Below are 230,686 nucleotides of genomic sequence, written 5' to 3' on the forward strand. Positions count from 1 at the left end.
CGAACTGTCGCATACAAATCAATCACAGAAGAACAAAAGAAGATCTATCATACAGTATTAGAAGCAGAACAAAAATCAATCGATATTTCTAAGATTGGTACTGCAGTTGGTCAGGTTGACTTAGCCGCAAGAAATCATATTGAGTCGGCAGGATATGGTGAATACTTTACCCATCGAATCGGTCACGGAATTGGAATTGAAACGCACGAATATCCATCCATGCACAGTAAAAATGAGTTATCTTTAAAAGAAGGAATGTGCTATACGGTTGAACCGGGAATTTATGTTCCGAATACTGGTGGGGTAAGAATCGAGGACATGCTTTACATGACTGATAAGGGCCCTGAAATTTTAACAAATTCACCAAAAGAATTACGTATTATTGAATAAAATTGGTAAGAATAGCCGGGCGACATAGCCCGGCTATTTTTTTGTAGAATCTTTATCGTACTGCCTACTAAGAAAAGCCCAAGCGCCCGTTAGCGACGTATGGACTATGCCCACGCAACGTGGGTAGTTCGATGTTGCCACGCAAAGTGGCGGTTTAAATCGAACCTCCTTCCTCTGAGATAAAGAAAACACGTCCCTTCATAGGGGTGTGCCGACGCCTGAGCGCAAGCCCGCTTTTAGTTGGCCTTCCTTCTAACAATTGATGTTGACCTATCGTATGGAGGTGAAGGAAGTCCACTAGGCGCTGGGCGCTTGCGCCAGACAGATTAACGCCAAAGTTTTATACTTTCGTTCCTAAAAAAAGGTACATCTCAACGCTGAGATGTACCTTTCTAATTTATTTCTGCAATAATGCCTGAACTTCATCATAATGTAGTTCATGTGATTCAGCAACTGCTTTATAGGTTACAAATCCATCTAACGTGTTGATACCTTTACGCAATGCTTCGTTTTCCATGCAAGCCTTGACGTAGCCCTTATTCGCTAATTGTAATGCATAAGGAACTGTTACATTTGTTAATCCAATTGTAGATGTACGCGGAACTGCACCTGGCATATTCGCTACAGCATAGTGTTGAACACCATGCTTCGTATATGTTGGATTATCATGTGTAGTAATTCGATCTGTTGTTTCAAAAATTCCACCTTGATCAATTGCTACGTCAACTATCACTGATCCTTCTGACATAGATTGCACCATTTCTTCGGTAACCAATCTAGGCGCTTTTGCACCCGGAATTAGTACTGCACCAATAACAAGGTCAGATTCAGCTACTGCTTCTTTTAAATTCAATGGATTAGACATTAATGTATTAATGGATGAACCAAAAATATCATCTAATTCTCTTAAGCGTTCAGGGCTTAAGTCGACTATCGTTACATCAGCACCAAGGCCAACTGCTATTTTAGCAGCATTTGTACCAACAACACCGCCACCGATTACAGTAACTTTCGCTCGTTTTACACCAGGGATACCAGCAAGTAATATCCCTTTCCCACCCTTAGGTTTTTCTAAGAATTGTGCACCAATTTGCGCCGCCATACGTCCTGCAACTTCACTCATAGGTGTTAACAGTGGAAGTGATCTGTTTTCCAGTTGGACTGTCTCATATGCAATTCCAATTACTTTTTTATCAATAAGTGCTTTCGTTAACTCTGGCTCTGCAGCTAGATGTAGATATGTAAATAAAATTAAACCTTCATAAAAATAGTAATATTCTTCCTGGAGTGGTTCTTTTACTTTCATAACCATTTCCTGTTCCCAAGCTTCTTTAGCAGTTTGAACAATTTGAGCTCCTGCTTCTTGATATTGTTCGTCAACAAACCCCGAACCAATACCTGCACCTGTTTCGACAATGACTTCGTGTCCAGCATTCTTTAATGATAAGACTCCTGCTGGTGCCATAGCTACTCTGTTTTCATTATTCTTAATCTCTTTTGGAACTCCGATTCTCATTACCTACACACTCCTTACTTCCATTTCAATATTTTATTAGGAAAATATGACTAATCATAACACTCTTATTATATCAAATATACAATAATAATAACATGAAGAAAAAAACGCTTTCATATAATAAAAATAATCACATAAATTAACCCACCCCTATTAAAAAGGGGTGGATCTTGATTCATTTAGAAAGTGAAAGTCTATTTGGGAAGCATCAGAGCTTCATTATTTCTTTTGGTTATTATAGTGATGAATTGCTTTATTATTATGCAATTGATCTTCTACAACACCACTCTGATAACTCTCAAATAATTGGTTCTGTACCACAGCAATGCCTTTTTTATCTTCACGCAGTGTTTGTGTTTGTTTCTTTCCCAATAGTATCACCTCCAAGTTTAGTTTGTCCATAAAGTGTTTACATTTGTACTTTAATTTTTTCCAATTAGAATGCGGATTGATTATTTTTATTAGAAAAAGGGTATATAATGAAAAAAAGAAGGGGGAACTGAAAAATGGATTTTGAATACAGAGATATTGTTGTAGCCGTCGATGGATCAGATGCCTCTGAAGTAGCCTTTAAAAAATCATTAGACATCGTAAAAAGAAATAATTCCAGACTCATCCTAGCCCATGTTGTCGATTCCAGAACATTTGCTACAGCGGAGGCATATGACAGGACATTAGCCGAAAGAGCAGAAGATTATGCGAAAGAGCTTATTGATGGGTATATGGAAAAAGCAAAAGCAGCTGGTGTTAGTGATATTGTAAGATGTATTGAATATGGATCACCGAAAGTCAAAATCGCTAAAGAAATTGCACCAAGCTTTAATGCAGATTTAATAATATGTGGTGCTACTGGTATGAGTACAGTGGAGCGGTTCTTCATTGGTAGTGTATCTGAAAATATTACACGCTATGCAAAATGTGATGTTTTAGTTGTCAGATAAAAATAACGTGGACTGCATGGGCAGTCCACGTTATTTTTGTTGTTCTAGCTCCGCGGGCAAGCTTTTCTTGTCTATATATCCTTTTGTATTTCATGAACTACATGAGAGAGTTCAGGTAAAATTAGCTTCTCCATTGCCAAACGAACTGCACCAGATGAACCAGGCATTGAAAAAACCGCGGTATGATTTGCTACACCTGCGATTGCTCTTGATAATATCGCAGCTGAACCAATATCTTCGGAATAACTGAGCGAACGAAAAAGTTCTCCAAATCCAGGTATTTCTTTATCAAGGAGTGCTTTAACCGTTTCAATCGTTACATCCCGATACGCTATTCCTGTTCCGCCATTGGTTAGAATAACGTCAATATCAGAATTTTCTTTTCCTGCATCAATTATATGCTTAATCGCAGTTTTCTCATCAGGAACAATCTCTTTAATTTCGATGTGATGTCCTTCCAATTCTAAAAGTTTTATAATTAACTGCCCACTTTTATCCGTACTAATTTCTCGCGTATCACTAATAGTTATGACCATGCAATTCAGTCTTTTTTTTGATGCCTTGTGATCCTTTACTGACACTGCCTTCTCCCCCTTTATACGTTTACGCCACTAATTACTTACTAGTTAATCGTACCGTATCTCTTGCAATCATGACCTCTTCATTAGTCGGAATCACAATTACTTTTACTGGAGAATGTGGATAGTTAATAAATGTTTCTTTCCCACGGATTTTATTTAGTGAAGGATTCCAATATACTCCCATAAATTCCAATCCCGTTAAGACCTTTTCGCGAATGATATCACTATTTTCACCAACACCTGCTGTGAAAATGATTGCATCTACCCCTGACATCCGTGCTGCATAAGAACCTAAATATTTATGAATTCTTGATGCAAAAACCTCTAACGCTAGTTCCGCACGATCATTTGAGTCCGCCTGCTGCTCTATGTCACGTAAGTCACTTGAAAATCCTGATAATGCGAGCATTCCGCTTTTCATATTCAATACATTAAGTACCTCATCAGCAGATTGACCTGTTTTTTCCATAATGTATGGAATTAAAGCAGGATCAATGTTTCCTGATCTTGTCCCCATTGTAACACCAGCAAGAGGCGTAAATCCCATTGATGTATCAATTGATTTCCCGTGTTCAATGGCAGCTATACTTGCCCCGTTACCTAAATGGCAGGAGATAAGCCGCAACTGATTAAGTGGAATCCCAATCAATTCTGATGCCCGTTCAGATACATATTTATGTGATGCTCCATGAAATCCATATTTACGGATTCCATACTTTTCATAATACTCATATGGCAAACTATATAAATAGGATTTCTCTTCCATTGTTTGATGAAACGCCGTATCAAACACTGCTACCATAGGAACCTGTGGCAAAACCTCCTGAAAAGCTCGAATTCCGGTTAAGTTTGCAGGATTATGAAGCGGTGCTAAATCCGACACACTTTCTATTTCCTGCATTACTCTTTCCGTTATTACGACCGAATCAGTAAACTGCTCACCACCGTGAACTACACGATGACCTATTGCACTAATATCGTTTAGCGATTGGATAATACCAGCAGCGGTTAGTTTATCCACCAATCGTCTAACAGCATCTTCATGATTGGGAATATCGATAACTGTTTTATCCTTTTCACTGGCTACTTCGATTGTAAAAATAGAGTCCGCTAAACCAATTCGCTCAACTAATCCTTTTGTCAAAACTTTTTCAGTAGGCATTTGAATTAGTTGAAATTTTAATGAAGAACTGCCAGCATTAATTGCTAAAATTGTTTGCATAAGTAACAACTCCCTTCATTACTTTTCACTTTTCGTATAAGAAGCAAACCATGTATTCATTTGACCCAAAATATCCTCCATTGCTTTTGTATTCTTTAGGGAAGGAAGTTTTACAAGCAAAGGTTGTTTCGGTGCTTCTGTTTGCTGCCCTTTTTTCTGTAGCATTAATATACTTTTCGCATTATTTTTTGACTTAAATGTGCTCTCTGGTAAATGTAAAACACCCATGATGTGCGCATGTTCATGAAGGTAGGCACGAAGTTTATCTGCCTGATCGCTCTCAAATAGAAATTCAGGGATTATAAAAATTAAATAACCACCCTCTTGCACATAGTTAATTCCTTGTTCTATAAAAAGGTGATGTGAATAAGAATGACCTTCGTCTGCACGTAATTGAAATTGATTTGCGTTTACATCGTCAGGATAATAACCGACAGGTAAATCAGCTACAACAACATCAACTGGATCAAGTAAGAATGGACGTAAACTATCTTGATGGAAAAAATCAACAGATAACTGTTGAAGATTTGCATTTAAAACGGCCAGCTTTATTAAAGTTTGATCAATCTCACTTCCGTATCCTATCGTTTCTTTACCTAAGTGATGAATTACGGTTGCTAATAAATTGCCAGTCCCACTCGCCGGATCAAAGATTCGTACCTTGTCTTCCGTGTTCATTAGTTTACCTGCAAGATAACCTACTAAAAGTGCTATAGTATCAGGAGTCATAACATGTTGCTGTTGTGTAGAACCCTTCATACCCTTTAGTATTGCAAGCTGAATTGCCTTTCGAATTTCTTCTGATGAACAAGAAGGTAGATCAATCTCCTTCAGTCGCTCTTGTATATTTTTTGTTAATAATAAATTCGTTTTATCGTTATAATCTTGTTCTAACAAACTTTCTAATGTTATTGCCAAACAATCGAGGTAAGGTTCATCTTTTGCCTGTTGTATTTTTTCAGTTGTATGATCAATCCATTCAAATAATCGTTCAATCGGTGTATTGTTCATTGTATTTCCTCCATTTCAACCTATTAAGCGTTTCTATTGTATCAAAAGCGAAGGGTAGATGTACAAATATATGGCACACTAAAAAACCCTTTCACTCATGAAGAGTAGAAGGGTCTCAGTATTACATTTATTCAGCTATTTTTGCTGCATCAAGGGCTTTCTCATAATCGGGGTGGTTAGTCCCTTCCTTTACATATTCCACATATGTAACAGTGTTACTTGAATCAACGACAAAAATTGCTCTAGCTAGTAACCGGAATTCCTGCATGAGAGCACCATACTTTTCACCAAAATCTGCTTTCTTATGGTCAGATAACAAGTCCAGATTTTCCACACTATTCTCTGCACCCCAACGCTTTTGTGCAAATGGTAAATCCATACTGATTGTGAGTACATGGGCATTTGCAAATTCATTAGCTTCATCGTTAAATCGTTTCGTTTGCTCTGAACAAACACCTGTATCAATTGACGGTACGACACTTATTAATTTCACTTTACCTTCGTAATCATCTAACGTAATTTCTGTTAAATCATTCGATAATACAGTGAAATTAGGCGCACTGTCCCCAACCTTAACTTCTGAACCTAATAGTGTTACAGGGTTTTGTTTAAAAGTTACATTTGCCATACTAACATTCCTCCCATTAATGGTTTTATCTCATTATGGATAATAAAACTGAACATGTCCATTATTTACCATTATACAAAAGGAATAATATAATTTAAATAGAATAGTTTGAGTTAGATTGTTGATTCCCTTGATTGTTTTGGTTGTCATTTTGATTCCGTTGCTGCCTTTGGTTTTGATTATTTTTGTTACCCTGTGAAGATTCCTTTAACATCTGCTGAATTTTTTCAACTACTTGTGGCGCAAAATCAATCATTTTTTCAAAAATATGAGTGTTTTCGTCTAAATGAACCATCTTAACGCCGTCTCTACTTACAATAAGAAAAGCGACTGGCGTAATTGATACTCCACCACCACTACCCCCACCAAAAGGTAATTCAGATTCCGAATCACTTGATCCGCCTGACGACTTTGGCTGGAACTCACTTCCACCTGCTGCAAATCCAAAGCCTACCTTGGAAACTGGTATAATAATACTTCCATCAGGAGATTCAACTGGATCTCCAATAATTGTATTTACTTCAATCATGTCTTTTATATTTTCCATAGCTGTTGTCATTAACCCTTGAATTGGATGTTCACTCATTTAGATCTTCCTTTCGCGTAATTTAATGGTAATCTCTTCTTGTTTGGATAACGACCTTAGAATTTTTAATCCGCCTAAAATAGCATGACCAACTCGGATTGAGAATTTCATGTCTATTTCAGAATTGAATAGTTTATGCTGAAAGTATGGTATAACATTCACATGAAAGGAACAGGCAACATGACTAGCTTCCCTAAGGAAAGCTATCACTAATCCCTTAATGGACCATACACCTCCAGATAACATTCCAGTACTACTAGCTTCTCCAGCACCTACATTTGTATGCCAATGCAATTTGTGAATAGACAATTTCTTTAGTACCCAAGAAATACTTGGAGTCGTTTCTTTTATTGTTTTCAAAAAAAATTTCACCTCTTGTAACAGGTCCGAAAAACCATCTGCATTCTTTACTATTTCAAGGAAAGAATGGTGCTTATTTTCATCTGAACGAATGTCTTTTCTATATAGAGGTATTTTTAACAAATAAATATGTATGGAACCTTGCTGTTTATCATTTATAAAAGAATAATTAACGGTCACATATATTTTTGTAAGTAGCAACACAATAATCAATACACAAAAAAGACCAAAACCTATCAGCCATACCATTAGATCTAACACCCCTAGTCAAATGACTATTTAATTTAGTATTTAACTTCTTTCAAATTTTATACAGAAGAACTATGGATAGGATTTAAGAGATAAAAATGGTAAAGTGTGTATATGAAATGCTAGTTAGAGGAGGATGACCACATGTCATATCGTAGAAATATTTATTTTTATTATCCGAATGAAAGTAATCTTACAAATAAATTACAGCCATTATTTGATTTAGCAAAACAAAATGACTTTACTATAATAGACGACCCTAAAGACGCCAATATTATTGTAAGCATCGGTGGCGATGGGGCTTTCATACAAGCAGTTCGGAAAACCGGTTTCCGGCAGGATTGCCTTTACACAGGTATAACACGTTCAGATGAAGCTGGATTATATTGTGATTTCAACTTAGAAAACTTTGATGAAATGCTTCATGTAATGATTAACGAGGAAATGGAGGTACGTCGCTTCCCTGTGATTAATGTAAATATTAACGGGGAAACCGACTTCAATTGCTTGAATGAGATGAGTATTCGTTCTACAATCATCAAAACTATCGTGATTGACGTTAAAATTGATGATAACCACTTCGAAACCTTCCGAGGTGATGGACTTATCGTCGCAACTCCAACGGGTAGTACAGGTTATAATAAATCAACAAGTGGAGCCGTAGTTGACCCAAAGATTCCATGCTTCCAGGTTTCAGAGCTAGCATCTTTAAATAATAATCGATATCGCACGCTTGGATCTTCCTTTATTTTAGATAAGGACCGTAAGCTAACGCTAGATATTGCACAGGACGGTAACGATTATCCTATTATTGGATTAGATAATGAAGCACATCCAATGCGACAAATGAAAACTATAACCGTAACACTTAGTAACAAAGTAATTAAAACTGTAAAACTAAAAAACAACTCCTACTGGGATCGTGTAAAACGAACCTTTTTATAAAGCTGTTTTCGTAAAGATTGTTGCTTTTGAGAGAATAGATATATATTGCGACGTAACCAAAAATCATGTTCAGTGCCCTGCGACCGCTACGGAAAAATCACTACGCTTTCCGCGGGCTTGCGCTGAGCCTCCTCGATCGCAAAGAACGCTCACTGCGGGGTCTCATCACTTCGCTTTCCCGCAGGAGTCTCCGTGTTTTTCCTTCGCTAGGGTCAGCTCATAACTTCAGTGATTGGAGCTGCGGGTAGTCGACTCCTGCGGGAGGAAAGGCATAGGTGAGACCCCGGAGCGCGGAGCGCGAGGAGGCTCACCAGCCACCCGCGGAAATCGACTACCCGCAGCGGAAATCACGTTTCTGTTACATCGCAGTTTATTTCCGGAGCGGTACGCTATGACGCAGTTTATATCAACTATGAAGATGAAAAAGAAAAAATCCTTACTACAAACTTAGTAGTAAGGATTTCTTTTATAGACAATTTCACCATCAATGACCGTCATGTATATGTCAATTTCATGGATTTGTTCCGGATCTACTTGGAAAATATCTTCCTCCAAAATCGTAAAATCTGCAGCATATCCCTCAATCAATCTTCCACGCGTTGATTCTTGATTTATCGCATATGCACTTCCATGTGTATAGATATGGATTGCCTCATAAACAGATAATGATTCTTCAGGATTATAGACCTTACCGTCATAAGATGCTTTTCGAAGGATTGCCGCCTGTATTCCTAATAAAGGACTTACCTCTTCAATTGGTGCATCAGAGCTTCCTGCACAGTGAACACTCTGGTCAATCATTGTTTTCCATGCATATGCAAGCTTTAATCTTTCTTCGCCTAAACGGTCAATTGCCCATGGAAAATCAGACGTTACAAATAAAGGCTGGATATCAACTGCAACGGGTAATATTTTTAACAACTCTAGTGCACGTTCGTTTAGGATTTGCCCATGAATAAGTCGATCCCTGCGTCCATTCGATAGTGGATTACGATTTATTATTTTCAGTACCTCTTCGGCAGCTCGATCGCCTATTGCATGGACCGCGATGGGTAGTCCGTGGTTCCTAGCTTCTTTGACAACCTTCTCAAGATTCTCTAAGCTAAGAATCGCTACCCCGTTATTGCCGGGATCATCACTGTACTCTTCTGTTAACCATGCAGTTCTTCCTCCAATAGCACCATCAGCAAAGATCTTTATGGCACCTAACTCCACATAATCCGTACCATCTAACCAACCGAGGTTTTGATTAAACATATCTTGGATAACTTCATGATGCACCAGTAAATGCGCTTTAAATTTTTTATTTATACCATCTATTCCATCGATAAATGCACGATAGGTTTTATCAAAGCTACCGTAATAACTTAAATCTTCACTATGGCCTCCAACTAAACCTTTTGATACCAAGTCATCTACCGCAATTTCGATAACCTTTTGTAAATAGTCCTTCGAAACACTTGGTAGGGATTTCTTGATTAAATCTTGTGCTGTATCAAGGAAATAACCAGTTATATCATTGTTATCATCTCGAACAATTATTCCGCCCTGAGGATCAGACGTATCCTTTTTAACGTTAGATAAATCGATTGCATGTGAATTTGCCAAAAGTGCATGGCGACATACACGCGTTAGCATGAGCGGATTATTGGGACAAATCTCATCTAACTCTGATCGATGTATAATAACAGGGTCTTCCCATTGATTTTCATTCCAGCCCTCGCCGATTAACCATTCACCTTCTGATAAATTTGCAGTTCGATTCCGTAGAGCCTCTTTTACCTCGTCTGCCGATTTTAATTGTGACAAATCGAGCCTTAGAAGCTTTTCACCGTGCATTAAAATATGTAAATGGCTATCAATAAATCCCGGTAACATTGTTTTTCCTTGCAGGTTAATTTCGTTTTCAATACTGTTAAAATAGGTGTGATATATCTTTTCGTATGTACCAACCGCAACGATTTTATCATTTTCTGTATAAACCGCTTCAACCGCATCCCCTTCATGTTGCATCGTATATATATGACCACCAAACCATAAATCCCCCATAATACATCCCCCTTCCAGCATGATACATATCTATGTATTAGTTAATAATTTACCACTTTATCACACCTAATAAAAGGAATATAAAAAAGCTACCTCAAATTTTGAGGTAGCTCGTTGCCAAATTATTATATTTTTAATTACTTTCCACCAAATTGTTGCTCAGCCATTTGTACAAGGCGTTTTGTGATTTCTCCTCCAACTGAACCGTTTGAACGAGAAGTTGTGTCAGCACCAAGGCTTACACCAAATTCTTGTGCGATCTCATATTTCATTTGATCAAGAGCTTGTTGTACACCAGGCACTACTAATTGGTTTGAATTGTTGTTAGCCATATGTCAATTCACCTCCTTGATAATTTTATATTGTGTCAGAAGGAGGTAAACCATTCATGAAATAAGATGGTAGATGTTGTAAGAATTATGTGAGCCCCGGTAAAATAAATTCCTTAGAATAAATCTTCGTATTGTTCTTCCTGACTTTCTTTCGTAATCTTAATTACTTCTGTCTCTTCTACTGCTTCTTGTATTAAATCATCGAAATTAATCGTTGATTCAAAATAACTTACTTTTTCGCGTTTAGGTTTAGTTTTAGGAGCTTTTGGGACAAATATGGTACAGCAGTCCTCAAATGGCCGAATCGAAATATCATATGTGCTAATTTTTCTTGAAATATCTATAATATCGAGTTTGTCCATCGTAATTAATGGTCTGATGACTGGATAATTTGTGACCTCGTTTATGCAGTTCATACTTTCCATCGTTTGACTTGCAACTTGTCCAAGACTTTCACCAGTTGTCATAGATAATATCGATTCTTTCTTACAAATCTCTTCACTTACTCGAAGCATCATTCTTCGCATAATTGTCATCGAATAACGATCAGGCATATGTTGAAAAACTAATTGCTGAAGTTTTGTAAATGGCACAATGTGCAACTTTATAGATGGACCGTAATTCGTTAATTCAGATGCTAAATCTAATACTTTTTGTTTAGCACGTTCACTTGTAAATGGCGGTGAATGAAAATGAACTGCTTCGATCGCCACACCACGTTTCATCGCTAAGTAACCCGCAACTGGACTGTCAATTCCACCAGATAATAGTAATAATGATTTACCTGAAGTACCGACTGGAAAACCTCCGGCGCCTTTGATGACTTCTGAAGTAATATAGGTCGCCTCTGTTCGAATTTCTATTTTCATATCTAAATCTGGTTGGTGAACATCAACTGTATAGCCATTCGAATTTACGAGTAGATATGCTCCAACTTCGCGGTTAAATTCCTGTGATCGAATAGGGAAACTTTTATCGATTCGTTTAACACTAATTTTAAAAGTCTTCGTCTCCACACTATTTTTTAACGCATATAACGCAGCATCTTTTATTTGTTGATCATCATTTGCTACTTTTATAGCTAAGCTCAAGCTCTGAATACCAAATACCTCTTTACATATATCCATTACTGGGTTTGGGTCTTGACCATGCAGTTGAACAAACATACGTCCCTGTGTCCGCTTCACCTTAACCTCAGGAAATGCCGCCAGCAGATTGCGTAAGTTATCCTGCAATTTACTATAAAATTTCTTTCTATTTTTACCTTTTAACGCCATTTCGCCATAGCGAATTAATATATGATCAAATTCCATGTTTATCTACCCCACTATTTTCTTCAATTCATTTATTACTCTTTCCATAGCCATGATAAACATGTCCAACTCTTCTTTCGTTGTGTCATAAGACATGCTAATTCTTAGGCCAGAAATCGTTCGTTCCTCGTTAAAACCTAAAGCAGCCAGTACCCTACTTTCGTCCGTTAGCTTTGAAGAACAAGCAGATTTTGTAGAAATAAATATTTCCTGTTCGCCAAGTGCGTGAATCAAGACTTCTGGTTTTATCCCCAACACAGAAAAGTTAATGATATGTGGTGCGGCTATCGTTGGAGTATTGATTACGACACTATTTATTTCAGCTATTCGTTGCATTACATAATCACGTAATCCTGTTAAAAACGCAGCATCTTGTTTTTTTCGTTCGAAAATCAATCTGATTGCTTTAACCATCGCAACAGCACCTGCCAGGTTCTCAGTACCTGACCGGATTGACCTTTCCTGGCTTCCACCATGAAAAAGTGGAAATAATTTTGTTCGACTCGAAATATATAAAATACCAGTTCCCTTGAGACCGTGAATTTTATGTCCCGAAATGGTGCATAAATCAATTCCACTGTCCGTTAATTGTAAAGGAACTTTACCTAAACCTTGTACATGATCAACATGAAAAAATAGCTTCGGATGTTTTTTTGCAATTTCTCCGATTTCACGAATAGGCTGAATAGATCCAATTTCATTATTAACGTGCATAATACTAATTAATATTGTATCTGTTTTAATCGCATTCGATACATCCTTTACAGATACCAAACCATCAGAATCAACAGGTAAATATGTGATTTCAAATCCTAATGTTTCAAGTGATTGACATGCTTCATATACGGATGGATGTTCAATTTGCGAAGTAATAATATGTTTACCACGTTGCTGATGTTGCAATGCTATTCCCTTAATTGCCATGTTATTTCCTTCTGTTCCACCGGATGTAAATATAATCTCATTATTTGCTACATGGAAAATTTGTGCTGCTTGGGACTTTGCTTTTTGTAACAATTTTTCTGCATCGCCACCTAGTTGATGTATCGATGATGGGTTTGCAAAAAACTTCTCTGAAACTTGGTTATAACTTTGTAAAACAGAGGGATGAGGTTTGGTTGTTGCGCTATTATCTAAATAAATCATATGTCAATCTCCCACTTGATTTTTTTAATTTGTAAAGCATCAAACAATAATGAAGGCTGGCTTAAGAAAAAGGAAAATACCCCCATTTCATAAGACAGCCTTCGTTATTCTTCTTGTAGCTAATAACGTATAACAATACCCATTTTAACTAGAAACCTTTTGGTAATCCTCAATACGTTTTAAGGCACCAGGTTCAATTTCTTCAATTGCTTTTGCTGCATGTTCAAGGGCTAGCTCATACTCGTAGGACCTAAATAGCCGCTCGGATTCTGAAAGCTTTGCTGCTAAAAGTGGGTATCTACTACGATACCTGTTCGCATATTGGATAACCTGTTCCGTCAAGTATGCCTGATCCAAAACGAAATCTGTTTGCTCTGTAACATGTTCAACACTTTTATTTGCTTCTGATAATGCATGTTGAACTGCGGTCATATCAAGTGGCTTCGTTTCTAGCGCCTTTAGAACTCGATCATTCATCTGATTAGTATTTTCTAACATGCTCCAAATAAAGTTTGGTACACCAGGTAGATTACTTTTCTTTAATTTACGAATCGTGTTATACACCTGATTTTTCATATCATTTAATTTTTCTTTTGCTTCTAATTCATCTTTTCTCAGGTTATGGATAAATTTTATAAAATCTTCATGTTGTTGTGTTAATGATTCAACTTGCTGCATGTTACCATCCAGTTTGTCACGGATTTTCAAATGGGATACTTCATGATCATCTATATTTTCCTCAAGTTCTTCTAGTTGTTTATTAAGCTGTGTAATCGTTTTTTCAAGTGTTAAGTACTTCTCCATATCACTATCTTCAAAGTAATAAGTTTGTCTTAACAATTCCACTTCCATTTTTGTATCTTGAAACATCATATCTAAATCACCAAGATATTTACGGTATGTTGGTATTTTAGTTTCTATGTAACTTTTCGCTATTGCTTCATTTTCCAATAACTGATACATATCCTTAATTCGTTCATCGATTTCTGTAACTGCTTCTTTTACAACTATAACGTCACCTTTTTCAACTGAACCAACGCAGTCTAACAAGCGCCCTTGATAGTTTCGAATTTCCTTTTCAAGCCCAAGGTGTTCAATACGGTAACCATCATCTTTCATATCTTTTATTCCAGAGATTAAAGTGTCGAGTTGATCCGGGAGTTCTTCTTTACATGCTTTATATAAATCTGGAAACTCCTCCATTTCAATTTGCAGCTTTTCTAACTGAACCTTCAAATTTTCCACTAGTTGTTGTGCTTCAAGGTAATCCCCAGAACCCGTTAATTCGTGATATTTACGCAGACCAGCTTCAATCTCATCTAGTTCGACATCAAAGCGAGCTTCAGCCTTACCATATTGATAACGTGTTTGCGATAACTTCTTTCTTAACGCCTTAATTTCCGGTTCTAATCCTTCTATTTCTTTTCTACTTGTTTCTTCAGATTTTATCAATTCATCTAACTCGATTAACATTTTTTCAATATCTTTTTCAATTGATTGTAATGTTTGTTCAACTTTTCGTAATGTCTTTTTCGCTGTAGGAAAGCGATAACGATCTGCGGCTTCCTCTGCGTCAAATAAATACTCTTCAATATCAGGAAGTTGTTTTGTCACTATGTATTCCCAGTGTTCTTTCCAGGATTCAAATTTTTTCTGTGTCTCTCCTGATAGGTTCAAACTTTTAATACGCGCTAGCTGTGCCGCAATATTACGATTCATAATATCCATTTTCCAGCTCTCTTGTCGATCGACAACATCATATATCCTTTTGCGTAAAATAAGCCCTACAATAATTAATGCAATAATAACGAGTACGATTCCAATGATATATGCCATTTAAAGCCTCCTAACTATATTCCTGTATAAGAGGATGTTCTTTTTTACACTTTAAGTGGCCATTTATCGGTATAAAGTATTAGAAAAACTTGGCATTCGCCTCGTCTGTAATAGCGAATGGCGAAGTTATTCTTATACTGGCATTCCTCAAAACATCTATATTTTCCTTAAGTGTAAAAAGATCTAAGGCTTTCGCCATTAATTCTTGGCGATAAGCCAAGATTTCCTAAGATTCTCTCCAAGAACAGGTATCATTTGTGTGTTTTATCTAATTAGTTATAACTTCTACCTCCTAAAAGAGGTGTTAAAGATACTCGTGCTTTTCGTGAAAAACTATAATTCTGTGTTTATTATACTAATGATACCATGTAAATAGCATTTTTGGCTAAAAAATTACAAATAAATTACCGTTTTTACATTTTTTTTATCATTTAGCTAATTGAGCAGTTTCCGACGTGATAAAATCTAGCCATTTATGGATAACTTTCGTGTAGTTTTTTGCAAATAAGTCATGAGAAGTTTTGCCAGATACCTGATTTTTCCACTCATTTTGTAATACGTAAGGTGTAATCAGCATTCCTTTTAGTTGCATTAACAAAAACTGATGTTCCATATTGCTTTTATAATTCTTTGGAAGACTTTCGAAAAATGTATTACTAATAAAATAATTTTCTTTTGCCAGATACGTTACAGCCATTTCCCGAACAAATACCGAGTCAAGTGACAGCTCCCGGTGAATAAAGCAAGAAAATTGATGATTATTTTGTTTATATTGTATAATAGCATCTATTAATAGCTTAAGTTTAACTAAAGGCATCTCCGTATCCTTTTCTTTTAGTACCTCTTCCATTTTGGTTAAGTATGTTTCATAATAATTTGTCACAGCATGCTCTAATAAGCCCTGTTTACTTTTAAAATAATAGCTGATTAGTGACACATTAACTGAGGCCTTTTCTGCTATATCCCTAACCGAAGTACCATGGAAGCCTTTTTGAAAAAATAAAGATGATGCAGCATCTATCACTTTTTGCTTGGTTGGATTATTTTTCATCGAAATTCAACTCCTTATAGTTATTTTACGACAGAGTAGCCTTTAATCCTTCAATTTCTTCTCGACAATTAACGCAAGGGCGAAGTCGAATTTTATCGCAGTTTGACGGGCAGTAAAACCCCCAAGTCAATAAATGTGGGTAGAAGGTAAATTTATGGGGGTCTAACTGCCCGTACAAGCCCGAATGGTTCAACTAACATTCAGTGGGGAAAGAAACCCCTCTGAATGAAGTTTCACTTTATCAAAAGAAAGGAGATTTATATGTTTCAAGCAAGTAGTTATTCAGGAAATCGAGTTAAAGATTATCAATTAGTTTTACAGCAGACAAAAGCATTACTTGCTGGCGAGCCCGATCATATCGCTAATCTATCAAATGCATCTGCTCTTTTAAATCAATTTCTAGAAGATGTGAATTGGGTAGGGTTTTATATTTACAGAGATAATGAATTAGTTTTAGGCCCTTTCCAAGGACTTCCGGCATGTATTCGAATCCCAAATGGTAAAGGGGTATGTGGAACTGCTGTTGAAACAAAAGAAACACAAGTGGTTGCTGACGTTAACACATTTCCTGGACACATTGCGTGTGATAGTGCCAGCCAATCAGAGATAGTAGTACCGTTAATTGTTAACAATGAAATTTATGGCGTATTAGATATTGATAGCCCAAGTACCAATCGATTTGATGAAACAGATAAGGAATATATAGAAAAGTTCGCTGCAATTGTGCAATCGTATTTAAACTAACAGAATGCCTTCCAAAACAATCCCTGTTTTGGAAAGCATTCTTTTTTAAGAGCAAGGAAAGTATAAACGAAAGTCTGTCTAGCTCCAGCGCCCAGCGCCTAATGGACAACACCCATCTCCGTACAATAAGTCAACATCGATTGTTAGAAGGAAGGAGGTTCGATTAAAAACGCCACAAAGCGAACTACCCACGTTGCGTGGGCACAGTCCATACGTCGCTTAACGGGCGCTTGCGCTTTTCTTATTTCAAACAATCTTATCGACTAGTTCTTTTACTACACAATTCTTACCGGTCTTTTTAGCAGCGTATAATGCTTTGTCTGCTCGAATGAAAAGGTCTTTTACATCCACTTTTGTTGTTGAATTCCATGTAGCAACTCCACATGATAATGTCACTTTAGGTTCTGTGAAACTTTCAGTCTGTTTTCTAACTTGCGTCGCAATATGAACGCCTTCGTCAATGGTTGCATTTGATAAATAAATAGCGAGTTCTTCCCCACCCCAACGAGCCGGAATATCATTATCACTTGTGTTTGCCCGTATGATAGAAGCAATTTGAATGATCACCTCATCCCCTATGGGGTGACCATACGTGTCATTTATTCTTTTAAAATCATCGATATCAACAATAATAAGGGTGCCCATTTCATCTCTAGTTATATGTTGTTGAATTTCTTCTTCCAGATGGTTGCGCGAATATAATTTTGTTAAATAATCCGTTATCGCGACTGCTTTTAATTTTTCATTTAATATAGAATTTGTCAATGCTAACGTGAAATGTTGGACAAGTGACTGCATGAGTTTAAAGTTATCGAAAGAGAATGCATATTTATTTTGATGACTTATTATAATCACTCCATAAATGGTTCCAGCATGCAACATTGGAATTGCCATTATAGAGGAAAAAGGGAATTCCAAGTGATCTTTCGTATAGTTTCCACTGATTATAGGTTCTTTTGTTTCGATCACTTCATTGAAAATAATATCTGCGTGCTCTTCTCCCTCGTCGGTAAAAAAGTAATTTGTGCTTCCAGATAAAACATTAATCATGTTGTGCTGCGTTTCACTCGTATAAATAAATCCAACCTGAGTTGCACCACACGCCTCGATTATTTTCTCACGAATGATAGTAGTAATCTGGTTGATGTTTAAATTCGAATTTAATGCGTGTGTAGCATCATTAATTAGCTTTAAATCTTCAACTAAATGTTTTGAGTTCTGGTAAAGAATGGCACTTTCGATTGCTTTACCTGCCACAGTTGCCAACCGTGCAATAAACTCGATCTCCTTTTGTGGAAAATCTACTGTATTTGGTGTAATGATTTGTAAAACACCATATACCCCCTGCTTCCCTCTTAATGGTGCATAAAGACAAGTCTTTTTTTCTTGCACGCGATCTTCCAGCTGAACTTCACCAGTTATAAAAGCCTGTGTACTCACTCTTTTTGTAGCATCATCACTATATTCAATTGTTTTTATAGGTAAAGTTGATTCTTCTTCCTCATAATCCTGTGAGAGTAATATATTATAATCAAATAAAGGATATAAGTTATCCATTGCTTTTGAAAGTTCTGTCAGGATATTTTTATTAGTAATCACTGAATAAAAATTCGTAGTTATTTCAAACAAAAGTGCATTTTTCTCTTCTTTTTCTTTATTTAATTTATCGTAATTGATTATTTTTAAAAGGTTGTTTAGTTCTAGTTTTATCAGATCTAATACTTCTGGAACAAATCTATTATCATTCGGTTGGAATGCTAAAAACATAAATGCATCAGGATCATATTTAGTATGCAGGAAAAGGATTCGTGTAGTTAAATCCTTTTTATTGGCAAATATCAAATCAGCGTGTTTTTCATACTTGTTTTGATCAATATAGTTATGTGTCCTTTTGTCTTTAAATGGTAGTTTTTTTAATTCAACATGGCTATCGCCTGTTGTACGTTCATAGGTTTGTTCCCAATGATTATAGGAATACATTGCAGCATACGGCACCGCTAACATTTCTTGCATTTGAATGGAAACAATTTCTAATAGTTGATTATAGGAGTAATCTGCTATATTTGAAATAAGTTCAAAGAAAATATTCCTGATATTTTCCTTTAGTTGATTTTGATCTATCATTTATGATCACCTATCATCAAATTAATTTTGCTATTTTTTAGACTATGTTTCATTAACATTTTGAATTTTATATATACATTATATAGCAAATAGGAACTTTTTCCTATTATTACGTGTGAAAATACTTATACTTTTTTTGGATTCATTTGCGGAAAAGATTGACTTCTATAGTAGAAACTTATATACTATTCTTTGTGTAAAATAAAAAGGTAGCCTTTGTGAACCGACGCTTGTCATCATTTTATTCCTCAGAGTATGAGGTGTATCGTGTAACTCTCTGCTGCTGGAGCGATGGTACATGAAAATAAAATGAACAACGGATTGGAACACGGTCGCTTATTTTATGCAAATAAAATAATAAAGGAGGAAATGTCCTATGTCACGTTATACTGGATCAGTATGGAAAAAATCACGTCGCCTTGGCATTTCATTATCTGGAACTGGTAAGGAACTAGACAAACGTCCTTACGCTCCTGGTCAACATGGACCGAACCAAAGAAAGAAAATCTCTGAATACGGCTTGCAACAACAAGAGAAGCAAAAACTACGCTTCATGTATGGATTGAACGAACGTCAATTCCGTAACTTGTTTAACGAAGCTGGTAAACAAAAAGGTATTCATGGTGAAAACTTCATGATTCTACTTGAATCACGTCTTGATAACCTTGTATATCGTGCAGGTCTTGCACGCACACGTAGACAAGCACGTCAGCTTGTAAATCACGGTCATGTAACAGTAGATGGCAGACGCGTTGATATTCCATCATACCGTCTAAAACCAAGTCAAGTATTTGGTTTACGTGAAAAGTCGCAAAAACTTGATATCGTTCAAGAGGCAATCGAAGTAAATAACTTTGTTCCAGATTATCTAGCATTTGATGCAGATAAAATGGAAGGAAGCTACACTCGTCACCCTGAACGTACAGAGCTTCCAGCTGAAATTAACGAAGCGCTTATCGTAGAATTCTACTCTCGTTAATTAAAACGCTGTATACAAAAAAACCTGGAATCCGAATTAATCAATTCGGCCCAGGGTTTTTTTGTTTTGTAATAAGCTTTTATTACTAACTATTTTGGGGGAGCTCATTATTCCATTTAGGAATTAGCTTATGGTTTTCTCTTATATAATAATTAAAGATGAGGAAGGGATGTCCCCATCTTTTCAGTAATAGTTTTTTTCAATCGATTCTATGCAACACTTTTCAGTGAAATTTTCATATACAAATTCAACAAATAATCCAGCTCTTGGCTACATTTTATAGCTTCCTTACTTGTCATTCCATCAACCATTCCTATCCTAATCATTACCTGTCTTTTTTTGTTTATATGCTTCAATAACTTTTCTTCATTCTTCAAAATATATAATCCTCCTGTTTTCTTTCTAGTTTGACAACACGAAGAATATTATGCAGGATTTCAGTTTCAATTAAAACAGTTTCGACAAAACTAGTCATGTTTGAACAAAACTAGTCATAGGAACCCCTTCTAAAGGGTAAACATTTAAAAACATAAGATATCATTTTATTTTTTCTTTCGTTTAGATCCGCCATAAATTCCTAGAAAAATAACAAAAATTGCTATCAATATAGAGAAATTCATAGATTTCTGACAACTCCTTCAATAAACAAAATGTTTTACGATTCAACCATTTGAAGGGTTTCACTATTTTAACATTAGAAAAGGGATATCAATTATATTGTATCCCTTTTTATCTGACTATTTATATTTTGTACATCAAGATGAAGAAATAATCCACCTTCTTATTTTATAAAACATCGTCGATATTCTGCTGCGCTTCCTGCACTTGTTGACGTGTATCGTGCAGCTGTTCAGAAGCTTGCTGAAATTGTGGATTCTCGGTTGCCTCCGTACCCGCTTGATTCCGGGCACTTTGTAATTCCTGTTCAGCTTGTTGTAGCTGCTGGTCAGCTTGTTCAAGCAGTTGACGATCTGAACCTTGTGCCTGCAGAACAGCCTGCTGAGCCTCTTTTATTTGTTGACTGGCTTGTTGTAATTTCTGATGTAGGTTCTGTTGTCCCATAAGTATCCTCCTTTGTTCAATGAAAACAATATATATATTGTTCCTTAGATTTTTCGTATTATGTACTACTATATCTTTCAGTTTTTTGTCTACACTTTATTAAGATAAACATTCAACTTGTATCATGCTATATTTGGGAATTTAAGATTTACTTTTCCAAAAAAGGACAAGATAAATTTTACAACATTTTCTTACCGATTCACTAAAAAAGGAGAGTACTCGTACATGAAGGCAGTCACCTATCAAGGTAAACAGGAAATAGCAGTAAAAACAGTAGAATACCCTTCTATCCAGGATCCTCAAGATATTATTATTAAAGTAACATCCACCGCAATTTGCGGCCACACGAAACGTTACGCTTAAAATGGGGCAGGCCCCCGCACGACATTATATGCCTGAACTTTACCAACAAATTGTAGATGAAAAAATTGACCCTACAGATATCATCACACATTCACTACCACTTGGAGAAGCTTCCCATGGATACGATATTTTTAATGATAAAAAAGACGACTGCATTAAAGTAATATTAAAACCATAATTATTAAACCGTCCTGAAGTTAATAAATTTCTTTTTAACAGGTATCCAAATTTCGCTTTTAAAATTTGGTGAATTTACATCTTTATTTTCATTCCACAAGATTTCCGGTCCTTCTACTTGTTCATAATTTGAAGATGGGAACCACTCTGAATAGATACGTCCCCAGACATCTTGCAATGTATCAGGGAATTTCCCTACCGCTTCGAATACCCCCCATGTACAGGCTGGAACTTCTAGTTGTGTCAAACTATCTGGACAATCCTTAGTTGTTGCCACACCTATATAATGATCAAGTCCACCTTTTTCTTCCATCCGGCCTTCAGAAAAGTTCGTGGAGGCGCTAAGCAGACCCATAGGTTCTACATTCGAAAGATTTTTTAGTTTATTGATCATCTCACCATCTAAACTTTTCCACATAGAAGCAATCTCCGGATTCACTCCGTGAAAAATGACAGAAACTCTTTTCTTTATACCTATAATGCGAAATGTCCCTTTCTCTTCAATTCGAAAGTTCATTACATTTCCTCCTTTAATTGATAATTGAAAGGTCATTAATGGATAGGCTTTTATCGATTGTCCATTATTTCTAGCTTCTGACGGTGTTATACCTTGCAAACCCTGAAATGCCCTTGTAAAAGCATCTGGTGAGCTGTATCCATATTTCACCGCAACGTCAATCACCCTTATGTTGCTATGATTCAATTCTAGTGCTGCAAGGGAAAGACGTCTGCGTCGGATGTACTCCGACAATGTAACACCTGAAAGGAAAGAAAACATTCTTTTAAAATGATACTCAGAGCAAAAAGCCAGACTTGCTACTTCTTTAAAGTCAATCTCATTCGTAAGATTTTCTTCAATAAAGTTTAATGCATCATTCATTTTTTTAAGCGAATCCAATTATATGACCTCCTTTACATCAATAGAATAGCAGGAGTTGTATTTACCCATCCGACTTTTCGTGCACATTTATGTAGGGCTGCAACGTAGAAAAGCGATCTCCTGTTTAGGATGACCGCTTTTCCATTTTACTTTTTACCATCGTTTAACCTTCTAGCTTCTTCAGGACTTGACATTTTTGTTGAACCTTTATAGCGAAGACCCACATCGCGGTCTGACTCCACACGGCCACTTTCTCTTAACTTTTTTTCTTGACGGTCTTTTCCCATTTTTAGCACCTCCTAATCTTAACATGAGTCTTTTAAAAATGATTTATTCATACAAAAGCTTTTTTAAAGAAGTTCCGAACCCAGACCAATGTAAATTAAACCTGAAGCCAGTATAAACACCGAAAAGAATAAAGTCTTTTGCAGTTTTGACCAATTCTCCATCCATCCCCATCTTTTACGATTCGTATCAAGCCAAAATAAATCCACCAGAGCCGCCATTACAATAATCAAAATAAATACAACAAAACCCATAGATTGATAGCCTCCAATCATAAATTTGCACTTATATAAATTATAACAATAAAGTACCATGAATATTCAAATATTAATTTTGATAAGTCTTCAGCTTATACGATATACCATTGAAAAACGTAATTAAAGGTACTATCACTTCTATTGAGCTGTGATGGATTTTCCATCTAAAAATTATTTAGCGAAATCTTTCTAAACACTGGATTATAAGGTCTGGTCTATCTTTATGTATTTCATGATCACTATGGTGTGCAATGATAAATTTACCTTCACATGATAATGCAGCTAATTCTTCCTGTAGCTTTCGCCATACCTTTTCATGTAGAACGGCCTCTTCCTCGGGTATCCCATGATCTATATAAGGTTTTGCTGCTAATTCTTTATCTCTTGCTATGACAGTTAGGGGAATATCAGGAAAATCTCCTGATTCTTTAATTATTTCGCCGCTTCTTTTCCAATTATGAAATTCTTCAGCAATCGTTTGAAAAAAAGAAGGTCTTGATATAAAGCTAGTAAATTCCTTTGTTTCATTCTCAGGTAATACCCTTTTATATTCATCGATCATATCTTTAAATATGTGCTTCAATTCTTCTTTAGACTTCTTAGCAGTCGCTTTATTGTTTTCTATCATTTGCACTAAAGAAATTTTTGAATACATAACAGGTAATTCCAGGTTATAAAGTTCTTGAAAGTTATGTGAAGTGGAATCAATTAACAGGACTCCCTTTAATTTATGAGGATACATCTTACTATACTGCTGTGCACATAAACCTCCAAAAGAATGGCCCATTAACATGAATTTATCATTAATATGCAACTTTTCTATTAGAACATCAAGTTCCTGTGCAATGTGCTCCACTGTCCTAGGATTGTCTGATCTTGCACTCTTTCCATAACCAGATCTGTGGTATATGACAACGGTAAAGTCTTCTTCAATTTGTTGATTAAAATTTCTCCAATTATAAAACGATCCACCAATACCTAATTCAATGACTAGTGTAGTTTCTCCTTTCCCAAGAACTTTATATTCAAGCTCTACATCTCTCACATAAACCCTCCTAAATCTTACATCCAAACGTATAAATGTAGCTGCCAGTGCAACCCCTTATTCCACTAATGCAACCAATTAAGTATCTAACTAACTAATGCTAATCTAGACTATAAATAGTTCGCTATCTGAATTGAGTATTACTTTATTATTATTCGTTAATTCAATCTCAATGGGATATATGGCAGATAGTTTATCTAAAAATATCCATCTCCTCCCTGGTTGTGTCAATAAAATGAATATCCCATTGGCCCTTTTTCCCATAAAATTAAAGGATTGTGTACTAATTGCATTATTGTCACGCTCAGGCACGCCAAGATTATTTAGTTTTTCGCCCACACTTACAGCATCTTCTACAGTTAAACTTATTTCACTAATATTTAAGATACTTTTAATGGAAAAAGGCTCCGTCCTACTTTCAGAAGTTGAATGTCTTGAAATAAACTCTACTATATTACCAGCAGGGTCATCGAAATAAAGAGCGTGCGCAGGTAAATGGTCAAAGTCAGCTTCATCTTCTCCATCTTCAACAGTTAGACTTACCCTTTCTTTTGTCCATGATTTTGCTTCTTCAAAATTGTTAGCAGGAATATTAAAAGCAAAGTGATAATAAGGATTTCCCTTTACATCTTTTGACGTAAACTCTAATTCACTTGTTCCAGCAGCAATTCGAAAGCTTCTTTCATCTTCTTTAATCAAAGAAAAACCTAGCGTCTCAATATAAAACTTTTTCATTTGCATTAAATTTTTCGTACGTAACACAACCAAATTGATTTTCATTTATAGATAACACCTTTCCTATGTAACTACCCGTATGGATTAGCAAAAAGAGCGCGATCCAATTAAAGGAAAACACCCTGTTAATTTAATAGCTTCTATTTCTCTAAAAACATAAAAGATAATGGGTTTAGTTCCTCACTTTCAATGACAACAGCTAATAGCCCATTCTTTGATTTTGTTTCGAGAAATTCACCTTTTTCCCAAAATACTGCATTTCCAGCTTGAAATTTACGATAAAATCCGAAGTCATTTCTTACATATCCTTCGCCGTCCATGACAAGTAGAAGTTGATGTGCTACAGCTTGATGATAGCCTATAACACGATCGCCGTCTAAATACATACTACCGACTAGTGACGGTGAATTGGTTTTGATAATGTGAGACATTACAAAGTCTGAATTATATTCCGATATCTTCCCCATATCTTTATCAAAATTATAAATTTCCAACACAATTCCCCCCTGTTCAAGAACCAAATATCCCTTAGTTATTAAATTCTATTTCCTTCCTTAAAATTCCTCCCCTTGTTCTCGGAAATTGATTCCTCAAATATAATTAGAGACGCAATCTTTATTAAAGAATAGTTATTCATCTTAATTCCTTTATGTATTTAATTGTTCTTTCTTTCAAAAACTCTAACCCAGTATCGATCCTTATCCAGTCAATCTAAAAAACCTAAGTTCATAACTAGAACTCAGGTTTTTAACTTATACCTTTATTTGGAATACCCTATTTGATGAATCTAAAAATCAATGGGAATCGATATCGTTTACCACTGTAAGCTTTAATTAATGCAATAATTGTAAATACAAACGCCATGATTCCAACAATCCAAATAAGAAGCAAACCAATTAATAATATTATTAAAATCACACTAATAATTGCGTAGATACTATATGAAATGAAGAAGTTAAAATACTCCTTTCCATGATAGTCGATAAAATCCGAATCATCCCTTTTCAACATCCAGATCACCAACGGTCCCAATATAGGAAAAGGAAAACTAACTAGATAAATCAACATCGCAAATAAGCGCTCATCATTGCTTGACATAGTTTCACCCCTTTGTATATTTATATTTTATTTATCCATTATATTTAATTTTGTACTAAAGTTTCTTTAAATGAACAAAAACGTTATTTTTATTTGTAACTTATTAGGTAATATTTTTTCTTACCCCTACGAATAATGGTGAATGTATCTTCAATTCGATCCTCATTATTAACAACATGCTTTAAATCCTGGTTTCTTTCACCATTAATATAAATAGCTCCATTACCAATATCTTCCCTAGCTTGTCTTTTTGATGATGATATTTTTGTATCAACAAGAAGATCAATTAAGGCCATCTCCGCTTTATTCAAATGATGTGTTGGTACATCTTTGAAGCCTTGTTCGATTTCCTGTTTTGATAAGGATTTTAAGTCACCACTAAATAAAGATGCTGAGATCTTTTGTGCCTGATCAACCGCTTCTTGTCCATGAACAACCCTGGTTACTTCCTCTGCTAGGCGCTTCTGTGCTAATCTTTCTTCGGGCTTATTTTCAACAGCATCAATCAATGAATCGACTTCTTTTTGCTCTAAAAACGTGAAATATTGAATGAACTTAATGACATCACGGTCATCAGCATTAAACCAAAATTGATAAAATTCGTATGGCGTTGTTTTTTCCAGATCCAACCAAATTGCGCCACCAGCTGTCTTCCCAAATTTAGTACCATCAGCTTTTGTAATCAATGGAACCGTCAAACCAAATACCTTTGTTTCTTCTTCTAAATTCTCGCGTGAACGACGAATTAATTCCATTCCAGCAGTAATATTTCCCCACTGGTCACTTCCACCAATTTGTAATGTACAATTTTCCTGCTCGTAAAGTTTAAGGAAATCCAATGATTGTAAAATCATGTAACTAAATTCAGTAAAAGAAATTCCTTGCTCAATTCGAGCTGAAACGGATTCTTTTGCTAGCATGTAATTAATACCAAAGTGTTTACCAGCATCACGTAGAAAGTCAATCACTGTCATACTTGCTAACCAGTCGTGGTTGTTTCTAGCTACAGCTGCATTTTCACCGTTGTCAAAATCCAATAGATTGGCTAATTGTTGTTTAATTTTTTCACTATAGCCTTTCACAACATTATCCTCATTTAATGATCGTTCAGATGAGCGTCCACTAGGGTCGCCAATCATACCTGTTCCGCCTCCAACCAATGCTATCGGTCGATGGCCAGCCTTTTGGAATCTTTTTAACATGTAAACCGGTAAAAGATGACCAATATGTAGACTATCGGCAGTTGGATCAAAACCACAGTATAGCGTTACTTGATTTTCTTTTAGGTGCTTTTCCAATCCTTCATTATCAGTGGTCTGATGAATCAGACCACGTTTTTCTAAATCTTGTAATACAGTCATATTCTTCACTCTCCTATTTTTTTGTAAAAATAAAAAAACCCTCCCCCTTCAATAGAAGGGACGAGAGTTTATTCGCGGTACCACCCTTGTTGCATAGAAATGCCACTTTGGGTTTTTTAACGATGTGTTTTCACCGTTTTCTATCATAGAAAAAGCTCCAGATTGTAATTCGTTCGCAAATGTATACTAGCTTTCACCACCCGCTAGCTCTCTAAAAAGGGATTTGCACAACTACTTCGATCCTTCATTACATATGGTTATACATTTATTATAGTATATTGTAACCATATCTATAATAAAATTGCAATAATTTATGAGTTTTATCTAACTTTCTATACTCGATTCAGTTTCGGTTTTAGTAATACATTAGCCTGTACTAGTCTTTTTCTAACGGTAATTCCAATCCAACTAGCTAAGAACGCTTTTATTAGACCAACAATTATAAAAGGATAAACTCCTGAAGCAAGTGCTGCTGACCAGCTCAAATCAAGAACATACTTTAATTGAACCATACCAAACACAAGAATTATAATCATACCGATTATATTGGCTAACATTGCCATGGTAATTGAAAAGTTACTTTTTTCAACTATTAACCCTGTTACAAAAGCTGCTACTATGAATCCAATAATATAACCACCTGTTGGTCCAATCAGTACGTGGGCACCACCGCTAAACCCAGCAAAGACCGGCACACCTACTGCACCAATTGCGGCGTAGCAAATCATTGCCATTGCACCTATTCTACTTCCTATTATAGTAGCGGTTAAACCAACTGCTAGTGTTTGTCCACTTATTGGAACAAGTGGTAGCGGAATCTCAATTTGTGCTAAAACTGCTGTAATTGCTGCAAACATTGCACAGATAATCATATTTCTTAGATTTGACTTACTTCCATTCATATTAACTCTCCTTTATGTTAACCTTTTTTTAGTTAGGTTAACATAAATAGTGACATTTTAAAAGAATTATTATTTTTTCAAAATAGCTAGTATGATATAATAGGCTTTGAATATTTAGGAGGTCTAAATATGGATGAAATCAAAAAATATATAGATAAAGCATATCAGAAGATAAAAACCTTATGGAATGAAGGTAGAATTCAGCGCACATCGAGGGTTACATATGATGTTACTTGGAATATTATCTTATTCTTTATCATTATAGGTGTTATTGGATTCTTTTTTGCAGGTGGAGTTGGTGCGGGATACTTTGCTTCATTAGTGAAAGATGAACCAATAAGAAGCTATGAAAGTATGAAAGCAGATATCTATAACTATGAAGAAACCTCAACATTATACTTTGCGGAAAATAAATATTTTGGTGATATACGATCCGATATTATGCGTGAAGAGGTAAAGCTTGAGGATGTTTCAGAAACATTGATTCATGCAGTAATAGCAACAGAGGATCGTAATTTTAAGGAACATGAAGGTGTTGTTCCGAAAGCAATATTACGTGCAGTTGTTCAGGAAGCAACAAATGCCGCTGTTAAAACTGGTGGTAGTACATTAACCCAGCAATTAATCAAAAACCAACTCTTAACAAATGAGGTTTCATTTGAGCGTAAAGCAAAAGAAATCTTACTGGCGTTACGATTAGAACGGTTCTTTGATAAAGAACAAATTTTAGAGGCTTATCTTAATATTATCCCTTACGGTCGTGAAGCATCTGGTAGAAACATTGCAGGAATACAAACTGCTGCACAAGGAATTTTTGGTGTAGATGCGAAAGAGGTAAACCTACCACAGGCTGCGTATTTAGCTGGTCTCCCACAAAGTCCTTCATACTATACACCTTTTAAAAATAGTGGTGGATTAAAAGAACCAGGTGCATTAAAGCCTGGTATTGAACGAATGAAGACAGTATTAGAAAGAATGTATGCAGCTGACTATATTACAAAAAAAGAGTATGAAAAAGCACTTAAATACGATATTGTTGCTGATTTTACACTTGAATCAAATACTCCTATGGATAAATATCCTTATTTAATGTTTGAAGCAGAAAAACGTGCTAAAAAAATTCTAGCAGAACATCTTGCTTCGGAAGATGGATATACTTTAAAAGATTTGAAAAAAGATGAGAAATTATTTGAAGAGTATCAAATTCGAGCAGATCGAGCGTTAAGGAAAAATGGGTATGAAGTACATACTACCATTGATAAAGAAACATACGTTGCATTTCAAAAAATAGTCAAGAACTACGAACATTACGGACCAAAAAGTAATTGGACTTGGACCGATCCGAAAACTGGTAAAGAATATCACATTAATGAACCCGTTCAAACGGCTGGTATGTTAATTGAAAATAGTACTGGTAGAATCATAAGTTTTGTTGGTGGACGTGGTTATTCACAAGAAAATCAACTAAACTATGCAACTGAAGCAGTACGATCGAATGGCAGTACGATGAAACCATTGCTAGTGTACGGTCCAGCCTTTGACACTGGAGTAGCTCAACCAGGAAGCATCTTAGCAGACATTAGAACTAACTATGGAGGTTATTCACCAGATAACTATACTGAAAACTTCCACGGTCTTGTTACCGCCCGAAAGGCTCTCGCTGAATCATATAACGTCCCTACCATTCAATTGTATAGCAAGCTTATGAATAAGGGAATTGGGCAAAAATATATTGAAAAAATGGGTATTACTACAATTGGAGAAAAGGAATATAGCAATCTTGTACTCGGAATCGGTTCTACAACACATGGAACAACCATCGAAGAAAACGTAAATGCATTTGGAACATTCGGAAATGGCGGGAAATTTGTTGATGCATATATGATAGAAAAAATTACAACATCTGATGGAAAAACCATTTATAAACATAAACCTAAACCAGTAGATGTATTTAGCCCACAGTCTTCATATTTAACAACAGACATTTTGCGTGACGTTCTGGATTATGGTACAGCTACTTTCCTGCAATCGCATCTTGATATGTCGGTTGACTGGGCAGGAAAATCAGGTACCTCGAATAATTGGGAAGATTCATGGTTTGTCGGATACAACCCAAATGTAACTTTCGGAACATGGATCGGATATGACACACCACATAAACTTAAATGTGATAGTGGTTGCATGCGATACAACGAGCGAAACCTATTACTTTGGTCAAAGCTTGTTAACAAGGCTACAGAAATAAATCCTGAGTTAATGGCTCCAGAGGCTAACTTTGAACGCCCTGATGGAATTGTATCTCGTAGTTATTGTGCAATTTCTGGTAATCTACCATCAGACCTTTGTAGTAAAGCTGGCTTGGTTTACTCAGATATATTTAATGCGAAATATGTGCCGACCAAAACCGATAACAGCTTAACTACCGGTGCCTATGTGATGGTAGATGGAAAAGCGGTCATTGCTGGACCTAATACACCAGGAGAATTTATTAACGGTGATGGCTTAACATTTAATCCTGAATTTATAAAGAAAAATAATTATGATAGATTAAATGATTTAACAAAGCTATTCCCGTTTAGGGATAGAGCGAAATGGCAAAAAATTGGTGTTCCAAGTGGAGATGTTGGTACCGCTATTGGGGATGATGGTAAAGCACCTGCTGCTCCAACATCATTTAATAAATCAGGGAGTAAGTTAGCCTGGAATGATTCGAGCAGCAAGGATGTGGTTGGATATCGCATCTATCGTGCATCAAAACCAGGTGGATCATACTCGTTAATTGGAAATACAACATCAACTAGTTTTGGAATTGGAAATGGTAAAGGAGTATATCGTGTGAAAGCAGTAGATTACTTTGGAATGGAATCAAAAGCATCAAAAGAAGTCGTAGTTGGAGACTTTTCTAAGCCTGATCCAAAAGATCCTAAACCTGACCCAAAAGAACCAAAAGATCCTAAAGACGGAGAGGATCCACCTGGTGACCCAAAGGATGGGGATGGACCAACTCCACCACCAGTGGAGCCGCCACCAGCAGACAAACCTAAAGAATAACTCTTTTTAAACTAGCTTGTAGGAATTACTCCCTACAAGCTAGTTTTTTTCATTTTTTACTAAAAATACAGACGATTATCCTGTATAATGGAACAATAACGAAATATACGAATATATTTTTCAAGAAATTAAGTATTAAGAGACTTTCCGCTATTCGCTATTAAACTAATGCGAATGCAGCGTTATTCTAAGGAGTAGGCGGTGAAAATATGAATCATGAGAAAACTTATCAATCATTTACACACGATACTACCCATGGAGAAATTACAATCGAAGGACCACTTCCTTCATCAGAATTGAAAAATTATCATTTTCATGAACATTTAACTGCATTTCGTCAAGCACCTAAACAATTCGAAGCTATTCTAAACATCGCAGACTTCCCAGAAGGACGAATCATCATTGCACGGACAGAAGACACCATTATAGGCTATGTTACGTATTTACATCCGGATCCGCTTGAACGTTGGTCAGAATTTAGTATGGAGGATTTAATTGAACTTGGGGCCATTGAAGTTATACCAAAATACCGTGGGTCAAAAGTTGCATCAGGTCTATTAAAGATATCCATGATGGATGAATATATGGAAAATTACATCGTAATCTCAACCGAATATTATTGGCACTGGGATTTAGATGGGACGAGGCTGAGTATATGGGACTACCGAAAAGTCATGGAAAAAATGATGGCTGCTGGGGGACTACTCCCTGCACCAACAGATGATCCCGAAATTATTTCCCACCCTGCCAATTGCTTAATGGTTCGAATTGGTGAAAACGTTCCAGATGATTCCGTTAAACAATTTGATAAACTACGATTTCTACAACGTCATCAGTATAGAACAATGAGGGAGGGATTATAGGTGCTAGTCGAAGAAATTATGAACACAAATGTCATCTCCTTACCACCTAGTGCAACCATTGCTGAGGCACTAAAACTATTACAAAAAAACAGAATTAGACATATCCCTATTATTGATGAACACACACAAGTAATTGGAATAGTTTCAGACCGAGATGTTCGGGATGCTAGTCCATCCATCTTTCATACGAAGTCCGAAGAGAATGTTCTACAAAATGAAATTCAAACAATCATGAGTCATCCTGTAGTGACGGTACATCCCCTTGACTTTGTTGAGGAAGTTGCAGGTATTTTTTATGATGAAGAATTTGCTTGTGTACCTGTTGTAAGTGATTACAAACTGGTTGGTATGGTAACAGAAAAAGATATGCTTTATACACTCATACATGTAACCGGTACTAATGTACAAAGTTCGCATATCGAAGTAAAGGTACCGCATAAGCCTGGAATTTTACCAGAAGTTGCTTCCGTTTTTGGTAAACGTAAAACGAATATTACATCTGTATTAGTTTATCCGTATAAAAATGATCCGAACTATAAAATCCTTGTCTTTCGAATCCAAACCATGAATCCTATGCCTGTTATTGAAGATTTGCGAGAAGCTGGTTATGAATTAATGTGGCCAAATAATATCACGGGGCCAAAATCATGACTTGCAACGCTTCATTTATTTTTTCGGATGCAATGTTGCAGTATCACTTTCATAAGGACCATCCATTTAACCAAAAACGTGTTACCCTTGCAAAGGATTTATTAGTTGCATCAAAAGCATTAAGTGATGATCAAATCATTGCACCGAGAAAAGCTACAGAAGAAGAACTTGCATTGTTTCATGATCCGGCTTACATACAGGCGATTCAAAAAGCCAGCAAAGGATTGCTAAAAGAAGACGAAGGTTTAGAGTATGGAATAGGCACAGAGGATACACCTATTTTCAACAATATGCATGATGCATCTAGTTACTTAGTTGGTGGTACATTAACAGCGGTTGATGCCGTTTTGAAAGGTAAAGCTGACCATGCACTAAATCTTGGTGGTGGTTTACATCATGGATTCAAACGAAGAGCTGCTGGATTCTGCATTTATAATGATGGTGCAGTTGCAATTAAATACATTCGGGAAAAATATGATTTAAAAGTACTATATGTGGATACAGATGCACACCACGGAGACGGTGTACAATGGGCTTTTTATGAGGATCCAAATGTATGCACATTTTCCATCCATGAAACAGGGAGATACCTTTTTCCCGGAACCGGAAATATAAATGAACGTGGTATCAAGGAAGGACATGGTTATTCATTTAATCTACCAATCGATGCGTTTACTGAAGATGAATCGTTTATGCAGCTCTATGATACCGCATTTAGGGAGATTACAGAATACTTTCAACCTGATGTTATCATCACGCAAAATGGTGCAGATGCACACTGCTATGATCCATTAACCCATTTATGTGGAACAATGGAGATATACGAAAAAATCCCTGCACTTGCCCATGAACTAGCCCATCAGTATTGTGATGGTAAATGGATTGCATTAGGCGGTGGTGGCTATGACACCTGGCGTGTAGTGCCACGAGCCTGGGCTCAAGTGTGGAATGTAATGTGTAATGGCAATCATTTAGTAGGTGATATTCCACCAGAATGGATCAACAAATGGAAAGTTGAGGCACCTGTTGCTTTGCCAACCAGTTGGCAAGATGATAAAAGTATTGTACCCATCATCCCACGAAAAGAAGAAATTAATGAGAAAAACTATAAGATGCTTCTGAGTGCCTTGAAATATACTAAAAAAACGAGAGGGTAATCAGGTTACCTTCTCGTTTTTATTTATTTGGTTTATTCTTATTTTCTAAAATAACTATTTCAACTCGTCTATTCTTGCTCATGTTTTCTGGGCTGTCATTTGGTACAAGCGGCTTGGTATCACTATAACCGACAATCGTAAATCGTGATTTATCAAAATCATTTACCTTCACTAAATAACGAACCACACTACTTGCTCGTGCTCCCGATAATTCCCAGTTAGAGGGATAACGAAAGCTCGACATTGGTTTACTATCCGTATGACCTTCCACTTTTATCTCATTAGGAATTTTAGCTAACAATGTTCCAATCCTATTTAAAAATGGTTTACCAGACGAAAGAATTTCTGCTTCACCAGGGTCGAATAAAATAAGTTCTTGAAGAACCAAAACTACCCCACGTTCATTCCTGCTTGCAGAAATAACGTTATTTAGGTTATTCTGATCTAAATACTGCTCCACATCTGTCATTAACTTATGCAGTGAATCTTCCTTCATTACTTCTTCCTCATCACGATCGATAACATCCTTTAACTGGATTGGATTATCAATTTCATTTGCGTTTTTCGCGCTTTCCAAATCATTTGTATTCTCGGTTGGATTTTCCATTGGAACGGGAGATGGAGAAAAGTCAAATATCATTCGATTATTGAATGAATCTGAGATAGCTTCAAATTGCACTAAATTAATTTGTGACATGGAAAAAAGTAAAATAAAAAAAACAAGAACCAATGTTATCATATCTGAATATGTAACCATCCATTTTGGAGCACCAGTCGATTTATTACGCTTTATTGGTCTACGCTTCATTTACGCTCTCCTCCACAAATGTGGATTCCTCTTTACTTTCTTCATTCTTTTTGACTTCTTTTGGTAAGAATGCACTTAATTTTTCCTCGAGAATTCGCGGATTTTGGCCAGACTGTATCCCAATAACACCTTCAATTATAATTTGCTTGATAAATACTTCTTCTTCCGTCTTAATTTCCAACTTATTCTTCATTGGAATAAATACTAGATTCGCAAGAACAGTACCGTATAAGGTTGTAAGTAATGCTACCGCCATACTGGGACCCAATGTACTAGGATCTTGTAAGCTATTTAACATAAGCACCAAACCGATTAGCGTTCCAATCATTCCCCATGCTGGTGCATATTCCCCAGCCTTTTCCAAAATTGTACGCCCTTTATAATGTCTATCTTCCATTGCTGTGATTTCTGCATTCATGATGTCACTAATTACGTCAGGTTCGACTCCATCTACAGCGAGTAGTATACCTTTTTTAATAAAAGGTTCATCAACATCATCTAAGTCACTCTCAAGCGCTAAAATACCTTCTCTTCTTGCGCGCTCAGATAATTTAATAAATAATTGGATAAGTTCAGGAAGGCGTTGACCATTTTGGTGAAACGCTTCTTTCATTACTTTTGTTGTCAATTTAATTTGTTCCATTTTAAAATTAATCATCAGAGATGCAATAAGTCCACCAATAACAATAAAGATGGATGCTATATCAAGGAATGAAATAAATCCCTCGGTCCCACCACTAGTTAAAATGGCCATCATAATCATAATAAATCCTAATGTTATGCCGATTGGAGTTAAAATGTCTCTTTTTCTCATGTTATCTCCCCTAACGTACTAAGTAAACCAAATTAGATTTACTATTTATATCGGCATAACTTTTATTTAGTTGAGTTTCTTTCGACAATTCTATGCGGTAAAACGACTTTTTTTTCAGAGACGTCTTCCTTATTCATATACTTGGTTAACAAACGCATCGCAACAGCGCCAATATCGTACATTGGTTGAACAATAGTTGATAGTGTTGGGCGAACCATCGAAGCAAGTCTCGTGTTATCAAATCCAAATACCTCTACATCTTCCGGAACGCTCAGCCCTCTATCCTGTACACCATGAATAACTCCAAGCGCCATCTCATCCGATGATACAAAAATAGCTGTCGGTTTATTGTTTAATGAATGAAGGTGCTCGAATGCTTCAATACCTGAATCATACGTATAATCGCCTTTTACAACATATTCATCTATTAGGGGAATAGCTGAATCTTTGTGAGCACGTTTATACCCTAAGTATTTTTGTTCATTAATGATCGTATCATCTTGCCCAGCAATGAATGCTATACCCTTATTACCTTTATCGAGTAAAAATTTCGTTGCCTCATATGCAGCCTGTTCGTAGTCAATATTTACGGACGGAATCGTATTTGATTCATCATATGTAGCAGCTAAAACTACTGGAACTGATGAAGTTTTAAATTGCTCAACATGATCGTTCGTAATCGAACCACCCATAAATAAAATACCGTCGACTTGTTTTTCAAGCATTGTATTAATTAATTGAAGTTCCTTATCCTTATTCTGATCTGAATTGCTCAAGATAATATTATATTTATACATCGTAGCAATATCCTCGATCCCTCTTGCAAGCTCGGCAAAAAAGATACTCGAAATATCTGGAATAATCGCTCCGACAGTAGTCGTTTTTTTACTAGCTAAGCCACGTGCAACCGCATTCGGCCGGTATCCCAAGGTTTCAATTGTTGCTAGTACTTTTTTTCTTGTCGTTGGTTTAACATTTGGATTTCCATTTACTACACGTGAAACAGTTGCCATAGATACGTTTGCTTCTCTCGCAACATCATATATTGTAATGTTCATTTGTATAGCCTCCTATTCAATTATATCGACTTCTTTTTCATCTATCATACTCTACCATAAGCCAAAACACAAAAATAATTGTGACTAACCGTATACGTGGTAAGTCATTAACAGCTAGTACTTTTTATTAGAAAAATCATTTAACTCATTCATAAAATGATCAAACATTTCTAAATCCATTTGTTGTGCTGAATCTGATAGTGCTACTGCGGGGTCAGGATGAACCTCAGCCATTATCCCATCAGCTCCGATCGCAATTGCAGCTTTTGCAGCTGGTAATAATAAGTCTTTTCTTCCTGTTGAATGTGTCACATCTACCATAACCGGCAAATGCGTCTCCTGCTTTAAAATAGGTACTGCAGAGATGTCCAATGTATTCCGGGTGGCTTTCTCATAGGTTCTTATACCTCGCTCACATAAAATAATATTTCCATTTCCTCTTGAAATAATATATTCTGCAGCATTGATAAACTCAGCTATTGTTGCCGACAAACCCCGTTTTAATAAAACTGGTTTATCGACATCTCCTACTGCTTTTAGTAATTCAAAATTTTGCATGTTACGTGCGCCTATTTGAATAACATCAACATAGTTAAGTGCTTCTTCTATATGATTAGGATTTAATATTTCACTAACAACTGCCAAGTCATGTTCATTTGCTGCTTCTTTTAAAATTTTCAACCCCTCAAAACCAAGTCCCTGGAAATCATACGGAGACGTTCTAGGTTTGAAGGCGCCACCACGAAACAACTTTATTCCCTTGTTCTTAACGGATTCAGCAACCTGGGAAACTTGTTCATAACTCTCAACGGAGCATGGACCCATAACAAAATGAACATTACCATCACCAATTTTTCTTCCATTTATCTCAATAACTGTATCATCTGGTTTCTTTTTACGTGAAACAAGCAACTCCTTGCGGTGATCATCCTCTTGTAGTTCAAGACTTGCTTTAAATATCTCTTTAAAAATATGTTCAACTGTCGAATTTACAAACGGGCCATTATTATGGGAAGTGATTTGATCCATCATTTCTCTTTCACGTAGGGGATCAAAACGTTTAACACCATGTTTAATTTGACCTATTTGTTGGACTAGGCCTGCACGCTTATTAATTAGAGCTAAAAGTTCCAAATTAACTTCATTCATTTGCTCTCGTAATATATCCATTTGATTTTGTTTCATTTCCTACACCTCTATTTGCGGTTTATAATTATCAGAAAGTATGGTACATTCTTTAATAGTTTATTACGATAACAAAATTTTTGCAGTATATGAGATCGAGAGGAATCCTTTATGAATGAAAAACTATTTGCACTTGATATCGGAACAAGATCAGTGACTGGTATTTTGTTAGAGCAAAAAGAATCTACATTTACTATCATTGATTATTATACCATTGAACATACAGAACGATCGATGCATGATGGACAAATCCACAATGTTCTTGCTGTATCAAAAGTAATCCAAGAAGTAAAAGAGCATTTAGAAGATAAACATGGCAAACTCCCATCTGTTAGTGTTGCGGCTGCAGGACGTTCACTAAAAACAATCCAGACTAGCGCGTTGATGCAAATTAACCAGCAACCTATTTTAGATGAGGAAACAATTAAACACTTAGAACTAACTGCAGTACAAGTTGCCCAGAAGGAACTGGTAAGTGAAAGAGAAAATGGGTCTTACACGAACTATTATTGTGTTGGTTACTCTGTGCTTCACTACAGGCTTGACGGCGAATTAATTGGTTCTTTGATTGATCAAAATGGGGAAGAAGCTTCTGTTGAAATTATCGCAACCTTCTTACCGAAAGTAGTTGTAGAATCATTAATTGCTGCTTTATCTCGTGCCAATTTAGAAATGAATGCACTCACACTAGAGCCTATTGCCGCCATCCATGTCTTAATACCAGAATCCATGCGCAGACTGAATATTGCACTAGTTGATATTGGTGCTGGTACTAGTGATATAGCTATTACAGATCAAGGTACTGTATCAGCTTATGGTATGGTACCAATAGCTGGAGATGAAATCACAGAATCTATCAGCGAAAACTATTTATTGGATTTCCCTGTTGCTGAACAAACAAAACGGGATATTGTAACAAATGGGGAAGCAGTCGTACATGACATACTAGGATTTGAATCAACCATAACATATAGCACCTTAGCAGATGATAGTAAAGAAATAATAGAAAAACTTGCTCAGTCAATTGCAAATGAAATCATCCAACTTAATTCAAAGCCCCCTAAAGCGGTCATGCTTATAGGAGGCGGAAGTTTGACACCTGAGATTACGACTACACTAGCAAAAAAACTGCAGCTTCCTCAAAACAGAGTCGCTGTAAGAGGAATTGACGCTATTCAAAGCTTAACAAACGCTAGCACTCTACCATCCGGACCAGATTATATTACACCCATTGGAATCGCGATTGCTGCTAAAGAAAACCCTGTTCATTACCTGAGTGTAACAGTAAACGATCGAATGATTCGGATGTTCGAGATGAAGACGTTATCGATTGGCGATTGTTTGGTTCAGGCTGGTGTTGAAATCAATAAGTTCTATGGTAAACCCGGCATTGCTTCTATTATTACGGTAAATGGAAAACAAATTACATTACCAGGGGGATATGGACAAGCCCCCAAAATCTATTTAAATAACAAAGTAGCTGGTGTAGATACTGAAATACAAAATAAAGATCATATTTTAATAGAAAAGGGCGAAGACGGCACGGCACCATATGTAACAATTGAACAGGTAATCAGTGACCTCCCGACAATAACTATTCGATTTAATCAGCAATCAATAGCTGTAGAACCAGTGTTTCATGTCAATAATCACAAAGAAACAAAAAACTATGTACTCAAGGATAATGATGAGCTGCGGATTACACAAATTAGAACCGTTCAGGACTTTCTTGCTGTAGCTAGTTCAGAAAAACTTCAACAAATACAACCGTTCATTGTTTATATTAATCAAAAGGAATTTATGCTTGTGGCCGGTGAATCACAGTTTCATTTGAACGGTGAAAAGGTTAGTTTAAGCCATAAACTTAAGAATGGTGACTCGTTAAAAATGTTACGTGCAAACGTACCAACAGTTGCAGATCTGTTATCACAACGCGAGGAGCAAATGATGGAATCTATTAAGGTTACATTTAATGAAGAGTCTTTCGTATTACAACAAAAACGTATACGCATTATTAGGGGCAATCAAGAATTGAATGAGGATACGCAGTTGAATTCAGGTGATCGTATTGAGTTAGAGAAACAAACAATACAGCCGTTTATATTTCAGGATATTTTCCGCTACGTAGATATTGACCTGTCAAAAATTAGTAGCAGTTTTCAGCTATATAAAAACGGTAGCCCAACTTCGTTTGATGAAACCATTAAAGATGGTGATCAGTTACAAATTGATTTTAAGTAATAAGAAAAGCGTAAGCGCCTTGGTCAGCCCCGACAAGTTTAAGACGAATCTCTTAGTGATGATTTTTATCACAAAGAGATTTGACTTAAAACCTCGAGGGGCTAGGCGCTGGAGCTAGACAGATTAACGCCAAAGTTTTATACTTTCTTTCCTAAGGACAAAAGCGCAAGAGCCCGTTTATTGCCGTATGACCTGTGCCCACGCAACGAGGGTAGTTGGATGTTGCTCATGCTTTGTGGCGGTCTTAATCGAACCTCCTTCTTTCTTATTGGCTCTTTTCGTACGCAATGTTGCTTTTTATCTTCATAGTTGATATAAAATGCGACTTAACTAAAATCATGTTCGATGCCCCTGCGCCATCGCTGCGGAAAAATCACTACGCTTGTGTGGTGTCTATAATGGAATGATAGAATCACATTATTGATTAGAGCATGAAATTCCCACTGATATGGCAGTTGATTGGAGTTCCGGGCAGTCGACTCCTGCGGGAAAAGCAACAGCTGAAGACCCCACAGGAAGTGGTTGATGATGAGGGCCGACTAAAACCGTCCTTTGCGGACAACGTCGGCATACCCCTTGCCGGGGCAAGGAGGCTGAAGCGTTGCCCGCGGAAAGCGAACTGCCCGGAACGGAAATCAACCAGCAGTTACGTCGCGTAATATTGATATTCTCTCAAAAGCAACAATCTTTACGAAAACAGCCTTCTTATTAGATGAACTTGACTTATCGCCAGTAATGGCGAAAGTCAAAGTGAATCTTATGCTGTGATGAAGTGAAAAGGAAACATGCCCCTGCAAAAGGGGTATGTCGGCGTTGGGCGGCAAGCTCGGTTTTAGTCGACCTACCTTTGTAGCGATTAAGGACGTTCGACCATGTCGAACTGTTATCGTAAGGAGGTGCCATGTTTATTGCGCCGAGTTTACGAGAAGCAGGAAGGCACTAGGCACTAGGCAATGGGCGCTGGCCGATAAAAACGCCACGTCCTGTAGGTCGGAGCTGGACGTAGCTAGTATGTGATTCAGTTATCCACATATAGATTCGTAAGAAAAAGGGTAAGGGGCTTAATATGAAAGCCCCTTACCCTTTTTACTTATTATTTCTTTTCTAGTTCTTCAGCTGCTTCTTCAATAGCTTCTGCTACTTCTTCAGCTGATTCTAAAGCCTCGTCTTCTTTATTTCTATCTTTTTGAATTTTAGTTTGAAAAGTCTTTGTTAACTCTTGCGTTTTTTGAGATAAACCTTTCGTTGAGTCAACTGCTTTGCCTTTCAACTCTGACCCCTTCACATATGCTTTATCTTTCCAATCAGAACCTTTTTCATATGCTACGTTTTTCCATTCACTAGCTCGTCCTCTAACATCGTTTGCACCCTGATTTAAATCGCCGCGTAACTCTTTTCCAGACTTTGGAGCAAATAAAAACGCAGCTGATGCTCCTACAATTCCTCCGATTAATGTCCCAATAATAAAGTCTTTACTATTGATGTTCTGATTCTCCTGATTTCCCATTTAAATTCCTCCTGCTTTTTTTCATTTATTTTTTTTTCTTTTTCCATAAGTCCATTATGGCAGATCCCCATTTTACTGCTTGTGAAGCTTTTTCCTGATCTAGATTAGATGAGTCAGCAACTTTCGCCGATATTTTTTTAAGTGATTGATTGAAATCTTTCACTGTTTCCCCAATACCTTTAACACCTTCGAAAAGTCCGTTTAATTTTGATGATTTTTGATTTACATCATCAGCTAACCGATTTGTTTTATTTAATAACGCTGTAGTTTCTGTCGTAATTCCCTGTAATTGCTTTTCCAAATCTTCTACAGTATCAGCAACATTATTTAGTGTGCGTTGAGTAGCCTTTAAGGTCTTCGCTAAATAAATTACTAAGACAGCGAATGCTATTGCAACAATAATTGCAGCAATATACAACAAATTTTCCATAGACTAGTTCATCTCCTAACTTTATGTAATTTCTACTATCGACCTTAGCTTCGTTTACTATAAGGCTGTTATTAATTAGTAATACCCTTCTTTTGTCTGTGTAAACATAACCTCATTATACTGATTGTACCACGAATAAACCGGTTCTTCCAGAATAATTAGACAGACTTGTCCAAATCTTTTCGACAAATTATGAAAATCGTAACTAAAAAGAGCCTAGGTAAGTAGACTCTTTTTATAGATTAAGCATTTTTACTTTTATTTATGGACTGATCAGATCCTATGTTTTGTTCATAGGCTTGTTGGAATTTTTGTATATCTCCCGCTCCCATGAATATCATCACACTATCATCATGCTCAGCTAAAACACTTGTGTTATCTATATCAAGTGTTTTACTATTTTCAACTATTTTCTGCAAGTCATCTATTTTAAGCTTTCCAGAATCCTCACGGGCTGACCCGAAAATATCACACAGATATGTGTGATCTGCTAGATTCAGACTATCCGCAAATTCCTGTAAGAAAGTTTTAGTACGTGTAAACGTATGTGGTTGAAAAATAGCGACAACTGATTTAGTTGGATATTTTTTTCTAGCTGAATCAATCGTTGCTGTAATTTCACGAGGATGGTGCGCATAATCATCCACTAAGACCTGATTTCCTACCTTCTTTTCTGTAAAACGACGCTTAACACCCTTAAATGTGCTTAACGCTTTAATGTTCTCTGCCTTCATACCTTCATAATGGCATATTGCAATTACGGATAGTGCATTCAATATATTATGATTTCCATGCATTGGTATCGTAAACGTATCGTAGTAATTGTTACGAACAAAAACATCAAATTCAGTACCAGATTCCGTTTCAACCATATTCTGAGCTTGAAAATCGTTTGTATTTGATAATCCATAATAGACAACAGGTACCTTTGCTTGGATTTCCTGCAGCTGTTCATCATCACCACAAGCAATTATTCCTTTTTTTACTCGATCAGCCATTGATTGAAAAGCTTCAAAGACATCGTCAATACTCGTGAAATAATCCGGATGATCAAAATCAATATTTGTCATTACTGCATAATCAGGTTCATACTCTAAAAAGTGGCGTCTGTATTCACATGCCTCAAATACAAAATACTCACTATCCACATGACCTTTACCAGTCCCATCTCCAATTAAATAGGAGATCGGATAGGTCTCTCCTAATACATGAGCGAGTAACCCAGTTGTTGAGGTTTTACCATGAGCACCTGCAATTGCTATACTGGTAAATTGTTTTAACCATTCACCTAAAAATTCATGATATCTAAAAAAAGTAAGACCGAGTTCCTTAGCCTTTCTGATCTCAGGATGATCGTCAGAAAAAGCATTCCCAGCAATAATCGTAAATTCATCTTTGATGTTGTCATCTGAAAAAGGAAGTATTGGGATGTTTTTTTCTTCTAATGCATCTTGTGTGTAAAAACGTTTTTCCACATCAGAACCTTGAACATTTTCTCCTGAATCGCTTAGGATCTGTGCGAGTGCACTCATTCCCGTTCCTTTAATACCAATAAAATGGTAAGTTGTCATAAAAAAGAACCTCCAAATAAATATATGAAAAAAACCGAGTAACTTTATAAACTTTTAATCATTCAACTATTATAGCAAAACATGAACTTTAGTTAAATAAAATGTCTTTAAAATGTCAGACAATTCCTAATTATCCTGTTTACTATATTCCACTTTCTCTAAACGTGGATTTGGCCGGTATCTTCTTCCTTCTTTTGCGGAAGGAGTACCATTAAGTAACACGTTGTCTCCTGTAAAGCCAATATTGATTTTGAGAAGGCTGGAACCAACTCCATACATGTCAACAGGTACACCCAGCTTTTCAAAATACCTTATACGCTTTTCTGTAAAGCCACCGCTTGCCATTATATTAACATGTGGGTATCCTTCTTCGTCTAATGCTTTTCGTAGTGCGAAAATAAGCTCAGGACTTACCCCTCTTGGATCAAACGTACCCATTAAATGATGGTTTCTCAGGAAATACTTATCCACTAGCGTGCGTGATGTGTCAATACGGACACCTTTTAAATCCTTCCCAAAAACCCTTGCCACCTTTAATGCATCTGTTATCACATCATTGTTATAATCAACTAATGCAACAAGATCATCCTCAGGATACACTTCATGATAAGCACGTGAAGCCGCTACTACATCCCCTCTAAACATTTGGATCATAGCATGTGGCATGGTTCCCATACCCATCTTACCCCACCATTCGTTCATGGCATGCGTAGCTTGAGCTGTTGAACCGCCAATAAATGCAGCATACCCATCCCCTGCTTGCTGGGTAAAATGGTCATCCCGATCACCCATGAAGATAACTGGCTTTTGTTTCCCTGATGTTCTTGCTGCTTTTACGACATTATATACATTCGTTGCTACTGATGTTCTTCTTGCTAACATTCCATCAATTATACCCTCTAAAAATCCAAAGTCCTGGTATGGACCTGAAACGGTTAGCACTGTTTCATAAGGGCTGATCTTATCTCCATCTTTTAAGGATTTAATTTCCAGTTTCTCAGGATTATTAGCAAACGTATGTATGAGTGCTATTGCTTCATCACTTCCACACAAAACAGCTTCCTCTTTTTGAAAAAATTGCATGGTTACATTATTATGTGGCAATTTTTTCTCGGCAATTTCTTTAGTCTTTAAAAAATAAACAGCCGAAAACCAGCCCTCGCTTATCCGATCATCAAATTTAAATGTTTTATTTGTTAATCGCTTTATTTTACCATTTAGTTTTTTTTCAATTTCTTTCATGTCTTTGTTTCCCCTTGTCAGAAAAACTCTTCATTCGCCCATCTACAATTGCGACAGAAGAAGTCCTTAGAAATTTTAAATATTCTTTCTGTGTAAAATAAATCATTTATACCTTATCATATTAAACAATTTCGGAATCTACAAGCAAAAAAGCATATAAGAGAAGTTTGATTTCTATTCCATTGCATCTAATTGCTGCGAAGAAAGTAATACTTCTCTCGGCTTACTACCATTTTGTTCGGAAATAATACCTTTCAACTCCATCGTATCCATAAGTCTTGCTGCTCGATTATAACCTATCTTAAAATGTCTTTGTAGTAATGAAGTGCTAGCTCCATTCTGTTTTATTACGAATTGAATTGCTTCAGATAGTAAATCGTCCTCGTTTTCTTCATCGACCATTACTTGTTCAAGCAACTGTTCTTGCTCAAATAAATAATTTGGGGGAGCTATTGATCGAATATGTCTTGTTACCCGCTCAATTTCTTCATCAGATACAAACGCACCTTGTAAGCGAACGCTCTTTCCAGATCCGTTTTCAACAAATAACATGTCACCTTTACCTAGTAATTTTTCAGCGCCATTTGTATCAATAATCGTTCTGGAATCGACCTGTGAAGAAACACTAAACGCAATCCTTGTTGGAATGTTTGCTTTAATCAGACCTGTGATAACATCCACAGAAGGTCGTTGTGTCGCTACTAATAAATGCATTCCACAGGCACGTGCTTTTTGAGCAATTCGACAGATGGAATCCTCTACATCCTGAGGTGCTGCCATCATTAAATCCGCTAACTCATCAATTACAATAACTAGAAATGGCATTTTTTCATCTGAACGACCTTGTTTTTTCATTTTTTGATTGAATCGTTCAACATCTCTTACACCTTCATGGACAAACTTCTCGTAACGCTCTTCCATTTCATTTACTGCCCACTTTAGAGCCATGGTTGCAGCTTTCACATCCGTAATAACCGGAGATACGAGATGTGGAATATCATTAAATGGTGCCAATTCCACCATCTTAGGATCGATTAATAAAAATTTCACATCCTCATGACTAGCTTTATACAACAGACTTATTAAAATCGTATTAATACAAACACTTTTACCTGAACCAGTAGCGCCAGCAATAAGACCATGTGGCATTTTTTGGATATTTGTAATCATTGATGTTCCTTCAATGTCTAAGCCTAATGCAACAGATAGTGGTGAATTACTTTCCTTAAAAGCAGTTGTCTCAAATATTTGCTGCAAACCTACCATTTGTGATGTTAGATTTGGAATTTCGATACCAATTGTGTTCTTTCCAGGTATTGGTGCTTCAATTCGAATATCACGAGCTGCCATATTCAACTTTAAATCATCACTCAGGTTTTTCACCTTACTTACTTTTACACCAATCTCTGGCTGCACTTCAAAACGCGTAACAGCTGGTCCTTGTGTTGCATTTACAACCTTTGCCCGCACATTAAAATGCTTTAATGTTTTTTCTAAAAGTTCTTGTTGGTCCTTTACCCAAATCTGATCCTGGTTATTCTTAGGCGTCGGGTCATTCAACAAATGATTTGGTATTTCAAATGTGTTATTGGATTGTTGAGGTTTCGTTTCCTCAGGTACTGTTTTTGTTGGTTTTGCTATAGAAACAATTTTTTCACGCATTTCTTGTTTTCGCTTATCATTAGACGACATCATCACATTAAAAGGTAGATGTCCCTGTTGTTTGGATTTACTTGTGATAGGATTTCGCTTTTTTTCTGGTTTTCGTGTTTTTGATTCGACTGGTTTAGAACTTTTTTCTATTGGGGAAGGAGCATGTTGTTGCACATTCTCTTCCCTTTTAACTTCATCTTTGATAATCGGAATTTCTCGTTCCATTTCGCTCGGTATGTTTGACTCTACCGGCTTAGAGTTTTTTTCAACTAGGGAAGCATGTTGTTGCACGTTTTCTTCCCTTTTAATTTCATCTTTCATAATCGGAGTTTCTCGCTCCGTTTCACTCGGTATGTTTGACTCTACCGGCTTAGAGCTTTTTTCAACTAGGGAAGCATGTTGTTGCACGTTCTCTTCCCTTTTGATTTCATCTTTGATAATCGGAGTTTCTCGCTCCGTTTCACTTGGTATGTTTGACTCGACTTGATTATCTACGCGATTTTCTTTTTCTATGTCCTCTGCCTGCTGTTTCCGAATATAAGCAGGAACTTTTTCCACTTCTTTATCCTTTTTAATTTGTTGAAAGCCATGAATCGGTGAAGGAACCTCCGTAGGTCGAAATGGACCTTTTTCAGGTTGCGCTTTTTCTCTCCGCTGTTTACTGGTTGAATGATTAGTTGCATTATTTTTTCGTGGCTCTTTCTTAAAACTTTCATTTTTTCGCCGCTGATAGGCAGGAGTTTCAAAAGGCTTATTCTGTTCAGATGTTTCAGACCTATCAGGTATAACAGGAAAACGAAATTCTCTTTTCGCTGGATATTGATACATGACCTTTGTATCTAACTTTTCGTTGTTTTGCAATCTACGTCCTGAATGCTTTGGTGTATCAATTTCTTCTTCTTCTTCATCAACTTCTTTATAAAAAAGGTCCACTAACTTATCTTTCCATTGGCCCCACATATCTTTCACTCATTTCTATGAAAAATCGTTATCATATCTATTCTACCAGTTTTCCACTCGTTTTTTTAGTGGTTTAACAAAAAATAAAAACAACCTATGTCATCAAAACAGTGACCTAGGTTGCTCATATTAAAAATTAAACGCTTCTCCAATTGTGTACGAGTCATCTAAAACATAGATACCTTTTTCAACTGGTGCATTTGGAAGTCCTAATTCCTTTTGTGAGCATATCATACCGTTCGATGGTACCCCACGTAATTTTGTCGGTCGGATCTTAAGACCACTCGGCATAACAGCTCCAACTTTTGCTACAACTACCTTTTGATTTACATCAACATTCGGTGCACCACAAACGATTTGTAAAGATGTATCACCAATATCCACCTGACAAACATTTAATTTATCTGCGTCTTCATGTGGTGATTTATCTTTCACATATCCAACAACAAAGGTTGGGCTCAAATCCCAATCTACCGAATCATTTAATTTATTTTCTTCAAAAATATTTTTTATCTTGTCATGCATCTCTTCTGTAAGCGCTAGTTTTCCTGTGCTTTCAAAATTAAAATGCTTGGATGCCTGAAAAATATTGTAACCAAGAATTTTTCCATTATCATCCGTAATTTTCGTTACATCTCCAAAAGATTCGTGCTTAATTTCATATCTGTCTCCATCTTCAAATGGAATAATTAATACATTGCCAATTCCTACTGGATTATAAAAGACATCCATTACGTTCATCCTTCCCTACTTTTTTTCTGGTCGATTTTTTGCAAGAATAAATACGGGATCAAGCTTCTTATCTTCATAAATAAACGACAACGATGTAATCGGTATTCTGCCTTCAGCAAAAAACTTCATCGTCATTTGTGCTAATATATCATACCCTGTTTTGTTTTGAATGTCAGCTAAAATTAATACATCTTGATGTGGCACAGCTACCGCTAGTTCCCCTTTACAATTTGCTTTCATTTCTTCCAGGAACGCTTCATTTAAAATACGACTAGCATCATAGCCATCCTGGTGCGCAACAAAATAAAAGTCATTATCTGCAACAGGATCTTTTTTCATATCTATTTTTAACGAACGAAGATTAAATGTCGCAATTTCATTTAATCGTTCAGGTGTAAAATCCTCTTTTTCAAGTAAAGTTTCATCAATCAATCGATAAGATTTCCCTAAGTCCAATGCATAGTAAATACGCGTTTCAGCTGTATGTTCTTTGCAAATCAACTTGTTTCCAGCTTTGGTTTCTGTAGGAAAGGATGTTGCACGAATTACAGGATAGATATGCTTTTCCATTCCAGTTAATTGATGATCCTCATTCATAATGCGTAATGCTTCGGTTACGTGTTCAACTAGCTCTTCAACAGCCTCATCACCGCGTTCATTATATTTTGCTACCACATTAGGTAGCGTTATGGACATTCCTTTTTTTGTTGCTTTCCATTCTACCCTAAACGTATCTTTATCACGGTTATAGGAAGTATTATAATCCGGATTTGATAAACGCTCTTCTATGATTTTTTTCATCTTCAGACTAGTCATTTTCATTGTGTTGCCTCCTTGAAGGATTTATGCCGGTAACCCTTCGATAAATTCAATAATTTCTTCTTTTGATTTACGATCTTTACTTACAAATCTTCCAACTTCCTGACCATTTTTAAATGCTAGAAAGCTTGGAATTCCAAAAATATCATTGTCTTGACATATTTCTATAAATTGATCACGATCAATTAAAACAAATTTATATGTCGGAAAAGTTTTTTCAATTTCAGGCAAGACTGGTTCAATAATTCTGCAATCCGGACACCAATCCGCAGAGAATAAAGCAATTACATTTTCTTCTTTTATCCAATTATTAAGTTGCTCTTCTGTTTTTAATGTTTCCATACGATATCAACCTCCAATACTATCATAGCTTTGTTTCCCTATTGTTTCAATTAATGAGGTTTTAAGTACAAAAGTGTAAGCGCCCGTTTATTGCCGTATGACCTGTGCCCACGCAACGTGGGTAGTTCGATGTTGCCACTCAAGTGGCGGTTTTAATCGAACCTCCTTCTTCCGTATGAGATTAGATGAACTAGACTTATCGCCAGTAATGGCGAAAGTCAAAGTGAATCTTATGCTGTGATGAAGTGAAAAGGAAACACGCCCCTTCATAGGGGTGTGCCGACGTTGGGCGCAAAGCCCGCTTTTAGTCAGCCTTCCTTCTAACAGCCGATGTTGACTTATCGTAAGGAGGTGCCGGAAGGGCACTAGGCAAAGGGCGCTGGAACTGGATGAGGCTGATTCTGTTGTTCAGTTACCCGCAGTATAGTCCGCTGAGAACAAAAAGCTATTCCATAATCACATAGATTCAGGAATAGCTTGATATTATTTTTAATCGGTATTTGCCTCTTTATTCTCGTCTGTCTCCGCAATAGAACGTGCAATTTTCATGAGATTTTTTCCGTCTTCATCCATTGATGACTTGTCCGTATACGTTGTAATCTTAACCCCGCCAATACCGACCTGTAATTCATATTTATCATCTTCGCTAGAAAGTACCCGAATATAACCAAATTTTTCTGGGTCCTCAAATGATTTGATTAATAGAGCTTCATCACGCTGTGCAGACTTATAGTTTAATTTACTAGTAGGTCCTTCTAACTTATTGTAAAAAACAATATATGTCTGATCTCCATTTTTTAGTATTACATTACTTGCTGTAGCCTCTTTAACCGATAGGTCTTCAGGAAGATAAAGTGAAAAATTTTCAAGCTTTTTATTGGTTTCTATATCTTCGCTGGAATTAAAAGTTTGTTTAGCAGCCTCTTCTGTGTCTTTTAATGCTTCCTTTTCCGATTTCAAGCTACAACCCGCCAGTAAAATAAATACCAGCACAAAAATTATTGGTTTAATACCTATTCCCTTACGCACGTTTCTTCCTCCTGATCATCTAGTACTTTTTACCCTAATATGTATCATACTATGAAATTTAATTTTGACAAAGGAATTATTTTCAAATTCCAAAATCAAACTATTTCATTTTATTAGAAAAAAGTCTTACTATATTCATGAAGGGAAAAAATATTGGAGGGGTATTGATGGAATTAACTGTTTATCTCGCAGGACAAATTCATGATGATTGGCGAGAGAATATTAAAAAGAAAGCCAAAGAAAAAAATCTCCCATTAACATTTGTAGGTCCACAAACAAATCATAGTAGATCGGATAATGTTGGCGAAGATATTTTGGGAGAACAGCCAGAAAACGTATATAAAGATGATGCCGCTTCAAGCATTAATAACTTTAGAACCGAGGTCTTATTACAAAAGTCAGATGTCGTAATTGCATTGTTTGGTGAAAAATATAAGCAATGGAATACTGCAATGGATGCTAGCGCAGCATTGACGCTTAATAAGCCTACAATCATTGTACGGCCAAGCTCCTTGATTCATCCATTAAAAGAACTTTCAAACAAAGCAAATGTTACTGTCGAAACGGTTGATCAAGCACTAGAGGTATTATCTTATTTATATGAGTAACTTAAGAAGCAGCGAGTTAGTCGCTGCTTTTTAAATTACTATCGTGCCAGTATTCCCACTGTCCTCGAAGAAGTGTGACGACATGTAAGAACATATTTTTTCTAGAAACAAGGTTATTTGTAAAGATACCAATGGCTCCCTCATTATGGCGAACACCTTGTCTTTTTGCATAGGAATCCATAATGTCACCTAATTCCACACCATTTCTTAGCGGTGTACTAATTTCCTCTGGTAAAAGAATTCTGGCACCACTAGCAGTATGAACTTGTTTTTTCAAATCAATCATTGCACCCCAGTTACATAAAAATAATTGACCATTTAATTCCATCACACCACCTTCAAGCCCAATGCCCATTGCATCTGGATGCATTGCTATACAATCTTTTGCACGATTGATTGCACCTGTTCTCGTTTCTTCATCCGAAAATGGCTGTGCAGATACCGATGATTCTGCTGAATAACTTAAGACTTGATTAGTAGGAAATACTTCTTTAACCGCCTCAATTTTTGTTTTGTTCATAGAGCCAATAATTATTTTCATCTTGATTAATCCACCTTATGTAAAAATTGCCACTACAAATATGAAGTGGCAATTTCTTTTTCTATTAGCTGTTATTACGAATTTGCTCAACCGTATTTTTATCGGTTGATTTAACTAATTTGACAATCAATTCTTTCGCTGCAGCATAGTCATCCACATGAATCATCGATGCAGACGTATGAATGTAACGGGAACAAATTCCAATCACTGCGGATGGAACCCCTTCATTTGAAACATGTACTCGTCCAGCATCTGTACCACCTTGTGAAATAAAGTATTGGTATGGAATGTCATTAGACTCTGCAGTGTCTAAGATGAAATCTTTAATTCCACGGTGTGTAATCATCGTACGGTCAAAAATACGCAATAATGCTCCCTTACCTAGTTGACCGAATTCTTTTTTATCACCTGACATGTCATTGGCAGGTGATGCATCCAGTGCGTAGAAAATATCAGGTTGAATCATATTCGCAGCAACCTGTGCACCGCGTAAACCAACTTCTTCTTGTACTGTTGCACCCGAATATAATTGGTTTGGCAATGTTTCACCTTGAAGTTCTTTTAAAAGCTCAACAGAAAGACCACAACCATAACGATTGTCCCATGCTTTAGCCAGGATTTTTTTATCGTTCGCCATTGGTGTGAATGGGCAAATTGGAACAACTGCTTGTCCCGGTTTAACTCCGATCTTTTGTGCGTCTTCTTTATCATCCGCACCAATATCTATTAGCATATTTTTCATTTCCATAGGCTTTTTACGTTGTTCTGGCGTTAGATTATGTGGAGGTATAGATCCAATGACACCAATTATCGGACCATTATCCGTCATGATTTGGACACGTTGTGCAAGCATAACCTGGTTCCACCAACCACCAAGTGTTTGAAAACGTAGCATACCATTTTCTGTAATTTTCGTAATCATAAAACCAACTTCATCCATATGACCAGCTACCATAACTTTTGGGCCGTCACCGTTTTTCACACCAAATATGCCACCAAGATTATCTTGAATGATCTCATCCGAATATTTTTCCAGTTCACCTTTCATAAATTCACGAACCAAATGTTCATTGCCAGGTGCACCCTGAAGTTCTGTAAGCGTTTTAAAAAGATCCAATGTATCTTGTTTCATATAAAATCCCCCATTCGATATACTATGTACTATCTACAGTATAACGGAAAACTTTGTTTAGTTTCCACCATGTACCACTCATGTTGTATTATTTTCTATTTATTTGGTTTTAAGTTATACTAGCTAAAAGATGATGTTTGTACTCAAATTAATGTATGAGGTGATTATAAAATGAGTGTAAAAAAAGCAGCATTAGCTGCCGGATTAGGTGTAGCAGTTGGATATTTGGCAAAACAGCAAGTCGATAATTATCAAAAAATAACACCTGAAAAAGCATTAAAACAAGCAAAAGAAACATTTAAGAAACAGGGTCCTATTAGTGGGTCATGGATTTATATGAAACCTGAAGAAGTTGAGAAAAATGGTCTCATCTATAATGCATTTCGTGGTGGTGTAACACGAAGTATTGATGGTGAAAACAAACAATATGAATTTTATGTAGATGTAGAAACAGGAGCTGTAATAGGTTCTGTCCAAACGGCATAAAAGAATTTCAATAGTAATAGTGCAAACCGCATATATGGTCTTGCACTATTTTTTATTTAGGCTGTATTCGAAAGATTGTTGCTTTCGAGAGAATAGATATATTGCGTCATAGCATACCGCTCCAGAAATACACTTCGCTTTCCGCGGGCTCGCGCTGAGCCTCCTCGCGAGCAAAAACCGCTCACTGCGGGGTCTCATCGTCTTCGCAGAAGTCTTCGTGTATTTCTTCCGCTAACATGGTGTCTGGAAGCAGTACTATATAGCCCCTTTCACTATTATGGCAGTTGATTTTCGCTGCGGACAGTTGACTCCTGCGGGAACAGCACGAGTCTGAAGACCCCGCAGCGGTGGTCTTCAGCGAGGAGGCTGAAGCCGTGCCCGCGGAAAGCAACGGTCCGCAGCGGAAATCAACCAGCTGTTACTTTGCAATATATATCAACTATGAAGATAAAATAGCAACACGAAAGGAGACTTACTAAAAGAGGCTTTATTTATTTCCTAAAAGATTAAATACACGTTCCAGATCCTGTTTCTGACCTTGTTCGAAATATCCGGTAAATGGACAACCATATGCTTGCACTCGGTCAACAACATTATTAATTGTAAATACTCCTGGAGTTAGCCCTTCTTTTACCTCATCCCAAAAAAGCGGTGTCGCGACCGTTGCCTCTTCCGTTTTCCTTGGAGAATAAGCAGTTATGATTGTCTTGTCTTTCCCATGTTGTACATAATCGAGGTATAAGGAATCATTTCGATTTTTCTTTAAGCGCTCTGTAGTAAACATAGTTGGATATTCATTTTCAATGGTCCAAGCAATTGCTTGTGTGAAGATGCCCGTCTCATCATAGGTCAAACTATCTTTAGGTATTGGAATGTGAACTTGTATTCCTTTATTTCCTGATGTTTTCACAAATGAAGTTAATTTTAAATCATCAAGTAGTTGTTTAAGTATGTTTGCTGCATGGATAGCCAGGGAAAAACGATCTCGATCAGGTGGATCTAAATCGAAAACTATTTCAGTTGGGTTTGGTCCTTTTATGGTTTGAAATGGCGTGTGATATTCTACAGCACCATGATTCGCAAACCACAAAAGCGATTCTAGGTGATCACCAATGAAAAACTCTTCATCATTAACCTGAAAGCTTTTTATAAATGACGGTGCATAGTCTGGTAGGTGTTTTTGAAAAAAAGATTGCTCAGTAACCCCATCCGGGCAACGGATAACTGTTAACAATCGGTCTTTTAAATTAGGGAGCATATACGGGGAAATTTCCCGTAAATAGATAAGTAATTCCGCTTTTGTTACACCTTCTTTGGGCCAAAAAATCTTATTTGTATTGCTGGGTTCGATAGTAACCGGAGTCATCGCCATATCCATTTTCATCTTGTCCATCGTACATTCTGGTGCAGTAGTGTTTACTAATAGCTGATTGATAGAAGGTTCGCGAATTTCACCTTTAATTAAATCCAACGTATTTATCTCAGCACAAATTGCAGGTGGAAGAGCATATCCACCATCACGTTTATCACCTTTGGATACAAATAACTGTTTTACTGTTTCAAGGTCATTACTGTCAACACCATGTTTACATTTTCCTATTTCTACTAACTGTTCATTATCGTAAACATTAACTGTAAAGTAATCATTTGTCGTATCTAAAAAAGTAAGTATACCAGTTGCTTTACGCCAGTTTTTCACCTTGAGCCAATCATTATGTTGTTTACCTGAGTTATAAGGACTTTTATCCCGTTTAGCAATTATCCCTTCACCCTTATAATTAAAAACTTGTTCCAATAAGTAATTGGCATTTTTATATGAAGTAATCAAACATAAACGGTTTAATCGTGTAATAGTTGAATCAAACTTTCCCAGACTAAAACACGTAATAAGAAGTTCTTTACGCTCCTTAAATGTTTTTTTTATCAATGAGGTACCGTATTGTTCTAGTAGATCAAATGCCAAAAAAGATGCAGGTCTTTCCTTGGCAGCTTTTTCAATGGTTTCTTTTTTATTTAACCGTCCGCGTTTTTGAATCGCCATAAAGTTCGCTTGGTAGCCGTTGTTTACAATCGTTAATTCACCATCGAGCTTTAAAGGTAGTAGTTTTTTTATTTCTTTTTGATTAGCTAAGCAAAATTCAACAATCTCAGGGAATTTATCTGTTAAATCTATATCTTTTCTACTCACTAATCGGATATTGTCTTCATTCCAATGCAACACACAACGAAACCCATCGTACTTAACTTCAAAAACCCAATCATCACCAGTAGGAATTTGTTCACTACTGATAGGCTGCATTAACTTCATCTAAAGTTGCCCCCTTTTACTAATTAAAGTGGCTCATTCTGCGGAAAATAAACTAGGATAAAAAAAGTTAATGGCGGCAAAATAGAACAAAAGCGCAAGCGCCTGTTTAGCGACGTATGGATTGTGCCCACGCAACGTGGCGGTTTTAATCGAACCTCCTTCTTACTTTTTAAGATAAAGGAAACACGGTGAGCGTAAGCAATTAAGGACGTTCGACTATGTCGAACTGTTATCGTAAGGAGGTAAAGGAAATCCACTAGTCGCTGGGCGCTGGAGCTGGACTTGGCCATGCATGGTGACGAAAATATTCAATATCAACATTTTATACTGTTTTACCTATGATAAAAAGGGAGGTTTTGTTCATGCATACTATGTGGAAAGGTACCATCAGCTTTGGACTTGTGAACATTCCTGTAAAAATGCACGCAGCAACTGAAAATAAAGATATTAAGTTAAGGCAACTGCATAAAGACTGTCAGTCACCGATTAAATATGAACGGACATGTCCTGCTTGTGACCGTGAAGTGAAAAATGATGAAATTGTAAAAGCTTATGAGTATGCCAAAGATAAGTTCGTCGTACTTGATGAGGATGATTTGGATGCATTAAAGAAAGAACAAGGAGACAAAGCCGTTGAAATTGTGGACTTTGTTAAACTAGAAGAAATAGATCCAATTTACTTTGAGAAAAGTTATTTTTTGTCCCCGAATGAGGGCGGTGGAAAAGCATATGGGTTGTTACGTTCAGCCTTAAATGATACCGGAAAAATCGGAATTGCTAAGATGATAATAAGATCGAAAGAACAACTGGCGGTTATCCGCGTTTATGAAAATACATTGATTGTAGAGACGATTCATTTTCCGGATGAGGTACGTCAAGTTAAAGATGTTCCAAACGTACCCGAAGCATCCAAAACGGCGAAAGAAGAGCTCGACACAGCAAAGATGCTTATCGAACAATTAACAACAACATTTGACCCAGAGAAATATACGGATGATTATCGTACAGCATTATTAGAGTTAATTGAAGCTAAGAAAAATAACGAAGAGGTTGTAGTTGGTGAAAGCAAGCCGAAACCAGATAATGTTACAAATTTGATGGATGCACTCCAAGAATCACTCGACAAAGCAAAGAAAAACAAACCAAAACCAAAGCCTGCTAAACCTAAAACTGCCTCATCCAAAAAGAAAGTTGCCAAATAGCATGGTACTGAATTTCACTAATAAAACAGTAAAAGCTATCCATTCAGGATAGCTTTTTACTGTTATTTATAGTCGTAACGTTCTCGTTCGACCTCGTCTATCTTTTTACCTTCACCATCAAATTTAATTGCCCGATAGTACGCATCATGATAAAACGTGTACCAAGCCTGTTTTGAATAACCGTAATTCATCCATTTTTCTTTTTGATGAACAGAGGTTACAGGATAATCATCATATGCTAGAGCCCACAATTTATTTTGATGTCCATGTGTTGGCATAATATCCGCCATATGAATAAACGATTCTTCCCCGTCTTCAAACAAGATAATACAGTGTCCATCACTATGGCCGCCTGTATGAATCATTTTAAGTCCATCCGTAATCTGTAGTTCATTTTTAAAAGGAGAAACCTGTTGTTGAATCGATTTCCAATTTTCTTCCCAATATGTATTGATTGAACGTATATTTGGGTTCCGCATTTCATTCCACTCTACATCCGATGTGTAAATAGTAGCATTTTCAAATACTGGAACATAACCATCCTCTGATGGCCTTGTTAGTCCACATGCATGATCAAAATGTAAATGTGTCATTAACATAGCATCGATATCACCCGTGGTCAATCCGAGCTTTTCCAAAGATTGTTCAATAGATGATTCTTCAAGGACACCAAAATTGCGCAACTGTTTCTCTGAAAGTTTTCCTTTTCCCATCCCAGAATCAATCAGATAGTTTTTACCATCCACTTGTAACAAAATAGGATCTGTTCGAAGTTCAATTTGATTTTTATCATTTTGTGGATATTTTTTACTCCACAATGCTTTAGGTACGACACCAAACATGGCACCACCGTCTAAAAAGTTTACCCCACCGTTCAACCATGTCAGTTTAGCTTTGCCTATTTGTAAAGTTTCCATGATACAGCCTCCCCTTCTATGATTAGTTTAGCGAAATAAATGACTAGCTGCAAACATCAATAGTAGACCTTACACAGCTAGCCCCATCAAACAGGCTTATGACTGAAATTTCACTTGACAACGATAGATAGGTTGTCCTTTGCTTGAAAATTTCTCTTCATATTCCGTCATAACATTTGTTGGATCGTCTAATTGATGAAGGTCAAGGCTAACTTCTTTCAATTGTAAGCCATACTTAGAAAAGCTTACAAGTGAATACTCAAATAATGAGCGATTATCTGTCTTCATTATCAAATCACTGTTTTTGGTTAATAACCTTTCATACTTAGCTAAGAATGTATGATAACTTAAACGTCGCTTCTCGTGACGGTTTTTTGGCCATGGATCTGAAAAGTTCAAATAGATTGTTGAAACTTCATTCTCTGCAAAAAGTTCCTCTAAATCATTAGCATTTTCATTGAGTAGGATCACATTTTTTTGTTCTGAATCCTTAACTTTTTGAGCGGCGTCCACAATAATACTTTTCGCCATTTCAATACCAATAAAATTTATATTAGGATACTGTTTAGCCATTCCTACAATGAATTGACCCTTACCAGTCCCTATTTCAAGGTGAATTGGATTAGTGTTTCCAAAAACTTCTTTCCATTTACTTTTGTTTTCTTTAGGCTCTGCGATGACAAGTTCACGATGCTCTTGTAAAAAATCATCTGCCCAAGGTTTATTGCGTTGTCGCATGATGTGAATCCTCCTGTGAAAAATAATTCATATATATACCATTACATGTCAAGTATAGAATATACAAGATCGTACACGCTAATGAATGAGGTGAAATGAAATCATGTTAACGGTTAATGATCAATTATCGGTACTCTACGATATTTTAACGGAACAATCCGAAGAATGCTATGCCGATATTAACGAATACAAACAAATTAAACGTATCATTCAAACATTAATGGCAAAAGACAGTGTAACTGATGAACAACTATTATCATTATTACCCGAAATTTATAATTATGGAATACAAGGTGAAAATGCCCAGAATTTAGAGGAACATATCACAACAAATAAAAGTAATATTGAAACATGGACATCTTATATAAATCAATCAAATCTGGAGTAAGTCACGAACATGCATATTTAAATCATGAATGTCTTGTAATCTGTCATTCATTTTTTCAGACTCTTGTCGTTGAGAATGCCAATTTAAATAAAAAAGTGCATCTAATAATAAATACCAGTACATTCTTTTAATCAGATTATGATCCTTTGTAATTCCATAGTGAAATAACCATTCATCCCAGTCTTCTTTTGGGATATACCATTTCAAAATAAAACCAACATCAACTATAGGATCTGCTATCATTGCATTATCCCAATCAATTAAATACAACTGACTTTCATTTGTTAACAAAAGGTTATTGTGATTTAAATCGCCATGACACACAACTTGTTTTTGATTTTCCGTCATAGGTAAAAGTTCTTCCAAAAATTTTAATGAGAAAGACACTTCACCATCTAATTCATCTAATTTATTTTGCAGAATTTGCTGCTTCAAATTTTGCAAGCTTTCTTTAGGTGTGAACGGCTTTTTACCTAAACGCATAAGCATATGCAACAGTTCAGATGAATGATGAATTTTTTGCAGCAAAGAAGCAACATGTTGATGTTGCATTTCTATCGCTTTAAGTTCACGCCCATCCAACCATTCTTGAGCTGTTATGACATCACCATTTTCTAAACGCTTGGTCCAAACCAGTTTAGGAACAATCCCTTCTGCTGATAGCACCGCTAAAAAAGGAGAAGAATTCCGCTTTAAGAACAACTTACGATCGTTCTTTTTTGCAAAATATGCCTCACCAGTTAAGCCCCCGGCTGAATCTATGTCCCATTCTTTTCCTAAAACTGCTTTAAGCCATTTCACATTCATTCCTCAAATCTGAAAAATATTAGTCCAATCATGTATTTTAAAGCTAATTATGTAAAAAAACAAGCCTTACTTATCCAGCAAACCCGGTCTAGTTATAGAAATTGATTCCATTTGTTTACTCAACGTACATGTCGAACAGCTATCTGTCTGACCGTCAACCTGGTAATAAATTTCATTATCTGCTGTTATGGTCATATATTGTGCTTCGATTAATTCAACCTCTTTAAAGTTGATATGCTTCCCACTAAAAACAGTAAGAAATAATGCCAAAACTTTCAATTTGGATATGGAATGGAGAATCAAAATTGAAAATGTCCCAGGTTGAATCGTAGCATTTGGAATGATTTTCATACCTCCACCATAAAATGGATGATTTGCTATAGTAACCATCCAACTATTCCGGATAATTCTTTTTTCATTATTTATCATTAGTTCTACATCCATTGGTTTAAAACGAAATAACATATGAATTAGTGTAATTGCGTAGCTTAATGAAGCTAACCGAATAAGACTAAAGACTTTTTTGTATATAGAGTTATTCGCAGTATGTGTAATACATGCATCAAACCCAAACCCCATACTATTAATAAATTTTCGTTCTATTTTATCATCTGCTTCATAATCTCCCAACCAATAGGGAAGTTCCTCAGGATTCTTAACTATTTGCTGAAAAAGGTTAACTGGGTTCCCCTTAATTTGGCAGCCACGAGCAAAGTCGTTGCCAGAACCACCTGGAATAAAGGCTACTGTTACTTCTTGATTATCTAAACCATTCAAAACTTCATGAACTGTTCCATCTCCGCCGATTACAATGAGACATGTGATTTCTGGGTAATTAGGCTGAAGTTCACTCGCAATTTCCTCAGCATGCCCAACGTATTGCGTTAAAAAGTAAGTCTTATCAATTTCTTTGTACAAGCTGCTTTTTGCTATTTTAGAAAAAACTCTTTTTGCCCGTCCATTCCCTGCATTTGGATTTACAATGAAAATATACATCGTTTTAGCTCTACCATCATGATTTATCATCCATTGTGAACGTTGGTTCTTCTTCCCACTCTGGTCTTTTCATGGATGTCGTTTGACAGTGTTTTAACAATGTATCAATTACTTTTAGCTGTCTGTTTTTTAATGGAGAGACAAGGTTCCTTTTTTCATTAAACCATTGTTCAAATTCAAGTTTACCAATAATTTTTGTATTATAGGGTTCAGTATGAAAAACAATTTTATTTGTTCTTGATAATACTATTTTATTAATTGGAAAATCAACCTGCTCTGTTGCGAGAATCCGTTTAACAATTTGTTCTGTACGCTTAAGTGCAATTAGTGGGCTGAGCATTTTTGATTGTTGATCGCTTGTTTCCATTCCCCACGTGCGCTCATCCCCAGCAAGGATTTTTACGTTTGGTCGTTCTTCAATTAAATATATAATTTCTATACCAATTGGACTTATTAAGATTAGTTCACCATCAACAGGTGCTTTTTTAATGGAAAATATCGGGTAATACATAAGTAAATATGTATCGGGAAACCGCTGTAAAAAAAACTTTAACTTAGCATCTTTTTCATATGACTTGTCGATAAACGATACCTCAGTCACTGTGGATGAAGCCCACTTTAATTGAAAAGGTAGTAATTTATCTAAAAAGTAATGTTTCAGGTCCTCTTCAGCTTTTGGAAGAAAATTATCGGCTTTTTCATTGTTCATTTCAACCACTGGATCTTTCTTAATAAACGATTTCCATTTCGCAAAAGTAGACAACGTTTTATCTGATTCCAATTCATCAGTTTCCTCTTGTGGATTACTCCAGAGGTGATGGAGCTTTTGCCAATTTTCCTGTTTTAATCGAATATATTGACTCGGATAGTGATAAGCATTCCACTCGTATCTGGACACATAATCTTGTAGTTTAATAAGCTGTGCGATTGCGATCACCTCTCCTTTAACGTGAAAGATTCTATTACTTCATACTTCGGATTTTCGTTTGGATGAACTTGATAAAGATGTACTTGACCCATTTTAAATGTATGATTCTCATTAGAATATTTACCTGTTATTGTTTCGACAGGCTCTTTTAGTGATTGGCCATTCCATTTTTTTGCAAGGGTAATATGCGCCCTGAAATCACGTGTTTCTTTAGCAAAATCGCATAGCTCCGCACAGGATTCCACTATTTCAACCAGTTGATTTAGTGATTCAGACTGTTGAACGTTTGCATAGATGACACGTGGTGAAGAAGGGTTGCCAAAAGTCTTTATACCCTTCAGATCTAGTGAAAGTGGTGATAAATTTTCAAGCGTTTGTAATTCAGCAACTAGCTTTTCAAGAACATTCTTATGAACTGCACCTAAAAATTTTAATGTAATATGTAGATCTTCTTTATTTGTCCATTGCTTGTAGGACAAACTTGATTTTAAATCTGATTGCCATTCCATCACTAATTCTTTCACACCTGAAGGAATAGGTATTGCAATAAAATAATGTGGATTTACTGTCATATTGTCTAGACCCTCTTTCTATATTCAGCTGCTTCAGCCCCATTGTCGTATGGATGGATGGCAACAAACGAGCGCTTCCGCTTTCCTTTATATCGTATGAATGGAATAAGTTATTTATATATTTTTCCACAATTTTAACTATTTTACTTTTAATATGAGTCATTTCGTAATAAACTATAGATAACGTCGTAGATTCCCTTTCACCACATGTTTAATGCTTTCATTAAGGAGTGGTTTTTTGGATTATCAAACATCTCGAATGTTGACAAGGGTAAAAGCTGTTTATTTCTACATCAAAGAATGCGGAATGGTATCAACACCTGAGTTAGCCGAAGAATTTGATACAACTAACCGGACAATTCAACGCGATCTGCATGTGTTGATGTACAATGGTCTTGTTAGTAGTCCAACAAGAGGTAAGTGGAAAATTACAGATAAAAAAGTAACAACATCTTAAAATTCTATATAAAACAATGCTGACGATTTACTCGTCAGCTATTTTTTTGGGTAATATTAATGTTAATTCGTCCTCGGTAAGTTCCCGGTAGTGACCATTCTTCAATGATGGATCTAATTCTAACATTCCCATTTTTAATCGTTTAAGATAAGTTACCTTTTTACCCACTGCCGCAAACATCCTTTTGACCTGGTGATATTTACCTTCTGTAATAATAACCTCAATTTCAGAACTTTCTCCAGCGATAAGTATTCGAAGCTTGGCTGGTTTCGTTTCATATCCATCTTCTAGCTCGAGGCCTTCTGCAAACCTATTAACATCCTCACTTGTAACATGCCCATCAATCTTTGCGTAATAAAGTTTCGTTATATCTTTTTTTGGCGAAGTCAACTTGTGACCAAGCTCTCCGTTATTGGTTAAAAGTAATAATCCCTCTGTATCTTTATCTAATCTTCCAACAGGGAATGGATTATAATGTTGAATGTTCGAAGGTAATAGGTCTATCACCGTTTTTTCCTTATCATCCACTGTAGCGGATACAAACCCCGGTGGCTTATTCATCATCAAATAAATATACTTCTGATAATGTACTGTATCTTCCCCTACTTGAATCACATCGGTTGAAGGATCTATATGCACTTTTCCGTCCTTTGTAATCGAATTATTTACGGAAACCTTTTTCTGTTTAAGTATATTTTTTACTTCTTTCCGACTTCCATAACCCATATTAGCTAAAAGTTTATCGAGACGCATGAATGAAACCTCCCTCCGTTACCTTCTAAAAATTCGATCCAATACGCGAACTTTATTACCCAATACTCGTTCGAGTAATGTTGATTGATAGCCAAACCACAAGTAAACACTTCCACCAAATGTGACTCCTAAAATAAGCATGATAACAGATCCTAGTCTACTTTCTTCGTATGGAATAAACGCTCCAACCAATTGTTTTGTTAAAATCAATACGATAACCATAAAGATGGTAAAAATACCAACCAGCAATGTACGTTTAAAGATTTGTTTATACGAAAATCCGATTGCTTTATGAATACGCCACAGATATAGGGTAACTGCTGTTCCAACAGCAAGAGCTGTACCAAATATAGCACCCTTAGCACCAAACATATGGATTAATTGTATGTTAAATAGAATCTTTATTAATAATCCACCTGATAAACTAATTACTGCAAACCTCTGTTGATTAATTCCCTGAAGAATTGAAGCTGATACTAAAAACAGCCCAAACAATAACCCTACTGGCGCATACCACCCAAGTAAAGGACCTGTTATATCAATATGAGTTATGCCGTACAATGAACCATATGCTGCATCTGAAAGCATTGATAATCCTACAACTGCAGGTACGGTTAATACAATAACAATCTGAAGCGCCTGATTGATTTGTTTAAACAAAAGCGTTTTATTCCGTTCATTAAACGACTTCGTAAGTGCTGGAAGCATTGCTAAAGATAATCCTGTTGCTAGTGCTACAGGAATGATAATTAACTTATGGCCGTAAAAGTTTATAGCGCCTAATGCGATATCTGCAATATCGTCTAACCCAGCTGCGGACATTGCATGATCAAAAGTGAATTGATCAATTAATTGGTATAGTGGAGTAGCAATCCCAACTAATACAAATGGTCCAGCATATTGAAACAATTCCTTAAACAAATCCTTTGTAGGAATTTTAGAATGTGTTCTTTGACTTTCTATGTTTTGATAGATATATGGTTTGCGTTTTCTCCAATATACATATAAAACAAAACACGAAGCCAATCCACCTATAAACGCGGCAAACGTGGCAAAACCAACTGCTGTAGTTTTGCTACCATCAAAAATATAAATTATTAGAAATGCTGCTGTTAATAAAAACACAATCCGAACGATTTGCTCAACAACCTGCGAAACTGCAGTTGGACCCATCGATTGATATCCCTGAAAAAACCCCCGCACAATGCTCATTGCTGGAATTATGATTAACGCAAAGCTCACCATTTTTATTACCATCGTAATATCGGCAATTGAATTTACTTTGTCTTCACTATCTTTTGTAAGTCCTGCTATATATTCTGCACCAAAAAACATGATTAAAAAAGCTAAAAACCCTGTCATGGCCATTAATGTAATACCTGATTTAAATATACGTAATCCTGTTTGGTAATCACCTAGTGCATTATATTTCGAAACAAATTTTGAGACCGCGAGCGGAACCCCGACAGTAGAAATAGTTATTAATATATTATAAGGGACATAGGCGTATGTAAATAATGCCCCACCTTCTGCACCTACCAATCCATTAAACGGAATAACATAAATCATCCCTAAAAATTTTGATAAAAATGTGGCACCTGTAAGTAACATGGTACCTTTGACAATATTCGACATAAATTCACCTGCATCTTATTTTTATTACATCTTATTTATTTTATCACATCTAGCTAATGGTACGATAAGGATTAGATAAAAATTGGCCAAATATACGTTATGAATTCGAACAAAGTGGTGAATAGATAGGAATTGTTTTTAAAAAATGGTACGATACTAGCGAAAGGAATGAAGCAATTTGGAATACGATGTAATAATAATTGGAGGAGGTCCTTCAGGATTAATGGCCTCTATTGCCGCAGCAGAAAGTGGCGCAAAATGCCTGTTAATTGAAAAGGGAACCAAACTCGGTAAAAAGTTAGCTATTTCAGGTGGGGGACGATGTAATGTTACGAATCGACTACCTGAAGAAGAAGTAATTAGGCATATTCCTGGTAACGGGAAATTCTTATATAGTGCGTTTTCGGTATTTAATAACTATGATATTATCGACTTTTTTGAAGAAATGGGTGTACAGTTGAAAGAAGAGGACCACGGACGCATGTTTCCCGTAACCAATTCTGCAAAAACAGTCGTAAATGCACTAATTAATAAATTACATGAACTAAACGTAACGATAAGCATGCAAACAGAAGTTAAAGCAATACACTTTAACGAAGAAGCGCATACAGTAATTTTAACCGACAACAAGAAAGTTGCCTGTAAATCAATTGTTCTCGCTGTTGGGGGAAAAGCTGTTCCTCATACTGGATCTACTGGTGATGGCTACGCATGGGCTAAAAAGGCTGGTCATACAATTACTAAACTTTATCCAACAGAAGTTGCCCTGACCTCTAATGAACGCTTTATTAAACAAAAACAACTCCAGGGATTGTCACTAAGAGATGTTTCACTAACTGTACTTAATAAAAAGAACAAGCCTATTATTACCCACCAGATGGATATGATATTTACCCACTTTGGAATTTCTGGCCCAGCAGTATTACGATGCTCCCAATTTGTTGTAAAGGAGCTTATGAAGGATCGTCCTGAAGTAACCATGGTTTTGGATGTTTTGCCAACTAAAAAAGAGGATACGCTTGTAAAAGAAATATGGGAAACCTTGGAAGTAAATCCAAGAAAATCGATGAAAAATAGTTTTAAGGGAATTGTTCCAGAACGCTTTTTATCTTATATTTTTGAGAAAAACAATATAAATGAAGACCAAAAAGCAGCGACTATTTCTAAAGAAGTAATTCGTTCGATTGTACATGATTTCAAACATTTCACATTTCATGTACATGGTTCCCTTCCACTTGATAAAGCATTTGTTACTGGTGGTGGAGTTTCCATTAAAGAAATAGTACCAAACACGATGCAATCAAAAATCATGCATGGATTATATTTTTGTGGGGAAATTTTAGATATCCATGGATATACTGGTGGATACAATATCACATCAGCACTTGTAACTGGAAGATTGGCTGGATCAAATGCAGCACTTGAAGCGGGGTACGTTTTATAGAAGCAGAATGGAATGTCTTACCGGGCATTAATTATTCCTCTTTGTATCATCCTATAAGGTGAAACTTCATTTAGTGGTTATTTTCTCTGAATGTTAGTTGAACCATCGGGCTTGTACGGGCAGTATCCCCACGGTTTAACTGCCCGACAAAAGCGGTAAAAGTCTCATTACATTATAGAAGGGTTGAGATTTGTATGGAAAAGAATGCAATGTTGGTACCTCTTTTAGCATCAGTTGGGATTGGAGCAGCAACATATTATACCATGACAAAAAACAATCAGTCTTTAGGCCAAACCATGCAACAAACCATTCCGTTTGTCACACAAATGGGTAGTGGTGGTGGTGGCGGTAGTAGCAGTGGTAATAGTGATACACAAACGCTTGGGCCACATGGAATGAGTTAATTAATTCACTAAAGAGACGCTTATGGCGTCTCTTTAGTGTTGTATAAAAAAAGGCTGTTTTCGTAAAGATTGTTGCTTTTGAGAGAATAGATATAAACTGCGACATAACTTCTATCTGAGTTAGATCTGTAGTACTGATAATGAAACAAGTTACTAAGGCAGCCGCAGCCCGTATACACTTCGCTTTTCGCGGGCGGCTGGTGAGCCTCCTTGTGCTAACGCACTGCGTAGTCTCACCGATGCCTGTCCTCCCGCAGAAGTCTACGTGTATACGGGCTGCTGGTATAGTTGCCAATAACAGCATTCATTAGTTGAAAGAAATGACCAAGAATTCTTACGTAAATAGCTTTACCAGTTCAGGTGAGTGGAGGGCGGTGACTCCTGCGGGAACAGCGCGTGTCCGAAGACCCCGCAGAGTGGTAGATGATGAAGGCCGACTAAAACCGTCCTTTGCGGACAACGTCGGCATACCCCTTGCCGGGGCAAGGAGGCTGAGGCCGTGCCCGCGGAAAGCATCCGCCCGGAGCGATCCTGGACGGCAGCAATAGCACATGTCTTTGGAAATAAACCTTAGTTACGTCGCAATATAAATCAACTACGAAGATGAAAAAGCAACAATGCGTACGAAAAGAGCCTATAAAATAAAAAAACGAAGATACGATTGAACGTATCTTCGTTTCGATTCGCCTGGCGGCGTCCTACTCTTGCAGGGACAAAGTCCCAACTACCATCGGCGCTGGAGAGCTTAACTACTGTGTTCGGCATGGGAACAGGTGTGACTTCTCCGCTATTACTACCAGACCTTTTTTTAATAAGGACAAGATATATTATATGTGTTCTTGCTTCAAAATGCAAGTACTTTTTTTATTTTGTACCCTAAAAACTAAATAAGAGCGCTATAGACACGTACATCATAATTTGTTAGTTAAGTCCTCGATCGATTAGTATTCGTCAGCTCCACGTGTCACCACGCTTCCACCTCGAACCTATCAACCTCATCGTCTCTGAGGGATCTTACTCACTCGAAGTGATGGGAAGTCTCATCTTGAGGGGGGCTTCATGCTTAGATGCTTTCAGCACTTATCCTTTCCACACGTAGCTACCCAGCTATGCTCCTGGCGGAACAACTGGTACACCAGCGGTGTGTCCATCCCGGTCCTCTCGTACTAAGGACAGCTCCTCTCAAACTTCCAACGCCCACGACGGATAGGGACCGAACTGTCTCACGACGTTCTGAACCCAGCTCGCGTACCGCTTTAATGGGCGAACAGCCCAACCCTTGGGACCGACTACAGCCCCAGGATGCGATGAGCCGACATCGAGGTGCCAAACCTCCCCGTCGATGTGAACTCTTGGGGGAGATAAGCCTGTTATCCCCGGGGTAGCTTTTATCCGTTGAGCGATGGCCCTTCCATGCGGAACCACCGGATCACTAAGCCCGACTTTCGTCCCTGCTCGACTTGTAGGTCTCGCAGTCAAGCTCCCTTATGCCTTTACACTCTGCGAATGATTTCCAACCATTCTGAGGGAACCTTTGGGCGCCTCCGTTACTCTTTGGGAGGCGACCGCCCCAGTCAAACTGCCCGCCTGACACTGTCTCCGAACCGGATTACGGTCCTGGGTTAGAATGTCCGTACAGCCAGGGTGGTATCCCACGGATGCCTCCACCGAAGCTAGCGCTCCGGTTTCTAAGGCTCCCACCTATCCTGTACAAGCTGTACCAACATTCAATATCAGGCTACAGTAAAGCTCCACGGGGTCTTTCCGTCCTGTCGCGGGTAATGCGCATCTTCACGCATAGTATAATTTCACCGGGTCTCTCGTTGAGACAGTGCCCAAGTCGTTGCACCTTTCGTGCGGGTCGGAACTTACCCGACAAGGAATTTCGCTACCTTAGGACCGTTATAGTTACGGCCGCCGTTTACTGGGGCTTCGGTTCTAAGCTTCGCACCCGAAGGTGCTAACCTTTCCCCTTAACCTTCCAGCACCGGGCAGGTGTCAGCCCCTATACTTCGCCTTTCGGCTTCGCAGAGACCTGTGTTTTTGCTAAACAGTCGCTTGGGCCTATTCACTGCGGCTCCTCCTTAAAAGGAGCACCCCTTCTCCCGAAGTTACGGGGTCATTTTGCCGAGTTCCTTAACGAGAGTTCTCCCGATCACCTTAGGATACTCTCCTCGCCTACCTGTGTCGGTTTGCGGTACGGGCACCTATGAACTCACTAGAGGCTTTTCTTGGCAGTGTGAAATCCAGAACTTCGGTACTATAGTTCCCTCCCCATCACAGCTCAGAATTGTTGGACGGATTTGCCAATCCAACTCCCTTGCTGCTTGGGCGCACATTTCCAATCGTGCGCATTCCTTATCCTACTGCGTCCCCCCATCGCTCAAACATTCATGAGGTGGTACAGGAATATCTACCTGTTGTCCATCGCCTACGCCTTTCGGCCTCGGCTTAGGTCCCGACTAACCCTGAGCGGACGAGCCTTCCTCAGGAAACCTTAGGCTTTCGGTGAAAGAGATTCTCACTCTTTTTTCGCTACTCATACCGGCATTCTCACTTCGAAGCGCTCCACCAGTCCTCACGGTCTGACTTCACAGCACTTCGAACGCTCTCCTACCATTGTTCTAAGAACAATCCGCAGCTTCGGTGATACGTTTAGCCCCGGTACATTTTCGGCGCAGAGTCACTCGACCAGTGAGCTATTACGCACTCTTTAAATGGTGGCTGCTTCTAAGCCAACATCCTGGTTGTCTGGGCAACTCCACATCCTTTTCCACTTAACGTATACTTTGGGACCTTAGCTGGCGGTCTGGGCTGTTTCCCTTTCGACTATGAACCTTATCACCCATAGTCTGACTCCCAACTTAACGTAGCTGGCATTCGGAGTTTGACTGAATTCGGTAACCCGGTGAGGGCCCCTAGTCCAATCAGTGCTCTACCTCCAGTACGCATATGTTGAGGCTAGCCCTAAAGCTATTTCGGAGAGAACCAGCTATCTCCGTGTTCGATTGGCATTTCACCCCTACCCACACCTCATCCCCGCATTTTTCAACATACGTGGGTTCGGGCCTCCAGTCAGTGTTACCTGACCTTCACCCTGGACATGGGTAGATCACACGGTTTCGGGTCTACGACCGCATACTATTTCGCCCTATTCAGACTCGCTTTCGCTGCGGCTCCGTGTCTTCCACTTAACCTCGCATACGATCGTAACTCGCCGGTCCATTCTACAAAAGGTACGCCGTCACCCATTAACGGGCTTCGACTACTTGTAAGCGCACGGTTTCAGGATCTATTTCACTCCCCTTCCGGGGTGCTTTTCACCTTTCCCTCACGGTACTGGTTCACTATCGGTCACTAGGGAGTATTTAGCCTTGGGAGATGGTCCTCCCGGATTCCGACGGGATTTCTCGTGTCCCGCCGTACTCAGGATACACTCCGGAGGAAACTCTTTTTCGATTACAGGGCTCTTACCCGCTATGGCTGATCGTTCCAGATCGATTCGTCTAAAGAATTTCTTTGTAACTCCAAAGGAGTGTCCTACAACCCCAGAAAGCAAGCTTTCTGGTTTGGGCTGATTCCGTTTCGCTCGCCGCTACTCAGGAAATCGCATTTGCTTTCTCTTCCTCCGGGTACTGAGATGTTTCAGTTCCCCGGGTCTGCCTCACATACCCTATGTATTCAGATATGCGTACTGCTCCATTACGAACAGTGGGTTTCCCCATTCGGAAATCCTCGGATCGAAGTTTACTTACAACTCCCCGAGGCATATCGGTGTTAGTCCCGTCCTTCGTCGGCTCCTAGTGCCAAGGCATCCACCGTGCGCCCTTCTTCACTTAACTATCTTTATGATTAAGAACTTACGTTTTTGATGTCGTTGTCTATCTTGCTCTTATTTAGTTTTCAAGGTACAAAAAGAGAGATTCGCATCCCTCAAAACTGAACAAACAACCTTATATGTCAAGGCCTACCAATGGCAGGTCTTATCGATGACGACAAGCGTCACCGATCTTCCGTTAAACAGTACGGCTTCAGCTACGAATAGCTTCTGCTTTCTGTTTTTCCTTAGAAAGGAGGTGATCCAGCCGCACCTTCCGATACGGCTACCTTGTTACGACTTCACCCCAATCATTGGCCCCACCTTCGGCGGCTGGCTCCATAAAGGTTACCTCACCGACTTCGGGTGTTGCCAACTCTCGTGGTGTGACGGGCGGTGTGTACAAGGCCCGGGAACGTATTCACCGCGGCATGCTGATCCGCGATTACTAGCGATTCCGGCTTCATGTAGGCGAGTTGCAGCCTACAATCCGAACTGAGAATGGTTTTATGGGATTTGCTACACCTCGCGGCTTCGCTTCCCTTTGTTCCATCCATTGTAGCACGTGTGTAGCCCAGGTCATAAGGGGCATGATGATTTGACGTCATCCCCACCTTCCTCCGGTTTGTCACCGGCAGTCACCTTAGAGTGCCCAACTAAATGCTGGCAACTAAGATCAAGGGTTGCGCTCGTTGCGGGACTTAACCCAACATCTCACGACACGAGCTGACGACAACCATGCACCACCTGTCACTCTGTCCCCGAAGGGAACACGATATCTCTATCGCTATCAGAGGATGTCAAGACCTGGTAAGGTTCTTCGCGTTGCTTCGAATTAAACCACATGCTCCACCGCTTGTGCGGGCCCCCGTCAATTCTTTTGAGTTTCAGCCTTGCGGCCGTACTCCCCAGGCGGAGTGCTTAATGCGTTAACTTCAGCACTAAGGGGCGGAAACCCCCTAACACCTAGCACTCATCGTTTACGGCGTGGACTACCAGGGTATCTAATCCTGTTCGCTCCCCACGCTTTCGCTCCTCAGCGTCAGTTACAGACCAGAGAGTCGCCTTCGCCACTGGTGTTCCTCCACATCTCTACGCATTTCACCGCTACACGTGGAATTCCACTCTCCTCTTCTGTACTCAAGTCCTCCAGTTTCCAATGACCCTCCACGGTTAAGCCGTGGGCTTTCACATCAGACTTAAAAGACCGCCTGCGAGCGCTTTACGCCCAATAATTCCGGACAACGCTTGCCCCCTACGTATTACCGCGGCTGCTGGCACGTAGTTAGCCGGGGCTTTCTGGTTAGGTACCGTCAAGGCACCGCCCTATTCGAACGGTACTTGTTCTTCCCTAACAACAGAGTTTTACGATCCGAAAACCTTCATCACTCACGCGGCGTTGCTCCGTCAGACTTTCGTCCATTGCGGAAGATTCCCTACTGCTGCCTCCCGTAGGAGTCTGGGCCGTGTCTCAGTCCCAGTGTGGCCGATCACCCTCTCAGGTCGGCTACGCATCGTCGCCTTGGTAGGCCATTACCCCACCAACTAGCTAATGCGCCGCGGGCCCATCTGTAAGTGACAGCAAAAGCCGCCTTTCAACTTTCTACCATGTGATAAAAAGTGTTATTCGGTATTAGCTCCGGTTTCCCGGGGTTATCCCAATCTTACAGGTAGGTTGCCCACGTGTTATTCACCCGTCCGCCGCTCGTTCCACAAGCTCACGCCCCGAAGGGCGATTGCTTGCTTCCCGCGCTCGACTTGCATGTATTAGGCACGCCGCCAGCGTTCGTCCTGAGCCAAGATCAAACTCTCCAAAAAAGTTTGAATAGAATCAACACCAATCGATTCTATCAATTGTCTTAGCTTTGTTTCGTTACTTGACATACTTGGTTGTTTTGTTCAGTTTTCAAGGAGCAAATCCATTGCTTGTCAACTTATGTCGACAGTAAATGAATTATATCATTTACCCGTTAAAAATGTCAATGTTTTTTTCGGGAAATTCATTTTTTTGAACTGCTGTTTTTTCAGCAGCAAAATAAATATTACAGCTCTTTCCTTAAAAAGTCAACACTTTTCTATTACTCTATTTTAGATGCAAGTGTATGACCCGTTTAGATGCAACTCCAAATTCTACTAAAAAGGATGTTCACCTATTCTTTGTTCGATGTTTCCTAGTGAATTAGATCTTGTCCTTCCTATTACATACACGTGTTGACTTATCGTAAAGAGGGATACGCAATTGAACCCTGACTTTTTAAAGTTCAGAGTTCCAGCGTATTCTGGTTTTATTCGATTAAAAAACGACTTCGCCATCCCATTTCATCATTCCACCTGCTAAATTTGCCACCTTATAACCATGTTCATCTAAATAAGTAGCAGCTCGCATGCTTCTAGCCCCTGAACGACAAACAAGAATATAATGTTTATCTTTGCTTAAACCTTCCATGCCATTAGGAATCTCCTGTAATGGAATATGCTTAGCATCTTCAATCATACCTTGTGCAACTTCTTCGTCTTCTCTAACATCTATAATCTCAATGTTATTTTCTTCACCTAATAAATTTTGCAGTTCTTCAGAAGTAAATTCTTCGATATGTTCCATTCTTATCAACCTTTCATTTCAATCATTTGTATACCATCATCATAACTAATTTAACGTATACGTTGCAAACATGTGACACATTATATACCTATCTTTATTTAATAAAAATAACAATATAGACAGGAGAATTAAGAATGAAACATAACACAATCCCAATTATCTCTTTACTGTTTCTTACTTTATTATTCCCAATTTCAATTCATGCAGAGGTTAAACCTGCCGCTCCTAATGCAAAAACTATCCACGAGTATAAGGAAGATGTTACTGGTGATGGTCAAAAAGAGAAGATCCTTTTAAAAGCAATTCCATTCAGTAGTGATTCTGCCTACTTTCAAAAAATATGGGCTGTCGTTAAGGACTCACACGCTAATAAATGGAAGATCAAATACGAGGGAGGGTATGAACCAACTTTACAGTTCTATGACTTAAACCACGACAAAGTAGCGGACATATATTTTCAAAGTCCTACTGGAGGCAGCGGTGGCTTATACAGTTACCAACTCAATACATTAAAAAATGGAAAACTTAAAGAAATTCCTTTACCAGTGCAACGTTATGTTAAAGGAAAGTTTATTGAAAACTTTAGAGCGGTTTTATCCCTAACACCTGGAAGCAGAGCAATATTTATCAACGTGAAAGACCGGGCCGATGATTATATACGACTTGGTATATATAATAAAAAAGGCGATTTACTTAAGCCGACCACATTGATGATTGATCCAATTGCATTTTATGAACCGGTATTAATTAGTAAAAGTAAAGGTTACGGTTTGAAAAGTTATCAACAAATAAGTGGTGCCTATCATGCTGATCAATTAGGAACAATTGAAACAATCTGGTATTACGAAAAAGGGAAATGGATTATATTGACTACCAAATGGGTACCATCAGGCTCATAATATACGAACAAACCCGTCATACATCTATGGCGGGTTTGTTTATACAGAAAAGGACCTCCACAATAGAGATCCCTTCTCATTTTAATTTGCTACAATATTTACTAATTTACCCGGAACGACAATCACCTTTCGAATTGTTTTCCCTTCAAGCCATTCCTGCATTTTATCATCTTGTAATGCTACTTTTTCAAGGTCTTCTTTCGAAATATCTTTTGCTACATTTATCTTTGAGCGAACCTTGCCCATAACCTGAAGCGCAACTTCTACTTCATCTTCTACTAGCTTAGATTCATCGAAACTCGGCCAAGGCTGGTAACTAATTGTATCCTGATGCCCTAGTCTATTCCACAATTCTTCCGTAACATGTGGAGCTACTGGTGAAAGCAATTTTACAAAACCTTCCACATGCTCTTTTGAAATTTGATCCGCTTTATATCCTTCATTTATAAATACCATCATTTGAGAAATACCGGTGTTAAAGTGAAGGTTCTCAAAATCCTCGGTTACTTTTTTCACGGTTTGATGGTAGACCTTATCCAGTGATGAATCTTGAATACCTTCTGTTATCTTTTCAGAAAGTGAACCATCTTCATTAATAATCATCCGCCACACACGATCAAGGAATCTCCTTGCACCGTCTAGACCATTTGTAGACCATGCAATTGCAGCATCTAGTGGTCCCATGAACATTTCATATAAACGCAATGTATCTGCACCATGTGAAGCTACAATATCATCAGGATTAACAACATTACCTTTTGATTTACTCATTTTTTCATTACCCTCACCAAGGATCATGCCCTGATTAAAGAGTCTCATGAACGGCTCTTTTGTTGGAACCACATTGATATCATACAAAAATTTGTGCCAAAAGCGTGCATATAATAGATGAAGCACGGCATGTTCAGCACCGCCAATATACGTATCCACTGGCAACCATTCTTTTAATGCTTCTGGGTCTGCAAGCATTTCGGAATTGTCAGGATCGATGAAACGCAGGAAATACCAGCAGCTACCTGCCCATTGTGGCATCGTATTGGTTTCACGGCGACCTTTTAATCCGGTTTTAGGATCAACAACATCTACCCAGTCACTATTTGCAAGGGGAGATTCACCTGTTCCAGACGGCTTTATTTCGGTTAATTCCGGAAGTTCTAACGGTAGATCCTCTTCAGGAACGGCTGTCATCGTGCCATCTTCCCAATGGATAATAGGTATTGGTTCACCCCAATAGCGCTGTCTTGAGAATAGCCAGTCACGCAGACGATAGGTGACTTTTTTCTCCCCTTTTCCATTGCTTTCTAGCCAATCAATCATTTTTGAAATGCCAGTTTCCTTGTCCATTCCATTCAAAAAGTCCGAATTTACATGGTCTCCATTACCTGTGTATGCTTCTCCGGATATATCTCCACCTTCGACAACTTCCACAATTGGAAGCTCAAATTTAGTAGCAAACTCATAGTCACGCTCATCATGTGCCGGAACAGCCATGATAGCTCCTGTTCCATATGTCATCAATACATAGTCCGCTACCCAAACTGGGATTTTTTCATTGTTAGCAGGGTTAATGGCATATGCTCCTGTAAAAACACCTGTTTTGTCTTTGGCAAGATCTGTTCGTTCAAGATCTGATTTCGTTTGAATAGCATTTAAATAATCTTCTACTGCATCCGTTTGTTTAGCTTGAACAATCGTTTTGACAAGTGGATGTTCTGGAGCCAGAACTGCATATGTTGCACCAAAAAGTGTATCTGGTCTTGTTGTAAAAACAGTAAACGTTTCATTGCTTCCATCAATATTGAACGTTACTTCCGCTCCTTCAGAACGTCCAATCCAGTTACGTTGCATATCTTTAATGCTTTCAGGCCAGTCAACATCTTCAAGGTCTTCCAAAAGTCGATCAGCATAGGCAGTGATCTTTAACATCCATTGTTTCATTGGTTTTCGTACTACTGGATGGCTACCTCGCTCACTTTTCCCATCAATAACTTCCTCATTGGCAAGTACGGTACCAAGTGCTGGACACCAATTAACCGCGACCTCATCAACATAGGCAAGTCCTTTTTCATATAGCTTTGTGAAAATCCACTGTGTCCACTTATAATACTTTGGATCTGTTGTATTAATTTCGCGATCCCAATCATAAGAAAAACCAAGTTCCTGGATTTGGCGCTTAAACGTCTCAATATTTTCAAGTGTGAATGCAGCAGGACTATTACCTGTATCAAGTGCATATTGTTCTGCAGGCAACCCAAACGCGTCCCAGCCTATTGGGTGCAGTACCTCATACCCTTGCATGCGTTTCATTCTAGAAAAAATATCTGTAGCTGTGTATCCCTCAGGATGACCAACATGAAGTCCTGCTCCAGATGGATATGGAAACATATCTAACGCATAAACCTTTTCTTTTTCAGAATTTGTATTCGTTTTAAACGTTTTATTCTCTAGCCAATACTTCTGCCAATTTTTCTCAATCTGTTGATGATCAAAGCTCATTTTGATTTCCTCCTATGTGTATATATAAAATAAAAAAAGCCACTCATCCCTAAAAAGGGACGAGAAGCTGTATCTCCCGCGGTACCACCCAAATTAACGTAAATCCATACGTTCTCTTTGTATCCGTAACGTGGATTTACGGCAAGAACTACTTACGTTCGCTCTCGCAACATTAAAGGTGAGTTCATAAATGTCCAGGAACAGTTTTCACCAACCACTGTCTCGCTAAACCTAAAGTATTTATTACTAGTCCTTCGCATCGTTATTATAATATGTATAATCGAATTCTAATGAATTGGTGTTACATTGTCAAGCCCATAATCGCTTTCTTTCCTATATTATTTTGTACATGTTAAAATTATTTATTATTATAAACAAATTAACGAGGGTGTATACAGATGATGAAAGGGATCCTTCAATTTTCCCATTATTTAATAGAAGAAGCAGTAAATAAAGGTGATACAGTTATCGATGCGACTTGTGGCAATGGTAATGATACCGTTTTTTTGAGTAAAGTCGTTGGAGAAAACGGTCACGTATTTGGGTTTGATATACAAGAACAAGCAATCCTTAATACGCAAGGGAAATTAGCATTACATAAAATAAAGAATGCGACCATTATCAAGGATAGTCATAGTAATGCAATACATCATCTAACCGTTGATCAACTGACGTCACTTGGAGGATCAATATTTAATCTTGGGTACCTTCCCGGAAGTGATAAAGGAATCGTTACTAAAAGCGAAACAACCATCTTGGCTATCGAAGGTATCCTAACACACTTAAAGGAAAATGGTATCGTAGTTTTAGTGGTATATCATGGGCACGCAGGCGGCGATGTAGAAAAAAGAAATATCATGGAATATGCAAATCATTTAGATCAAAAACAATACAGTGTCCTTTATTATGGATTTATCAATCAAAAAAATAATCCTCCATTTATTATTGCAATTGAAAAGAAAACAAGATAAGAATAAATAAAACTAATATCTTTTTCCGTCCTACTGTTAAGAAAAACAGTAGGATTTTTACGTTGTCATTTTTTGTTGTAATGCGTCGAATCACACCCTTAACTCGAATAGTCTGAAACTCGTTTTAATATTTTGATTTTTCTTGACATGTTGGACACCCTTTTATAGAATACTAGGTATGATAACGTTTTCTAAATCAAACAAGGGGGGCAATTCAATGAAGAAGATTGGTTTATTTAGTCTTTTATTCGCTTTCATGGTTGTGTTGGCAGCGTGTGGGTCAAGCGACTCAGATGAAGGTAATGCATCAGGGGGCGATGGAGATGGAAAAGTATATAAAGTAGGTATCGATACGACTTATCCACCGTTTGAGTTTCAAGAAGGTGACGAGTACAAAGGTATTGACGTTGATTTAATCAGGGCAATTGCTAAAGATCAAGGCTTTGAAATTGAATTAGAGCCAATGGATTTCAGTGGTATCATTCCAGCGATGCAAGCAGGAGAATTGGATATTGCGATTGCAGGAATGAGTATCACAGATGACCGTAAGAAAGTTGTAGATTTCTCAGATCCATACTTCGAAGCGGGTTTATCTCTAGTTGTAGCTGAAGGTAACTCTGATATCACTAGCTTGGAAGATTTAAAAGGTAAAAAGGTTGCTGTTAAAAAAGGTACAACTGGTGCAGCGTTTGCAGAAGAAAATAAAGATAAATATGGATACGAAATCGTACAGGTAAACGATAGTACATCCATGTTCCAGGAAGTTGCAAACGGAACAGCTGATGCACTTATTGAAGATTATCCGGTTATCTCTTATGCAATTGCTCAAAGTGACCTGAAATTACAGGTAGTTGGAGACCGTTTAAACGGAGACAACTATGGTATTGCTGTTCTTAAAGGTGAAAACGATGAGCTTCTCAAAAAAATAAATGATGGCTTAGCTGCTCTTAAAGAGAGTGGCAAATATGATGAAATCTTAAGTACGTATCTTGGCGAATAATAAAAATTTTATCAAGGCGCGCTTCTAAAGCGCGTCTCTTTTAATGAAAGGGGCTGAATAAATGGATATTATTATCGAGTCACTTCCATATTTATGGGAAGGGTTAAAAATAACGATTTATATATTTGTTGTAGCAATTATCTTAGGATTCATTATTGGGTTGATTTTGGCATTAATGCGATTATCTCCATGGAAAGTCCTTAATTGGATAGCCAAAATTATTATCGATGCAATCCGGGGAACACCGATTTTAGTACAACTATTCTTTTTCTATTATGGTCTTAATTCGCTTGAATTTGTTTCACTAGATCGAACGACGGCAGGTATTATAACAGTTGCGATTAACGCGGGGGCATACTTTGCAGAAATTATCCGAGCTGGGATTCAATCCATGGACAAGGGCCAAACGGAAGCTGCTCGTTCATTAGGTTTAACAAGTACACAGAATATGCGTCACATCATACTGCCACAAGCATTTAGAAGAATGCTTCCAACATTTACAAACCAAGGAATAATCAGCTTAAAGGATACATCCTTACTTTCGGTAATTGGTATTGCCGACCTAACACAAAAAGGGCAAGTGGTAATAGCTCGGACATTTGAAGCCTTTAATATATGGATAGCAGTCGGAATCATGTATTTCATTGTTATTTATCTATTATCATTGCTCTCTAGTTTTCTTGAAAGGAGATTTGAATTACGATGACTATGATCGATGTAAAAAATCTAAAAAAGTCCTTTGGAAAGCTTGAAGTATTAAAAGATATTAGTGTTTCCATTAAAGAAAAAGAAGTAGTTTGCGTGATTGGCGCATCTGGCTCTGGTAAAAGTACCTTTCTTCGTTGTTTAAATCGACTCGAAGATATTACTGGTGGGCATGTTATTGTTGATGGCCAAGATATCACGGACAAAAGTGTCAATATCAATACCGTTCGTCAAGAGGTTGGAATGGTGTTTCAACAATTTAATCTTTTCCCACATAAAACTGTTATGGAAAATATTATTCTTGCACCTATGAAAACACGTGGAACACCAAAAGAAGAAGCAGTTAAGAAGGCTGAAGAGCTTTTGGCAAAGGTTGGATTACGTGATAAAGCTGAAAGTTACCCTGGATCCTTATCAGGTGGACAAAAGCAACGTGTTGCAATTGCACGTGCTCTTGCAATGAATCCTAAAATCATGTTGTTTGATGAACCAACGTCAGCACTTGACCCTGAAATGGTTGGTGACGTGCTGGAAGTTATGAAACAGCTTGCAATAGAGGGCATGACAATGGTTGTCGTAACACATGAGATGGGATTTGCACGTGAGGTTGGAGATCGCGTTCTATACATTGACGAAGGGTTGATTGTAGAACAAAATGTTCCAGAAGAATTGTTTAGTAACCCGCAACATGAACGAACACAAGCATTCTTAAGTAAAGTTCTATAGTCAATTATTCAGAACGACCGGTTAAGATCATTAGTTGATCTTAACCGGCTTTTCTTTATAGCAAGGAAAGTATAAACGAAAGTCTGTCTAGCTCCAGCGCCTAGCGGACAACACCCACCTCCGTACGATAAGTCAACATCGGTTCAGTCCAGTCCATAAGTCGCTTAACAGGCGCTTGTGCTTTTCTTATTTACCTGTAAATTTATAATAAAGTCTAGTATTCCAATGGAAAAATTTAGCCTGTCCCCCACTTGTATCAAGTAAGATTTTTCTCATATCTTTTCCTCCATTTAAATCCTGTACTTTTCTATCACCTAAATATAATCCCACCAAACCGTGCTGGACCATCTCATGAAAACGTTGGTCTGGTAAATGTTGAACATGATGATGGGTTTCGTTTATAAAATATTGCAATCGTTCCTGTAAATGTGATTGACTATCATAATACGTACAAAAGTTTAAATCAGCTTCTGTTTGATCCTCATTCTGATCAATATAATAGTCTAATAAAATATGTAGTCCCTGCATATAAGGAAAATATCCACGATAAATATCTGATGCCATTTCAGGTGACATTTTCCCACCAAGTGTATAGGAAACTAAACAAAAAATACCTAACGTTGACCCTGCAGCTGCTGAAAATTCATACCAGTTTAATTGCGGATTATCATTTTTATTTTCAAACCAAGAGCTTAGCCTTGGTATTCTTTCATCATAATCCACATGCTTATGCACCTGTAGATCACCGTAAAGTTTACAAAGTTCCAGAACAGTACCTTGAATGTGTTGATAGCCATTAGCATTTCCCAAAGTCATTTGACATGTCTTAACTAAATCAGTTAAATATCCCCCATCATCCTGGTCATCACGTAACCTATAATAGTTTTTGACCGAACTTTGTGGTGACAATGCATCAAGCATTGATTGATGCAATAGGCGAAAATCAGACGGATCAAGAGACGTACTTCGATCACAAAGGTTATCTAAATAATCACTAATCGTTTGATAGGCTACAATAAATCGAATAGATTCTCTCCATTTTTCATTTGCGAGAATGGCATATACGCCCCCACCCTGGCAGTGAAATCGTTTGGAGGAAATGCTTGCGAGTGCTTGTATTCGTAACTCCTTGTTCGGAATCTGTTCTGCACGACTTTTCCAGTATGCTAATTCCTGACGTACTTGCGGGAATATATGTAGATAGACTTTCCACATTAAGGAAACAGATGATGTTGGCACATGGTTTGACAAGACACTTCCTCCATTCTATTTTAAAATTTTGTTATACTTACTTATATACCATACTTTTAGGAGGATTCAAATGATACATCACTATAAAAATATTACACCAACTATTCACGAATCAGCTTTTATAGCGAAAGATGCAGTAATTACTGGTGATGTTACGATTGGCGAAGAATCGAGTATCTGGTTTAAAACCGTAATTCGAGGCGATGTCGCACCTACGAGAATCGGCAATCGGGTTAGTGTTCAAGACCTATCGATGATTCATCAAAGCCCTAACAATACAGTAATTATAGAAGATGACGTGACAATTGGACATCAAGTTACCCTTCATTCTGCGATCATTCGTAACAACGCACTTATTGGGATGGGGTCGCTAATCTTAGATGGAGCTGAAATTGGTGAACATGCATTCCTGGGAGCAGGTAGCCTTGTCCCACCTGGCAAAAAAATACCTCCTCGTACATTAGCATTAGGTAGACCAGCAAAGGTCGTTCGAGAACTTACAGATGAGGATTATCAGGAAATGGAACGAGTAAGAAAATCATATGTAGAAAAAGGACAATACTATAAACACAATACTTCTTTATGATTAGAAAAACGTCACGACGCCAAAAACAGACCGTCGTGACGTTTTATTATTTTGTAAGAGCTTTTAATTCTTCTACTTTATCTGTTTTTTCCCAAGGGAATAAAATATCTGTCCGCCCAAAATGACCGTATGCTGAAGTATTTCGGAATATAGGTTTTTGTAAATCTAGCATCCTGATAATTCCTGCTGGTCTTAGATCAAATAGTTTACGAACTGCTTGAACTAAAGTTTCCTCAGAAACCTTACCAGTGCCAAATGTATTAACAGCAATGGATACTGGCTCAGCTACACCAATTGCGTATGCCAATTGCACTTCACAGGTTTTTGCTAATTCAGCAGCTACAATATTTTTCGCAACATATCTTGCTGCATATGCAGCAGAACGATCCACTTTAGTAGAATCCTTCCCGCTAAACGCTCCCCCACCATGACGAGCATATCCACCATATGTGTCAACAATGATTTTGCGGCCAGTCAAACCAGCATCGCCTTGTGGTCCACCAATTACAAATCGACCTGTAGGATTAATAAAGAATTTCGTTGTTTCATCTAATAGTTGATCTGGAACTACCGGTCGAATAACATGCTCGATTAAATCTTTTTCAATTTGTTCGGTAGTGATATCCTGGTGATGTTGTGTTGAAATAACGATTGTATCTACTTTAACAGGATTATCATTTTCATCATACTCAACTGTCACCTGTGTTTTTCCATCTGGACGAAGGTAGTCAAGTACCTTATCCTTACGTACATCAGCTAATCGCTTCGCAAGTTTATGTGCAAGTGAAATAGCAAGTGGCATTAATTCCTCTGTTTCATCACAAGCGTAGCCAAACATTAAACCTTGATCCCCTGCTCCAATTGCAGCGATTTCATCATCTGTCATTTTACCCTGTCGTGCCTCAAGCGCTGTATTAACACCACCTGCAATGTCAGCTGATTGCTCATCAATTGCTGTTAGAACAGCACATGTATCAGCATCAAAACCATACTTTGCACGAGTGTAACCGATATCCTTAATTGTTTGTCTTACCACGGCTGGAATATCTACATATGTGTTTGTAGAGATTTCACCTGAAACTAATACTAACCCAGTTGTTACAGTTGTTTCACAAGCAACACGTGCAAGTGGATCTTTTTTTAAAATTTCATCTAAAATAGCATCTGAAATCTGATCACAAATTTTATCAGGATGCCCTTCAGTAACTGATTCAGATGTAAATAAACGACGATTTGTAGCCATGTGGCTAAATCCTCCCTTTATAATGTGTTACGGATCTCTGTCTTTCCATATGTTATTATTTCAATATATTCAAAGTCCCGAAAACAAAAAAAGCCCTTCCTGCTATTCATGAGGAAAGGTGTTGTGGCCATTTCCTCTTATTGTTCAAGGAGTAATCCTTGCATCAGGTTAGCACCTTTTCACTAATGTGATGGTTGCTGGGTTTCATAGGGTCTGTCCCTCCACCAACTCTGAATAAGAGAGTATCCGTTCGTGAATAATCGTAACGAAAACAGGTTTACATGTCAACTTTTTTTGACTTTAGGAACATGGTTACATAAGATAGTATATAGAAAACTTTAGATTAGTATGGATTATTTTTATAAATGTGTTATACTAATAACCAGATTTATAAATTCTTACAAAATATTATTTTTAAAAAATAAAATCCATCCAAAAGGTAGGTATGATATATGAAATCGGTGGAACAATCATCATTATTACAAGAATTAACTTCGCTTAAAAACGTACAACTAAACTTATCAGTACCTCGTTTAGTTGAGAGGATATTGGATCGTAATGAAGGTACATTAATGGAAACAGGAGCAATTCAAGCCGCTACTGGTAAATATACTGGCCGTTCACCAAAAGACAGGTTTGTTGTTCGTGATGAAACTTGCGAAAACTTAATCGATTGGGGTTCAGTAAACCAGGAGATTGATGAAGCATCATTTGATAACTTATATGAAAAAGTTGTTAACTATTTAAAAGAACAAAATGAATTATTTCATTTCAACGGTTTTGCAGGTGCTGATAAAAAATATCGTTTGCCTATTCAGGTAATTAACGAGTATGCATGGCACAACCTGTTTGCTAGACAAATGTTCATTACACCAACTGAAGATGAATTACAATCACATAACCCTGAATTCACAGTCGTTTCTGCACCTTCGTATAAAGCGGATCCAGCAGTAGATGGAACGAACTCAGAGGCTTTTGTACTTATTTCCTTTAAGAAGCGTATCATTTTAATTGGTGGAACAGAATATGCTGGAGAAATTAAAAAGTCTATTTTCTCTGTTATGAACTACCTTTTACCACAACGTGAAGTATTATCCATGCATTGTTCTGCAAACGTTGGTCAAGAAGGTGATGTTGCATTATTCTTCGGTTTATCTGGCACAGGTAAAACAACACTTTCAGCAGATCCTTACCGCAAATTAATTGGCGATGATGAACATGGATGGAGTCCGAATGGCGTATTCAACATCGAGGGTGGTTGTTATGCGAAGTGTATTAACCTATCACAAGAAAAAGAACCTCAAATCTATAATGCAATCCGATTTGGTTCGGTATTAGAAAACGTTATCTTTGACGAGGATACTCGTAATCCGGATTATGATGACACATCATTAACTGAAAATACGCGTGCAGCCTATCCAATAGAAAATATAGATAATATTGTAACACCAAGTGTTGCAGGTCATCCAAACACCATTATCTTTTTAACGGCTGACGCATCTGGTACATTACCACCTATCAGTAAGTTAACAAAAGAACAAGCAATGTATCATTTCCTAAGTGGCTACACTAGTAAATTAGCTGGAACCGAACGTGGGGTTACTGAACCACAAGCAACATTCTCAGCTTGCTTTGGATCTCCATTCTTGCCACTTGCTCCATCAACCTATGCCAAAATGTTAGGTGAGAAGATCGACCAATTTAACTCGAATGTATTTTTGGTAAACACAGGCTGGACTGGTGGATCATACGGCATCGGAAATCGCATGAAGCTTTCTTATACTCGTGCAATGATTCATGCGGCACTTGAAGGTGAATTAAATACTGTCGAAACAACAAAAGATGATATTTTTGGATTGGAAGCTCCAATGCACGTTCCGGGAGTTCCTGATGATGTATTAGTTCCAAAGAATACATGGGAAGATAAAGAAGCATATGACACAGAAGCGAAAAAGTTAGCTGTGAAATTCCATGAAAACTTCAAGAAATTCACAAAAGCTGATAAAGAAATTAGTCAGGCGGGTCCACTATATAAAGCTTAATCGCAAAACTGATATTTCCCTAACGGATTCCGTTTAGCTGATTTTGTATAATAAATTACACTATATTTGTAGTGGTCTTAATTGAAAAATTAAAATGGCTCAGTTCAAAAAAATGAACTGAGCCATTACTTATGTATAGGGCTATTTATATTACTTCTTCCCATTCTTCTCGTAATATACCCATTTTTATTGCATCAAAATACTCACCATCTACTTTTCTTGCATTTCTTATTCGCGCTTCTTCTTTCATTCCGAGTTTTTCTGCAACCTTCATTATTCTTATATTTCCTGACCAAGTAGACATACCTAATCTATGTAAATCAGTAGACCTGAAAAGGAAATCAATCCACAGTCCATATGCTTCGGAACCGTACCCGCCGTTCCAAAAGTCTTTATCATAAATAACAATCCCTGTTTCAAGCCAATCCGTATTTTTATCTACCCAATGTGCACCCACGTAGCCAATCAATTTCCCATCGACACATATAATAAGTGAATCTGGAAGTCCAGGGAAAATTTCGTCTTCCCCACTCCAAATTTTACGGTATTCTTCTTTTGTCTTTCGCTCCTCTGGTATATATGGACCATTCCATTTTTTAGCTTCTTGTTCCTTTTCATCAAATTTCCAATAATATAGTTCATCAATATACTCTTTGGTAGCTTCCTTTAGCTCGACTTTTTCTCCAATAATTTCAACCATAATATGAACTTTTCCCCCTCAATTTATCTACATACCATTACACCAATTTCATCATAGTAATCACACTTAAACCATATCAACTAAATTTTACAACTTCTTCCCTCTAATTGCCATCGCTTTTAACTCCTTACAATATTTAATGTAAGGTATTACGTAACGTAATAGTCAATTAAAAACAAAAAATACTTTGGTTAACGTTTGCTGATGAGTAAGCGCATATAGAAAAAGAAAATAACGTCTCCTAGTTAAAAGGCAGGAGACGTTATTTTCTTGATAAATATTCTTGTTTAATTTTTTTCATACAAAGTGTTAAAACATCATCTTTCATGATAAAGCTAAATTTCGCATTGTTTTGTACATTATCAGGTACCTTTTCAAATAAAACTGGTCCATACGTTTCAAAATAAGTAGGTTGATTAACAAGTTCGTTTATTATTGCATAATAAACATTTTTTATCACAGTACCGCCCTTACCAGCAACGTAATACTGTCCAACATAGCTAATCTGCTCCACTACTCCACCAGTTTCTTCTTTCACTTCCCGTTTCGCAGCTTGTTCAGCTGTCTCGCCATCTTCCACTTTCCCACCAGGGAACTCCATGCCCCTGTCCTTATGCTTGGTTAACAACCATTTATTCTTATAAATACAAATTACCCAAACGTGTTTTGGTTCTTTAGAGAAATAATGGTCTTCAAATGTAAGCTTTACTTCATTGTTATAATAATCCCTAAACGTGTTCATTATTTCAGCTGCCTTTATCCCCATTTGAAAATCCTGGCTTATCGCCAAGTACTAGAGGCGATAGCCTAAGATTTTCTTATACTTTAAGTCTTACTCTTACAGTGAAAATTAATTAATCTCTACTAATGTATTCCTTTAAAGCAGCTGCCTTAAACTACTTTTGTCAAAAGTGATTTAAATGAACCACTTCTGTTAATCCTATAAATGCCTATCCGATAAAATTCCCATTGATTCGATATGCTCTTTTGCTTCTTCATCACCTAAATCATACAGCATTTGATATGCCCCTGTCATCCCACCATCATAATCATCATTCGATTTATCATTATGATAGGACATGATTGGCACATGCGCACGGAAGAATGCGCGGGTGTTCGCTTGATCCATGTCATTTAACTTTTCCCTGAGTAATATTACCTCTTCCTCCGTTGCATGAATGATAAAATCCTGATTATTACCATATTTTATTTGTGATACTTCTTGTGTACCCATATTAACATAAAACTTTTTCTTTTCCATTCTGCACCTCCTACTTATTAATTTGGCTAAAAATGAAGGAAGCATGTATGGAAAGAAAAATATTTATTAAACATACGAAAAAACTGGCATAAAAAGCATCCACGATGTCTTTTATGCCAGCCTAGGGTATTTAGATTATACTGATTGATTCGTTAGTTCCTGTGTGCGATTTGCGAAGATACAACGTCCTTTTCCATGAGGAATGCACATTGGAGTACCAAACATTGGATCAAATGTCACATCACATTTCATTTCAAAAACGTCATGTACCAAATTACAATTAACAATTTCCTCTGGTTTACCTTGCGCATAAACCGTTTTGTCCTTGATTGCTACTACATGATGTGCATAGCGACAAGCTAAATTTAAATCATGTAATACCATAACAACCGTACGGCCGTCTTTTTCATTTAATTCGAATAATAAATCCAACACATCGATTTGGTGTGTCATGTCTAAGTATGTTGTTGGTTCATCTAATAAAATCGTGTCTGTTTCCTGTGCTAATGTCATTGCGATCCATGCCCGCTGACGTTGTCCGCCAGATAAAGAATCCACCGAACGATCCTTTAATTCAAGCATATTGGTTGATTCAAGTGCCCTATTTACCGCATTTTCATCATCTTTTGACCACTGCTTTAAAAAGCCACGATATGGATGGCGACCTTGTTTAACTAGCTCCGTTACCGTTAATCCCTCTGGTGTAACTGGACTTTGCGGAAGAATCGAGAGCTTCTTAGCTACTTCTTTCGTTCCAAGTTTTGCAATGTCTGCTCCGTCTAAAACAACATCGCCGCCTTTTGGTTTAAGTAAGCGCGCTAAAGAACGAAGTAATGTTGATTTCCCACAACCATTACCACCAATAAATACTGTGATTTCACCTTTAGGTATTTCTATATTTAAATCGTCTATGATTATATCTTCGCCGTAACCTAGTGTCAGGTCTTTCGCTGTTAACGTTTGCATTGGAATCACTCCCCTACATCTTACATGAAAAAAACACCTACATGTATGTACGTATTCCTCAATAAAAATTAATGTATCTATAGTTTATTTGTTTTTCATCAATTAGTCAATGATTTTGAGAATCTTTATCAATTAGTTTTTACATTTGTGTGAAATTGCCTTTATGAGACATGCCCTCCCTCCCCAGTTAGAAATACCTTATCCAAATTGTTCATTAAACAAAAGGCTGTATTCCGAAAGATTATTGCTTTATAAGAGAATAGATGTAAACTGCGACATAGCATACCGCTCCGGAAATACACTACGCTAACATAGTGTCTGGAAGCAGTACTATATAGCTTCTTTTACTATTATGGCAGTTGATTTTCGCTGCGGACAGTTGACTCCTGCGGGAACAGCACGAGTCTGAAGACCCCGCAGCGGTGGTTTTCCGCGAGGAGGCTGAAGCCGTGCCCGCGGAAAGCAACTGTCCACAGCGGAAATCAACCAGCAGTTACCTCGCAATATATATCAACTATGAAGATGAAAAGCAACAATGCGTACAAAAAGAACCAACAAAAAGAGTTTTTAATCTATTGTCGAATTAGTAATATAATCCTAATAAAATAATATTAAATAATAGGGGGGGAAGATAAATGGACAAATTTATTGAACAGGTTAATGTATTATCAAAAAGAGTTTCTGATATAAAAGGTAATATTGCCACTGAGGAAGCAACTAAAACTTCTGTGATAATGCCTTTTTTTCAAACATTAGGCTACGATATTTTCAATCCAAGTGAATTCACACCAGAATTCACTGCTGATGTCGGTTTAAAAAAAGGCGAAAAAGTAGATTATGCTATCATGCATGAGGGTCAACCAGTAATATTAGTCGAAGCTAAATCCATCTCAGAAAACCTCACAAAACATGACTCCCAATTATTCCGTTACTTTGGGACAACCACCGCAAAGTTTGCAATCCTAACAAATGGAGTAATTTATCGTTTTTACACCGATTTAGAAGAACAAAATAAAATGGATACAGATCCTTTCTTCGAATTTAATTTACTAAACATAAAGGAAAATCAGCTTCAGGAATTATATAAATTTAGAAAGGATAGTTTCGATTTAGACAAAATCTTTGATACTGCATCAGATTTGAAGTATGTAAATAAAGCCAAAGAATTTTTAAATCAACAATGGAGCAATCCAACAGACGATTTTGTATGGTATATTACCGGTCAAATATATGAAGGAAAAAGAACGAAGCATTTGCTTGGAAAGTTTGAACCAATTATAAAAAAGACCTTCAAACAATTCGTAAACGAAATGGTGAATGAAAAATTAAATGCGGCACTTAAAACTACAAATATCGAAAATGAAGAAAAGGAAACTGTAGAAGAGCCAATTATTGAACCCAAAGAATTGATTGTCACAACTGAAGAAGAAATTGAAGGTTACTCAATTGTTAAAGTGATATTGCATGATGTTATAGATCTAAACCGTGTTCAATATCGGGACAATAAAAGTTACTTTAACATTTTGTTGGATAACAGCATAAGAAAATGGATAGTACGACTGGGACTAAGTAAATCAAATAAATATATCAAATTTAATGATGAGGATAGAACAACGGTTAATATTGATAGTGTTACAGATATACTTAAACACTCAGATCAAATTAAAAAAATAGCTGAGAAGTATATTTAAACATCTTGAATCACCACACACAAATTTAATTTTATTTGTGTGTGGTGACGCTATAAAAGCTTATATATTTATATAGAATTATTCTGCAAATGAAATTCAACCATTTTATTTAGTAATAACATTGCTTGGTCCTCATCCTTTAATTGAGAAGCAATCCAATCAGCTTCTTTCGATAAAAAGCTGCTTAACAAAAATGCGGCATGCTGATGTTTTTTAGGTGTTAACTGTTCAGAAACCTCATTCAACAGGCGTATAATTTCCTCAGGTAATGATTTTTCAATCGTTTTTAATCCTAACTGGGCTCGTTTCGGATTATACCGATGAAGTAGGACTCTTGCTAAATGTTGCATGACATTCGTAAGCATTTTAACGGACCAGAGATCGTTTCCTCTTGCAGCAGATTTTTTATACTGGAACATGAACCAGGCAACGTCCAAAACATCTTCTCTAAATTCAAAATCTGAAATCACCAAGCTCTGCTTATCCTTAAATCCGTCCAACAATTGGTTTGGATCATATATAACTTTAAAATAATCCTTATCTAAAAACGATTCCTTTGTAACCGTAAATAAATCAATATGTAGGTAATCATCATAAACTGCTATTATTTGCGGGGCTATGATAAATATATCGTCATAGAAAAAGATGGAACGATAAGCCTCGAGATGATTTATTCTTCTAGACAAAAAGCTAGCCTCATCTTTCTTATCCACCAAGCAATATAGGTCAATATCCGAATGCTCGTCATATTCATTTCTTCCCATAGAACCTTTTAAAAATATTGCTTGAACACATTCATCATTTTGTAAACTTTTAGATATTTTTTCTACTGCTATATCTTGTATCAGCATATAATGCCCCCCCTTATAAAAATATTACCTCAGTATACAACAATAGAAAAAACAGTCCAACTCATAGGCTGGACTGTTTCGATTAAGATTAGTGTAAGAATCCTTTTAGTTTCTAAAGTCATCACCAAACTCATTATTATTGTTCGTTTTAGACTTATCTACTTTTGTTTCCTCTATAGTTTTATCAAATTTGCTTAAATATTTACTAGCAAATTCTTTTCCGCCTAATCCGAATGCAAGACCGAATGCTAACGCCAATCCACCCAGGATTAGAATAAATGCAGAGCTTACAATTTCGGTTGCGATTCCTAGCTGTGATAATGCCATAAATACCGCAAGAACGAGAATTGTATATTTTGCAAATGAAGTAAGGATGTTACTAGCTGGACCTGACAATATATTCGCTAATACTTTCTCTACTATATTCGCTATTACCAATGCTACTACAAGAATTAACACTGCAGCTAGTACATTTGGTAAGTAAGCGGTAATTCCTGATGCAATGTCAACTAAGAAATCAAGTTTGATTAAGTTTAGTGCCTGAACCGCTAAGAAGAACACGATCAATACTTGTACAATATATCCGACAACAGCTGATGGCGTTTTCTTACTAGTTTTATTTCCTATCTGCATTTTGTTTGATAGATGATCAAAGCCCATACGCTCTAGGAAGTTTTCTACAAAACCACCAATCAATCTACCCAGCCAAATTCCAACTAATATTAATGCGATCGCAATTAGTATGTTTGGAAGCATGTTCATGATGTCATTCAACATTGCGACTGCAGGTTCTGTAATAGCTGCTAATTCTAATTGCTCTAGTGCTGAAATTGTGATTGGAATCATGATGATGACAAATAATAAGTTGCCAACAAATGATGCGAAGCTTGTTCCTTCAAATACCTTTTGTAGTTTTAATTTAACAATAAGTCCTTCTGAACCTAATGTTAGTAATAGGTTCACAACGATATCCTTGATAATTTTTGCAACAAACCAACCTACTACGAAAATAAGTACCGCAGCTACTAGCTTAGGGATAAATGCTAAAATAGTTGCTACTAAGCCACTAAATGGTTCAGCTACTCCTTCAATACTTAGTGCATCCAATACACCCGGGATAAACATTAAAAGGATAAAATAGAATGCAATTTTACCAATAGTATTTAAGAAGTTTCCTGCTTCTTCTTCATCGTTCGAAATTTTGAACTTAGTAAACAGTTGGTGGGCATTCACTTTCTTCCCACCAGTTACAATTAACCATTGAACAAGTGACGCAATAACCCATGCAAGTAATAAAATAAGTGCTGCTTTTAAAACTGCTGGAATAAAGCTAAAGAAGGTTGATATTAAATCCGACAACGGGTTTGCGATCATATTCAGATTTAATAAGTTAAAGAATAGAATAAATACAATGATTAGTAATATGTAATAAACCACTTTTCCAATGATCTTATTGGAGTTGATCGGTTTATCACTGGAACGAAAACGGCCAAATACTTTTTCATCAAGATTCGTTTTACCAAGTGCTTTTTCAATTGCACCAGCAATTCCTTTCGCGATTAGCCAACCTATTAATAAAACAATTAGTGCGATAACAAAATTTTGTAGCCCATTAATAAAGCTAGCTGAAAAATAGTCGTTCATAAAGTTCATAAATATTTCCCCTTTCAAACAGTATATTTTTCTATACCACTAGAGGAGATTTATAAACTATATTGTCGAAAACTCAGTCATTAATTACCATTAAATTACCAGTATATGTAATTATCTACTATATTAAATCGCATAATTTATTTCTTAATAGCTTATTTGATGCATTTCTAGGTAGCCCGGATACAAAATTAATCTTTCTTGGTACTTTATATTTCGCTAAATTTTCGGATGCATATTGCAGGATGTCTACCTCAGAAACGGATTCATCATCTAGAACGATAAACGCATATGGTACCCGCCCCCATTGCGAATCTTCCACTCCTGTAACACCGACTTCCTTAACGCCATACATAGCCGAAAGAACACTTTCGATTTCTGACGGATAGATATTCTCACCACCAGAAATTATTAAATCCTTTCGCCTGTCGACAACGTAAAGAAAGCCCTCGTCATCCAATTGACCTAAATCACCAGTGGATAACCAGCTATTCTGAATAGAACTTTCAGTAGCCTGTTCATTTTTATAATAGCCTTTTGTCACCATAGGCCCTTTTACAACGATTTCACCTACTCCATCGTGACCCTGATCAATGATTCTAAGTTGCGCCGGAAATAGAGGTTTTCCAGCAGAACCAAGTTTACGGAGTGCGTCATTCGGACCAAGTGTTACAATTTGGGACGATGTTTCTGTCATACCGTATGATTGAAAAACTGGAATTTGTTTCATTTTGGACTTTTCCAGCATGGATCTTGGGGCTGGCCCGCCCCCTAAAAGCATGCAACGGAATGTATCTGGGTATTGCTGTTCTTCAAGCAAATCTATTAAGCGGTGTAGCATGACTGTAACAACCGAAGCAATGGTTACGCCTCTATTCATGATGGCATGATGAACCTTTTTTCCATCAAATTTTTCCAGCAAGTAGACCGGCATACCATAAATGACACTTTTTAAAAGAATGGACAGTCCACCTATATGAAATAACGGCAATACCGCTAACCATTTGTCCGTTGCATGAATTCCAATGTTAAGTGCTGATCCTGTTGCACTCCACCAATGGTTTCCATATGTATGTACAACCCCTTTTGGGTTTCCTGTAGTGCCGGATGTATACATGATAGTGAATGCATCGTCTAATGCTATTTCTAAAGCAAGTTGAACATTTTCTTCATCAAGTGTTCTAACCTCTGAGAAGGACAATATTTGGGGGGCAAAACTCATATCCATTAACTGATTTTCTAGACAATCCGCCACTAAAATAAGGGACACCTCAGCATCTTCTATTTGGAAGTTTAGCTCTTTTTCTGTTAAACGTATATTGAAGAAAACACCTACCGCGCCTAAATAACTCAATGCATGAATCGCAATAACCATTTCTATACAATTGTTTGAAAAGATCCCTACCTTTGATTCTTTTCCGATCCCCTGCCACGCTAACCTTTTTGCAAAAGATTGGCTTTTATCCTTTAATTCTATAAAAGTTAAGCAATTACCATTTTCTAGTTCAAGTGCAGTGTCATTTGGTGCAAGACTAGCTTGTTTGGTTAACCAATGTGGAATAATTTCACTCATGATATGTTCCTCCATCAAGTCATAAATTAGTGAAAAAACCTTTGCTCGTTACAAGCAAAGGTTTTTAATATGACAGACTTTTATCTGTCTAGCTGCGGCTCCTAGCGACTAGCAGATAGTTGATCCTGTTGAACGTACGGAAAGATCACCGTACTTTTCACAGTTCCATCTATCTGTACGTCACTGATCAGTCGCCTTCGCTTTTCTTTGTCTAGCTGCGGCTCCTAGCGACTAGCAGATAGTTGATCCTGTTGAACGTACGGAAAGATCACCGTACTTTTCACAGTTCCATCTATCTGTACGTCACTGATCAGTCGCCTTCGCTTTTCTTTATCTAGCTACGGCTCCTAGCGACTAGCAGATAGTTGATCCTGTTGAACGTACGGAAAGATCACCGTACTTTTCACAGTTCCATCTATCTGTACGTCGCTGACCAGTCGCCTTCGCTTTTCTTTATCATCACGGAAATCGTGGGAATTTTTTAAAGTCTGGTTTTCTTTTTTCTTTAAATGCATCGCGACCTTCTTTAGCCTCATCGGTTGTGTAATAAAGAAGCGTTGCGTCTCCACCCATTTGTTGTAATCCTGCTAACCCATCTGTGTCAGCATTAAATGATGCTTTTAAGAAACGTAGTGCAGTTGGTGATTTTTCTAGAATTTCGGCACACCATTGCATTGTTTCTTCTTCTAAGTTTTCCAATGGAACAACTGTGTTCACAAGGCCCATGTCCATTGCTTCGTCAGCACTGTATTGACGGCACAAGTACCAAATTTCTTTTGCACGTTTATGACCAATTGTTCGTGCTAGTAACCCAGCACCATAACCTGCATCAAAGCTTCCAACCTTAGGACCAGTTTGTCCAAAAACAGCATTGTCCGCAGCAATTGTTAAGTCACAAACTAGGTGTAGAACGTGTCCACCGCCAATAGCATAGCCAGATACCATTGCAATTACAGGCTTAGGAATCACGCGAATTAAACGTTGTAGATCCAATACATTCAAACGTGGTACTTGGTCATCGCCAACATATCCACCGTGTCCTCGTACTGATTGGTCTCCACCAGAACAAAATGCTTTGTCGCCTGCACCAGCTAAAACAATAACTCCAACAGATGAGTCATCTCGTGCATCCGCAAAAGCATCAATCATTTCATTAACAGTAAGTGGTGTAAACGCATTATGCTTCTCAGGACGATTCATTGTTACTCTTGCTACACCATCATATTTTTCATAAACAATTTCTTTATACTTTCTTACTTCTTCCCATTGAACACTCATGATTTTCCTCCTTCTATGTATGTTGCTAGTATTTACTAATTTGGTTTATTTAAAATAAACCCACTTACTATCTTACCAAAAAAATCCGATTGTTCCACATGAATTGCATGACCTGCTTCTTGCACAATGACTAAATTACTCTGCGGAATACGATTATGCATGGTTTTGTTAAGGTTTACAAATTTTGCATCCAGCACACCTACAACTAATAAAACAGGCAATGTCAATGTCTCAAGTTCATCCCACCAGGATGGCTGGACCCCATTTCCCATATGGTTCAGCGACATAATCAGGCCCTCTTCATGCTGAGATAACCTTTCTTCGCGAATAGCTCGCTGTACCGAATCCGGTAGCTTTTTTTGCGATTCAAAAAGGGGAATGCTTTCCCAGAAATTCACAAATGATGCCAAACCGTCCGACCTTATTCGGTCTGTTAGAATTTGATCCTTCTTTATCCTAGCTTTCCGGTCCTCTTCCTTTTCGAGTCCTGGTGAAGCACTTTCTAACACTAGGGACTGGACAAGTTCTGGATAGATCATCGCAAATGACAATGCAGTTCTCCCACCCATGGAATAGCCAAGTAGATGGACCTTTTCATAACCTAGCTGCTTAATAATTGCTTTTATATCGGCACAGCAATCCCTCATCGTTTTAGGCGAAGAAACTTCCGTCTTTCCATGTCCCGGTAAATCGATCGTAATAACTTGAAATGTTGTCTTTAATGTCGAAACTAGTGAACCCCAAGTAGTAGTACTACCAGTGAATCCGTGTAACAGTAATACTGGCTCACCTTTACCGGTCACTTCACACCAGTAATTTGATGACGCAACTTTAATTTGCCTTTTACCTTCACTCACCATTTAAAAGCTCCGTTTCAATACGGTTCCATTGCTCGCGGTGCCATTCCATATTACTTGTCCGCTCTGTTTTAACCTCCACGACAGATAACCCATCATACTGGTAACTCGCGAACAACGCATCTTCTAACTCACTTTCTTTGGTGACTACCTGATGCGTACCTCCGTACATGCTAATTGCATGGGAAAATTCGATGCCATGTGGCGTGCCGAACAGTAACTCAAACTGAGCTTTTTGTTCCTGTTGTGGCAGGAAAGAAAATATTCCTCCCCCATCATTATTGATTAATACAATCGTTAAATTAATTTTATAATGTTTAGCAGCAAGTAAACCGTTCATATCATGGAAAAAAGATAGGTCACCCAACAGCAGTGTCGTAGGTGTTCCAGTAGCTGCAGCCCCAAGACCGCTCGAAACCATTCCATCTATTCCATTCGCTCCTCGATTGGCCAAAATAGATAACTGCTTTGGAGTTGTCATGAAAAATGTATCTAAATCACGAACTGACATACTATTTCCGACGTATAACGTACTTGCATCCGGAATGACTTCCATTAAGCATTTAACTGCTTCCCCTTCTGTAAGGAGCCCTGCATTTTGCGCGTTCATTAAATACTTCTTCGCTACCTGGTTCATAATCTGCCATTCTTCAAGCCAACTTGAATCAAAGGACACTTCTTTATCTATCGCTAAAAGGTCCTCACATAAAAGCTGTGAATCTGCATAAATAAATTCTGTCCGATTACCTGCTGGTTCACGGTAGCCACTATGTTCTTCGACAATATATTGATCAACGTCCATGTGATTTTTTACATAAAACAGATATGGCTTCGAAACTGGCATCGCACCAAAGCGAATAATAAAATCAGGTTTCAGTTTTTTACGGATACTTTCATTTCGTAAAAAAGCATCATAACCTTCAATAACCATGTCCTTATGATGTTGTCCGGACCTAACCTGCGATAATGGATCTGCTAAAACTGGTACATTCCATTTAGCGGCTAAGGCTGTAACTGCCTCTGCAAGATCCTCGTTCGTTTGAGGACCACATACGATGAGACCACGTTTCTTTTGGCTTAACTTATCAAGTAAATAAGTTAATAGTGTTTGATCCACACGTTTTTTTCCATCTAGTGTAGGAAGATAGGTTGAATTATCTTTATTTCCCCACAAATTTTCCAAGGTGAAATCGGGGACTAATGGCTCCCTAATTGGAATATTCACATGCACGGGGCCTGCATTTCCTTCACTTGCCAGATGAACTGCCCGTGATGCTTTGCTTCGTGCGTAATTTAACATCCTGGTATCATCATCTGGTAATGCCATCTCATGGAACCATTTCACATAGTCTCCAAATAGTTTTAGTTGGTCAATCGACTGTGGTGCACCCACATCACGTAGTTCATGTGGGCGATCAGCTGTCAAAACAACTAATGGGACTCGACTATAGTAAGCCTCCACAATTGCCGGAAAATAATTTGCAGCCGCTGTTCCAGATGTGCAAACGATAGCAACAGGTCGCTTGTGCTGCTTTGCCATCCCTAATGCAAAAAACGCAGCTGAGCGTTCATCGATGACGACCCATTGCTTCATATCAGGATGCTCCATTACAGTCATAGCTAGAGGTGTCGATCTGGATCCTGGCGATATGATTACTTCAGTAAGTCCGCTTTTCACCAATTCGTCTACAATATTTGCGGTATAACGTGTTAAAGCTTCAGTATGACTCATGATTATCCCCCTAAAACAGATAGCATCGGTGCAAATTTTATATTCGTTTCCTCATATTCTGCTTCTGGATCAGAATCCTTTACAACACCACAACCAGCAAATAATGATGCCGCGTCACCTTGTATCAAACCTGAACGAATTGCTACAGCAAATTCACCATTATTATTGTGGTCCAGCCAGCCAACAGGAGCACCATACCACCCTCTATCAAGTTGCTCATGTTCTCGGATGAATTGTAATGATTTCTCTCTTGGCACTCCACCTAATGCAGGTGTTGGGTGAAGGTGTTTAATAATATCAAACATACTTACACCAGACGTCAGCCGTGCTGTTACCGGTGTAAATAAATGTTGTAAGTTTTTCAATGGATATATAATTGGTTCATTTGGGATTTCTATATCTGTACAATAAGGACTAATAGCTTGCTTGATCATTTTTACGACAAAGTCATGTTCACTACGGTTTTTTTCATCTTGGAACAATTCATTCGCTAGTGTCGCGTCTTCTTCCAAGTTAATCCCTCTTGGTGCAGTTCCAGCAAGACATGTAGAAAGTAAATGTTCATTCTGTATTTTCACAAGCCTCTCAGGAGTAGCTCCAACAAAGCAATCTCCAGCACGTTCAAACGCAAATACAAAGCTGTTCGTTTGCGCAGATAATAATTCTGTTAGAACAGTTGTTATTTCTGCTTTCTGGCTTAGCCTTACGCGCAGTTCCCTAGATAGTACTATTTTTTCAACGCCACTCGTTTTAATTAATTGTGTCGCATCTTCAACCGTTTGCTTCCATTTGTCAGGTGCAATTTCATTTTTATTAATAATTTCTGTTTTTACTGCTGCAGTTACGGGTTTTTTTAATAATGTATGAATGGTTTCATTGATAGTATTTGCGATATCTGGTGCCTGATCATCCTTTGAGACCTGAACATTTGTTGTAAGATAATGTTTACCCTCGTATTTTGTTAACATATAGGAAGGAACAGTAAACTCACTATCGGAATAGTTTTCCCATAATACGGTCCTCTCTTTATTCGGGTCAAATGTCATTCCGCCCATAGCTACTAGTCCTGTACCTGGATGTTGATAGGCATCATAGATAATCGCTTGTTCTTTTACCCTGCGCCATTGTTCGTCAGTTTCGTCAAAACGGTTATCCGTTGCCTCAATTTTATAGGTAGCTCCAACACCAACCATGAAAAAGTCATCTGCTGTACTTGACCAAAATGTTCGATCCGCTTCTAATTGTTTTGCAGCTTCGAAAAAATGAAGCGGGTCAATTGTATCTATTTTTTTTGTAATACTAACTAACTGTATATGATTTGTTTTTTTAGTTTTTTGTATAGCTTCTTTAAGTATTGATTCGAGTAATTCTTCTTTAGTTTCAATCATCAATATAAACCTCCGTCACACGATACACTTGTACATACATTTTCTATTTTATTCCCTTTTTCCCTGTTTCTCAAGAAAAGTGTAGTGGGCTCTCTCAATATTTGTCGATTGACACCCTATGGCGAATTGCCTAAACTTAAGTGGATATTGTACATAATTAGAGGAGAGAACAACAATGGAATCAACAAAACAAGCCTTAAATGAAAAGCCTGGATTTCAAATATGGTGGCGACTACTGCGTCCACATACACTTACCGCTTCATTTGTTCCTGTTTTTGTAGGAACGATGCTTGCACTAAATGAAGGATCCTTCCATGTCTTATTATTTTTAGCCATGATGATTGCATCCATTCTCATTCAATCAGCCACAAATATGTTTAATGAGTACTTTGATTTTAAACGTGGATTGGATAATGAGCAATCTGTGGGAATTGGAGGTACAATTGTTCGTGATGGAATCGCACCAAAGACCGTCCTGCGACTGGCAATTATATTCTTTGGTATTGCAACATTGCTCGGAATTTTTATCAGTTTAGAATCTAGCTGGTGGATTGCTGTCATTGGTTTAGTATGTATGCTTTTCGGATATTTATATACAGGCGGCCCAATTCCAATCGCATATACGCCATTCGGTGAACTTTTTGCAGGATTTTTCATGGGTACTGTCATTATCGGAATAAGTTACTACATTCAAACATCTACAGTCACACCAGAAGTTATTTGGGTCTCAATCCCAGTCGCAATATTTATCGGGTGTATCCTGTTATCTAATAACATCCGTGATTTAGACGGAGATAAACTAAATGGACGTAAAACAATCGCAATTTTGCTAGGCAGAAAAAAAGCGATTAACTTTTTGGGAGCATTATTTGTAGTCGCATACGGCTTGACCCTATACTTTATCATTACTGGCATGTTACCAATATGGTCTGCGGTTGTATTCCTAAGTGTGAGAATGGCGATTGATGTTATCAAAAAATTCAAAGGAAAAACATCTCCAATCGAAATGATGCCTGCCATGGTATTAACCGGTAAAACAAATAGTATTTATGGATTATTGCTGGGAATTTCCCTGCTATTAAGTAAACTATTTTAAGGAGTGGCTCAATGGAATATACAAATACGTTGATAGAAACTTTAGGAATTGAAGCACAAACATTAGATAAGAACTTAGTTATCATGACAATGCCCGTAGATCACCGCACAAAACAGCCTGCTGGTTTTTTACATGGTGGGGCTAGTGTCGCACTAGCTGAAACCGTTGCAAGTGTCGGTGCCACTTTAAATGTGGATTTGGAATCATTTAGTGTTTTTGGTCTCGAAATAAATGCCAATCATATAAAAAGTAAACGGGATGGAATTGTCACTGCAAAAGCAAAACCTGTACATATCGGTAAGTCAACCATGGTTTGGGAAGTCAAAATTACAGATGAAACCGAAAACCTCATTTGTTTATCACGTTGTACAATCGGAGTCGTCCCAAATAAGAAATAGTAAAAATCCACTTTCCATCATAGGAAAGTGGATTTTTTATTTAAGCTGTTTTCTAAAAGATTGTAGTTATTAAATAAAAAAATGTTGCTGTATAGGAAGATGAATGCACATCAGCAGTGGAAGTATGCGAGACTCCTCGAAAATGTGAAGTTCACAAGAGGTTGGCTCAAAACCACAACTTCCACCAATTAAAAACTCTAGCGACAGACATATCTGCCTGCCGCTAGAGTTTTATTAGTTAATCATCTTTATGTTCTTTTTGATATTCTGTTTCATCTACTTTTCCAAAAAAGTTAACAATCAATAATTGAGTAGGAAAAAATAAGTATTAAACCAATTTGGACGGCAAATGCTAAAAAACATCCTCTCTTGATTATCTGCAATCAAAAGGGATGTTTTTATGGTGAAATTATTCAAAGTAAGTTATTTTATTGCTAGACTCGCTCTTTTTTGTTCTATCCATCTACGCATTTTTATAAATAACGGAACAAATAGCATTCCTACGATAATACCTTTAATAATGTTAAATGGTAATACGCCTCCAATTACGGCGATCCATTTCGCGCTTTCCGTCATATCTCCCCATCCCATAAACCAAGCATATGCAGGTAAAATGACAAGATAATTTAATACACTCATACCAACTGCCATAATGATGGTTCCTGTTGCCAATCCAGAAATGATACTTTTTACACCTTTATACTTATGGTAAAGTATAGAAACTGGGACGATAAACATGATACCCGCCAGGAAGTTTGCAGTTACCCCTATCGGATCACCTGCTCCAGAAACAACAAGATAAAGCATATTCTTAATTGCTACCACAATAACTCCGGCAATTGGTGAAAAAATCAATGCAGCGATAAGCGCTGGTACCTCACTAAAATCTATTTTCAGGTAAGGTGGTAAAAATGGTAACGGGAAGTTCAAGAAAAATAGTAATAACGAAATAGTTCCTAGTAGTGCTAAAATGATTAACTTTAATAAACGTGATGATTTTTGCATCATCCATCCTCCTCCATCTTATATCGATCCACATCTCGTGATGAAGGATGAGCCTATTTCCCATCAAAAAACCCTAAAGCCAACCTAATCGGGGCTTTAGGGTATACATATACACAGGAAAATACAGGCGCAAAATGCACCATAGTTCAGCTCGACATCTTCTCCCATCCAGACTTTAACTGTCGGTCCCGGACTTTCACCAGGTCCACCGCTTAGCGAGTGCTTTGCGGGTCACGGACTTAGAACAACACGTGCTCCTTACCGTCGGTCGGGAATTGCACCCTGCCCCGAAGATGGATCGATATTCTATTGTTACTTATAATTATACATACTGCATTACAGTTTGAAAAGTATTTTGTTTAAATAAAAAGCGGAAATATTGTAAACTACACTCCAAGTGTTTTATCCGGCAATTCACAACAATATCGGCCAATAGTAAAATATATCAGCCGTTTTTTAAATATATACGCCAATTCAAAAATATATCCGCTAATCTGATACTATATCCGCCGATTGAAAATCATCACAGGCGGGGTGTCCAGGTCTTTCTTAACTGCCAAAAAAAGGTGCAGAAGATATATAATCTTCTGCACCTAACTTGCTATTACTCTTCGTCGAGATTGATAAATAGCTTACCTTCAGCTACTTCTCGTGTTTCGTTTTCGAAACTATCGACTGCTTTTACTTCGATAACAGCTCCATCTGCCTTGGCACCACTAGGGACTGTCCAATATCCCACATAATGACCATCAGACATTTCCATCATCGGTAGCTCTGTTGCGTTAGCAACTTGAACTCCCATATTTGTTAGTGGCATATGGATCATGAATGTTGCTCTTAATCCTGGCTCACTATCAAATTCAATTTTTACACTTTGACCTGTCTGTAGATTCTTATCCTCTGTTGGAGTTACGTTTTCCAGCACAGGTGCATTGTATTTAACATCAATCGTTACACTTTGGTTTTCTGTATTCCCTGCTAAATCCTGAGCAACAACTTCTATGACATTTTCACCATTGTTGAGCAAGATTCGCTTCGAATAACTTCCATCATCGTTAACAGTTGCTTGTCTACCATTTACTTCTACAAAATCAAGATTAGCATCTGTTACTGTACCTTCAACAGTTACTGTCTCCCGATTTGTTTTATCCCCATCTTGCGGACTATCAATCGTTAACTCAGGTGCTTGTGTGTCTAATGTCACAGTAACTGGTTCAGATTCCCCAGTTTCTACTCCATCAAGCAGGGATACTGCTGTAAACACATTTTCACCTTCTGTTAATTCAGTTGGAATAGCAAAGTTACCATCTTCCCCAACTTCTGCAGTCCCAACTTCTTCCCCATTGTTTAGTAATTGAACAGTTGTTGTAGGAGAAGCAGTACCTTCAACTGTAAGGCTTGGTTCATTTGTTATTCCATTTTCTTCTGGTGAAATAATGACCGGTGCTTCAACTTCATAACTAACACGCGCCCGAATCATATAGTTCCCTTCAGCAGCAGGTGATGGCGACCAAGTGCCTGCAACATATTGATAACTACGTTCAGCATTGGTTCCATTTTCATCTGTTGCTAAACCTGGTGTATTTGGATTAGCATTCGTTTGAATATAAACCATATAGAAGTCACCATCAACAGTAATGGAATGTTCTCTTAGGTCAACTACAGTCCATTCATCCAAATTCCGTATAGCCTCTGCTTCAACCGGACCTGCCAGTTTCTTACCAGGCGTTCCATCTGGACCTGATGCATCCCAAACTTCTACAGCAAATTCAGTTCCACCTGGAGTCGGCCAATCAGTTCCATGGAATTGGAACACTCCTTCAGTTACCATAGCTGAGTCTTTTCCTTCTGGTAGGGACATTTTTACAGCCCAGCCATTTCCTGCATCATAGAATGCACGTGCATTTTCAGCTGTTCCATCATCATATCCAATTTCACCGCCAGGATAAGTGTAAAGTGGTTCTAGAACAACATCCATTTCGGCATTCCCATCTTCAAGTGATACTTCAACTTCTTTTCCAATATAATCTCTTGCTAATATTTTTAATGTGTACGTACCCTCGTATGCTGTTAGAGAATAATTACCTTCAGCATCAGATTGTACTGGTGTAACATTCGCATCTTCTACAAGAAGGATAGTCGCACCTTCAATCGGTTCACCAGTTGCCTCATCTGTAATTGTTCCGCTTACAGTATATTGGTCAATTTCCTCTAAAGTGAAATCTGCTTGAGCAACTCCATCTTGTTCAATTGTTACTGTTTGTTGTTCAGATTCAAATCCGTACGCTTCTGCTTGTACGGTGAAATCACCAGCAGCATGGGTAATTGAGAATGTCCCATCTTCAGGATTTGTATTTACTGAACGTCCACTTTCCAATACAGATACTTGCGCACCTAATGGTAAAAGTGTAGGATGAATTATGTCCTCTTCGACGGGAGGATTATCTTTTACAGGTAGTTTCGGTTGAATTTTATCCGGATCTACCTTTTCTTTTAATCCAGCTTTTTCATTGCTTTTGATTACTCCAAGGCCATTGTTTCCTTTTTTGCCCTTGTTACCATTATTATGACCTTTCATTTTACCGTTATTGCCTTTGTTTCCTTTTAGTGATGCTTTGTTACTAATTGACGTATCTGATAAAACTACATCATCAATGTACAATCCTTCTCTTGTAACACTGGAATCTGATGTAACATTGAAGCCAATATAAATTCTTTGGCCACTATATTCAGATAAATCAACTTCCGCATTTTGCCACTCACTAGTCGTACCACGCATTTCCATTAATTGTGTCCATTCCACTTGATCAGTAGAGACAAACACATGACCGAAATCATAGGCACTTCCCGAATCATATTCTTCTAGATCATGCCATAGGTTAAACTGTAAATAGGCATTGCCTTCTGGTAGATCAATTGGAGGCATCACAAGTGTTGCATTTGTATTACTTTCGTAGTCTCCATCAAGGTTTGTTGCATATACTTTTTCTCCTGATGCTGCATTTCCTGGTCCTGATGTTGGAACGCCCCATTCCCAGCTATTGTTTTCGCCGAAAGAAGTCCACCCAACAGGAGTTGATTCAAAGTCTTCTGAATACCCTGTAGAAATCCCAGGCTGTACAGATACAACATACTCCTCACTTGTTACTTCATTGTTACCAAAATCGTTGATTGTCCATTTGTATGTTAGTGAATCTCCGGTAATTTGATCTCCGGGAATAGTTACAACATATTCACCAGATTTATAGTCACCTGATGTACGTACAGCTTCAACTGTTTGCCATTCCCCATTCGTATCCTGGTATGTTAATTCAACAGTTGAAATGCTAATGTTATCATTTACTTGTATGTTTAAATCTAAATCCATACCCGCATATGTTTCGGTAGGTGCAGTATGCTCAAATGTAGGAGCTTCGCTATCTTCTCCTTCTTTGGTAACTTGTCCCTCAAGGGTTCCAAGTCCATTTACAATAGAGTTGACGGCTGCATATGCATTAACAAGACCATAACCAAATCCATTATTAGGTGACTCTGGATATTCTTCGTCTGTTAATGGTGTTGCAGTGTTTAGTAATATTTGTTCCATTTGGTCAACTGTCAAGCTAGCATCTACTTGACGTAACAGTGCCGCTACACCTGCTACAGCTGGGCCAGCCATAGATGTTCCATTCCAGCCACCTTCATATCCGCCTCCAGGTACGGATGAACGAATATTTACGCCTGGTGCTGAAATATCTGGCTTAATTTCTTCATATGGTGAAGGACCTTCTAATGAAAAACTTGCCAAATTATCATCTATATCAGTTGCACCCGTTGCAAATGATTCAGGATAATTTGCAGGTGTTGCAATTGAACCTGGTCCACCTGGATTAAATAGAGTTGTATTTCCAGCTGAAAACTCAGGGAAAATATTAGCTGCTCGCCAATTTATTACGACATCCCGATACCATTCATCAAGTCCTGGTCCACCGCCCCAAGAATTGTTTACAACATCTGGAGCCATGTCTACGCGAGCATTTCCTTCTGAATCTGTTGGTGCTAAAATCCACTCCGCTGCAGCCAATAGATCAACATCTGTACCTCCAGCCGCTGTAAATGCTTTTACGGAAATAAATTTAGCGCCAGGAGCTACCCCAATTTGGTTAGATCCATCAGGCTCACTACCAACCATTGTTCCAATTGTATGTGTACCATGTCCTAGATCATCGTAAGGTTCTGCTTCTCCTGCCGTAGCATCAAACCAATTGTAATCATGATCTACAGTATCAGTAGCTGCATCGTATCCACGGTAGTTATCCTTTAATGCAGGATGGTCCCATTGAACACCTGTATCAATACTAGCTACAACCGTACCGGTACCATCGAATCCCATCCCCCACACCTGTGGAGCGTTTACACGGTTAACGTTCCACTCAACGTTAGCCACTTCTGACTTAGGTGTTACTGGATTCTTTGTTTTTGTTGTAAATAATTGACGTGTTTCGTTCGGTAAAATCTTTTCAACCTCAGCAAAAGTTGCGATTTTTTGTGCAACCTCTTTTGTCGCTGTAACTGCCATTCCATTTACGATAAAATAGGAATGGATATTTTCTGCATTCCCTTTCTCAACCTGTTGTTCTAAGTAGTCTTTAACATTTCGTTGAGAAACAAGGGATGTTGCTTTTAATTCAGAAATAACAGCTGAACGTTGGACAAGCTCTGCCTTTTGAGCTGTCATATTTGCTGATTCAGCACTATTTCTTGCTTTTTTTGCTATTTTTTTCGATTCAGCCTTTTCTTTGAATTTAATTAAAAAAGTAACCTTCTCATCTTTTTTGAAATCTTCTAGTAAGCGGTCACTCACCTTTATTTTTGCGACAGCCTGCGAGTCGTTTAAAGATCGATGCAACTTATCAGTTGTTTCAGCTCTAGCAATACCTGGTGCTATCAGTGAAAATAACATGAGTATCGAAGCAACAATACTAAAAGCTCTAATTTGACGTTGTTTCTTTTTTCTCAATTTGTTTCCTCCTTTCGAATTTTGAAACCACGCTCATAAAAATTTTGTCTTTACACTCCGACGAATAAAGACATAATAAAAACACCCCTCGCCCCCTTTACTAAATGATAGTGTAGGTCTCAGCTGTCAGTGGTGCCGTTTGTAATAATCTGGTTGTTAATGTAACTATAATGTAATAAAACTGAAATAGTTGTCATATTATGTCGAATAAAATCAGAAATTTGCAAATTGATAGATAAGTACTATTGCCTGTTTTTTATCACTCAGATAAATAGACCCACTAGCCTTTAAAACAGCAGCTCAAGTGTGCATTTTATCAGGATTTATACGTGTTATGACTATTGAACTATTTGCTAGAAAATTTTAACAATTTTAAAAAATGAGCAGTTGCACCTATATTAATAACAATTTATTATTCTATTTGCACTCTCCAAATGGGATACAGTCCTTTTTACATTGTTTTCCATTAAATTATCATCACAACAACCAAACTTTAGTCTCATTCGTCTTTAGCCCGTTCATGTCTAATGTCCTATCTACACAAAAAAGCCTTAGACTGAAAAGAATTTTCAATCTAAGGCTTTTATAAAGTGAACCTTTATTCAGTGGGGTTTTATGCCCTCAAACTACATTAAAAAAGTTGACTGCTTTATGTTAGTCTTCTAACGGATTTAAGCTTTCTTCACCAGTCAGGTCAGCAATCATGGTTACAAGTAGCTCAATTTCTTCATCGATATCCTCAAAACTAGCTGTTTCAACAGGAGAATGCATGTATCGTAACGGCAAAGAAACCAGTGATACTGGAACGCCTCTACCCGTTAAACGCATTTTATCTGCATCCGTCCCGGTCATTCTAGGAGTTAACTCATATTGCACATCCATGTTTAGTCTTTTCGCCGTTTTTTCAAGCAGTTTATTAATTTTGATATTAATCGGTGCGCCTTTTGCAAGTACTGGACCACCATCTAAACGAACATCACCATGTTTATTTTTATTTACTGCAGGATAGTCTGTTGCGAAGGTAACATCACATGCGATTGCCATTGTTGGTTCGATACCAGCTGCTGCAAAATATGCACCACCCATGTTTGTTTCTTCATTAACTGTACTAGCCGCATACACACCAACATTACAGCCTTTAGTAGCTAGTCGTTTTAGTACTTCTGCAACAATAAATGAACCTGTGCGGTTATCAAGTCCACGCCCAGCTACATAACGATCCATTAAAATTTCCGGCTCTGTTTTATAAACGGCCAGATCACCTATCTGTACGTGTTTCGCCATTTCTTCTTTAGACTTACATCCACAATCAATGAATAGATCCTCAAGACCAAATTCATTTTTAAGACCGCCGTGATGCTGTGCATTCACACCAATAACACCTGTCACTGTTTTCGTGTATCCTAGGATTGTAACTTTCATACCTACTGCCGCTTTTGGATTAATACCACCCATCTTGTCAAAATGCAAGAAGCCGTTCTCGTCAATACGATTAATAACTAATGCTATTTCATCACAATGTCCGGCTAATAAAATTTTAAATGGTGCGTCTGGATTAAGTACTCCAATAGCGTTTCCAGCATTGTCAGTACGAATCTCATCTGCAAAATCTTTTACATAACTTATCCATTTTTTCTGAATCTCCATTTCATTGCTTGATGGTGATGGGGTTTTTAGTAGTTCTAATAAAAAGTCACGGTTTGCTTGTTCCATTAAAAATTCCTCCTAATACTATTTAAATAATCATTCTATTACAATCATAGCAAACTTTTTTGACGAGGGCACTTTTGTTTACTAAACCGAACAAGTTGGGTAGACTTTTTATAAGGCTCTTTTCGTACGCATTGTTGCTTATTCATCTTCATAGTTGATATAAACTGCGACATAGCATACCGCTCCGGAAATACACTACGCTTTCCGCGGGCTCGCGCTGAGCCTCCTCGCGAGCAAAAACCGCTCACTGCGGGGTCTCATCGTCTTCGCTGTTTCCGCAGGAGTCTTCGTGTATTTCCTTCGCTAACATAGTGTCTGGAAGCAGTACTATATAGCTTCTTTTACTATTATGGCAGTTGATTTTCGCTGCGGACCGTTGACTCCTGCGGGAACAGCACGAGTCTGAAGACCCCGCAGAGTGGTCTTCTCGAGGAGGCTGAGGCCGTGCCCGCGGAAAGCAACGGTACGCAGCGGAAATCAACCAGCAGTAATGTCACAGTTTATATCTATTCTCTCAAAAGCAACAATCTTTACGAAAACAGCCTTTTATAAAGAGACGAATAAAAAGGAGAAATTTAAATGACGTTAAATGAGTGGTATGAAAAAGGAATGTCACCTGATGCATATATAGAATCGATGGAGAAACATAAAAAAAGTTTATTACATATTTATGATCATTTTACTATACCTGCTGATGAGGCTTTCTTCCAAAAGGTCAAGGACAAACAACTTCGTGTACTTGTCCTTACTGAGGATTGGTGTGGAGACGCTATGTTAAATGTACCAATCTTACTACGAATTGCTGAACAAACAAATATGGGAGTGTCGGTGTTACTACGGGATGAAAACCTCGAACTTATGGATCAATACCTTACTAACGGAAAGTCAAGATCCATACCAATATTTGTGTTTATCGATGAAAACGGAAATAAAGTTGCAAAATGGGGGCCTCGTGCAGAAAAAATTCAATCATTTATTAACGACTCTCGTGCAAATTTACCAAACGAGGACGCTTATGATTACAAAGAAAAACTTAACGAAATGCTATTTTTCATGACAAAATCATTTCGCGACAACACGGATTTCTGGGATGAAGTCTATCAAAGTATAAAGAAAACAATCCAATAATTATTTAAAAGACATCAATCGTTGATGTCTTTTTTTATGCCCATTTGTCCATACTGTACTAAAAAGCGTAAGCGTTAAAAAATCTTTCAAATAAAGGTGACAACATGCGAATTGAACTTATTAAGCATATTTATTTTAGACTACCTATCATTTTGCGTTTATTAATTACTGTATTTTTGCTGATGATTTTATTTGGTACTGTGATTCATTATATCGAGCCCGAAGAATTTCCAACCATTTTTGAGGGAGTATGGTGGGCCTTTGTAACAGGTGCTACAGTGGGTTATGGTGATTATGTACCTCTAACAGTTACTGGGCAGGTTATAGGCATTTTGTTGATTCTATCTGGTGGTGGGCTAATCACTTTTTATATCACAACAGTATCATCCGAAACAATTAAACATGAGAGCAATTTATCTAAAGGAAAAGTAACATACAAAGGGAATAATCACATAATCATCGTTGGGTGGAATGAGCGCACTAGCCAACTTGTCGATATGATCATGTCCAAGGATAAACTTACTGAAATTGTTCTCATTGATAACAGCTTACAGCATCTTCCCTATCAAAAAATACCTGTCCACTTTATATATGGTGATCCTACTGAAGATGAAACACTTCTGAAGGCAAACGTGGATGCAGCTAAATCAGTTTTAATTACTGCAGATACATCGAAAAAAGAAAAACGCGCTGATCATTACACAATTTTAACAACAGTAGCCATTAGGGGAAACAACAATGAAGTTCCATTAATAGCAGAAGTATTATCAGATAAACAAATGGATAATGCCGTTCGAGCAGGTGCTACTTCCATCGTTCGACCAAATAATTTACTAAGTAGCCTACTTTATCATGAGCTAATTTTTGCAAGAACAAATAACCCAATTGAACTGGTATCAAAACTGTTAGAAAATCAACAGTTTATACAGCGGACATTACCGTCCGACTTGGAAAATAAATCCTATTTGAATGGTGTGATTTATTTTCTTGAGGGACACCAGCTCCTACTTGGGGTTAAGCGAAATGATGCATGGAATTTAAATCCTTCTCCCGACTTCTTATTAAAATCCGGTGATGCTGTAGTCACCATGTCAGCTTGGGATAAGTAATCCTTCCACCTTTTTGACTATGTCTTTACCCATATCAATGTACTCAGGTGGCATATCTGCATCAGGATTTGTAGGTGTTTGGAATTGATCTACGGCACCACTTATTGCCCCTGCCTCTGCTGTCTCGTCTACACCCTTTCGGTATTCATGAGCCAGCAGAAATGGTTTATCAACACGAACTGTAACTCCTGGATAATCAAGTGATCCGGCTACAGCATAAAAGGGAATGCGCAAAAAGTAATATGTTTCTTTATTATCGATTAAGTAATCAAAATATCCACTATCATAATCCCAACTGGACCCGATAACAAATCCTTCCGGCTTTAATAGTTCTTCTAGGACGTATAAAGAAAACATTGTATCTTCAATAGTAGAATCTAATGGGACCATTTCTATCTTCCTTTCGAATTTTTTTGCTTGAATCGATACTTTGTGGTAAAATGTTATATTGTGTGAAAAGAATCGAATAAAGGTATAGGAGTTGTTCAGCATGACAGACAAGTTTGAGACTGGTCAAGTTTTAGAAGGAAAAGTTACAGGAATTCAACCATATGGTGCATTTGTTGCTTTAGATGATGAAACACAAGGCTTGGTTCATATTTCTGAAGTTACGCACGGTTATGTGAAAGATATTAATGATCATTTAACAGTCGGCGATGACGTAAATGTTAAAGTATTAAACGTAGATTCTGAAAAAAATAAAGTATCATTATCTATTCGCGCAACAGAAGAAGCACCAAAGAAACAGGCAAAAGCACCTAGAAGCCAACCTGCAGTGCAACAACAACAAGATAGTTCAGCAGGTTTTAACACGTTAAAAGATAAATTAGAAGAATGGATTGAACAATCCGAAGAGCGAGAAGAAACATACAAGAACTAATTTATAAAGGAAGAGGCCACTCACCATTTTGCTACTATGGAAATAGTATAATTTGGTTACTGAGCCTCTTTTTTATATGTCTATTCCTCTATTATCTTTCCCTCCTATTTTTTCCGTTTTATTAAAATATATGCATGCTTGTTCTTGATTTCATGACATTAGTTCGATAAAGTAAAATGGATAGATTGACAAGGAGGCATAGCATGACACACATTAGTTTTTCATATAAAAAAGCAATCCCATTCTTAAACGAGAATGAACTTAACCAAATGGACGAATTCGTATCCGTCGCACATCATGCATTACATAATAAATCTGGTGCAGGTAATGATTTTCTAGGATGGTTAGACTTACCTCATACATTTGATCAAGAAGAGTTCAGTCGAATCAAGGCAAGTGCTGAGAAAATTAAACAGGACTCGGATGTTTTACTTGTGATTGGTATTGGTGGTTCCTATTTGGGAGCACGTGCAGCAATTGAAATGTTAAATCATTCTTTTTCCCATTTATTGAGCAAAGAGGAACGTAAATCACCTCAGATTATTTTTGTTGGGCATCATATTAGTTCAACATACATGCAGGAATTACTTGATATTCTAGAGGACAAAGATGTTTCAATCAATATTATTTCCAAAAGCGGAACAACAACTGAACCGGCTATTGCATTCCGTATTTTCCGTAACTTTTTAGAAGAAAAATACGGTGCCAATGAAGCAAAAAAACGAATTTATGCAACTACTGATAAAGAAAAAGGCGCATTAAAAAAACTTGCAACAGAAGAAGGTTATGAAAGCTTTGTTATCCCTGATGATGTTGGTGGGCGTTACTCTGTTTTAACAGCTGTCGGTCTATTACCCATCGCAGCAAGTGGAATTTCCATTGATGACATGATGGAAGGAGCTAAGAAAGCGACGGATGATCTAGCCAATGATTCATTAGACCAAAATCCAGCATATCAATATGCGGCTGTAAGGAATTGTTTGTATAGCAAAGGAAAGACAATTGAAATGTTGGTTAATTATGAACCACAGCTTCAATATGTATCCGAATGGTGGAAGCAATTATTTGGTGAAAGTGAAGGTAAAGATCAAAAGGGTATCTTTCCTGCATCCGCAAATTTCACAACCGATCTACACTCATTAGGACAGTATGTTCAAGATGGCAGGCGCGATCTTTTTGAAACAGTTTTACATGTAAATTCATCTAAGAAAGAAATAACGGTAAAAGAAGATCAACAAAACTTAGATGGTCTAAATTACTTAACAGGAAAAAGTCTTCATGAAATAAATGATAAAGCATACCAAGGTACGATGATTGCACATACTGACGGGAATGTTCCAAACTTAGTAGTCGAATTACCTGCCCTTGATGCATATACCTTTGGATACATGGTTTATTTTTTCGAAAAAGCTTGTGCAATCAGTGGATATTTATTAGGTGTAAATCCATTTGACCAACCAGGCGTTGAGGCATACAAGAAGAATATGTTTGCACTCTTAGGAAAACCAGGATTTGAAGACATGAAAAAAGATTTAGAAAAACGTCTCTAAGAAAAGCGCAAGCGCCTTGGTCAGCCCCGACAAGTTTAAGTCAAATCTCTTAGTGATGTTTTTTATCACAAAGAGATTTGACTTAAAACCTCGAGGGGCTAGGCGCTGGAGCTGGACATGGCCCTGCATAGTGACCAAAATATTCAATGTCACATTTTATACTTTCCTTACACATAAAAATTTTTTATAAAATAATTGTCAAAATGTGTTTATTAAATTCCAGATGGGGTAATACTAATAATGTAAGACTTTCTCGTATTCCCCCTGTGAGCAAGGCGTATAACGCTTTGCTTTTTTTTGTGCTTTTTTACTATCCCCATTTTGGTAATAAAGCTCGTGTCTTGCTCTTTTCTGATCTGATTCGATATACTAGCTAACAGGGAGGTTTTCAAATGATAAATTTCACTAATGTACATAATAGAAAGCAAACTAGATCCGTAAAGTGGGATATTCTTCAAGCGGTTTTTCAATCGGAAGAAGTATTGCCAATGTGGGTTGCCGATATGGACTTTCAAACACCACAGCCTGTCATTGACGCGTTAGTCGAGCGTTCGACACACGGAATTTTCGGTTATACTATTCTGGATAACGATGTAAAATATTCAATAGCGGAGTGGCTTGAACGACGTCATAATTGGTCAATTGATACAGAATGGCTCTCATTTAGCCCTGGTGTTGTTGCAAGTCTACATATGGCAATTCAAGCTTTTACCGAACCTAACGACAAGGTGCTAATCCAAACTCCTGTCTATACACCATTTTATAATGTAATAAAAAAGCATGACCGGGAAGTTGTTAAGAATACGTTAATTTACAAGGATAACTCCTATCATATTGACTTCGATGACTTTGAAGAAAAACTAAAAAGTGGTGTGAAAGTATTTGTTCTATGCTCCCCACATAATCCAGTTGGAAGAGTCTGGCATAAAGAAGAATTAAAAAAAATGGCCGATCTGTGTTTAACCTATAACGTGTTACTGATAAGTGATGAGATCCATGGTGATTTAACGTTTCCGGGGAATAAACACATCCCAATTGCGTCTTTGTCAGATGAAATCAGGCAGGAAACGATAACATTTATGTCACCATCCAAAACATTTAATTTAGCTGGTTTACAGGCATCCTATATCATAACCGCGGATAAGAAAAAGCGCTCAATCCTTACCGATCAATTAGAAAGTCAAGGTCACCATATGTTAAACACCATGGGTAATTTTGCAATGGAAGCCGCTTATAAACATGGTGACGCGTGGCTTGATGAATTACGAGATGTGCTACATGACCATCGAAATTATGTTGTAGAAATGTTTAGTCAACACACTGAAAAATTAAAAGTCATCCATTCAGAAGGAACTTATTTATTATGGATTGACTGCAGTAGACTTAACTTAGACGACAATTCGTTGAAAAAATTCATGATTGAAAACGCAAAAGTTGGGCTTAATGCCGGAATTGAATATGGGGATGAAGGTAAACAGTTCATGCGTATGAATATTGCATGCCCAAGAGCTACACTTGAAGAAGGTGTTAAACGAATTATTAACGCAGTTCAAGGGAAATAGGAAAAGCGCAAGCGCCCGTTTAGCGACGTATGGACTGTGCCCACGCAACGTGGGTAGTTCGATGTTGCCACGCAAAGTGGCGGTTTTAATCGAATCTTCCTTTTACCTGGAGAGATAAAGGAAACACGGTGAGCTAAAGCGAATAAGGACGTTCGACTATGTCGAACTGTTATCGTACGGAGGTGAAGGAAGTCCACTAGGCGCTGGGCGCTGGAGCTAGACATCTTTCGTTTATACTATCCTTGCTCTTAAAAATAACCGTTGCTTATACTACGCCGGTAGCATAAGCAACGGTTTTACTTTTTATTTTTTTCAATAGATTCAGTTGGGTCAGTTGGGGATTCCTTTGAATCCTTCTTCAGCTTAATTTCACCACAAATTAATCGTTCCCCTGATTCTCCGCTAGGTTGACTAACGCCATCATCCATTTCACTATGAATGATGAGTGATTTCCCTTCTTCCTTAAACAGAGATTTCTTTCCTTCTAACATCGTTGCACCGGCCAGCATCAACTCAACATCCACTACCCCACTGGAATCAGCTTCTACGTTTGGTAAATCACCCAAGTGTGGTCCCTTTGGATTCATCGGTCCATGTTCCTTACCTTCTGGATTAAAATGGTTCCCGGAACTTTTAAAATCTGGTCCTTTACATTTTGGAAATTCATGAACATGGATCCCGTGTAATCCTGGTGTCAATCCTTCCACCTTCAATTTTATAGAAACTCCTTCTGGTTGCTCTTTAAATTTAGCAGTTCCAACCATATCACCAGCAGTGTTATACATATCTACTTTTAATGTAGTCCGCTCATCACTTTGACATCCAATTAGAAAAGTTAAAAATAGCACGATCATTACTTTACGTATCATTCTCAGGTCCTCCATGGTCTTTTTTTATTAGTATCAACCAAAAAGGAACAAAGTAATCAAAAGTTTAACGTCAAAAAAACTACTAAAACCTATTGGGAATTAGCAGTTTTCGAGGATTTATTCACTTTTATTATCATCGCTATAATTTTCGGTGTCCTGGTTCAGATTATACTTTTCATCAATCCGTTTTGCTTCCTTTTTGGAATGTTTATAGAAAAAATACATCGTAATAGCAGCACCAATCATAAAAATAAGTAATGTTATCAATGCAGGAATATATTCCGACTTGTCTTCTGGAAAATAAAGAAACTCCATCATAGGTACTCACGCCTTTCGACATCATTATACCAAATAGGTGTTTTTCCTTAAACTGAAACGACACTTGTTCATAAAGATGCCATAATATTAAGCCTTGTTTTATTGAAGTTTTTCAAAAATAAAGTAAGATGGAGACATAATCATATTTTTATGGAGGTTTATATCAATGGCTGACACACAACTCGGACAACTAGTTCGCGCACATTATAATTCGGGTATTTACATAGGAGAAGTAATGGAAGATCGCGGTGACCGTTTTCTTATAAAGGTATTAGCTGTTCATAAGCACCCGATGCAAGGTGATCTACATAACCCAGGAAAAGTTGATGATGTATTCTTTCACCAACGGAAAGCACTCGCCTACAATGAAAAAATGAACGTGGCGAAACCAGCAGTTCACCCTTTTGAAGGGGAATTACCTGCATATAAAGAGTCACTAAGTAAATCAGTTGAAAAACTGAAAAACAAACTGGCCTATAAAGATACACCTTTTAACAAAAAGGCATTAAAAACGTTAGAAGAACTAGAGAGAAAGTATAACTAAAGAAAAGCGGTCATGCTGTTTGAGAAGCATGACCGCTTTTCTTTAAAATTATGTTGGAACCTTTAAGCTTTTCTTATTCTTAACAGGTTTACCGTAAATTTTAATTGTTATATGATTAGCATAGCTAAATAAGAGCATTCCGATAAAAGCAGATAGAATAATGTATATCCCACCAAAGACTTTTAAGGATCCAACTGCCACACTAGCAATAACTACGGAAAATTCACCACGCGCACAGAGTGATAAACCTGCACGTAATGATACACGTTTGGAAAGGCCATATAGTTTACCACCCACTACACCTACAATCACCTTAGCGATCACGGACCAAATAAGAAGAGTTGTAAGAAGAAGTGGCATTGGAATTCCTGAGCCTATATCAATAGTTGTGCCAAAGTAAACGAAAAAGGTAGGTAGCATAAGGTTCTTTATTGGTGATACCGTACCTTCAACACGCTCAATTTTGCCAATTTCCGCAAGCATAACACCTGCAAGAAATGCACCTAGCACTTCTGAGAGTCCTAAGTATAATGCTAATCCACCAAAAGCAAGCGCAATCCCAACTAACAATGCGAATTTGAAATCTTCATCGTCAATTCGTAATAAAAACTTCTCAAAATGCTTAAACAAAGTTTTTCCAAGTACAATTGCCAGTAATCCTAGCCCTATAATTTTACCAACCAATAAGAGAAGATCGCTACTTGTAAACGCATCACCTGCACTCAACGCTATCAGGATTGCTACGACAATCGGCGCAATCAAATCTTCAAATATTAATATTGCTAAAATAAATTCAGTCTCAGCGTTAGCCATTCGTCCTTTATCGTCCAATAATTTAGCTGTAATAGAGGAACTAGTTGCATAAGTTATTCCGCCAATTAGAAATGCACTGAACCAATCCAGTCCAAATCCAAAAGCAATAATCATCGAAACACCTAAGCTGAGCACAACATCTAGTATCCCTGAACTCCAAATCTTTTTCGCTATCGAACCTAATCGTTTTGTACTAAATTCTAATCCAAGTAAAAAGAACATTAATACAATCGAAACTTCACTTGAGAAATGTAAAATCGCATTGTGACTTAAAATTCCGGCTAAAACAATACCAAATAAGATATATAAGATAACACTTGGGAATTTTGTTTTTAAGGCTATAAAACCTAAAACGAAAATTCCGAGTAAAACAAGACCGGCCCCTAATAATGCGGGAACATCACTTAACAATCCAACTTATTCCTCTCCCTGGCATAGCTTAGATAAAGAAGAAATTTGATCCTCTTTACCGACAGACATTAAGACATCGCCAGGTTTTAACGTGGTATCTGTTTCAGGTATTGCAATAACATCGTCACCATGGACGATTCCAATAATTGTTGCACCGGTTTTATTTCTAATATCAGATTCTTCAATTGTTCTATCAACAAGTGATGATTTTTCTTTCACTTTAATATAGTCCACAATAATTTGTTTCTTAAACATACGGATTTTCTCAATATCTGCAGGCTGATAGGTTGTTCCGAGTAATTGTGCAGCTAAATCACGTGTTTCTTCTGGGGTTAAATCCATTGCGAAATCTGCTTCATCACTATCGCTATCCTCGAAAAAATAAAGTTCACGCTTTCCAGTATGATGAACAATAATAACAAGCATGTTGTCCTCTGATGTTTTCATTGAGATTTTTTGCCCAATTCCTGGTAGCTGTGATACGGAAATATTCAAATCATTCACCTCTTATAAACCATAATTATTTCTGATTTACCATTCCATTAGAAAAGCGCAAGCGCCTTGGTCAGCCCCGACAAGTTTAAGACGAATCTCTTAGTGATGATTTTTATCACAAAGAGATTTGACTTAAAACCTCGAGGGGCTAGGCGCTGGAGCTAGACAGATTAACGCCAAAGTTTATACTTTCTTATCTGAAAAATAAAAAGCTAGAGTTAATATTAGCTCTAGCTACTTTACTTATTCACCTAAATGTTCTTTGATTACTTCAGCAACACCATTTAATGCTTCTTCTTCATCTCCACCAGTTGCCGAAACTTTAACCTCTGCACCTTTTGGTACACCTAAAGACATAACACCCATGATTGATTTAAGGTTAACTGTTTTACCATTATAGGAAACCTCAACCTCTGATTCAAATTGTCCTGCTTTATTAACCAATAATGTTGCTGGTCTTGCATGAACACCCGTATCTGCTGTAATTGTAAATGTTTGTTCTTTCATTTTATCTCATCCTTTCCCTTATAGCTTTATGAATAGTTAAATTTACACTCAACTTGTGAAAAAAGTAAACTAACTATATTATATACAATTTTATGATTGAATGAAACAAAAACAGTGTCGAGTAGGAAATTTATTTGTTTTTCATAAATCGTTGTGATAACGTTATTTTTATTAGTAAGCTTTTAATTAGGAGGAACATATATGAGTGTACATATAGGCGCTAAAGAAAATGAAATTGCAGATAAAATATTACTTCCAGGTGACCCATTACGGGCAAAATATATTGCCGAAACATTTCTAGAGGATGTAACACAATACAATGAAGTCCGTGGAATGTACGGTTTTACTGGAACATATAAGGGAGAACGTGTTTCCGTTCAGGGAACTGGAATGGGAGTCCCTTCAATATCCATCTACGTAAACGAATTAATACAAAGCTATGATGTTCAAAAATTAATCCGCGTTGGAACGTGTGGTGCAATCCAAAAGGATGTAAAAGTTCGTGATGTGATTCTTGCACAGGGTGCAACAACAGACTCCCAAATCAATCGAATGGTATTCAATGGTATAGACTATGCTCCACTTGCTGACTTTGATTTATTGAAAAAAGCGTATGATGTTGGAATAGAAAAAGGAATGAACCTTCGCGTAGGTAATGTATTTACCAGTGATACGTTCTATCGTGATAATGCACAGGAAATAAACGAATTGCTTGCAAAATATAAAGTCCTAGCAATCGAAATGGAATCTTCTGCATTGTACACCCTTGCTGCAAAGTACGATCGCCAAGCACTTTCCGTACTTACGGTTTCCGATCATATTTTGACAGGTGAAGAAACGTCTTCAGAGGAACGTCAAACTACATTTAATGAAATGATGATTGTTGCTTTAGAAGCTGCAATAAAATAATCATTAGCCGATAGATTTCTACAATCTATCGGCTTTTTATTGTTAACTTACCAAAATTTAAGTTGACAATAGTCCCCTATCCTGTTTATTATAATGATGAGGGGTGAGGGTTTTGATGAATAAATTACGTACCGTTGATCTAACATTTGGGGCAGTATTTGTATGTTTAATGGCCTTTGGTGCCAATATCGCAGTTTGGTTCCCAATGCTTGCAGTACCAATTGGTGGGGCAACTGTTCCGTTATCATTACAGACATTTTTTGCAATACTAGCAGGATTAATGCTTGGTAAAAAACTTGGTTCAATTTCAATGATTACATATATTCTTGTAGGTGTAGCTGGTGTACCTGTTTTTGCGAATATGAGCGCAGGACCTATGGCTATAGTTAGTCCTACAGGCGGCTTTATCATTTCATTCGTTTTTATTGCTTTTTTTGTTGGTTGGATTTCGGAAGCAAGCAAAAAACCTTCTGTTCCTATTTATACAATCGCATCGTTAGTTGGTTTGGTGATGAACTATACAATTGGTGTATCGTATATGTACCTTGCAATGAATACGTGGTTAGCTCTAGACATCTCTTATAGGATAGCATGGATTAGTATGACACCGTTTATTGTAAAAGATACGGCCCTTGCATGTTTAGCCGCAGTATTCATGGTGACATTGGCAAAACGTGTTCCGATGAGGTGGACATCAGTAAAAGCAAAAGCATAAAGATATTCTGGATCATTCAACGTAGAATGATCCTTTTTTTATTTTTACATACTTGTAAATCCATGAATTTTATTATTTCATATGATAAAATTATCCATATATATTGACGTAAAATACATATACTACACATATTAGATATTTACTAGCACCATGTAAAAGCACAGAAAGGATGATTATCCATTCATGGACTTGTTTTTAAATTTTCCATTATGGGCTTCACTCGCAGCAATCGTTTTTGCTCAAGTCATTAAAATCCCAATACGATTCATTGTTACAAGAGAATTTAAGCCAGATCTCGCCTTTAGTACTGGAGGAATGCCAAGTAGTCATTCTGCCGCTGTAGCTGCATTGTCAACTGGTATTGGAATTGTCGACGGTGTTGCATCAACCACATTTGCTGTTGCATGTGTCTTCAGTATTATTATTATGTTTGATGCATCAGGGGTTCGGAGACAAGCTGGTGAACAAGCTGTGCTATTAAATCAATTAATGAAAGATTTCAATCATTTTGTGGAAGGTGCTAAAGATTGGAATAAGAAGGAAGAGTTTGAAAAACGTAAAGAGTTAAAAGAGTTACTTGGTCATCAACCGATTGAAGTTTTTTTTGGTGGGCTTTCCGGAGTTGGTATCGCATTTTTACTCTATCTTTTATATTAGGAAAACTTATTATTAAGGCTGTTTTCGTAAAGATTGTTGCTTTTGGGAGGATAGATATAAACGACATAACTTATATCTATGTTAGATCTGTATTACTGATAATGGAAACAAGTCACTTAAGCAGCCGCAGCCCGTATACACTTCGCTTTCCGCGGGCGGCTGGTGAGCCTCCTTGTGCTAACGCACTGCGTAGTCTCACCGATGCCTTTCCTCCCGCAGGAGTCTCCGTGTATTCGGGCTGCTAGTATAATATTAGCCAATAACAGCATTCATTAGTTGAAAGAAAAGACAAAGAATGCTTACGTAAATAGCTTTATCAGTCTAGGTGAGTGGAGGGCGGTGACTCCTGCGGGAACAGCACGTGTCCGAAGACCCCGCAGAGTGGTAAATGATGAGGGCCAACTAAAACCGTCCTTTGCGGACAACGTCGGCATACCCCTTGCCGGGGCAAGGAGGCTAAGGCCGTGCCCGCGGAAAGCATCCGCCCGGAGCGATCCTGGACGGCAGCAATAGTACATAACTTTGCAAATAAACCTAAAGTTACGTCGTTTATATCAACTATGAAAATGAAAAAGCAACAATGCGTACGAAAAGAGCCATTATTAAAAAAAGATGAGCTGATAAATTAGCTCATCTTTTTTTTATAGTTGTCTAGCTACGGCTCCTAGCGACTAGCAAATAGGTAGTCCTGTTGAACGTGCGGAAACTTCTCCGTACTTTTCTCACAGTCCTACCTATTTGTACGTTGCTGAACAGTCGCCTTCGCTTTTCTTGTCTAACTAATTAACTTTTGATAATTTGTTCTCGGAAGACTTGCAATGCTTCATTATTGTTTAATTCTACTAATTCTTCTTCGGTTATCGATCCGTCACCCATTTCCACAATGTGAACCTCTACTTCTTTTTTACCCCAATATTCATATACATCTTCAACAGTTTTATAATAAAGATCAATATTATTCCCATTTATAGCGCTACCTTTATCCGCTACTACTCCAAAACCATAACCAGGAATCCACATTATAGTTCCGATAGGATAAACGTCTAAATCGGCTGCTATGGTAGAGTATAAATCTCGTTTTACCTGCACACCAGAGTACGTAATACCATACATCGGGTGATCAGGCGTTTTACCCGTTGATTCTATTCCCGCAGTATATCCTGTTGCCAATACTGTTGTAGTTGGGTATTTCGCATTTTCCATTCTTTCTTGAATCGTCTTTGGTCCATCGACATGTTCACTGGAAATATACCTTTTTTGTTTCGCCTCATAATTCAATGTCTTTTCTTTTAATGCTATATCTCGTTGTTTAACAGAATTGGCATCAAATGAGGAGAGCTCCTCTGATTTTTGTTCTGCCCATACATGAACATCTTTAAAGGTTACATTCGAAATGGATGAAAATGTAGCATAAATTGCACCGAAAAATAAAAGAACCATTGCACTTCTTCTTAAGAATTTTTTTGATTTCATTGATAACACCTCACTGGATGTCATCATTTCCAATCTATTTAAATTTTATGCATTTTTCTGTTAAAACATTTGATATCCACTTTTTCTCAATAACTTAATAACTATTCCTGAGATTATCGTACCTATGAATCCAGAACTTAGGATCATTATATCAACTGGAGTAATTTCCATGAGTTTAGTAAATGCTATAGAAAACGATTCAGTTAAATCCGTAAAGTAGGCTCCAGTTGAAATATCATCGACAATCATTAGCACGATAAATGGATATATACATGCCATTAGCCAGGTTTTACGTAAGAGCATATTTAATATAAATGCTAATCCAAAAAATATTACTAAATATAATAAGATGGACATAATAATTTGAACTACTGATGGAATCACTTATGTATCCTCCCCTTGCACAATCTTTATCACCATTTACATTTTATATGAAAACGTAAAAAAAGCAAAGGCAGCAACTTAGCCTTTGCTCGGTATCAATTTTTAATAAAAAATATTGAATTTTCCTTTTTTAAATAATAATCCAGGTCCACCTAATTTAAGTAAGTAACGATTATCAATAACTTTTTTCATAACCGTAGCTGTAAAGCCGAACAACTTACGATTATTCAAGACCACGCCAATCGCATCATCATGACCGAGTGAGGCAACTGTTCCCAAAATTTTCGGTTCAAAGCTCTCGACTTCTCCACTACCAGTAGCCATTGCCTTGACATTATGCGCAACAGCACCTGACATTTGGATGGCAATTTGAGCAGTTGGTGGGAACGGACGTCCACTTTCTTCGTTCATAATAAGTGCACAATCACCTACAACGAAAACATCATCGTAATCCGGGGCACGCATGTCGCTACGTACTTCAATTTTTCCTCGATTCGTCTCGAAGCCTGATGCTTCAACGATTGAGTTGGCACGAACTCCAGCTGCCCAGACGGTAGTCATCGTTGGGATTTCTTCAAGCTTGCCATCCTTTTCGAAAACGATGCTATCAGGTTTACATTCTTTTAAAAATGCACCTGTTTTAAATTCAACACCACGCGCTTCCAACGAATTCATTGCATATTCCACAAGATCTGGATCAAATCCCGGCAATACAGTTGGAGCACCTTCCACATTTATGATTCGAACTTTATTTTTATCAATATCGTATTCTTTACATAACTCAGGAATACGATTGGCTATTTCACCTACAAACTCAATTCCTGTAAAGCCACCGCCACCAACGACAATGTTCAAACGAGCATCATTTGGCTCTTTTTCATTATTATACATTGCAAAATTATATTCAATGTGCTCCCGAATTAATCGTGCACGATCAATACTACCAATTGTAAATGCATGTTCATCAAGCCCAGGAATTCCAAATGTTGCAGCTTCAAATCCTAATGCAATTACCAAATAGTCATAGCTTAGTTCACCGTTTTTAAGTTTAACTTTTTTCTCGTCTGGTTTAATAGAAACTACTGTATCCTTAACAAATTTGACTTTGCTCATGTTGATAACTTCATTTATCGCAATACGGGTACGATCATGATGCAATGTGCCTGCAGCATTTTCATGTAACCACGTTGTTTGATAATGGTAGTCGTGTTTGTTAACCAATGTAATATCTGCTTCATTAACCCCCAGGGACTTCTGTAAATTTACAGTTGTTACCATCCCGCCATAACCTGCGCCCAAAACTACTATACTAGGCCTTTTCATTTCTCATCACTTCCATTTATATAATATCGCATTGTTTACATAACGTATGTGACATATTTCACGTATTAGTGCATAAAAAAAGCGTAAGCCCCGTTTTGACTACCATATGATGGCTTTGGAGCTAGACATAAAAAAAGAGCTAAATCGATATATGTATTTGTCACACAAATGTAATATAATGTCTAGAAACAATCTTAGCCCTTTTCCCGTATACTTTCAACCCTTTATTTTATTTTATAAAATTTAATGTTTTCGTAATATTATCGTTTATAATACTAGGTGAATACATAAATACGCAAAACTCATTGTTTGTGATAATATAGGCATGATGAGAAAAATGAATCAGTTAAAAATGGGGGAATTACCATGTCAGATAAAGTTTATGATGTAACGATAGTTGGCGCAGGCCCTGCTGGATTGTTCACGGCATTCTACGGTGGGATGAGACAAGCTAGCGTCAAGATAATTGAGAGCTTACCACATACTGGAGGGCAACTTACTGCTCTGTATCCAGAAAAATATATATACGATATTGCTGGTTTTCCGAAAGTCCGGGCTCAAGAGCTAGTTGACAATCTCGAAGAACAAGCAAACATGTTTGATCCTACAATTGTATTGGAACAAGCAATTGAAAAAGTTGAACGGTTAGAGGATAACACATTTAAAATCACTTCTGATAAAGAAGTTCATTATTCAAAAACAATTATTGTTACAGCAGGAAATGGCGCATTCCAACCTCGACGACTGAATATTGGAGAAAGTGAACAGTTTGAAGGAATAAACCTGCATTACCACGTCAAAGATATGAATCATTACAAAGACCAAAATGTTGTCCTTTTAGGTGGTGGCGATTCCGCAGTAGACTGGGCACTTATGCTCGAACCAATTGCTAAAAGCGTAACGCTGGTTCATCGTCGTGACAAATTCAGAGCACACGAACATAGTGTAGAAAAATTAATGGAATCAAGTGTCAATGTTGTCACTCCATTTGCCCCAACGGATATTGTGGGACAAGATCGGATTGAACAATTAATCCTCCAGGAAGTTAAAGGCGAAAAGGAAATCGTATTAGATGTCGATTCCTTATTATGTAACTATGGATTTGTTTCGTCATTGGGTCCTATTAAAGAATGGGGATTGGAAATAGAGAAAAATAGCATCGTGGTCAATTCCAAAATGGAAACAAACATCCCAGGCATTTATGCAGCTGGTGACATTTGCACATATCCAGGGAAAGTTAAACTAATCGCAACCGGATTCGGTGAAGGCCCAACAGCCATCAACAATGCCAAATCCTACATTGATCCAAAAGCACGCCTACAACCGAAGCACTCGACTAGTATGTTTTAAATTACAGCCCGAGCGACCAATTGTCGCTCAGGCTATTTTTTTGAAGAGGTAGAAAATATCGGCAATTGTAATTTCTTATCTGCCAAAAAAAATAGAACGCCCTCTAACAGCGTTCTAGCCTTCTCAAGTAATTAACATTTCTCTGGTGCACCTTCGCGATCCTTCGCCTTAAACGATGATCCACAGCCACAGCTTACGATAGCATTCGGATTATCAATGCTGAACCCGCCGCCCATCATGTTCTGTTTAAAGTCAATTTTTGTTCCTTCTATAATCGGGATATCCTGCTTGAAAATAACAACAGGAACTCCATTTATCTCGTCTACCATATCTAGTTGTTCATTAACTTCATACTCAAACCCTAATGAATAGGATAAGCCGCTACAGCCGCCACCTTTTATTCCAAAGCGTAAACGGACATCTTCTGATTCGTCTTGCATCATTTCTCTAATTTGTTCTACTGCATTATCTGAAAAAGTAACAACCATATCATGCCCCTCCTTTTATCTTTAAGTATACAAACTGTATCCTCACTATTCAAATGATTGCTATTGAAAATACTGCGCACGTCATTCAAATTATCATGATTGCAATGGAACATCAAGTTTATCCAAAGCTTGATAAATGGATTTCAACCTTGGAATACCTTCTCCAACCATATTATCATTAACAAATACGATTGGATGAAATAAATCCTCATCAACTATCCGTTCAACAAATGCAATATGTTTCTCATCGGTTTGAGGTTGATCTATATCAATATAGTTGTAATTCACTACTCCATCGATATATTTTCTTCCAACTGCCGCTTGAATCCATTCATACGTATCTTTTGAGCCTGGTGCCCCTACGCAGCTAGCACATATTTGTTCCGCACCATAAACAGTAATTACTACTTTTTTATCCCCCATGGTGAAACCTCCACAATTTTAGTTACTTTTATTTTACAAAATCTTTCATTAAAGATAAAATAAAAGCATCTACTTTAAGAAGAAATGTATTTTACCAATAGATTTTTTTGACCATTCATCTTATAATGGAACATAGAAAGGGGAAGATGGATAATGCAAGAGCAAGTACAGGAAGTCTTAAATAAATTACGCCCATTTTTACTACGTGACGGTGGAGATGTGGAGCTAATAGATGTTGATGAGAATGGCATTGTACTTCTTCGTCTCATGGGTGCATGTGGGAACTGTCCTAGTTCAACCATCACTTTAAAAGCTGGAATTGAACGCGCGTTAATCGCAGAAGTTCCAGGAGTTAAAGAAATCGAACAAGTATTTTAAATACCACATAGATCGAAGGCGAACAATCTAAAAAGGGTTGTTTGCCTTTTTTTTAGAGCCATTCTATAACTGGTATTTTCCATTCATCATGATCCACCTCAACTGTTTGAAAAAATTCACCAATAAATTTTTCATAACGTACTTGTTTTTGCTGCAAATCATGTAAGCTTGTTAGCATTGAATCATACGAAGTTGACGCAAATCCTTTTTCCATCAGATCAAAGAAATGCACCGGATAAAGAAGGCGCGCATACAGTAATCGCCAACTGAAAATTGAAAGTGACCGCTCACGTTGATAATCCTGCAAAAATTTTACTGCATTCTCTTTTCCGTGATCACTTTGATACAAAATACAATATCTAATGTGTTCGGCTAGATCCCGAACTGGGTGATCGAACATAAAGCCCCCATGCCAAATTATATCCCGATTACATTGATTCGTATACCGCTTATATGTAATCGTTCCCTGATCACTATCATGAAAACGATTATCATATTCGGTCTCCTGTAAATACTGAATCGCATTTTCACTTATACCAATAATATATGGAAATAAATCCGATAATTTACGGTGGTATGGTGATTGGTATAAGGCATCGTCCTGTTCAACTTTTTGTTCAAATGCAGTTAATTTATTTATCCAAAGCTGCTTCCATTGACCATAACTAGAAAAATCCTGTGGTTCATATGGATAGCTTGAGCCAACACGATGAAAATTTGCCAGTGCCTGACCATGTGACAAGTTCAACTCCCTGTCTAAAGGATGCATTTTTACTACAATATATTCCTCTCCCATAAACAATGTAGTCCATTCCTGGTTTACATTTTGTATTGGTGCAGCATTTCTGTTTATACCGTTCTCAAATAAATAATAGCTTAATGCAATTTGTTCAGTGTGAATAACTTCCTTGTTTCCAGCAGGAATGATAAAATAAATGTATTCGTTTCCAATATATCCTTCCACCCCATCTAAGAAACAACTTCCTTCTGTTTGGATACCATAATAGGTAGACAGTAAATTTTTCACATATTTCCCCCCTTACACATTTACAATAAGTGTATGTATAACAAATGGATAAAAATACGTTAGAATAGGTGATTTCAATGGAAAAAAACACAAATCAAAGTCAATTAGAGTTAAAAGCGCGCGAATGGCTTACAGAACGCGGCGTTACATTAGATGATATCGCTGAGTTAGTTTACTATTTACAAGCAAAGTACCATGAGGATCTGAGTATGGAAGATTGTCGTCACAATGTGGATTGTGTTTTAACAAAACGTGAGGTACAGAACGCAATATTAACTGGTATTCAACTAGATAAACTTGCGGAACAAAAACAATTAGATTTCCCACTGCAAAATACGATTGAGACAGATGAAAGTTTGTATGGTGTCGATGAAATTATTGCTCTATCCATCGTAAATGTTTATGGTTCAATTGGGTTTACCAACTATGGCTATATCGATAAGCAAAAGCCTGGAATTCTTGAACGATTAAATGATAAATCAACTGGAGAATGTCATACATTTCTAGATGACATTGTTGGTGCTATTGCGGCTGCAGCCTCAAGCAGATTAGCACACGGTGCACGTGACGCTACCATGTTGGATGACTAATTAACGATTAGAAAAAGCTGTCTAAACGAGTTTAAGCGCTCGATTAGACAGCTTTTTTATTTTATCCATTCACTTAAATTTTGCACATGATAAGTTGGCTTTTTAGGTAACGTTGGTAGATCCTCAAACGGTGTAACCCCTGTGAACACCATTAACGTGTCCAACCCCGCCTGAATCCCAGCCATAATATCTGTATTGTAATTATCCCCCACCATGAGTGTTTCATCATGCGACAAACCTAACTTCTGCAGTGCTTGTTCCATTATAATAGGCTCTGGTTTTCCTATAAAAATCGGCTCTACTCCTGTGCTAACAGTGATGACAGACGTAAGTGCACCGTTACCAGGCAGCAGTCCCCGTTCTGTTGGAATGGCAATATCACTATTCGTCGATACAAAAGTTGCACCATTTCGTACAAATAAACATGCCTTAGTTAATTTTTCGTATGTAATCCCCCGGTCTATTCCTACTACAACAAAGTCAGGATCTTCATCTGTTATACGTAAACCTTTTTTCTCAATAGCTTCGTGCAGACCCCTTTCACCAATCACAAAAGCACTACCATTTTTCTTTTTATCGGATAGGTAACTTGCCGTTGCCATGCTTGATGTAAAAACATGTTCCTTTGTTGCACGAATATCCATATCGTTTAATTTATTTGCGATTTCCTGCTGCGTTTTCGAAGAATTATTTGTCAAAAATAAATGTGGCAATCCTTTTTCATGTAAAAATTCCACAAACTCCTTTGCAGCATGAATGCGCTGCTTCCCTTGATACATCGTACCATCTAAATCAACTAAATAGCCTTGATAATCCTTCACTTTCATAAGCCCTCATTTCATTATTTGGAAAATGCATTAGCGACACCCAGTTCGTTATCCAAATAAGCACGAACCCGTTCACTAAACGTATTTAATGTCTGTTCATTCGTTTTGATTGTACGCTCAACCTTTTCATGATCAATCGTTAAATACTCCTTAACAAGCATTGTACGTAATTTGATCACTGATTTATAAGCTTCTAATTCATCGGAAGGCAGTACCTTTTCATCAACTAAAATATCGATAATATCCTCATAACTTCCAGGATCACGCATAATAAATCCGTCAATCATCATGTTGCCAACATCTAGCATCGATTCGATGACCATTTGTGTAATTCGTTCCAGTACTAATTTATCTCTAAACGATTCAAAGGACTGCTTCCCCAACTCCTGAAGCAAGCCATCCATATATATAAGTGTTTCTTCTATTTTATTTCGATCAACAAAATACATCAAAAAAACCTCCACATCTTGATACTTCAAATATACCACAAATATTATGAACGATTAAACAAAACATGGTATAGTAAGGAAAAGCATGATTTTTGGATTAGGAGGAACTCTGGTGTCTAATAAATTTAAAGTACTGGAAGATCAAACAGCTCAACAAGACGTACGATACATTAGCTTTATGGGAAACTTTCGACGATATGATTTTGCTATCATGGACGAAAAAGAAAGTGACAAGAAATTAGTAATTGATTTACGAAAAAATCGCTTCGCAGTTTTAGGAGAAGATGATTTTAAAGAAGAAGGCACAATTGAGCACACTTTTCATGTGACGGAAATAGAAGCGGATGAATTGAGGGAATTTCTAGGAAATGCATTGTATAAGTGAAAAAAGTTGACTAGGATATGATTGCTTTTTTTACTTAATCATTATTATTAACAGTTTTCAAGCTTATCTGTGTACATTTCCCATGTATATCTGTCTCATAATAAACTCCTAACCTTTATTTAAGGGTTACGTAAATTATTTTTAACTCTTTCAAGAAGTTCATCTAATTCATTGTTAAATTCATCCAGAACAATCTGATTATATTCATTATCAGTCTTGTCCCGTAAGTCTCTACCATAAGATACCTCAGCTAAGGCACTTTTTAAATCATTTTCTGCTCTTTTTGATGTCATTTCTCTTAGTGTGTTTGGATCGGAAAACTCATCAAACTGCTTTATTTCTTTGTTATTTCTATTATCATAAATAACATCAAAGTCCTCCCTATTATCATACCTTTCAATAAATTGCTTGTATTGTAACCGCATTAAAATTGGTATATAATTTTTCATTTCATTAATATCATTGTCTGTAACAAAACCTTTTTCAGTATCACAATGATTTTTTTCTATTGCTTCTTTATATGTTCTTACTAATTCATCCTGGTTATCTAGCATTGCTTGAATTATACCTAATGAGCGTTGATAAATTATTTCTTTTTCTTCATCTAACACCTTCCCTTCTAATACTCCTTTCAAGTAATCTCTGACCTCGTATAGAACTTTAAAATCCATATCTGCCCTGTATTTACCATCTGTGGAAATATTACGAATTGAAACCGCATAGTGTAGTAAAGGAACAAGCGATCTCATATGGTCTTCCGAATTATTAGAAGATGGAGACAAGACTGCATATCCGGTTGTTTTATCTCGGCGTTTAAAGCTAGCTAAATAGAAGGGCATATCATTAACAATATAGGCAACACGTTTGATGTAATAGGTTTCAAATATCTTTTTATGCTTTTTTACTATCTTAATTAGTTTCTCTTTATCTAAAACAATGTTTTCCATTATAAACTCCTTATGTTTATGGGTTTCGTAAATTATTTCTAACCCAGTCTAAAAGTTCTTCCAATTCCTTATTAAATTCTTCGAGAGCTAGCTGATCACGCTCGTCATCTGTTCTATCTCGCAAGTTTTTTCCATATGAAACCTCCGATAAAGCATTTTCTAAATCTTTTACCGCTCTTTTGGATGTCATTTCTCTCAAAGTGTTTGGATCAGAAAATTGATCAAATTGCTTTATTTCTTTCAAATTTCTATTCTCGTAGATTACATCAAAATCTTCTCTGTTATCATATCTATCTCTAAATTGCTTGTATTGTAACCTCATAAAAATTGGTAGGTAATTTTTCATTTCTTTTATATCATCATCTGTTATGAATCCTTTGTCTTTGTCACGTCTATATTGATCTATTGCTCTCTCATAGGCTTTTTTTAGTTCTTCTTGATTGTCTAACATTGTTTGGATAACTTTTAATGAGCGTTTATATACTATTTCATTTTTATTACCCAACACATTTCCCTCTACCACTCTTTTTAAATAATCCCTTACCTCGTAAAGAACTCTAAAATCCACGTTTGCTCTGTATTTAACATCTGTCGTGATATTGCGAATTGTAACAGAATAATGTAATAATGGTTTAATTGCTATTAAGTGATCTTCCTTATTATTTGAATCTGGTGACAAGATGGCATAACCCGTTGTTTTGTCTCCTCGTTTAAAATTTGAGAAATAAAATGGATTTCCATTTACAATATACGCAAAGCGATTGATATAATAGTTTTCAAAAAGCTTTTTGTATTTTTTTGCTAGCTTAATTAGTTTCTCTTGATTTAAAATTACTTTTTGCATAATTACCTCCTATTAATTTACAGTTCCCTGCTTTTTTCACCATCCTTTTTGGATATAGATTAGAAAGTTTTTTTCTGCTTTATCCATAACAACATAATTGACTTGGTTAAAAAGTGAATAGGGTAATCAGTTTACAATATATACCATTGTTTCTAACCTCTCAGATAATGAATTAATGATAAAAATATCCCAATAGCTACTAAGGATAAAATAGTTTTAACAAACGACATTACAGTAAGTTTATTACCTGTTTCTTTTCTCATGATACATAAGAGAAAAGTAAAACCACATATACCTACAACCCCCATGATAATAATAGGTGGAACTATTCCTAAATGGGATAAATTAAAACCGTTGGATGCATCCCCTAGAGTAAACATTGCTCCTAATCCTATAACAAAATTTGAAATTCCCGATACAGCAGTAACAGTAAGTATCTTCCATTTTGATTCCGACATATTAATCGCCTCGCAGTTTTATTAGTTAAAACCACAATATTCCTTTTATCCAATGAAAAACGTCCTAATACTTAAAGCATATTGATTAACTGACAGCATAACAAGTTTGGAATATACTTAAACTTCTGTAACAACCGTAATGAGTTTTTAAATTGAATTCATTTTTCTATTCTCTTTTTCATACGGGGATTTAGTAAACTATTCGATATATCTTTCATTTCTTCTTTTTCTTCAAGTGGTTCATCCACAGCAATTTCATCCTTCATAGATTTAATTTCCATAGAGTCAGGGTCCTCGCTTGATAGCATCTTTTTTTGATACTGCTTTAAGCGAATAAAATAGTAAAACAGCTTTGGATTGGTCCATATTTTCGTAAATAGATAATCCATAACCTTTTCTATTTCTGCTTCAGCTTCTAGATTCATAATGATAAAATATATCAAGTTCCTATAAAAGATAAACTAACTTTCTTTTTCCGGATTAATCACTATTTCAACCCGTCGATTTTCCTCTCTACCACTACTATCACCGTTTGAAGCAATTGGCTTAGTTTCTCCATACCCTTTTGAACGGATTTTCAATTCATCGATATCCCCATTTTTCTTTAAATAGTCCAAAACTGCCTTTGCTCTTTCCTCTGACAATTTCAAATTATATTTGGTCTCACCTTGATTATCCGTGTGACCATTTATATGAACAACAGTACCTGATTCCAATTCCTGTAGATCATCGAGTAAGCCATCAAGTAACTTCTTCGCATCTGACTTTAGTTTGCTTTTATCAAAATCAAAAAGTAGTGTAGCTTCCATTTTTAATTTTATTTCTTCCTCTTTTACCGTTAAGCTAACCTCTTCAGGTGGTGATAGTTTAGGTACATCGATTGGAACTTCATACTTTACATATTTTTTTCCTTCCTCATCACGTTTAACTAGGTCTCCCTCAATATGCTTGAGGTCTTCACCATATACTTCCACAACATTGTCCCAATAATTGGGGGAATCAACTTTTAAAAGGATGTACTGACCCTCTCGAAGTGTTAAGTAATGTTCTTTCATATCAAATGTTCCGTCTGGATTAATCGTGGTTCCATCTCCAGTGAATGGAATGTTATCACCATTTTTATCTTTTCGTAACAGTCTAATAAGCGTTCCTTCCACCAGATTACTTTCTCCATGAATGTATAGATATTCGTGGTCACTGGTAATTTCAACATTATCAATCCTAACTTCTGTATCACCATAATCATCCGGTCGGTCTTGCCAAACAGGTGTTTCAATTTGAATCGTATACGGTTTTTCTTTATCTTCATCTAATTTGATCGAAGCTCTTACATCCCACCAGTCCATAGAAGGAGTTCGATATACCTGTGGTCCAGTTGCGTTTTTATATCCTTCACCGTAATGTTCTTCTCCCGTTCCAAGGGGAGATAGTCCAAATGTAACACTTGCGTTTCCCTCATATCCTGGAAATTCAAAATGGAAAGATCCATCTTCCTGAATTTCTGCATTTTCATTAAAATTTGCGATGGTTAATGTGCTAATTCCGTGGGAGCTAATCACGGAACCAGGATAAATATTACTTTTACCATTAACAATAATTTTGTCCTTCTTTACAATTACTTCTCCGCCAATCCAGGCCTTCATGTCACCAATATTTTGTTTGTAATTGGTTGATTTCTCCTTTTGGGATTCACTTGCCACATTATTAAGTGAAACCTTACCATTACCAGAATCAGCTGAAACGGACTGTTCAGTTTCCTCGGGAGCATCTTCGCCTTTTTTCTTCTCCATCTTTTCGTCTGTACATCCAAACAATAAACATATGAAACAAGTAATGATTACTAGCTTTATGTAATTTTTGATCATGTGTTTCTCTCCCCCATTCTTTTAGGTTTAAAAATATTTCTTTCTTCCATAAAGATACACCTTTAAACTATCGATCTAGTCCAAAGGTGCAATTCCAAGTAGTAGTTGATTTATTGCCCATTCTACACCAAACAATACTAAAGTAACTCCAATCATTGCCATGATGAAGCTTATTGGATTTTAATCTAAATTATAATTGATCTTGCATATTCATTGGCAGCCTATTGTGTTATCAAAACCCCATTTATTCTAAACTGCCAAATAATCATTAATAACAGAAATCAAAAGGAAAATTCCAAGGAATTCAATTGTTGCACTTCCTCTTCACCTTGATGAAGTTTCTTTAACCAATCCATTGCTCCTTAAGGATAGCGTAATTTACTCTTGACTCGTTCCAACTGTTGATCAAGTTCCTTATCATATTCAGTTAGAACTAACTCATCATATTCATCGTCTGTCATTTCATGTAAGTCTCTACCATAATCTAAGCGTGATAAGCCCTCTTTCATTTCTTTTTCAGCAATGTTTGTGGTCATTTGTTTCAAGTTTTTTTGATCTGTAAAATGATCAAATTGTTTAATTTCTCGTTTATTTCTATTTTCATAGATTACGTCGAAATCATTTCTGTTATCGTACCTATCAAGATATTGTTTATATTGTATTCTCATAAGTAGTGGTAAATATCTCTTAATATCATGTATATCATCTTCTGTAATGAAACCTTTTTCTTTTACAGCATCATATTTACGAACTGCCTCTTTATAGTGTTCAATTAACGATTCTTGTAGATCAATCATATTTTGAACGATTGATAGTGAGCGTTTATAAATAACTTCATCATCAGTGTCGAGAACATTGCTTTCAACAATTGTTTTTAAGTAATCTCTTACTTCATAAAATACGGCGAAATTAATATTTGCCCGATATTTACCGTCAGATAAAATATTATTTATGGATACAGAGTAATGCAATAATGGTTTTAGAGCGACTAGTTGGTCACTTTTATTATTAGACTCAGGTGATAAAACAGCATATCCTTTTGTTTTATCTCCCCGTTTAAAGATTGCAAAATAATATGGTTCATCATTAACCAAATATGCAAAACGTTTTACAAAATAATTTTCAAAAAGTTTCTTGTTGTCCTCTGCAAGCTTTACTAGTCTTTCTTGATTTAAAACGACTTTTTCCATACAGTATACTCCTTGTAAAAGTTTGACTTTTATTAGAAATGGTCCTTAAGGAAGATCGAATAGAGCAATAGCTCTATTCGATTAAGCAAACCAACCAGTTATCGTATCCCTAACTAATCCCTCAATCTTATTTATTGTATCGAAAACACCATTCATCGTGCCTATTGTACAGAGATCATCTATAACAACCTCTTCCTTATTAATCCTTTCCGCCTGTAAAACTTCTTCTACTCTTCTACTAATCCTCTTTGATGAGGTACTGTAGAATATAATTTGTATAGTTCTATTTCATAAACATGCACCTTCAAACTTTTCTAATAGTCTAAAGGTGCATTCAACTTCAATCCTGCGCTTTCTCTTTCCTTACCTTGTCAATTAAATCGCTTGCTTTCTGCTTTTCTTCCTCAACCCGTTTTTCTAACTCTTGTTTTTTATGCTCATTAAATTGCTCAAGTTTGTCATGTCTTTCCGTAATTAATCCTTTTAGTTCCGTTGCTACCTGTTCGGTAATTTTTTTAGTCTGTTCTAAGCCTTCTAAACCATTTAACAATAGACCATTTTCATCTTCTATTACTTCGTCAAAATTAGATGCTATTGAATCCAATTCATCATTCTTATGAATCGCGTCCCACGTTAAATCCACACCTTCTACAGCACTCCACATATTTAATTCAACTGCTTCATGCGCTTGTTTCATATTACTTTCAACAACTTCAACCATTTCTTTTCCTGTCTGGACATTAGTAAACGTACCGCCACCAGCTTCTGCAACCTTCTTTAACTGCTCTTGTGCTTCATTACCTACATCAAATCCTATAATATTTACTGCAGTCGCGATTCCTGAATCGTGCAACTGCTTAGCAGCTTGAACTGGATCTCCACCACACGTCTCTTCTCCATCACTAATTATATAAACAACGTTCTTTACATCTTCACCGGTCTTACCTTGTAAATCTTTCTTTGCCGCTTTAATTGATGCCGCTAATGGTGTCCATCCTGCCGGTTTAAATTGCGACAAAGACTTGTTGAATTTTTCCTTGTTATATGTACTTAGTGGGTAAACAACTTCTGTGCTACTACAAGACATTTTTTTGTCCGCATCGCTTCCTGTGCCTTTGTGACCATAAACACGCAGTAACACTTTTGTTTCAGTGGGTAGTGCTGTAACAAATTTCTTCAAGGATTCTTTTGCAGCTTCCATTTTCATTTGACCACCCACATATGCGCCCATACTGCCACTAGCATCCAACAGTAACGCTACATGCATTTCTTTTTCTTTCTCATTTTTTTGTTCATCTTCACTTCCAGGTGCATCATCAACCAAAAAGGAAGGATTAAAGTCTTCATATTTCTTTAAAGCAGGACCGAAATCAGCCGCCATTAGATGGATAAGGTGATTGTACGCTTCATCTGCTGTTAAATCTTCTGGTAACGATTCAATTGCTTTTTTAAATTTTTCAGCGTTCATATCTTCCGCGGTAAATAGCGCGCCCGGGCCTTCCTTCACCATTTCTTCCGGTTCAGTTGCCGCTTCAGGCGCTGTTACTTCTTCTTTCTCTTTTTCCTCAGGTTCTGCAGGTTGTTCCGTTTTTTCTTCTTCTTTATCTTTTGTTGCTTCTTCATTAGAGCAGCCTGTTAGGACAAATATTAAGGCAATAACTATAATTAAAAAAAATGTTTTTATATTATTCATTGTTTTCCTCCAGTAAAAATAATCTGTTATGAGCTAACTAAAATCAAAGCAGTGATAGAACAATAAGTACAATAGCTAAGATAATGACGATATCCCTAGAATCGAATGTTGTGACTTAGTTTCTGCATGATCCGTATGTTAAAAAATCATACAACCGTCACAGCAATTATCATAAAAGATGCTTGAATGGTGCGGGCTATCGCTGCTGTTTTGATTGCTTTATTAGCTGATCGAATATCCATCACCCTTTACATAACAAAATTTCTTACTAAGAAAGTCACACCAGCTATTGTTGCTATGAAGACCACAGGTAAGATAAAGGTCCACTTAGTTATCCTGCCATTATTCTGGATTGCCAGTTGAGCAAACGGGTAAAATAAAATGGATGCAACTGTTAAAAACAGTAATAAATATAACAAGAGAGAATCCATTGGCAATGTTTCTCTTTTGATAATAAATTCTCCGTTCAAACGATAACCGAACCAATAAAATATTATGAATATCGAAGCGATCGCAGTAATTCCAGAAATTCGTTGGAGTATAGTCCATGTTTTAACTTCCATAATGAAATAACCCTTCATGCATATTTAATCACCTTTTAATCTCTATATTATTATTTTATAATCAGACAACTACATACGTAGCAAACAAATACATAGCACCTATAATCAACAATGTATACAGGAATGTTTTAACGTTCACACCTTTTGTGATTTGGGAACGAACCCTGTCAAAAACTCCAAATGTAAAACAAATAAATAAAATAACCATCAAAAATTTAATAAATGTACTATCCATTCCCCCAACCGTGTTAACGTAAACAATCAATATAATGAAATCTAACACAATTAAACTGATTGCGACACGATTTATTTTTTCCCATACGCTTTTATTTTTCATTATTTTCCTCCTCGGATAGACTTCAGTAACTTTAATAAAATACCGTTAATTAAATATACTTTTTATTTTAATCATTAAATCATTTGTCTTTAGTTTTATATTTGAAAAACCGTTCATTAGACTTGTTTTAACATTAGCACCTAATTCTGTGAAATTTACTTTTAGTTCATTTCCTATGCCAGCATTTATAAATTCTGTCGCTGGACCTAATGAACCGAAATTAGTTGCGAATGCAAAACCTGCTACTGGAAGTGTAGCTATGCCAACCATTGCGCCTATCGCGAAATCTTCAATAGTAACTGCACCATTTGCATATAAAGCACCAATACTATTAGCTATTCCACCTGTTAGCCCTCCGGCACCAGCAACTTTACCAAGTAGCCCCCATTTGATATTTCTAATATTCCTTACTGAACGAATGAAACCGGCTCCTAATGGAGCACCAAGTAATACTCCTAGAGTTCCAATTCCCGCTTTCAAGCTTATATCCAACCAGGAATCGTTCGGTCCGGCATTCGCAAATTCATAAAGGAAGTTACCTGAATATCCATAAAGTACCGTATTTCCAAAAGTTTTCCAACTATAACCAAACGCAGCTTTATAAACATTAAGTAACTTTGTAGCTCCACTTTTACCCAATCTCCAAGCTGAACCAGCAAACGACTTCAAACCTCTTAATGCACTCCTACTAGTTGTTGCAATCCATCTTCCAGCTGATGCCATTCCAGACTTAAAGCTGCCAACTATGTTTCTTCCAGCACCTGCCAGCCATCTACCGCCTGCGACCAATGCGTTTCTACTAGCTCCAACTATCCATTTGCCTCCACTGATTAGTGCATTCCTACCAGCCCCGGCTAGCCATCTTCCACTAGTTCGCAACCCTGTCATGATTGCTGCTCCAGCCCCAAAATAAGATAACAACCCTCCCGCAAGTGCACCACCTGCAGACCATGTTAGTACTCCCATAAAGCTAAAGTTATCAGTACCACCATTAATAATTAAATACACTATTCCTGCAATTATTGCACCAACAGCAGCCACAATTCCGACAACTAAGCCAATCACTCCAAGCGCAACAAGTGCTGCAATTGCTGCAACCACAGCTATTATCGCACCTACCGTTTTAATTAAATCTTGGACGAAATCTGGAAGGCCATCCCACCATTCTTGAACACTATCCGCAAAATCATTCCAGGTGTCCTCCGCCCAATCTCCTATATCCTGTGCACATTGTCCGACGTCTTTCCCACATTCTATTACAGTATCTTTAACATCAATAAATGTGTCTTTTATATCGCCACCAATTTCTTTAAGCTTATCCCAACCTTTTTCCCACCATGGTCTATCTGCATCGCCAATGTCTGTATCCCCACTATTATGGTCCCCAGGACTAGTATCTCCTTGTTGCATTTCAGTTGGCTTTAAGCCACCATCATCATATTCAAACTCTCCGAGGTCAGCATTAATGGTTATAGCTGGAAATATCACAGATACTAACAAAACAAAAAGCAAAGATACAGTATATTTTTTCCTCAACCTGTTTCCTCCTTCCTATAATACAAAAAACGCCCCTTCTTTTCACGCGTCTTATTACCTAATCTGAGGTGATAAGATGCGTAAAAAGAAAGATTAATCGCAATCTATATCTACCCCCACAGGACTTTTCACTTGAGCTGATGCCTCAGCGTATACATCATTATTTTCACCCATCTGGGAAGCATCCACCGTAGAGAACGAAGCTTCAGTTTTTACTTTCACAAAAACCTTAAACTCATCTTCATATGGAAACTTTAATTCTATTTCTCCCTCTGCACCATTCTTATCCGCGTAATATTGTGCAGCTTCTTTTATTTCGTTCCTATTGTTATTTATAGCAGAGCAAATCTTCGAGTTAATTTCATCCTCTTCAAAAATATAAGTTAATATTTTATTAGGATTTAACTCGTATTCATTATCAATTAACCACTCTACTAATCCTTCAGGTGGATCTTCATCATATATTCCCTCTAAAATCTTCTGATATATATCTTTCAACTCATCCTCATCAGGCTCAGAATTCTCTTGTTCTTCACCATTACCTTCATCTTCTCCTTCTTCTTCTAGGTCTTCCTCAAGTTTTTTATCAACTTCCTCTTCTAATTTATCAAGCTCCTCTTTTATATCCTCTAAAAGTTCATCTTCGTATGCATCTTTCATTTCTGTAGAAGCTGCCAAAACGGAAGCATCTGCACTTGATTGACTAACACGTTTATTCATAAATCCTGTAAATAAATCGAAGAATATAAAACAAAGAAAAACAGAGGCCAACAAAATTACAATCATGACTAGATGGGTGCTACCCGATTCATTATTAATATATTTTTTCATCTAATCATCATTCTCCTCTATTACCGGAATCGTTGCATCTGCGTCAATTGTATAATCAAGCTTCCCAACAAAAGGTATCGAAATCATAGGCATCTTCGCATGTACGATTACTGTAACTTCCTTCCCATAACTACTTGACCCTGTTATTAACGAGCTGGTTACGTCTAATCCATATGCAGATCGTTCAACGGCTGTTTGATAATCACCTTCAACTGAAGCTACACGTGCTCCATCTCTCGCTGCAGCCTCGCTGACAACTACCGTATATGCCGCCATTGCCATTTGCCAGATTAGTAGGAATGCAAAGATGATTAAAGGAAACACAGCTAAAAATTCAATTAGCTGTGACCCTCGTTCATTTTTAATTCTTTTAAGTAAATTACTCAATTTTACTCTCCACCGACTTTATTAATTAATTTTGTAATTTGGTTTAGAATTGCCTCACCAACGCTCGCATCACTAACACCTTCCAAACCACCGATGATAGCACCCATTACAGCCAATACTACTAATGCAAGTGCTACCCATTCCAAAGCTTGAGCACCTTTTTCATTATTAACATAACTTCCAACCTTCGTTCTAAAAATACTTAAAATAGCTTTAAACATTTTATTTCCTCCTCTTAATTTACTTCAAAAATGTATCTAATCCGAATGCTGATGGATTATAAATTATGTTTAAAATAAGCAATCCAATTATCAAAAAAAACACTGATGGTACAACTAAAAATGTAGTAACTAATGTAATTTGCGGACTTGCTTTAGCTGCTTTCTCCTTTGCAATAAACCCTCTCATGGAACGTAAATCATCGGCTTGAACACGAAATGTTGTCGACACTGGGACACCGAGGTCACCCCCTTGAGCTAATGAATTAACAAGTCCATTAAGGGGCTTTGAATTATTACGATCTATCATATGCTGATACGCTAATTTTCTTGGAACACCTAAATCAACCTCTCTAATAAAGCGCCTTATTTCATCACTTAGTGGTCCCTCCATTTGTCTGGTAACCTGCTTTAATGAACCGTCAAGAGATACACCGGCCTGCAGAGTTACACTAACTGTATCGAGAAAGTCCGGCATGCTAACGCTGATTCTTTCTTGTCGTTCCTTTGCTCGGTACCTGATCCATAGTGTTGGGAAAACATATCCACCTACAGGAAGCAAAATAATAAAGATTGTTGAAAATGGCATTCCTAACAAATTCCAGAATGTACTAAACATCAGCATTGCAAAAAACAGCACAAAACGCATCCCATGCAAGCCTTGAAATCTTAAATTAAAAGGATTTCCAGCCCTAGTGAGCATCAGCTCATCTTTTTGTTTATTTACAAACATTAGATATTTAATTGTTGTTGGGCCAGCATATTCGGATGCCTTAATAATTGGATCCCATATACGATCCTTGATTTTTTTTCGTTTCTTTTTGCTTTGTTCAACAGGCTTTATTTTCTTAAATAAGTTTTGTCTTTTGGAAACATATAACCAAATATTGATAAAGGAAACTAATACTAGTAACAAAATGATAAACAATAATATTGCTATAACTGATATAAATCCTTCTCCCATTTCTTCACACCCTTATGACTGAAATCCGTTTAATTATTAGATACGATATAAATTGAATACCCGCAAATATTACTAGTACTATCAGTCCGACTGGTGTAAATAATGGATTTAAGAATCCAGGTATAAACAAATTCATCATCATAGCCATCAGCACTGGTAATAATGGTAGAATGATAGAAACGAATTTCGCTTCCGCTGTCACCGTTTGAACTTCTTTGTTTACCCTCGTTCTTTCCTCTAACGTTTCTGCCATCAAGTTAAGAACCTCTGAAAGGTTTCCACCGACTTTTCGCTGAATTAATATAGTACTTACAAAGATATTTAATTCATTACTGACTATTCTGTTACGGTATCGTGTCATAACAATTTCCAAATCATCGCCAAGTCTAAGCTGCTGTTGCATTCTTTGAAACTCTGGTTTAGCTGGTGCTTTTAATTCTTTGGCAACCATATCAATACCTTGGGGAATTGTTAGTCCCGCTTTTACAGCGTTTCCCATCATTCGGCAAATTTCTGGTAACTGTTTGTTCATTTCTTCCGTTCGTTTATTTTGTCTTGATTTCAGAAACATTTTTGAGCCTAGCCATACTAGGAAATAAGCAAGGGTAATGTCTAAAGGGAAAAATAACTTTAATACATTATGATTTAAAAACCACAAGCCACCAAATAAAATAATACATAACCCTGTATACTCGGAAGGCTTTAATTTTAAATTACCATGTACTAGTTTCTTAGAAAGTACTTCGGCAAACTCTGAATTATCATATTTGTCACCTATTAGAAAAAGAAAGCTTCTGCGTTCCTTCTTGTTTGATTCAAACCAAGTGTCAACTCGTTTTTTTGAAGCTTTTTTTTCATGTACTTGCTTCAAGTAAAAAATTCCAATAATAAGCGCAAAAATCATACCAGCAATACTTACTTTGAGCATCAACATTTTAGATTACCTCCTTTCAAATAAATTATCACTTACTTGTACCCCGAACGCTTTTATTCGTTCTAATACCTTAGGAACATATCCCGTGGCAGTAAAATATCCTTTAACCATCCCATGTTGATCAACACCTTGACGAACAAACTTATAGATTTCGTTTATTTCTACTTTACCATCATTTTCTGAAATTTCCGCGATACTAACAATTCGCCGCTTACCGTCAGTAAGACGCTCTGTTTGAATAATAAGGTCGAGTGCGCCAACAAAGTATCCACTAATCACATCAGAAGTTAACGAAAGGCCAGACATGACAATCATCGCTTCTAATCTCTTTAATGCATCTTTTGGTGTGTTGGCGTGTACTGTGGTCAAGGAACCCTCATGACCAGTATTCATTGCTTGTAGCATATCAAGAGCCTCAGTTCCTCGAACCTCACCAACAATCACTCTGTCTGGACGCATTCTGAGAGCATTTTTAACAAGGTGCCGTATGGTTATTTCTCCCGTCCCTTCCATATTTGGAGGACGGGCTTCCAGTCTAACAAGGTTATCATAATTAAATCGAAGTTCAGCCATATCCTCTATAGTAACAACTCGTTCTCCAGCAGGGATTGAGGATGATAACACGTTTAGTAAAGTTGTTTTACCGCTACCAGTCCCGCCAGAAACAAGTACATTACATTTCGCCTTAACTATTGCTTGAAGGAACTCACTGATTTGACCAGAGAAAGTACCAAATGTTAATAAATCGTGCAAAGAGAATGGTGTTTTATTAAATTTACGGATTGAAATCTTAGGTCCATCTAGACTAACCGGTGGTATAACAGCATTTACACGGCTACCATCAATTAATCGGGCGTCAACCATTGGTGAACTTTCATCAATTCGTCTACCCAATGGAGCAATTATCCGGTCAATAATATGACGTATGTGCTGCTGGTTTTTAAATTGAACCAACGATTTTTCAAGCCGCCCACCTCTTTCTATATATATTTCTCTCGGTCCATTTACCATTATTTCCGTAATATCTTCTTCCTTCAATAGCGCTTCAAGCGGCCCATATCCAACCGATTCATTAATAATATGATTGATAATCGCTTCAGTATCATCACGTGGAATAATTACTCGTTCTTCGTCAATCATTTGATTAACCAAACGCTCTATTGTTTGCTTTCTTTCATCAGGTGGAAGTGTGGTTATTGTTTCTAAATCCGCTTCATTAATTATTCTATTTTTATAGTGATTAACCCATTGCTCCCGTTGTTCACTAAAAATATCATCTTCTTGATCTGGAACAACTGAACCAGTATTATTTTTTACAGCTTGATCTATCCAAGACATAATCTCTTCTCCTTTAAATTAATGTCTTCTCGATGAATCGTGAAACATTTTGAGCTGAACGACAAAGTGGTTTGCCTTTCTTATTATAAAACGGTCTTCCCATGTTAAGGAAAGGCTGAATTGCAAAAAAGTCTGATTTAATACTACCAGTGATAGGTTTACCAATTAGTTTATTTATACTTTTTTCTGTTAACTCTGCCTTTTTATGTTTTCGATTTAATATAATGGACATATTTTGATGACTAGGAAGCTTAAATCTTTTAAAAACCCGATTTGCGTGCTTGTAACCCCTTAACGACAAACTGTCTGGTGAAAGAATATAAAAAATATGGGATGCTTCATTTAAACCTGTAAAACTTATAGTATTTAGATTACTAGGGACATCAAGAATTACATGGTCAAAGTGAAACTTACAAGTTTGAATTACTCTACTTATTAATTTATCAGTCAACTCTTCAGCTTTTTCAGGTTCTGCAGGGCCCTGTAATATCTGAACACCAGTATCTGGGTCCGTTTGGGATACATTCTGAATGTGATTCAATGATAATTCTTCGATTACTGGTTTAAGATCTGCATAGGAACGAGATGGTTCCAATGCAGTAATAACGTCAACTCCACCAAATTGTGCATTCAAATCTATTACTATAACACGCTGATCATGTTGCATTTGTAAAGATTGTGCAGCCATAGTAGCTAGTAATGTTTTTCCACTTCCACCATTTGTACTATAAAATGCACTAACCTTACCGGAGTTATGATTTGATGTTTCCATCATCTTTGAACTGAATGCATTTAATTTAGTCTTTTTATCTTCTATAATCGTTTTTAATTTGTCGAGCTCATCAGGAACAATCAGTACATAATCTGCCCCTCGTTCCATCCACTTTCTCACATCATCAAAAGAACGCTCTGAACATAACACGATAAGAATTATTGTTTCAGGAATATGTAGGTCTTCATTAATTTGAATAGATTCCTGATCAATAATAATAATTGATGAAGAGCTGTAATCAATGAATGTACTTAAATTATCTAGAATTTCAAAATCCGTATCCATTTCTTGTAGTATTTTTTTAAGCTTTTCTATAATACAATTATTTTCTGTGAACACCTTAGCAACTGATCGTTCCATCTGTTACACCTCTTCTATATGTTTCTACAGTAAATCTAATTTTTATTTTTTTCTTTCGTCTTTTTCTTTTCTTGATTAGTTGATTCTTTCTTATCTGGTTTCTGCTCTTTTGATGTTTCCTTGCTTTCTTCCTTTTGACTTGTTTCTTCGGAATTATCTTCTGGTACTTGACTTTCTTCTGCCTTTTTCTGTGTTACTTGACTAACTCTTAATGCTCTTATTTGTTTCGCATAATTTTGATAATGAATAAGTGTTGCAGCATCTTCTACTGGAAGAGAAACTTTTATAGCAAACTGGTTTTCTGGCAATTCTTCTCTTTGAACTACTTTTAGACTTTCTAAGACTCTACTTGTTTTAACAACATTATTTTCTTCTTTTAGGGATACAATGATATCAACAAGATCCCCCTCTACAACCTTCTGGTCAATGATTACATTGTCTGTTGCGTTAAGCCATACGACTCGGTGATTAGGGTCAATATCAACTTTAGATCGGATAATATTTTTCGTTAATACATTACCTTCCTTAACATTTACAAGAACAACTGAATTCTCAATCATATCCTCTTTTTGGACAAATGATGAGGATTGTTCATTTTTTGGAATTTCTACCCATTTAATAATATCTGAAGAATAGTCCGTGTATGCAGCAATATCTTGTTCAGCAACTGCCACTTCTACCATTTCTCCTAAAGATTGTTTAGCCTCTCTAAGCTCATTTAAAACTAAAGCTGTTGTTACTAAAGCAAGAATAAAAGCTATACTAAGAAAAATAATTGCTTTTTTTTTGGCATCAATCATTCTACATTCACTCCAATACTTTCACTTGAATTTCTAACTGCTACTATATGTACATAAGGTAAATTATTCGGTGGTAAGTAGTTTGGCAGATTGTAATATTCATAGGTATCATTTATTTCAACATCAACGTTTTTACTCACTACTACTACTCTTGAATTATCCCCAAGCTTATTCTCCAAACCTTCAAGTAAAGTGTGATATTCCCCTTTTGATAAAGGCTTTTTATTATTATCATTTAATCCTTGAAATAGCAGATACTGATTACTTTTCATGTTCTTATATCTCTTTATAAAAGGATTTTTATTTAGAAATGGTTTCTTGTCAGGAATTATAGACCAACTAACTGTTGTATCTCTACAATCATTAATCCAATTTTTGATGGAGTTAAAAGAAATCTCATCAGGAAAATGCATCATTTTATTTTTTAAAAAATCAACTTCATAAATAAATTGTGCTCTATTCATTGTTAAGGGAATTGGATATAGCATGACATTTGGAAGGAGCCAGTTACTTAATCGTGAAAGTCCATCGATATCCGAAATTTTTTCATCGTAGAAATAAATGACTTTTTCACCTTGGAATGATGAAAAGAACTCAATATTATCTTCAATGCTATATTTCCGAAGCTTAATATCTGATCCAAATAAACTGGATTTTTCTTGTCTTAATTCATTTAACAACCCATCATCACTATTTTTAAATAAGTTTGCCGGTCGAATATGTATCGAAATTTCATTTGCTATTTCTTCAGTGATACCATATGTTTCATCTAATACTATCTTCATTTTATTTACCCCAATTTTAAATTTTTATTTCAAAAGTTTATGAATAACATACAGATTGTTACGAAAGCTATTGTTGGTCCAAACGGAACCATCTCTCTTTTTTCTCTCATGCCAAAAGTTAAAGCAATAATTCCAATAATAAAAGCTAAAATCGATGAGAAAATTAATAATTCATAAATGAAATTGATGGAAGTTCCTAGCCCGATAGCGGTAACTAATTTAATGTCTCCCCCCCCTATACCCCCCTTAGAAATAACGGCAATAATTAAAAGAAAGGTAAATGCAAATGCTGCACCCAATAATCCGTACAAGATTTCTCCGTTAATAATTTGAGTAAAAACAATACTTGGAATAAAAATTGCTAGTAAGCGATCAGGAATAACCATAAACCAGCCATCAAAGACCGCCGCACTTATTACTAAGGAAATTATAAAAATGTTAATTATACTTAAACAATCTGGACAATTATTAAATAATGTATTTAAATAAAAAAACACTAAAATTAATGTTAAAGAAACACTCCTGTAATTGATTCCCAAATTTACCAACTTGTATGGAGTATACGATGGAGCAATCTTTAAAATTGAAATCACACAAATCATCATAACTATAGAAATAATCCAAAATACCCACAAAATGAAATCAATCCTCTAATAAATTAATAATTTCCACCTTTACTCTTCAATTCGAGCCTTTACCTAAACCTCATTTCAAATTTTTAAATAAAGTATAATTACTGATAACTATCTACACATTATATATATAAATAATTACATAAATTACGATGATGTCAATTAATCCTTGTAAAATCAAGCGTTTTATTGGGTATATGCATGCATTGAATTTAGGAAATCTGACTATAAATTTCCATTATTTGTAAATAAAAAGGATACAAACACCTAACTAACTGGGTTATTTTTACAGTAAAAACGTTGACAAAAACAATTTGTAGGTATTTATAATCATTTTTCATAATCTTTAACAAAGTGTAATTTATCTTGAATTCAAGATAAATATTTGGTGCTTTATCCCTTTGCTGATAAAGGTTTATCGTATAGAAACTTACGTTCAATTTTTCCATAAATCAATTACTTTTACTTGTATTCAAAGCCTGACTTTTGAATCGGGTAACACGACAATATAATCATAAAAAGACATGTATCTAATAGTTTTAGATAAAAGAATAAATAAGCGTCTTTTAACAAAACCTATTCCTGAGAGGGTGAGTAATTAATGACAAAGAAGAAGAAAAGAAATTATTCTGAGGTTGATAATCTTAAGAGGCAACGAAATGAGTTAATTCCTGAAGAATTTCCAGAAGGGCCAATAGGTTCACCTATTAATGATGATGAGCCTATCGAAAGTAAATCAACGCCGTGGGAAGAAGGACAACGACGTCAAAGCGCATTCGTTTTTCCAGATAAGGAACAGCATGATGATTTACCACGTCAAGCACCAGGTTCACATCCAATTCATGATGAGGATGGAGAGGTTTTACCAGAAGAAGAGCAGTAGTTCCTAGTTAGAACTACTGCTCATTACTTGTCTATTTTTTTTAAAACGAAATATGCACAACCAAAATTACAATACTCGTACAAATAATCGTCCAATGTGCTTATTTTCGAATCGAAGGCTGCTTTTGAATTTTGGTCGTCATAGAACCCGCGTAACCTGAGCTGATCATAACCCCAATCACCAACAATAAAATCGTACTTCGTTAATATATCAGAGAACCGTTCATTTAAACGTTCTGCATCATATCCGTCTTTTATATTTTCCAATATTTCATACGTTTTTCCATGTAATTCAATCACCAAATCTCACCCCACTTAAACTGACTATAGTTTACCATAAAGTTCTCCTTCTCAACCAGATATTATCCTTATTTTACAAGTGAATATTCTCAAGTCCTGTGAATGAAATTAATTTCATGTAGCAAAATAACCCCATAACTACGATCAAAAGAACAGCGAAAGTGCCCGTTATAAGGAATCCGACTTATTCCGGTATGTCCTGTGCCAGAACTAGGCAAGGGCACTATAGCTAGACAAAAAGGCGGGAAAAATATGTATAACAAATTTGTAATCGCTATATTACTTTGTACAATGTTCATTTCAGCATGTGGGACTATGAATCAAGAAGCTGAACAGCAGGAACAAATTCAAAATGAACTAGATCCTGCAAGGGATGATGGACCTTCCTCTTTTAATGAGGAAAATCGACTGGGATATGTGCATTATACAAGAGATCAATTAAATAATGATGATGAAAATAATCATGCTGCAACAATGGACCGACATAAGATAGCCGATATGATTTCACGAATTATTTTGCGTAATGAGGGATTCGATGAGGTGGCTACATTGGTTACAGATAAAGAGGTATTGATTGCATATGGTAAAAATGACGAACTTGAGGACAAAACGGCCGCGGATATAGCTAAGAAAACTGCCTTATCCATTATGCCTGGCTTTTTCCATGTTTACGTATCTGATAATAGAAGTTTAATTCCTGATATACAGAGCCTCCACAATAGTAATACACAACAAGGTACTTATAGGAACACCATAACATCTATTATTGAAGAAATGAAGAAATCACCTCAAGGAATTGAAAATGAAAACAAATAAATACAAGGTGATGATGCTATGAAGATATATCGTATAATCTGTGCCTTACTTATTTTTCTTTTTATACAAGTAAGTACAGATTCCATTCACGCAGAAGAAAAAGAAGAAGATATCTATGTAAAACGTATGGAACTTTATAAAAAAACAGAAGCTTTAACATTAATTCCATGGTATTACCTTGCCGCAATTGATCAATACGAGCGGAATATTCAAAAGGATGTTCCGTCTTCACAGGTTATTTCCATTACCTTTGAACCTGTAAAATGGTTTGGTATTGGAAACACAGAAAATATGAATGAAAATGTGATTGCATTATTTAATGGCATTGGGAAAGATGGAGATGGAGACCATAAAGCAGATCCAAATAACCCAGAAGATGTCTTATATACGATGGCCCGTTATTTGCAAAGTTACGGTTACTCAAACGAAGATATCAGAATTGCCCTTTGGAATTATTATCAAAGAGATTTAAATGTGCAATCAATTATGAATACCGCACGCGTTTTTAATAAATTTAACGGTATTGATTTAGCAGATCGTGTTTTTCCTTTACCATCCAATTATAATTATAGTTACAACAATACTTGGGGAAACAGACGAGGGTTCGGTGGTCTTCGGATACATGAAGGAACGGATATTTTTGCAGATTACGGAACACCTGTTAGATCGACAACATATGGTGTAATCGAATTAATGGGTTGGAATTTATTTGGAGGCTGGCGGATTGGTTTACGTGATGTTCACAACATCTATCATTATTACGCCCATCTAAGTAAATATAAGGACGGTATAAAAGTAGGGCAAATTGTCAAACCCGGTGATGTAATTGGTTATGTTGGGTCAACAGGATACGGACCCCCAGGCACATCTGGAAAGTTTCCACCGCACTTACACTATGGAATGTATAAGGATAACGGATATAGTGAATGGTCATTTGACCCATATCCGTATTTGAAGAAATGGCAACGCATGGAAAAATAATAAGAGCCATTGTGATGTTTTACCACCACAATGGCTCTTATTTAATTATTTGATTTAGCTTCCTTTGATTTTTTTACGGCATTCATAATACTCGCCGCAAGTCCACCCCAGATAATAACCATACCAAGAATCATGATAAATATTGCACTGGCACTCATATTATTTGCCCCCTTTGGAATTATCTACTGTCTTCCATTTTTTTAGTGAAAGTAGAATAGCTACAACAATTGCCCCAATAGCAACGGCCCAACCGCCATAGGTTATAAACGCATCGCTATATCCACCATAGTTCCCTGTTTCAGTATCAAATTCCTGTAATAAATTTTGTTCAAATAATCTAAACATTTGATAACCTAATACAATTGGTGTAATGATACTTAAGCTTATCGTCCACCAAGCTCCTAATTTTATATCAGAAATTTCATTTGCATGTTCTTTAAATTCTCCAAGCTTACGGAAAACCCAAGCCATTAAGACCACTTCGACTAATCCAAGGAATGCAACACCAAATTGATTGATGAAATAATCAGCAACATCAAGGAAATTCAAGCCACCTTGTGTAGCGAAAAGCAAGGAAACAAGTGCGGCAAGACCGCCACCAAATAACACTGCTTTATTTCTTGAAATATTAAATTTGTCTACTAATCCTGCTACATATGTTTCTGTAATTGACATTAAGGACGTTAGTCCAGCCAGAACAAGTGAAGCAAAGAATAAGAATCCAAAAAGTGCATTAAATGCTGGGAACTGATTAATAATTTCCGGGAATACCACAAATGCTAATCCAACTCCACCGGCTACTACTTCATCTACTCCTACCCCTTGTTGAGATGCCATAAATCCAAGTACAGAAAACACCCCAATACCACAGAGTAATTCAAAACTAGAGTTACCAAAACCAGTGATGAATGCATTGTTAGTAATATCTGATTTTTTCGGTAAATAACTTGAGTATGTAATCATAATTGCAAATGCAATCGACATACTAAAGAAAATTTGTCCATATGCCGCAACCCAAACAGATGGATCCAACATTTTCCCGAAATCAGGTGCAAAGAATGCTTCTAATCCTTCCAATGCTCCAGGTAATGTAACTGCACGAATTACAATAATAATAAATATGATTACCAACGCTGGTATGAATATTCTGTTTGCAACCTCGATCCCTTTTTTAACACCTTTAAATAATATACCGAGTACAACAATCCATACAATTATTAACGGAATAAGAACTCCAGGTACAAAACCACCTATTTCACCCGGATCTGCTAAGTTTAAGTATTCACCAAACAGAAATGCTCCTGTATCGTCTCCCCAGCTTAAATTGAAAGAGAAAACAGAATATGATATTGCCCAGGCAATAATAACGGAGTAGTACGTTGATATGACGAAGGCTACTAATACTGCCCACCAGCCAACCCATTCAGCTTTTTTATTAATTCTTTTGTACGTTAAAGGTGCAGACCCTTTGTACTTGTGACCCATTGTAAATTCCATAATAAGGATTGGAATCCCCGCTGTAAGAAGCGCAAACAAATATGGTATAAAGAATGCTCCTCCACCATTTTCATATGCTACTGCTGGGAATCGCCAAATATTTCCTAATCCGACTGCCGAACCAACAGCAGCCATAATAAACCCTGCTCGTGTACCCCATTGAGACCTTGTCTCCATTTTTTTGACCTCCCCATGTCTTATTCCTTCTAAAGTATGTCTATGAAAAAAGTTTAGAAGGAATGTTATAAATGTTTACTTTTTTCAGATATTTATGATTATATTATAACCCTACCTTAAAACTATGTCAAAGCAATTTTGATATAGTTAAATCTCTCTTACCAAAAAACAGGCTGCCGAGTATTATACCTCAACAGCCTGATCTGGCAACTATATATTAGATGACTTCGTTTTATTTATAAAATGAATAAAGAAACTGATCACTATTATTAATACTAGTGTTAATAGTAGGGATAAAAGAATATTACCTGAATATCCTATTACCAGGTAACTAATACACCCTACAACTGCTGCAAGGCAAGCATACGGTAGCTGAGTTATTACATGGGCAATATGGTTTGAGCCAGCACCTGTTGAAGATAGAATAGTTGTATCTGAAATAGGTGAACAGTGATCTCCAAATACCGAACCTGCTAAAACAGCTGCAAGGGATGGTAACAATAATGATACATCCGTAATAACTGTAACCTCTGCTGCAATCGGCAACATAATTCCAAATGTTCCCCAGGAAGTTCCTGTAGCCAATGCCATCAAGCTAGCAATAATGAAAAAGAGGAATGGTAATAATGCAGCATCAATTGATGCTCTTTCCACTAATTGCGCAAGGTAATCTCCAGTTCCTAACGTATCAATTATAGAGCCAATCATCCATGCTAATAATAAAATATAAATGGCAGGAAGCATTGTCTTTATACCTTCAGCAAATATTTTCAATCCATTTACCCTAGGTTTACTTTGTACTAGATGGAAGATAAATGCTAAAGCAACTGCGAGTATTCCTCCAATGAATAAAGAAAGGTTAACATTCGTATTAGCAAAAATGTTCAATAGTGTCACATCTGTACTCGCTTGAGCTCCTGTTATAATCATTGCACCAACTGTTCCAACTACCAATACAATAATAGGAACAATCAAATGATATAATTTACCATTCTTATGTGGTTCAAAAACTTCACCTAAATCACCTGGAATATTTTTTTCATCAGGATCAATTAGTTCTCCTTTTTCAACAGCCCGTTCTTCATGCTTGCGCATAGGGCCAATATCCATTTTTAAATAAGCTGTGAAAAATACTAATAGTAAAGCTCCAATTGCATAAAAGTTTAAAGGTATCATTTTGATAAATGCCTCTAATGGTTGTAGATCCGTTATGCCGTTCGCGACAAGCAGACTGCCAATTACTCCAATAATGTACGCTCCCCAACTCGATATAGGAGATAACACCGTTACGGGGGCTGACGTAGAGTCTATGAGATATGCTAGCCTGGCCCTTGAAATTTTATGTCTGTCCGTAAGTGGTCGTGCAATCTGCCCAACAGCTAGTGCATTAAAATAATCGTCAATAAATATAATTAATCCTAAAACTGCTGTCATTACTTGTGCACCCGTACGAGTTTTCACTCGTTTGATCATGTATTCTCCAAATGCACGACTTCCTCCTGATGCAGTTAGAAATGCCGTCATAATTCCTAGAAGTAACAAAAACCCTAGTAACAATAAATTACCGACATTAAGTCCTTCTGCTGTATAGAAAATTTGATAAAAAACAACCCAGATTTCTTCAATTGTCCCCAGTATATTAAAGTCATGGATAAACAATGCTCCAACAAGGATTCCAATTCCGAGTGATAATAATACTCTTTTTGTAAGTAATACCAAAACAAGCATGAGAATTGCTGGTATTAATGAATAAATCGTTCCTTCCATTCTTCTTACCTCCACATATTTTATATGAAAGTGCACGGAGATACGTATAAAGAGAAACTTGATTCGCGGGGTTCTTCCCACTGAGTGTTAGTTGAACCGATCCGGCTTGTACGGGCAGTTAGCTCCCACCTATGGTTACTCCATTTATGATGTGGCGGGTTACTGCTCGTCAAACTGCGAAAAAAGCACACAAAAAAACAATGATAGAAAATAACCTACCATTGTTTTTACAATATACGTTATCCTCCATTTCGATCAGTAGTTCTCCATGCACAATCTCGAACATGACAGTATAGCTTTTCTTCAAAACTATCCCAGCTATAATAAGTTTGACTCTTATTACGCTTCGGCAAACAACCCTTTCATCAACATTCATCGTTGTCATTCTCCTGTTGACTAATCTTACTGTTTGCGCCTCTACCTCACCGATCTGATAAGGTTTAGTTTATGAAATTATGGTTTTATTATACTAAGTTATTCCTTATCTTGCAAGTCGCTTTTTGGAATTGCTATTGGTGGGGTACCATTTCCACCACCATAGAAATCTGGTATGTCTCCCATAATCGTTCCTGAATCAATGAAAATTTTAGTGCTGACTTCGGCCGTATCTGTAGTAAACGGTACGACAATGTCCACTCTTACCTGTACCTCAACATAAATTTCATATATTACTCCATTTATACCGACTTGTTTCTCATCCATAAAAATATCGGATTGAATTGCACCAACAATTTCAAAATTAACAGGAATTCTAGGACCTAAGTTAGCAAGAATTGTATTTTCAAATGCTTGCCCAATTGGTATTTCCACAACAGTCGGATCTTTATCGGCTAATTCATCTGCTGAATCACCAAAATCCTCAGTAGGCAATGATGGGTCATCTGTATCAACGGTTTCTCCCTTATTCATATTGTAAAGAAAGCTCTCAGCACGTTGAGTAACAGTTCTAAGTGCTTTGTTGTAAGTTGCAGCATTCCATTCCATCAATGCTACATTTCCCTCGTCATCATAGGACACATTAACTAGTTCATCAAAAGTAAGATTCTCACTGGATTTCACTGCGGCATTAATTGCACGTGTTGCAAATTCTTCTGTTTTTAATTCAGCAATTTCCATTAATGGTGGTCGTATCTTATTGCCTACAAACCAAACGCTAAACCAAATCATTGCTATAAACAAAACACACGTTACAGCTAATATGTACTTTACTGGAGGCGGCGTACGCTTCTTTTTAAAATTGAAACTCTTTGGTTGCATCAACATAAAATACCCCCTTAACACAAGTTATGCTTGTTTTAAGCGGGTTAGAATATAATTATACTCATTCGTGAAAGCAGGCCTTAATTGTAATCGAAAGAATCTTAGATAAATCAATTTCATAGGGCAATACATGCTGTTGCTTCTCGTCTTTTGTTACTCGAACAATTGGGCGATCACATAAATGCTTATGTTGACGCGCAATCACTCCTGATCTGCTGTCACTTAATTCAACCAATAATCCGTTTGGATATACGGCTACACTTCGTTTAAAAGCCTCAACTATATCCTTATCAAAAAGGTTCACAGCACCTGCATAAAGTATCTCCAGACCTTCATGTGGCAGCATAGCATCACGATAACTTCGATTGCTTGTTACAGCATCAAACACGTCAGCAACGGCAATTATTTTAGCGTATAGATGTATCTGGTCCCCATCAATTCCCCTAGGGTAACCTGAACCATCTAACCGTTCATGATGCTGAAATGCGCAGTGAGCAACCATTAGGGGAATGCCCCCCTGTTTTCGCAAAAAATCATACCCATATTGAGTATGGCATTTTATCATTTCGTATTCAATTGACGATAATTTGGTTGGTTTCTTCAATATCTCTGGGTCTATAAAAATTTTACCAATATCATGCAACATAGAACCAACACCAATTTCAACAAGCTTATCTTTTGTTAAATTGAGTTCCATTCCTATTGCAAGTGAATATATGGTAACGTTTAAGGAATGTTGAAAAATATAATCATCCGTAACAAAAACATCTGCTAATAATGATAAAGCATCCTTTTTGTTCATAATTTCATCAAGTAGTCGCTCAACTACACTTGACATTTGTTTACCTTTTTTCTCTAAAATATATGAACGATCAGCTAAGCCATTTTGTTTTATATCATTAAAGGTATCCTTAATCGTTTTTGTCGCATCAATTCTTGCTTCTTCCGAAATAACTGATTCAATTTGAATATCATTGGTTAACTCGTCTTCGATATATATATATGTAATCCCTTGTTGAACAAGACGATTGATCATTTGCTGTGTTAAGCTTAATCCTTTTTGAATTAGAACCTTCCCACTATCGTTAAATATGGCTTGTCCAACAATGGTTCCAGGTTTAAGTAATTTTGTGCTAGCTAATCTCATAGCGGCGTTCTCCTAACTCTGTATCATACCGAATTGAACTCATCATGATACTAAATGTTCAGTAGAAAATCCTGTCACTCGGCACTTTATAAAAGCAAATGGTTTCTTATTAAGTCAAATAACTAGTATGCCTTCCTTTGTGGAAGACATACTGGTTATGATATGCGCCCCAATGCATCTTTTCCAATCATCCCTATTTCCCAGCCGAACGATTTTGATGCATCGGTTATTTTTTCAAGTGGTGCATGTAATAAATCATCAATGGTTCTAACGCCAACAGCCCGGGCTGCAATAACATTCCGATCTGATAACTTTTCATTTAAAAGGTCTACATCTAAAGCGCCACACATGATATAACCGATATCGTTTGAAATCATGAGTAAGTTAGTCTTTGGAAGTTCCACAGTAATTGCGGTGAAAAACATCCCATCAATTTCTAAAGGATTTACAGTAATCATTCAAGTATTGCCTCCTTTTCTCCATCACCATATATATGTATGCAGATAAGGGCTTAGGTGCTACTCGACTACTGTTTTGATCCGTATTCCTTCTTTAACGTTTGGGCTAACAAATCCCGTAGAAATTCAGGCAGGTAATACTTTTTGCTTTCAGACTTAGCGACTTCTGGCAATAATCTTCCAAAAGTAAATGTATCAGCTGTTGCTACATGGTAAGAATGATCAGGATTTAGTGGTTGCCCATTCATGGTCACATTTTTCACGTATTCCTGCCCATCTTCCTTTATTTCTGTTTCTACTTCTACACCCGCATATATCATCCTACCAAGAACTTCTCCACGAAATCCAAATCCTTTTAACTTTAATTCCATAAATTCTTTTGTGAATGATGCGCGAATTACTTCCATTAGTTCATCACCTTTTAAGATGACTACACAAGGATTGATTGGATGTGGGCAAATACGGTGAATATCTTTAAGAGATACGTCTCCTACTTCAAACTGATCAAGCAAAACCCCGGCATTTAACATTGCACAGTCAGCCTTTGTCCAAGCTTTTAATGTTTCTGACAGCTTCTCCATTATTGGTGTATCATTAAACCAACTAACTTCAATTGCCTCACTTAGTGTAACAACTTTTTCTTCGAGGACTTTATCCGCTTGAACAATTAAGTCATTTAATTTTTCTTCTGTTTGTAAGTCTTTTGCTCTATGTGTTATATCGGTTGTATACGCCTCTTTGTTAACTAATTTTTTCTGCGTTTGGTCCCATGTCAATATAACTTCACCGACAAATGCACAATGTTTTCCCGCAGCAGTAATAATTGTGTTGTTTATCGTTTCACCTGTACGCAGTAAATGATGTGTATGTCCGCCAATAATAACATCGATATCGTCATACCTTCTTGCAATTTCCTGATCTTCCGTTATACCTAAATGTGACAATAGAATAATGATATCTGTATGGTTTGCAAGATCCCTTATATAGGTATCCAATACTTCAAAAGGGGGTGCAATATGCCAATCCAATAACTCATAAAATGCATTAAATGGTGCAGTTAACCCTAAAACGCCAATCTTTACCCCGTTTACTGAGGTAATTTTAACGCTTGGCTGAAACCAAGGTGGATGAGCGCCTTTAAGGTTTTGCAGATTCGCACATACGACTTCAAAATTAGCATCATCATATAAATGATACAAATCTTCATGCGCAAGCGTGATTCCTTCGTTATTTCCTAAAGTAACAACATCATATCCTACATCATTCATTAATTGTACATTCGCCTTTCCCATAAACGCTTCGGCAATCGGATGTACACGGTCAACATGATCACCAATATCAAAAAGCCAACAGGACTGATTTTCTGCATTTTTCTGATCCTTTACTTCCTTTAAATATCCTGCTACCCGGGCCCATCGACTAAAATTACTATGTAAATCGTTCGTATAATAAAAGAATAATTTTTCCTCCACAAAACCTACTCCTTATGTTAATCCTTCAATAATTAAACGTAATCCGACAACTATTAAAAGCACGCGCAAAATCCATTCAAGTGCCTGACTTTTTACTTTCTGATTCACCTTAGCGCCGATTGTTCCACCAATCCAGGCTCCAGGAATAAAAAATAAGACATATTGCCATGATACATGACCAAGAATAATATGTGTTCCAGCACTTATGATACTAATAAAAACAATCATAAACATGGATGTCGCGACTGCGATATGTGCAGGAAATCCAAACAGTAAAATCATCACTGGAACCATGATAGATCCACCACCGATACCGAACAGACCGGCTAATGTTCCAACAAGTAACGAAACAATGAATGCGGTCCAAAAGGATACCGAGTAATGATATGTTTTTCCGTCGAAATGAAACGACCGCATGTTTTTCTGTGAACTAGATGGTTCTTCTGATATTGCTTTCCGTTTTAATAAAAATAATAATGATAGAACTACCATTAGAATACCGAAGTAAAACGAAAATTTTTCTGCCGCAACAAATTGATTTAACCATGATCCGAGGATCCCACCAGGTATACTTCCAGATAATAGTAATAAACCTGTCTTATAATCAACTCGGCCTTTTTTTAAATAAGAAATAGTTGAAGAGAGTGCAGTAAAAACCATCACAATTAATGAAATTCCTACAATTGTCTGTGGAGTAGCCCATGCGAATTCACTTGAAATTTGATGTAAAAATAATAAGGCCGGAATCAGAATAATTCCCCCACCAAGTCCGATCAGACTGCCTCCAAATGCTGTGACTATCCCAACTATAAAACATATAATGTAAACCAATTATATCCCTTCCGTCTTCCAATCTTTATTTACGTCTATCTTATAATTAATATTAGCACGCTTTAAGTGGCATTTCTAATTATTGGATGCACGGTATATTTGATTAAAGGTAGATATATTAGAAAAGCGCAAGCGCCTTGGTCAGCCCCGACAAGTTTAAGACGAATCTCTTAGTGATGATTTTTATCACAAAGAGATTTGACTTAAAACCTCAGGCGGGCTAGGGCGCTTGCGCTAGACAGATTAACGCCAAAGTTTTTATACTTTCTTTACTAATAACAAAAAACCCGCAACATTGTGCGGGTTTTTTAAAAAGGGTTTATCCTATTGAACCTTCCATTTCGAATTTGATTATTTTTGGATTTCATTTTATGTCATAACTATTCAAAATGCTTACGTTGTTTGTTTTTTTCAATATCAGCTTTCAAACTTATTTATACTTTTTCAATTTAACGGGGCACATTTGGGGCACAAAAGCCACTAATACTTAATTGAAAGGACATGAACCAAATTTTAACTTATGTAATTGTCATCATAAATTACATTTCTACTGCGTTAGATAACTGAACTGTTATTATACTTTTGCGTATTTATTTCTATCTAACCCTATCTCAAATGATGTTTTATTAGCATAATTATTTAATCCCTATTTTTTATAGTTCTTCAGCGATACATCCCATGGAAATACATTACTCATATAAACCAGTTAATACCGAATACTTTATTCATTATTAAGGCTGTAGCTTAACAGAGTAAATTTTCAAAGCCATATAAATCACCATAAGTTCTTCACATAAAATTGACTTCCATTATAAGAACTTCCCTTCTATCAAAAATTAATTCTTATAGTAATCAATAAGTTCGTTATAATCTATATTTTCAAAACTGATGTGAATAATTTCCGACACATAACCTTCGGTGATCGATTGGAGATCATTTTTTATTTTGTTTTCAATTTTTTCACTTAATATAGATATAAGCTCTAGCTCGTCATTTGTTTCTGTATCATTTAAGATAATATCTATTTCATCACCTAACCATTTTGAAACTAATTTTGTTTCGACATTTTTGAATTTGTTCATTGGGCAACTCTCCTCTTTAACATTATAGCTTACTATCTTCTTATCTTGTAATATACTACTTGTTATTATAAAAAAAGAAATCGTTTGGAAAAGCAAGTTTTTTCTAAGAATGAATAAGCGGCTCGTTAATTTGTGTACTTGATTTGTTTACATTATCTTTATTAAGAAGATCACTTACTTTCAAAGGAACCTTCCTATCTAATGACTCCAATAAGCTCTCCGCTATAACCCTTGCCAATAAGGGCGGCACAGCATTACCAATTTGCTGATACTGACTATCTTTACTACCCTTGAAAATATAGTTATCTTTAAAAGATTGTAACCTAGCTGCTTCACGTATACTTAAAGCTCTATCACTAACCGGATGGATCCACATTGATTTTCTTACATTCAACACTGTATCAGAGGGCAATTTATAATTAAGTCTCTTATAAACGGTATTTTGCGTTCTAGTATGATCACTATATGTTGCCTTTAATGATTCATCCAAGTCGTGAAAGTTTTGTCCAGGTAGTAATGCCTTAAATCTTTTTATTGCAATTTCCCTTGTATTAGTTCTCACATGATTATGAAGCTTCTTCTCATCATCATTAAGGTAATTATTTAACTTACTTAATAAGATTGGGGAAGTTGTTTTAACCTTCTCCCCTTTTAATATATCTATCCCTGGTGAGTCTTCCTCTAAATCACCTATAGCATCATGTATTGTATAGTAATCCTCTGCATTTTCAAATAGGGGTTTTGGGAGCTTTATATCTTCATTTTTTAATAACGTTTTATTTATACCTATTAAAATTAACCTTTTTCTGACTTGTGGAACACCATATTCTGCTGCATTAAATAAATTATGATCATTATTTACTTTATAGCCTAGGTATTCTAATTTTGCAGTTAAATATTCTAACACATTAAATGTTTTCAACTTAATTAACATACTGTTACCAATACTAAACAATAAATCTTTATAAAGAATGTGGTTGTCGAATACTTCCTTTATCTTATGAAGTACTTTTTGTGTTTCCACAATAACATTTATAGAACTATGTAGTTGGACAGAATCAACATTCCTATCACCTTTCAGGATATTTTCCAAATTTACCCTGACTTTATTCAATTCTTCCTCATAACGTTTACTCCAGCATGCTGATACTAGAGTACCCCACAATGAAAGTAATTGACTCAAGTATTTTAAGTTTTTTTTCTCTTTGAAATACTCCTCTAAATCATTATCGTTTCCGGTTTTTCTAAGTACTGTGCTTAACTTTGATACTACATTCTTGTCTATGAGATAAGGCGACAAATCCCTATTTTCTTGGGAAGACCTAGTTATAAATTCTATTAATTCTGGAGAGACGCAAGTCTTTTGACCAATTTTAATATCTTCTAAACCAAGCTGAATATTCAGCTTTTTAATTTCTGCAATATCATTTTTACTATAGTAAAATTTGTGTTTTTTAGAACCCATACTACTTACATTTTCCATAACTAACGCTTTAGGTCGTATTTCTTCAATTGCTTTTAAATAGTATTTCACCAATTGGTTATTACTTGATATAAGAGTGTTCTTTTGACGATTTGCATTAGAGAATCCTTGGCATGGCGGTCCACCTATTACTACGTCTATATCACGATAAATCTCTTTCAAATTTCCATTACCATCTAAAAAGTTTAATTTTGTAATATCGCGTTTCAATAATACTTTGTCCCCATGATTTTCCTTGTAGGTTTCTCTCGCGTTATTATCAAGTTCAACTGCCATTTTTACTTCAAACTGCCCAGTCTGTTCGAATCCATTACTCATACCGCCTGCTCCTGCAAATAAATCTATTATCTTTAATTTCGTCATAAAAATTCTCTCCTCTAGAAGGGATATCTTCTATATAACTATCATAAAATTACTTTTTATCTTAATGATCTTATTATGAGCCTACGTGTTTTAAACATTACCCTACCATCTTTATTATACCATTTTAATTATATCACTACTAAAGACGAATTTAGGGTACAGCCACTTTTATATGACCGCATATACTTAACAAGCTAGCTTTAAAAAAACTGAGTGCCCTTTAGAAAGGCCCTCAGTTCTAAATAGCTTCTGAGCTATTTTGATTCAAACGGTATTTGGAATTTATTTTTTTTGTTTTTAAATCTTCCCAGCATTTTTTCTTCTTACACCATTGAGTGACATTTGTAGTACCTTCTGGCGTTTCAGTAATATGAGTAAAAATTACTTTTGCAAGCTCCCGAAAAATATCGTTCAAATCTAAACTGATTTCTTGGTTTTCCCAAATTTTATCAAAGTTTAATTCCCCAGAATTTATAAATGAAAAATAAGATATTGTATAAGTTACTATATTAGCCTTGTACCCACCAAAGTCTAGATCTTTTACAATCTTATCGATCGTTTTAAATAATATGGCTTTTGCTACTAAATGTTTGTAAAACCTTTGGTCTGGTTGAACCTCTTCTTTTTTCATGATTTCAATAAACTCTAAAAAATTCGTTTCTGCACCTTTACTTACGAGATCAGGATGCTGCATCCATGACATTTCATATTTAGCAACTTCAGTTTTCTTTATAACTTGCTTTTTTGGATTTTGTACCTGAAAAGTTTTTTTTCTTGCAGGCGTACCTTGTCTATTTAACTCTACTAAATACTGTCCACGTGCTCTTTCAAAAAACCATTTCGTTGTTCCTTTACCCTTGAAGTCTTTATTCGGAACCCATATCGTCCGTGAAAGATTTTCTAAGACAACTTGAAATGGATCGTTTGCAGTTAAATCAGATACTGATATTTTATTTTGACTGTTTGCATATTTAGAAATAGACGCTACAATTTCTCCTGTTTTGTGGCTTTCCTTAATAACAGTTAATTTAATTTGAACAAAAACGTGACTTAAAGGTACTTTGTTCTTTAAGGCCTGATATAACGATGCAGTTGTCTGTCCACCATTAACAATTTGCCAACCTGACAATTCTTTCACAAAAAGCATATTTTCATTTGCACTAGAACTAAAGATTGCTTTTTCGGCAACTGTTGATATTCCATTATTATATGCCATAAACATATTAGGATCCTTTTGGATTGTATCACGAATACCACGATTAATATTTCCTCTTGCTTGTAGAAACGATCTAACATTACGTTCTATTAATCTCTGTCCCCAGTGATCATATACTCTAGCAAGGAGTTCTCCTGATAAAACACCTACATAACAATCATAAATAGGATTGTTATCTGGCATTTTAACTAATTGAACTTCTTCTTCAAAATCTTTTTCAAAATTTACCTTTAATTCTTCAAGCCCCTTTTTCTCATTAACAAATTGGAAAAGTCGCTCTACATCCCACACATGGTAACTAACTTTAATATTCCCTATTTCTTCATCAGCAGGATTTTCATTTACGGTAATTCCATTCGTTAAAAAATAGATTTTCACTTTCCTTATTTCTTCAACATTATTTTCCAATATATCAGCGAACTCAAATGCTTCTCGCTGTGATTCTTCAATTTGTGTTTTTAAACCTTTTAGGGACTGCGTAAAGAATTTAATTCCACGGTTACAACCTTGCTTAATTTTTTTAGAATTTATTTTTCTAGTTGCCTTTAACTTGTCAAAGTTCGCTACAAATATCGATATAGAATCAAAGTCTTGAGTGTACTCATATGCGTTAATTTTTAATCCCCTTTTAGATTTTTTAAAATTACACACTTGATAATCAAAACATTCCTCAGCATCTATTAAGTAATCACAAAACTTTTCTACAAAGACATCTTCTGCACCTTCCATTTCTGCTTCAGTAGTTGCTAAAATATCTTCTAAAAAGTTTTCCGCAAAAGAAAACGTATCCTTCATTTTATTTCTCCTCATTTTGGGCATAAATATTTATAATTTCCTTAAACTCGACCTTATATGGTTCACAAGCTCCCAAATTAATAGAATATCTTAGGTCGCCAACCCCATTATGCAGTTCCTTTGACAGCAATCTTGGGAACCCATCAAATACTTGATAGGATAACAGTTCTTGAAAAACAAAACCCGTATCATATAAATCTGAATGGATATCTAAATAGCCTACTAGAAACAGTTTTTCCTCAAAAAGATTTAAGGAGTACGGGTCATTGACTAATTCTCTTCTAACACTCTCTATTATTTCAAATAGTGTCTCCCCACTATCGATCTTTCTCATGACTACCGCTAACAAAAAAAGACCTTTTAAGCCAATATCATCCAGCTGTTTTTCATTATTAATAAACACTTTATAATGTTTTTTTGAGGTAATAGTTTTTACCTCTAATGCTATGGCTGATTTTTGGAAATCGTTAGGTTCTTTCTCTGGACCCACCCAATTTTCTATTGTATTTGGGTCATTTTGTAGTAATTCTCTTAATACCCAAAGCTCCCCGTATAAACCTATTTCCGCCTCTTGTGATAGACCTTCCCAACCATTAATACTAAAGAAACTTCTCCAGCGTTCTAAGTTCCTCTGAAGTTTACTTAACATATCACCATATTGACTTAAACTTAATAAGTCATTACATATATTCTCAATTACAGCTTCAAATATTTTATGATCATATTCTTCTTGATGAGATAGAACTAAAAACCATTCATCATAATATCCTGCCAAAGGAATAGAAGTTTTATTTTGAACTATGGTCAATCCATTCCACATAGGCAAATTAGTAACTGTTTTAGAACTTAACTTCTCTTTCACATGAATAAATAAGTACCTTGTCTTATTTTTTGGATTTAAACCCAAAAATAAAGAAACAGCTGCACCACTATCGATAAACCGCAATGCTAGGCTTTGTTTTGTCTCTTCTACTCTTGTAGAAGCATCTTTTTCCAGACTTTTTATGATATCAATTATTTCTTCATCCATTTTGTTCCTCCAAGTCTGAGAAAACATTATTAACAACATAGTCTACAGCCACTTCAGGATTATTAGTGTCTGGAAAGACTAATCCTATTCCAATGGGCCAGCTTGTTATTCCTTTATCTTTTAATCTATTGGATTGATCACGGTCAATTGGATAAATCAGTAATAAACCATTTTTCGGGTTTCTTACTTTCCCCCTAACCTTCTGGCTTTTATTCTGATTACTGTTACCTTCAATTTGTTCTTTCCTAATAAGTTGTTCTTTTGTAAAGTCTAAAAATTCATGGCCAGCTGACAATAATCGTTTTAAGGAAATTTTATTACCTGCTTGCTCTATACCACCCTTACGTACAATACCCTTAGAAACTTCCAAACCGCCAATCTTCTCATAGTCATTGGTTTTCTCACCAGTATTTATTAGACAAACTGTCCACTTTGTTAACTCATCATTTTCAAGTTGCTTTTCAATGTATTGCTTTAAATATCTACTGTTAGCCCTAGGTGCAGATGGAGCGGTTTTATAATGAGAAAGGAAGTCAGCTATATCCTCTCCAGGGACGTCTTCCCAGAAATAATGCTTAGATGTAATTTTCTTTTCTTGTCTTTTCTGAAGAAAATTGTCAACGTGACTTCCTAAACCCCTAATGAATCTGTCAGTAACCGCTAAATTATGTGCAAAAACTTCATTGTCTAGTTCAAAAACCGTTGTTTCACTTACTGTCTTTCTATAAGAAAGTTTTTGTCTTTGGCCAGACTTCATTTTTAATTGACTGGTTATAAACATTACTGGATGCGTCTGTACTCTTAAACCAAATTCTTCTGGTGTAGCACCTCTGGAAGCCATATCTTCAATTTCTTCTCTAAGGTCTTCAGTTGCTACTGCAATATGTCTAAACCAGGAAGCTAGATCTTCTGTTGTATAAATCCTACAAAGATCAAAATATCCGTTCCTATATCCAAACCAACGCCCCATTTGCATTAGAGTATCATACATTTTACTTGCTCGAAGATAATAACTTACTGTTAAGCCTTCCAATGTTAACCCTCTGGAGAGTTTATCACCACCAACCGTAATAACATTCATACCTGTTGATTCATTTTCCTTATAATCTAAAATGTCCCCACTGGTTCCGTTAATTTCCTTTACAACAATACTTTCCACAGTCGGGACTAGCACATCTTCGATTTCTTCCCATTTATGGGTTGATGCATTAAGTTTTATTGAAGTAGGATTAATTTTATTCATCCAGATTTCTTTTAATTTGTCTTTAATTTTATAACTAGAAGTATCGCCATACCTTATTAAGTTTTTCACGTTGTACATTTCCTCTTTTATTAATTCATAAATATGATGTTGTACATCTTTAAACCTTGTCACGTGAATTAACATTGAATTATGATCATTTTCTTGTCCTCTTAATTTCCGAATTGCTATTGACAACAAAAAAGTTAAGATGGCTTCTTTCAAGCTTTCTGGTAAAGCGATAGGTATATGGTGCTTTTTATGTTTTGAAGGAACAAAGGTGTCGTGATATTTTATAAAGTTTATAAGTGGCATACTGTCATCGCAATCTTCATCTAACTGAAAAAATTCTGCTGGCCCAATATAATTGGATGGTTTGGGTAAGCTTAATATAAAATCTTTTGGGAAGAGCTCTGAACCGTATTGTTCGGAAAACGCTGTATTATGCACAAAAATATTAGCAAAAGGTGTAGCAGTATAACCTACATATGCTTTTTGTTCAAAAGTATTATAAATTTGTCTAATTAGAGCATTTATTTTTGTCGGGTCATAGTCTTCTAAAATGTTACCTTCTTCATCAAATAGATCCTTTGTATTTATGGAAGCTTGATCTGCTTCATCATCAATAAGTAACATAGGTACATTAGGGACAGTCTTGTGTGGCGCATCCTCGGATGATTTTCTAGCTTGCACACTGTCTTTTTGAAAATAGTTAAGCACATTTTTTAATACACTCGCATTTTTCTTTACTACTAACAAAAAGGGCTCAACACCGGGTTCCACACGAATCTTTTTAGCTATTGATCTACTGAAATCACCGTAATCATCCCTAGTGGTTAACGAATTAATTCGGCGAAATCCTTCTCCCGAGAGAGTACTTACACCAATTAGTTTGTTGTCATCTGGGTCTTGTTTAACGATGCTGGTTTCATATCCTAAAACTTCCTCATCCAACCTCATTTGCGTTTGACTACGCAGACTATTGTGCATCCCCGCCAATACAATTATGAGCTTATATCCCATATCGACAGCCTTGTTTATTAAACCAGTAAAATTTGCAGTTTTTCCCGATTGAACGTCTCCAACAACTATACCCCTTCTATCATATTGTCTATCGGTTGCAGTTGGGTCTTCCAACAAGTTAAGAATTTTATCAGTTGTTTCATCGATACTTTGCACAACTTTTGGAGAACGGTGCTTCACTTGTATTAAATACCTCTCGTATCTATGCCAGAAGTTCATATCAACGTTTCCTTTTCTGTCATAATACCACGGTATATGATCATGAGTTTCATCAGTTATAATTGAGTCGTAACCTATGAAAGTATTTATAGACTCAAGCAAATTTGCTTTTAATTTATCAGCTTGAACATCTGGTATTTCCTTTAAGGTCTTTTTAATTGCTTCCTCTAATGCTAATTCGTTATCATCCATTTGAGATTCATAAAGTTTGTAGAATATTAAAGCCATACTTCTAGCATCATTGAACTTTGACATATTACCACATCCAATTTTTTTATAGTTATTCTTCTAAAATTCCCGTTATTAGATCAGGGTAATGCTTATAAGGCTCTATGTTTTTTAATTTATAGAGGATATCTTCTTCTCCATAATTAATTTGTCTCATTGCATATATAAAATCTTTCATTCCTTGCATTAAATTACTTCTTTCATCATCACTAAGTAAATTTTTGTACGAGTTCTCTTCCCCTACTTTTACAGATTGACTTGGCATTATATTGACTGGTAAGTTTTCTTCTACTAAGGACAAATAAGTACTTAACAGTTTCTTATCACTAGTTAAATCTTCATATATCTTTAGTAATAACGGGTGATCCCTGTTTAACTTATAAAAGGATTTTCCATGTTTATATACCTGTTCCCAAAGATGGGTGTATTCGCCTAATGGTTTTTTCGATGTAAATAATTTGGTACCTCGGTGAAAATAAACCTTATAGGATGCTTCCCTTCCTAAATTTCCAATCCTTTTTAACTCTTGTAATATATTTTGAGGTGGTCGAGCTACAGATTTCTTAATATCTATTTGCCAATTAAAATCAGATTCACTAGTTATATCTATCATTATTCTTGCTAATTTATATGGTTCTTCTTTTTTAAATAAACCCAGCCAACTACCAGCCACTAGCAATCTCTTATTTCTATAAATATAAAATCCTTGTTGATTATTCCACCCTTTAGGACCCTCTGCCTTTTCATACTCTTCTTTTGATAACTTAGAGTGATGAGGTAAAACATAAACTGATATTTTTACTATTTGTTCTCCATCTTGAAAGGGTTCTTCTAATAATTCCTGAGTAGTGTCCTGGTCTAGAAGGTAAGGATCCCATGATGCTAGTTGGCGGCCATTTATAGTGATTTTAATAGAATTATAACCAGTTAAAAAACGATGATAGACCATACATAAATGTTTTTCAACCTTATTTATCTTTGACAAGAATGCATTGTAATTTTTCTTAGAATAAGAAGAAGCTATTACACGATCTAATTCTTCTAACAAAACGATTGTCCCAGTTTTATTCCCTAATAAAAAACCGCTCAAATTATCCAAAGACTGTTCGTCCTTGGGATTTTTTAGAAGAGTCCATTTACGTGTATCCTGAATAGTATCTAAATCCCAACAACGTATATAAGAAAAGTTTTCTTTTGCTTTAGATTTAACAGTCAATCGTCTACTTTGTGAAAAAGATGCAGTTTTCAACCCCATGCCAAATCTACCAAGATCATTTACCTCACGGTTTTCTAAAGGACTTCTAGATCCCAGTTTCATGGCTTGAACCAAGTCTTTTTCATTCATCCCGATTCCATTATCTTCAATACGAATATAACTGTTTGTTTCATCCCAATAAAAATTTATTTTAACCTCTGTGGCATGAGCTGAAATACTGTTATCGATAATATCTGACAAGGCTGTTTCTAGGTTATAACCAATAGAACGCATCGATTCAACCACAGAAGTTGCTTCTGGAGATACATACTCATAATCATATTCATATTTATGATCAATATTTGATTTCAAACGAACACCACCGTTCATCAATTTCTAACATTTCTAGTTCTAATATACCATTCTTCATTAAATTCCCCAAGAAATTATAAGAGAAATGGGGCGATATTCTTCCATACCTAATTAATTTCAATTTTTTCCTACAATTATTAATGGTAAAATAAACTATAGACTTGGGGGGAATAGAAATGAATTCAAACAGAAATAAAGTACTGGTAATTGCGTATTATTTATCTAAATATAATAGGCGAGCCCTATTAAACTTAAATTACAATACTTTTAAAGATGCTTATGACGAAGCAAGTAATAAACTAGGATTTAAGCCTAATACCATAAAGAACAGGAGAGATGACTTTGATTCCATACATGATAACGGAAGGAGTGGATGGTACCAAAAAGAACTGCCGAAAAGGAGTTTAGAAATAGTAAACATTTTAAAAAACTTAAGTGAAGATGCACTAACTGAAATTGTTAAAGACATTTTAAGTTCGGACAAAAGTAAAAACAATATTATCAATTTAATAGATAATGGCGAGGAAAACGGGACTATAGATAGCTTCTTTAATAGCAGGGGCGTCACGGGAAAAAAAGCCGAGGAGCTGTTTGTTGAATACTTTAACAATGGTTTTTTTCATAAATATCAAGGAGATTTAATTGACACTAGGGACGAAGGGAGTGGCTTTGACTTTAAACTTGATGGGAATTCCGGAATAGTATTTGAAGTTAAGGGCCTTTCATCTGAAAGTGGTGGAATAAGCTTCACTGATAAAGAGTGGGAAACTGCGAAAAAATTAGAAGGAAATTATAATTTAGTTATACTTACCGACGTATTCAATAAACCAGAAATAAAAGTTATCAATAACCCTTATAATATAATACATCCAACCAAACGTGTGTATAGATCTGTTGCAATAAGTTGGAACATACAAAGTAAAGAACTTTAGTAATCCAATTACATATTGAAACTATAGTAGAAATAATTCCAAAAACTTCAAGAGTATCTTTCACTTCTCCTTTTTTTATTTAAATAAAAATTAGTACATATTGCCCTTTAGCAATATGTACTAACCTCGTAGAATCTATTCTGAATAATATCTCCTTCAACAACAACTGAGCTGCATGACAGAAATCTAAAACCACTCTCTTATAATCGTAAGCATCATCATTTTTTATAGCAGCCTCCAGATGTTCCAGTCCATGCTCAATTGAATCAATGCGTTCTCCCATAAAGTTATCCTAATCATTACTATGCCCATTATTTTTATTGACAATTGGTTTATTAACACTAATAACTAAATTATAACATTTATCTAGTTACATACATTTTATTAATTGATAGAACCCTTCTTCAATTAACCTGCGTTAAGATCACTCTTTCCCAAATACTGGTTCATTAATTTTAACATAACTAAAATACTCTAAAATGGAAATCTTGGTTATTCAAAAAAATGGCCCTAAACAAGAAAAAGAACGCATCCTTTATTCAAGGCGCCCTATTATGGAATACGCTTTTATTTAAATATGTAGTTAATAGGTAAGTTAAAAAACAACTGACAGTATACAATACTACGCTAAAAACTCTTTAAAAAGATAAAACAAAAAAATAACCCCTCATGTTGATTTTGGGTATCAGTGAGGGATTTCTCAAACTATGTGCCTTCCCCTCTTGATGGGGTTAGCTTATTGTTACAGTTCCATGTAACTAGCATGGGGCGATTTTTTTTGTATGACTTTACACTTATAGTATACCTTATTTTCTAAAAAAGAAAACCTCAAACCGCAGTTAGTTTAAAATAATGTTTGATTTTCCATTTGTGTTATTCAATTAAAGCGCCCTATAAAAGAAAAAAATGACAAATCACTTTTAATTGAACATAACCAAAAACAGCTAACCCGTTCATACTATTACTAAATTTTATATCTACTATTTCAATATCACTCACATCACTTTTCATCTTTTGTTTGTATTCATATAGTGCTCCCTTTTATTTTTAATCTGAAACTTGAGGTGGTTTATTTCAGAACCACCCAGATTCTAAAAATGTTAAGCTACCATCATTTACTATTCGATATCCTTCAGTAAGTAATTTATAATTTTGTATTCTCTTCCAATTTTTCACCCATTATTTTAATCACTTCTGTATTTTTATCCAATGTAATTTATAATTCACGCTCTCAATCATTTTTTTAGGTTTAACTTTTTTGCTTGTTCATCTTTTGTAACTTGCGGTTTAATATCCCTTAGTAAAATGTCCATCCAATCTCCACCTTTTTTTTATTTTATAATGCATTTATTTTCGGCATTTTGTATTAGATAGTGAGAAAGAAAGTGCATAAGAAGTGTGCTCCTTTTCTTTTTCTGAAACAAAAGTTATCCCGAGTGATTTTTAGAAAGAGCATAAGGAAAACATGTTCCCACTTTACGTGTGATACTAGGCAGGGCCTAGTGTTTGATTGGGTACACGATTTTTCGACTTGTGTCAGTTTTGCGCATAGGTAAATAGTCACTATGTGCCAGTTTTGTGCATAGGTTTATTTACCTATTTATTGATTATAAACATAAAAAAATGACACTATTTAGGTGCCATTTTTAATTTTAACTCGGTTTATTTTTGCAAAAGAAAAGTTCGTTTTCTCTTACTTATTTTTATTTTGTAACTCTTTTTTTTGCAGTTGATCTATTTCATATTTAGTGTTTTCACTGTTATTTTTATCTCTTTTTTATTATCTTTCTTCTCATTTTTTGTTGATGACTTTTTCTAAAATCTGTTATTTTTTATCTACCTCTAAACTTTTTTCCGACTGTTTTTTAATAGACTCGGCAGTATTCTTACCGATTTGATAACTATTTCTTGATTGTTTAACGGTTTTATTTTGATTGAAACGATCACTTACAACCTGACCTACATGTCTATTTTCTGTTTGTGTTTGATTTGTTTCTTGTTTCGATTGTGGTGTTGATTCACTTGGTACTGCCCCCCCACCAGTCGATACACTTCCTGTACTTGGTTGTGATGGTTCGCTTGGTGCTGAACCTCCACCTGTTGGTATACTTCCTACGCTTGCTTGTTGTGAACCACCACTTGATGTAAGATTTCCACCAGTTGATTGTTCCATTTCGTCATGTAATCCACTTATACTTTCAGATGAACCATTTGGTGCTGCCTGATTATTTTTTTCTTGTATTTCATTTTCAAATGAAGGTGTATTTTCCTTTGATGATGAACCTTGATTAGAACTTTCTTCTCCTCTTTCGTACCCTTGTTGTTCCATTTCATCATGTAATCCACTTATTTCAAAATTGGACTCTCCTTGATTTGATTCTTGATCCATATCATTTTCTAACGAACTTGCGGTTTCCTCTTGTGCTTGACTTGAACTGTCACCACCTTCTCTACTTTGGTTCTTTTGCCCTTCACCGTTTTCACCTTTACCTTCTTTGTCTTTTCCTTCGTTTGATTGACTGCTTCCAGAAGAACCTTTTCCCCCACTAGCCAAACCTGCTACGAAACCACCTGCACTTGCAGTTTTTCCACCTGCTGATATTAGATGGTTACCACCTACCCTTGCACCCTTACCTAAACCTTTTACACCTGCATAAGCACCTGCAATTGATTTCATGCCACCACTCATACCTGCATCTATTCCAAATAATCGTTCTACAATGTTTGGACCATCTATAACCGCCATCGCAAAACCAAGCATGGCAATTATATATACTAACCCGCCCGTTTCTTCTTCAAGCCAGTCTGTACCAATTAAATACACTTTCATTGATAGAAAAATCATTATCGTAGTAACAAAAATATTAACGATATTTTGAATGACTTGTTTCATTTTTTGACCGCTATGCATATCTAATGGTGCGATAATACCCGCTATTAAATAATTAAAGGTTAGTTCAAAAAATAACTTTGTTAATTTAACAGATGTTGTTATTAGCACAAATGCCATAATGCCAAGTGTTAAAGCCATGTTCCAAAAGTTCCACGACCAACGATAATAATATTCATCAAACGAAAACCAACCACCATCGAGTTCTTTTAATGTAGGTTTGCCTGTGTACATTATCTTATTACTCAATACATCTTGACCGACATTTGAAAGGGAGTCTCCGTTTGCAAATTCAAAATCATCGTCAATCGTTGCCGTAATATTAATATCCCTTACATGTTCTTGAGAAATATTATTTGAGACATCAAGGTTCGCTTTTTTCCAACCACTTTTGTCTAACAGTGCTACATCAGTTATGTTTTCTTTGATAACTGATGTAGCAATTGATTCTGTCCCATTCATGTTAATTACATTGATAGCGTCGTCTGTAAACTTGTTTACTTTATCTAATCCTGTGCCTAAAATCACAAGTATTGCCAATGCCATAAAAACATTAATAACAATACCTTCACGATTAAATTTCTTTTGAAATAATACTAAAAAACCTATATAGAGAATGTTAAAAGCAAATAACGTAATTAAAATAGGTTGAATCGTATCGACAAATTCAGTGATCTTTGTACTGCTATAAAAACCTTTTAAACCTAATACACTATTAATTACGTTTTCTAAACTATTGACTAACCAAGCCATTCCTTTAATAAATATCCAACCAATTTCACGCAGCAAAAACATGATTGGATTCGTAATATCAAGATGTCCAGCAAATTTTTCAAGGATTTCAACCGTATTCATTGTACACCTCTTTCTAATTATCGTTATTTTTGACTTTTTGAATTAGAGTGCTAACTTTCTGTGCTACCTTATCCTTTTTTTCAATACGAGATAGTTCTATATCCGACTTTTTAGTACCATCCTGATAAAATCCAAATGCTTGTGAATCTAGATCAATTTCAATGTATTTTCTATGTTTTTGTTGATCGAAAACATAAAAGTTAATTTCCTTTTTTTCCGCAATACGTTTAATTTCATTCATAATCATTTTGTCATCCTCATTGTCTGATTCTAGCGCTGACTTTACGTAAATGAATCCACCCTTTTCAGTCACAAAGTCTTGAACCTCAGATGGCTTCAATTCGATAATCATTCCTTCTCCATTAAGACTGTTGTCACTTCCGCATGCTACCAAAAGCATTACTAGAAAAAAACAAACACAACTGCTTACTAACCTTTTAAGAGGCATAGAAATAACTCCTTTTTCTAAAAATATTTATTGTATAAGAAAGCCTTGTACCCTTTCTTGTGATGGTAAAATAAGATCAAAGTAAATCATACCAGTATTGCTGACGTACTTTTCTTGTATAAAACCTTTACCTTCAGGATCTTCCCGTTTTTGAATATAATTGTTTAAACGCTTTTCTTCTGTTTGATTTAAAGCTCTTTCCATACGACACATCTCCTTCTGAAATAATCCTAGTCCTTTAACCAAGCTACAATGCTTTTTATTCTTTACAAACCATATATTAATCTAAATCCTCTTCAATGGCCTTAAAAGATTGTCTATATTCAATCAACTATGCTATAATCAAATTTCTTCGGGGCAGGAAAACAGTCTGAGATATTAGGCGTATCGTTTTCTTCTGTTTTCCTGCTTTTTAAATACTCTGTCGTATGCTCAACAGTTGGCGCAGTTTTATATCCATCTGAATTTTTATGTTTAATCCAGTCCTCCCACCTTAGGTTCGATTCCGTTTGACTGTCATTTTGGTGAAATACCATCACGCTTTTCATTCCTTGCCACATCTTAAAATTCCCTCCTCCTATAATCTGTACCATTCATAACAACAACTTCTGTATTTTCCATCATTCTAGAGAAATTCCGTTCATTCACTCGTTTTTTTAGTTCAGTACTATTTAAATTTGTGGTATAAATCGTTGCTTTCCCAGTACGGTCATCAAAAATCTCAAACAATTTTGAAGTAGACCATTCAGTTTGTTGTTCTGATCCAATATCATCAATTACTAATAAATCTACCTGACGGATAAAATCTAATAATTCATCCTCCGTTACTCCTTCCTTGTTATATGTTCGCTTAATTTTAGTTAGCAGTTTTGGAAGCGATACGAACAAGCAATGATACCCTAATTCCATTAACTCTTTAGTAATAGAGATAGAAAGATGACTTTTTCCAGTTCCATAGTTTCCAGTAAGTAATAGATTGTGTTTCCCATCAAATGCATCTATATATGCTGACACCATCTTTTTTGCTTTTTTTAACTCAATACTGGTTGGTTTATAGTTCTCTATTGTTGCACTCTTTAATGAATCATTTATTAATGAATAGTAATTAAAACTATTAATCAATTTATCTTGTTTTAATTGCATATGAGATCGTTTTGTTTGCTCTGCTAGTTTAATATCCTCACATTTGCACCCAAAATCGACTATTGTCTTTTCCCCTTTAAATGGTCCGATTGGTATAACTAGCTCTTTCCGTTCCACCTCTTGGTGACAACTTTGACAAATATAGGTCTTAATCAATCCTTGCTTCGGATTGCCTACCTTTTTATTTATATTCCGCATAATCTTCACTCCTTAAAATCCATAATTATAGCCATCATGATTCAATTTTGTTTGTTTATGAGACTTTTGATTGCTAATTCGGTGCTGCTTCCGAAAATCTACTTCTTCAGATTCAGCCTGTTCAATAGTAGTAATGTTATTTTTGTGCCATGATTTTAATATTCTTTCCGTATAACCCCATGATTTTTTATTTCGCTTAATTGAACGTTTCATTGCTTCAATAACCAGATCACTTCCCAAACTGTCTGTCCATTTGAAAATAGATTCTTTCTCATATGGACTAGCAATACCATAGTTTATTTCATAAAACTTAATTGCCTTGTTAGTAGTAGAAATATAGTTACTATCATTCTTAGTTAGTTCATTCTTAGTAGGGGGGACATTTTGTACATTTAGTTTTTGTACATCTACATTTTCTACATGTGCAGAACCGCAAAGTAGAGGATTTTCATATACAATAGTCTCCCAATAAGCAATTCTTTGTCCTTCTCGAACGGGTCTCCGTTTCGTATATCCGTACTTTTCCAATTCTTTAAATCCTGAGCGAAATGCCCTTTCACCATCTGTTGAATGTTTTATTAATTCACTAATATAAAAAGTCCAGTCATCGGGTTTCGACAACATAAAAGCTAAAATGCCCTTTGCCTTCCATGACAAATTCTTATCGTTTAAACCCGTTTTATCCATAACTACAAAATTATTATTTTTGCTTATCCTGAATATACTTTTCATTCCAGCATCCTCCTACTCAATTCCTCCTACTATTCAACCATTCCCCTAGGAACCTCTTAGCTTCTTCTGCTGGGAAATACCACTTGCCACCAACCTTTATTTTGGGAAAACCATCATCGTAAAAGAATGTGTTTTGGATTGTGTTCCAACACATGCAAGTACGCCTTTTAAGCTCGTTGGAATCCCAATACACCAATTCCTTCTCTATTTCCTCTAATTTATTTCTTATCTCTTTTTCATAAATTTGCCGAATTTGATTTTCATCAACATGTACTTCAATTATTTATACTCCTCCTAACACTTTTGATAACTTTTTTATCATTAATATGCAAAAAAATATCAGGAAAAAGCTTCTTAATATCTACATTAAAGAAATATTCATATTTCAACATAGTATCTCTTCCAGGCTTTACAACTCCCTTCTCTATTTTCCTCACATAAACTTCTGATATTCCAATTATTTCAGCTAATTCCTTTTGGGTTATACTATATTTTTTTCTAATTGCAAAAAGATGTTTGCGATACAAATGTACCCTCCTTTCTGATAACTTTTTTATCAACGGTATAGTTACATAATAAATGATAAATATTTTATCGTCAATGCCTATTTGATAAATAATTTTTCAAAAATGATTTCAAAAACGGTAATCTTTTTATCATAAGTCAGTTATAATAATACATAGAGGTGATACCATGAATGATAAAAATGGTGTATTAGGAAAAAGATTAAAATTGCATAGGGCAAAATACAATAAGAGTCAGGAAGAAGTTTCAAAAGCAATTGATGTTTCCAGAGCTCGTTACTCTCATTATGAGAACAACCATGTTGAACCTGATATAGAGGTGATAAAAAAACTCGCTGATTATTACAACGTGTCTAGCGATTATTTATTAGGTATAACAAATAGTGTGAAAGGTAATAACAACGAATCTAAAACAAATTTTACAGTGCTGCATAACGATATTGACAATACTGATCAGGATACCAAAATGATTGAAATGTACTTACAATTAATGACTCCTGAGCAACGAAGAAAAGCCCGTATATTAATTCAAACGGCTTTTGACGATCTATTAAAATCGTAATGAATTTAATTTTGTAATTAAAAACTTTCTACAATTTAACATTGAAAAGGTATTGTAATTGTATTTCATAGTATTTGATGATTGTTTTATGGGGGTATCTGTTTGGCTACATTTAGAAAATTAAAAAGTGGTAAATGGCAATCTAGAGTTTACATTGATGGTGAAAGAAAAAGTATTGGGGCATTCAATACAAAAAAAGAAGCAGAAATTAGAGCAAATGAAGTTGAAAATAAAGTTTACTATAACAAAACAATTGTAGACAGAAAAATCCCATTTAAGACAGTAATAGATGATTGGTTTTCTCAAAAAAAGAGAACCGTTAAGGATTCAACATTTGAACAATTAGAAGTAATCAAACGGTTGCATATTGAGCCCTATTTCGGAAGAAGAAGGCTTTTTAATATAAATAGAAATGATGTAATTGAATGGATGGAATCATATGAAGGAAATAAAAAGTATTCTTATGGTACCCGTTTAAAACATCTTTCCACATTAAAAGATATATTTTATCATGCTATACATGAATTGGAACTATTAGATAAGAATCCTGCTGCGAGATTAAAAATTGCTAAGCCCGATGAATTTCGTAATCTTAGGAAAGATGTAAAATATTATAGCTTAGGCGAACTCAATACCCTGTTAAATTATTTAAAAGGATATGAATCACCTCGTTTTAAAGAATATAAAGTATATTACGCACTCATCTTTTTATTATCACGTACAGGTCTGAGAATAAGCGAAGTACTGGCATTAAGGTGGAGTGATCTCAATGGTCATCGTTTAGATATTAGTAAACAAACTGCTAGAAATGATAATAACGAATTAAGAATTGCATCTTTAAAAACGTTTAGTTCTTACCGCAACATTGAGATTGATGAAAATACTATCGAATTACTAGGATGGTTTAAAAAGATTCAAAATGATTGCATCTCTAAGTATGATAAATTTAAAAGAAATAAAGATGTTATCATTTTTCAAACATACAATGGAAACTATATGACACCTTCAACCGTTAGAGACACACTTGCAGGTCATTGTCTAAACGCAGGTATTGAATATAAAGGAACACACACTTTCAGACACACACATGCAGTTCTCTCACTTGAAGCTGGTACTGATCTACTATATTTATCTAAGCGCTTAGGACATGGCTCAATCAAAACAACAGCAGATACATATCTCGATATAACACCACAATTTGAATCACAGGAACTTGAAAAAATATCGAATTACTTAAATAACTAAAAACAAATATAATTAAAACTTTGATTATATAAGTAAATCAGACAGTACTCCTTTTATTACAAACCCAAAATTGATACAGAAAACATTGAAACCACTTATAAATCAATTGAAAACATAATAACAATTGCGACTGAATCAGTAAGATCTATCGAAGAAAAATTTACTCCCAGAACAAATCAGAAAACATTTTATCGAAAAATATAAATTTATCAAATAAAGTTAGGTGTGATTACAGCCATGAAATGTACCATCCGTGACATATTTTTTACCACTTCATTCCTTCTATATGACAAAGTTAAAAAGATATAGTTTTTGGAATCAAAAATGTATACTTGTTGTGCAAATTCGACTGATTTTCAATAAGAGCAGTCATCCACAAAAGGGCATTGTGTGGAATAAAGAATGTATAACTGGTGGGAATTTAACTGCCAATTGTTTAAGTTCTCATCCATTTATTGTTTGATTATTGTTACTATATTTCAAGGAGGAAAAGTAATGGGTAGAAAAAGCAGAGAAAAAAAAGAACGAAAGCATACAACTATTGCTCAACACAAACGAAAGGGAAAGACACTATCTTCTCCATTTTCACAATTAGAAAACATGAAGAAACTTTCATGGAAAGATGACAGGTTGCCAAGTTTTTTATGGATTGGATTGATTATTAATTTAAATGACAGATTAACAGGCATAAATAATATACACAAAATATGTAAATACTTTTACGATAAACCTGAAGAATTACGCCCTGAAGAATTAGCAATTGAATCTATCAGTAATATGTCAGACAAACAAATCGATGAATTCTATGACTTTTTATTTAATGAATTATTTTTAACAGAAGAAATTAAACCTCTTCTTTTATTTGAATCCTTTCCCAAGAAACACTTATTGGAAAAGTTTATTAGCATTGATAGTGATAATATAAAAAATGAATTTTATAAATTATATAGCAGCGTAGCGAATATGTTAGATCAGCAATCGCAATTAGCAACGGACTGCCGATGGGCTAGAATTTTCTATCTTATGGCTAACGGGAAATTACAAATGGGGCAGTTTGCTGAGGAAATATTTTATTATCCGCAAAAAAGTGATATGAAAATGGTACGCCCCGCAATTCGTTCATGTGAAAACGCGATGAGCGTCATGTCAGAACCAAGTCACTGGGTACAACAATTTTGGGATGAAGCTTTAAATATCTCTCCGTGTTGGGATTTAAATGTAGTTACAGAAGAAGAACCGAAGTTAGCAGCGTTAATCGTACAAAATATTGATGAAATTGAAATTGCAATTAGAGAACATTTTTATACATCAAGATCTACATCAGCAATCGATGCAAAACATGAAGCAAGCTTCGCTTTTGCTTTATATTGTATAGATATATTAAAGGAATTGACTTATTCACCCATACAAAATGGTATTACAGGTCGCTTAGGTTTAAGAACTATTGCCGAATGTTATATAACTCTAGCATATTTAGCAAAAAAGAATGATGAAGATTTATGGCTAAGTTATCGTGTTTATGGATCGGGTCAAGCTAAGTTAGCTTTCTTAAAAATTGATGAACTCGCTGCACAACCACAATTTGTATCGTTGGAAACTTTAGAGATGCTTGCAAATGAGGATCAATGGCAAGAGTATAGCGATATTAACTTGGGGCATTGGGAAAATTCTAACTTAAGAAAGATGAGTGAATTTGCTGATGTGAAAGATATTTATAATAGCTACTATGATTGGACTTCAGGGTTTGCCCATGGTCAGTGGTCATCTTTAAGGAATTCGGAATTTACAGTTTGCGGAAACCCCCTACATAGACTGCACAGAATTCCTTCCAAAAATAAAGAGCTTACAACGGTTACCTCAGATGCTGTTGATTTATGTAATAAAATAATCAATACATTAATCAGTTTATATCCTACAGAGAAAATTGCTTTACTTAAAACAGGTTAATACTGACTGTCTGTTGATAGAAATAATAATAAAACGATTGTTCCTGTATCGATGGAGCAGTTTAGCTGATGAGTGATATTTCCATCTGTGTTTAATAAGAATGTGCAATTGTGAAAAAGAATTGCGTCCTCTTTAGGGCGCAGTATAAGAATAAAGACATGTGTCAGGATCAGGGCCAATTTATGGAACAATTTATTGTGGAAGTAATGGTAATTAAAATAAATGTTTTTTCAAATATCGAACCAATAAAATGTAATAGGGGGTAAGAAATGAATGAAAAAGATTGAAAAACATCGTAAAGAAGTACAATCTTTAGATGAAATTTTAGGCTGTGGTTGGGCGTTAATCAAGTATCCAAATAGGGGGAATGGAGAAGTTATTTACTCTTGCAATGCTGGTCACATATTTGAAATGAAGCCCAAAGTATTTTTAAAATATAAAAGTTGTCCTATATGTGAAATTAAAAAGGAAGTAAAGCGTGACAATACTAAGTATAACTCATTTTTAAAACAAGCACAGGAATTTAATGATGGGAAATGTGAACTTACAGGGGACATAATAAACGTAGACGTGCATCATCTATATAGTATTCGTAAATTTGCCGAACTTAGTTATAATCCCAAAAATGCTATTTTATTAAATCGCGGACTTCATAAAGAGTATCATCGTAAGTATTCTCCATATAATACTCATTCTTACACGTTTTTAGCATGGTTACGTTGTTTACGTGATGAAACGAAACCAGAAGGTGTAACAACAGAAGCAATTAATAAATTAATCTCTAAAGTTGAGGGTGTCATGCAAGATTTAGAAATCAAGGTTGCACAAAAAAGGTTGATAACATCCCAAATACCCATCCTTACATCGTTTCAAAAATCAATTACTAACAAACAGGCGTTAAAAAATATGATGACAAAAGCAGATGGGTTGCTCGAAAACAAAAACACAAATCATGGAGAAACAATTGAATTAGCAAATGGTGATGTCATCATATTGCATGTATATTTTGAGCCTTATATTTTTTATAAGAATGATTTTGGTAATTGGTTAGAATACAATCCTATTTCAGGTAGTATATTAGAAAATGCTTACAATACAATTGTAAACAGACAGAGGGACTAAGATAGTGAGTAGATTCATTAGCGGTTGCTTTTATTCAATTATGTGCTTAATAGTTCTATAAACGATTTTCCATAAAAGGACGCTGTTATTGAATAGCGAAAGGCTAATTTCTCAGTAAAATACTGAAAAATTAGCCCCTTTTATCTTCCAGAGTCTTTAATGTTGTAAATCCGCCCTTCCATGACGTTACCCCATTGGTAAATCTTGTGAAAATCGCTAGTAAAAAACATGACAGAAGCGGTATATTTTTATGACCTTAATCAAAGTGCGAAAGAAATGCTAAAAAGATTAACGTTTAGTTCTTTTTGGTAAGCTTTTCTAATGCTCCACGCATACATAACTATTATCTATTAGGCTAATGGTATTTCTAAACGAGAAAATGTGACAAACTTAAATACAGCATATATAAAATTATAACACTTTAGTAATTATTATATTGATTCTTTTGATACCAAAGGGGCATAAATAGGGCACAAAATTATAAATCAAAAACAACCCCTTGCCACAAACATTGATGTGACAAGGGGTAATTACTTTTATCCAATTGAACCTTCCATTTCGAATTTGATAAGTCGGTTCATTTCAACTGCATATTCCATTGGAAGTTCTTTCGTGAATGGCTCGATGAAGCCCATTACGATCATTTCTGTTGCTTCCTGTTCGCTAATCCCTCTACTCATCAAGTAGAATAATTGCTCTTCAGAAACCTTCGAAACTTTTGCTTCGTGCTCTAATGAAATATTTTCGTTATTTACTTCGTTATATGGAATTGTATCTGATGTTGATTCATTATCCATGATTAACGTGTCACATTCAATATTAGAACGTGCACCTTCTGCTTTGCGTCCAAAATGAACAATTCCGCGATACGTTACTTTACCACCTTGTTTTGAAATTGATTTCGAAACAATGGTTGATGAAGTGTTTGGTGCTAAGTGGTGCATTTTAGCTCCAGCATCCTGGTGTTGTCCACGGCCAGCGATAGCAATCGATAATGTCATACCACGAGCGCCTTCACCTTTTAAGATGACTGCTGGGTATTTCATTGTCAATTTAGATCCAATGTTACCATCGACCCATTCCATCGTTGCGTTTGCATCACATGTCGCACGCTTCGTTACTAGGTTATACACATTGTTTGCCCAGTTTTGAATCGTTGTATAGCGGCAATAGGCATCTTTTTTAACAAAGATTTCAACAACTGCACTATGCAGAGAATTCGTTGTATAAACTGGTGCTGTACAACCTTCGACATAGTGAACCGATGCACCTTCGTCAACAATGATAAGTGTACGTTCGAATTGTCCCATATTTTCCGAGTTAATACGGAAATATGCTTGTAATGGTGTTGTTGTTTGCACACCTTTTGGAACATAAATGAACGATCCACCTGACCACACTGCTGAATTTAGTGCAGAAAACTTATTGTCAGAAGCAGGAATAACTTTCCCGAAGTATTCTTTAAATAAGTCTTCATTCTCTTTTAACGCAGTATCTGTATCTTTAAAGACAATTCCTAAGTCAGATAGGTCTTCTTTTAAGCTATGGTACACAACTTCAGATTCATATTGTGCTGAAACCCCAGCCAAATATTTTTGTTCTGCTTCAGGAATTCCTAGCTTATCAAAAGTTTGTTTAATTTCTTCAGGTACTTCATCCCATGTTTTCCCTTGACGTTCTGATGGCTTAACATAGTAAATAATTTCATCAAAGTTCAACTCAGAAAGATCTCCGCCCCACTGTGGCATAGGCATTTTGTAGAATTGATCCAATGCCTTCAAACGATAGTCAAGCATCCACTGAGGTTCGTCCTTAATTTTTGAAATTTCTTTTACTACGTTTGGCGTTAACCCTTTTTCTGTACGAAAAATTGAAACGTCTTTATCATGAAATCCATATTTATACTCTTCGATTTCAGGCGCTTTTTTCGCCATGTAAAAAACCTCCTTTAGGTGTTTGAAACTCAAGCTACTCCATTTGGCTACGTCTAGCTACAGCGATCAGTTGCTAGTAGACTTCCTTCCCCGTATCTTCGATAAGTCAACATCGAAAGAATATCACTTTCGTGTTTCCTTATCTCGCACAGGTCAGTCCAGTCTATACGCACCTTAACAATCGCTTACGCTTTTGCTACTCATGAACACCTTTTTCCATTGCTTTCCAGGCTAGTGTTGCACATTTAATGCGGGCTGGAAATTTTGTCACGCCTTGCAGCGCTTCAATGTCCTCTAAATCAAATTCTTCTGTATCAACATCTTCACCCAGCATCATTTGTGAAAAGAGCTTAGACATCTTTAACGCTTGATCGATTTGTTTTCCTTTAACTGCCTGTGTCATCATGGATGCAGATGACATGCTGATGGAACATCCTTCACCTTCGAATTTTGCGTCTGTAACTATTCCATCGTCGATTTTGAGCTGGAGTTGTATACGATCCCCACATGTTGGGTTATTCATATCAACCGTCAATGCGTCACCTTCGACAAAGCCACGATTTCTTGGGTGTTTATAATGATCCATAATTACTTGTCTATATAGTGTATCGAGGTTATTAAAAGACATCACCAAAATACTCCTTTGTTTTAACAAGTCCTGAAACTAACTTGTCAATATCTTCTTCGGTGTTATATAAATAAAAGCTAGCACGTGCTGTTGCTGTTACTTCTAACCATCGCATTAAAGGTTGTGCGCAATGATGGCCAGCACGGACTGCTATACCTTCCGCATCTAGAGCCGTTGCCGTATCGTGTGGATGTACATCATCCAAGTTAAATGTTACAAGCCCTGCACGTTCTTCCGGACCGTAAATGGTGATCCCATTAATGGTACGCAATTTTTCAAGTGCATAATGAGCTAATTTATGTTCATGTTCGATGATGTTGTCCATTCCTACATCATTAAGGAAATCAATTGCAGCGCCTAAACCGATGGCACCTGCAATGATTGGCGTTCCACCTTCAAACTTCCAAGGCAACTCTTTCCATGTTGAGTCGTGTAAATGAACAAAATCAATCATTTCTCCACCAAATTCAACTGGCTCCATGTTTTCTAAAAGCTCTCGTTTACCATATAAAACACCAATACCTGTTGGTCCACCCATTTTATGAGCAGAAAATGCATAGAAGTCACAATCCAAATCAATTACGTCAACTGACATGTGTGGGGCACCTTGCGCACCGTCCACAAGCATTACTGCTCCATTTTGATGAGCAATTTCCGCAATTTCCTTTATCGGATTAATCGTTCCAAGTACATTGGAAACATGCATAACAGAAACTACCTTGGTATTACTAGTAATTGTATCACGTACAGCATCAAGTGCAATAGTACCATCTTTTTCAAGTGGTATATATTTTAATGTTGCACCAGTAGCTTTTGCAGCCTGTTGCCATGGAATGATATTACTATGATGCTCCATTGGTGTAATAACGATTTCGTCGCCTTCTTTTAAATTCTGGCGAGCATAACTGTATGCTACTGTATTAATTGATGTAGTAGTACCACGGGTGAAGATCACCTCTGCAGTACTGGATGCGTTGATGAAACGGCGAACCTTTTCGCGCGCTCCTTCATACTTTTCAGTGGCACGTGTACCAAGTGTGTGTACCCCGCGATGAACATTCGAGTTATCCTGACGATAATAAGTATCAATCGCCTCGATAACTGGCAATGGCTTTTGTGATGTTGCTGATGAGTCAAGGTAGACTAAAGGATGTCCATTTACTTCCTGATCAAGGATAGGAAACATTTGCCTTATGGCTTTTACATCCATTAGTAAACCTTCCTCTCAATTACTTGTGTCAACTGTTTCTTAACCGATTCAATTGGAAGCTGATTAACAACTGGCGCCAGGAAACCATGAATAATTAAGCGCTCAGCCTCTTGTTGTGTAATACCACGGCTCATCAAGTAGTATAATTGAATAGGGTCAACACGACCAACAGATGCAGCGTGCCCTGCTGTTACATCATCTTCATCAATTAATAGAATTGGATTAGCATCACCACGTGACTTATCACTTAACATTAAAACACGTGATTCTTGTTCAGCGTTCGATTTAGAAGCACCGTGTTCGATTTTACCAATTCCATTAAATATTGCAGTAGCTTTATCCTTCATCACACCATGTTGTAAAATATATCCTTCTGATTCTTTACCAAAGTGAACGATTTTTGCGGTAAAGTTTTGCGTTTGCTTACCACGACCAACTGTTACTGTTTTCGCATTTGACTCAGAATTATCACCAACTAAATGTGTAATATTTTCTGAAACGGTGTTCCCATCGTTCATTTGCCCTAGTGCCCAGTCAATCTTCGCATCGCGATAAGCAACTCCACGACGGTTAATATATGTCGTAGTACCTTCTGCAAAGTTATCGACTGCACCAAATGAGATTCTTGCATTATTGTGTGCAATAACCTCTGTAACAATATTTGCTACAGTTTCTTGCTCATGATTATTTGAAATGTAGTTTTCCACATAAGTTAATGAACTATTATCATCTGCTACAACTAACACGTGATTGAATAGTGCAACTTCAGGATCTTCCTGCCAGAAAATAGTTTGGATTGGTACATCTAATTCAACATTTTTTGGAACATATACAAATATGCCGCCATTCATTAATGCTGCATGTAACGCTGTTAAACGATGCTCATCAATAGATACTGCATCCTTCATGTAATAGCGTTTCACCACATCCTCATGCTCATTTAATGCAGTGAAAATATCAGTGAAAATAACACCTTTTTCCTTTAACTCTGCACTTAGTGATGCATATGCTACGGAATGATTCCGTTGTATTATAAGGTTTTCGTTACCTTTTTCAATAAAATCTTTAATTTCTTCAGGCAAATTTTCAAGTGATGAAAGCTTATCGCCTTGTGCTGAATGTTTAAAATTACTAAAATTCCATTTACCAATTTTCGTTTTATCAGGCTTTGGCATCTCAAGCGTATCAGCTTGTTCAAGAGCTTGAAGGCGTAATGAATTCATCCATTCTGGTTCGTTTCGATCACCTGAAAACTGATTGATATATTCTTTATCATATGGCAGCTTTGTTTCAACAGTCATACTACCCCTCCTAACTTCTACGCTTTTTGGCCTACAGTTTCGTCTTCAATACCTAATTCTTCTTTAATCCACTCATAACCTTCTGCTTCTAAACGCTTAGCAAGCTCAGGTCCACCTGATTTAACAACGCGTCCTTGCATCATTACATGAACATTGTCAGGTGTAATGTAGTTTAATAGGCGTTGGTAGTGTGTAATGATTAAGCAACCAAAGTTCTCACTGCGTAATTTATTAATTCCTTTTGATACTACCTTTAATGCATCAATATCTAATCCAGAGTCAATTTCATCTAAAATTGCAATTTCTGGTTTAATCATCATTAATTGAAGAATCTCATTACGTTTCTTCTCCCCACCGGAGAATCCTGTATTTAAATAACGTTGTGCCATGTTTTTATCGATTTCAAGGTAATCAAGTGCACTATCCATTTCTTTAATAAATTTCATTAATGAAATTTCGTCACCTTCTTCACGGCGTGCGTTTACAGATGAACGCAAGAAATCAGAAGTTGTTACACCACTAATTTCACTTGGGTATTGCATACCTAAGAAAAGCCCTGCACGTGCACGTTCATCTACTTCCATTTCAAGAACGTCTTCGCCATCTAACAGTACGCTTCCTTCTGTTACTTCATATTTAGGATGCCCCATAATTGCAGATGCAAGTGTCGATTTCCCTGTACCATTTGGTCCCATAACTGCGTGGAATTCGCCACCTTTTATCGTAAGGTTTACCCCTTTCAATATTTCACTACCTTCAATTGATACATGAAGATTTTTAATTTCTAGTGTTGATCCTGCCATATCGATACCTCCAATTACTCTCTTTATATACTATTTATCAAACGGAATGATTACATCCATTCTCAATTTATTCTCATTACAATCTTAAATCATTTCGAATTTATTATCAACTCTTTTCAACTATATACACCATGGATTCTAGGCTACAAACTTTAATGAAAAGAATAAAAAATCCGAGTATCTTCTATTATAGTATAAAAACAAGAAAAATGCTGATGATGTGAATCTCTTCACACCACCAACATCATGCATATAATCTATTTATTTGTGTAGTTGACTTTCAAGTTCAGCTGTCATGTGTTTACATTTTTCATATTCATGTTGTCGTCTTTTTTCGACTGCAATTTGATTTTCTAACTTTCGTCCATACTCTGCATACCCCATCTTGTGAGACTGATGCATCGCTTTCTCCATTTCTGGAGTGTAATTCATTCGTAAACCACTATAAATAGTGAATCATCCTTTCGACTTAATTACAATAATAAGATTATCACAATTATGTTCCCCGGACAAAACGCAAATAAACGTAGGATAACGAATTGAACTTAATATTTCCCCCGAAAATAAAGATAACTGACTTTTCTTATTTTTTTTAACTAATTCCTCTCATTTACTGTACATTACTCCGAATTTAGTTTTTTCCGTCAACAGGGACGACTGCACCTTCAAATTCCTCTAAGATAAAGTTTTGAATTTCCTCTGAGTGCAACACATCAACTAATGTATGCAATGCCTTATTATCTTTGTTATCTTTTTTAACCGCAATTACATTTACATATGGCGATTCTTCGCCTTCTAAAATAAGGGCATCCTCCAATGGATTCAATTCAGCTCCGATTGCGTAATTTGTATTAATCGCCACTAAAGCCTCTTCTTCAGATTTGTACATGTCAGGTAAAAATGCTGCGTCAATATCTGCTGAGAACTTTAAGTTTTTAGGATTTTTAACAATGTCATCAACCGTTGCTTCTACTTTATTAACTTCATCTGAAAGCTTAATTAACCCTTCTTTTTCCAACAAGGAAAGAACACGTCCATGATCGGCAACAGAACGACTCATGATTACTTCTGTACCTTCTGGTATATCCTTCACACTCTTAATTGTTTTTGAGTAAATTCCAATTGGTTCAATATGAATTCCACCGATATGCGTAAAGTCATAGCCTAATTCTTCTTTCTGATTTTGCAGATATGGAATGTGTTGGAAATAGTTTGCATCCAAATCACCGCTAGCTAAGTCTTGATTAGGCAATACATAATCCTGATACTCTTCAATATTTAGCGTAATGCCTTTTTCTTTAAGAATCGGTTTTGCCTCTTCTAAAATTTGAGCATGTGGCACACTTGATGCGCCTACAGTGATTTCTGAGTCACTGTCACTATTTTTTTCTTCATTTCCCCCACATGCCGCTAACGTCAATACAACTAAAACTGAAATAAATGCTAAAAATTTCTTCATAATACTCTCCCCTTATCTTTTATCTAATTTGTTGGAAATGAAGTCTCCAATGAACTGAAAAATAAATACAATAATAACAATCAATATGGTACAAACGAGTACAACATCAAAATCGTGTCGTTGAAACCCATAAAAGTAAGCATAATTTCCGAGTCCACCTGCACCAATGACACCTGCCATCGCTGTGTAACCAATTAAAGCAATTGCAGTTACTGTCAGGCCAGATATAAGTGCCGGCATGGATTCAGGTAACAGTACCCGAAAGATAATTGTTCGTGTTTTAGCCCCCATGGATTTCGCTGCTTCAATTACGCCCTTATCTACCTCCCTCAAAGCAATTTCAACTAGTCTTCCGTAAAATGGTGCTGCTCCAATAATTAACGCTGGCAACGCCGCGTTCGGACCACGTATCGTACCAATTAAAAACTCTGTAAACGGGAATAATAGTAAAATTAAAATGATAAACGGAATCGCTCTGAAAACATTTACTATCGTTGCTACAATAAGATTTAAAAATTTATTTTGCCAAATTCCATCTTTAGTTGTGAGATATAAAAGCAAGCCTAGTATAATTCCTATAATAAACGTCCCGATTAAGGCTAAAATCGTCATATAAAACGTTTCGTAAGTGGCAATCCAAAAATCCTGTACATCCAAATCCGGGAAAAAATTAGTTAACATCTCGGATCACCTCCACTTCTACCGAGGTGTCTTCTTTCACAAAACGTACAGCTTTATCTAAGTCTTCTTTTTTTCCAATCATTTGAACAAATATTGTTCCGTATGCGCCTCGCTGTGTTTGAGTGATTTTCCCCTGCAAAATATTAATGTCAATTTGGTGGTTCTTTGCCAAGTGACTAATTAACGCTTGATTAGTCGTTTCACCGATAAAATGAAGCCGAACAATTTTTCCTTGATCATAGCTTTGAATGAGCTGATTCACACTTTCATCTTCATCTTCTATACCCATGACCTGCTCTACGAATTTCTTTGTGACCCGTTGCTTTGGCCGTAAGAAAATATCCAGGACGTCTCCTTGTTCAACAATTTTTCCATTTTCCATAACAGCCACTTGATTACATATCTTTCGAATAACATGCATTTCGTGGGTAATCAAAATTATGGTTAATCCAAGCTTTTGGTTAATGTCCACTAATAAATCAAGTATGGAATTTGTTGTTTCCGGATCAAGTGCAGATGTTGCTTCATCACAAAGCAGTACCTTTGGATTGTTCGCAAGCGCCCTTGCAATTCCAACCCGCTGCTTCTGTCCACCACTTAGCTGAGAAGGATAAGCACTTTCCCTACCCGTTAGGCCAACTAAACCAATAAGTTCGGTGACTCGTTCATCACGTTCGCTTTTTGGTATCCCGGCAATTTCTAATGGGAAAGCGATGTTATCTCTCACTGTTCTGGACCAAAGAAGGTTAAAGTGCTGAAAAATCATACCTATCTCTTGTCTCGCCAATCGCAATTGCTTCGTGTTAAGAGAAGTTATTTCCTGTTCATCAATCACAATACGACCATCTGAAGGCTCCTCCAAACGATTTAGCAAACGAACAAATGTACTTTTACCAGCGCCACTATACCCAATGACACCATATATTTCTCCTTCTTTTATCGTTAGTGATAAATCATCAACCGCATTGATTGTCGATTTATTCGTTTTAAATTGCTTTCTTAAGCCTTCAATTGAAATCATGCAAAAACCTTCCTTCTATTAGAACTCTTGGCTTATCGCCAAGATTTAATGGCGAAAGCCTTAGTTGCACTTATACTGATATCCTTAAAAACTTATACTTTCTATCAGTAAAATAAAAAACGCCTTTCTGTAAGAGAACAGAAAGACGTAATAATATTAGTCTTTACGTTCTCTCATCTGTCAAAGCAATTGCTTTGCAGGAGTTAGCACCTTTCAAACGATAATTCGTTTGAAGGTTGCCGCGGTTTCATAGGGCCAGCCCCTCCACCGCTCTAGATAAGAGTGTAAAAGTATTTAATTCGTGTTAAATTATAAATCAAATCGTATCACCTGTTATAACAACTGTCAACAAGAAATTTAATTGTTTGCAAACAGTTTTGGTTCATACTTTAGTAAGTAAGTGTAGATATTTGGAATGGATTGAAATGCATATATCTTTTCTTTTATCTGATGCTGATCCATTATGAGAAGACATGGAACACTTTCTATTTGTGCTTCCTGCATGAATTCAGGGTGTAAGGAAGCGTTCATTTCCAGAAAAATATCCTCATTATGAACCGATTCAATTTGGTTTAGCATCGTTTTTGCCAAATGGCATGTTCCACAAAAAGGAGTATAAATGTATAAAAAATAATGATCTTGTTTTAGTTGTTCATCAGTTATGGGTTGCAATGCTATCACCTTACTACAAAATAATTCAAATCAAAAAAATTGGATTAACATTAATTCGCTTGCCTACTAGTGCAGTCGCAAGTAAAGATTCCGGGGTTGTCGCCACCTCACGAAACTCGCTACTCACATAAATATGTTCAGCGTGAGGAAGTTCTCGTGCAAGTTGTTTTCTAAGTTTCATCCCGGCACTGTCTTCATCTGCAAGGATATATACGTCTTTATTGTCCAAATCATACGTGTCTAAAAGCTCGTCAAATCGAGCCACACCTAAAGTTCCATTTGTACAAATAATCGTAACAGGATCCATGATTATCTTTTCGATTTGTTTTTTATCTGTTAATCCTTCAACAATAATCACTTTGTCAGACTCAGGTGTTATCATGACATATCACTCCTCATGAAATCAAGCAAATAACTCTATACAGTAATTATATGATTGATCAAAAGCGTAAGTGCCCCTATATCGCTGTATGTTCCTTATCCAATGAAGATTTGACGTATTGTCACTGTATACAGATTTATATTTTATACCTTCTCGCTTTATGAATAAGGCTGACTATACCTCCATTTTTATAGGGGCAAGTCAGCCTAAAATACTATTATTTCACGAAATTAATCTTCTTCAATTACTTCTTCATATTTTTCAGGAGATAATAATTCATCAATCTCTGATTCATTAGACAGTTCAACTACAACCATCCATGCTTTTTCGTATGGTGATTCATTAACAAATTCCGGGCTATCTTCAAGGTCTTCGTTAATTTCAACAACTTTCCCGCTCACAGGAGCATATAATTCAGAAACAGTTTTAACTGATTCAACACTACCAAAAGGTTCGTCAGCTTCAATTTCGTCTCCTACTTCAGGAAGTTCAACAAATACGATATCCCCTAATTCAGATTGCGCAAAATCTGTTATACCAATTCGTACTTTGCCATCTTCCTTTTTTACCCATTCGTGTTCCTCTGAATACAATAAGTCTTTTGGTAAGCTCATTACAATCCCTCCGATAATTAGTTCTCTATTATTTTTTCCATGTATGATTAAAGATATCTTCTTTAAATCCAACTGTTACTTTTTCGCCATCTGTTGTAATTGGTCGTTTAATTAGCATACCATCAGACGCTAAAATCTCGGACATTTCCTCGTTTGATGCATTTGCAATTTTATCTTTGATATTTTTTTCACGATAGCTTTTCCCACTTGTGTTAAAAAATTTCTTAGCAGGAAGTTCGCTTTTGTTCATCAGATCTAAAATTGTTTGCTTAGATGGTGTCTGTTCAACAATATGTATACTAGTATAATCGATATTGTTACCGTCTAGCCATTTTTTTGCATTTTTACAAGTGCCACAATTAGGATACCAATAAAATGTTAAAGCCACAAGCATTCCTCCAAACCATTTCAATAAATGCATATTTATTATAGCAAATATTGCCGTGTATGGTCGATTGAAAAGCTGGATTATTTGTATTGCCATCCATTTAACACCCGTAGCCGCAAATAAGAATAGGAAAAAATTATTTTAGATGATATACTGAAAATACTGTTAATAAGCTCCCCCGCAGATCCCTTGTCTATTTTTTTCGTGACTGAAGTTAGATTTTGCCGGGCCGGACACACATTCCGTTAATTCTACAAAACCTTCTATTTTCAACATCTTAACGGACATCAGATCCTTTATTTACTAAAAACCATTACAAAATAACTCCCATATAACCAAATAACGGAATCTAAGTCCGCTTAATCCATCATTCACGTTATTTTCACCAAATAACGGAACCTGTGTCCGCCCAAAACCACAATTCACATCCACGAATTACCTAATCAGGCATTTATCTTCAAGCTTCCTGTACCATCCTTTGCATGATGAATGAAATCCTACTAGTTCCGATATGTACTCAAAAATAGAAAATTAAACAATAGATTGGAGAATAGTAATGCTAAAATTTGACCAAGAATATGAAAAATGGCTACTAAAACAGATTGCCGAAGAAAAAAATCATAGGAGACGTGAATTACTAGAGAAGGGTCTTGGACATGGTACAGTTGAGTTTCTTCGTATAGTTTGGTTTCCTACTGTAGGGAATTTTAATCATTTATACCCGGAATGGGAAGTACGTGATTTCAACAATAGCTATCGTTACCTTGATCTTGCCTACCGATCTGGTGATGCGAAAGGATGTATTGAGATCCAGGGCTATGGACCTCATGCAAGAGATCTTGACGTAAGGCGTTTTAAAGATTTATGTTGGCGCCATTCATTGTTAGCCCTTGATGGGTGGACATTATTACCTATCGCCTACTTATCTATCAAAGATGAGCCTAAAAAATGTCAACAGCTTATACTTGCTTTCATCGGTAAATTTTCCTCAACTAATACACCTTCCCAATTATCCTGGCTTGAAGCAGAAGTTGTGCGATTTGCCCGTCGTGTGCTACGTCCAATAACTCCTCTTGAGATTGCCACACATTTAAGAATAAGTGACCGTCATACTAGACGCATCTTACATAACCTGGTTGATTTACATATTTTAAGCGTTGCAAGTGGAACTCAACGAGCAAGATCGTATAAGCTTAGATGACTGGTAGCTCAACTTTTTAACCTGTCACAGGATCCCTTATTTCCAAGAAAATTCCTATTATACTAGTTTTGCCGGACATAGGTTCCGTTATTAGTGGAGAACCACCGGGTAACAGCAGTTATTTCGTATTATAGCGGAACGTGTGTCCGTTCAACCTAATAATTAGACCCTTTTATACCAAATAGCGGAATCTATGTCCGCTTACAAGTTTAAAAGAGCCACAATCCACAAGATTGCAGCTCTTTCCCGTACAATATTAAACTACATAACGCTCTTCTTTAATAATCGTCGCTGCGATTTCACGTTTCTTTGCAATAACATTAGTTGGCGTATGACGTGTTAACTTACGTAATGATGAAAGCATCATGCGTAGGTTGTCACCTTTTTCAATTGCAATTAATGTTTCTTTTGCATCTGCTTCGACACGGTTGAACGCTTCTTGTACATAAACTTGCGTATATAAAAGCTTTTGTTTATTTTTCTCTTCGCCAGATTTGTTAATTGCTTTTTCCGTGCGAAGAATTGCAGCTTCCATGTTATAAACTTCAGCAGTCATGTCAGCTAAGTTAACTAGAATTTCTTGCTCATTATCTAGTTTTTTCATATACGTTTGCGCTGCAAGGCCAGCACCAAGTAACACCATTTTCTTCGCATTCCTTAATAGATATTTTTCCTGTTCTAATGTTTCTGTACCAACTTCTTCCGGCATCATCATCATTAATTCTTCTTGTAAACTTTGTGCCTTTTGAAGTAATGGTAATTCACCTTTCATTGCTTTTTTCAACAATGTTCCAGGTACGATTAGACGGTTAATTTCGTTTGTCCCTTCAAAAATACGGTTAATACGTGAGTCACGGTACATGCGAGCTACCTCATATTCCTCCATGAAACCATATCCACCATGTAGTTGTACAGCTTCATCAGCAACATAATCGAGACATTCCGTAGCGGTGTACTTGTTCATGGAACATTCGATTTGGTATTCAGCAATTGCCCGAGCTACCTCACGACCATCTTTTAATTGTTCATCGGTTAATGCACCCATACGTTGCTCGAATAGCCCTACTGTACGATATACAGCACTTTCGTTTGCATACGTTCTAGCAGCCATAGTTGCTAGTTTTTCCTGTGTAAGTGAAAAGCTTGAAATTGGTGTATTAAACTGTTTACGTTCGTTCACATATTTAGTAGCTAATTCAATTCCGCGCTTTGACCCGCCGACACCACCGATAGCTAATTTATAACGTCCAACGTTAAGAATATTAAACGCAATAACATGGCCGCGTCCTTTTTCACCTAATAAATTTTCAACAGGCACTTCAGCATCTTCTAAAATTAATGTTCTTGTTGATGAGCTTTTGATTCCCATTTTTTCTTCTTCCTGACCAGTTGAGACACCTGGAAATTCACGTTCTACTATAAAAGCTGAAAAATGCTCACCATCAATTTTCGCGTATACAACGAATACATCGGCAAATGCTGAGTTTGTAATCCATTGTTTTTCACCATTTAAAATATAATGCGTTCCTGCCTCATTTAATTTAGCAGTTGTTTTTGCTCCTAATGCATCAGACCCTGAAGATGGCTCTGTTAATGCATAGGCTGCCAACAATTCACCTGTTGCAAGCTTTGGTAAATATTTTTCTTTTTGCTGGTCGTTTCCAAAAAATACAATTGGTAGCGAACCGATACCAACGTGTGCACCGTGTGTTACTGAAAAACCACCTGCACGCGAAAACTTCTCGGTAATCAAGGAAGAGCTAATTTTGTCTAGTGCCAATCCACCGTATTCCTCTGGTACATCAGCACCTAGTAAACCGAGTTCTCCAGCTTTTTTCAACAAATCCACTGAATGTTCGAATTCATGATTTTCTAGATTTTCAACTTTCGGTAAAACTTCACCGACAACAAAATCTTCAGTAGTTTTTGCAATCATTTTGTGTTCATCTGTAAAATCCTCTGGTGTAATGACATCATCAGCGGTCAAGTCCTCAACTAAAAATGCGCCACCTTTAAAGATTTTTTCTTTTGTATCGCTCATATTTAATGTCCCCTTTATAATGGAATAAATAGTGAAGGCTTTATTAGTAAAGATCGTTGTTATTTAGGTTGTTATATTCCGCAGTGGAAATATACTCCCTTTCCGTGGGAGTCTCGCATATTTCCACTGCTGGTGAGCATTAATTTCAAATACAGATTTTTTAATATCAACAAAATTTATAATAAAGCCTGAGTGAAAAAGACCAATTAAAGTAATTCAAATACTCCTGCAGCTCCCATTCCGCCACCGATACACATGGTTACGACACCATATTGTACATTACGGCGTTTCATTTCATGGATAAGGCTTAAGGTTAACTTTGTACCTGTACATCCGAGTGGGTGTCCAAGTGCGATTGCTCCACCATTTACATTTACTTTATCTATATCTAAATCAAGTCCTTGGATGACACGTACTGCTTGTGCTGCGAACGCTTCGTTTAGTTCAAATAATCCAATGTCAGAGAGCTGTAACCCAGCAATCTTAAGTGCTTTCGGTACTGCTTCAATTGGACCTACACCCATAATTTCCGGTTCAACACCAGCAACAGCAAATGAACGGAATTTCACGAGTGGCACCAATCCTTCTGCCTCTGCCTTTTCGCGGTCCATCACAAGAACGGAAGCTGCACCATCGCTCATTTGTGAAGAATTCCCTGCTGTCACAGATCCCTTCACATTAAAGGCTGGACGAAGCTTTGCGAGAACATCCTCTGTTGTCCCCGGACGAACACCTTCATCCATTTCAAACATGCTTGAATTTTCTTCAATTTTATTATTTTTACCTACGAAACGCTGTGTCACTTCAACCGGTACAATCTCATCTTTAAATCTACCTTCTTGGATTGCCCTTCCTGCATTTTCATGACTACGAACTGCAAAAGCATCCTGATCTGCACGAGAAATATTGAAGCGATTTGCCACTTCTTCTGCTGTATGGCCCATTGACATGTAATAGCCTGGAGCATCTTGAACAAGCTTTGTATTCGGCTTAATCACATGACCGCCCATTGGAACAAGACTCATCGATTCAGCTCCACCGGCGATGGCAGTATCACTTGCCCCAATCATAATTTTTTCCGCTGCATACGCGATACTTTGTAATCCTGAAGAACAGAATCGATTAATGGTAATTCCAGGCACGGTTGTTTCTAATCCAGCCAGGCCGACAATGTTACGTGCCATATTTGCTCCTTGTTCAGCTTCTGGCATAGCACATCCGATTATAACGTCATCAATATTTCCATCATAATTGCCAGCGCGTTTTAACGTTTCTTTAATGGTTAACGCTGCTAAATCATCTGGTCTTGTATTTGCGAGTGATCCTTTTTTTGCTCTGCCTACAGGGGTTCTTGCACCTGCAACAATAACTGCTTCCTTCACATTACTTCCCCCTCTTCAATTAGTTACGTAATGGTTTTCCTTTTACTAACATGTGTTGCATCCGTTGTTGTGTTTTCGGTTCACCAATTAGGCTTAAGAATGCTTCACGCTCTAAATCTAGTAAAACTTGTTCATCGACAAGTGTTCCCTCTTTAATTCGTCCTCCTGATAAAACATATGCAAGCTTCTCAGCGATTTTCACATCGTAATCTGATGCATATCCACTCATTTGTAATGCTTTTGCACCCATTAGCATTGCCGCGTATCCGGAATCACCAACAACCGGTACCTTTTCACGTTTTGGAGCCTGATAGCCTGCATTTGCAAGGGCTAGCACTTTCTGTTTTGCATCATGTAATAAGTGATCTGGATTTACACTAATGCCATCCTGACTGTTTAAGTAGCCATTCTCGCGAGCTTCAGCAGCCGATGTAGATACTTTTGCTGTAGCTACCTTTTCAAATACATCATTCGCTACTTTTGTTAGATCAAAATTAACACCTTTTGGTAGATTACGTAGTTGTTTCAGGTAAAGCTCCTTCGTTCCACCACCGCCAGGGATAAGTCCGACGCCAAACTCCACTAGTCCCATATATGTCTCAGCTGAAGCTTGAATTGCTGCCGCTGGTAACGACACCTCTGCTCCTCCACCAAGTGCCATATTGAATGGTGCAGCAACGACAGGCTTATTTGAATACTTAATATTCATTCCTACATTTTGAAACTGTTTTACAACCATGTCTAATTCAAAAAAGTTATCGTCCTGTGCTTCAAATAACATTAAAGCAAGGTTTGCACCGACAGAGAAATTCTTTCCTTGATTACCAATAACAAGTCCGCGGTAATTTTTGTCGACTTCTTCCAATGCGTAATTTACCATTTGCATTGTATCTAGACCGATTGCATTACTTTTTGAATGAAACTCTAGTCCAGCAACACCATCGCCTAAATCTATTAAACTAGCACCGGCATTACTTTTAATTACGCCATTTACATCTTTTAAACGCTTTAAATTAATTTCTTTTTTGTTAAACGTTTGCTGTTTATATTCGCCATTATCATAGTAATAAACATTACCATTCTCGGTTTTATAGAATGTTTCATTTCCATCTTCTAATAGCTTAAGCACCCATTTAGGAACTGTTTCCCCTTCTTCTTGCATGCGTTCTACTGATTTACGAACACCAATCGCATCCCACATTTCGAATGGTCCGAGTTCCCAGCCGAATCCCCAGCGCATTGCCTGGTCAATAGAAACAATATCATCAGCAATTTCGCTAAGTAACTCTGCTGAATAGATTAATGCAGGTTTGGAAATTGACCACACTAGATCACTAGCTTTATCACCTTTAGCTGATACAAGCGCTTTCAATTTTCGGCGAGTTCCTTTTTCTTGCTTCGCCATTTCCGTTGCAGCTGTTTTTAACTTTTTGCGATCTTCGTATTCTAGTGTCTCAGGATTCAATTCATAAATCGTACTACCGTTTTTATCTTTTTTCTTCAAGAAAAATCCTTGGCCGCTTTTTGCTCCTAGCCACCCATTTTCTTGCATTTTCAGAAGAAATTCAGGTACATCAAATACTTCTTTTTCTTTACCGTCGACTTGATCATATACATTCTTTGCTACATGGATAAAAGTATCAAGTCCCACTACATCGAGCGTCCGGAATGTTGCACTCTTTGGACGTCCAATCATTGGACCAGTCACTGAATCTACTTCACCAACACTGTACCCACCTTTAAGCATTTCCTGTACAGTTACAAGAAGTCCATACGTACCGATTCTGTTTGCAATAAAATTAGGCGTATCTTTTGCTTCTACAACACCTTTTCCCAGTACATCTTCACCAAACGTTTTCATAAATGCCAAAACCTCTGGATCAGTATTTTTTGTTGGGATAACTTCAAGTAATTTCAGATAACGTGCTGGGTTGAAAAAATGTGTACCAAGGAAATGCTTTTGAAAGTCTTCTGAACGATCAGCAGCCATATCTTCTACTGAAATTCCTGATGTATTGGAGCTTACAACCGTTCCTTCTTTTCGGTATTTATCTACATTTGCAAATACCTTTTTCTTAATATCTAAATTTTCCACGACGACTTCTATAATCCAATCAACGTCGCTTAGTTTTTCCATATCGTCATCCATATTGCCAATCTCGATTAAGTCCAGACTACTTTTCGATGTGATTGGTGATGGCTTTTGTTTTAAAAGTGCCTTTTTACTTTGTGCTGCAATTCGATTTCGAACCGCACGATCTTCTAATGTTAATCCCTTTTTCTCTTCATCGTTTGTTAACTCGCGTGGTGCAATGTCGAGCATAATTGTTGGTATACCTACATTAGCCAAGTGGGCAGCAATTCCAGTCCCCATGACACCAGAGCCTAATACCGCGGCACGCTTGATTGTTTGCTTCATGTTATATCCCCCTATCTTCATTTGAATGAATACTCATTCATTTTTAATCCTAAAAATAAAAGATAGTTGCCTATCCGTCTACTTATACTATATATTAAAGTCAGACATTTCGCAATAAATATTTATGAAAATTTTAGAATTTATTTTGAGTTTTATTTCATCTTAGGTTGGTATGGCTGAAGTCACAAATTGCCATCCCTTCTTACAAGTTTGATTGATAAATAGAATAGGGCGCCTTTTTAGACACCCTTATCATCATTTTTTAAATACGCCTTTTAATACAAACATTACGTTCGCTGGACGCTCAGCTAAGCGACGCATATTGTAGCCAAACCAGTCATTACCATATGGTACATATACACGTACTTTGTATCCTTCCTTCATCAACTTATCCTGTAAATCTTTCCTAATACCAAAGAGCATTTGATACTCAAATTGATCACGGGACAATTCAAGCTCTTTTTCTAGTTGTTTCACATAGCTGATAATCGCTTCATCATGCGTTGCAATCGCTGTATAGTTACCATTTAATAAGTTCATCTTAATGATTTTCTTATAATTATCATCCACATCTTTTTTCAGAGGATATGCCACTTCTGGCGCTTCTTTATAAGCACCTTTAACAAGTCGCAGATATGGATCATATTCATTTAACTCGGTGATATCATCTTCTGTTTCATATAAGTATGCTTGTAGAACTGTACCAAGATTCTCGTAATCTTTTTTCAATTCTTTAAAAATATTTAAGGTTTGTCTATGACGCTCATAATCTTCCATATCAATAGTAACGGTAACATTATGCTTCTTTCCAGCATCCAAGATTCTACGCATGTTCTCCATTACTAGCTCTTCAGACACATCCAACCCCATTGAGGTCAATTTTAATGAAACTTGTGAATCTAAATTCTTTTCATCTATTATTTCAATTGCATGAACACACTCATCAGCAGACTCTCTTGCCTCTTTTTCATTGTCAATAAACTCACCTAAGTGATCGATAGTTACCACATAACCCATGTCATTAATTTCCTTGATTTTCGTTGCTGCATGATCGATATCAACACCAGCTACAAAACGTGAAGCCCCAAATTTGAAGCCATATTTTTTCGCAAGTCGTGTAAGCGTTTTATTTTTCGACAAAAATAAAAAGAAATTACGCATTAGTTGTTCCACGTCTATTACCCCCAATAATAAATCTTTTGTACTATATAATATTTACTACAGTTTCTATAGTTTATCATCTTTTTACAAAAAGGAGTATATTTTTTTATGACAAAATATACTTTTTAATTTGCGGACTGTTAGTAGTAAGAACAACCGTCCAGTCGCTTTTAAAGCAGGACACCTGCAATAGCATATTTTTGACTTTTGGCTGGAAAACTCGACTAACGAAAACGAGTCGAAAGTGCTATATCTACCATTCTGGAAAGGTGGGTCATAAGGCTAACGTTTATCTTTCTTATCTGCCAAAAAAAGCCGGTTCCCATACGAGAACCAGCTTATCATTTATGCTACTACATCATAACCTTGTTCTTCTACTGCTTCACGCATGTCAGAAATTGACACTTTTGAATCGTCATAGCTAACATCCACTTTCCCTGCACTCAAGTGGACCTCAACAGTTGTGACGCCTGTTAGCCCTTCTAATGCACCTTTTACAGCTTTTTCACAATGACCACATGTCATTCCTCGAACATCTATAGTTGTTTGCATGAATAATCCCTCTTTCTATTTTTTATAATTTAACCCGCTTCAATCTTAGCGAGTTGGTAACAACACTTACAGAGCTGAACGCCATTGCTGCACCAGCAATCCATGGAGCTAATAAGCCTATAGCGGCAATCGGAATCCCAGCACTGTTATAGGCAAAAGCCCAAAATAAATTTTGTCTAATATTTCGGATCGTAGCATCACTTAATCGGATTGCTTTTGGAATTAGTGATAACTCACCGCCAAGGATTGTGACATCTGCGGCTTCGATGGCAATTTCAGTTCCAGTACCAATGGCTATCCCAATGTCAGCAATAGCTAATGCTGGTGCATCATTGATTCCATCACCTACCATTGCCACTATTTTACCTTTTTGTTGTATACTTTTCACTTTATCCGCTTTTTCCTCTGGTAAAACCTGTGCAAAAACCTGATGAATACCAACCTGACTTGCGATTGCCTTTGCGGTGCGTTCATTATCCCCAGTTAGCATGAAAATCTCAAGACCCTGGTCTTTCAACTGTTTAATCGCATCTATTGCAGACTCCTTAATTGTATCCGCAACAGCAACAATTCCACGATAATCACCATTTACCGAAATCAGCATTGCCGTTTTCCCGCTTTTCTCATAGTCAACTAGCTGGTCTTCTGCTTTTGATATTTCTATCCCATTTTCAATCATAAGCTTTCTTGTTCCAACCAATATACGATTCCCATCAACTTTTGCAATAATGCCGTGTCCAGGTATCGCATTAAATACTTCTGTTTCAATTAATTCAATACCCTTTTCAGTCGCATAGGAAACAATTGCTTCTGCTAAAGGATGCTCTGATCCTTTTTCAGCACTTGCCAAAAGTTGTAATGCTTCCTGATCTCCTATAAAGTCTGTAACTTCAGGTTTTCCTTTTGTAATAGTACCTGTTTTATCAAAAACAATAGCATTCAATTTATGTGTACGCTCTAAATGTTCTCCGCCTTTAAAAAGAATGCCATGTTCAGCTGCTTTTCCGGTGCCAACCATAATGGAGGTTGGAGTAGCTAAACCTAAAGCACATGGACATGCGATGACTAATACAGCAATTGCAACGGTTAATGCTGCCTCAAAGTTTCCTGGCGATACGAGTGTAATCCACACGATAAAGGTCACTACAGCAATGCCAACAACTATAGGAACAAAATACCCGGATATTATATCAGCCAAACGCTGAATTGGAGCCTTTGAACCTTGTGCGTCTTCTACCGCTTTTATTATAGATGCCAAAGCGGTGTCTTTGCCAACCTTTGTTGTCTCAATTTCTATTGATCCATTTTTATTTATTGTCGCCCCAATTACATTGGATTCAATAGTTTTCTCAACAGGTATGGACTCACCAGTAATCATTGATTCATCAATTGAAGTTTTACCTTTTTTCACGATACCGTCTACCGGTATTTTCTCACCCGGTTTTACGACAATTCGTTCTCCAACAACTACTTCCTCTGCCGGAATCATTACCTCTTCATTGTTTCGAATCACACGCGCCTGTTTGGCCTGCAAATTAAGCAGCTTAGAAATTGCATGCGTTGTTTTTCCCTTTGCACTTGTTTCTAAATATTTTCCAACTAAGATTAGCGTAATCAAAATTGCACTTGTCTCAAAATATAAATGAGGCATATAGTTTGGATTGCCAATTGTTTTTAAAGACTCGTATAAACTGTAAAAGTAGGCAGCGCTAGTTCCCAACGCAACAAGAACATCCATGTTGGCACTCTTGTTTCGTAAATTTTTATAGGCACCAACATAAAATTGCCAACCAATAATAAATTGGACTGGTGTAGCTAAGGCAAACTGAAACCATGGATTCATCATAATCCCAGGTATATCTACACCCTGAAAATGATTTAACATTGTTGCTAAAAGTGGAATGGAAAGTATAGCTGAAATTATTAACTTAATCCGCATACCCTTCAGTTGTTTTTCCTTATACTTTTGTTTATTTTCCTCATCGGCCCTTGCCTTTGCATCGTAGCCCAGCTTTTGAATCTTTCCAATCATATCAGCTGGCGTAATTAGATTCGATTTGTATTCAATAGTAGCAGTTTCATTTGCTAGGTTAACCGATGCTTGCTGAACACCATCCTGCTTATTCAATACTTTCTCAATCCTGGTCGAACATGCTGCACACGTCATTCCAAAAACATCGAATTCCGTCTTAATATGCTGTGTATCACTCATGTTTTATCCCTCCGATCACTTGGAAAGTTGCTTCATAACTTCCATTAATTCATCAATAGCTTCATTACCATTACCTGATTGAACAGCATCACTGACACAATGCTTTGTATGTCGTTCCATCATAGTAAAACCAACCTTCTTTAACGCGGCATTAATCGCACTAATCTGCACAAGAACATCTACACAATAACGATCTTCTTCCACCATTTTTTGAATGCCACGAACTTGCCCCTCGATACGTTTTAAACGGTTAACTACTGCTTGCTTCTCCTCATTAGTTCTTGGTGTCACAGGTTTCTTTTCCATCTACATCACGTCCTTTATGTTTATACTTATACTATACCCCCCTATCGTATAAATGTCAACAAACTAACCTTTCCTTATGTAACTGAATAAAACTCAAGTAATCATGACAAACTAAAATCGTAATCATTACTGTTTACAAATCGTAATCATTACGATATGATATTTTAGGTAATCAAGTTTGAGGAGGAAACGTTTTTGAGAAAGTTTAGCACTTTTCTATCATTATTATTACTATCACTTATAATAGCTGGCTGTAGCTCAACATCTTCTGAAGGAGATAAGCAAGCCGGTATGACAATCTATACATCGATTTATCCAATTCAATATGCCACTGAACGTATTGGCAGCGATACAGTAAATGTTGAGTCTGTTTACCCTCCTGGTGTTGATGCACATACATACGAACCAACATCAAAGGAAATGACATCCATCGCGACAAGTGATGCATTCATCTTTCTTGGCGCAGGTATGGAAGGTTTTGCAGAAACTGCTGCAGATGCATTAAAACCTGAGGATGTAGCATTGATTGAACTTGGTACACATGAAGAACTTTTTCACACAGAAGAAAGTGAGAACGAAGACGATCATGCTGATGAACAGTCAAACGACGGGCATAATCACGGTGATCACAATCCACACATCTGGCTAGATCCGACACGAATGATTGATATAGCTGGCATAATAAAAGGTGAATTAATAGAACTAAATCCAGATAAAAAGGAGCTTTATATAAAGAACTTTCTATCATTAAAAAAGGATTTACTTGCATTGGATAAAAAATTCCAAGAAACCCTACAAAAAAAGAAAGATAAAAAAATCCTAGTATCACATGCAGCATATAGTTACTGGGAAGAACGGTATGGAATTGAACAAATTGCTATTAGTGGTTTAACATCAAGTGATGAACCATCACAAAAAGAACTAACCAAAATAATTGATAAGGCAAAGAAATATAACATGGATTATGTTATTTTTGAACAAAATGGTTCTGACCGAGTTTCTAAAATCATTCAGAAGCAGATTGGTGCCAAGGCTCTTCAAATTCATAATCTCTCTGTTTTAACAGAGGAAGATATAAAAAATGATAAAGATTATTTTTCCTTGATGGAGCAGAACTTAAACGTGTTAGATAAAGCAACAAATTAAGAAAGCAAGGTGGTCTAAAATGAGCGAGCCCATAATTTCGATGAAAAACGTAGACTATGCTTACGAAAATAAAGCTGTTCTATCCAACATAAACTTCGAAATACCCCAAGGTGCATTCATGGGGTTAGTCGGCCCGAATGGTGGAGGTAAAACAACTTTAATCAAACTTATATTAGGAATCCTGAAACCTGATCACGGTGAAATCTCTTTGTTTAATGAACCAATTGGAAAATTTAGAGCCTGGAATCATATTGGCTTTGTATCACAAAAATCCAATTCATTTAATAAAGGTTTCCCTGCTACCGTATTTGAAGTAGTATCAATGGGATTAACAGCAAAGGTCGGTTACTTAAAGTTTTTCACAAAAAAACATAAGGCCGAAATCTTAAAGGCCATTGATCAGGTTGGTATGGGGGAATATGCCTACCAAAACATTGGTAATCTATCAGGCGGACAACAGCAGCGCGTTTTTATTGCTCGCTCACTTGTGAATGACCCTAAATTACTCATATTAGATGAACCAACTGTTGGAGTAGATAATGAAAATGTCCAACGATTTTATGATTTATTACACCAATTAAATCAAGAGCGTAATATCACTTTGTTGCTTGTCACACATGACACTGGCATCATGACTGAACATGCCACAGATATTGTTTGCTTAAACAAAACATTATACTTTCACGGAGATCCTAAGGAGTATTCATCCTTAACAGACCGTGATCTTTCTCGTTTTTATGGACACCCAGTAAACCTAGTTACACATGATCATTAATACGGAGGAACTTTTATGCTAGCAGATATTTTAGAATATGACTTTTTAAGAAACACTTTTTTAACCGGACTTTTGATTGGCATAATTGCTCCGCTGCTTGGTACGTTCATTGTTGTGAGACGCTTATCGCTGATTGCAGATGCACTTTCCCATGTCACACTAGCTGGGATTGCATTCGGTTTATTACTAGAAAAAAAATTCGCAACTACTATCATTACTCCACTATATGGTGGAATGATTTTTTCCGTAATAGGATCCATTTTCATTGAAAAGTTAAGAGGGGTGTACAAAACCTATCAGGATCTGGCTATCCCTATCATCCTATCAGGTGGGGTTGGACTAAGTGTTATTTTCATTTCACTTGCAGATGGTTTTAATACCGAACTATTTAATTATTTATTTGGATCGGTATCAGCTGTCAGTCAAAAAGATTTTCTATCCATCCTGGGTATATCGATATTTGTTATTCTTATTATCTTTTTATTTTATAAAGAATTATTCACTTTATCCTTTGACGAAGAACATGCAAGCGTTTCTGGCATACATGCAAAGGCCATTCATCTACTATTCATTGTTCTGACTGCACTAGTTATTGCTGCTTCTATTCGAATCGTTGGTGTTTTGCTTGTTTCAGCGTTAATGACATTACCGGTTGCAGCGAGCATGAGACTTACGAGAGGGTTTAAACAAACTATCTTTTTATCTGTTGTATTTGGTGAAACAGCTGTTATTCTAGGATTACTGTCCGGTTATTATTTCAGCATACCCCCAGGTGGTACGATTGTACTAATATCTATTATTATTTTACTCATTTCAATTGGAATAAAGAAATTTTCAAAAAAGAGAGTGGTGAATTAATGAAGCTAAAAGATGCAATAACCAAGTTAAAGGAAGATGGCTATAAATCAACAGCAAAACGCGAGGATATCTTGACTTTTTTTACTGAAGCAGATGGCTATCGTACTGCTAAGGATCTAATCCAATATCTTGAGCCAACCTATGAAGGTATTAGCTTTGATACGGTCTATCGTAATTTACATCTATTTAATGAGGTAGGAATTCTAGAAACGACAGAACTTAATGGGGAAAAACATTTTCGAATTTCATGTACACACCACCATCACCACCACTTCATCTGTAAAGATTGTGGAAAGACAAAAGAAATAGATGTTTGTCCAATGAATGAAGTGGAAAATACCCTTGCCAACTATGCTATAGAAGGACATAAGTTTGAAATTTACGGTCTTTGCCCTGCATGTAAAAGCGCATGAACCTGATTATCTTACTTTGGTACGTAAAAAGAGCTGAACCATTAAGATTCAGCTCTAACTTTTTATCCAAATACTTCGTCCAGAACTTTCGTTTCCTCATGATCCAGCAAATTTTTTTGAATAACTTGATTTGCAGTCTTATTCATTTGGGCTTCAACCTCATTCGCTGCCTCTGGATCCCCAACAATATAAATATTCTCCCATTCACGATCCTTAGCTTGTTTGTCTATGGCTGGTGCAATACGCTTGTACCATCGATGTTTATTAGCACTATAACGAGCATTAAAGCTATCTTTTTGTGTACTTTTCCCACCACTTCCCATAGAGGCATCAGCTTTATGAGGGCCTGTCATTTGTCTCCAACTATCTGTATCTATATCTAATTCATAATGTGATGTATCGTTAATTTCACCTAATTCAGTATCAATAACCTTAATTTGATCCTGTTGCACAAGCACGATTCCAGACTTCGGGAACGTTTCATGTAATTGTTTTAATTGATCAAGGACAGGATAACTCTCCCAATAGAATTCAGTTGTTAATCTCATTTGGACACGTTCTGCAAACCAAACATCTTCCTCTGCAGTTGCAAATAAAATAATACCTTTACGAAATTTTTGTTCATTCTCTACTACAAAGTTCCTCACTTTTTCTTTCACTACTTGAAAATCTTTAAGATCTCCATGGTTTTCATCTTCTGCTAAATACTTTTCAAAGTTATGCAATCCATTTTTTAAATGAATTTTCCATTCGCCAGCTTGTTGCTCGGGATCTGAAGGGTCAGTGTTTAAATACATCGTAAAAACTTTATTCGAATTTCCGTTGTCCACTTTTTCTAATTGATTTATTTGTTCGGTTAAATCCATTAGTTATCTGCACTCCTTTATAAGTACCATTTACTAATTGCATTACCGATATCTTTGATAACTAAACATAGAAAATTAGCCAATAAGTTTCAATCCAACCGCCGCAGACAAAATCATACTAATGAATAAAATCCTACGCCAATCGGCTGATTCCTTGTAAACGATAATTCCGATTACCGCACTGCCAACTGTCCCCATTCCTGTCCAAACTGCATAGGCAGTGCTCATTTGAATGGTTTTCATGGCTACAGATAAAAATACGAAACTGATAATAAAACCGCCGAACAATAAGAGAAACGATTTCCAGCTTTTATTTTGATTAACTTTATTTATTCCCATCACACCAAGAACTTCGCCTAAACCCGCAATAATTAAGAAGAACCAATCCATTAGCCTTTCGCCCCCTCAACCTCTTTTGTAATTGTTTTTAAACCAAAAACACCAGCGAGTAATAGTCCGATTAATAAAATTTTCGCTAAGCTAAATGGCTCTTGGAATAAAACAATATCTAAAATAACCGTTCCCGCGGAGCCAATCCCTGTAAATACGGCATAGGTTGTACCAACTGGCAGCCTTTTTGATGCAACGATTAATAGATGCATACTTAAATAAATGGCAATTGCTGTTCCAAACCATGCGATTGGAATATTTGCATGCTTAAGCCCTACTACCCACCCAATTTCAAATAATCCTGCAAGAAATACAATGTTCCATTCTTTTTGCACTATAAACACTCCTCTAATAATTAGGCTCTTTTCGTACGCATTTGTTGCATTTCATCTTCATAGTTGATATGACTGCGACGTAACTTACCGCTACGGAAATAAACTGCGATGTAACAGAAACGTGATTTCCGCTGCGGGTAGTCGCGCACCTTAGGGTGGCTGGTGAGCCTCCTCGTGCTCCGCACTCCGGGGTCTCACCTATGCCTTTCCTCCCGCAGGAGTCGACTACCCGCAGCTCCAATCACTGAAGTTATTAGCTGACCCTAGCGAAGGAAAAACACGGAGACTCCTGCGGGAAAGCGAAGTGATGAGACCCCACAGTGAGCGGTCTTTGCGATCGAGGAGGCTCAGCGCAAGCCCGCGGAAAGCGTAGTGATTTTTCCGTAGCGGTCGCAGGGCACTGAACATGACTTTTGGTTACTTCGCAGTTTGTATCTATTCTCTCAAAAGCAACAATCTTTACGAAAACAGCCAATAATTAAAAGCCCGAGATGATATCTGTATAAGATATCCTCCCGGGCTTTTGTCCCTCCGTGTACACATTCAAGTTATGTGCGTTTCCTCTTGGACCAGACCAATTTACATTGCGGAACCCTAGAAAACCTTATATTTAGTTAGCTTTTAACAATTTTTACTTTCTTTATTTGATACCCGTCAATTTCCTCAACAATAAACTGATGATCATTAAAATCTATGATAGTACCTTTTACAGCATCTAGATTATGAGTGATAATCCATCCACCAATAGTATCTACCTCATCATCTTCTAAGTCAATACCAAATACTTCATTAATTTCATCTAACAAAACTTTTCCATCAACTAACGTAGTCGTCTCATCTATTTCTTCCACCATTGGTTTCTCATTCGTATCAAATTCGTCACGAATATCGCCAACAATTTCTTCTAAGATATCTTCTACTGTTAGTAATCCTGCTGTTCCACCATATTCATCGATAACAATCGCCATATGGATGCGCTCTTTTTGCATTTTTATAAGAACTTGTTTAATCGGTGTTGCTTCGGTTATATGAAGTATTGGTCGAATGTATTCATCCAACGATTCCGGTTCCTTATGGATGTGGCCTGTAAATATTTCTTTAATATTCACCAAGCCAATAATATGATCCTTGTCCTCATCTGCCACAGGATAGCGTGTAAATTGACCTTCCTTTATCACGTCAAGGTTTTCCTCAAAGCTATCTTCGGCAAAAAAGCAAATCATTTCTGTTCGGGGAATCATAATTTCTTTTGCTACCCGATCATCGAATTCAAAAATATTATTTACATACGTCATTTCGGCCTGATTTATTTCCCCGCTTTTATAACTTTGTGAAAGTATCAATCGAAGTTCTTCTTCCGAGTGTGCAACTTCATGTTCATTTACAGGCTGAAACCCAAATAAACGAATAAATAACCTAGCAGAACCATTTAGTAACCAGATGAACGGATACATGATCTTATAGAAGAATATTAGTGGTCTCGATAAAATTAACGTAATTAATTCGGCCCTCTGAATCGCAATTGTTTTAGGTGCCAGTTCACCAATTACAACATGCAAAAATGTAATAACCCCGAATGCAATGGCAAACGATAGCACTTCAGATAACCCCGGACTAATTCCAAATTCAATAAATAATGGATCTAGCATATGTTTTACGGTAGGCTCTCCTAACCAACCTAACCCTAAAGCAGTAACGGTAATCCCTAGTTGACAGGCTGATAAGTAGGCATCCAGATTATCAACCAGTTTCTTAGCATATACAGCGCTTTTGTTACCATCAGCTATTAAATGATCTAAACGTGTAGCACGTACCTTTACGATTGCGAATTCGGTTGCCACAAAGAATGCTGTAAGAATAATCAATATGACAACCATAAGTAAATTAACTATTTCCAATTAATATCCTTGCATTTAAAAATACAAGGAATTCACCTCCTGATATGTTTTAAGTATGATAAAGACCGCTCTTTTTGTATGTGATTCAGTAAAGGAAGTTTTATAAGTCCACTAAATCTTTTTTGTGAATTTACTTTATGTATTTGTTTTAAATCCTTCCCATCTGAATCACCCACCTTCTAAGATGAATTATAAGCTAAATGAAATGACAAGTCTATTATAAGTATATATGTTCACCCGTAAAGCATACATTTACCATAAGGTTGTTTTGGACAAGGGTGGAATGAAGATGTTTAGAAAAATGGTAGCAATTCTGATTGGAAGTCTATTTATCGCACTTGGGATCAATCTATTTATTATCCCAAACCACTTAATTGATGGCGGAATAATTGGGATTGGATTAATAGCAAAATACACACTTGGTTTAAAGCCAGGGTTAACGATTATCGTCTTAAGCCTACCTATATATCTTTTTGCATGGAAGTATGTCAGACCGTATTTTTATAACGGATTACATGGTTTATTAATTAGTTCATTCTTTATTGATCTTTTCCATCCCTTATCCCACATTGCTTCCTTTCCTATTTTAATTTCTGCACTTAGCGGTGGTGTGATAATTGGTATCGGAATCAGTTTTATGTTAACAACTAAGTCTAGTGCAGGTGGCACTGATTTACTTGCTTTAATGATTTCAAAAACTACTAGAATTAATGTTGGCATCTTAATTTTTCTCATCGACATAGTTGTTATTTTTTTGGGGTGGATTTTAATTCCTAATGCACATATTTTCTCTTCCGGAATTATGATAGCCGTAACTGGTCTTACTACATCAGTCGCTACCTCGATTAGTGAACAAAAAAAATGCAGTTAAAGGAGTGTTCCCTTAACTGCATGGATAAGCATTAATCTTTTCTATTTGGTATTTTTTCTTTTTTAAGCATCTTCACAAAGGATAGGAGCATCAATAGTAATATTATGGTAAATGGCAGAGCAGATACGAGCGATGCGGTTTGTAATGCATTCAATCCCCCTGCAATTAATAATACAACAGCAATTGCAGTAATCAATGTACCCCAAATCATTTTTCCAATAAGTCCAGGATTAAGACTCCCTTTTGACGTCATGCTTCCTAATATATAGGTCGCAGAATCAGCCGATGTAACCAAGAAAGTGAAAATCAGGACTATCGCCAATACAGACATAATATCTGTTAATGGTAAACCCTCAAATGTTTTAAATAACGCAACAGCCATATCTTTATTTACCGCTTCAGCAATTTGTGTGCCATTATTTAGATCACTGAAAAGTGCTGTACCCCCAAATGCGGCAATCCATAAACATGCAATCGCAGGTGGAACAATTAAAACACCAAATACAAATTCCCGGATGGTTCTCCCTCTCGATACACGAGCAACGAAAGCACCTACGAAAGGTGACCAAGCAATCGCCCATGCCCAGTAGAAAATAGTCCATTCTGTTACCCACGTTTCACCAGTGTAAGGCGATAGACGCAAACTATACTGAATAAAGTTTGTAAAATAATCACCTAAACCAAGAACAAATGAATTTAATATAAATACAGTCGGTCCAGCAAAAAATACAAATAATAGTAGTAACAGGCATAACCCTAAGTTAATATTACTCAACCATTTAATCCCTTTGTTAAGTCCTGTACTTGATGAAAGTAAATATAGCAATAACATTACACCTGCTATAGCAATTTGAATCCACAATGAATCAGGAACACCAAAAACTGTTTTTAGACCACCATTCATTTGCAGAATACCTAAACCTAAAGATGTTGCAACCCCCATAACTGTAGCAATAACAGCCAAGGAATCAATTGTAGTTGCAACCCCTTTATTTTTACCAATCACTGGTTTAATCGATGTTGAAATTAATCCTTTTTTACTTTTCTTAAACTGCAAGAAGGCAATTACTAGTCCAACAATTGCAAATACTGACCATTGGCTAACCCCCCAATGGAAAAAAGCATAACCCATTGCCACTCTCGCTGCTTCTTCAGTTTGACTTTCTAAGCCAAGAAAAGGTGTTTTGAAAAAGTGACTCATTGGTCCTGCAACACCCCAGAATACCAAACCAGCACCAAATCCGGCTGAGAATAGCATTCCTATCCATGTGAAAAATGGATACTCTGGACGAGAATCTGCTGGTCCAAGTCTAATTTTCCCATATTTCGTAATGGAGATTCCAATTAAAAATAAGACAAAAATGAATACGGCTAACAGATAAAACCAGCCAAAGTTAATGGTAGTAAATCCAAATAGTTCTCCGGCTACGACTTTAAATTTTTCAGGCCAAATTGCTCCAAATAGTACTAAAAAAGTTACAATGATTACTGAAATAAAAAATACGGGATTTTTATATGTATGTTTTTCCATAATTAGTCCTTTCTTTGCATAATTTCATTTTTTCAATTAAGTAATAAATTGTTTTGGAAGGCGATTACCATATTAAGGTTTAACATATATAATATAACCGTTTTCCACATAACTTAAACTCTTTCATTGGGGGCAAATCGGACTATTTATCCTTTCTATTATGCATGTACTATTATTCTCATGCAGTCATTTCGGATCCCACTTCAACTAATTCCATAAGTTTAAAATACTAGCATAAGAAAATTTAAAGCGCAACAAAAAAAGAGAGCATTTTATACTTAATGCCCTCAAAAAGTAATTATTCTTTTGTGAACATACCTTCTGAAATAAACGCATTTACTTCCTTACGATCAGATGGTTTTTCTCTTTCATGAAACTTTTCTTCTAGTAAATCCTTTTCTCCTTTATAACCAAGTGCAATAATAGCCTGAATTGCATAATTATCAGGAACCTGTAATATTTCTCTTGCTTGATCTCTGTTGAAACCACCCATACCATGTGTGATTAATCCTTTACGGGTCGCCTCTAAAGCTAAATAACCCCAGGCTGCACCAGTATCAAAAGCATGTGTGACGTTGTCGCCAAATCTTTCTGAGTCCATTTTCGAAGTAATAGCGATCAGTACAGGTGCTTTTTTACACCACGCCACATTGTTCTCATTTATAAAGGAAAGAAACTTCGCGCGATCCTCATCATTACGTGCCACTACAAAATGCCATGGTTGCATGTTTGCCGCAGATGGCGCCCATCGTGCCGCTTCAAATATACTATGCAAAACATTTTCCGGTACTTCTTTATTTAAAAATGATCTTGGTGACCACCTTTGCAAATAGATTGGATCAATATCATGTGATGCAGTTCGAAATTCTTTTACATTATTCATAATCAAGTAACTCCTTTTTCGTATGAATGTCATTATTTTAGGCTCTTTTCGTACGCATTGTTGCTATTTCATCTTCATAGTTGATATAAACTACGAAGTAACCAAAAACCATGTTCATTGCCCTGCGACCGCTACGGAAAAATCACTACGCTTTCCGCGGGCTTGCGCTGAGCCTCCTCGATCGCAAAGAACGCTCACTGCGGGGTCTCATCACTTCGCTTTCCCGCAGGAGTCTCCGTGTTTTTCCTTCGCTGGAATGGCGTCCAATAATGGAATGAAAGTAATTTTGGGGCAAGGAGGCTGAAGCCGTGCCCGCGGAAAGCAACTGTCCGCAGCGGAAATCAACCAACAGTTACACCACGATATATCAATTCTCTCGAAAGCAACAATCTTTACGAGAACAGCCTTATTTTAAATTCCAATAACCATTATACAATATTTACTTACTATAAGAAACCTTTTTACTTTTTGTAATGTATAAAATAGGTATATTGTGCTAGCTTTTTAGAAAAAATAAAAAGACCCACCCGTTAAGGATAGATCTCCTAGATTTATAACTAGCGTACACGACGTACATGACCTGCGAAATGATTAGCCCAATATCCACTTGTCATATTAGCAACTGCTAAACCAGTTGAGTTTTGAGAACCGATAAATTTACCGCCGCCAACGTAGATGCCAACATGGCCATTGGTTTTATAGGTATTAAAGAATACTAAATCACCTGGTTGAATATTGCTATAGGAAACTTGATGTCCAGTATATTGTAATCCAGATGTACTTGATGGCACTGAAATTCCACCTTGAGCAAATGCCCATGATACGAATCCTGAACAATCAAATCCGCTTGGACTTCCTCCACCCCATACATATGGTGTACCAAGGTATGGATATCCGGCATTAATTGCAGCACTTATGCCGCCACCGCCTGAACTAGAAGGAGTTGATTTATTACTAGATGAACTCTTTTCACTTAATGTAGTTAGATTACCTGAACTATCTTTTTGGGTATTATTTCCGCGTTCGTTTCCAACACGGGATTGTGCTATATTTTGACTGATTTCCGCTTCTAATGCTGCTAGTTTACTATCTTTTATTTGTAGCTCTTCTTTTAATTGTTGTAGTTCTTCTTTTTTAGTTTTAAGTTCTTTTTTATCTTTTTCATTTTGCTCTTTTTGTTCTAAGATAGTAGACTTCATACCCTCAATCTCTGTCTTCATATCATTTAAGCCTGCTAGTTTCTTTTCAATTTCATCTTGTTTATCTTCTAATGCTTTTTTAGCTTCTTCTTGCTCTTCCATTAATTTAGTATCAGAATCTGTGATTTTGTTTACTGCTGATACACGGCTAATAAATTCTCCAAAACTATTAGATCCGAAGATTACATCCATATATCCGATGTTTCCTCCGCTTTGTTGATAAGAAACAATACGATCTTTTAAAATTTCATAACGTGCTTCAATCTCTTTTTCTAGTTTTTCTATTTCTTCTTCTAAAGCTTTAACTTCTGCTTTTGTATCTTCTATTTTACCTTCTGTTTCATCCATCTTAGCTTGGTTTGCTTTTAACGCTTCATCTACTTTTTCAATTTTTTCATTCAATTCTTCTAAATCTATCATTACGTCTGCAATTTTTGCTTCTGCCTTTGATAGATTGGCTTTAATAGACGATCGTTCACTATGTATTTCAGATTGCTTACTTTTTAAATCTGATGTGGTTTCTGCTTGGACTGTGTTATTGATGAACATGCTCCCTAATCCAACTACCGCCACAGTAGTTAGAGTCATTAACGATTTCTTCAATTAATATTCCCCGCTTCCCCTATTTCACACCTATATGATTATTTCTCTTTATGTCTGTTTTTTATGTAGAGGTGATCTATAATTTTATATTATGTATTCTATTATTATTTTCTTAGGCAATTAGTAGTATATCATCCAAAAATGACATGAATGTAATAGTAATATTACAATTATATTTCAATTTTGATGAATTCCTCTATTAAATTACATAATTTGTTAAAATCATACAAAAAAAGCTTACCTCAAAATATAGTAGGTAAGCTTTTCCATCAATCAAACCAGCCTTTTTTTCTAAACCAGACGTACATACCAATTGAAACAACAAGCATAATAGCCCAAACGACAAAATATCCATATTTTTCATCTAATTCTGGCATAAAAGTAAAATTCATGCCGTAAATACCGACAATAAACGTTAATGGCATGAAAATAACTGATATAACAGTAAGAACTTGCATGGTTCGATTGGTCTGGTGCGCATTTAGGGATAAATAACTATCTCTTATGTCCTGTGTCAATTCGCGATTAGAGGTAGTAATATCGGCTACTTTTATTAAATGATCATGTATATCTACAAAATATTCCTTACGTTTTTGTACACCATCTAAGTGATGGGAGTTCAAGATACGATACAATAAATCACGCATCGGATGTACCGTTTGACGAAGCTTTAATAGTTCACCTCTCCGGTCAAATAAGTGCTCCAATAAATCTTCCATAGATAAATTCTTTGTATTGTCCTCAATTTCATTAATATGATCCTCAATTTCGTACACTATTGGAAAGTACTGATCTACAACAAAATCCAATAATTGATAGAAAATGTAATATTCATCAAATGGATCTTTGTTGTTACTTCCTGTCAGCAAATTTTTTACGGACTCTGTATACGTACATTGTTGTTTGTGATAGGTAACAATAAAATTATCTCCAATAAAAATATCAATTTCTTTCTTAGACAATGATTGCTGTTCAAGTGAATGAATAACAAAAAATGTATGACCCTCATAATAATCAAGCTTCGGACGCTGTAAATCATGCATGCAATCCTCAATTGCCAACGGATGAAACTGAAAGTAGGTTTCCAATAAATCTGTTTCAGTTTCTGTTGGGGATTCAAAATCAACCCAGAACCAATCATATGTATTATTTTTCAGATCATCAAGTGAAATATTTTCAACCGGATCTTTATTCTCATTTTGTGCTAGTATCGTAATCATAGCCTCATACTTTCTTTATAGTTGATACGTTTCTTTTACCCAACTTTACAAGTTATTACACTACATTTAATCTGCGACATGGACAATTTTCTTCAAATACTGATAAAAAGGGAAAAATTCCTGATAAATGTTGAAAGTTCCTGATAAATCATGAAAATTTCCTGATAAAAGTCCAAATCTCCTGATAAACCATAACAATTCCTGATGAACCGACCACGGAAGTCGTTACGCTAACTCACTACGTTAAAAAAGGGACTTACATCACGCAAGCCCCTCCATAAAATACGTTTATCTTGTAAATTGCTCAGTTTCAGTTGAACCTTTCAAGGCCACTGTAGATGATGTACCACCTGATATGACCTGTGCTACTTCGTCAAAATAACCTGTCCCAACTTCACGTTGGTGTCTCGTCGCACTGTATCCAAATTGCTCATTTGCAAATTCAGCTTGTTGCAGTTCTGAGTAGGCTGCCATTCCCATGTCTTTATATTTCCGAGCAAGTTCAAACATACTATGATTCAGTGCATGAAACCCTGCAAGAGTAACAAATTGAAACTTATATCCCATCTTGCCTAATTCATTTTGAAAGGATGCTATTTCCTCATCAGATAATTTGTTTTTCCAATTAAATGAGGGAGAACAGTTATACGCTAATAGTTTTTCTGGGTATTTTTCATGAATTGCATCAGCAAATTTCTGTGCTTCTTTTAAATTAGGTTCTGATGTTTCACACCAAATTAAATCCGCATATGGTGCATACGCTAAGCCACGCGCGATTGCTTGATCGATTCCTGCTTTCGTTTTATAAAAACCTTCTGGTGTGCGTTCTCCAGTAATAAACTTGTTATCCTGTGGGTCAAAATCACTTGTAATCAAGTCTGCCGCATTTGCGTCTGTTCGTGCAATTACAAGTGTTGGCGTTCCCATCACATCGGCTGCGAAGCGTGCAGCAATTAAGTTTCTAACAGCTGTTTGCGTTGGTAATAATACCTTCCCACCAAGGTGTCCGCATTTTTTCTCTGAGGATAATTGATCTTCAAAATGTACGGCAGCTGCCCCAGATTCAATCATCGATTTCATCAATTCGAATACGTTCAATTGGCCACCAAATCCTGCCTCGGCATCTGCAACGATTGGAGCAAACCAATCTATCTCTTCATTACCCTCTGCAAAATGTATTTGGTCGGCACGTTGTAATGCCTGATTAATCCGTTTCACAACCTGTGGAACACTATTTACTGGATAAAGACTTTGGTCAGGGTACATTTGACCAGCCAAGTTTGCATCAGCTGCAACCTGCCAACCACTTAAATATATTGCTTTTAATCCTGCCTTCACTTGTTGAACAGCTTGATTTCCTGTTAAAGCACCAAGCGCATTCACATATTCCTCACCATTAATAAGATTCCACAGTTTTTCTGCACCTCTGCGTGCTAGACTATGCTCAATATCGACAGAACCCCTTAGTCGGATAACTTCTTCAGCCGTATAGGGACGCTCAACTCCTACCCATCGTAAATCATTTTCCCATTGTTCCTTTAGATTGTTTACACGACTTTCTCTCATTACATATTTCCCCCTTCAATTAATTTGTTATATGCTGAAATGGTTAAAAACTCGGTAAACTTTTCTTCTTTAATCAACTGCCTAAACAATTCCGCCGCTTCCCTTAAACTGTTCGTTTCAATGACCCCATTTAATTTTTCTAATTCCGCTGTTTGTATTTGATCAACGAGTGAAAAGTCTATCTTCCGCCCATCATCCAGCACGCCTTTAGAATGGCGAATCCATTGCCACACCTGAGCACGTGAAATTTCAGCTGTTGCTGCATCTTCCATCAGATTATTGATGGGTACTGCACCTTTTCCTTGTAACCACGCCGCTATATATTGGATTCCTACACGAATATTCGTCCGTAAACCGTTTTCCGTAATCGCGCCTTGGGGTAAAGCTAGTAAGTCTGCTTGTGTCACGTGTACGTCATTTCGAAGTCTCTCAGTCTGGTTTTCTGTTGGCATATGCTTATTGAAAATATCAAGTACTATACCTACCATTCCAGGGTGTGCCACCCACGTTCCATCATGACCATCCTCCACTTCACGTTCTTTATCCTTTTTAACTTTCTCAAATGCTAATTGATTCGCTTGATCATTTCCTTTGACAGGAATTTGTGCTGCCATTCCACCAATCGCTGGGGCGCCACGTTTATGACAAGTCTGGATTGCTAATAAAGAATAAGATCGCATGAAATGTGTTTCCATTGTTACAACAGCTCGATCAGGAAATATAACCGATTGATCTTGTTGGAATTTTTTGATGAAGCTAAAAATATAGTCCCATCGCCCACAATTTAATCCAGCAGAATGTTTCCGTAGTTCATACAGAATTTCATCCATTTCAAATGCTGCAGAAATCGTTTCAATTAATACGGTTGCTTTAATCGAACCTTCCGGAACACCAAGTTCCTGTTGAGCAAATACAAACACATCATTCCATAACCGCGCCTCTAAATGATTTTCTAACTTAGGCAAATAAAAGTATGGTCCTGACTCTTTCCTTAATAGTTCCTTTGCATTATGAAAAAAATATAGTCCAAAATCTACTAAACTAGCAGACATTGCAATGCCATTAACAGTTATATGTTTTTCATGAAGATGCCAACCCCGGGGTCGCACCATTAACACTGCTGTTTTATCATGTAATTTATATTCCTTACCGTTGCTCTCATTCTTAAAATAAATATCCCTTCGAACTGCATCGTATAAGTTCATTTGCCCGTTCATCATGTTTTCCCAAGTAGGAGACGAGGAATCTTCCAAATCCGCCATAAATGTTTTAGCACCTGAATTTAATGCATTAATCATCATCTTACGATCAACCGGACCAGTAATTTCAACACGTCGATCTTTTAAATCCTTTGGGAGTGGTTCTATTGTCCATGTAGCATCATCACGTATTTTCTTTGTTTCTGATAAAAAATCTAGCTTTTTTCCCTTGTTTACTGTTTCTTGTAATTGCGTTCTTATTGTTAATAAATTATTTCTTCTTTCTTCAAAGCGATGATGAAGTTTCTCTAAAAAGTGTAGTGCATCGTCAGATAAAATTGATTCAAAAAATGAATTAATTTCTCCATTAACATGAATCGTTCTGTTCGATGTAACCATAACCAGCCTCCTTTTGTTATAATACAATATAATAAAGTATGATTTGTTATAATACAGGTACCTCAAAAAAATTTACTCTTCCTTTTTGGATAAACAGTATTCACACTCCAGCATGTAATATCGATCATCAATTTTTTCCCCGCATTGCTGACATTTTGTGTTCATCAATTCATCACTCCCTTTTATATAACAGGTTAAATATCGTTAAGTTGTTATAAAACAGTCTATGCGATTATTTTAAAAAATGCAACCTCTTTTTTCGAAAAAATTAAAAAACAGTTTAAGTCGATGTTATCAACCTAAACTGTTCATACTATTTCACAAGGTCATGCTTGAATGCATAAATCACTGCTTGGGTACGGTCTTGAACCTCGAGTTTACCTAATATATTACTAACGTGAACTTTTACTGTTTTCAACGCGATAAACAACAAATCAGCTATTTCTTGATTTGTTTTACCCTGCGCTACCAATAGTAGGATTTCCATTTCTCTTTCAGTAAGCTGATCATGTAATTGGTCTACTGGCTTGGTCCGCATCCGGGTCATTATTTTTCCAGTTACCTCAGGCTCTAGAATAGATTGCCCTTCAAAAGTGGAACGTATGGCTTTCGCAATTTCACTTGCTTTAGAAGTTTTTAACATATAACTTGTTGCTCCTGCTTCAAGAGCAGGATAAACTTTTTCATCATCAATAAAGCTGGTAACAATAATAACCTTTGCTTCCGGCCATTGTTCTATTATTTGTTTTGTTGCTTCGATACCGTCCATTTCCTTCATCACTAAATCCATTAAAATAACATCGGGTCTTAGGTTTAATGCCATTTCAACAGCTTCACCACCATCATCCGCTTCTGCTACTACATCAATATCTGGCTGGGAGGATAAGTAAGCTGATACACCGATTCTAACCATTTCATGATCATCTGCAAATAAAACTTTAATCATTGTTTTCACCTTCTTTTTTCAAGCGTGGAATTTTCACTTCTACTCGTGTTCCTTCATTTGGCAAACTGATTATTTTACACGTTCCGCCCACTTCATTGGCTCTTTCCCCCATATTTTGAATTCCATATGAGCTTGTGCGCACTTTTTCTACATTAAATCCAATTCCGTTATCGACTATTCGTAAAATGACTGTATCATCCCGTTCGATTAACAATGCGTCCAGGGTCGTAGCTTTCGCATGCCTTAATGTATTGGATACGGACTCTTGCAGAATTCGAAATAGCTGATCTTCTATTCCTTTTTCGACAGTGAATTGTTCCACTTTCCACTCGATTTCCATTGGGACCTTTTGCCTTAGTTCGAGCAATAATTCCTCAACACCTTCTTGCAGCGATTTTCCTTTTAATGCAACTGGTCTGAGGTGAAGCAATAAAGCCCTCATTTCTAGTTGTGATTGATGGATCATATTTTCCACCATGTAAAGCTGTTTTTTTCGTGCCTGTTCATCTGATCCATCATTTTCATTTATTGCTGACATCATCATGGATGCAGCGAATAACTGTTGGCTGACAGAATCATGTAATTCTCGCGCCAGACGATTTCTTTCCTGTATGACGACTTCCTGAAGGCTTTTTTCCCGTTCATTCGCTCGTTCTGTTACCATCCGTTGGGAGTGTTCTGCCTGCAATCTGAATTTTTCTTGTACCTGTATCATCCGCTGTTGAATTGCCTCTAATTCCTTTTGGGCTTCATCTTCCATTGTCAACTTTTGACCTTTAACTAATTCATTTAACTGGCGATCAATTCCATGAAGCCGTTGTCGCCAATACAGGCCAGAGGATATCCCAATAATAAAACCAGCAGTAACAGGGAGGATAAACACCAACAACAGATAAGGAACATTTATAATTTCCTCGTTTATGAGAAGTGACCAACTGTCTAAAGGAAAGGTAATAAACGTAACACCAATCACCACTAACGAAAGAAATACACTGAACAAAACGGATGTGATAACATGTCGCATGACTATATTCATATCCGTTTCACCTTAATGTCTCCTGATAGTAAAGACGTAATGATTTTGACACGAGGATAAGTGGAATCATACTTTTCTGTTCTGTACAAAAGGGATTGGTTCATTAGTTTCCGGTGACGGGTCCCAAAAATTTGCGCACGCCCAAATACCGAGCTGTGATGTATGCTAACTTCTACCTCATACGGAATATAAATTTCAATATTACCAATAAGGTGCCGTATTGAAATTATTGCAGTTTCATCTGGTAAAACTGTATTACTTAAGTCAATTATCCTATCACCAAAAGCACCATGTATATTGATGTCGCGCCATTGATATGATTGGTTAGTAGTTTCTTGATCACCAAATATTTTATGGTCAAACAAGGGTTTTGTTTTCATAATTGTTTCCTGATTTTCATTTTCTTCAGCTGTAATATGAGGTTGGATATGATCCGGTTTTTTTTTGGACTTAGAATAGTTTAAAATGAATAATATGATACCTACTATGACAAGAAATCTGATAGCCATCATATTAAAAATAGTAAACACTAAACTAATAATACCAATCCAAAAAAAAGCTTTGCCCCACAATCTATGAAACCTTTTCCAGCCAACATAAATAAATAAGCCAAAAAACAAGGCAGATATAATCATACCTCCACCAAAAAAGGTAATTTCAATGATAAAGAGGATCACCCCAGTAATTAATATCCAGTTTAATGTGTCTGTAGATAATCGATGAAACATAATGGTGACCCCCCTTTATATATGTAATAAGAAAAGCTTAAGCGCCTTGGTCAGCCCCGACAAGTTTAAGACGAATCTCTTAGTGATGATTTTTATCACAAAGAGATTTGACTTAAAACCTCAGGCGGGCTAGGCGCTGGAGCTAGACAGATTAACGCCAAAACTTCCTTGCTAAAAGAAAAGACGCAGTACACTGCGCCTGTTCAGTATATCATTTTTTTTAGAAAAACTGCATTGCAAACTCACAGGAAATTAGTTAGTTTCTTGTGTGTTCATTTCTTTTTCAAGTTTTTCAATCTTGCTGTCAAATGTGTTTCGATAATAGGAACTATTCACCTTATACTCCAGGTCCTCAATGTATCGTTCCATCTCAGCAAAGCGAGCTATCGGCTTATTAGAATAATCGTCTACAACTCGGTTTATTTGATGATTGGCATTTGCAACATTCTCACGACCCAGAAGCTCCATGCGACGTAAATGCATATCCTTCAGTTTGTGCTTCATTTCTTCGTATTTTTGTTCCAGCATTTCTAATTGCTCAACAGACTCTTCCCGTGAAACCTTTAGTCTATTTGCTCTAGATTGATATTCCTCATGTTCTTTCATAGCGAATTCACGCATTTCGTTTTCTTCAGCTTTTTCTGCAATATTAGCTTGCTTCAACCGTTTATCTGCAAGATCTTGTGCACGATGATATTCTCTTGTAAATTCATCCTTTAATCGATATTGACGCTCTACAAGCTTTCTTACTTTTTCCTTTTCTTGCTCACTTTGACGCAGATATTGATTTAAAGCAGCAATCGGGTTCTTTTGTTCTTTCTGATCCATCATATTATGAAGGTCTGCCGAAATAGAATCCTTCATTCGTGTAAATACGTTTGTCATATAAATCTCTCCTCATTATTAATTATTTAATTCCGCCCATTGTCTTTCAAAATTTTTAAATGGATCATCTTCTACCACTACTTGTTCGTGTGCATCATGTTTACCACTTTTCCAGCTCTTGATGATCAAATACAATGCAAATGCTGCAGCAACACCAATAACAGCATAGATATTAGAAAGCCCGATACTAATTACTACAAGGCCAGCGATAACCCATCCGATTTTTCCAACTGTTGAATCGCTTTTGATAAATTGCTTAAAGATTACATAAAGCAACCAGATGCTTGCACCTAATAGAATTATTGGTCCGAGCATTGAAAGTAGAATCAATAAAGCGACCATTCCTCCAATAAATAACATAAACTTTTTCATTTGTTTTGCCTCCTTTCTTTATCTTATATCCATCATACCGAGTAACTGGATTTCACATAATGAGCCGGAGCCATATCTTTTACTAAGACTTGAGGCGTATTGCTTGTTAGACATTGTCTGTAATACAGAAAAAAACAGCTATCAATATTAACGGGTTCTGTTACCTATCACGAACATTAAAAATGCACATACCTAAAATTATTTTCGCGGACATCAGATACTTTATTTAGAGAAACCAAACGATAATAAGGTGTTAAACGGACTCCAGGTTCCTTATTTGGAAGAAATACTCCTATTTTACTTTGATATATGTGAAATAAATGATTGTATGTCCGCATACCTACTCAAAATCACTGTTTTAACAGAAATAGCGAATCGTATGTCCGCCAGTTCCAGTTAAAATAATAAAGAAACAACCTAGTTCAAATTGTTCAAAAGAGAAACTAAAGGGATATATGTAAAAAAGTCAGAAGGAAATTACGGTGGTGTTTCGAATTAAATGCTCAATAAATAATAGTAAACAAGCCTTTTGACACCTACCCTGTTCTATAAGATAAGTATCGAAAGGCTAAACCTGTATAAATTTACTCAGCTGACAGTTCACCTCCAGTTACCCATTTATGGTTAGTTACCTTATCTTCACCGGTAGTTGGGACATAATCAATCATATATACAGTAGTTTGTTTGGCTGACTCAATTACAGCAGTGGCACCGTCCATCCCTTTCATATGAGAGGCATTTATCGTAACCTCAGTACCTGGTTCTAATGACTCCCCACCAGCGTCAACAATTTCTTCTTGGATAACCCATTTATGATTTTCCACTCTTTCCCCACCAGTTGTAGGAGTGTACGAAATTGCATAGGCAATAGTATCATAGGCGCCCACAATCGTTGCTTCCGCACCCTGCATCCCTTTCATGTGATCCGTTTCGAGAATAGCTTGACTCCCAACTTCAAATTTAGGGTCCTCCGCAACTTCTAAATCATCAGGAACTTCACCAGAACTGGAATGTTCCATACCTTCATGATCACCGGAATCCATACTCATATTCTCATCGTTTTCCTTCTGGCTCTTTTCTTCATTATCGTTACCACATGCGGCTACAATCAATGTGGACACAATCAATAAAACACCTATAATTAGTTTTTTACTTTTCATAATATAAACCTCCTCTAACTTTTCAATTATTGCTTCTCATAATTAAACAGACGCGCATTAATTGCTACAACTACTGTACTTAGTGACATAAGCAGTGCACCAACTGCGGGACTTAACACAATTCCTACTGGGAATAAAATTCCAGCTGCTAATGGAATTGCAATTATATTATATCCTGCTGCCCACCATAAGTTTTGAATCATTTTTCGATATGTTGCTTTGGATAAATCCAAAATGTTAACCACATCTTTAGGATTGCTTTCGACTAAAACTATATCCGCGGTTTCCATTGCCACATCTGTACCAGCTCCGATTGCAATTCCCAGGTCTGCATTTGCCAAAGCAGGTGCATCATTTACGCCATCACCAGTCATTGCAACGCGTTTCCCCTCTTTCTGTACCTTCTTTACAAAATCTGCTTTTTCATCAGGAAGAACTTCAGCCGTTATAGCATCCAGATTTAATTGTTTACCAACCCATTGCGCAACTTTTTGACTGTCACCAGTTAACATCATGGATTCAACATTCATTGATTTGAGCTGAGCAATCGCTTCCTTGGAACTTTCTTTTATTTGATCGGCTAACGCCACAAATCCTTCCAGTTTATCGTTGATTAAAAGAAAAGATATCGTTTTTCCTTCTGCACTTAAAGGTTGAAATTTGGATTGATCAAAATTAATTTGCTCATCCTTTAAGTAACCCGGACTGACTACTTTTACATTCTTATTATCTACTTCACCCTGAATACCTTTACCTGTTAATGATTCAAACCCATTAGGTTGCGGGTATTCAATGTTTTGCTCTTTTGCATACTTCACAATTCCTTTGGCAATTGGATGTTCTGATTGTGATTCTAGTGATGCTGTGAATTTTACAATCTCTTCTTTACTTAAATCACCACTTGAAACAACGTCACTTACTCCAAATTCACCTAATGTCAGGGTTCCTGTCTTATCAAATATGACGGTGTCTATATTCCTCGCTCCTTCAAAACTTGACCGTTTTCGAATCAGCAATCCACTTTTAGCAGCAAGTGTTGTTGATTTCGCAACAACTAATGGTGCTGCAAGTCCAAGCGCATGGGGACATGCAATAACCATGACAGTTACCGTCCGTTCGAGAGCATAACTTAAAGATGGGCCAACGAAAATCCAACTAATAAACGTAACAACACCAGCTCCCATTGCGATATAAAATAACCATTTTGCCATGCGGTCAGATAGATCCTGTGTATGGGATCTTGATGCTTGTGCTTCGCGAACCATCGTGATTACCTGGGATAAATAGCTTTCCTCCCCTGTTTTCTCAATAGAAATAGTTAGCGACCCTTCTCCATTGACCGAGCCACCAATTACTTCTTCTTCGGTATCTTTTAAAACGGGAAGCGATTCACCCGTCAACATTGATTCGTCTATCTCTGATCTGCCTTTTTTAATGGTACCGTCTGCAGGGATTTTTTCACCTGGTTTAATCAATACCAAATCACCGTTATTCAAATCAGCCACTTTCACATCTTCTGTTTCGTCGTTTTCCTTAATTCGATGAGCCGTGTTCGGCATGAGCTCCACTAATTGCTCAAGAGATGAAGTAGCACCCATTACTGATTTCATTTCAATCCAATGTCCGATCAACATGATGTCAATCAGAGTGGCCAACTCCCAGAAAAAATTACGACCTTCGACTCCAAATACGGTCAATGAACTGTATCCATAAGCCACAATAATTGCCATAGCGATTAATGTCATCATACCAGGTTCTTTTTGCTTAACTTCATCAGTCATTCCTTTAAGAAATGGCCATCCACCATAAAAGAATACGATAGTCGATAATCCAAAAAGGATATATAAATCGCCTGTAAAACGCCAATTCACATTTATTGCGTCTTGTATCATTGGTGACAATACAAGAATTGGTATGGTTAATAATAACGAGATATAAAAGCGCTTTTTAAAGTCTTCCATCATATGTGCATGGTGGTCATGATGACCGTGACTACCATGATGATTTTGATTTTCTTCATGGTTTTTATGGTGCTCATGTTGATGATTATGTTGATTCATATGTTCACTCATTTTCAATTCCTCCCTTCAATTCATTTTTCGCTCGTCTTTTAACATATACCCCTAATGGGTATTAAACAAACTACTTTGGTTGCTTATTATTTACAGTTATAAAAAAATAATGCCCCAACTCAATCGTTGGGGCATTCATCAATACTATGAATTTTTGTTTAAAAATAAATCAAATAAATTACAGCCACTAATACTATTCGATAAATGGCGAAAGGAATTAATTTAACCCTTTCAATAATGTTTAAGAAAAACTTAATCGTGATCAAAGCAAATACAAATGCACTAATAAAACCAACAATAAAAAACGGCAATGCGTCCATCGTAAAATACTGCCAGTTACCTAGTAGCGATACACCACTCGCTCCCATCATGATTGGTACAGCCATGATAAAGGTGAAGTCTGCGGCAGTTCTATGATTCATACCAGTTAGAACACCACCTGATATTGTTGCCCCAGACCGTGAGAATCCAGGCCATAAAGAGAAACATTGTATCAAACCCACAGTAAGTGCTTGCCTATATGTGATTTGATCAACAGTTGTAACTCTTGGCTCTTTTGGAGAAAATAAGTCTGCAATAATCATTAAGACGGAACCGATTAGTAATCCAATTAGTACCGTTTCCGTAGTAAATAAATTTTCGTCAATATAGTCATCAAATAAAAGACCTAAAATTCCAGCAGGTATCAATCCTACAATTACCTGAGTTAATTTTAAGCGACCTTGTCCTTTCGATGCTTCTGACTTGCTTCTTCCTAAGCCTAACAGGTCGATAAATCTATTTCTAAAAACAACAACGACCGCCAGTATCGAACCGAGTTGTATGACAACCTTAAATGTGTTTGCAACATACTCAGATGCCAAAAATTCTTTTGATTTCAGCCACAGGTCATCGACGATAACCATATGACCGGTTGATGATACGGGAGCAAATTCTGTAAGTCCCTCAACCATTCCTAAGATAAGCGCTTTTAATAGTTCAATTATCTCCATTTAGTGTAAACTCCTTAATCTATCTTTTTCTTTTTGCTAATCTACGTATATATAACAAGACTAATAGTACCATTCCAGTTGCAATAATAATATAGGCTACAGTAGAATAAACATCCATAAACTCTAGTATATCTTCCCACGATTCACCTAAGGCAGCTCCCACAGATACTAAAATAATATTCCAGGCAAGCGTACCGACTGTAGTAAATAGCAAGAATAACCAAAATTTCATATTAGACATGCCGGCCGGTATTGATATTAAGCTTCGTATTAGTGGAATCATCCTGCAAAATAATACAGTCCAATAACCATACTTATCAAACCACGTATCCGCCTTTTGAATATCTTCTTTTTTTATTCGAATAATGTGACCCCATCGGTCAACGATTTTTTCCAACCGTTCAACATCAATCATTAGTCCGATTCCATAGAGAATGATAGCTCCTATTACAGATCCTGCTGTTGCAGCTAAAATAACACCAACAACAGATAGATGTGAATAAGTAGTCATAAACCCGCCAAAAGGCAATACTATTTCTGATGGGATTGGTGGAAATAAATTTTCTAGTGCCATCATTAAAAATATACCTAGGTAGCCAAATTGCTCCATAAAATCAGTAATCCAGTTTTGCATGATTTACCTCCAAATAATTAACTGATTGTCCACTAATAAGTATAGCAATGAAATAATTAAGATATGCCATTAGATTATAATACTATTAAATCTATAACATAAAAGTCAATGAAAAATAAATTAATTCCTAGTTTTGAATTTTCCATTCACATTTCATATATAATTTGCCCTCTTTAAACTCTGCAGAAAGATCCCCATTCATTTTCTTCATTAGGCCTTTTGCAATAGATAACCCTAGTCCTGTACCTTTTCCTGAACGCGTTTGATCAGCTGTGTAGAACCGGTTGAAAAGCAAATCCAAATCCTTCTCATCAAAATGTTTCGTATCATTACTAATAGTCACTAAAGCCGTTGATTCAAGCTTCTCAAGACGAATTGTTACATTTCCACTGGAATGTTTAATGGCATTGATGATAAGGTTTTCCATTACTCTCTTTGTAGCTGACTCATCAGCGATCATCCTAATTTCCTCTTTAGGTAGAATTATAGATGGCTGTAAATCATGTTCATTAAACTGGTCATAAAACTCCATTATCACTTCTGAAACTGTGTTGTTCATTTTTATTGTTTCAAGCTTTAAATAATGATCTGTGGATTCAATTATCGACAACTCGAAGAAATCATTTAACAACACCTGCAGCCTTTTTGTCCGATCCTTAATTACCCCTACATATTCCTCTTTTTCCTTTGATGTTAAATCCTTCGCTTCTAAAAGTTGAATATACCCAAAAATCGATGTCAAAGGTGTACGGATATCATGGGAAATATTCGCAACCGCTTGTTTTAACTCCACCTCAGTTCGTCTTCTCTCAGCATTTGCTTGAACGACTAAATCAAATTGTCGATTAACACTCACTGCAAGTGCTTCAATATCCTTATCAAAAAAAGAAATATCTACCTTCTTTTCGGCTTTATGATCATTATAGTTTTTTAGCTGCTTCGTAATACTTTTCATTTCTTTTTTTACAAGATAGAAACGGATGAGAAAAATAACTGCAATCAAAACCGAAATAATCGTTAGATAAATCATTGTTTCCCACCCGCCCTCTTCTTGTTATTTTATTTCTTTTTTACGAAATACTAGACTACCTAAAATTCCTATACCAATATAAGTTACAATTGGCACAAAGATAAGTTTAAAAAGTTCATTACTTCCTACGTTAGGCTGAGTAATTTCTACAAACAGCTTAAACACTGAATGATTGAAAACAGGCTCAACTATCGATACTTTCATAGCTATAAAATAAAAAAGTGTATCAAATAGGAGGAAAAATATAATTAAAAACCCGATTGCCTTACCACTGTCCGTCATCATGATTGCGAATAAAGCCATAATGGACGAAAATGCTGCTGCATAAAGAATTAATAATCCAATCGTTTGCACAAAATAGCCAACTCCCATACCTTGAGGCAACTCGCCAAAACCATAGATTAACGTTCCCGTACCTGTTGCAACAATAGGAAATATTAATGAAATGATGATTGACCCGAATGAGAAGACTAATAACTTTGCCCAAAAAATCCTCATCCGGCTATTTCCAGTAGCTGTAATACTTTTCATTGTGCCCATGGAATATTCACTTGATATGAAAAATCCTGCAAGTATACAAGGTGCTATCCTTGTGATGTAGTTATTACCTGCAAAAGCTCCAAGATATACTTCAAAACCACTATTTAAGTTTGGATCATGATCCAGGTATTCAAGCAACGTCCAGCCTATAGCGGCTAGGAATAAAATGATAAGTACCGTCCAAAAAGACCTGTCCCTACGCAACTTATATAATTCTGTTTTCATTAAA

General features: G+C 36.5%; 220 protein-coding genes, 3 rRNA genes, 2 pseudogenes, 5 riboswitches and 2 other annotated features (2 of these 232 only partly in view). Of the genes and pseudogenes, 56 read left to right on the forward strand and 169 right to left on the reverse strand.

What is annotated here, in order from left to right; all coding sequences use genetic code 11:
- Positions 1-390, forward strand: the 3' end of a protein-coding gene (locus LG329_RS03840) for a M24 family metallopeptidase (RefSeq protein ID WP_404453573.1). It extends 708 nt beyond the left edge of the window; 390 of the gene's 1,098 nt are visible here — the last part of the coding sequence; its start codon lies off the left edge, out of view; its stop codon occupies positions 388-390.
- 397 nt (positions 391-787) lie between these two features.
- Here the strand turns inward: LG329_RS03840 and ald are convergent, their stop codons facing one another.
- Positions 788-1,906: an alanine dehydrogenase gene (gene ald / locus LG329_RS03845; protein WP_404453575.1), complete on the reverse strand. Its 1,119-nt coding sequence runs from the start codon at positions 1,904-1,906 to the stop codon at positions 788-790.
- Positions 1,907-2,125: 219 nt separating this feature from the next.
- Entirely contained in the window at positions 2,126-2,278 is a 153-nt protein-coding gene (locus LG329_RS03850) for a hypothetical protein (RefSeq protein ID WP_404456791.1), read from the reverse strand.
- Positions 2,279-2,412: 134 nt separating this feature from the next.
- Here LG329_RS03850 and LG329_RS03855 point away from each other — a divergent pair, with 134 nt between their 5' ends.
- Positions 2,413-2,847, forward strand: a complete 435-nt coding sequence (locus LG329_RS03855) for a universal stress protein (RefSeq protein WP_404453578.1) — start codon at positions 2,413-2,415, stop codon at positions 2,845-2,847.
- Between the two features lie 71 nt (positions 2,848-2,918).
- Here the strand turns inward: LG329_RS03855 and LG329_RS03860 are convergent, their stop codons facing one another.
- The 6 genes from LG329_RS03860 to LG329_RS03885 form a co-directional block, all read right to left on the reverse strand.
- A complete protein-coding gene (locus tag LG329_RS03860) occupies positions 2,919-3,428 on the reverse strand; it encodes a molybdenum cofactor biosynthesis protein B (RefSeq protein WP_404453580.1) in 510 nt (169 codons plus the stop codon).
- Between the two features lie 34 nt (positions 3,429-3,462).
- Positions 3,463-4,650, reverse strand: a complete 1,188-nt coding sequence (locus LG329_RS03865; RefSeq protein WP_404453583.1) for an acetate kinase — start codon at positions 4,648-4,650, stop codon at positions 3,463-3,465.
- Between the two features lie 18 nt (positions 4,651-4,668).
- The gene (locus LG329_RS03870) at positions 4,669-5,661 is read right to left on the reverse strand and encodes a class I SAM-dependent methyltransferase (protein ID WP_404453586.1); all 993 of its coding nucleotides are present in this window, start codon (positions 5,659-5,661) and stop codon (positions 4,669-4,671) included.
- A 127-nt stretch (positions 5,662-5,788) separates the two neighbouring features.
- On the reverse strand, positions 5,789-6,289 hold the full coding sequence (gene tpx, locus LG329_RS03875; RefSeq protein WP_404453589.1) for a thiol peroxidase: 501 nt from the start codon (positions 6,287-6,289) through the stop codon (positions 5,789-5,791).
- 94 nt (positions 6,290-6,383) lie between these two features.
- On the reverse strand, positions 6,384-6,875 hold the full coding sequence (gene ytfJ / locus LG329_RS03880; protein ID WP_404453592.1) for a GerW family sporulation protein: 492 nt from the start codon (positions 6,873-6,875) through the stop codon (positions 6,384-6,386).
- Positions 6,876-7,484: a DUF2953 domain-containing protein gene (locus LG329_RS03885; protein WP_404453594.1), complete on the reverse strand. Its 609-nt coding sequence runs from the start codon at positions 7,482-7,484 to the stop codon at positions 6,876-6,878.
- A gap of 144 nt (positions 7,485-7,628) precedes the next feature.
- Here LG329_RS03885 and LG329_RS03890 point away from each other — a divergent pair, with 144 nt between their 5' ends.
- Positions 7,629-8,429, forward strand: a complete 801-nt coding sequence (locus LG329_RS03890) for an NAD kinase (protein WP_404453597.1) — start codon at positions 7,629-7,631, stop codon at positions 8,427-8,429.
- A gap of 447 nt (positions 8,430-8,876) precedes the next feature.
- Here the strand turns inward: LG329_RS03890 and LG329_RS03895 are convergent, their stop codons facing one another.
- The 6 genes from LG329_RS03895 to refZ form a co-directional block, all read right to left on the reverse strand.
- Entirely contained in the window at positions 8,877-10,478 is a 1,602-nt protein-coding gene (locus LG329_RS03895) for an amidohydrolase (RefSeq protein WP_404453600.1), read from the reverse strand.
- A 137-nt stretch (positions 10,479-10,615) separates the two neighbouring features.
- Entirely contained in the window at positions 10,616-10,810 is a 195-nt protein-coding gene (locus LG329_RS03900) for a small, acid-soluble spore protein, alpha/beta type (RefSeq protein WP_404453603.1), read from the reverse strand.
- A gap of 113 nt (positions 10,811-10,923) precedes the next feature.
- Positions 10,924-12,123 carry a tRNA uracil 4-sulfurtransferase ThiI gene (gene thiI, locus LG329_RS03905; RefSeq protein ID WP_404453606.1) on the reverse strand — a complete coding sequence of 400 codons (1,200 nt, stop codon included), beginning with the start codon at positions 12,121-12,123 and terminating at the stop codon, positions 10,924-10,926.
- Between the two features lie 6 nt (positions 12,124-12,129).
- Positions 12,130-13,269 (reverse strand): cysteine desulfurase family protein, encoded by a 1,140-nt coding sequence (locus LG329_RS03910; protein WP_404453609.1) that lies wholly within the window; start codon positions 13,267-13,269, stop codon positions 12,130-12,132.
- Between the two features lie 144 nt (positions 13,270-13,413).
- Positions 13,414-15,105 carry a septation ring formation regulator EzrA gene (gene ezrA, locus LG329_RS03915; RefSeq protein ID WP_404453612.1) on the reverse strand — a complete coding sequence of 564 codons (1,692 nt, stop codon included), beginning with the start codon at positions 15,103-15,105 and terminating at the stop codon, positions 13,414-13,416.
- A gap of 427 nt (positions 15,106-15,532) precedes the next feature.
- Complete coding sequence (refZ, locus tag LG329_RS03920; RefSeq protein ID WP_404453615.1) at positions 15,533-16,156, reverse strand: forespore capture DNA-binding protein RefZ; 624 nt, start codon at positions 16,154-16,156, stop codon at positions 15,533-15,535.
- A 261-nt stretch (positions 16,157-16,417) separates the two neighbouring features.
- Between refZ and LG329_RS03925 the strand changes: the two genes are divergently transcribed.
- The gene (locus LG329_RS03925; protein ID WP_404453618.1) at positions 16,418-16,900 is read left to right on the forward strand and encodes a GAF domain-containing protein; all 483 of its coding nucleotides are present in this window, start codon (positions 16,418-16,420) and stop codon (positions 16,898-16,900) included.
- A gap of 246 nt (positions 16,901-17,146) precedes the next feature.
- Here the strand turns inward: LG329_RS03925 and LG329_RS03930 are convergent, their stop codons facing one another.
- Complete coding sequence (locus LG329_RS03930; RefSeq protein WP_404453619.1) at positions 17,147-19,024, reverse strand: diguanylate cyclase domain-containing protein; 1,878 nt, start codon at positions 19,022-19,024, stop codon at positions 17,147-17,149.
- 376 nt (positions 19,025-19,400) lie between these two features.
- On the opposite strand from LG329_RS03930, the gene rpsD reads away from it, so the two are divergent.
- Entirely contained in the window at positions 19,401-20,003 is a 603-nt protein-coding gene (gene rpsD, locus LG329_RS03935) for a 30S ribosomal protein S4 (protein WP_404453622.1), read from the forward strand.
- A gap of 209 nt (positions 20,004-20,212) precedes the next feature.
- Here rpsD and LG329_RS03940 read toward each other — a convergent pair whose 3' ends face one another.
- On the reverse strand, positions 20,213-20,380 hold the full coding sequence (locus LG329_RS03940) for an aspartyl-phosphate phosphatase Spo0E family protein (RefSeq protein WP_404453625.1): 168 nt from the start codon (positions 20,378-20,380) through the stop codon (positions 20,213-20,215).
- A gap of 409 nt (positions 20,381-20,789) precedes the next feature.
- A complete protein-coding gene (locus tag LG329_RS03945) occupies positions 20,790-21,065 on the reverse strand; it encodes a hypothetical protein (RefSeq protein ID WP_404453628.1) in 276 nt (91 codons plus the stop codon).
- 225 nt (positions 21,066-21,290) lie between these two features.
- Between LG329_RS03945 and LG329_RS03950 the strand changes: the two genes are divergently transcribed.
- Entirely contained in the window at positions 21,291-21,428 is a 138-nt protein-coding gene (locus tag LG329_RS03950; protein ID WP_404453631.1) for a hypothetical protein, read from the forward strand.
- Positions 21,412-21,606: pseudogene (locus LG329_RS03955) on the forward strand (glutathione-dependent formaldehyde dehydrogenase); the annotation flags it as partial. The gene LG329_RS03950 and the pseudogene LG329_RS03955, both read left to right, overlap by 17 nt.
- 3 nt (positions 21,607-21,609) lie before the next feature.
- On the opposite strand, the gene LG329_RS03960 reads toward LG329_RS03955, so the two are convergent.
- The 9 genes from LG329_RS03960 to LG329_RS04000 all read right to left on the reverse strand — a co-directional run bounded on the left by LG329_RS03960 (position 21,610) and on the right by LG329_RS04000 (position 28,168).
- Entirely contained in the window at positions 21,610-22,503 is an 894-nt protein-coding gene (locus LG329_RS03960; protein WP_404453634.1) for a GyrI-like domain-containing protein, read from the reverse strand.
- A 128-nt stretch (positions 22,504-22,631) separates the two neighbouring features.
- A complete protein-coding gene (locus LG329_RS03965; RefSeq protein ID WP_080668712.1) occupies positions 22,632-22,772 on the reverse strand; it encodes a YpzI family protein in 141 nt (46 codons plus the stop codon).
- A 63-nt stretch (positions 22,773-22,835) separates the two neighbouring features.
- A complete protein-coding gene (locus LG329_RS03970) occupies positions 22,836-23,024 on the reverse strand; it encodes a hypothetical protein (protein WP_404453636.1) in 189 nt (62 codons plus the stop codon).
- A 178-nt stretch (positions 23,025-23,202) separates the two neighbouring features.
- A complete protein-coding gene (locus tag LG329_RS03975) occupies positions 23,203-24,072 on the reverse strand; it encodes an alpha/beta fold hydrolase (RefSeq protein ID WP_404453639.1) in 870 nt (289 codons plus the stop codon).
- A gap of 105 nt (positions 24,073-24,177) precedes the next feature.
- Positions 24,178-24,852 carry a VOC family protein gene (locus LG329_RS03980; RefSeq protein WP_404453642.1) on the reverse strand — a complete coding sequence of 225 codons (675 nt, stop codon included), beginning with the start codon at positions 24,850-24,852 and terminating at the stop codon, positions 24,178-24,180.
- A gap of 95 nt (positions 24,853-24,947) precedes the next feature.
- Positions 24,948-25,301, reverse strand: a complete 354-nt coding sequence (locus LG329_RS03985; protein ID WP_404453644.1) for a cupin — start codon at positions 25,299-25,301, stop codon at positions 24,948-24,950.
- 280 nt (positions 25,302-25,581) lie between these two features.
- A complete protein-coding gene (locus tag LG329_RS03990; RefSeq protein WP_404453647.1) occupies positions 25,582-25,905 on the reverse strand; it encodes a DUF4870 domain-containing protein in 324 nt (107 codons plus the stop codon).
- A gap of 89 nt (positions 25,906-25,994) precedes the next feature.
- Entirely contained in the window at positions 25,995-27,266 is a 1,272-nt protein-coding gene (gene tyrS, locus LG329_RS03995; RefSeq protein ID WP_404453649.1) for a tyrosine--tRNA ligase, read from the reverse strand.
- A gap of 53 nt (positions 27,267-27,319) precedes the next feature.
- Positions 27,320-27,523, reverse strand: a binding site (T-box leader).
- 75 nt (positions 27,524-27,598) lie between these two features.
- Positions 27,599-28,168: a biotin transporter BioY gene (locus tag LG329_RS04000; protein WP_404453650.1), complete on the reverse strand. Its 570-nt coding sequence runs from the start codon at positions 28,166-28,168 to the stop codon at positions 27,599-27,601.
- 129 nt (positions 28,169-28,297) lie between these two features.
- Here LG329_RS04000 and LG329_RS04005 point away from each other — a divergent pair, with 129 nt between their 5' ends.
- The 4 genes from LG329_RS04005 (at position 28,298) to LG329_RS04020 (ending at position 33,890) form a co-directional block, all read left to right on the forward strand.
- Entirely contained in the window at positions 28,298-31,219 is a 2,922-nt protein-coding gene (locus tag LG329_RS04005; RefSeq protein ID WP_404453653.1) for a transglycosylase domain-containing protein, read from the forward strand.
- 209 nt (positions 31,220-31,428) lie between these two features.
- A complete protein-coding gene (locus tag LG329_RS04010) occupies positions 31,429-32,082 on the forward strand; it encodes a GNAT family N-acetyltransferase (RefSeq protein WP_404453655.1) in 654 nt (217 codons plus the stop codon).
- The gene (locus tag LG329_RS04015; protein WP_404453658.1) at positions 32,083-32,733 is read left to right on the forward strand and encodes an acetoin utilization AcuB family protein; all 651 of its coding nucleotides are present in this window, start codon (positions 32,083-32,085) and stop codon (positions 32,731-32,733) included.
- Positions 32,730-33,890: an acetoin utilization protein AcuC gene (locus LG329_RS04020; RefSeq protein ID WP_404453661.1), complete on the forward strand. Its 1,161-nt coding sequence runs from the start codon at positions 32,730-32,732 to the stop codon at positions 33,888-33,890. Before LG329_RS04015 ends, LG329_RS04020 begins: the two co-directional genes overlap by 4 nt.
- Before the next feature lie 19 nt (positions 33,891-33,909).
- Here the strand turns inward: LG329_RS04020 and motS are convergent, their stop codons facing one another.
- From motS to LG329_RS04040, 4 genes are all read right to left on the reverse strand, one after another.
- Positions 33,910-34,698: a flagellar motor protein MotS gene (motS, locus tag LG329_RS04025; RefSeq protein WP_404453663.1), complete on the reverse strand. Its 789-nt coding sequence runs from the start codon at positions 34,696-34,698 to the stop codon at positions 33,910-33,912.
- Positions 34,688-35,512 carry a flagellar motor protein MotP gene (gene motP / locus LG329_RS04030; protein ID WP_404453666.1) on the reverse strand — a complete coding sequence of 275 codons (825 nt, stop codon included), beginning with the start codon at positions 35,510-35,512 and terminating at the stop codon, positions 34,688-34,690. The genes motS and motP overlap by 11 nt, the downstream gene beginning before the upstream one ends.
- 62 nt (positions 35,513-35,574) lie before the next feature.
- On the reverse strand, positions 35,575-36,570 hold the full coding sequence (ccpA, locus tag LG329_RS04035) for a catabolite control protein A (RefSeq protein ID WP_404453669.1): 996 nt from the start codon (positions 36,568-36,570) through the stop codon (positions 35,575-35,577).
- Between the two features lie 114 nt (positions 36,571-36,684).
- Positions 36,685-37,755: a bifunctional 3-deoxy-7-phosphoheptulonate synthase/chorismate mutase gene (locus LG329_RS04040; RefSeq protein WP_404453672.1), complete on the reverse strand. Its 1,071-nt coding sequence runs from the start codon at positions 37,753-37,755 to the stop codon at positions 36,685-36,687.
- Positions 37,756-37,866: 111 nt separating this feature from the next.
- Here LG329_RS04040 and LG329_RS04045 point away from each other — a divergent pair, with 111 nt between their 5' ends.
- Complete coding sequence (locus LG329_RS04045; protein WP_404453675.1) at positions 37,867-39,996, forward strand: cell division protein FtsA; 2,130 nt, start codon at positions 37,867-37,869, stop codon at positions 39,994-39,996.
- 1,093 nt (positions 39,997-41,089) lie between these two features.
- Here LG329_RS04045 and LG329_RS04050 read toward each other — a convergent pair.
- From LG329_RS04050 to LG329_RS04090, 9 genes are all read right to left on the reverse strand, one after another.
- On the reverse strand, positions 41,090-41,503 hold the full coding sequence (locus LG329_RS04050) for a YtxH domain-containing protein (RefSeq protein WP_404453677.1): 414 nt from the start codon (positions 41,501-41,503) through the stop codon (positions 41,090-41,092).
- Positions 41,504-41,528: 25 nt separating this feature from the next.
- Positions 41,529-41,933 (reverse strand): DUF948 domain-containing protein, encoded by a 405-nt coding sequence (locus LG329_RS04055; protein WP_404453680.1) that lies wholly within the window; start codon positions 41,931-41,933, stop codon positions 41,529-41,531.
- 242 nt (positions 41,934-42,175) lie between these two features.
- Positions 42,176-43,504, reverse strand: coding sequence for a UDP-N-acetylmuramate--L-alanine ligase (gene murC, locus LG329_RS04060; protein WP_404453682.1), 1,329 nt, complete (start codon positions 43,502-43,504; stop codon positions 42,176-42,178).
- A 126-nt stretch (positions 43,505-43,630) separates the two neighbouring features.
- Entirely contained in the window at positions 43,631-44,746 is a 1,116-nt protein-coding gene (locus tag LG329_RS04065; RefSeq protein ID WP_404453684.1) for a nicotinate phosphoribosyltransferase, read from the reverse strand.
- Positions 44,747-44,920: 174 nt separating this feature from the next.
- Positions 44,921-47,359, reverse strand: a complete 2,439-nt coding sequence (locus LG329_RS04070) for a DNA translocase FtsK (protein WP_404453686.1) — start codon at positions 47,357-47,359, stop codon at positions 44,921-44,923.
- A gap of 129 nt (positions 47,360-47,488) precedes the next feature.
- Entirely contained in the window at positions 47,489-48,091 is a 603-nt protein-coding gene (gene ytpR / locus LG329_RS04075) for a YtpR family tRNA-binding protein (protein WP_404453688.1), read from the reverse strand.
- Positions 48,092-48,106: 15 nt separating this feature from the next.
- Complete coding sequence (locus LG329_RS04080) at positions 48,107-48,913, reverse strand: DUF1444 domain-containing protein (protein ID WP_404453691.1); 807 nt, start codon at positions 48,911-48,913, stop codon at positions 48,107-48,109.
- Positions 48,914-48,934: 21 nt separating this feature from the next.
- Complete coding sequence (locus LG329_RS04085) at positions 48,935-49,252, reverse strand: thioredoxin family protein (protein WP_404453694.1); 318 nt, start codon at positions 49,250-49,252, stop codon at positions 48,935-48,937.
- A 489-nt stretch (positions 49,253-49,741) separates the two neighbouring features.
- Complete coding sequence (locus tag LG329_RS04090) at positions 49,742-50,281, reverse strand: hypothetical protein (protein WP_404453695.1); 540 nt, start codon at positions 50,279-50,281, stop codon at positions 49,742-49,744.
- Between the two features lie 167 nt (positions 50,282-50,448).
- Between LG329_RS04090 and LG329_RS04095 the strand changes: the two genes are divergently transcribed.
- On the forward strand, positions 50,449-50,889 hold the full coding sequence (locus tag LG329_RS04095) for a YtoQ family protein (protein ID WP_404453698.1): 441 nt from the start codon (positions 50,449-50,451) through the stop codon (positions 50,887-50,889).
- Positions 50,890-50,905: 16 nt separating this feature from the next.
- On the opposite strand, the gene LG329_RS04100 is transcribed toward LG329_RS04095, so the two are convergent.
- Positions 50,906-51,430, reverse strand: coding sequence for a DUF84 family protein (locus LG329_RS04100; RefSeq protein WP_404453701.1), 525 nt, complete (start codon positions 51,428-51,430; stop codon positions 50,906-50,908).
- Between the two features lie 64 nt (positions 51,431-51,494).
- Positions 51,495-52,562: a M42 family metallopeptidase gene (locus LG329_RS04105; protein ID WP_404453704.1), complete on the reverse strand. Its 1,068-nt coding sequence runs from the start codon at positions 52,560-52,562 to the stop codon at positions 51,495-51,497.
- 171 nt (positions 52,563-52,733) lie between these two features.
- On the opposite strand from LG329_RS04105, the gene LG329_RS04110 reads away from it, so the two are divergent.
- Positions 52,734-53,048 (forward strand): PepSY domain-containing protein, encoded by a 315-nt coding sequence (locus tag LG329_RS04110; RefSeq protein WP_404453708.1) that lies wholly within the window; start codon positions 52,734-52,736, stop codon positions 53,046-53,048.
- A 487-nt stretch (positions 53,049-53,535) separates the two neighbouring features.
- On the opposite strand, the gene LG329_RS04115 is transcribed toward LG329_RS04110, so the two are convergent.
- Complete coding sequence (locus LG329_RS04115; protein WP_404453711.1) at positions 53,536-55,356, reverse strand: DNA ligase D; 1,821 nt, start codon at positions 55,354-55,356, stop codon at positions 53,536-53,538.
- Positions 55,357-55,718: 362 nt separating this feature from the next.
- Between LG329_RS04115 and LG329_RS04120 the strand changes: the two genes are divergently transcribed.
- Positions 55,719-56,558: a Ku protein gene (locus LG329_RS04120; protein ID WP_404453714.1), complete on the forward strand. Its 840-nt coding sequence runs from the start codon at positions 55,719-55,721 to the stop codon at positions 56,556-56,558.
- Positions 56,559-56,620: 62 nt separating this feature from the next.
- Here the strand turns inward: LG329_RS04120 and LG329_RS04125 are convergent, their stop codons facing one another.
- Both LG329_RS04125 and trmB read right to left on the reverse strand, forming a co-directional pair.
- Positions 56,621-57,475, reverse strand: a complete 855-nt coding sequence (locus LG329_RS04125; protein ID WP_404453717.1) for an MBL fold metallo-hydrolase — start codon at positions 57,473-57,475, stop codon at positions 56,621-56,623.
- A gap of 96 nt (positions 57,476-57,571) precedes the next feature.
- Entirely contained in the window at positions 57,572-58,213 is a 642-nt protein-coding gene (gene trmB / locus LG329_RS04130; protein WP_404453719.1) for a tRNA (guanosine(46)-N7)-methyltransferase TrmB, read from the reverse strand.
- Between the two features lie 103 nt (positions 58,214-58,316).
- On the opposite strand from trmB, the gene LG329_RS04135 reads away from it, so the two are divergent.
- Positions 58,317-58,601 carry a YtzH-like family protein gene (locus LG329_RS04135; protein ID WP_404453722.1) on the forward strand — a complete coding sequence of 95 codons (285 nt, stop codon included), beginning with the start codon at positions 58,317-58,319 and terminating at the stop codon, positions 58,599-58,601.
- On the opposite strand, the gene LG329_RS04140 is transcribed toward LG329_RS04135, so the two are convergent.
- From LG329_RS04140 to thpR, 4 genes are all read right to left on the reverse strand, one after another.
- Complete coding sequence (locus LG329_RS04140; protein WP_404453724.1) at positions 58,587-59,408, reverse strand: phosphotransferase family protein; 822 nt, start codon at positions 59,406-59,408, stop codon at positions 58,587-58,589. The genes LG329_RS04135 and LG329_RS04140 overlap by 15 nt on opposite strands.
- A 66-nt stretch (positions 59,409-59,474) precedes the next feature.
- Positions 59,475-60,404, reverse strand: coding sequence for a diacylglycerol/lipid kinase family protein (locus LG329_RS04145; RefSeq protein WP_404453727.1), 930 nt, complete (start codon positions 60,402-60,404; stop codon positions 59,475-59,477).
- Between the two features lie 16 nt (positions 60,405-60,420).
- Positions 60,421-61,341: an NERD domain-containing protein gene (locus tag LG329_RS04150; protein WP_404453730.1), complete on the reverse strand. Its 921-nt coding sequence runs from the start codon at positions 61,339-61,341 to the stop codon at positions 60,421-60,423.
- Positions 61,338-61,904, reverse strand: a complete 567-nt coding sequence (thpR, locus tag LG329_RS04155; protein ID WP_404453733.1) for an RNA 2',3'-cyclic phosphodiesterase — start codon at positions 61,902-61,904, stop codon at positions 61,338-61,340. Before thpR ends, LG329_RS04150 begins: the two co-directional genes overlap by 4 nt.
- 214 nt (positions 61,905-62,118) lie before the next feature.
- On the opposite strand from thpR, the gene LG329_RS04160 reads away from it, so the two are divergent.
- Complete coding sequence (locus tag LG329_RS04160; protein ID WP_404453735.1) at positions 62,119-62,361, forward strand: DeoR family transcriptional regulator; 243 nt, start codon at positions 62,119-62,121, stop codon at positions 62,359-62,361.
- 27 nt (positions 62,362-62,388) lie between these two features.
- Here the strand turns inward: LG329_RS04160 and LG329_RS04165 are convergent, their stop codons facing one another.
- The gene (locus LG329_RS04165; protein ID WP_404453738.1) at positions 62,389-63,114 is read right to left on the reverse strand and encodes a pseudouridine synthase; all 726 of its coding nucleotides are present in this window, start codon (positions 63,112-63,114) and stop codon (positions 62,389-62,391) included.
- A gap of 18 nt (positions 63,115-63,132) precedes the next feature.
- Entirely contained in the window at positions 63,133-64,749 is a 1,617-nt protein-coding gene (locus LG329_RS04170) for an oligosaccharide flippase family protein (protein ID WP_404453741.1), read from the reverse strand.
- 178 nt (positions 64,750-64,927) lie between these two features.
- On the opposite strand from LG329_RS04170, the gene LG329_RS04175 reads away from it, so the two are divergent.
- Together LG329_RS04175 and LG329_RS04180 are read left to right on the forward strand one after the other, a co-directional pair.
- The gene (locus LG329_RS04175) at positions 64,928-66,193 is read left to right on the forward strand and encodes an NAD(P)/FAD-dependent oxidoreductase (protein WP_404453743.1); all 1,266 of its coding nucleotides are present in this window, start codon (positions 64,928-64,930) and stop codon (positions 66,191-66,193) included.
- Positions 66,194-66,387: 194 nt separating this feature from the next.
- Positions 66,388-66,597 carry a hypothetical protein gene (locus LG329_RS04180; protein WP_404453746.1) on the forward strand — a complete coding sequence of 70 codons (210 nt, stop codon included), beginning with the start codon at positions 66,388-66,390 and terminating at the stop codon, positions 66,595-66,597.
- 685 nt (positions 66,598-67,282) lie between these two features.
- On the opposite strand, the gene rrf is transcribed toward LG329_RS04180, so the two are convergent.
- The 4 genes from rrf to LG329_RS04200 form a co-directional block, all read right to left on the reverse strand.
- A 5S ribosomal RNA gene (rrf, locus tag LG329_RS04185) occupies positions 67,283-67,398 on the reverse strand.
- A 120-nt stretch (positions 67,399-67,518) separates the two neighbouring features.
- Positions 67,519-70,439: ribosomal RNA gene (locus LG329_RS04190) — 23S ribosomal RNA — on the reverse strand.
- 227 nt (positions 70,440-70,666) lie between these two features.
- Positions 70,667-72,232 (reverse strand): 16S ribosomal RNA (locus LG329_RS04195).
- Together the 16S, 23S and 5S rRNA genes form the textbook arrangement of a ribosomal RNA operon.
- A gap of 475 nt (positions 72,233-72,707) precedes the next feature.
- Positions 72,708-73,016: a rhodanese-like domain-containing protein gene (locus tag LG329_RS04200; RefSeq protein WP_404453748.1), complete on the reverse strand. Its 309-nt coding sequence runs from the start codon at positions 73,014-73,016 to the stop codon at positions 72,708-72,710.
- 134 nt (positions 73,017-73,150) lie between these two features.
- Between LG329_RS04200 and LG329_RS04205 the strand changes: the two genes are divergently transcribed.
- A complete protein-coding gene (locus tag LG329_RS04205) occupies positions 73,151-73,915 on the forward strand; it encodes a hypothetical protein (RefSeq protein WP_404453749.1) in 765 nt (254 codons plus the stop codon).
- 81 nt (positions 73,916-73,996) lie between these two features.
- Here the strand turns inward: LG329_RS04205 and leuS are convergent, their stop codons facing one another.
- Complete coding sequence (leuS, locus tag LG329_RS04210; protein ID WP_404453750.1) at positions 73,997-76,411, reverse strand: leucine--tRNA ligase; 2,415 nt, start codon at positions 76,409-76,411, stop codon at positions 73,997-73,999.
- A gap of 52 nt (positions 76,412-76,463) precedes the next feature.
- Positions 76,464-76,680: a binding site (T-box leader), on the reverse strand.
- Positions 76,681-76,809: 129 nt separating this feature from the next.
- On the opposite strand from leuS, the gene LG329_RS04215 reads away from it, so the two are divergent.
- From LG329_RS04215 to LG329_RS04230, 4 genes are all read left to right on the forward strand, one after another.
- Positions 76,810-77,382: a class I SAM-dependent methyltransferase gene (locus LG329_RS04215; RefSeq protein WP_404453753.1), complete on the forward strand. Its 573-nt coding sequence runs from the start codon at positions 76,810-76,812 to the stop codon at positions 77,380-77,382.
- A gap of 217 nt (positions 77,383-77,599) precedes the next feature.
- On the forward strand, positions 77,600-78,382 hold the full coding sequence (locus LG329_RS04220) for a transporter substrate-binding domain-containing protein (RefSeq protein WP_404453756.1): 783 nt from the start codon (positions 77,600-77,602) through the stop codon (positions 78,380-78,382).
- Between the two features lie 61 nt (positions 78,383-78,443).
- The gene (locus LG329_RS04225; RefSeq protein WP_404453759.1) at positions 78,444-79,088 is read left to right on the forward strand and encodes an amino acid ABC transporter permease; all 645 of its coding nucleotides are present in this window, start codon (positions 78,444-78,446) and stop codon (positions 79,086-79,088) included.
- Positions 79,085-79,813 carry an amino acid ABC transporter ATP-binding protein gene (locus tag LG329_RS04230; RefSeq protein ID WP_404453762.1) on the forward strand — a complete coding sequence of 243 codons (729 nt, stop codon included), beginning with the start codon at positions 79,085-79,087 and terminating at the stop codon, positions 79,811-79,813. The genes LG329_RS04225 and LG329_RS04230 overlap by 4 nt, the downstream gene beginning before the upstream one ends.
- Before the next feature lie 186 nt (positions 79,814-79,999).
- Here LG329_RS04230 and LG329_RS04235 read toward each other — a convergent pair whose 3' ends face one another.
- On the reverse strand, positions 80,000-81,064 hold the full coding sequence (locus tag LG329_RS04235) for a tetraprenyl-beta-curcumene synthase family protein (protein WP_404453765.1): 1,065 nt from the start codon (positions 81,062-81,064) through the stop codon (positions 80,000-80,002).
- A 70-nt stretch (positions 81,065-81,134) separates the two neighbouring features.
- Here LG329_RS04235 and LG329_RS04240 point away from each other — a divergent pair, with 70 nt between their 5' ends.
- Entirely contained in the window at positions 81,135-81,650 is a 516-nt protein-coding gene (locus tag LG329_RS04240; protein WP_404453768.1) for a gamma carbonic anhydrase family protein, read from the forward strand.
- Positions 81,651-81,696: 46 nt separating this feature from the next.
- On the opposite strand, the gene metK is transcribed toward LG329_RS04240, so the two are convergent.
- Positions 81,697-82,893: a methionine adenosyltransferase gene (metK, locus tag LG329_RS04245; protein WP_404453770.1), complete on the reverse strand. Its 1,197-nt coding sequence runs from the start codon at positions 82,891-82,893 to the stop codon at positions 81,697-81,699.
- A 134-nt stretch (positions 82,894-83,027) separates the two neighbouring features.
- Positions 83,028-83,134, reverse strand: a riboswitch (SAM riboswitch).
- Positions 83,135-83,345: 211 nt separating this feature from the next.
- Between metK and pckA the strand changes: the two genes are divergently transcribed.
- A complete protein-coding gene (gene pckA, locus LG329_RS04250; protein WP_404453773.1) occupies positions 83,346-84,935 on the forward strand; it encodes a phosphoenolpyruvate carboxykinase (ATP) in 1,590 nt (529 codons plus the stop codon).
- A 145-nt stretch (positions 84,936-85,080) separates the two neighbouring features.
- On the opposite strand, the gene LG329_RS04255 is transcribed toward pckA, so the two are convergent.
- The 4 genes from LG329_RS04255 to LG329_RS04270 all read right to left on the reverse strand — a co-directional run bounded on the left by LG329_RS04255 (position 85,081) and on the right by LG329_RS04270 (position 87,862).
- Positions 85,081-85,635 carry a GNAT family N-acetyltransferase gene (locus tag LG329_RS04255; RefSeq protein ID WP_404453776.1) on the reverse strand — a complete coding sequence of 185 codons (555 nt, stop codon included), beginning with the start codon at positions 85,633-85,635 and terminating at the stop codon, positions 85,081-85,083.
- A 262-nt stretch (positions 85,636-85,897) separates the two neighbouring features.
- Positions 85,898-86,377 carry an RNA deprotection pyrophosphohydrolase gene (gene ytkD, locus LG329_RS04260; protein ID WP_404456400.1) on the reverse strand — a complete coding sequence of 160 codons (480 nt, stop codon included), beginning with the start codon at positions 86,375-86,377 and terminating at the stop codon, positions 85,898-85,900.
- 198 nt (positions 86,378-86,575) lie between these two features.
- Positions 86,576-86,896 carry a hydrolase gene (locus LG329_RS04265; protein WP_404453779.1) on the reverse strand — a complete coding sequence of 107 codons (321 nt, stop codon included), beginning with the start codon at positions 86,894-86,896 and terminating at the stop codon, positions 86,576-86,578.
- Between the two features lie 135 nt (positions 86,897-87,031).
- Positions 87,032-87,862: an ABC transporter ATP-binding protein gene (locus tag LG329_RS04270; RefSeq protein ID WP_404453781.1), complete on the reverse strand. Its 831-nt coding sequence runs from the start codon at positions 87,860-87,862 to the stop codon at positions 87,032-87,034.
- Between the two features lie 635 nt (positions 87,863-88,497).
- On the opposite strand from LG329_RS04270, the gene LG329_RS04275 reads away from it, so the two are divergent.
- On the forward strand, positions 88,498-89,553 hold the full coding sequence (locus LG329_RS04275; protein ID WP_404453784.1) for a type I restriction endonuclease: 1,056 nt from the start codon (positions 88,498-88,500) through the stop codon (positions 89,551-89,553).
- A 68-nt stretch (positions 89,554-89,621) separates the two neighbouring features.
- Here the strand turns inward: LG329_RS04275 and LG329_RS04280 are convergent, their stop codons facing one another.
- The 7 genes from LG329_RS04280 to LG329_RS04310 all read right to left on the reverse strand — a co-directional run bounded on the left by LG329_RS04280 (position 89,622) and on the right by LG329_RS04310 (position 98,882).
- Positions 89,622-90,404: a nucleotidyltransferase domain-containing protein gene (locus LG329_RS04280; protein ID WP_404453786.1), complete on the reverse strand. Its 783-nt coding sequence runs from the start codon at positions 90,402-90,404 to the stop codon at positions 89,622-89,624.
- 105 nt (positions 90,405-90,509) lie between these two features.
- On the reverse strand, positions 90,510-92,057 hold the full coding sequence (locus LG329_RS04285; protein ID WP_404453789.1) for a mechanosensitive ion channel: 1,548 nt from the start codon (positions 92,055-92,057) through the stop codon (positions 90,510-90,512).
- Positions 92,058-92,175: 118 nt separating this feature from the next.
- On the reverse strand, positions 92,176-93,627 hold the full coding sequence (locus LG329_RS04290; protein WP_404453792.1) for an o-succinylbenzoate--CoA ligase: 1,452 nt from the start codon (positions 93,625-93,627) through the stop codon (positions 92,176-92,178).
- Positions 93,628-94,086: 459 nt separating this feature from the next.
- A complete protein-coding gene (gene menB / locus LG329_RS04295; RefSeq protein ID WP_404453795.1) occupies positions 94,087-94,905 on the reverse strand; it encodes a 1,4-dihydroxy-2-naphthoyl-CoA synthase in 819 nt (272 codons plus the stop codon).
- A 35-nt stretch (positions 94,906-94,940) separates the two neighbouring features.
- Positions 94,941-95,762, reverse strand: coding sequence for a 2-succinyl-6-hydroxy-2,4-cyclohexadiene-1-carboxylate synthase (menH, locus tag LG329_RS04300; protein WP_404453798.1), 822 nt, complete (start codon positions 95,760-95,762; stop codon positions 94,941-94,943).
- Entirely contained in the window at positions 95,755-97,494 is a 1,740-nt protein-coding gene (menD, locus tag LG329_RS04305) for a 2-succinyl-5-enolpyruvyl-6-hydroxy-3-cyclohexene-1-carboxylic-acid synthase (RefSeq protein ID WP_404453801.1), read from the reverse strand. The genes menH and menD overlap by 8 nt, the downstream gene beginning before the upstream one ends.
- A gap of 2 nt (positions 97,495-97,496) precedes the next feature.
- Positions 97,497-98,882 carry an isochorismate synthase MenF gene (locus LG329_RS04310; protein WP_404453804.1) on the reverse strand — a complete coding sequence of 462 codons (1,386 nt, stop codon included), beginning with the start codon at positions 98,880-98,882 and terminating at the stop codon, positions 97,497-97,499.
- A 175-nt stretch (positions 98,883-99,057) separates the two neighbouring features.
- Here LG329_RS04310 and LG329_RS04315 point away from each other — a divergent pair, with 175 nt between their 5' ends.
- Both LG329_RS04315 and LG329_RS04320 read left to right on the forward strand, forming a co-directional pair.
- A complete protein-coding gene (locus LG329_RS04315) occupies positions 99,058-99,978 on the forward strand; it encodes a 1,4-dihydroxy-2-naphthoate polyprenyltransferase (protein ID WP_404453806.1) in 921 nt (306 codons plus the stop codon).
- Positions 99,979-99,989: 11 nt separating this feature from the next.
- The gene (locus tag LG329_RS04320; protein ID WP_404453809.1) at positions 99,990-100,376 is read left to right on the forward strand and encodes a hotdog fold thioesterase; all 387 of its coding nucleotides are present in this window, start codon (positions 99,990-99,992) and stop codon (positions 100,374-100,376) included.
- A gap of 423 nt (positions 100,377-100,799) precedes the next feature.
- Here LG329_RS04320 and LG329_RS04325 read toward each other — a convergent pair whose 3' ends face one another.
- From LG329_RS04325 to LG329_RS04335, 3 genes are all read right to left on the reverse strand, one after another.
- Complete coding sequence (locus LG329_RS04325; RefSeq protein ID WP_404453811.1) at positions 100,800-101,381, reverse strand: ECF transporter S component; 582 nt, start codon at positions 101,379-101,381, stop codon at positions 100,800-100,802.
- A gap of 152 nt (positions 101,382-101,533) precedes the next feature.
- Positions 101,534-101,680, reverse strand: a riboswitch (FMN riboswitch).
- Between the two features lie 305 nt (positions 101,681-101,985).
- Positions 101,986-106,380: a S8 family serine peptidase gene (locus tag LG329_RS04330; protein ID WP_404453814.1), complete on the reverse strand. Its 4,395-nt coding sequence runs from the start codon at positions 106,378-106,380 to the stop codon at positions 101,986-101,988.
- 654 nt (positions 106,381-107,034) lie between these two features.
- Entirely contained in the window at positions 107,035-108,093 is a 1,059-nt protein-coding gene (locus tag LG329_RS04335) for a M20/M25/M40 family metallo-hydrolase (RefSeq protein WP_404453817.1), read from the reverse strand.
- 579 nt (positions 108,094-108,672) lie between these two features.
- On the opposite strand from LG329_RS04335, the gene LG329_RS04340 reads away from it, so the two are divergent.
- A complete protein-coding gene (locus LG329_RS04340; protein WP_404453820.1) occupies positions 108,673-109,221 on the forward strand; it encodes a thioredoxin family protein in 549 nt (182 codons plus the stop codon).
- Positions 109,222-109,325: 104 nt separating this feature from the next.
- On the forward strand, positions 109,326-110,330 hold the full coding sequence (locus LG329_RS04345) for a potassium channel family protein (RefSeq protein WP_404453823.1): 1,005 nt from the start codon (positions 109,326-109,328) through the stop codon (positions 110,328-110,330).
- Here the strand turns inward: LG329_RS04345 and LG329_RS04350 are convergent.
- A complete protein-coding gene (locus tag LG329_RS04350) occupies positions 110,313-110,720 on the reverse strand; it encodes a YugN family protein (RefSeq protein ID WP_404453826.1) in 408 nt (135 codons plus the stop codon). The two genes, LG329_RS04345 and LG329_RS04350, sit on opposite strands and share 18 nt — an antisense overlap.
- Positions 110,721-110,820: 100 nt before the next feature.
- On the opposite strand from LG329_RS04350, the gene yugI reads away from it, so the two are divergent.
- From yugI to LG329_RS04365, 3 genes are all read left to right on the forward strand, one after another.
- The gene (yugI, locus tag LG329_RS04355) at positions 110,821-111,210 is read left to right on the forward strand and encodes a S1 domain-containing post-transcriptional regulator GSP13 (RefSeq protein ID WP_404453828.1); all 390 of its coding nucleotides are present in this window, start codon (positions 110,821-110,823) and stop codon (positions 111,208-111,210) included.
- Between the two features lie 203 nt (positions 111,211-111,413).
- A complete protein-coding gene (locus tag LG329_RS04360) occupies positions 111,414-112,760 on the forward strand; it encodes a glucose-6-phosphate isomerase (protein ID WP_404453831.1) in 1,347 nt (448 codons plus the stop codon).
- Positions 112,761-113,152: 392 nt separating this feature from the next.
- The gene (locus LG329_RS04365) at positions 113,153-114,322 is read left to right on the forward strand and encodes a MalY/PatB family protein (protein ID WP_404453834.1); all 1,170 of its coding nucleotides are present in this window, start codon (positions 113,153-113,155) and stop codon (positions 114,320-114,322) included.
- Positions 114,323-114,618: 296 nt separating this feature from the next.
- Here the strand turns inward: LG329_RS04365 and LG329_RS04370 are convergent, their stop codons facing one another.
- Both LG329_RS04370 and LG329_RS04375 read right to left on the reverse strand, forming a co-directional pair.
- On the reverse strand, positions 114,619-115,191 hold the full coding sequence (locus LG329_RS04370) for a superoxide dismutase family protein (RefSeq protein ID WP_404453837.1): 573 nt from the start codon (positions 115,189-115,191) through the stop codon (positions 114,619-114,621).
- A 117-nt stretch (positions 115,192-115,308) separates the two neighbouring features.
- Positions 115,309-115,509, reverse strand: coding sequence for a hypothetical protein (locus LG329_RS04375; RefSeq protein WP_404453840.1), 201 nt, complete (start codon positions 115,507-115,509; stop codon positions 115,309-115,311).
- Positions 115,510-115,675: 166 nt separating this feature from the next.
- On the opposite strand from LG329_RS04375, the gene LG329_RS04380 reads away from it, so the two are divergent.
- Positions 115,676-116,053, forward strand: a complete 378-nt coding sequence (locus LG329_RS04380; RefSeq protein WP_404453842.1) for a kinase-associated lipoprotein B — start codon at positions 115,676-115,678, stop codon at positions 116,051-116,053.
- A gap of 48 nt (positions 116,054-116,101) precedes the next feature.
- On the opposite strand, the gene LG329_RS04385 is transcribed toward LG329_RS04380, so the two are convergent.
- The 3 genes from LG329_RS04385 to LG329_RS04395 form a co-directional block, all read right to left on the reverse strand.
- Positions 116,102-117,277, reverse strand: coding sequence for a cation:proton antiporter (locus LG329_RS04385; RefSeq protein WP_404453845.1), 1,176 nt, complete (start codon positions 117,275-117,277; stop codon positions 116,102-116,104).
- A 6-nt stretch (positions 117,278-117,283) separates the two neighbouring features.
- Complete coding sequence (locus LG329_RS04390; RefSeq protein WP_404453847.1) at positions 117,284-117,772, reverse strand: cation:proton antiporter regulatory subunit; 489 nt, start codon at positions 117,770-117,772, stop codon at positions 117,284-117,286.
- A 243-nt stretch (positions 117,773-118,015) separates the two neighbouring features.
- The gene (locus LG329_RS04395) at positions 118,016-118,279 is read right to left on the reverse strand and encodes a phosphocarrier protein HPr (protein WP_404453848.1); all 264 of its coding nucleotides are present in this window, start codon (positions 118,277-118,279) and stop codon (positions 118,016-118,018) included.
- Positions 118,280-118,480: 201 nt separating this feature from the next.
- Between LG329_RS04395 and deoD the strand changes: the two genes are divergently transcribed.
- The 3 genes from deoD to LG329_RS04410 all read left to right on the forward strand — a co-directional run bounded on the left by deoD (position 118,481) and on the right by LG329_RS04410 (position 120,560).
- Positions 118,481-119,188: a purine-nucleoside phosphorylase gene (gene deoD / locus LG329_RS04400; protein WP_404453851.1), complete on the forward strand. Its 708-nt coding sequence runs from the start codon at positions 118,481-118,483 to the stop codon at positions 119,186-119,188.
- A 115-nt stretch (positions 119,189-119,303) separates the two neighbouring features.
- Positions 119,304-119,903, forward strand: coding sequence for a biotin transporter BioY (locus LG329_RS04405; protein ID WP_404453853.1), 600 nt, complete (start codon positions 119,304-119,306; stop codon positions 119,901-119,903).
- 183 nt (positions 119,904-120,086) lie between these two features.
- Complete coding sequence (locus LG329_RS04410; RefSeq protein ID WP_404453855.1) at positions 120,087-120,560, forward strand: divergent PAP2 family protein; 474 nt, start codon at positions 120,087-120,089, stop codon at positions 120,558-120,560.
- 783 nt (positions 120,561-121,343) lie between these two features.
- Here the strand turns inward: LG329_RS04410 and LG329_RS04415 are convergent.
- From LG329_RS04415 to LG329_RS04425, 3 genes are all read right to left on the reverse strand, one after another.
- Positions 121,344-122,033 (reverse strand): 3D domain-containing protein, encoded by a 690-nt coding sequence (locus LG329_RS04415; RefSeq protein ID WP_404453858.1) that lies wholly within the window; start codon positions 122,031-122,033, stop codon positions 121,344-121,346.
- 60 nt (positions 122,034-122,093) lie between these two features.
- The gene (locus tag LG329_RS04420) at positions 122,094-122,390 is read right to left on the reverse strand and encodes a YuiB family protein (protein ID WP_404456403.1); all 297 of its coding nucleotides are present in this window, start codon (positions 122,388-122,390) and stop codon (positions 122,094-122,096) included.
- A gap of 129 nt (positions 122,391-122,519) precedes the next feature.
- Positions 122,520-123,740: an NAD(P)/FAD-dependent oxidoreductase gene (locus tag LG329_RS04425; protein ID WP_404453860.1), complete on the reverse strand. Its 1,221-nt coding sequence runs from the start codon at positions 123,738-123,740 to the stop codon at positions 122,520-122,522.
- 366 nt (positions 123,741-124,106) lie between these two features.
- On the opposite strand from LG329_RS04425, the gene LG329_RS04430 reads away from it, so the two are divergent.
- On the forward strand, positions 124,107-125,090 hold the full coding sequence (locus tag LG329_RS04430; RefSeq protein ID WP_404453863.1) for an NAD(P)/FAD-dependent oxidoreductase: 984 nt from the start codon (positions 124,107-124,109) through the stop codon (positions 125,088-125,090).
- Positions 125,091-125,221: 131 nt separating this feature from the next.
- Here the strand turns inward: LG329_RS04430 and LG329_RS04435 are convergent, their stop codons facing one another.
- The gene (locus tag LG329_RS04435) at positions 125,222-125,578 is read right to left on the reverse strand and encodes a HesB/IscA family protein (RefSeq protein ID WP_404453866.1); all 357 of its coding nucleotides are present in this window, start codon (positions 125,576-125,578) and stop codon (positions 125,222-125,224) included.
- 93 nt (positions 125,579-125,671) lie between these two features.
- Positions 125,672-126,001 carry a YuzD family protein gene (locus LG329_RS04440; RefSeq protein WP_404453869.1) on the reverse strand — a complete coding sequence of 110 codons (330 nt, stop codon included), beginning with the start codon at positions 125,999-126,001 and terminating at the stop codon, positions 125,672-125,674.
- A gap of 153 nt (positions 126,002-126,154) precedes the next feature.
- On the opposite strand from LG329_RS04440, the gene LG329_RS04445 reads away from it, so the two are divergent.
- The gene (locus LG329_RS04445; protein WP_404453871.1) at positions 126,155-126,379 is read left to right on the forward strand and encodes a NifU family protein; all 225 of its coding nucleotides are present in this window, start codon (positions 126,155-126,157) and stop codon (positions 126,377-126,379) included.
- Positions 126,380-126,431: 52 nt separating this feature from the next.
- Here the strand turns inward: LG329_RS04445 and LG329_RS04450 are convergent, their stop codons facing one another.
- Entirely contained in the window at positions 126,432-127,406 is a 975-nt protein-coding gene (locus LG329_RS04450; protein ID WP_404453874.1) for a hypothetical protein, read from the reverse strand.
- Positions 127,407-127,483: 77 nt separating this feature from the next.
- Here LG329_RS04450 and LG329_RS04455 point away from each other — a divergent pair, with 77 nt between their 5' ends.
- Positions 127,484-127,996 carry a phosphatidylglycerophosphatase A gene (locus LG329_RS04455; protein ID WP_404453876.1) on the forward strand — a complete coding sequence of 171 codons (513 nt, stop codon included), beginning with the start codon at positions 127,484-127,486 and terminating at the stop codon, positions 127,994-127,996.
- Positions 127,997-128,052: 56 nt separating this feature from the next.
- Here the strand turns inward: LG329_RS04455 and LG329_RS04460 are convergent, their stop codons facing one another.
- Positions 128,053-128,817: a TIGR01457 family HAD-type hydrolase gene (locus LG329_RS04460; RefSeq protein ID WP_404453879.1), complete on the reverse strand. Its 765-nt coding sequence runs from the start codon at positions 128,815-128,817 to the stop codon at positions 128,053-128,055.
- Positions 128,818-128,837: 20 nt separating this feature from the next.
- A complete protein-coding gene (locus LG329_RS04465; protein WP_404453882.1) occupies positions 128,838-129,272 on the reverse strand; it encodes a DUF86 domain-containing protein in 435 nt (144 codons plus the stop codon).
- A 112-nt stretch (positions 129,273-129,384) separates the two neighbouring features.
- Between LG329_RS04465 and LG329_RS04470 the strand changes: the two genes are divergently transcribed.
- Positions 129,385-129,657 (forward strand): SAV0927 family protein, encoded by a 273-nt coding sequence (locus LG329_RS04470; protein ID WP_404453883.1) that lies wholly within the window; start codon positions 129,385-129,387, stop codon positions 129,655-129,657.
- A 119-nt stretch (positions 129,658-129,776) separates the two neighbouring features.
- Here the strand turns inward: LG329_RS04470 and LG329_RS04475 are convergent, their stop codons facing one another.
- The 20 genes from LG329_RS04475 to LG329_RS04570 all read right to left on the reverse strand — a co-directional run bounded on the left by LG329_RS04475 (position 129,777) and on the right by LG329_RS04570 (position 147,114).
- Entirely contained in the window at positions 129,777-130,604 is an 828-nt protein-coding gene (locus LG329_RS04475; RefSeq protein WP_404453886.1) for a hypothetical protein, read from the reverse strand.
- Positions 130,605-130,620: 16 nt separating this feature from the next.
- The gene (locus LG329_RS04480) at positions 130,621-131,448 is read right to left on the reverse strand and encodes a hypothetical protein (RefSeq protein WP_404453887.1); all 828 of its coding nucleotides are present in this window, start codon (positions 131,446-131,448) and stop codon (positions 130,621-130,623) included.
- 152 nt (positions 131,449-131,600) lie between these two features.
- The gene (locus tag LG329_RS04485) at positions 131,601-131,906 is read right to left on the reverse strand and encodes a hypothetical protein (protein WP_404453889.1); all 306 of its coding nucleotides are present in this window, start codon (positions 131,904-131,906) and stop codon (positions 131,601-131,603) included.
- Between the two features lie 158 nt (positions 131,907-132,064).
- On the reverse strand, positions 132,065-132,331 hold the full coding sequence (locus tag LG329_RS04490) for a hypothetical protein (RefSeq protein WP_404453891.1): 267 nt from the start codon (positions 132,329-132,331) through the stop codon (positions 132,065-132,067).
- Positions 132,332-132,367: 36 nt separating this feature from the next.
- Positions 132,368-133,771, reverse strand: a complete 1,404-nt coding sequence (locus LG329_RS04495) for an OmpA family protein (RefSeq protein WP_404453892.1) — start codon at positions 133,769-133,771, stop codon at positions 132,368-132,370.
- Positions 133,772-134,133: 362 nt separating this feature from the next.
- The gene (locus tag LG329_RS04500; protein ID WP_404453894.1) at positions 134,134-134,961 is read right to left on the reverse strand and encodes a hypothetical protein; all 828 of its coding nucleotides are present in this window, start codon (positions 134,959-134,961) and stop codon (positions 134,134-134,136) included.
- A gap of 340 nt (positions 134,962-135,301) precedes the next feature.
- Positions 135,302-136,654 (reverse strand): VWA domain-containing protein, encoded by a 1,353-nt coding sequence (locus tag LG329_RS04505; protein WP_404453897.1) that lies wholly within the window; start codon positions 136,652-136,654, stop codon positions 135,302-135,304.
- Positions 136,655-136,902: 248 nt separating this feature from the next.
- The gene (locus LG329_RS04510) at positions 136,903-137,235 is read right to left on the reverse strand and encodes a hypothetical protein (RefSeq protein WP_404453899.1); all 333 of its coding nucleotides are present in this window, start codon (positions 137,233-137,235) and stop codon (positions 136,903-136,905) included.
- Between the two features lie 43 nt (positions 137,236-137,278).
- Positions 137,279-137,554, reverse strand: a complete 276-nt coding sequence (locus LG329_RS04515) for a hypothetical protein (RefSeq protein ID WP_404453902.1) — start codon at positions 137,552-137,554, stop codon at positions 137,279-137,281.
- Between the two features lie 45 nt (positions 137,555-137,599).
- The gene (locus LG329_RS04520) at positions 137,600-139,090 is read right to left on the reverse strand and encodes a hypothetical protein (protein WP_404453904.1); all 1,491 of its coding nucleotides are present in this window, start codon (positions 139,088-139,090) and stop codon (positions 137,600-137,602) included.
- 93 nt (positions 139,091-139,183) lie between these two features.
- The gene (locus LG329_RS04525; RefSeq protein WP_404453907.1) at positions 139,184-139,921 is read right to left on the reverse strand and encodes a hypothetical protein; all 738 of its coding nucleotides are present in this window, start codon (positions 139,919-139,921) and stop codon (positions 139,184-139,186) included.
- Entirely contained in the window at positions 139,922-140,308 is a 387-nt protein-coding gene (locus LG329_RS04530) for a TadE/TadG family type IV pilus assembly protein (protein ID WP_404453909.1), read from the reverse strand.
- A 2-nt stretch (positions 140,309-140,310) separates the two neighbouring features.
- Complete coding sequence (locus LG329_RS04535; protein ID WP_404453912.1) at positions 140,311-140,529, reverse strand: hypothetical protein; 219 nt, start codon at positions 140,527-140,529, stop codon at positions 140,311-140,313.
- A 19-nt stretch (positions 140,530-140,548) separates the two neighbouring features.
- Positions 140,549-141,490 (reverse strand): type II secretion system F family protein, encoded by a 942-nt coding sequence (locus LG329_RS04540; protein ID WP_404453915.1) that lies wholly within the window; start codon positions 141,488-141,490, stop codon positions 140,549-140,551.
- Between the two features lie 4 nt (positions 141,491-141,494).
- Positions 141,495-142,424, reverse strand: coding sequence for a type II secretion system F family protein (locus tag LG329_RS04545; RefSeq protein ID WP_404453917.1), 930 nt, complete (start codon positions 142,422-142,424; stop codon positions 141,495-141,497).
- A gap of 6 nt (positions 142,425-142,430) precedes the next feature.
- Positions 142,431-143,762 (reverse strand): CpaF family protein, encoded by a 1,332-nt coding sequence (locus LG329_RS04550; protein WP_404453919.1) that lies wholly within the window; start codon positions 143,760-143,762, stop codon positions 142,431-142,433.
- A gap of 13 nt (positions 143,763-143,775) precedes the next feature.
- Entirely contained in the window at positions 143,776-144,894 is a 1,119-nt protein-coding gene (locus LG329_RS04555; RefSeq protein ID WP_404453921.1) for a CpaE family protein, read from the reverse strand.
- A 35-nt stretch (positions 144,895-144,929) separates the two neighbouring features.
- Positions 144,930-145,694, reverse strand: coding sequence for a hypothetical protein (locus tag LG329_RS04560; RefSeq protein ID WP_404453923.1), 765 nt, complete (start codon positions 145,692-145,694; stop codon positions 144,930-144,932).
- A complete protein-coding gene (locus LG329_RS04565) occupies positions 145,691-146,479 on the reverse strand; it encodes a hypothetical protein (RefSeq protein WP_404453924.1) in 789 nt (262 codons plus the stop codon). The genes LG329_RS04560 and LG329_RS04565 overlap by 4 nt, the downstream gene beginning before the upstream one ends.
- 29 nt (positions 146,480-146,508) lie before the next feature.
- Entirely contained in the window at positions 146,509-147,114 is a 606-nt protein-coding gene (locus LG329_RS04570) for a prepilin peptidase (protein WP_404453927.1), read from the reverse strand.
- Between the two features lie 598 nt (positions 147,115-147,712).
- Between LG329_RS04570 and LG329_RS04575 the strand changes: the two genes are divergently transcribed.
- Positions 147,713-147,994 carry a hypothetical protein gene (locus tag LG329_RS04575; protein ID WP_404453928.1) on the forward strand — a complete coding sequence of 94 codons (282 nt, stop codon included), beginning with the start codon at positions 147,713-147,715 and terminating at the stop codon, positions 147,992-147,994.
- A 23-nt stretch (positions 147,995-148,017) separates the two neighbouring features.
- On the opposite strand, the gene LG329_RS04580 is transcribed toward LG329_RS04575, so the two are convergent.
- On the reverse strand, positions 148,018-148,293 hold the full coding sequence (locus LG329_RS04580) for a YutD family protein (protein ID WP_404453930.1): 276 nt from the start codon (positions 148,291-148,293) through the stop codon (positions 148,018-148,020).
- A 252-nt stretch (positions 148,294-148,545) separates the two neighbouring features.
- On the opposite strand from LG329_RS04580, the gene LG329_RS04585 reads away from it, so the two are divergent.
- Both LG329_RS04585 and LG329_RS04590 read left to right on the forward strand, forming a co-directional pair.
- Entirely contained in the window at positions 148,546-149,109 is a 564-nt protein-coding gene (locus tag LG329_RS04585) for a YhcN/YlaJ family sporulation lipoprotein (protein WP_404453933.1), read from the forward strand.
- Positions 149,110-149,127: 18 nt separating this feature from the next.
- Complete coding sequence (locus tag LG329_RS04590) at positions 149,128-150,090, forward strand: M23 family metallopeptidase (protein ID WP_404453936.1); 963 nt, start codon at positions 149,128-149,130, stop codon at positions 150,088-150,090.
- A 41-nt stretch (positions 150,091-150,131) separates the two neighbouring features.
- Here LG329_RS04590 and LG329_RS04595 read toward each other — a convergent pair whose 3' ends face one another.
- From LG329_RS04595 to LG329_RS04660, 14 genes are all read right to left on the reverse strand, one after another.
- Complete coding sequence (locus LG329_RS04595) at positions 150,132-150,248, reverse strand: methionine/alanine import family NSS transporter small subunit (RefSeq protein WP_404453939.1); 117 nt, start codon at positions 150,246-150,248, stop codon at positions 150,132-150,134.
- Position 150,249: 1 nt separating this feature from the next.
- Complete coding sequence (locus tag LG329_RS04600) at positions 150,250-151,764, reverse strand: sodium-dependent transporter (protein WP_404453942.1); 1,515 nt, start codon at positions 151,762-151,764, stop codon at positions 150,250-150,252.
- A 210-nt stretch (positions 151,765-151,974) separates the two neighbouring features.
- Positions 151,975-153,531, reverse strand: a complete 1,557-nt coding sequence (locus tag LG329_RS04605; protein WP_404453945.1) for a Na+/H+ antiporter NhaC family protein — start codon at positions 153,529-153,531, stop codon at positions 151,975-151,977.
- Positions 153,532-153,782: 251 nt separating this feature from the next.
- Positions 153,783-153,959, reverse strand: a riboswitch (Lysine riboswitch).
- Positions 153,960-154,005: 46 nt separating this feature from the next.
- The gene (gene yunB, locus LG329_RS04610) at positions 154,006-154,794 is read right to left on the reverse strand and encodes a sporulation protein YunB (protein WP_404453948.1); all 789 of its coding nucleotides are present in this window, start codon (positions 154,792-154,794) and stop codon (positions 154,006-154,008) included.
- 58 nt (positions 154,795-154,852) lie between these two features.
- A complete protein-coding gene (locus LG329_RS04615; RefSeq protein WP_404453951.1) occupies positions 154,853-155,938 on the reverse strand; it encodes an HD-GYP domain-containing protein in 1,086 nt (361 codons plus the stop codon).
- A 155-nt stretch (positions 155,939-156,093) separates the two neighbouring features.
- Entirely contained in the window at positions 156,094-156,396 is a 303-nt protein-coding gene (locus LG329_RS04620; protein ID WP_404453953.1) for a YunC family protein, read from the reverse strand.
- Positions 156,397-156,464: 68 nt separating this feature from the next.
- Positions 156,465-157,868, reverse strand: a complete 1,404-nt coding sequence (locus LG329_RS04625; RefSeq protein ID WP_404453956.1) for a bifunctional metallophosphatase/5'-nucleotidase — start codon at positions 157,866-157,868, stop codon at positions 156,465-156,467.
- 12 nt (positions 157,869-157,880) lie between these two features.
- A complete protein-coding gene (locus LG329_RS04630) occupies positions 157,881-158,699 on the reverse strand; it encodes a sulfite exporter TauE/SafE family protein (RefSeq protein WP_404453958.1) in 819 nt (272 codons plus the stop codon).
- An 836-nt stretch (positions 158,700-159,535) separates the two neighbouring features.
- Positions 159,536-159,781, reverse strand: coding sequence for a hypothetical protein (locus LG329_RS04635; RefSeq protein WP_404453960.1), 246 nt, complete (start codon positions 159,779-159,781; stop codon positions 159,536-159,538).
- A gap of 103 nt (positions 159,782-159,884) precedes the next feature.
- A complete protein-coding gene (locus tag LG329_RS04640) occupies positions 159,885-161,627 on the reverse strand; it encodes a DNA cytosine methyltransferase (RefSeq protein ID WP_404453963.1) in 1,743 nt (580 codons plus the stop codon).
- Positions 161,628-161,865: 238 nt separating this feature from the next.
- Entirely contained in the window at positions 161,866-163,638 is a 1,773-nt protein-coding gene (locus tag LG329_RS04645; protein WP_404453966.1) for an AIPR family protein, read from the reverse strand.
- A 1-nt stretch (position 163,639) separates the two neighbouring features.
- Positions 163,640-164,668 (reverse strand): PD-(D/E)XK motif protein, encoded by a 1,029-nt coding sequence (locus LG329_RS04650; protein WP_404453969.1) that lies wholly within the window; start codon positions 164,666-164,668, stop codon positions 163,640-163,642.
- Positions 164,661-167,405 (reverse strand): Z1 domain-containing protein, encoded by a 2,745-nt coding sequence (locus LG329_RS04655; protein ID WP_404453971.1) that lies wholly within the window; start codon positions 167,403-167,405, stop codon positions 164,661-164,663. The genes LG329_RS04650 and LG329_RS04655 overlap by 8 nt, the downstream gene beginning before the upstream one ends.
- Before the next feature lie 25 nt (positions 167,406-167,430).
- Positions 167,431-168,945, reverse strand: coding sequence for an ATP-binding protein (locus LG329_RS04660; protein ID WP_404453974.1), 1,515 nt, complete (start codon positions 168,943-168,945; stop codon positions 167,431-167,433).
- Positions 168,946-169,121: 176 nt separating this feature from the next.
- Between LG329_RS04660 and LG329_RS04665 the strand changes: the two genes are divergently transcribed.
- Complete coding sequence (locus tag LG329_RS04665) at positions 169,122-169,877, forward strand: protein NO VEIN domain-containing protein (protein ID WP_404453977.1); 756 nt, start codon at positions 169,122-169,124, stop codon at positions 169,875-169,877.
- Positions 169,878-169,956: 79 nt separating this feature from the next.
- Here LG329_RS04665 and LG329_RS04670 read toward each other — a convergent pair whose 3' ends face one another.
- The 8 genes from LG329_RS04670 to LG329_RS04705 form a co-directional block, all read right to left on the reverse strand.
- Entirely contained in the window at positions 169,957-170,160 is a 204-nt protein-coding gene (locus LG329_RS04670) for a hypothetical protein (protein ID WP_404453979.1), read from the reverse strand.
- 1,542 nt (positions 170,161-171,702) lie between these two features.
- Entirely contained in the window at positions 171,703-173,622 is a 1,920-nt protein-coding gene (locus tag LG329_RS04675) for a pLS20_p028 family conjugation system transmembrane protein (RefSeq protein ID WP_404453982.1), read from the reverse strand.
- 13 nt (positions 173,623-173,635) lie between these two features.
- Positions 173,636-174,070 carry a hypothetical protein gene (locus LG329_RS04680; RefSeq protein ID WP_404453985.1) on the reverse strand — a complete coding sequence of 145 codons (435 nt, stop codon included), beginning with the start codon at positions 174,068-174,070 and terminating at the stop codon, positions 173,636-173,638.
- A 27-nt stretch (positions 174,071-174,097) separates the two neighbouring features.
- Positions 174,098-174,274 (reverse strand): hypothetical protein, encoded by a 177-nt coding sequence (locus tag LG329_RS04685; protein ID WP_404453988.1) that lies wholly within the window; start codon positions 174,272-174,274, stop codon positions 174,098-174,100.
- A gap of 119 nt (positions 174,275-174,393) precedes the next feature.
- Positions 174,394-174,630: a hypothetical protein gene (locus LG329_RS04690; protein ID WP_404453991.1), complete on the reverse strand. Its 237-nt coding sequence runs from the start codon at positions 174,628-174,630 to the stop codon at positions 174,394-174,396.
- Between the two features lies 1 nt (position 174,631).
- Positions 174,632-175,411, reverse strand: coding sequence for an ATP-binding protein (locus tag LG329_RS04695; protein WP_404453993.1), 780 nt, complete (start codon positions 175,409-175,411; stop codon positions 174,632-174,634).
- A gap of 12 nt (positions 175,412-175,423) precedes the next feature.
- Entirely contained in the window at positions 175,424-176,143 is a 720-nt protein-coding gene (locus LG329_RS04700) for a DnaD domain-containing protein (RefSeq protein WP_404453996.1), read from the reverse strand.
- Between the two features lie 275 nt (positions 176,144-176,418).
- Entirely contained in the window at positions 176,419-176,670 is a 252-nt protein-coding gene (locus LG329_RS04705) for a helix-turn-helix transcriptional regulator (RefSeq protein ID WP_404453999.1), read from the reverse strand.
- Between the two features lie 166 nt (positions 176,671-176,836).
- Here LG329_RS04705 and LG329_RS04710 point away from each other — a divergent pair, with 166 nt between their 5' ends.
- The 4 genes from LG329_RS04710 to LG329_RS04725 all read left to right on the forward strand — a co-directional run bounded on the left by LG329_RS04710 (position 176,837) and on the right by LG329_RS04725 (position 181,543).
- Complete coding sequence (locus LG329_RS04710; protein ID WP_404454002.1) at positions 176,837-177,229, forward strand: helix-turn-helix domain-containing protein; 393 nt, start codon at positions 176,837-176,839, stop codon at positions 177,227-177,229.
- A 102-nt stretch (positions 177,230-177,331) separates the two neighbouring features.
- Positions 177,332-178,474: a tyrosine-type recombinase/integrase gene (locus LG329_RS04715; protein ID WP_404454004.1), complete on the forward strand. Its 1,143-nt coding sequence runs from the start codon at positions 177,332-177,334 to the stop codon at positions 178,472-178,474.
- 495 nt (positions 178,475-178,969) lie between these two features.
- Positions 178,970-180,421, forward strand: a complete 1,452-nt coding sequence (locus tag LG329_RS04720; protein WP_404454007.1) for a DUF5677 domain-containing protein — start codon at positions 178,970-178,972, stop codon at positions 180,419-180,421.
- Positions 180,422-180,694: 273 nt separating this feature from the next.
- Positions 180,695-181,543 carry a hypothetical protein gene (locus tag LG329_RS04725; protein ID WP_404454008.1) on the forward strand — a complete coding sequence of 283 codons (849 nt, stop codon included), beginning with the start codon at positions 180,695-180,697 and terminating at the stop codon, positions 181,541-181,543.
- Between the two features lie 536 nt (positions 181,544-182,079).
- Here the strand turns inward: LG329_RS04725 and sufB are convergent.
- From sufB to LG329_RS04790, 13 genes are all read right to left on the reverse strand, one after another.
- Positions 182,080-183,477: a Fe-S cluster assembly protein SufB gene (gene sufB, locus LG329_RS04730; RefSeq protein ID WP_404454010.1), complete on the reverse strand. Its 1,398-nt coding sequence runs from the start codon at positions 183,475-183,477 to the stop codon at positions 182,080-182,082.
- 196 nt (positions 183,478-183,673) lie between these two features.
- Positions 183,674-184,105 (reverse strand): Fe-S cluster assembly sulfur transfer protein SufU, encoded by a 432-nt coding sequence (gene sufU, locus LG329_RS04735; protein ID WP_404454012.1) that lies wholly within the window; start codon positions 184,103-184,105, stop codon positions 183,674-183,676.
- Complete coding sequence (locus LG329_RS04740) at positions 184,095-185,315, reverse strand: cysteine desulfurase (RefSeq protein WP_404454014.1); 1,221 nt, start codon at positions 185,313-185,315, stop codon at positions 184,095-184,097. The genes sufU and LG329_RS04740 overlap by 11 nt, the downstream gene beginning before the upstream one ends.
- Positions 185,315-186,616 carry a Fe-S cluster assembly protein SufD gene (gene sufD, locus LG329_RS04745; protein WP_404454017.1) on the reverse strand — a complete coding sequence of 434 codons (1,302 nt, stop codon included), beginning with the start codon at positions 186,614-186,616 and terminating at the stop codon, positions 185,315-185,317. Before sufD ends, LG329_RS04740 begins: the two co-directional genes overlap by 1 nt.
- Before the next feature lie 17 nt (positions 186,617-186,633).
- A complete protein-coding gene (sufC, locus tag LG329_RS04750; RefSeq protein ID WP_404454019.1) occupies positions 186,634-187,419 on the reverse strand; it encodes a Fe-S cluster assembly ATPase SufC in 786 nt (261 codons plus the stop codon).
- Between the two features lie 261 nt (positions 187,420-187,680).
- On the reverse strand, positions 187,681-187,851 hold the full coding sequence (locus tag LG329_RS04755; protein WP_404454022.1) for a hypothetical protein: 171 nt from the start codon (positions 187,849-187,851) through the stop codon (positions 187,681-187,683).
- A 199-nt stretch (positions 187,852-188,050) separates the two neighbouring features.
- Complete coding sequence (locus tag LG329_RS04760; RefSeq protein WP_404454025.1) at positions 188,051-188,878, reverse strand: MetQ/NlpA family ABC transporter substrate-binding protein; 828 nt, start codon at positions 188,876-188,878, stop codon at positions 188,051-188,053.
- 12 nt (positions 188,879-188,890) lie between these two features.
- Positions 188,891-189,559, reverse strand: a complete 669-nt coding sequence (locus tag LG329_RS04765; protein WP_404454027.1) for a methionine ABC transporter permease — start codon at positions 189,557-189,559, stop codon at positions 188,891-188,893.
- Positions 189,549-190,580, reverse strand: coding sequence for a methionine ABC transporter ATP-binding protein (locus LG329_RS04770; protein ID WP_404454030.1), 1,032 nt, complete (start codon positions 190,578-190,580; stop codon positions 189,549-189,551). Before LG329_RS04770 ends, LG329_RS04765 begins: the two co-directional genes overlap by 11 nt.
- Before the next feature lie 170 nt (positions 190,581-190,750).
- A riboswitch (SAM riboswitch) is annotated at positions 190,751-190,863 on the reverse strand.
- A gap of 74 nt (positions 190,864-190,937) precedes the next feature.
- Positions 190,938-191,252, reverse strand: a complete 315-nt coding sequence (locus LG329_RS04775; RefSeq protein WP_404454033.1) for a thioredoxin family protein — start codon at positions 191,250-191,252, stop codon at positions 190,938-190,940.
- Positions 191,253-191,277: 25 nt separating this feature from the next.
- Positions 191,278-191,634 (reverse strand): toprim domain-containing protein, encoded by a 357-nt coding sequence (locus LG329_RS04780; protein WP_404454035.1) that lies wholly within the window; start codon positions 191,632-191,634, stop codon positions 191,278-191,280.
- Positions 191,635-191,864: 230 nt separating this feature from the next.
- Positions 191,865-192,248: a glycine cleavage system protein GcvH gene (gcvH, locus tag LG329_RS04785; protein WP_404454037.1), complete on the reverse strand. Its 384-nt coding sequence runs from the start codon at positions 192,246-192,248 to the stop codon at positions 191,865-191,867.
- Between the two features lie 28 nt (positions 192,249-192,276).
- On the reverse strand, positions 192,277-192,636 hold the full coding sequence (locus tag LG329_RS04790) for an arsenate reductase family protein (protein WP_404456406.1): 360 nt from the start codon (positions 192,634-192,636) through the stop codon (positions 192,277-192,279).
- 556 nt (positions 192,637-193,192) lie between these two features.
- On the opposite strand from LG329_RS04790, the gene LG329_RS04795 reads away from it, so the two are divergent.
- A complete protein-coding gene (locus tag LG329_RS04795) occupies positions 193,193-193,837 on the forward strand; it encodes a transcriptional regulator (RefSeq protein ID WP_404454039.1) in 645 nt (214 codons plus the stop codon).
- Positions 193,838-194,093: 256 nt separating this feature from the next.
- On the opposite strand, the gene LG329_RS04800 is transcribed toward LG329_RS04795, so the two are convergent.
- The 7 genes and pseudogenes from LG329_RS04800 to LG329_RS04830 form a co-directional block, all read right to left on the reverse strand.
- A complete protein-coding gene (locus LG329_RS04800; protein ID WP_404454042.1) occupies positions 194,094-195,878 on the reverse strand; it encodes an acyl-CoA dehydrogenase family protein in 1,785 nt (594 codons plus the stop codon).
- A 206-nt stretch (positions 195,879-196,084) separates the two neighbouring features.
- Positions 196,085-197,260 carry an acetyl-CoA C-acetyltransferase gene (locus tag LG329_RS04805; RefSeq protein ID WP_404454045.1) on the reverse strand — a complete coding sequence of 392 codons (1,176 nt, stop codon included), beginning with the start codon at positions 197,258-197,260 and terminating at the stop codon, positions 196,085-196,087.
- A gap of 19 nt (positions 197,261-197,279) precedes the next feature.
- Entirely contained in the window at positions 197,280-199,679 is a 2,400-nt protein-coding gene (locus tag LG329_RS04810) for a 3-hydroxyacyl-CoA dehydrogenase NAD-binding domain-containing protein (RefSeq protein ID WP_404454048.1), read from the reverse strand.
- A 255-nt stretch (positions 199,680-199,934) separates the two neighbouring features.
- Positions 199,935-200,852 (reverse strand): proline dehydrogenase family protein, encoded by a 918-nt coding sequence (locus LG329_RS04815; protein ID WP_404454051.1) that lies wholly within the window; start codon positions 200,850-200,852, stop codon positions 199,935-199,937.
- Between the two features lie 333 nt (positions 200,853-201,185).
- On the reverse strand, positions 201,186-201,392 hold the full coding sequence (copZ, locus tag LG329_RS04820; RefSeq protein WP_404454053.1) for a copper chaperone CopZ: 207 nt from the start codon (positions 201,390-201,392) through the stop codon (positions 201,186-201,188).
- 22 nt (positions 201,393-201,414) lie between these two features.
- Positions 201,415-203,583, reverse strand: a pseudogene (locus tag LG329_RS04825) (heavy metal translocating P-type ATPase); the annotation flags it as partial.
- Between the two features lie 36 nt (positions 203,584-203,619).
- On the reverse strand, positions 203,620-203,910 hold the full coding sequence (locus LG329_RS04830) for a metal-sensing transcriptional repressor (protein ID WP_404454056.1): 291 nt from the start codon (positions 203,908-203,910) through the stop codon (positions 203,620-203,622).
- Positions 203,911-204,105: 195 nt separating this feature from the next.
- Here LG329_RS04830 and LG329_RS04835 point away from each other — a divergent pair, with 195 nt between their 5' ends.
- The 4 genes from LG329_RS04835 to LG329_RS04850 are packed head-to-tail and all read left to right on the forward strand — an operon-like array spanning position 204,106 to position 207,102.
- A complete protein-coding gene (locus LG329_RS04835; RefSeq protein WP_404454059.1) occupies positions 204,106-205,056 on the forward strand; it encodes a metal ABC transporter solute-binding protein, Zn/Mn family in 951 nt (316 codons plus the stop codon).
- A gap of 19 nt (positions 205,057-205,075) precedes the next feature.
- On the forward strand, positions 205,076-205,831 hold the full coding sequence (locus LG329_RS04840) for a metal ABC transporter ATP-binding protein (RefSeq protein ID WP_404454062.1): 756 nt from the start codon (positions 205,076-205,078) through the stop codon (positions 205,829-205,831).
- A 15-nt stretch (positions 205,832-205,846) separates the two neighbouring features.
- Positions 205,847-206,689: a metal ABC transporter permease gene (locus tag LG329_RS04845; RefSeq protein WP_404454064.1), complete on the forward strand. Its 843-nt coding sequence runs from the start codon at positions 205,847-205,849 to the stop codon at positions 206,687-206,689.
- Positions 206,689-207,102, forward strand: coding sequence for a Fur family transcriptional regulator (locus LG329_RS04850; RefSeq protein WP_404454066.1), 414 nt, complete (start codon positions 206,689-206,691; stop codon positions 207,100-207,102). Before LG329_RS04845 ends, LG329_RS04850 begins: the two co-directional genes overlap by 1 nt.
- A 62-nt stretch (positions 207,103-207,164) precedes the next feature.
- On the opposite strand, the gene LG329_RS04855 is transcribed toward LG329_RS04850, so the two are convergent.
- The 4 genes from LG329_RS04855 to LG329_RS04870 all read right to left on the reverse strand — a co-directional run bounded on the left by LG329_RS04855 (position 207,165) and on the right by LG329_RS04870 (position 210,591).
- Positions 207,165-207,968, reverse strand: coding sequence for a VLRF1 family aeRF1-type release factor (locus LG329_RS04855; protein WP_404454069.1), 804 nt, complete (start codon positions 207,966-207,968; stop codon positions 207,165-207,167).
- Between the two features lie 75 nt (positions 207,969-208,043).
- On the reverse strand, positions 208,044-208,358 hold the full coding sequence (locus LG329_RS04860) for a DMT family transporter (RefSeq protein ID WP_404454071.1): 315 nt from the start codon (positions 208,356-208,358) through the stop codon (positions 208,044-208,046).
- Complete coding sequence (locus LG329_RS04865; RefSeq protein WP_404454074.1) at positions 208,358-208,693, reverse strand: DMT family transporter; 336 nt, start codon at positions 208,691-208,693, stop codon at positions 208,358-208,360. The genes LG329_RS04860 and LG329_RS04865 overlap by 1 nt, the downstream gene beginning before the upstream one ends.
- Positions 208,694-209,203: 510 nt before the next feature.
- Positions 209,204-209,302, reverse strand: a riboswitch (guanidine-I (ykkC/yxkD leader).
- Between the two features lie 5 nt (positions 209,303-209,307).
- Positions 209,308-210,591 carry a hemolysin family protein gene (locus tag LG329_RS04870; RefSeq protein WP_404454077.1) on the reverse strand — a complete coding sequence of 428 codons (1,284 nt, stop codon included), beginning with the start codon at positions 210,589-210,591 and terminating at the stop codon, positions 209,308-209,310.
- Between the two features lie 289 nt (positions 210,592-210,880).
- On the opposite strand from LG329_RS04870, the gene LG329_RS04875 reads away from it, so the two are divergent.
- Positions 210,881-211,462: a YitT family protein gene (locus LG329_RS04875; RefSeq protein WP_404454078.1), complete on the forward strand. Its 582-nt coding sequence runs from the start codon at positions 210,881-210,883 to the stop codon at positions 211,460-211,462.
- A 31-nt stretch (positions 211,463-211,493) separates the two neighbouring features.
- On the opposite strand, the gene LG329_RS04880 is transcribed toward LG329_RS04875, so the two are convergent.
- The 17 genes from LG329_RS04880 to LG329_RS04960 all read right to left on the reverse strand — a co-directional run.
- On the reverse strand, positions 211,494-212,993 hold the full coding sequence (locus LG329_RS04880; protein WP_404454080.1) for a BCCT family transporter: 1,500 nt from the start codon (positions 212,991-212,993) through the stop codon (positions 211,494-211,496).
- A gap of 298 nt (positions 212,994-213,291) precedes the next feature.
- Positions 213,292-213,876, reverse strand: a complete 585-nt coding sequence (locus LG329_RS04885) for a nitroreductase family protein (protein ID WP_404454083.1) — start codon at positions 213,874-213,876, stop codon at positions 213,292-213,294.
- A gap of 557 nt (positions 213,877-214,433) precedes the next feature.
- Positions 214,434-215,678 carry an NlpC/P60 family protein gene (locus LG329_RS04890; RefSeq protein ID WP_404454086.1) on the reverse strand — a complete coding sequence of 415 codons (1,245 nt, stop codon included), beginning with the start codon at positions 215,676-215,678 and terminating at the stop codon, positions 214,434-214,436.
- A gap of 269 nt (positions 215,679-215,947) precedes the next feature.
- Entirely contained in the window at positions 215,948-216,898 is a 951-nt protein-coding gene (corA, locus tag LG329_RS04895) for a magnesium/cobalt transporter CorA (RefSeq protein ID WP_404454089.1), read from the reverse strand.
- Positions 216,899-217,186: 288 nt separating this feature from the next.
- On the reverse strand, positions 217,187-218,464 hold the full coding sequence (aceA, locus tag LG329_RS04900) for an isocitrate lyase (RefSeq protein ID WP_404454092.1): 1,278 nt from the start codon (positions 218,462-218,464) through the stop codon (positions 217,187-217,189).
- Positions 218,464-220,062 carry a malate synthase A gene (gene aceB / locus LG329_RS04905; RefSeq protein WP_404454095.1) on the reverse strand — a complete coding sequence of 533 codons (1,599 nt, stop codon included), beginning with the start codon at positions 220,060-220,062 and terminating at the stop codon, positions 218,464-218,466. The genes aceA and aceB overlap by 1 nt, the downstream gene beginning before the upstream one ends.
- A 313-nt stretch (positions 220,063-220,375) precedes the next feature.
- Positions 220,376-221,008 (reverse strand): response regulator, encoded by a 633-nt coding sequence (locus LG329_RS04910; protein WP_404454098.1) that lies wholly within the window; start codon positions 221,006-221,008, stop codon positions 220,376-220,378.
- Positions 221,001-222,044: a histidine kinase gene (locus tag LG329_RS04915; RefSeq protein WP_404454101.1), complete on the reverse strand. Its 1,044-nt coding sequence runs from the start codon at positions 222,042-222,044 to the stop codon at positions 221,001-221,003. The genes LG329_RS04910 and LG329_RS04915 overlap by 8 nt, the downstream gene beginning before the upstream one ends.
- Positions 222,041-222,772 (reverse strand): cell wall-active antibiotics response protein LiaF, encoded by a 732-nt coding sequence (gene liaF, locus LG329_RS04920; RefSeq protein WP_404454104.1) that lies wholly within the window; start codon positions 222,770-222,772, stop codon positions 222,041-222,043. Before liaF ends, LG329_RS04915 begins: the two co-directional genes overlap by 4 nt.
- A gap of 252 nt (positions 222,773-223,024) precedes the next feature.
- The gene (locus tag LG329_RS04925; protein ID WP_404454106.1) at positions 223,025-223,657 is read right to left on the reverse strand and encodes a PspA/IM30 family protein; all 633 of its coding nucleotides are present in this window, start codon (positions 223,655-223,657) and stop codon (positions 223,025-223,027) included.
- Between the two features lie 18 nt (positions 223,658-223,675).
- Positions 223,676-224,029: a flagellar basal body rod protein gene (locus LG329_RS04930; protein WP_404454109.1), complete on the reverse strand. Its 354-nt coding sequence runs from the start codon at positions 224,027-224,029 to the stop codon at positions 223,676-223,678.
- A 584-nt stretch (positions 224,030-224,613) separates the two neighbouring features.
- Positions 224,614-225,189, reverse strand: coding sequence for a YdhK family protein (locus tag LG329_RS04935; protein ID WP_404454112.1), 576 nt, complete (start codon positions 225,187-225,189; stop codon positions 224,614-224,616).
- 26 nt (positions 225,190-225,215) lie between these two features.
- The gene (locus LG329_RS04940; protein WP_404454114.1) at positions 225,216-227,261 is read right to left on the reverse strand and encodes a heavy metal translocating P-type ATPase; all 2,046 of its coding nucleotides are present in this window, start codon (positions 227,259-227,261) and stop codon (positions 225,216-225,218) included.
- A gap of 158 nt (positions 227,262-227,419) precedes the next feature.
- Positions 227,420-228,253, reverse strand: coding sequence for an undecaprenyl-diphosphate phosphatase (locus LG329_RS04945; RefSeq protein ID WP_404454117.1), 834 nt, complete (start codon positions 228,251-228,253; stop codon positions 227,420-227,422).
- A 19-nt stretch (positions 228,254-228,272) separates the two neighbouring features.
- The gene (locus LG329_RS04950; protein ID WP_404454119.1) at positions 228,273-228,887 is read right to left on the reverse strand and encodes a DedA family protein; all 615 of its coding nucleotides are present in this window, start codon (positions 228,885-228,887) and stop codon (positions 228,273-228,275) included.
- 127 nt (positions 228,888-229,014) lie between these two features.
- Positions 229,015-229,917: a sensor histidine kinase gene (locus LG329_RS04955; RefSeq protein WP_404454122.1), complete on the reverse strand. Its 903-nt coding sequence runs from the start codon at positions 229,915-229,917 to the stop codon at positions 229,015-229,017.
- A gap of 24 nt (positions 229,918-229,941) precedes the next feature.
- Positions 229,942-230,686 carry the 3' portion of an ABC transporter permease gene (locus LG329_RS04960; RefSeq protein ID WP_404454125.1) on the reverse strand. The gene runs 8 nt beyond the window's last position, so the window shows 745 of its 753 coding nt (coding positions 9-753); its start codon lies off the right edge, out of view — the gene reads right to left on this strand; it ends in the stop codon at positions 229,942-229,944.

It is taken from the genome of Virgibacillus necropolis (genome assembly GCF_044793635.1).
Classification (GTDB): Bacteria; Bacillota; Bacilli; order Bacillales; family Amphibacillaceae; genus Virgibacillus_F; species Virgibacillus_F necropolis_A.

Excerpts from the sequence above, each read along its gene's own strand:
- ald (WP_404453575.1), bottom strand. The coding sequence starts at position 1,906 with ATGAGAATCGGAGTTCCAAAAGAGATTAAGAATAATGAAAACAGAGTA.
- LG329_RS03855 (WP_404453578.1), top strand. The coding sequence starts at position 2,413 with ATGGATTTTGAATACAGAGATATTGTTGTAGCCGTCGATGGATCAGAT.
- LG329_RS03865 (WP_404453583.1), bottom strand. The coding sequence starts at position 4,650 with ATGCAAACAATTTTAGCAATTAATGCTGGCAGTTCTTCATTAAAATTT.
- LG329_RS03870 (WP_404453586.1), bottom strand. The coding sequence starts at position 5,661 with ATGAACAATACACCGATTGAACGATTATTTGAATGGATTGATCATACA.
- tpx (WP_404453589.1), bottom strand. The coding sequence starts at position 6,289 with ATGGCAAATGTAACTTTTAAACAAAACCCTGTAACACTATTAGGTTCA.
- ytfJ (WP_404453592.1), bottom strand. The coding sequence starts at position 6,875 with ATGAGTGAACATCCAATTCAAGGGTTAATGACAACAGCTATGGAAAAT.
- LG329_RS03885 (WP_404453594.1), bottom strand. The coding sequence starts at position 7,484 with ATGGTATGGCTGATAGGTTTTGGTCTTTTTTGTGTATTGATTATTGTG.
- LG329_RS03890 (WP_404453597.1), top strand. The coding sequence starts at position 7,629 with ATGTCATATCGTAGAAATATTTATTTTTATTATCCGAATGAAAGTAAT.
- LG329_RS03895 (WP_404453600.1), bottom strand. The coding sequence starts at position 10,478 with ATGGGGGATTTATGGTTTGGTGGTCATATATATACGATGCAACATGAA.
- LG329_RS03900 (WP_404453603.1), bottom strand. The coding sequence starts at position 10,810 with ATGGCTAACAACAATTCAAACCAATTAGTAGTGCCTGGTGTACAACAA.
- thiI (WP_404453606.1), bottom strand. The coding sequence starts at position 12,123 with ATGGAATTTGATCATATATTAATTCGCTATGGCGAAATGGCGTTAAAA.
- LG329_RS03910 (WP_404453609.1), bottom strand. The coding sequence starts at position 13,269 with ATGATTTATTTAGATAATAGCGCAACAACCAAACCTCATCCCTCTGTT.
- ezrA (WP_404453612.1), bottom strand. The coding sequence starts at position 15,105 with ATGGCATATATCATTGGAATCGTACTCGTTATTATTGCATTAATTATT.
- refZ (WP_404453615.1), bottom strand. The coding sequence starts at position 16,156 with ATGAAAAATAATCCAACCAAGCAAAAAGTGATAGATGCTGCATCATCT.
- LG329_RS03925 (WP_404453618.1), top strand. The coding sequence starts at position 16,418 with ATGTTTCAAGCAAGTAGTTATTCAGGAAATCGAGTTAAAGATTATCAA.
- LG329_RS03930 (WP_404453619.1), bottom strand. The coding sequence starts at position 19,024 with ATGATAGATCAAAATCAACTAAAGGAAAATATCAGGAATATTTTCTTT.
- rpsD (WP_404453622.1), top strand. The coding sequence starts at position 19,401 with ATGTCACGTTATACTGGATCAGTATGGAAAAAATCACGTCGCCTTGGC.
- LG329_RS03945 (WP_404453628.1), bottom strand. The coding sequence starts at position 21,065 with ATGGGACAACAGAACCTACATCAGAAATTACAACAAGCCAGTCAACAA.
- LG329_RS03950 (WP_404453631.1), top strand. The coding sequence starts at position 21,291 with ATGAAGGCAGTCACCTATCAAGGTAAACAGGAAATAGCAGTAAAAACA.
- LG329_RS03965 (WP_080668712.1), bottom strand. The coding sequence starts at position 22,772 with ATGGGAAAAGACCGTCAAGAAAAAAAGTTAAGAGAAAGTGGCCGTGTG.
- LG329_RS03970 (WP_404453636.1), bottom strand. The coding sequence starts at position 23,024 with ATGGGTTTTGTTGTATTTATTTTGATTATTGTAATGGCGGCTCTGGTG.
- LG329_RS03980 (WP_404453642.1), bottom strand. The coding sequence starts at position 24,852 with ATGAAAATCAATTTGGTTGTGTTACGTACGAAAAATTTAATGCAAATG.
- LG329_RS03990 (WP_404453647.1), bottom strand. The coding sequence starts at position 25,905 with ATGTCAAGCAATGATGAGCGCTTATTTGCGATGTTGATTTATCTAGTT.
- tyrS (WP_404453649.1), bottom strand. The coding sequence starts at position 27,266 with ATGACTGTATTACAAGATTTAGAAAAACGTGGTCTGATTCATCAGACC.
- LG329_RS04000 (WP_404453650.1), bottom strand. The coding sequence starts at position 28,168 with ATGAATGGAAGTAAGTCAAATCTAAGAAATATGATTATCTGTGCAATG.
- LG329_RS04005 (WP_404453653.1), top strand. The coding sequence starts at position 28,298 with ATGGATGAAATCAAAAAATATATAGATAAAGCATATCAGAAGATAAAA.
- LG329_RS04010 (WP_404453655.1), top strand. The coding sequence starts at position 31,429 with ATGAATCATGAGAAAACTTATCAATCATTTACACACGATACTACCCAT.
- LG329_RS04020 (WP_404453661.1), top strand. The coding sequence starts at position 32,730 with ATGACTTGCAACGCTTCATTTATTTTTTCGGATGCAATGTTGCAGTAT.
- motS (WP_404453663.1), bottom strand. The coding sequence starts at position 34,698 with ATGAAGCGTAGACCAATAAAGCGTAATAAATCGACTGGTGCTCCAAAA.
- motP (WP_404453666.1), bottom strand. The coding sequence starts at position 35,512 with ATGAGAAAAAGAGACATTTTAACTCCAATCGGCATAACATTAGGATTT.
- ccpA (WP_404453669.1), bottom strand. The coding sequence starts at position 36,570 with ATGAACATTACAATATATGATGTTGCGAGAGAAGCAAACGTATCTATG.
- LG329_RS04040 (WP_404453672.1), bottom strand. The coding sequence starts at position 37,755 with ATGAAACAAAATCAAATGGATATATTACGAGAGCAAATGAATGAAGTT.
- LG329_RS04045 (WP_404453675.1), top strand. The coding sequence starts at position 37,867 with ATGAATGAAAAACTATTTGCACTTGATATCGGAACAAGATCAGTGACT.
- LG329_RS04050 (WP_404453677.1), bottom strand. The coding sequence starts at position 41,503 with ATGGGAAATCAGGAGAATCAGAACATCAATAGTAAAGACTTTATTATT.
- LG329_RS04055 (WP_404453680.1), bottom strand. The coding sequence starts at position 41,933 with ATGGAAAATTTGTTGTATATTGCTGCAATTATTGTTGCAATAGCATTC.
- murC (WP_404453682.1), bottom strand. The coding sequence starts at position 43,504 with ATGACAACTTACCATTTTATTGGTATTAAAGGAACGGGAATGAGTGCA.
- LG329_RS04065 (WP_404453684.1), bottom strand. The coding sequence starts at position 44,746 with ATGAAAGAAATTGAAAAAAAACTAAATGGTAAAATAAAGCGATTAACA.
- LG329_RS04070 (WP_404453686.1), bottom strand. The coding sequence starts at position 47,359 with ATGTGGGGCCAATGGAAAGATAAGTTAGTGGACCTTTTTTATAAAGAA.
- ytpR (WP_404453688.1), bottom strand. The coding sequence starts at position 48,091 with ATGGATGTCTTTTATAATCCAGTAGGAATTGGCAATGTATTAATTATT.
- LG329_RS04080 (WP_404453691.1), bottom strand. The coding sequence starts at position 48,913 with ATGAAAATGACTAGTCTGAAGATGAAAAAAATCATAGAAGAGCGTTTA.
- LG329_RS04085 (WP_404453694.1), bottom strand. The coding sequence starts at position 49,252 with ATGGAAACATTAAAAACAGAAGAGCAACTTAATAATTGGATAAAAGAA.
- LG329_RS04095 (WP_404453698.1), top strand. The coding sequence starts at position 50,449 with ATGGAATTAACTGTTTATCTCGCAGGACAAATTCATGATGATTGGCGA.
- LG329_RS04100 (WP_404453701.1), bottom strand. The coding sequence starts at position 51,430 with ATGAAAATAATTATTGGCTCTATGAACAAAACAAAAATTGAGGCGGTT.
- LG329_RS04105 (WP_404453704.1), bottom strand. The coding sequence starts at position 52,562 with ATGAAACAAGATACATTGGATCTTTTTAAAACGCTTACAGAACTTCAG.
- LG329_RS04110 (WP_404453708.1), top strand. The coding sequence starts at position 52,734 with ATGAGTGTAAAAAAAGCAGCATTAGCTGCCGGATTAGGTGTAGCAGTT.
- LG329_RS04115 (WP_404453711.1), bottom strand. The coding sequence starts at position 55,356 with ATGAAGTTAATGCAGCCTATCAGTAGTGAACAAATTCCTACTGGTGAT.
- LG329_RS04120 (WP_404453714.1), top strand. The coding sequence starts at position 55,719 with ATGCATACTATGTGGAAAGGTACCATCAGCTTTGGACTTGTGAACATT.
- LG329_RS04125 (WP_404453717.1), bottom strand. The coding sequence starts at position 57,475 with ATGGAAACTTTACAAATAGGCAAAGCTAAACTGACATGGTTGAACGGT.
- trmB (WP_404453719.1), bottom strand. The coding sequence starts at position 58,213 with ATGCGACAACGCAATAAACCTTGGGCAGATGATTTTTTACAAGAGCAT.
- LG329_RS04135 (WP_404453722.1), top strand. The coding sequence starts at position 58,317 with ATGTTAACGGTTAATGATCAATTATCGGTACTCTACGATATTTTAACG.
- LG329_RS04140 (WP_404453724.1), bottom strand. The coding sequence starts at position 59,408 with ATGAATGTGAAATGGCTTAAAGCAGTTTTAGGAAAAGAATGGGACATA.
- LG329_RS04145 (WP_404453727.1), bottom strand. The coding sequence starts at position 60,404 with ATGTATATTTTCATTGTAAATCCAAATGCAGGGAATGGACGGGCAAAA.
- thpR (WP_404453733.1), bottom strand. The coding sequence starts at position 61,904 with ATGACAGTAAATCCACATTATTTTATTGCAATACCTATTCCTTCAGGT.
- LG329_RS04160 (WP_404453735.1), top strand. The coding sequence starts at position 62,119 with ATGCTTTCATTAAGGAGTGGTTTTTTGGATTATCAAACATCTCGAATG.
- LG329_RS04165 (WP_404453738.1), bottom strand. The coding sequence starts at position 63,114 with ATGCGTCTCGATAAACTTTTAGCTAATATGGGTTATGGAAGTCGGAAA.
- LG329_RS04170 (WP_404453741.1), bottom strand. The coding sequence starts at position 64,749 with ATGTCGAATATTGTCAAAGGTACCATGTTACTTACAGGTGCCACATTT.
- LG329_RS04180 (WP_404453746.1), top strand. The coding sequence starts at position 66,388 with ATGGAAAAGAATGCAATGTTGGTACCTCTTTTAGCATCAGTTGGGATT.
- LG329_RS04200 (WP_404453748.1), bottom strand. The coding sequence starts at position 73,016 with ATGGAACATATCGAAGAATTTACTTCTGAAGAACTGCAAAATTTATTA.
- LG329_RS04205 (WP_404453749.1), top strand. The coding sequence starts at position 73,151 with ATGAAACATAACACAATCCCAATTATCTCTTTACTGTTTCTTACTTTA.
- leuS (WP_404453750.1), bottom strand. The coding sequence starts at position 76,411 with ATGAGCTTTGATCATCAACAGATTGAGAAAAATTGGCAGAAGTATTGG.
- LG329_RS04215 (WP_404453753.1), top strand. The coding sequence starts at position 76,810 with ATGATGAAAGGGATCCTTCAATTTTCCCATTATTTAATAGAAGAAGCA.
- LG329_RS04220 (WP_404453756.1), top strand. The coding sequence starts at position 77,600 with ATGAAGAAGATTGGTTTATTTAGTCTTTTATTCGCTTTCATGGTTGTG.
- LG329_RS04225 (WP_404453759.1), top strand. The coding sequence starts at position 78,444 with ATGGATATTATTATCGAGTCACTTCCATATTTATGGGAAGGGTTAAAA.
- LG329_RS04230 (WP_404453762.1), top strand. The coding sequence starts at position 79,085 with ATGACTATGATCGATGTAAAAAATCTAAAAAAGTCCTTTGGAAAGCTT.
- LG329_RS04240 (WP_404453768.1), top strand. The coding sequence starts at position 81,135 with ATGATACATCACTATAAAAATATTACACCAACTATTCACGAATCAGCT.
- metK (WP_404453770.1), bottom strand. The coding sequence starts at position 82,893 with ATGGCTACAAATCGTCGTTTATTTACATCTGAATCAGTTACTGAAGGG.
- pckA (WP_404453773.1), top strand. The coding sequence starts at position 83,346 with ATGAAATCGGTGGAACAATCATCATTATTACAAGAATTAACTTCGCTT.
- LG329_RS04255 (WP_404453776.1), bottom strand. The coding sequence starts at position 85,635 with ATGGTTGAAATTATTGGAGAAAAAGTCGAGCTAAAGGAAGCTACCAAA.
- ytkD (WP_404456400.1), bottom strand. The coding sequence starts at position 86,377 with ATGAACACGTTTAGGGATTATTATAACAATGAAGTAAAGCTTACATTT.
- LG329_RS04265 (WP_404453779.1), bottom strand. The coding sequence starts at position 86,896 with ATGGAAAAGAAAAAGTTTTATGTTAATATGGGTACACAAGAAGTATCA.
- LG329_RS04270 (WP_404453781.1), bottom strand. The coding sequence starts at position 87,862 with ATGCAAACGTTAACAGCGAAAGACCTGACACTAGGTTACGGCGAAGAT.
- LG329_RS04275 (WP_404453784.1), top strand. The coding sequence starts at position 88,498 with ATGGACAAATTTATTGAACAGGTTAATGTATTATCAAAAAGAGTTTCT.
- LG329_RS04280 (WP_404453786.1), bottom strand. The coding sequence starts at position 90,404 with ATGCTGATACAAGATATAGCAGTAGAAAAAATATCTAAAAGTTTACAA.
- LG329_RS04285 (WP_404453789.1), bottom strand. The coding sequence starts at position 92,057 with ATGAACTTTATGAACGACTATTTTTCAGCTAGCTTTATTAATGGGCTA.
- LG329_RS04290 (WP_404453792.1), bottom strand. The coding sequence starts at position 93,627 with ATGAGTGAAATTATTCCACATTGGTTAACCAAACAAGCTAGTCTTGCA.
- menB (WP_404453795.1), bottom strand. The coding sequence starts at position 94,905 with ATGAGTGTTCAATGGGAAGAAGTAAGAAAGTATAAAGAAATTGTTTAT.
- menD (WP_404453801.1), bottom strand. The coding sequence starts at position 97,494 with ATGAGTCATACTGAAGCTTTAACACGTTATACCGCAAATATTGTAGAC.
- LG329_RS04310 (WP_404453804.1), bottom strand. The coding sequence starts at position 98,882 with ATGATTGAAACTAAAGAAGAATTACTCGAATCAATACTTAAAGAAGCT.
- LG329_RS04315 (WP_404453806.1), top strand. The coding sequence starts at position 99,058 with ATGGAATCAACAAAACAAGCCTTAAATGAAAAGCCTGGATTTCAAATA.
- LG329_RS04320 (WP_404453809.1), top strand. The coding sequence starts at position 99,990 with ATGGAATATACAAATACGTTGATAGAAACTTTAGGAATTGAAGCACAA.
- LG329_RS04325 (WP_404453811.1), bottom strand. The coding sequence starts at position 101,381 with ATGCAAAAATCATCACGTTTATTAAAGTTAATCATTTTAGCACTACTA.
- LG329_RS04335 (WP_404453817.1), bottom strand. The coding sequence starts at position 108,093 with ATGGAACAAGCAAACCGTGACTTTTTATTAGAACTACTAAAAACCCCA.
- LG329_RS04340 (WP_404453820.1), top strand. The coding sequence starts at position 108,673 with ATGACGTTAAATGAGTGGTATGAAAAAGGAATGTCACCTGATGCATAT.
- LG329_RS04345 (WP_404453823.1), top strand. The coding sequence starts at position 109,326 with ATGCGAATTGAACTTATTAAGCATATTTATTTTAGACTACCTATCATT.
- LG329_RS04350 (WP_404453826.1), bottom strand. The coding sequence starts at position 110,720 with ATGGTCCCATTAGATTCTACTATTGAAGATACAATGTTTTCTTTATAC.
- yugI (WP_404453828.1), top strand. The coding sequence starts at position 110,821 with ATGACAGACAAGTTTGAGACTGGTCAAGTTTTAGAAGGAAAAGTTACA.
- LG329_RS04360 (WP_404453831.1), top strand. The coding sequence starts at position 111,414 with ATGACACACATTAGTTTTTCATATAAAAAAGCAATCCCATTCTTAAAC.
- LG329_RS04365 (WP_404453834.1), top strand. The coding sequence starts at position 113,153 with ATGATAAATTTCACTAATGTACATAATAGAAAGCAAACTAGATCCGTA.
- LG329_RS04370 (WP_404453837.1), bottom strand. The coding sequence starts at position 115,191 with ATGATACGTAAAGTAATGATCGTGCTATTTTTAACTTTTCTAATTGGA.
- LG329_RS04375 (WP_404453840.1), bottom strand. The coding sequence starts at position 115,509 with ATGATGGAGTTTCTTTATTTTCCAGAAGACAAGTCGGAATATATTCCT.
- LG329_RS04380 (WP_404453842.1), top strand. The coding sequence starts at position 115,676 with ATGGCTGACACACAACTCGGACAACTAGTTCGCGCACATTATAATTCG.
- LG329_RS04395 (WP_404453848.1), bottom strand. The coding sequence starts at position 118,279 with ATGAAAGAACAAACATTTACAATTACAGCAGATACGGGTGTTCATGCA.
- deoD (WP_404453851.1), top strand. The coding sequence starts at position 118,481 with ATGAGTGTACATATAGGCGCTAAAGAAAATGAAATTGCAGATAAAATA.
- LG329_RS04405 (WP_404453853.1), top strand. The coding sequence starts at position 119,304 with ATGAATAAATTACGTACCGTTGATCTAACATTTGGGGCAGTATTTGTA.
- LG329_RS04410 (WP_404453855.1), top strand. The coding sequence starts at position 120,087 with ATGGACTTGTTTTTAAATTTTCCATTATGGGCTTCACTCGCAGCAATC.
- LG329_RS04415 (WP_404453858.1), bottom strand. The coding sequence starts at position 122,033 with ATGAAATCAAAAAAATTCTTAAGAAGAAGTGCAATGGTTCTTTTATTT.
- LG329_RS04420 (WP_404456403.1), bottom strand. The coding sequence starts at position 122,390 with ATGTCCATCTTATTATATTTAGTAATATTTTTTGGATTAGCATTTATA.
- LG329_RS04425 (WP_404453860.1), bottom strand. The coding sequence starts at position 123,740 with ATGAAAAGGCCTAGTATAGTAGTTTTGGGCGCAGGTTATGGCGGGATG.
- LG329_RS04430 (WP_404453863.1), top strand. The coding sequence starts at position 124,107 with ATGTCAGATAAAGTTTATGATGTAACGATAGTTGGCGCAGGCCCTGCT.
- LG329_RS04435 (WP_404453866.1), bottom strand. The coding sequence starts at position 125,578 with ATGGTTGTTACTTTTTCAGATAATGCAGTAGAACAAATTAGAGAAATG.
- LG329_RS04440 (WP_404453869.1), bottom strand. The coding sequence starts at position 126,001 with ATGGGGGATAAAAAAGTAGTAATTACTGTTTATGGTGCGGAACAAATA.
- LG329_RS04445 (WP_404453871.1), top strand. The coding sequence starts at position 126,155 with ATGCAAGAGCAAGTACAGGAAGTCTTAAATAAATTACGCCCATTTTTA.
- LG329_RS04455 (WP_404453876.1), top strand. The coding sequence starts at position 127,484 with ATGGAAAAAAACACAAATCAAAGTCAATTAGAGTTAAAAGCGCGCGAA.
- LG329_RS04465 (WP_404453882.1), bottom strand. The coding sequence starts at position 129,272 with ATGTATTTTGTTGATCGAAATAAAATAGAAGAAACACTTATATATATG.
- LG329_RS04475 (WP_404453886.1), bottom strand. The coding sequence starts at position 130,604 with ATGGAAAACATTGTTTTAGATAAAGAGAAACTAATTAAGATAGTAAAA.
- LG329_RS04480 (WP_404453887.1), bottom strand. The coding sequence starts at position 131,448 with ATGCAAAAAGTAATTTTAAATCAAGAGAAACTAATTAAGCTAGCAAAA.
- LG329_RS04485 (WP_404453889.1), bottom strand. The coding sequence starts at position 131,906 with ATGTCGGAATCAAAATGGAAGATACTTACTGTTACTGCTGTATCGGGA.
- LG329_RS04490 (WP_404453891.1), bottom strand. The coding sequence starts at position 132,331 with ATGAATCTAGAAGCTGAAGCAGAAATAGAAAAGGTTATGGATTATCTA.
- LG329_RS04495 (WP_404453892.1), bottom strand. The coding sequence starts at position 133,771 with ATGATCAAAAATTACATAAAGCTAGTAATCATTACTTGTTTCATATGT.
- LG329_RS04500 (WP_404453894.1), bottom strand. The coding sequence starts at position 134,961 with ATGGAAAAAGTCGTTTTAAATCAAGAAAGACTAGTAAAGCTTGCAGAG.
- LG329_RS04505 (WP_404453897.1), bottom strand. The coding sequence starts at position 136,654 with ATGAATAATATAAAAACATTTTTTTTAATTATAGTTATTGCCTTAATA.
- LG329_RS04510 (WP_404453899.1), bottom strand. The coding sequence starts at position 137,235 with ATGAAGGGTTATTTCATTATGGAAGTTAAAACATGGACTATACTCCAA.
- LG329_RS04515 (WP_404453902.1), bottom strand. The coding sequence starts at position 137,554 with ATGAAAAATAAAAGCGTATGGGAAAAAATAAATCGTGTCGCAATCAGT.
- LG329_RS04525 (WP_404453907.1), bottom strand. The coding sequence starts at position 139,921 with ATGAAAAAATATATTAATAATGAATCGGGTAGCACCCATCTAGTCATG.
- LG329_RS04535 (WP_404453912.1), bottom strand. The coding sequence starts at position 140,529 with ATGTTTAAAGCTATTTTAAGTATTTTTAGAACGAAGGTTGGAAGTTAT.
- LG329_RS04540 (WP_404453915.1), bottom strand. The coding sequence starts at position 141,490 with ATGGGAGAAGGATTTATATCAGTTATAGCAATATTATTGTTTATCATT.
- LG329_RS04545 (WP_404453917.1), bottom strand. The coding sequence starts at position 142,424 with ATGTTGATGCTCAAAGTAAGTATTGCTGGTATGATTTTTGCGCTTATT.
- LG329_RS04550 (WP_404453919.1), bottom strand. The coding sequence starts at position 143,762 with ATGTCTTGGATAGATCAAGCTGTAAAAAATAATACTGGTTCAGTTGTT.
- LG329_RS04555 (WP_404453921.1), bottom strand. The coding sequence starts at position 144,894 with ATGGAACGATCAGTTGCTAAGGTGTTCACAGAAAATAATTGTATTATA.
- LG329_RS04560 (WP_404453923.1), bottom strand. The coding sequence starts at position 145,694 with ATGATTGATGCCAAAAAAAAAGCAATTATTTTTCTTAGTATAGCTTTT.
- LG329_RS04565 (WP_404453924.1), bottom strand. The coding sequence starts at position 146,479 with ATGAAGATAGTATTAGATGAAACATATGGTATCACTGAAGAAATAGCA.
- LG329_RS04575 (WP_404453928.1), top strand. The coding sequence starts at position 147,713 with ATGACAAAGAAGAAGAAAAGAAATTATTCTGAGGTTGATAATCTTAAG.
- LG329_RS04585 (WP_404453933.1), top strand. The coding sequence starts at position 148,546 with ATGTATAACAAATTTGTAATCGCTATATTACTTTGTACAATGTTCATT.
- LG329_RS04590 (WP_404453936.1), top strand. The coding sequence starts at position 149,128 with ATGAAGATATATCGTATAATCTGTGCCTTACTTATTTTTCTTTTTATA.
- LG329_RS04595 (WP_404453939.1), bottom strand. The coding sequence starts at position 150,248 with ATGAGTGCCAGTGCAATATTTATCATGATTCTTGGTATGGTTATTATC.
- LG329_RS04600 (WP_404453942.1), bottom strand. The coding sequence starts at position 151,764 with ATGGAGACAAGGTCTCAATGGGGTACACGAGCAGGGTTTATTATGGCT.
- LG329_RS04605 (WP_404453945.1), bottom strand. The coding sequence starts at position 153,531 with ATGGAAGGAACGATTTATTCATTAATACCAGCAATTCTCATGCTTGTT.
- yunB (WP_404453948.1), bottom strand. The coding sequence starts at position 154,794 with ATGTTGATGCAACCAAAGAGTTTCAATTTTAAAAAGAAGCGTACGCCG.
- LG329_RS04615 (WP_404453951.1), bottom strand. The coding sequence starts at position 155,938 with ATGAGATTAGCTAGCACAAAATTACTTAAACCTGGAACCATTGTTGGA.
- LG329_RS04620 (WP_404453953.1), bottom strand. The coding sequence starts at position 156,396 with ATGATTACTGTAAATCCTTTAGAAATTGATGGGATGTTTTTCACCGCA.
- LG329_RS04635 (WP_404453960.1), bottom strand. The coding sequence starts at position 159,781 with ATGAACAAATTCAAAAATGTCGAAACAAAATTAGTTTCAAAATGGTTA.
- LG329_RS04640 (WP_404453963.1), bottom strand. The coding sequence starts at position 161,627 with ATGACGAAATTAAAGATAATAGATTTATTTGCAGGAGCAGGCGGTATG.
- LG329_RS04645 (WP_404453966.1), bottom strand. The coding sequence starts at position 163,638 with ATGAAGGATACGTTTTCTTTTGCGGAAAACTTTTTAGAAGATATTTTA.
- LG329_RS04650 (WP_404453969.1), bottom strand. The coding sequence starts at position 164,668 with ATGGATGAAGAAATAATTGATATCATAAAAAGTCTGGAAAAAGATGCT.
- LG329_RS04655 (WP_404453971.1), bottom strand. The coding sequence starts at position 167,405 with ATGTCAAAGTTCAATGATGCTAGAAGTATGGCTTTAATATTCTACAAA.
- LG329_RS04665 (WP_404453977.1), top strand. The coding sequence starts at position 169,122 with ATGAATTCAAACAGAAATAAAGTACTGGTAATTGCGTATTATTTATCT.
- LG329_RS04670 (WP_404453979.1), bottom strand. The coding sequence starts at position 170,160 with ATGGGAGAACGCATTGATTCAATTGAGCATGGACTGGAACATCTGGAG.
- LG329_RS04675 (WP_404453982.1), bottom strand. The coding sequence starts at position 173,622 with ATGAATACGGTTGAAATCCTTGAAAAATTTGCTGGACATCTTGATATT.
- LG329_RS04680 (WP_404453985.1), bottom strand. The coding sequence starts at position 174,070 with ATGCCTCTTAAAAGGTTAGTAAGCAGTTGTGTTTGTTTTTTTCTAGTA.
- LG329_RS04685 (WP_404453988.1), bottom strand. The coding sequence starts at position 174,274 with ATGGAAAGAGCTTTAAATCAAACAGAAGAAAAGCGTTTAAACAATTAT.
- LG329_RS04690 (WP_404453991.1), bottom strand. The coding sequence starts at position 174,630 with ATGTGGCAAGGAATGAAAAGCGTGATGGTATTTCACCAAAATGACAGT.
- LG329_RS04695 (WP_404453993.1), bottom strand. The coding sequence starts at position 175,411 with ATGCGGAATATAAATAAAAAGGTAGGCAATCCGAAGCAAGGATTGATT.
- LG329_RS04700 (WP_404453996.1), bottom strand. The coding sequence starts at position 176,143 with ATGAAAAGTATATTCAGGATAAGCAAAAATAATAATTTTGTAGTTATG.
- LG329_RS04710 (WP_404454002.1), top strand. The coding sequence starts at position 176,837 with ATGAATGATAAAAATGGTGTATTAGGAAAAAGATTAAAATTGCATAGG.
- LG329_RS04720 (WP_404454007.1), top strand. The coding sequence starts at position 178,970 with ATGGGTAGAAAAAGCAGAGAAAAAAAAGAACGAAAGCATACAACTATT.
- LG329_RS04725 (WP_404454008.1), top strand. The coding sequence starts at position 180,695 with ATGAAAAAGATTGAAAAACATCGTAAAGAAGTACAATCTTTAGATGAA.
- sufB (WP_404454010.1), bottom strand. The coding sequence starts at position 183,477 with ATGGCGAAAAAAGCGCCTGAAATCGAAGAGTATAAATATGGATTTCAT.
- sufU (WP_404454012.1), bottom strand. The coding sequence starts at position 184,105 with ATGTCTTTTAATAACCTCGATACACTATATAGACAAGTAATTATGGAT.
- LG329_RS04740 (WP_404454014.1), bottom strand. The coding sequence starts at position 185,315 with ATGGATGTAAAAGCCATAAGGCAAATGTTTCCTATCCTTGATCAGGAA.
- sufD (WP_404454017.1), bottom strand. The coding sequence starts at position 186,616 with ATGACTGTTGAAACAAAGCTGCCATATGATAAAGAATATATCAATCAG.
- sufC (WP_404454019.1), bottom strand. The coding sequence starts at position 187,419 with ATGGCAGGATCAACACTAGAAATTAAAAATCTTCATGTATCAATTGAA.
- LG329_RS04755 (WP_404454022.1), bottom strand. The coding sequence starts at position 187,851 with ATGAATTACACTCCAGAAATGGAGAAAGCGATGCATCAGTCTCACAAG.
- LG329_RS04760 (WP_404454025.1), bottom strand. The coding sequence starts at position 188,878 with ATGAAGAAATTTTTAGCATTTATTTCAGTTTTAGTTGTATTGACGTTA.
- LG329_RS04765 (WP_404454027.1), bottom strand. The coding sequence starts at position 189,559 with ATGTTAACTAATTTTTTCCCGGATTTGGATGTACAGGATTTTTGGATT.
- LG329_RS04770 (WP_404454030.1), bottom strand. The coding sequence starts at position 190,580 with ATGATTTCAATTGAAGGCTTAAGAAAGCAATTTAAAACGAATAAATCG.
- LG329_RS04780 (WP_404454035.1), bottom strand. The coding sequence starts at position 191,634 with ATGATAACACCTGAGTCTGACAAAGTGATTATTGTTGAAGGATTAACA.
- gcvH (WP_404454037.1), bottom strand. The coding sequence starts at position 192,248 with ATGAGCTTACCAAAAGACTTATTGTATTCAGAGGAACACGAATGGGTA.
- LG329_RS04795 (WP_404454039.1), top strand. The coding sequence starts at position 193,193 with ATGCTAAAATTTGACCAAGAATATGAAAAATGGCTACTAAAACAGATT.
- LG329_RS04800 (WP_404454042.1), bottom strand. The coding sequence starts at position 195,878 with ATGAGCGATACAAAAGAAAAAATCTTTAAAGGTGGCGCATTTTTAGTT.
- LG329_RS04810 (WP_404454048.1), bottom strand. The coding sequence starts at position 199,679 with ATGAAGCAAACAATCAAGCGTGCCGCGGTATTAGGCTCTGGTGTCATG.
- copZ (WP_404454053.1), bottom strand. The coding sequence starts at position 201,392 with ATGCAAACAACTATAGATGTTCGAGGAATGACATGTGGTCATTGTGAA.
- LG329_RS04830 (WP_404454056.1), bottom strand. The coding sequence starts at position 203,910 with ATGGAAAAGAAACCTGTGACACCAAGAACTAATGAGGAGAAGCAAGCA.
- LG329_RS04840 (WP_404454062.1), top strand. The coding sequence starts at position 205,076 with ATGAGCGAGCCCATAATTTCGATGAAAAACGTAGACTATGCTTACGAA.
- LG329_RS04845 (WP_404454064.1), top strand. The coding sequence starts at position 205,847 with ATGCTAGCAGATATTTTAGAATATGACTTTTTAAGAAACACTTTTTTA.
- LG329_RS04850 (WP_404454066.1), top strand. The coding sequence starts at position 206,689 with ATGAAGCTAAAAGATGCAATAACCAAGTTAAAGGAAGATGGCTATAAA.
- LG329_RS04855 (WP_404454069.1), bottom strand. The coding sequence starts at position 207,968 with ATGGATTTAACCGAACAAATAAATCAATTAGAAAAAGTGGACAACGGA.
- LG329_RS04860 (WP_404454071.1), bottom strand. The coding sequence starts at position 208,358 with ATGGATTGGTTCTTCTTAATTATTGCGGGTTTAGGCGAAGTTCTTGGT.
- LG329_RS04875 (WP_404454078.1), top strand. The coding sequence starts at position 210,881 with ATGTTTAGAAAAATGGTAGCAATTCTGATTGGAAGTCTATTTATCGCA.
- LG329_RS04880 (WP_404454080.1), bottom strand. The coding sequence starts at position 212,993 with ATGGAAAAACATACATATAAAAATCCCGTATTTTTTATTTCAGTAATC.
- LG329_RS04885 (WP_404454083.1), bottom strand. The coding sequence starts at position 213,876 with ATGAATAATGTAAAAGAATTTCGAACTGCATCACATGATATTGATCCA.
- corA (WP_404454089.1), bottom strand. The coding sequence starts at position 216,898 with ATGATTACGATACTAGCACAAAATGAGAATAAAGATCCGGTTGAAAAT.
- aceA (WP_404454092.1), bottom strand. The coding sequence starts at position 218,464 with ATGAGAGAAAGTCGTGTAAACAATCTAAAGGAACAATGGGAAAATGAT.
- aceB (WP_404454095.1), bottom strand. The coding sequence starts at position 220,062 with ATGGTTACATCGAACAGAACGATTCATGTTAATGGAGAAATTAATTCA.
- LG329_RS04910 (WP_404454098.1), bottom strand. The coding sequence starts at position 221,008 with ATGATTAAAGTTTTATTTGCAGATGATCATGAAATGGTTAGAATCGGT.
- LG329_RS04915 (WP_404454101.1), bottom strand. The coding sequence starts at position 222,044 with ATGAATATAGTCATGCGACATGTTATCACATCCGTTTTGTTCAGTGTA.
- liaF (WP_404454104.1), bottom strand. The coding sequence starts at position 222,772 with ATGTTTCATCGATTATCTACAGACACATTAAACTGGATATTAATTACT.
- LG329_RS04925 (WP_404454106.1), bottom strand. The coding sequence starts at position 223,657 with ATGACAAACGTATTTACACGAATGAAGGATTCTATTTCGGCAGACCTT.
- LG329_RS04930 (WP_404454109.1), bottom strand. The coding sequence starts at position 224,029 with ATGAAAAAGTTTATGTTATTTATTGGAGGAATGGTCGCTTTATTGATT.
- LG329_RS04935 (WP_404454112.1), bottom strand. The coding sequence starts at position 225,189 with ATGAAAAGTAAAAAACTAATTATAGGTGTTTTATTGATTGTGTCCACA.
- LG329_RS04940 (WP_404454114.1), bottom strand. The coding sequence starts at position 227,261 with ATGAGTGAACATATGAATCAACATAATCATCAACATGAGCACCATAAA.
- LG329_RS04945 (WP_404454117.1), bottom strand. The coding sequence starts at position 228,253 with ATGGAGATAATTGAACTATTAAAAGCGCTTATCTTAGGAATGGTTGAG.
- LG329_RS04950 (WP_404454119.1), bottom strand. The coding sequence starts at position 228,887 with ATGCAAAACTGGATTACTGATTTTATGGAGCAATTTGGCTACCTAGGT.
- LG329_RS04955 (WP_404454122.1), bottom strand. The coding sequence starts at position 229,917 with ATGATTTATCTAACGATTATTTCGGTTTTGATTGCAGTTATTTTTCTC.